The organism is Nocardia sp. NPDC020380 (assembly GCF_044386975.1).
Taxonomy (GTDB): Bacteria; Actinomycetota; Actinomycetes; order Mycobacteriales; family Mycobacteriaceae; genus Nocardia.
Map to the genome: position 1 here is coordinate 169,654 of NZ_JBIRVQ010000009.1, position 226,496 is coordinate 396,149.

The 226,496-nt window shown below is 66.8% G+C and carries 222 protein-coding genes, 2 tRNA genes and 3 pseudogenes (2 of these 227 only partly in view); 114 read left to right on the forward strand and 113 right to left on the reverse strand.

What is annotated here, in order from left to right:
• Positions 1-194, reverse strand: the 5' portion of a protein-coding gene (locus ACH438_RS25730) for a cation:proton antiporter (protein WP_397009483.1). 1,078 nt of this gene lie to the left of the window's left edge; the window shows 194 of its 1,272 coding nt (coding positions 1-194); its start codon is at positions 192-194; its stop codon lies off the left edge, out of view.
• Positions 195-358: 164 nt separating this feature from the next.
• Here ACH438_RS25730 and ACH438_RS25735 point away from each other — a divergent pair, with 164 nt between their 5' ends.
• Positions 359-1,687: a cytochrome P450 gene (locus tag ACH438_RS25735; RefSeq protein WP_397009485.1), complete on the forward strand. Its 1,329-nt coding sequence runs from the start codon at positions 359-361 to the stop codon at positions 1,685-1,687.
• A gap of 49 nt (positions 1,688-1,736) precedes the next feature.
• Here ACH438_RS25735 and ACH438_RS25740 read toward each other — a convergent pair whose 3' ends face one another.
• Complete coding sequence (locus ACH438_RS25740; protein ID WP_397009487.1) at positions 1,737-1,937, reverse strand: hypothetical protein; 201 nt, start codon at positions 1,935-1,937, stop codon at positions 1,737-1,739.
• Between the two features lie 70 nt (positions 1,938-2,007).
• Positions 2,008-2,718, reverse strand: a pseudogene (locus tag ACH438_RS25745) (ABC transporter ATP-binding protein); the annotation flags it as partial.
• A 379-nt stretch (positions 2,719-3,097) separates the two neighbouring features.
• On the opposite strand from ACH438_RS25745, the gene ACH438_RS25750 reads away from it, so the two are divergent.
• Positions 3,098-4,069 carry a hypothetical protein gene (locus ACH438_RS25750; protein WP_397009489.1) on the forward strand — a complete coding sequence of 324 codons (972 nt, stop codon included), beginning with the start codon at positions 3,098-3,100 and terminating at the stop codon, positions 4,067-4,069.
• A 56-nt stretch (positions 4,070-4,125) separates the two neighbouring features.
• Here the strand turns inward: ACH438_RS25750 and ACH438_RS25755 are convergent.
• Positions 4,126-4,210 (reverse strand) — tRNA-Leu (locus ACH438_RS25755).
• Positions 4,211-4,347: 137 nt separating this feature from the next.
• The gene (gene mihF, locus ACH438_RS25760; RefSeq protein WP_397009491.1) at positions 4,348-4,662 is read right to left on the reverse strand and encodes an integration host factor, actinobacterial type; all 315 of its coding nucleotides are present in this window, start codon (positions 4,660-4,662) and stop codon (positions 4,348-4,350) included.
• A gap of 251 nt (positions 4,663-4,913) precedes the next feature.
• Between mihF and ACH438_RS25765 the strand changes: the two genes are divergently transcribed.
• On the forward strand, positions 4,914-5,741 hold the full coding sequence (locus tag ACH438_RS25765) for a tetratricopeptide repeat protein (RefSeq protein WP_397009493.1): 828 nt from the start codon (positions 4,914-4,916) through the stop codon (positions 5,739-5,741).
• A gap of 62 nt (positions 5,742-5,803) precedes the next feature.
• Here ACH438_RS25765 and ACH438_RS25770 read toward each other — a convergent pair whose 3' ends face one another.
• Positions 5,804-8,092 (reverse strand): ATP-binding cassette domain-containing protein, encoded by a 2,289-nt coding sequence (locus ACH438_RS25770; RefSeq protein ID WP_397009495.1) that lies wholly within the window; start codon positions 8,090-8,092, stop codon positions 5,804-5,806.
• A gap of 158 nt (positions 8,093-8,250) precedes the next feature.
• Between ACH438_RS25770 and ACH438_RS25775 the strand changes: the two genes are divergently transcribed.
• Together ACH438_RS25775 and ACH438_RS25780 are read left to right on the forward strand one after the other, a co-directional pair.
• Positions 8,251-8,565, forward strand: coding sequence for a hypothetical protein (locus ACH438_RS25775; RefSeq protein ID WP_397009497.1), 315 nt, complete (start codon positions 8,251-8,253; stop codon positions 8,563-8,565).
• A gap of 99 nt (positions 8,566-8,664) precedes the next feature.
• A tRNA-Leu gene (locus tag ACH438_RS25780) sits at positions 8,665-8,749 on the forward strand.
• 69 nt (positions 8,750-8,818) lie between these two features.
• Here ACH438_RS25780 and car read toward each other — a convergent pair.
• Entirely contained in the window at positions 8,819-12,331 is a 3,513-nt protein-coding gene (gene car, locus ACH438_RS25785) for a carboxylic acid reductase (protein ID WP_397009499.1), read from the reverse strand.
• 123 nt (positions 12,332-12,454) lie between these two features.
• Between car and ACH438_RS25790 the strand changes: the two genes are divergently transcribed.
• The 5 genes from ACH438_RS25790 (at position 12,455) to ACH438_RS25810 (ending at position 16,470) form a co-directional block, all read left to right on the forward strand.
• The gene (locus ACH438_RS25790; RefSeq protein WP_397009502.1) at positions 12,455-13,132 is read left to right on the forward strand and encodes a GntR family transcriptional regulator; all 678 of its coding nucleotides are present in this window, start codon (positions 12,455-12,457) and stop codon (positions 13,130-13,132) included.
• A 104-nt stretch (positions 13,133-13,236) separates the two neighbouring features.
• Positions 13,237-13,875: a Uma2 family endonuclease gene (locus ACH438_RS25795; protein ID WP_397009504.1), complete on the forward strand. Its 639-nt coding sequence runs from the start codon at positions 13,237-13,239 to the stop codon at positions 13,873-13,875.
• Between the two features lie 587 nt (positions 13,876-14,462).
• Positions 14,463-15,752: an MFS transporter gene (locus tag ACH438_RS25800; RefSeq protein WP_397009506.1), complete on the forward strand. Its 1,290-nt coding sequence runs from the start codon at positions 14,463-14,465 to the stop codon at positions 15,750-15,752.
• A gap of 59 nt (positions 15,753-15,811) precedes the next feature.
• Positions 15,812-15,946 (forward strand): hypothetical protein, encoded by a 135-nt coding sequence (locus ACH438_RS25805; RefSeq protein WP_397009508.1) that lies wholly within the window; start codon positions 15,812-15,814, stop codon positions 15,944-15,946.
• Positions 15,943-16,470 carry a class I SAM-dependent methyltransferase family protein gene (locus ACH438_RS25810; protein ID WP_397009510.1) on the forward strand — a complete coding sequence of 176 codons (528 nt, stop codon included), beginning with the start codon at positions 15,943-15,945 and terminating at the stop codon, positions 16,468-16,470. The genes ACH438_RS25805 and ACH438_RS25810 overlap by 4 nt, the downstream gene beginning before the upstream one ends.
• 8 nt (positions 16,471-16,478) lie before the next feature.
• Here the strand turns inward: ACH438_RS25810 and ACH438_RS25815 are convergent, their stop codons facing one another.
• Positions 16,479-17,504, reverse strand: coding sequence for a lanthionine synthetase LanC family protein (locus tag ACH438_RS25815; protein WP_397009512.1), 1,026 nt, complete (start codon positions 17,502-17,504; stop codon positions 16,479-16,481).
• Positions 17,489-18,607 (reverse strand): hypothetical protein, encoded by a 1,119-nt coding sequence (locus tag ACH438_RS25820; RefSeq protein ID WP_397009514.1) that lies wholly within the window; start codon positions 18,605-18,607, stop codon positions 17,489-17,491. Before ACH438_RS25820 ends, ACH438_RS25815 begins: the two co-directional genes overlap by 16 nt.
• 205 nt (positions 18,608-18,812) lie before the next feature.
• Between ACH438_RS25820 and ACH438_RS25825 the strand changes: the two genes are divergently transcribed.
• Positions 18,813-19,736 (forward strand): LysR family transcriptional regulator, encoded by a 924-nt coding sequence (locus ACH438_RS25825; protein ID WP_397009516.1) that lies wholly within the window; start codon positions 18,813-18,815, stop codon positions 19,734-19,736.
• Positions 19,737-19,762: 26 nt separating this feature from the next.
• Here ACH438_RS25825 and ACH438_RS25830 read toward each other — a convergent pair whose 3' ends face one another.
• Positions 19,763-20,446, reverse strand: a complete 684-nt coding sequence (locus ACH438_RS25830; protein WP_397009518.1) for a hypothetical protein — start codon at positions 20,444-20,446, stop codon at positions 19,763-19,765.
• Between the two features lie 283 nt (positions 20,447-20,729).
• On the opposite strand from ACH438_RS25830, the gene ACH438_RS25835 reads away from it, so the two are divergent.
• On the forward strand, positions 20,730-22,340 hold the full coding sequence (locus ACH438_RS25835) for an alpha/beta hydrolase (protein WP_397009520.1): 1,611 nt from the start codon (positions 20,730-20,732) through the stop codon (positions 22,338-22,340).
• 193 nt (positions 22,341-22,533) lie between these two features.
• On the opposite strand, the gene ACH438_RS25840 is transcribed toward ACH438_RS25835, so the two are convergent.
• The 3 genes from ACH438_RS25840 to ACH438_RS25850 all read right to left on the reverse strand — a co-directional run bounded on the left by ACH438_RS25840 (position 22,534) and on the right by ACH438_RS25850 (position 29,200).
• Complete coding sequence (locus tag ACH438_RS25840) at positions 22,534-24,807, reverse strand: NB-ARC domain-containing protein (RefSeq protein WP_397009522.1); 2,274 nt, start codon at positions 24,805-24,807, stop codon at positions 22,534-22,536.
• Between the two features lie 109 nt (positions 24,808-24,916).
• Positions 24,917-26,134 carry an SEFIR domain-containing protein gene (locus ACH438_RS25845; protein WP_397009524.1) on the reverse strand — a complete coding sequence of 406 codons (1,218 nt, stop codon included), beginning with the start codon at positions 26,132-26,134 and terminating at the stop codon, positions 24,917-24,919.
• 51 nt (positions 26,135-26,185) lie between these two features.
• Positions 26,186-29,200 (reverse strand): CHAT domain-containing protein, encoded by a 3,015-nt coding sequence (locus ACH438_RS25850; protein WP_397009527.1) that lies wholly within the window; start codon positions 29,198-29,200, stop codon positions 26,186-26,188.
• A 90-nt stretch (positions 29,201-29,290) separates the two neighbouring features.
• Here ACH438_RS25850 and ACH438_RS25855 point away from each other — a divergent pair, with 90 nt between their 5' ends.
• Positions 29,291-29,674 (forward strand): hypothetical protein, encoded by a 384-nt coding sequence (locus ACH438_RS25855; protein WP_397009529.1) that lies wholly within the window; start codon positions 29,291-29,293, stop codon positions 29,672-29,674.
• 11 nt (positions 29,675-29,685) lie between these two features.
• On the opposite strand, the gene ACH438_RS25860 is transcribed toward ACH438_RS25855, so the two are convergent.
• The gene (locus tag ACH438_RS25860; RefSeq protein WP_397009531.1) at positions 29,686-30,624 is read right to left on the reverse strand and encodes an RNA polymerase subunit sigma-70; all 939 of its coding nucleotides are present in this window, start codon (positions 30,622-30,624) and stop codon (positions 29,686-29,688) included.
• Positions 30,625-30,724: 100 nt separating this feature from the next.
• Here ACH438_RS25860 and ACH438_RS25865 point away from each other — a divergent pair, with 100 nt between their 5' ends.
• Positions 30,725-31,516 (forward strand): SDR family NAD(P)-dependent oxidoreductase, encoded by a 792-nt coding sequence (locus tag ACH438_RS25865; protein ID WP_397009533.1) that lies wholly within the window; start codon positions 30,725-30,727, stop codon positions 31,514-31,516.
• An 80-nt stretch (positions 31,517-31,596) separates the two neighbouring features.
• Complete coding sequence (locus tag ACH438_RS25870) at positions 31,597-32,010, forward strand: nitroreductase family deazaflavin-dependent oxidoreductase (RefSeq protein WP_397009536.1); 414 nt, start codon at positions 31,597-31,599, stop codon at positions 32,008-32,010.
• A 2-nt stretch (positions 32,011-32,012) separates the two neighbouring features.
• On the opposite strand, the gene ACH438_RS25875 is transcribed toward ACH438_RS25870, so the two are convergent.
• The 5 genes from ACH438_RS25875 to ACH438_RS25895 form a co-directional block, all read right to left on the reverse strand.
• Entirely contained in the window at positions 32,013-34,247 is a 2,235-nt protein-coding gene (locus ACH438_RS25875; protein WP_397009538.1) for a germacradienol/geosmin synthase, read from the reverse strand.
• Between the two features lie 47 nt (positions 34,248-34,294).
• Positions 34,295-35,701, reverse strand: a complete 1,407-nt coding sequence (locus tag ACH438_RS25880) for a family 2B encapsulin nanocompartment shell protein (RefSeq protein WP_397009540.1) — start codon at positions 35,699-35,701, stop codon at positions 34,295-34,297.
• Positions 35,702-35,896: 195 nt separating this feature from the next.
• Positions 35,897-36,586 carry a response regulator gene (locus ACH438_RS25885; protein ID WP_397009542.1) on the reverse strand — a complete coding sequence of 230 codons (690 nt, stop codon included), beginning with the start codon at positions 36,584-36,586 and terminating at the stop codon, positions 35,897-35,899.
• The gene (locus ACH438_RS25890) at positions 36,583-37,815 is read right to left on the reverse strand and encodes a sensor histidine kinase (RefSeq protein WP_397009545.1); all 1,233 of its coding nucleotides are present in this window, start codon (positions 37,813-37,815) and stop codon (positions 36,583-36,585) included. The genes ACH438_RS25885 and ACH438_RS25890 overlap by 4 nt, the downstream gene beginning before the upstream one ends.
• Before the next feature lie 52 nt (positions 37,816-37,867).
• Complete coding sequence (locus tag ACH438_RS25895) at positions 37,868-40,057, reverse strand: MMPL family transporter (protein WP_397009547.1); 2,190 nt, start codon at positions 40,055-40,057, stop codon at positions 37,868-37,870.
• 181 nt (positions 40,058-40,238) lie between these two features.
• Here ACH438_RS25895 and ACH438_RS25900 point away from each other — a divergent pair, with 181 nt between their 5' ends.
• Positions 40,239-41,198 carry an alpha/beta fold hydrolase gene (locus ACH438_RS25900; RefSeq protein WP_397009549.1) on the forward strand — a complete coding sequence of 320 codons (960 nt, stop codon included), beginning with the start codon at positions 40,239-40,241 and terminating at the stop codon, positions 41,196-41,198.
• On the opposite strand, the gene ACH438_RS25905 is transcribed toward ACH438_RS25900, so the two are convergent.
• The gene (locus tag ACH438_RS25905; RefSeq protein ID WP_397009551.1) at positions 41,094-41,654 is read right to left on the reverse strand and encodes a TetR/AcrR family transcriptional regulator; all 561 of its coding nucleotides are present in this window, start codon (positions 41,652-41,654) and stop codon (positions 41,094-41,096) included. The two genes, ACH438_RS25900 and ACH438_RS25905, sit on opposite strands and share 105 nt — an antisense overlap.
• 57 nt (positions 41,655-41,711) lie before the next feature.
• Between ACH438_RS25905 and ACH438_RS25910 the strand changes: the two genes are divergently transcribed.
• Together ACH438_RS25910 and ACH438_RS25915 are read left to right on the forward strand one after the other, a co-directional pair.
• The gene (locus tag ACH438_RS25910; protein WP_397009553.1) at positions 41,712-42,635 is read left to right on the forward strand and encodes a haloalkane dehalogenase; all 924 of its coding nucleotides are present in this window, start codon (positions 41,712-41,714) and stop codon (positions 42,633-42,635) included.
• A gap of 69 nt (positions 42,636-42,704) precedes the next feature.
• Positions 42,705-44,314, forward strand: a pseudogene (locus tag ACH438_RS25915) (sulfatase-like hydrolase/transferase).
• A 29-nt stretch (positions 44,315-44,343) separates the two neighbouring features.
• On the opposite strand, the gene ACH438_RS25920 reads toward ACH438_RS25915, so the two are convergent.
• Complete coding sequence (locus tag ACH438_RS25920; RefSeq protein WP_397009555.1) at positions 44,344-45,273, reverse strand: LysR family transcriptional regulator; 930 nt, start codon at positions 45,271-45,273, stop codon at positions 44,344-44,346.
• Positions 45,274-45,365: 92 nt separating this feature from the next.
• Between ACH438_RS25920 and ACH438_RS25925 the strand changes: the two genes are divergently transcribed.
• Positions 45,366-45,674 (forward strand): EthD family reductase, encoded by a 309-nt coding sequence (locus tag ACH438_RS25925; RefSeq protein WP_397009557.1) that lies wholly within the window; start codon positions 45,366-45,368, stop codon positions 45,672-45,674.
• On the opposite strand, the gene ACH438_RS25930 is transcribed toward ACH438_RS25925, so the two are convergent.
• Genes ACH438_RS25930 through hpnC form a run of 9 tightly spaced genes read right to left on the reverse strand, consistent with a single transcriptional unit; the run spans position 45,671 to position 56,572 of the window.
• Entirely contained in the window at positions 45,671-47,083 is a 1,413-nt protein-coding gene (locus ACH438_RS25930) for an aspartate aminotransferase family protein (protein ID WP_397009559.1), read from the reverse strand. The two genes, ACH438_RS25925 and ACH438_RS25930, sit on opposite strands and share 4 nt — an antisense overlap.
• Positions 47,073-48,200 carry a flavodoxin-dependent (E)-4-hydroxy-3-methylbut-2-enyl-diphosphate synthase gene (ispG, locus tag ACH438_RS25935; RefSeq protein WP_397009561.1) on the reverse strand — a complete coding sequence of 376 codons (1,128 nt, stop codon included), beginning with the start codon at positions 48,198-48,200 and terminating at the stop codon, positions 47,073-47,075. The genes ACH438_RS25930 and ispG overlap by 11 nt, the downstream gene beginning before the upstream one ends.
• 18 nt (positions 48,201-48,218) lie before the next feature.
• On the reverse strand, positions 48,219-49,982 hold the full coding sequence (locus ACH438_RS25940; RefSeq protein ID WP_397009564.1) for a 1-deoxy-D-xylulose-5-phosphate synthase: 1,764 nt from the start codon (positions 49,980-49,982) through the stop codon (positions 48,219-48,221).
• A 15-nt stretch (positions 49,983-49,997) separates the two neighbouring features.
• The gene (gene hpnH, locus ACH438_RS25945; protein WP_397009566.1) at positions 49,998-50,999 is read right to left on the reverse strand and encodes an adenosyl-hopene transferase HpnH; all 1,002 of its coding nucleotides are present in this window, start codon (positions 50,997-50,999) and stop codon (positions 49,998-50,000) included.
• The gene (locus tag ACH438_RS25950; protein WP_397009568.1) at positions 51,000-51,887 is read right to left on the reverse strand and encodes a hypothetical protein; all 888 of its coding nucleotides are present in this window, start codon (positions 51,885-51,887) and stop codon (positions 51,000-51,002) included.
• Positions 51,884-53,800 (reverse strand): squalene--hopene cyclase, encoded by a 1,917-nt coding sequence (gene shc, locus ACH438_RS25955; protein WP_397009570.1) that lies wholly within the window; start codon positions 53,798-53,800, stop codon positions 51,884-51,886. Before shc ends, ACH438_RS25950 begins: the two co-directional genes overlap by 4 nt.
• 2 nt (positions 53,801-53,802) lie before the next feature.
• Positions 53,803-54,819: a polyprenyl synthetase family protein gene (locus tag ACH438_RS25960; RefSeq protein ID WP_397009572.1), complete on the reverse strand. Its 1,017-nt coding sequence runs from the start codon at positions 54,817-54,819 to the stop codon at positions 53,803-53,805.
• The gene (locus ACH438_RS25965) at positions 54,816-55,727 is read right to left on the reverse strand and encodes a squalene/phytoene synthase family protein (protein WP_397009574.1); all 912 of its coding nucleotides are present in this window, start codon (positions 55,725-55,727) and stop codon (positions 54,816-54,818) included. Before ACH438_RS25965 ends, ACH438_RS25960 begins: the two co-directional genes overlap by 4 nt.
• Positions 55,724-56,572: a squalene synthase HpnC gene (hpnC, locus tag ACH438_RS25970; protein WP_397009576.1), complete on the reverse strand. Its 849-nt coding sequence runs from the start codon at positions 56,570-56,572 to the stop codon at positions 55,724-55,726. The genes ACH438_RS25965 and hpnC overlap by 4 nt, the downstream gene beginning before the upstream one ends.
• Positions 56,573-56,676: 104 nt before the next feature.
• On the opposite strand from hpnC, the gene ACH438_RS25975 reads away from it, so the two are divergent.
• The 3 genes from ACH438_RS25975 to ACH438_RS25985 all read left to right on the forward strand — a co-directional run bounded on the left by ACH438_RS25975 (position 56,677) and on the right by ACH438_RS25985 (position 60,513).
• Entirely contained in the window at positions 56,677-57,870 is a 1,194-nt protein-coding gene (locus tag ACH438_RS25975; RefSeq protein ID WP_397009578.1) for a PucR family transcriptional regulator, read from the forward strand.
• 78 nt (positions 57,871-57,948) lie between these two features.
• Complete coding sequence (locus ACH438_RS25980) at positions 57,949-59,229, forward strand: glycosyltransferase 87 family protein (RefSeq protein ID WP_397009580.1); 1,281 nt, start codon at positions 57,949-57,951, stop codon at positions 59,227-59,229.
• Between the two features lie 168 nt (positions 59,230-59,397).
• Positions 59,398-60,513, forward strand: a complete 1,116-nt coding sequence (locus ACH438_RS25985) for a HoxN/HupN/NixA family nickel/cobalt transporter (RefSeq protein WP_397009582.1) — start codon at positions 59,398-59,400, stop codon at positions 60,511-60,513.
• A gap of 10 nt (positions 60,514-60,523) precedes the next feature.
• Here ACH438_RS25985 and ACH438_RS25990 read toward each other — a convergent pair whose 3' ends face one another.
• A complete protein-coding gene (locus ACH438_RS25990; RefSeq protein ID WP_397009584.1) occupies positions 60,524-61,363 on the reverse strand; it encodes an alpha/beta hydrolase family esterase in 840 nt (279 codons plus the stop codon).
• Between the two features lie 239 nt (positions 61,364-61,602).
• Between ACH438_RS25990 and ACH438_RS25995 the strand changes: the two genes are divergently transcribed.
• Positions 61,603-62,469 carry an SDR family NAD(P)-dependent oxidoreductase gene (locus tag ACH438_RS25995; protein WP_397009586.1) on the forward strand — a complete coding sequence of 289 codons (867 nt, stop codon included), beginning with the start codon at positions 61,603-61,605 and terminating at the stop codon, positions 62,467-62,469.
• A gap of 3 nt (positions 62,470-62,472) precedes the next feature.
• On the opposite strand, the gene ACH438_RS26000 is transcribed toward ACH438_RS25995, so the two are convergent.
• The gene (locus ACH438_RS26000) at positions 62,473-62,913 is read right to left on the reverse strand and encodes a PaaI family thioesterase (RefSeq protein ID WP_397009588.1); all 441 of its coding nucleotides are present in this window, start codon (positions 62,911-62,913) and stop codon (positions 62,473-62,475) included.
• A 54-nt stretch (positions 62,914-62,967) separates the two neighbouring features.
• Between ACH438_RS26000 and ACH438_RS26005 the strand changes: the two genes are divergently transcribed.
• Complete coding sequence (locus tag ACH438_RS26005) at positions 62,968-63,396, forward strand: DUF6636 domain-containing protein (RefSeq protein ID WP_397009590.1); 429 nt, start codon at positions 62,968-62,970, stop codon at positions 63,394-63,396.
• An 82-nt stretch (positions 63,397-63,478) separates the two neighbouring features.
• Entirely contained in the window at positions 63,479-64,660 is a 1,182-nt protein-coding gene (locus ACH438_RS26010) for a hypothetical protein (RefSeq protein ID WP_397009592.1), read from the forward strand.
• 57 nt (positions 64,661-64,717) lie between these two features.
• On the opposite strand, the gene ACH438_RS26015 is transcribed toward ACH438_RS26010, so the two are convergent.
• On the reverse strand, positions 64,718-67,903 hold the full coding sequence (locus ACH438_RS26015; RefSeq protein WP_397009594.1) for a cytochrome P450: 3,186 nt from the start codon (positions 67,901-67,903) through the stop codon (positions 64,718-64,720).
• Between the two features lie 117 nt (positions 67,904-68,020).
• Between ACH438_RS26015 and ACH438_RS26020 the strand changes: the two genes are divergently transcribed.
• A complete protein-coding gene (locus tag ACH438_RS26020) occupies positions 68,021-68,914 on the forward strand; it encodes a LysR family transcriptional regulator (RefSeq protein WP_397009596.1) in 894 nt (297 codons plus the stop codon).
• Between the two features lie 4 nt (positions 68,915-68,918).
• On the opposite strand, the gene ACH438_RS26025 is transcribed toward ACH438_RS26020, so the two are convergent.
• A complete protein-coding gene (locus tag ACH438_RS26025) occupies positions 68,919-69,659 on the reverse strand; it encodes a glutamine amidotransferase (RefSeq protein ID WP_397009598.1) in 741 nt (246 codons plus the stop codon).
• A gap of 82 nt (positions 69,660-69,741) precedes the next feature.
• On the opposite strand from ACH438_RS26025, the gene ACH438_RS26030 reads away from it, so the two are divergent.
• Positions 69,742-70,413, forward strand: coding sequence for a class I SAM-dependent methyltransferase (locus tag ACH438_RS26030; RefSeq protein ID WP_397009600.1), 672 nt, complete (start codon positions 69,742-69,744; stop codon positions 70,411-70,413).
• Here the strand turns inward: ACH438_RS26030 and ACH438_RS26035 are convergent.
• Positions 70,302-71,897 carry a PucR family transcriptional regulator gene (locus ACH438_RS26035; RefSeq protein ID WP_397009602.1) on the reverse strand — a complete coding sequence of 532 codons (1,596 nt, stop codon included), beginning with the start codon at positions 71,895-71,897 and terminating at the stop codon, positions 70,302-70,304. The two genes, ACH438_RS26030 and ACH438_RS26035, sit on opposite strands and share 112 nt — an antisense overlap.
• 247 nt (positions 71,898-72,144) lie before the next feature.
• Here ACH438_RS26035 and ACH438_RS26040 point away from each other — a divergent pair, with 247 nt between their 5' ends.
• From ACH438_RS26040 to ACH438_RS26050, 3 genes are all read left to right on the forward strand, one after another.
• Positions 72,145-72,972 carry a xanthine dehydrogenase family protein molybdopterin-binding subunit gene (locus ACH438_RS26040; RefSeq protein WP_397009604.1) on the forward strand — a complete coding sequence of 276 codons (828 nt, stop codon included), beginning with the start codon at positions 72,145-72,147 and terminating at the stop codon, positions 72,970-72,972.
• Positions 72,876-73,952 carry a xanthine dehydrogenase family protein molybdopterin-binding subunit gene (locus ACH438_RS26045; protein WP_397009606.1) on the forward strand — a complete coding sequence of 359 codons (1,077 nt, stop codon included), beginning with the start codon at positions 72,876-72,878 and terminating at the stop codon, positions 73,950-73,952. The genes ACH438_RS26040 and ACH438_RS26045 overlap by 97 nt, the downstream gene beginning before the upstream one ends.
• A 200-nt stretch (positions 73,953-74,152) precedes the next feature.
• The gene (locus ACH438_RS26050) at positions 74,153-75,244 is read left to right on the forward strand and encodes a DUF475 domain-containing protein (protein WP_397009608.1); all 1,092 of its coding nucleotides are present in this window, start codon (positions 74,153-74,155) and stop codon (positions 75,242-75,244) included.
• 92 nt (positions 75,245-75,336) lie between these two features.
• Here ACH438_RS26050 and ACH438_RS26055 read toward each other — a convergent pair whose 3' ends face one another.
• Positions 75,337-76,770, reverse strand: a complete 1,434-nt coding sequence (locus tag ACH438_RS26055) for an MFS transporter (protein ID WP_397009610.1) — start codon at positions 76,768-76,770, stop codon at positions 75,337-75,339.
• On the opposite strand from ACH438_RS26055, the gene ACH438_RS26060 reads away from it, so the two are divergent.
• From ACH438_RS26060 to ACH438_RS26070, 3 genes are all read left to right on the forward strand, one after another.
• A complete protein-coding gene (locus ACH438_RS26060) occupies positions 76,712-77,623 on the forward strand; it encodes an MFS transporter (RefSeq protein ID WP_397009612.1) in 912 nt (303 codons plus the stop codon). The genes ACH438_RS26055 and ACH438_RS26060 overlap by 59 nt on opposite strands.
• 141 nt (positions 77,624-77,764) lie before the next feature.
• Positions 77,765-78,784 (forward strand): sigma factor-like helix-turn-helix DNA-binding protein, encoded by a 1,020-nt coding sequence (locus tag ACH438_RS26065; protein ID WP_397009614.1) that lies wholly within the window; start codon positions 77,765-77,767, stop codon positions 78,782-78,784.
• Positions 78,785-78,942: 158 nt separating this feature from the next.
• Positions 78,943-80,217, forward strand: coding sequence for an MFS transporter (locus ACH438_RS26070; protein WP_397009989.1), 1,275 nt, complete (start codon positions 78,943-78,945; stop codon positions 80,215-80,217).
• Positions 80,218-80,224: 7 nt separating this feature from the next.
• On the opposite strand, the gene ACH438_RS26075 is transcribed toward ACH438_RS26070, so the two are convergent.
• A complete protein-coding gene (locus tag ACH438_RS26075) occupies positions 80,225-81,118 on the reverse strand; it encodes a VC0807 family protein (RefSeq protein ID WP_397009616.1) in 894 nt (297 codons plus the stop codon).
• Positions 81,119-81,196: 78 nt separating this feature from the next.
• Between ACH438_RS26075 and ACH438_RS26080 the strand changes: the two genes are divergently transcribed.
• Positions 81,197-81,688 (forward strand): MarR family winged helix-turn-helix transcriptional regulator, encoded by a 492-nt coding sequence (locus ACH438_RS26080; RefSeq protein ID WP_397009618.1) that lies wholly within the window; start codon positions 81,197-81,199, stop codon positions 81,686-81,688.
• A 67-nt stretch (positions 81,689-81,755) separates the two neighbouring features.
• Here ACH438_RS26080 and ACH438_RS26085 read toward each other — a convergent pair whose 3' ends face one another.
• The 4 genes from ACH438_RS26085 to ACH438_RS26100 form a co-directional block, all read right to left on the reverse strand.
• On the reverse strand, positions 81,756-82,892 hold the full coding sequence (locus tag ACH438_RS26085) for a polyprenyl synthetase family protein (protein WP_397009620.1): 1,137 nt from the start codon (positions 82,890-82,892) through the stop codon (positions 81,756-81,758).
• 179 nt (positions 82,893-83,071) lie between these two features.
• A complete protein-coding gene (locus tag ACH438_RS26090) occupies positions 83,072-84,052 on the reverse strand; it encodes a hypothetical protein (protein ID WP_397009622.1) in 981 nt (326 codons plus the stop codon).
• A gap of 120 nt (positions 84,053-84,172) precedes the next feature.
• Positions 84,173-84,958 carry an ABC transporter permease gene (locus ACH438_RS26095; RefSeq protein WP_397009624.1) on the reverse strand — a complete coding sequence of 262 codons (786 nt, stop codon included), beginning with the start codon at positions 84,956-84,958 and terminating at the stop codon, positions 84,173-84,175.
• 64 nt (positions 84,959-85,022) lie between these two features.
• Positions 85,023-85,676, reverse strand: coding sequence for an ATP-binding cassette domain-containing protein (locus ACH438_RS26100; protein WP_397009626.1), 654 nt, complete (start codon positions 85,674-85,676; stop codon positions 85,023-85,025).
• Between the two features lie 115 nt (positions 85,677-85,791).
• Here ACH438_RS26100 and ACH438_RS26105 point away from each other — a divergent pair, with 115 nt between their 5' ends.
• Positions 85,792-86,478: a hypothetical protein gene (locus ACH438_RS26105; RefSeq protein WP_397009628.1), complete on the forward strand. Its 687-nt coding sequence runs from the start codon at positions 85,792-85,794 to the stop codon at positions 86,476-86,478.
• Here ACH438_RS26105 and ACH438_RS26110 read toward each other — a convergent pair.
• The gene (locus ACH438_RS26110; protein ID WP_397009630.1) at positions 86,469-86,996 is read right to left on the reverse strand and encodes a TetR/AcrR family transcriptional regulator; all 528 of its coding nucleotides are present in this window, start codon (positions 86,994-86,996) and stop codon (positions 86,469-86,471) included. The two genes, ACH438_RS26105 and ACH438_RS26110, sit on opposite strands and share 10 nt — an antisense overlap.
• Positions 86,997-87,136: 140 nt before the next feature.
• Between ACH438_RS26110 and ACH438_RS26115 the strand changes: the two genes are divergently transcribed.
• On the forward strand, positions 87,137-87,583 hold the full coding sequence (locus ACH438_RS26115; RefSeq protein ID WP_397009991.1) for a nuclear transport factor 2 family protein: 447 nt from the start codon (positions 87,137-87,139) through the stop codon (positions 87,581-87,583).
• On the opposite strand, the gene ACH438_RS26120 is transcribed toward ACH438_RS26115, so the two are convergent.
• The 3 genes from ACH438_RS26120 to ACH438_RS26130 are packed head-to-tail and all read right to left on the reverse strand — an operon-like array spanning position 87,544 to position 89,484.
• Positions 87,544-87,942, reverse strand: coding sequence for a hypothetical protein (locus tag ACH438_RS26120; protein ID WP_397009633.1), 399 nt, complete (start codon positions 87,940-87,942; stop codon positions 87,544-87,546). The two genes, ACH438_RS26115 and ACH438_RS26120, sit on opposite strands and share 40 nt — an antisense overlap.
• Before the next feature lie 9 nt (positions 87,943-87,951).
• Positions 87,952-88,545: a hypothetical protein gene (locus ACH438_RS26125; protein ID WP_397009635.1), complete on the reverse strand. Its 594-nt coding sequence runs from the start codon at positions 88,543-88,545 to the stop codon at positions 87,952-87,954.
• Between the two features lie 57 nt (positions 88,546-88,602).
• Positions 88,603-89,484: a TIGR03621 family F420-dependent LLM class oxidoreductase gene (locus ACH438_RS26130; RefSeq protein ID WP_397009637.1), complete on the reverse strand. Its 882-nt coding sequence runs from the start codon at positions 89,482-89,484 to the stop codon at positions 88,603-88,605.
• Positions 89,485-89,665: 181 nt separating this feature from the next.
• On the opposite strand from ACH438_RS26130, the gene ACH438_RS26135 reads away from it, so the two are divergent.
• From ACH438_RS26135 to ACH438_RS26145, 3 genes are all read left to right on the forward strand, one after another.
• Positions 89,666-90,880, forward strand: a complete 1,215-nt coding sequence (locus ACH438_RS26135; protein ID WP_397009639.1) for a transcriptional regulator — start codon at positions 89,666-89,668, stop codon at positions 90,878-90,880.
• Between the two features lie 110 nt (positions 90,881-90,990).
• Positions 90,991-92,508, forward strand: a complete 1,518-nt coding sequence (adh, locus tag ACH438_RS26140; protein ID WP_397009641.1) for an aldehyde dehydrogenase — start codon at positions 90,991-90,993, stop codon at positions 92,506-92,508.
• 48 nt (positions 92,509-92,556) lie between these two features.
• Entirely contained in the window at positions 92,557-92,964 is a 408-nt protein-coding gene (locus ACH438_RS26145; protein ID WP_397009643.1) for a DUF779 domain-containing protein, read from the forward strand.
• Positions 92,965-93,015: 51 nt separating this feature from the next.
• On the opposite strand, the gene ACH438_RS26150 is transcribed toward ACH438_RS26145, so the two are convergent.
• From ACH438_RS26150 to ACH438_RS26170, 5 genes are all read right to left on the reverse strand, one after another.
• Positions 93,016-93,831 carry a class I SAM-dependent methyltransferase gene (locus ACH438_RS26150; RefSeq protein WP_397009645.1) on the reverse strand — a complete coding sequence of 272 codons (816 nt, stop codon included), beginning with the start codon at positions 93,829-93,831 and terminating at the stop codon, positions 93,016-93,018.
• A gap of 91 nt (positions 93,832-93,922) precedes the next feature.
• Positions 93,923-95,512, reverse strand: a complete 1,590-nt coding sequence (locus tag ACH438_RS26155) for a succinic semialdehyde dehydrogenase (protein WP_397009647.1) — start codon at positions 95,510-95,512, stop codon at positions 93,923-93,925.
• 104 nt (positions 95,513-95,616) lie between these two features.
• Positions 95,617-95,817, reverse strand: coding sequence for a hypothetical protein (locus ACH438_RS26160; RefSeq protein ID WP_397009649.1), 201 nt, complete (start codon positions 95,815-95,817; stop codon positions 95,617-95,619).
• A gap of 139 nt (positions 95,818-95,956) precedes the next feature.
• Positions 95,957-96,865 carry a patatin-like phospholipase family protein gene (locus ACH438_RS26165; protein ID WP_397009651.1) on the reverse strand — a complete coding sequence of 303 codons (909 nt, stop codon included), beginning with the start codon at positions 96,863-96,865 and terminating at the stop codon, positions 95,957-95,959.
• Positions 96,866-97,053: 188 nt separating this feature from the next.
• Positions 97,054-97,662 (reverse strand): helix-turn-helix domain-containing protein, encoded by a 609-nt coding sequence (locus ACH438_RS26170; protein WP_397009653.1) that lies wholly within the window; start codon positions 97,660-97,662, stop codon positions 97,054-97,056.
• A 100-nt stretch (positions 97,663-97,762) separates the two neighbouring features.
• On the opposite strand from ACH438_RS26170, the gene ACH438_RS26175 reads away from it, so the two are divergent.
• Positions 97,763-98,581, forward strand: coding sequence for an MBL fold metallo-hydrolase (locus tag ACH438_RS26175; RefSeq protein WP_397009655.1), 819 nt, complete (start codon positions 97,763-97,765; stop codon positions 98,579-98,581).
• A gap of 6 nt (positions 98,582-98,587) precedes the next feature.
• Here ACH438_RS26175 and dnaN read toward each other — a convergent pair whose 3' ends face one another.
• Positions 98,588-99,721: a DNA polymerase III subunit beta gene (gene dnaN, locus ACH438_RS26180; protein ID WP_397009657.1), complete on the reverse strand. Its 1,134-nt coding sequence runs from the start codon at positions 99,719-99,721 to the stop codon at positions 98,588-98,590.
• Positions 99,721-100,089, reverse strand: a complete 369-nt coding sequence (locus ACH438_RS26185; protein ID WP_397009659.1) for a hypothetical protein — start codon at positions 100,087-100,089, stop codon at positions 99,721-99,723. Before ACH438_RS26185 ends, dnaN begins: the two co-directional genes overlap by 1 nt.
• 284 nt (positions 100,090-100,373) lie before the next feature.
• Between ACH438_RS26185 and ACH438_RS26190 the strand changes: the two genes are divergently transcribed.
• A complete protein-coding gene (locus tag ACH438_RS26190; RefSeq protein WP_397009661.1) occupies positions 100,374-100,727 on the forward strand; it encodes a hypothetical protein in 354 nt (117 codons plus the stop codon).
• Positions 100,658-101,311 (forward strand): AEC family transporter, encoded by a 654-nt coding sequence (locus ACH438_RS26195; protein ID WP_397009992.1) that lies wholly within the window; start codon positions 100,658-100,660, stop codon positions 101,309-101,311. The genes ACH438_RS26190 and ACH438_RS26195 overlap by 70 nt, the downstream gene beginning before the upstream one ends.
• Before the next feature lie 278 nt (positions 101,312-101,589).
• Here ACH438_RS26195 and ACH438_RS26200 read toward each other — a convergent pair whose 3' ends face one another.
• Both ACH438_RS26200 and ACH438_RS26205 read right to left on the reverse strand, forming a co-directional pair.
• Positions 101,590-102,102 (reverse strand): hypothetical protein, encoded by a 513-nt coding sequence (locus ACH438_RS26200; RefSeq protein ID WP_397009663.1) that lies wholly within the window; start codon positions 102,100-102,102, stop codon positions 101,590-101,592.
• Positions 102,099-103,601: an alkaline phosphatase gene (locus tag ACH438_RS26205; protein ID WP_397009665.1), complete on the reverse strand. Its 1,503-nt coding sequence runs from the start codon at positions 103,599-103,601 to the stop codon at positions 102,099-102,101. Before ACH438_RS26205 ends, ACH438_RS26200 begins: the two co-directional genes overlap by 4 nt.
• Positions 103,602-103,861: 260 nt before the next feature.
• Between ACH438_RS26205 and ACH438_RS26210 the strand changes: the two genes are divergently transcribed.
• The 7 genes from ACH438_RS26210 (at position 103,862) to ACH438_RS26240 (ending at position 111,304) form a co-directional block, all read left to right on the forward strand.
• On the forward strand, positions 103,862-106,318 hold the full coding sequence (locus ACH438_RS26210; protein ID WP_397009667.1) for a nitrate- and nitrite sensing domain-containing protein: 2,457 nt from the start codon (positions 103,862-103,864) through the stop codon (positions 106,316-106,318).
• Positions 106,296-106,703: a roadblock/LC7 domain-containing protein gene (locus ACH438_RS26215; protein WP_397009669.1), complete on the forward strand. Its 408-nt coding sequence runs from the start codon at positions 106,296-106,298 to the stop codon at positions 106,701-106,703. The genes ACH438_RS26210 and ACH438_RS26215 overlap by 23 nt, the downstream gene beginning before the upstream one ends.
• Before the next feature lie 8 nt (positions 106,704-106,711).
• Positions 106,712-107,296, forward strand: coding sequence for a GTP-binding protein (locus ACH438_RS26220; RefSeq protein ID WP_397009671.1), 585 nt, complete (start codon positions 106,712-106,714; stop codon positions 107,294-107,296).
• A 101-nt stretch (positions 107,297-107,397) separates the two neighbouring features.
• Positions 107,398-109,953, forward strand: a complete 2,556-nt coding sequence (locus ACH438_RS26225; protein ID WP_397009673.1) for a nitrate- and nitrite sensing domain-containing protein — start codon at positions 107,398-107,400, stop codon at positions 109,951-109,953.
• Positions 109,931-110,356, forward strand: coding sequence for a roadblock/LC7 domain-containing protein (locus tag ACH438_RS26230; RefSeq protein WP_397009675.1), 426 nt, complete (start codon positions 109,931-109,933; stop codon positions 110,354-110,356). Before ACH438_RS26225 ends, ACH438_RS26230 begins: the two co-directional genes overlap by 23 nt.
• A complete protein-coding gene (locus tag ACH438_RS26235) occupies positions 110,356-110,733 on the forward strand; it encodes a DUF742 domain-containing protein (RefSeq protein ID WP_397009994.1) in 378 nt (125 codons plus the stop codon). Before ACH438_RS26230 ends, ACH438_RS26235 begins: the two co-directional genes overlap by 1 nt.
• Positions 110,714-111,304 carry a GTP-binding protein gene (locus ACH438_RS26240; protein WP_397009677.1) on the forward strand — a complete coding sequence of 197 codons (591 nt, stop codon included), beginning with the start codon at positions 110,714-110,716 and terminating at the stop codon, positions 111,302-111,304. The genes ACH438_RS26235 and ACH438_RS26240 overlap by 20 nt, the downstream gene beginning before the upstream one ends.
• A 70-nt stretch (positions 111,305-111,374) precedes the next feature.
• Here the strand turns inward: ACH438_RS26240 and ACH438_RS26245 are convergent, their stop codons facing one another.
• From ACH438_RS26245 to ACH438_RS26275, 7 genes are all read right to left on the reverse strand, one after another.
• A complete protein-coding gene (locus ACH438_RS26245) occupies positions 111,375-111,932 on the reverse strand; it encodes a G1 family glutamic endopeptidase (RefSeq protein WP_397009679.1) in 558 nt (185 codons plus the stop codon).
• A gap of 276 nt (positions 111,933-112,208) precedes the next feature.
• The gene (locus ACH438_RS26250; RefSeq protein WP_397009681.1) at positions 112,209-113,483 is read right to left on the reverse strand and encodes an MFS transporter; all 1,275 of its coding nucleotides are present in this window, start codon (positions 113,481-113,483) and stop codon (positions 112,209-112,211) included.
• Positions 113,480-114,736 (reverse strand): ATP-grasp domain-containing protein, encoded by a 1,257-nt coding sequence (locus tag ACH438_RS26255; protein WP_397009683.1) that lies wholly within the window; start codon positions 114,734-114,736, stop codon positions 113,480-113,482. Before ACH438_RS26255 ends, ACH438_RS26250 begins: the two co-directional genes overlap by 4 nt.
• Complete coding sequence (locus ACH438_RS26260; protein ID WP_397009685.1) at positions 114,733-115,965, reverse strand: aminotransferase class I/II-fold pyridoxal phosphate-dependent enzyme; 1,233 nt, start codon at positions 115,963-115,965, stop codon at positions 114,733-114,735. The genes ACH438_RS26255 and ACH438_RS26260 overlap by 4 nt, the downstream gene beginning before the upstream one ends.
• A gap of 25 nt (positions 115,966-115,990) precedes the next feature.
• Positions 115,991-116,224 (reverse strand): hypothetical protein, encoded by a 234-nt coding sequence (locus tag ACH438_RS26265; protein WP_397009687.1) that lies wholly within the window; start codon positions 116,222-116,224, stop codon positions 115,991-115,993.
• A 219-nt stretch (positions 116,225-116,443) separates the two neighbouring features.
• Complete coding sequence (locus tag ACH438_RS26270) at positions 116,444-116,800, reverse strand: acyl-CoA dehydrogenase family protein (RefSeq protein WP_397009689.1); 357 nt, start codon at positions 116,798-116,800, stop codon at positions 116,444-116,446.
• A 10-nt stretch (positions 116,801-116,810) separates the two neighbouring features.
• A complete protein-coding gene (locus ACH438_RS26275) occupies positions 116,811-117,185 on the reverse strand; it encodes a hypothetical protein (RefSeq protein ID WP_397009691.1) in 375 nt (124 codons plus the stop codon).
• 377 nt (positions 117,186-117,562) lie between these two features.
• Here ACH438_RS26275 and ACH438_RS26280 point away from each other — a divergent pair, with 377 nt between their 5' ends.
• Together ACH438_RS26280 and ACH438_RS26285 are read left to right on the forward strand one after the other, a co-directional pair.
• Positions 117,563-117,862 (forward strand): hypothetical protein, encoded by a 300-nt coding sequence (locus ACH438_RS26280; protein WP_397009693.1) that lies wholly within the window; start codon positions 117,563-117,565, stop codon positions 117,860-117,862.
• Positions 117,859-118,257, forward strand: a complete 399-nt coding sequence (locus ACH438_RS26285) for a hypothetical protein (protein ID WP_397009695.1) — start codon at positions 117,859-117,861, stop codon at positions 118,255-118,257. The genes ACH438_RS26280 and ACH438_RS26285 overlap by 4 nt, the downstream gene beginning before the upstream one ends.
• Before the next feature lie 25 nt (positions 118,258-118,282).
• Here ACH438_RS26285 and ACH438_RS26290 read toward each other — a convergent pair whose 3' ends face one another.
• Genes ACH438_RS26290 through mtnA form a run of 4 tightly spaced genes read right to left on the reverse strand, consistent with a single transcriptional unit; the run spans position 118,283 to position 122,347 of the window.
• Entirely contained in the window at positions 118,283-119,389 is a 1,107-nt protein-coding gene (locus tag ACH438_RS26290) for a protein kinase family protein (protein WP_397009697.1), read from the reverse strand.
• A gap of 17 nt (positions 119,390-119,406) precedes the next feature.
• Positions 119,407-120,090, reverse strand: coding sequence for an acireductone synthase (gene mtnC, locus ACH438_RS26295; RefSeq protein WP_397009699.1), 684 nt, complete (start codon positions 120,088-120,090; stop codon positions 119,407-119,409).
• A complete protein-coding gene (locus tag ACH438_RS26300; protein ID WP_397009701.1) occupies positions 120,087-120,659 on the reverse strand; it encodes a 1,2-dihydroxy-3-keto-5-methylthiopentene dioxygenase in 573 nt (190 codons plus the stop codon). The genes mtnC and ACH438_RS26300 overlap by 4 nt, the downstream gene beginning before the upstream one ends.
• Before the next feature lie 20 nt (positions 120,660-120,679).
• A complete protein-coding gene (mtnA, locus tag ACH438_RS26305; protein ID WP_397009703.1) occupies positions 120,680-122,347 on the reverse strand; it encodes an S-methyl-5-thioribose-1-phosphate isomerase in 1,668 nt (555 codons plus the stop codon).
• Positions 122,348-122,656: 309 nt separating this feature from the next.
• Here mtnA and ACH438_RS26310 point away from each other — a divergent pair, with 309 nt between their 5' ends.
• The 4 genes from ACH438_RS26310 (at position 122,657) to ACH438_RS26325 (ending at position 124,977) form a co-directional block, all read left to right on the forward strand.
• The gene (locus tag ACH438_RS26310; protein WP_397009705.1) at positions 122,657-122,938 is read left to right on the forward strand and encodes a hypothetical protein; all 282 of its coding nucleotides are present in this window, start codon (positions 122,657-122,659) and stop codon (positions 122,936-122,938) included.
• On the forward strand, positions 122,935-123,348 hold the full coding sequence (locus ACH438_RS26315; protein WP_397009707.1) for a hypothetical protein: 414 nt from the start codon (positions 122,935-122,937) through the stop codon (positions 123,346-123,348). The genes ACH438_RS26310 and ACH438_RS26315 overlap by 4 nt, the downstream gene beginning before the upstream one ends.
• A gap of 61 nt (positions 123,349-123,409) precedes the next feature.
• Positions 123,410-124,210, forward strand: coding sequence for an alpha/beta fold hydrolase (locus ACH438_RS26320; RefSeq protein ID WP_397009709.1), 801 nt, complete (start codon positions 123,410-123,412; stop codon positions 124,208-124,210).
• Complete coding sequence (locus tag ACH438_RS26325; RefSeq protein WP_397009711.1) at positions 124,210-124,977, forward strand: MerR family DNA-binding transcriptional regulator; 768 nt, start codon at positions 124,210-124,212, stop codon at positions 124,975-124,977. The genes ACH438_RS26320 and ACH438_RS26325 overlap by 1 nt, the downstream gene beginning before the upstream one ends.
• A gap of 9 nt (positions 124,978-124,986) precedes the next feature.
• Here ACH438_RS26325 and ACH438_RS26330 read toward each other — a convergent pair whose 3' ends face one another.
• A complete protein-coding gene (locus ACH438_RS26330; protein ID WP_397009713.1) occupies positions 124,987-126,231 on the reverse strand; it encodes a KasA/KasB family beta-ketoacyl-ACP synthase in 1,245 nt (414 codons plus the stop codon).
• Positions 126,232-126,270: 39 nt separating this feature from the next.
• On the opposite strand from ACH438_RS26330, the gene ACH438_RS26335 reads away from it, so the two are divergent.
• From ACH438_RS26335 to ACH438_RS26345, 3 genes are all read left to right on the forward strand, one after another.
• On the forward strand, positions 126,271-126,831 hold the full coding sequence (locus tag ACH438_RS26335) for a TetR family transcriptional regulator (RefSeq protein WP_397009715.1): 561 nt from the start codon (positions 126,271-126,273) through the stop codon (positions 126,829-126,831).
• A 35-nt stretch (positions 126,832-126,866) separates the two neighbouring features.
• Complete coding sequence (locus ACH438_RS26340; RefSeq protein WP_397009717.1) at positions 126,867-127,283, forward strand: NUDIX domain-containing protein; 417 nt, start codon at positions 126,867-126,869, stop codon at positions 127,281-127,283.
• A gap of 120 nt (positions 127,284-127,403) precedes the next feature.
• Complete coding sequence (locus ACH438_RS26345) at positions 127,404-128,525, forward strand: NAD(P)H-dependent flavin oxidoreductase (RefSeq protein WP_397009719.1); 1,122 nt, start codon at positions 127,404-127,406, stop codon at positions 128,523-128,525.
• Positions 128,526-128,584: 59 nt separating this feature from the next.
• Here ACH438_RS26345 and ACH438_RS26350 read toward each other — a convergent pair whose 3' ends face one another.
• The gene (locus ACH438_RS26350) at positions 128,585-129,154 is read right to left on the reverse strand and encodes a dihydrofolate reductase family protein (RefSeq protein ID WP_397009721.1); all 570 of its coding nucleotides are present in this window, start codon (positions 129,152-129,154) and stop codon (positions 128,585-128,587) included.
• Positions 129,155-129,304: 150 nt separating this feature from the next.
• Here ACH438_RS26350 and ACH438_RS26355 point away from each other — a divergent pair, with 150 nt between their 5' ends.
• From ACH438_RS26355 to ACH438_RS26370, 4 genes are all read left to right on the forward strand, one after another.
• Positions 129,305-130,312: a sigma-70 family RNA polymerase sigma factor gene (locus ACH438_RS26355; protein ID WP_397009723.1), complete on the forward strand. Its 1,008-nt coding sequence runs from the start codon at positions 129,305-129,307 to the stop codon at positions 130,310-130,312.
• A 54-nt stretch (positions 130,313-130,366) separates the two neighbouring features.
• Entirely contained in the window at positions 130,367-130,864 is a 498-nt protein-coding gene (locus ACH438_RS26360) for a hypothetical protein (RefSeq protein WP_397009725.1), read from the forward strand.
• 79 nt (positions 130,865-130,943) lie between these two features.
• The gene (locus ACH438_RS26365) at positions 130,944-131,723 is read left to right on the forward strand and encodes an HNH endonuclease family protein (RefSeq protein ID WP_397009727.1); all 780 of its coding nucleotides are present in this window, start codon (positions 130,944-130,946) and stop codon (positions 131,721-131,723) included.
• Positions 131,724-131,752: 29 nt separating this feature from the next.
• Positions 131,753-132,046, forward strand: coding sequence for a hypothetical protein (locus tag ACH438_RS26370; protein WP_397009729.1), 294 nt, complete (start codon positions 131,753-131,755; stop codon positions 132,044-132,046).
• On the opposite strand, the gene ACH438_RS26375 is transcribed toward ACH438_RS26370, so the two are convergent.
• Positions 131,981-132,595, reverse strand: coding sequence for a LysE family translocator (locus tag ACH438_RS26375; protein WP_397009731.1), 615 nt, complete (start codon positions 132,593-132,595; stop codon positions 131,981-131,983). The two genes, ACH438_RS26370 and ACH438_RS26375, sit on opposite strands and share 66 nt — an antisense overlap.
• Positions 132,596-132,703: 108 nt before the next feature.
• On the opposite strand from ACH438_RS26375, the gene ACH438_RS26380 reads away from it, so the two are divergent.
• On the forward strand, positions 132,704-133,156 hold the full coding sequence (locus ACH438_RS26380) for an Lrp/AsnC family transcriptional regulator (protein WP_397009733.1): 453 nt from the start codon (positions 132,704-132,706) through the stop codon (positions 133,154-133,156).
• A 9-nt stretch (positions 133,157-133,165) separates the two neighbouring features.
• Here ACH438_RS26380 and ACH438_RS26385 read toward each other — a convergent pair whose 3' ends face one another.
• Both ACH438_RS26385 and ACH438_RS26390 read right to left on the reverse strand, forming a co-directional pair.
• Positions 133,166-133,900, reverse strand: a complete 735-nt coding sequence (locus ACH438_RS26385) for an MFS transporter (protein ID WP_397009735.1) — start codon at positions 133,898-133,900, stop codon at positions 133,166-133,168.
• 124 nt (positions 133,901-134,024) lie between these two features.
• Complete coding sequence (locus ACH438_RS26390) at positions 134,025-135,125, reverse strand: Lrp/AsnC family transcriptional regulator (protein ID WP_397009737.1); 1,101 nt, start codon at positions 135,123-135,125, stop codon at positions 134,025-134,027.
• A 118-nt stretch (positions 135,126-135,243) separates the two neighbouring features.
• Between ACH438_RS26390 and ACH438_RS26395 the strand changes: the two genes are divergently transcribed.
• Positions 135,244-135,999 (forward strand): hypothetical protein, encoded by a 756-nt coding sequence (locus ACH438_RS26395; RefSeq protein ID WP_397009739.1) that lies wholly within the window; start codon positions 135,244-135,246, stop codon positions 135,997-135,999.
• 28 nt (positions 136,000-136,027) lie between these two features.
• Here the strand turns inward: ACH438_RS26395 and ACH438_RS26400 are convergent, their stop codons facing one another.
• Positions 136,028-136,480, reverse strand: a complete 453-nt coding sequence (locus tag ACH438_RS26400; protein WP_397009741.1) for an SRPBCC family protein — start codon at positions 136,478-136,480, stop codon at positions 136,028-136,030.
• A 44-nt stretch (positions 136,481-136,524) separates the two neighbouring features.
• Between ACH438_RS26400 and ACH438_RS26405 the strand changes: the two genes are divergently transcribed.
• Positions 136,525-137,055, forward strand: a complete 531-nt coding sequence (locus tag ACH438_RS26405; protein ID WP_397009743.1) for an NUDIX domain-containing protein — start codon at positions 136,525-136,527, stop codon at positions 137,053-137,055.
• A 4-nt stretch (positions 137,056-137,059) separates the two neighbouring features.
• Here the strand turns inward: ACH438_RS26405 and ACH438_RS26410 are convergent, their stop codons facing one another.
• The 3 genes from ACH438_RS26410 to ACH438_RS26420 form a co-directional block, all read right to left on the reverse strand.
• Positions 137,060-138,148, reverse strand: coding sequence for a serine hydrolase domain-containing protein (locus ACH438_RS26410; RefSeq protein WP_397009745.1), 1,089 nt, complete (start codon positions 138,146-138,148; stop codon positions 137,060-137,062).
• 154 nt (positions 138,149-138,302) lie between these two features.
• A complete protein-coding gene (locus ACH438_RS26415; protein ID WP_397009747.1) occupies positions 138,303-139,412 on the reverse strand; it encodes a winged helix DNA-binding domain-containing protein in 1,110 nt (369 codons plus the stop codon).
• Positions 139,413-139,471: 59 nt separating this feature from the next.
• Positions 139,472-140,638 carry a thiolase family protein gene (locus tag ACH438_RS26420; RefSeq protein WP_397009749.1) on the reverse strand — a complete coding sequence of 389 codons (1,167 nt, stop codon included), beginning with the start codon at positions 140,636-140,638 and terminating at the stop codon, positions 139,472-139,474.
• Positions 140,639-140,847: 209 nt separating this feature from the next.
• On the opposite strand from ACH438_RS26420, the gene ACH438_RS26425 reads away from it, so the two are divergent.
• On the forward strand, positions 140,848-141,528 hold the full coding sequence (locus ACH438_RS26425; RefSeq protein WP_397009996.1) for a YoaK family protein: 681 nt from the start codon (positions 140,848-140,850) through the stop codon (positions 141,526-141,528).
• Between the two features lie 83 nt (positions 141,529-141,611).
• On the forward strand, positions 141,612-142,202 hold the full coding sequence (locus tag ACH438_RS26430) for an HdeD family acid-resistance protein (RefSeq protein WP_397009751.1): 591 nt from the start codon (positions 141,612-141,614) through the stop codon (positions 142,200-142,202).
• Positions 142,203-142,275: 73 nt separating this feature from the next.
• Here ACH438_RS26430 and ACH438_RS26435 read toward each other — a convergent pair whose 3' ends face one another.
• The 5 genes from ACH438_RS26435 to ACH438_RS26455 are packed head-to-tail and all read right to left on the reverse strand — an operon-like array spanning position 142,276 to position 147,238.
• Positions 142,276-143,154, reverse strand: a complete 879-nt coding sequence (locus tag ACH438_RS26435; RefSeq protein WP_397009753.1) for a phosphoribulokinase — start codon at positions 143,152-143,154, stop codon at positions 142,276-142,278.
• A 16-nt stretch (positions 143,155-143,170) separates the two neighbouring features.
• Complete coding sequence (locus ACH438_RS26440) at positions 143,171-144,247, reverse strand: class 1 fructose-bisphosphatase (RefSeq protein WP_397009755.1); 1,077 nt, start codon at positions 144,245-144,247, stop codon at positions 143,171-143,173.
• A 16-nt stretch (positions 144,248-144,263) separates the two neighbouring features.
• A complete protein-coding gene (locus tag ACH438_RS26445; RefSeq protein WP_397009757.1) occupies positions 144,264-145,316 on the reverse strand; it encodes an AAA family ATPase in 1,053 nt (350 codons plus the stop codon).
• A gap of 25 nt (positions 145,317-145,341) precedes the next feature.
• The gene (locus ACH438_RS26450) at positions 145,342-145,764 is read right to left on the reverse strand and encodes a ribulose bisphosphate carboxylase small subunit (RefSeq protein ID WP_397009759.1); all 423 of its coding nucleotides are present in this window, start codon (positions 145,762-145,764) and stop codon (positions 145,342-145,344) included.
• Positions 145,765-145,789: 25 nt separating this feature from the next.
• Entirely contained in the window at positions 145,790-147,238 is a 1,449-nt protein-coding gene (locus ACH438_RS26455; protein ID WP_397009761.1) for a form I ribulose bisphosphate carboxylase large subunit, read from the reverse strand.
• 124 nt (positions 147,239-147,362) lie between these two features.
• Here ACH438_RS26455 and ACH438_RS26460 point away from each other — a divergent pair, with 124 nt between their 5' ends.
• From ACH438_RS26460 to ACH438_RS26480, 5 genes are all read left to right on the forward strand, one after another.
• Positions 147,363-148,238, forward strand: a complete 876-nt coding sequence (locus ACH438_RS26460) for a LysR family transcriptional regulator (RefSeq protein WP_397009764.1) — start codon at positions 147,363-147,365, stop codon at positions 148,236-148,238.
• 85 nt (positions 148,239-148,323) lie between these two features.
• Positions 148,324-148,956 (forward strand): TetR/AcrR family transcriptional regulator, encoded by a 633-nt coding sequence (locus ACH438_RS26465; protein WP_397009766.1) that lies wholly within the window; start codon positions 148,324-148,326, stop codon positions 148,954-148,956.
• Positions 148,953-149,636: a VC0807 family protein gene (locus ACH438_RS26470; protein WP_397009768.1), complete on the forward strand. Its 684-nt coding sequence runs from the start codon at positions 148,953-148,955 to the stop codon at positions 149,634-149,636. The genes ACH438_RS26465 and ACH438_RS26470 overlap by 4 nt, the downstream gene beginning before the upstream one ends.
• A gap of 157 nt (positions 149,637-149,793) precedes the next feature.
• Positions 149,794-151,317 (forward strand): methionine--tRNA ligase, encoded by a 1,524-nt coding sequence (gene metG / locus ACH438_RS26475; protein ID WP_397009770.1) that lies wholly within the window; start codon positions 149,794-149,796, stop codon positions 151,315-151,317.
• A 14-nt stretch (positions 151,318-151,331) separates the two neighbouring features.
• Positions 151,332-151,850, forward strand: a complete 519-nt coding sequence (locus tag ACH438_RS26480) for a pyridoxamine 5'-phosphate oxidase family protein (protein ID WP_397009773.1) — start codon at positions 151,332-151,334, stop codon at positions 151,848-151,850.
• Positions 151,851-151,852: 2 nt separating this feature from the next.
• Here the strand turns inward: ACH438_RS26480 and ACH438_RS26485 are convergent, their stop codons facing one another.
• Positions 151,853-152,713, reverse strand: a complete 861-nt coding sequence (locus tag ACH438_RS26485) for a helix-turn-helix domain-containing protein (protein WP_397009775.1) — start codon at positions 152,711-152,713, stop codon at positions 151,853-151,855.
• Positions 152,714-152,805: 92 nt separating this feature from the next.
• On the opposite strand from ACH438_RS26485, the gene ACH438_RS26490 reads away from it, so the two are divergent.
• Positions 152,806-153,594, forward strand: coding sequence for an alpha/beta fold hydrolase (locus tag ACH438_RS26490; protein WP_397009777.1), 789 nt, complete (start codon positions 152,806-152,808; stop codon positions 153,592-153,594).
• Positions 153,595-153,597: 3 nt separating this feature from the next.
• Here the strand turns inward: ACH438_RS26490 and ACH438_RS26495 are convergent, their stop codons facing one another.
• Complete coding sequence (locus tag ACH438_RS26495; RefSeq protein WP_397009779.1) at positions 153,598-154,053, reverse strand: MarR family winged helix-turn-helix transcriptional regulator; 456 nt, start codon at positions 154,051-154,053, stop codon at positions 153,598-153,600.
• Positions 154,054-154,103: 50 nt separating this feature from the next.
• Between ACH438_RS26495 and ACH438_RS26500 the strand changes: the two genes are divergently transcribed.
• The 3 genes from ACH438_RS26500 to ACH438_RS26510 all read left to right on the forward strand — a co-directional run bounded on the left by ACH438_RS26500 (position 154,104) and on the right by ACH438_RS26510 (position 158,043).
• Positions 154,104-154,832 (forward strand): SDR family oxidoreductase, encoded by a 729-nt coding sequence (locus ACH438_RS26500; protein ID WP_397009781.1) that lies wholly within the window; start codon positions 154,104-154,106, stop codon positions 154,830-154,832.
• Positions 154,833-155,012: 180 nt separating this feature from the next.
• On the forward strand, positions 155,013-156,995 hold the full coding sequence (locus ACH438_RS26505) for an ArnT family glycosyltransferase (protein ID WP_397009783.1): 1,983 nt from the start codon (positions 155,013-155,015) through the stop codon (positions 156,993-156,995).
• Between the two features lie 85 nt (positions 156,996-157,080).
• Positions 157,081-158,043 carry a LysR family transcriptional regulator gene (locus ACH438_RS26510; protein ID WP_397009785.1) on the forward strand — a complete coding sequence of 321 codons (963 nt, stop codon included), beginning with the start codon at positions 157,081-157,083 and terminating at the stop codon, positions 158,041-158,043.
• Positions 158,044-158,194: 151 nt separating this feature from the next.
• On the opposite strand, the gene ACH438_RS26515 is transcribed toward ACH438_RS26510, so the two are convergent.
• Complete coding sequence (locus ACH438_RS26515; RefSeq protein ID WP_397009787.1) at positions 158,195-158,362, reverse strand: hypothetical protein; 168 nt, start codon at positions 158,360-158,362, stop codon at positions 158,195-158,197.
• A gap of 126 nt (positions 158,363-158,488) precedes the next feature.
• Here ACH438_RS26515 and ACH438_RS26520 point away from each other — a divergent pair, with 126 nt between their 5' ends.
• Positions 158,489-158,878, forward strand: a complete 390-nt coding sequence (locus tag ACH438_RS26520) for a MerR family transcriptional regulator (RefSeq protein WP_397009789.1) — start codon at positions 158,489-158,491, stop codon at positions 158,876-158,878.
• A gap of 81 nt (positions 158,879-158,959) precedes the next feature.
• Entirely contained in the window at positions 158,960-160,003 is a 1,044-nt protein-coding gene (locus tag ACH438_RS26525; protein WP_397009791.1) for a fused (3R)-hydroxyacyl-ACP dehydratase subunits HadA/HadB, read from the forward strand.
• Between the two features lie 9 nt (positions 160,004-160,012).
• Here the strand turns inward: ACH438_RS26525 and ACH438_RS26530 are convergent, their stop codons facing one another.
• Positions 160,013-160,153, reverse strand: a complete 141-nt coding sequence (locus tag ACH438_RS26530; RefSeq protein ID WP_397009793.1) for a helix-turn-helix domain-containing protein — start codon at positions 160,151-160,153, stop codon at positions 160,013-160,015.
• Between the two features lie 23 nt (positions 160,154-160,176).
• Between ACH438_RS26530 and ACH438_RS26535 the strand changes: the two are divergent.
• The 3 genes and pseudogenes from ACH438_RS26535 to ACH438_RS26545 all read left to right on the forward strand — a co-directional run.
• Positions 160,177-160,635, forward strand: a pseudogene (locus ACH438_RS26535) (TSUP family transporter); the annotation flags it as partial.
• Between the two features lie 113 nt (positions 160,636-160,748).
• A complete protein-coding gene (locus ACH438_RS26540; protein ID WP_397009795.1) occupies positions 160,749-162,518 on the forward strand; it encodes an MFS transporter in 1,770 nt (589 codons plus the stop codon).
• A gap of 5 nt (positions 162,519-162,523) precedes the next feature.
• Positions 162,524-163,006 carry a MarR family winged helix-turn-helix transcriptional regulator gene (locus ACH438_RS26545; RefSeq protein ID WP_397009797.1) on the forward strand — a complete coding sequence of 161 codons (483 nt, stop codon included), beginning with the start codon at positions 162,524-162,526 and terminating at the stop codon, positions 163,004-163,006.
• A 35-nt stretch (positions 163,007-163,041) separates the two neighbouring features.
• Here the strand turns inward: ACH438_RS26545 and ACH438_RS26550 are convergent, their stop codons facing one another.
• The 3 genes from ACH438_RS26550 to ACH438_RS26560 all read right to left on the reverse strand — a co-directional run bounded on the left by ACH438_RS26550 (position 163,042) and on the right by ACH438_RS26560 (position 166,193).
• Complete coding sequence (locus ACH438_RS26550) at positions 163,042-163,470, reverse strand: CBS domain-containing protein (protein ID WP_397009799.1); 429 nt, start codon at positions 163,468-163,470, stop codon at positions 163,042-163,044.
• Positions 163,471-163,559: 89 nt separating this feature from the next.
• Positions 163,560-164,936: a dihydrolipoyl dehydrogenase family protein gene (locus ACH438_RS26555; RefSeq protein ID WP_397009801.1), complete on the reverse strand. Its 1,377-nt coding sequence runs from the start codon at positions 164,934-164,936 to the stop codon at positions 163,560-163,562.
• A gap of 81 nt (positions 164,937-165,017) precedes the next feature.
• Positions 165,018-166,193 (reverse strand): FHA domain-containing protein, encoded by a 1,176-nt coding sequence (locus ACH438_RS26560; protein ID WP_397009803.1) that lies wholly within the window; start codon positions 166,191-166,193, stop codon positions 165,018-165,020.
• Between the two features lie 139 nt (positions 166,194-166,332).
• Here ACH438_RS26560 and ACH438_RS26565 point away from each other — a divergent pair, with 139 nt between their 5' ends.
• The 7 genes from ACH438_RS26565 to nuoF all read left to right on the forward strand — a co-directional run bounded on the left by ACH438_RS26565 (position 166,333) and on the right by nuoF (position 172,190).
• Positions 166,333-166,752 (forward strand): hypothetical protein, encoded by a 420-nt coding sequence (locus ACH438_RS26565; RefSeq protein WP_397009805.1) that lies wholly within the window; start codon positions 166,333-166,335, stop codon positions 166,750-166,752.
• A 337-nt stretch (positions 166,753-167,089) separates the two neighbouring features.
• Positions 167,090-167,470, forward strand: a complete 381-nt coding sequence (locus ACH438_RS26570) for an NADH-quinone oxidoreductase subunit A (protein WP_397009807.1) — start codon at positions 167,090-167,092, stop codon at positions 167,468-167,470.
• 74 nt (positions 167,471-167,544) lie between these two features.
• Positions 167,545-168,099 carry a NuoB/complex I 20 kDa subunit family protein gene (locus ACH438_RS26575; protein ID WP_397009809.1) on the forward strand — a complete coding sequence of 185 codons (555 nt, stop codon included), beginning with the start codon at positions 167,545-167,547 and terminating at the stop codon, positions 168,097-168,099.
• Positions 168,096-168,851 (forward strand): NADH-quinone oxidoreductase subunit C, encoded by a 756-nt coding sequence (locus tag ACH438_RS26580; protein WP_397009811.1) that lies wholly within the window; start codon positions 168,096-168,098, stop codon positions 168,849-168,851. The genes ACH438_RS26575 and ACH438_RS26580 overlap by 4 nt, the downstream gene beginning before the upstream one ends.
• Positions 168,851-170,182 (forward strand): NADH dehydrogenase (quinone) subunit D, encoded by a 1,332-nt coding sequence (gene nuoD / locus ACH438_RS26585; protein WP_397009813.1) that lies wholly within the window; start codon positions 168,851-168,853, stop codon positions 170,180-170,182. The genes ACH438_RS26580 and nuoD overlap by 1 nt, the downstream gene beginning before the upstream one ends.
• Positions 170,179-170,874 (forward strand): NADH-quinone oxidoreductase subunit NuoE, encoded by a 696-nt coding sequence (gene nuoE / locus ACH438_RS26590; RefSeq protein ID WP_397009815.1) that lies wholly within the window; start codon positions 170,179-170,181, stop codon positions 170,872-170,874. Before nuoD ends, nuoE begins: the two co-directional genes overlap by 4 nt.
• Positions 170,871-172,190 (forward strand): NADH-quinone oxidoreductase subunit NuoF, encoded by a 1,320-nt coding sequence (nuoF, locus tag ACH438_RS26595; protein WP_397009817.1) that lies wholly within the window; start codon positions 170,871-170,873, stop codon positions 172,188-172,190. Before nuoE ends, nuoF begins: the two co-directional genes overlap by 4 nt.
• A gap of 34 nt (positions 172,191-172,224) precedes the next feature.
• Here nuoF and ACH438_RS26600 read toward each other — a convergent pair whose 3' ends face one another.
• Positions 172,225-173,379, reverse strand: coding sequence for an RNA-guided endonuclease InsQ/TnpB family protein (locus ACH438_RS26600; RefSeq protein WP_397009819.1), 1,155 nt, complete (start codon positions 173,377-173,379; stop codon positions 172,225-172,227).
• Between the two features lie 113 nt (positions 173,380-173,492).
• On the opposite strand from ACH438_RS26600, the gene ACH438_RS26605 reads away from it, so the two are divergent.
• From ACH438_RS26605 to ACH438_RS26645, 9 genes are all read left to right on the forward strand, one after another.
• On the forward strand, positions 173,493-175,958 hold the full coding sequence (locus tag ACH438_RS26605) for an NADH-quinone oxidoreductase subunit G (RefSeq protein WP_397009821.1): 2,466 nt from the start codon (positions 173,493-173,495) through the stop codon (positions 175,956-175,958).
• Between the two features lie 88 nt (positions 175,959-176,046).
• A complete protein-coding gene (nuoH, locus tag ACH438_RS26610; protein ID WP_397009998.1) occupies positions 176,047-177,807 on the forward strand; it encodes an NADH-quinone oxidoreductase subunit NuoH in 1,761 nt (586 codons plus the stop codon).
• Complete coding sequence (locus tag ACH438_RS26615; protein WP_397009822.1) at positions 177,804-178,667, forward strand: NADH-quinone oxidoreductase subunit J; 864 nt, start codon at positions 177,804-177,806, stop codon at positions 178,665-178,667. Before nuoH ends, ACH438_RS26615 begins: the two co-directional genes overlap by 4 nt.
• Entirely contained in the window at positions 178,664-178,963 is a 300-nt protein-coding gene (nuoK, locus tag ACH438_RS26620) for an NADH-quinone oxidoreductase subunit NuoK (RefSeq protein WP_067538598.1), read from the forward strand. Before ACH438_RS26615 ends, nuoK begins: the two co-directional genes overlap by 4 nt.
• 19 nt (positions 178,964-178,982) lie before the next feature.
• Positions 178,983-180,854, forward strand: a complete 1,872-nt coding sequence (gene nuoL / locus ACH438_RS26625; RefSeq protein ID WP_397010000.1) for an NADH-quinone oxidoreductase subunit L — start codon at positions 178,983-178,985, stop codon at positions 180,852-180,854.
• On the forward strand, positions 180,851-182,467 hold the full coding sequence (locus ACH438_RS26630) for an NADH-quinone oxidoreductase subunit M (protein ID WP_397009823.1): 1,617 nt from the start codon (positions 180,851-180,853) through the stop codon (positions 182,465-182,467). Before nuoL ends, ACH438_RS26630 begins: the two co-directional genes overlap by 4 nt.
• Positions 182,464-184,077, forward strand: a complete 1,614-nt coding sequence (nuoN, locus tag ACH438_RS26635) for an NADH-quinone oxidoreductase subunit NuoN (protein WP_397009825.1) — start codon at positions 182,464-182,466, stop codon at positions 184,075-184,077. The genes ACH438_RS26630 and nuoN overlap by 4 nt, the downstream gene beginning before the upstream one ends.
• Before the next feature lie 107 nt (positions 184,078-184,184).
• Entirely contained in the window at positions 184,185-184,550 is a 366-nt protein-coding gene (locus ACH438_RS26640; protein WP_397009827.1) for a hypothetical protein, read from the forward strand.
• Positions 184,551-184,765: 215 nt separating this feature from the next.
• Entirely contained in the window at positions 184,766-185,305 is a 540-nt protein-coding gene (locus ACH438_RS26645; RefSeq protein WP_397009829.1) for a helix-turn-helix domain-containing protein, read from the forward strand.
• On the opposite strand, the gene ACH438_RS26650 is transcribed toward ACH438_RS26645, so the two are convergent.
• Positions 185,286-185,726, reverse strand: a complete 441-nt coding sequence (locus ACH438_RS26650; protein WP_397009831.1) for a YybH family protein — start codon at positions 185,724-185,726, stop codon at positions 185,286-185,288. The two genes, ACH438_RS26645 and ACH438_RS26650, sit on opposite strands and share 20 nt — an antisense overlap.
• Before the next feature lie 128 nt (positions 185,727-185,854).
• Between ACH438_RS26650 and sigJ the strand changes: the two genes are divergently transcribed.
• On the forward strand, positions 185,855-186,745 hold the full coding sequence (sigJ, locus tag ACH438_RS26655; RefSeq protein WP_397009833.1) for an RNA polymerase sigma factor SigJ: 891 nt from the start codon (positions 185,855-185,857) through the stop codon (positions 186,743-186,745).
• Here the strand turns inward: sigJ and ACH438_RS26660 are convergent, their stop codons facing one another.
• From ACH438_RS26660 to ACH438_RS26670, 3 genes are all read right to left on the reverse strand, one after another.
• The gene (locus ACH438_RS26660) at positions 186,746-187,858 is read right to left on the reverse strand and encodes a serine hydrolase domain-containing protein (protein ID WP_397009835.1); all 1,113 of its coding nucleotides are present in this window, start codon (positions 187,856-187,858) and stop codon (positions 186,746-186,748) included.
• A gap of 174 nt (positions 187,859-188,032) precedes the next feature.
• A complete protein-coding gene (locus tag ACH438_RS26665) occupies positions 188,033-188,488 on the reverse strand; it encodes a GtrA family protein (RefSeq protein ID WP_397009837.1) in 456 nt (151 codons plus the stop codon).
• Between the two features lie 99 nt (positions 188,489-188,587).
• Positions 188,588-188,785, reverse strand: coding sequence for a hypothetical protein (locus tag ACH438_RS26670; protein ID WP_397009839.1), 198 nt, complete (start codon positions 188,783-188,785; stop codon positions 188,588-188,590).
• 150 nt (positions 188,786-188,935) lie between these two features.
• Here ACH438_RS26670 and ACH438_RS26675 point away from each other — a divergent pair, with 150 nt between their 5' ends.
• Positions 188,936-189,844 (forward strand): helix-turn-helix domain-containing protein, encoded by a 909-nt coding sequence (locus ACH438_RS26675; protein WP_397009841.1) that lies wholly within the window; start codon positions 188,936-188,938, stop codon positions 189,842-189,844.
• Between the two features lie 27 nt (positions 189,845-189,871).
• Positions 189,872-190,702: an SAM-dependent methyltransferase gene (locus ACH438_RS26680; RefSeq protein ID WP_397009843.1), complete on the forward strand. Its 831-nt coding sequence runs from the start codon at positions 189,872-189,874 to the stop codon at positions 190,700-190,702.
• 2 nt (positions 190,703-190,704) lie between these two features.
• Here ACH438_RS26680 and ACH438_RS26685 read toward each other — a convergent pair whose 3' ends face one another.
• A complete protein-coding gene (locus tag ACH438_RS26685) occupies positions 190,705-192,267 on the reverse strand; it encodes an FAD-dependent monooxygenase (RefSeq protein ID WP_397009845.1) in 1,563 nt (520 codons plus the stop codon).
• Between the two features lie 50 nt (positions 192,268-192,317).
• On the opposite strand from ACH438_RS26685, the gene ACH438_RS26690 reads away from it, so the two are divergent.
• Positions 192,318-193,034, forward strand: a complete 717-nt coding sequence (locus ACH438_RS26690; RefSeq protein WP_397009847.1) for a TetR/AcrR family transcriptional regulator — start codon at positions 192,318-192,320, stop codon at positions 193,032-193,034.
• Here the strand turns inward: ACH438_RS26690 and ACH438_RS26695 are convergent.
• The gene (locus tag ACH438_RS26695) at positions 193,021-193,923 is read right to left on the reverse strand and encodes a TIGR03560 family F420-dependent LLM class oxidoreductase (RefSeq protein ID WP_397009849.1); all 903 of its coding nucleotides are present in this window, start codon (positions 193,921-193,923) and stop codon (positions 193,021-193,023) included. The two genes, ACH438_RS26690 and ACH438_RS26695, sit on opposite strands and share 14 nt — an antisense overlap.
• Before the next feature lie 212 nt (positions 193,924-194,135).
• On the opposite strand from ACH438_RS26695, the gene ACH438_RS26700 reads away from it, so the two are divergent.
• Positions 194,136-194,402, forward strand: coding sequence for a hypothetical protein (locus tag ACH438_RS26700; RefSeq protein WP_397009851.1), 267 nt, complete (start codon positions 194,136-194,138; stop codon positions 194,400-194,402).
• 72 nt (positions 194,403-194,474) lie between these two features.
• Here ACH438_RS26700 and ACH438_RS26705 read toward each other — a convergent pair whose 3' ends face one another.
• The 3 genes from ACH438_RS26705 to ACH438_RS26715 are packed head-to-tail and all read right to left on the reverse strand — an operon-like array spanning position 194,475 to position 195,827.
• Entirely contained in the window at positions 194,475-194,921 is a 447-nt protein-coding gene (locus ACH438_RS26705) for a DUF5753 domain-containing protein (RefSeq protein WP_397009853.1), read from the reverse strand.
• Positions 194,834-195,328, reverse strand: coding sequence for a helix-turn-helix domain-containing protein (locus tag ACH438_RS26710; RefSeq protein WP_397009855.1), 495 nt, complete (start codon positions 195,326-195,328; stop codon positions 194,834-194,836). Before ACH438_RS26710 ends, ACH438_RS26705 begins: the two co-directional genes overlap by 88 nt.
• Positions 195,309-195,827 carry a DUF6879 family protein gene (locus tag ACH438_RS26715; protein WP_397009858.1) on the reverse strand — a complete coding sequence of 173 codons (519 nt, stop codon included), beginning with the start codon at positions 195,825-195,827 and terminating at the stop codon, positions 195,309-195,311. The genes ACH438_RS26710 and ACH438_RS26715 overlap by 20 nt, the downstream gene beginning before the upstream one ends.
• A gap of 429 nt (positions 195,828-196,256) precedes the next feature.
• Here ACH438_RS26715 and ACH438_RS26720 point away from each other — a divergent pair, with 429 nt between their 5' ends.
• On the forward strand, positions 196,257-196,580 hold the full coding sequence (locus ACH438_RS26720; RefSeq protein WP_397009860.1) for a hypothetical protein: 324 nt from the start codon (positions 196,257-196,259) through the stop codon (positions 196,578-196,580).
• A 218-nt stretch (positions 196,581-196,798) separates the two neighbouring features.
• On the opposite strand, the gene ACH438_RS26725 is transcribed toward ACH438_RS26720, so the two are convergent.
• The 3 genes from ACH438_RS26725 to ACH438_RS26735 form a co-directional block, all read right to left on the reverse strand.
• On the reverse strand, positions 196,799-197,290 hold the full coding sequence (locus ACH438_RS26725) for an FBP domain-containing protein (protein ID WP_397009862.1): 492 nt from the start codon (positions 197,288-197,290) through the stop codon (positions 196,799-196,801).
• Between the two features lie 151 nt (positions 197,291-197,441).
• Positions 197,442-198,269 carry an alpha/beta fold hydrolase gene (locus ACH438_RS26730; protein WP_397009864.1) on the reverse strand — a complete coding sequence of 276 codons (828 nt, stop codon included), beginning with the start codon at positions 198,267-198,269 and terminating at the stop codon, positions 197,442-197,444.
• A gap of 85 nt (positions 198,270-198,354) precedes the next feature.
• Positions 198,355-198,903: a carboxymuconolactone decarboxylase family protein gene (locus ACH438_RS26735; RefSeq protein WP_397009866.1), complete on the reverse strand. Its 549-nt coding sequence runs from the start codon at positions 198,901-198,903 to the stop codon at positions 198,355-198,357.
• A 154-nt stretch (positions 198,904-199,057) separates the two neighbouring features.
• On the opposite strand from ACH438_RS26735, the gene ACH438_RS26740 reads away from it, so the two are divergent.
• The 4 genes from ACH438_RS26740 (at position 199,058) to ACH438_RS26755 (ending at position 201,833) form a co-directional block, all read left to right on the forward strand.
• Positions 199,058-199,642, forward strand: coding sequence for a TetR/AcrR family transcriptional regulator (locus tag ACH438_RS26740; protein WP_397009868.1), 585 nt, complete (start codon positions 199,058-199,060; stop codon positions 199,640-199,642).
• Entirely contained in the window at positions 199,639-200,505 is an 867-nt protein-coding gene (locus tag ACH438_RS26745) for an alpha/beta fold hydrolase (protein ID WP_397009871.1), read from the forward strand. Before ACH438_RS26740 ends, ACH438_RS26745 begins: the two co-directional genes overlap by 4 nt.
• Entirely contained in the window at positions 200,502-200,861 is a 360-nt protein-coding gene (locus ACH438_RS26750; protein WP_397009873.1) for a VOC family protein, read from the forward strand. The genes ACH438_RS26745 and ACH438_RS26750 overlap by 4 nt, the downstream gene beginning before the upstream one ends.
• 132 nt (positions 200,862-200,993) lie before the next feature.
• Positions 200,994-201,833: an NAD(P)H-binding protein gene (locus tag ACH438_RS26755; protein WP_397009875.1), complete on the forward strand. Its 840-nt coding sequence runs from the start codon at positions 200,994-200,996 to the stop codon at positions 201,831-201,833.
• On the opposite strand, the gene ACH438_RS26760 is transcribed toward ACH438_RS26755, so the two are convergent.
• The gene (locus ACH438_RS26760) at positions 201,794-202,990 is read right to left on the reverse strand and encodes a DUF418 domain-containing protein (protein WP_397009877.1); all 1,197 of its coding nucleotides are present in this window, start codon (positions 202,988-202,990) and stop codon (positions 201,794-201,796) included. The two genes, ACH438_RS26755 and ACH438_RS26760, sit on opposite strands and share 40 nt — an antisense overlap.
• A 320-nt stretch (positions 202,991-203,310) precedes the next feature.
• Here ACH438_RS26760 and ACH438_RS26765 point away from each other — a divergent pair, with 320 nt between their 5' ends.
• Positions 203,311-204,480: an NAD(P)/FAD-dependent oxidoreductase gene (locus tag ACH438_RS26765; RefSeq protein WP_397009879.1), complete on the forward strand. Its 1,170-nt coding sequence runs from the start codon at positions 203,311-203,313 to the stop codon at positions 204,478-204,480.
• Here ACH438_RS26765 and narI read toward each other — a convergent pair.
• The 6 genes from narI to ACH438_RS26795 all read right to left on the reverse strand — a co-directional run bounded on the left by narI (position 204,477) and on the right by ACH438_RS26795 (position 213,282).
• Positions 204,477-205,217 carry a respiratory nitrate reductase subunit gamma gene (gene narI, locus ACH438_RS26770; RefSeq protein WP_397009881.1) on the reverse strand — a complete coding sequence of 247 codons (741 nt, stop codon included), beginning with the start codon at positions 205,215-205,217 and terminating at the stop codon, positions 204,477-204,479. The genes ACH438_RS26765 and narI overlap by 4 nt on opposite strands.
• A complete protein-coding gene (gene narJ, locus ACH438_RS26775; RefSeq protein ID WP_397009883.1) occupies positions 205,214-205,888 on the reverse strand; it encodes a nitrate reductase molybdenum cofactor assembly chaperone in 675 nt (224 codons plus the stop codon). Before narJ ends, narI begins: the two co-directional genes overlap by 4 nt.
• Positions 205,885-207,549: a nitrate reductase subunit beta gene (gene narH, locus ACH438_RS26780; protein WP_397009885.1), complete on the reverse strand. Its 1,665-nt coding sequence runs from the start codon at positions 207,547-207,549 to the stop codon at positions 205,885-205,887. Before narH ends, narJ begins: the two co-directional genes overlap by 4 nt.
• Entirely contained in the window at positions 207,546-211,235 is a 3,690-nt protein-coding gene (locus ACH438_RS26785; RefSeq protein WP_397009887.1) for a nitrate reductase subunit alpha, read from the reverse strand. The genes narH and ACH438_RS26785 overlap by 4 nt, the downstream gene beginning before the upstream one ends.
• A gap of 154 nt (positions 211,236-211,389) precedes the next feature.
• Entirely contained in the window at positions 211,390-211,959 is a 570-nt protein-coding gene (locus ACH438_RS26790; protein ID WP_397009889.1) for a DUF308 domain-containing protein, read from the reverse strand.
• Between the two features lie 96 nt (positions 211,960-212,055).
• Positions 212,056-213,282 carry an FAD-dependent monooxygenase gene (locus ACH438_RS26795; RefSeq protein ID WP_397009891.1) on the reverse strand — a complete coding sequence of 409 codons (1,227 nt, stop codon included), beginning with the start codon at positions 213,280-213,282 and terminating at the stop codon, positions 212,056-212,058.
• Between the two features lie 77 nt (positions 213,283-213,359).
• Between ACH438_RS26795 and ACH438_RS26800 the strand changes: the two genes are divergently transcribed.
• Both ACH438_RS26800 and ACH438_RS26805 read left to right on the forward strand, forming a co-directional pair.
• On the forward strand, positions 213,360-213,908 hold the full coding sequence (locus ACH438_RS26800) for a TetR/AcrR family transcriptional regulator (protein ID WP_397009893.1): 549 nt from the start codon (positions 213,360-213,362) through the stop codon (positions 213,906-213,908).
• Between the two features lie 64 nt (positions 213,909-213,972).
• Entirely contained in the window at positions 213,973-214,665 is a 693-nt protein-coding gene (locus ACH438_RS26805; RefSeq protein WP_397009895.1) for a hypothetical protein, read from the forward strand.
• 47 nt (positions 214,666-214,712) lie between these two features.
• On the opposite strand, the gene ACH438_RS26810 is transcribed toward ACH438_RS26805, so the two are convergent.
• Positions 214,713-215,039 carry a hypothetical protein gene (locus ACH438_RS26810; protein ID WP_397009897.1) on the reverse strand — a complete coding sequence of 109 codons (327 nt, stop codon included), beginning with the start codon at positions 215,037-215,039 and terminating at the stop codon, positions 214,713-214,715.
• A gap of 201 nt (positions 215,040-215,240) precedes the next feature.
• Here ACH438_RS26810 and ACH438_RS26815 point away from each other — a divergent pair, with 201 nt between their 5' ends.
• Positions 215,241-218,015, forward strand: a complete 2,775-nt coding sequence (locus ACH438_RS26815; protein WP_397009899.1) for an AAA family ATPase — start codon at positions 215,241-215,243, stop codon at positions 218,013-218,015.
• 12 nt (positions 218,016-218,027) lie between these two features.
• On the opposite strand, the gene ACH438_RS26820 is transcribed toward ACH438_RS26815, so the two are convergent.
• Positions 218,028-218,660: a 1,4-alpha-glucan branching protein gene (locus tag ACH438_RS26820; protein WP_397009901.1), complete on the reverse strand. Its 633-nt coding sequence runs from the start codon at positions 218,658-218,660 to the stop codon at positions 218,028-218,030.
• A gap of 47 nt (positions 218,661-218,707) precedes the next feature.
• A complete protein-coding gene (locus ACH438_RS26825) occupies positions 218,708-219,844 on the reverse strand; it encodes an epoxide hydrolase family protein (RefSeq protein ID WP_397009903.1) in 1,137 nt (378 codons plus the stop codon).
• A 150-nt stretch (positions 219,845-219,994) separates the two neighbouring features.
• Here ACH438_RS26825 and ACH438_RS26830 point away from each other — a divergent pair, with 150 nt between their 5' ends.
• Both ACH438_RS26830 and ACH438_RS26835 read left to right on the forward strand, forming a co-directional pair.
• Positions 219,995-221,335, forward strand: coding sequence for a cytochrome P450 (locus ACH438_RS26830; protein WP_397009905.1), 1,341 nt, complete (start codon positions 219,995-219,997; stop codon positions 221,333-221,335).
• Positions 221,336-221,389: 54 nt separating this feature from the next.
• Entirely contained in the window at positions 221,390-222,097 is a 708-nt protein-coding gene (locus ACH438_RS26835; protein ID WP_397009907.1) for a Clp protease N-terminal domain-containing protein, read from the forward strand.
• 7 nt (positions 222,098-222,104) lie between these two features.
• On the opposite strand, the gene ACH438_RS26840 is transcribed toward ACH438_RS26835, so the two are convergent.
• Positions 222,105-223,055: a TAXI family TRAP transporter solute-binding subunit gene (locus tag ACH438_RS26840; protein ID WP_397009909.1), complete on the reverse strand. Its 951-nt coding sequence runs from the start codon at positions 223,053-223,055 to the stop codon at positions 222,105-222,107.
• A 12-nt stretch (positions 223,056-223,067) separates the two neighbouring features.
• Positions 223,068-223,382 (reverse strand): antibiotic biosynthesis monooxygenase, encoded by a 315-nt coding sequence (locus ACH438_RS26845; RefSeq protein WP_397009911.1) that lies wholly within the window; start codon positions 223,380-223,382, stop codon positions 223,068-223,070.
• A gap of 109 nt (positions 223,383-223,491) precedes the next feature.
• On the opposite strand from ACH438_RS26845, the gene ACH438_RS26850 reads away from it, so the two are divergent.
• On the forward strand, positions 223,492-224,496 hold the full coding sequence (locus ACH438_RS26850; RefSeq protein WP_397009913.1) for an Lrp/AsnC family transcriptional regulator: 1,005 nt from the start codon (positions 223,492-223,494) through the stop codon (positions 224,494-224,496).
• Here ACH438_RS26850 and ACH438_RS26855 read toward each other — a convergent pair.
• Together ACH438_RS26855 and ACH438_RS26860 are read right to left on the reverse strand one after the other, a co-directional pair.
• Positions 224,426-225,910: a carboxylesterase/lipase family protein gene (locus tag ACH438_RS26855; protein ID WP_397009915.1), complete on the reverse strand. Its 1,485-nt coding sequence runs from the start codon at positions 225,908-225,910 to the stop codon at positions 224,426-224,428. The genes ACH438_RS26850 and ACH438_RS26855 overlap by 71 nt on opposite strands.
• Before the next feature lie 41 nt (positions 225,911-225,951).
• Positions 225,952-226,496: the 3' portion of an MBL fold metallo-hydrolase gene (locus ACH438_RS26860; protein WP_397009917.1), read on the reverse strand. Its footprint extends 382 nt past the window's final position; the window shows 545 of its 927 coding nt (coding positions 383-927); the start codon falls outside the window, past its right edge; the stop codon is at positions 225,952-225,954.

Genomic DNA, 226,496 nt, shown 5'->3' on the forward strand with positions numbered 1-226,496 from the left:
GCGAAGCGGACCGGACCGGGAAACAGTGTCGCCGACCACGAGCCGAGCACGGTGGGCCCGAGCAGCAGCCCGGCGGCGACCTCGCCGATCACCGCGGGTTGGCCGAGACGTCGTGCGAGAGCGCCGAATCCGGCGGCGAGCACGATGATCGCCGCGATATCGGCCAGCAGGAGCGCGATCTGGGGGCTTGTCACCGTGCGGATAATGCTCGCCCGCCATTCATTCGGACAACCTGTGCACCGTACACGGCAGCGCCCGAACACAATTGACTATTTCCGGCGATCGGGCTGTCCTTGCAACCAATAAGCCGTTCGCGAGTTGTGTGAAGGCTTTTCGCAGATCGCAAAAGGATATTGGTATGCAATTCAGTCTGTGGGTTCGATGGCTGGCAATGCGTGGCGCGCTCCGCGCCGGTTTCGCGGTGCAGGCGCGACTGGGTGACCCGTTGGCCCGATTACTGGTGACCCCCGAACTCAGCGATGATCCGCATCCCGTGCTCGAACAGATCAGGACCCGGGGACCGCTGGTGCACACGCCGGTCGCATGGGTCACCACCGATCACGCCGTCTGCCGGAACATTCTGCGGGACAAGCGATTCGGTGTCATGCCGATGGACATGGGATTGCCGCAGCCGGTGGGCGCGCTGATCAAGCGCACCGACCCGGGCGTGGCCAACCCGGTGGAGCCGCCCGCCATGCTCATGGTCGACCCGCCCGATCACACCCGCTACCGGCAGCTGGTGGCACAGAGTTTCACACCCCGCGCAATCGGCTCGCTGAACACCCGCGTCGCCGAGATCACCGCCGAACTCGTCGACCGCCTCGCCGTCAATCCGAACCCCGACCTGATCACCGATTTCGCGGCGCCACTGGCGACCGAGGTCATCTCCGACATGCTCGGCTTCCCGCCCGGCAGCACCTCGAAACTGGCCAACTTCGGCCGCAGCGGCTCCACCCTGCTCGATGTCGGCATCAAATGGAAGACCTACCAGCGGGCCATCGACGACCTGCGCATCGTCAGCAGCTTCCTCGACGAGCACCTCGGCAATGTGCGCGCCCACGGTTCGGGCGACAACCCGTTCAGCCGGCTCGCCGCCGACGGCGCCCTCACCGATCACGAATACACCGCCAACGCGGCCATGCTGATCGGCGCGGGCGTCGACACCACCGTCAACCTCATCGGCAACGGCATCGTCCTGCTGCTGCAGCATCGCGACCAATTGGATCGCCTGCGCGAGGACCCCACGCTGTGGGACGACGCGATCGAGGAGATCCTGCGCTTCGACAGTCCGGTGCAAATGCTTGCGCGCGTGACGAATTGCGAGCTCGAACTCGCCGGGCACCACGTCCCGTCCGGTGAATTCATCGCGCTCATGATCGGCGGCGCCAACCGCGACCCCGTCGTCTTCACCGAGCCGAGCCGCTTCGACATCACCCGCTCGAACGCCCGCGACCATCTCGCCTTCAGCTCCGGCGTGCATTCCTGCCTCGGTGCTCCGCTGGCTCGCGCGGAGGGCGTCATCGCGCTGCGCGCGTTGTTCGAGACGTTCCCGGATATCTGCCTCGCCGGACCACCGAAGCGACGGGGGCTCGTCACCGTGCACGGATTCAAAGAACTCCCCGTCCGGCTGGGACGACGCCGGCCGGTCGCCGCCACCCGCAACGACGGCGTGCCGGCCGCCGAGTAAGTGCAGAGAATCCGCAGTTGCACAACGAGATCCGGGACGGGGACGGTCGTCAGAGCGGTTGCCGCAGCACCGACGCCACGGCGTCGGCGGACGTCCGCAGCATCTCCGGGGTGTGCCCCGACATCACGCACATGCGCAGGATGGCCTCCCCCGCGGCCACGGCGGGAAAGATCGACAACCCGGTGAAGACGCCCTTTTCGACCAGCCGATGCCACCGGATCGAGGCGCCCAAGGGTGTCTCGAGCGGCACGGTGACGATCGGGCTGCCGGTGATCTCCCGCGTGGCCGAGGCGCCGCTGGCGGCGAAGTCCCGCTTCTTCTTCGATCAGTTTCAGGAAGGCGTCCTCGAGATCGTCGACTCCGGTCCGCTTGCGCAGTTCGGCGGGTGTGGCGTCCGCGATGACTTTTCCATTGCGCAGCAACAGGAGTTTCTCGCAGCGGTCGGCCTCGTCCATGACGTGGCTGGAAATCAGTACCGTTGTTCCGGCGTGGGCGAGGTCGTAGAACTGACGCCAGAGATCGCGCCGGAGTACGGGATCCAGCCCCACTGTGGGTTCGTCGAGTACCAGCACCGGCGGATTCGCCACCAGCGCGCAGGCCAGCGAGACGCGGGCGTTCTGGCCGCCGGACAGGGTATTGGCGAGTTGATCGGCGATATCGCCCAGGCCGACATTCTCGACTGCGCGATCCGCGGCTTGCCGGCTCGCTCCGCACAGCACCGCGAAGTATCGGGCATTCTGCCGAATGGTCAGATCGCCGTAGATGGACGGACTTTGCGTGACATAACCGATGCGGTGTCTCAACGGCGCCGAACCGGCCGGTTGATTCAGCACCGTAATCGAGCCCGAATGGATCTTCTGAAGTCCGATGATCGACCGCATCAACGTTGTCTTCCCCGAGCCGCTGGGGCCCAGCAATCCCATGACGGATCCCACCGCGGTTGTGAAACTGATGTTCTCTAGAACGGGTTTTCGGGAACGATGGACAGTAAGGTGATCCACCGCTATTGCGGCATCGGGCGTCGCGGTCATCGAGTCTCCTTTTGCAGCGGTAGAAAAAGCACGCTACGTCCCTCCATTTCCGTGAGTGTATCGCGGGCGGTGGGGATTTGGGCTTCCTTCATCTCGTACTCGCCAAGAGTTCAACATGTCGCTATGTCCGGCGACCGCGCTGGACTTCGGTCCGGGTTCGTTTTGGTGAAACACCTTGAAACACAATGATTTTGAGAGTACACACGCGGGCTGCGTTCGAATTGCTTGCTCGGAATTTCCTGACCTTACCTACCATGCTCGCTTAAACAAACTGTACGTCCGCTTCCGCCCGATTCCGGCAGGTAGAAGTTGTGACCTCCCATTCGGCGAAGTACCGTCCAGTCGGGGTGAGGCAAATGCGGTAAGAGGGAGGGATGCAATGCATTTCGTCAGCGGGGGCGACCCATCGCTGGTTCCGGAAACCGAGATCAATGGCGTCGAGCGCTTACGCGACATCATCGGCGAGCTCACGCCGAAATCCACGACAATCGAAGGAGCCGAGTCCACACCCGGACCGGATTTCGGGTTCATTCCGGCCGTGGTCCACATCAGCGAACTCCAGTGCACCGGTTCCCTCAGATCCACCGGCGTCGACCCGGCCCACGTCCGCCGCCTGGCCGAAGTGGCCGGCCAGGTCCGCCCCATTGTGGTGGACCGCGCCACCCCCTGGCTCTCCGACCGCGCCGTGGCCTCGGTAGCCGGACTCTCCAGCAAAACGGTCGCCTCCATCCGCTGTGCAATCGGTGAGGATGCGCAGTTGCACGAACGAATGGGAGTCGACGGCCGCGTCCGCCCACTCAACGCCGCAGTAGGCCGCCGCCTCGCCGCCCAACTGATCGAGGCCGACCCGACCGCCTCATTACGCCAGGTCGCAGCCCAAGCCGGCGTCTCCCCGGGCACGGTACGTGACGTAAGAGCCCGCCTGGCCCGCGGCGAAGGACCCCTGCCCCCACGCGCCGACCAGCGCCGTCCCCCAGGTGCACCCACCGCCAAACCCTGCGCACCGGTCGAAGCGGTCGAGGTCATGTCGGTACTGAAGCTCCTCTCGGAAGACCCCCAACTCCAAACCGACCTCCTGGGCCGCCAGCTACTGGGCTGGCTACACCAGCACGTAGTGAACGGCGTGGACAGCACCAAGGTCGCCGAGGTCGTCCCCGACCACTGCATGGACCATTTAGTCGAATTCGCCGTCCGCTGCTCGACCAACTGGGCCAGACTGGCCCAGGCCCTCGAGGACCGCCGCACCTCGTCCTGTGGCGATATCCGCAATCCCCCGGACCGTGTAGTCCGCCGCTATCGCTCCCGCCTCGATGCCATCGAAGCGAAATCCATTGCGGATCACGGGATATGAAAAACGGGCGGTTCCGGCTGCTGTTGCGCCGGAACCGCCCGCGGTTCTCTTTCTTGTGTCCGGAGGGGGACTTGAACCCCCACGCCCTAATACGGGCACTAGCACCTCAAGCTAGCGCGTCTGCCATTCCGCCACCCGGACCGGTGGTGCTCAGCAAGGTTATCGGATGCGGCCGTCTGGACCAAATCCGCTGTTTTCGGGCGGTTTCACTCTCGATGGGGTGTGGCGAGAGTGGTTGCCGCCGGGCCGAATTCCGACCCGGCCGGCGGCACCCGAACTCAGTGGGTCAACGCGTCCAGCAGCGCCGCGCGCTGTCGGGAACCCAGACCGCCGATGCGACGGTCGGCGGGGATTTCGGCCTCGTCCATCAGCTTGGCCGCCTTGACGGGACCGATGCCCGGCAGTGCCTTGATGACCGCGGCGACCTTGGTCTTCTTCACCAGGTCTTCCTTGTCGGCGCGCTTGAGCACCTCCGCCAGGCTGACCTTCCCGCCCTTCACCTGCTGGATCAGCTCCGAGCGAGCCTTGCGAACCGCGGCCGCTTTGGCCAGCGCCTCGGAGCGTTGTTCGGGGGTCATCGTGGGCAGAGCCATATGTCCTTACCTTTCACTCGTTCGCTGGTACGTCGGCCACGAGTAAACATGACACCGGGCCTGGTACTGCAACGACACACCGCGCGGACCAGGGGAAGCGGTCCAGCGACCGGCGAAAAGAGGCCATTCGATACAGGTCAGTCGACCAAAAGTTTGCTGGGGTGGACACCTGGCAAATCGGGGGTTCACCGGGGGCTTCTGGTACTACGGTGGGCCGCGACACACGCGCGCACCGGTGAAAGGCGGGGCAGATGACGGGGTCGTATTCGTACGCCGAGCCGGTCACTACCGAACTACCCCTGGCAGAGCGATACGACAGCGCCGAACCCGTGACCTGGCACGGCGCCGACGTCTATCCGCTCTACTCCGAAGCGGTGGGCATCTCCCCCACCACCGTCACGCTGACATTGCGCTCCGCGGCGCTGCGGTTCGGGGTCCGGAGTCTCGGCATCGGCCTGGCCGTGGACCACGGGCACGTCCTGCTCGACGGCCGTCAGCTACGCGGCGTCGACGTCTGGAGCGATGCCATGGACGGCGGCATCGACCTGCAGGTCTGCCCGACCGGACCCGAAGCGGGCATCACCCTCACCCCGGTCTGGGTCGACGCCACCGACGCGACCGTCTCCTGGTCCGGCAACTACGGCATGGTCATCACCCGCGAACGCGCCGGCACGATCCTGCACTGCAGCACCGGCGTCGGCCCGCCCGATTTCGGGGAACTCGTCGTCGAACTCGTCCTCACCGACACTCCGCCGCCACCCGAACCACCTACCGAAGCCAGCCGCTATCGCGACGCCCTCTACGAGCTGGCCGTCGCCATGCACGGGCGCGGCGAGGAGGACCAGGCCCGCCAGCTCTGGGCGCAGGCGGCCGGTTTCGGTCACCTCGGCGCGGCCTACGACCTCGGCGTGATCCGCTATCGCGGCGGCGACTACGCCGAGGCCGAACAGTGGTGGCGCACCGCCGCCGAACACGGCGACCTACGCGCGATGGCAGGCCTCGCCGAAGTCCTCGACCGCCGCGGCAATGTCAGCGAAGCGCGGGTGTGGCGCGCCGCCTGCGCCGCCGAATCGCAGTAGCTCTCCGCAGTCGGGGCAACTACGCAGACCGTGCAATTCCGGCGCGGCGCAGGCTCTTCCGGCTAGGCCGGAACGGTCGCGCCGCCAGTGCGGTAGCGCCGCAGATACTCCCCGGTCAGCGAATCCGGATGCGCGAGCAGCTCACTCGGAGTACCGGTGAAAACGACCTCGCCGCCGTCCTTTCCACCGTCGGGCCCGAGGTCGATGACCCAGTCCGCGTGCGCGACCACATCGAGATTGTGCTCGATCACCACCACCGTATTGCCGCGCTCCACCAGCCCGTCCATGAGCGCGAGCAGCGTATCGACATCGGACATGTGCAGACCCGTGGTCGGTTCGTCGAGCACATAGACACTGCCCGTATTCTGCAGCTGCGTGGCCAGTTTGATGCGCTGCCGTTCACCGCCGGACAGCGTACTCATGGCCTGCCCGAGGCTCAGATAGTTCAGCCCAACCTCGTTCATGGTGCGCAACTTGGCATTCAATGCCTTCTCCGGGAAGAACTCCACCGCGTCCTCGGCCGCCATCTCCAGCACGTCGGCAATGGATTTGCCGCGCAAGGTGAGTGCGAGCACCTTGTCCGAGAAGCGCCGTCCGTCACAGGATTCACAGTGCGTGGTGACCGGATCCATATAGGCGATCTCGGTGATGATGACTCCGCGGCCCTCGCATTCCTGGCACGCGCCATCGGAATTGAAGCTGAACAGCCCCGCCGGCTCCCCGGTCGCCTTGGCGAACAGCTTGCGGATCGGATCCATCAGCCCGAGATAGGTGGCGGGCGTGGAGCGCGAGCTCGCCGCGATCGCTGACTGATCCACGAACACCGATTCCGGGTAGCGGGCCATGAATTCGTCCCGGATCAGGCTGCTCTTCCCGGACCCGGCGACACCGGTGACGGCGGTGAGGATGCCGGTCGGGATGGTGACCGTGACGTTCTTCAGGTTATGGGCATTGGCCTCGGCGACGGTCAGTTCGCCGGTCGCGGTGCGGAATTGCTGCTTCACACGGAAGGTGCGCCGCAGTCCCTGCCCGGTGAGAGTGTCGGCGGCCCGCAGTTCGGCGAAGCTGCCGGTGAAGACCACCTCGCCGCCGTGTGCGCCGGCGCGTGGCCCGACATCCACGATGTGGTCGGCGATCTGGATGACATCCGGATCGTGCTCGACCACCAGCACCGTATTGCCCTTGTCGCGCAGCGCCTCCAGCATCCGGTTCAACCGCCCGACATCCCGCGGGTGCAGGCCGACACTGGGTTCGTCGAAGATATAGGTCATCCCCACCAGCGTGCTGCCCAGATGCTTGATCATCTTGAGCCGCTGGCCCTCACCGCCGGAAAGGGTCGAGGTCGCCCGATCCAGGCTGAGATATCCGAGCCCGATATCGACCACCCGGCCCAAGGCGACGCGGGTGGCTTCGGCGAGCGCTTGCGCGGCCGGATCGGTCACCTGCCCGAGCACCTCCACCAGATCGGTGATCTGCAGCCCGGTCCACTCGGCGATATTGCGGCCGTTGATCTTCGTGGCCAGCGCCTTCGGATTCAGCCGTGCGCCGTGACAGGCCGGGCAGATGCCTTCGGTGAGGAACTTCTGGATCTGCTGGCGGGTCTTCTCACTCAAGGCGGAGGTGTCGCGTTTGAGCTGGGATCGGGTGAACTTGTCCGCCAGCCCTTCGTAATTGGCTTTCCAGGTGCCTTTGTCGAAAGCCAATTCCACTTTGCCGCCACTGCCGTGTAGCAGGTCGTGCCATTCGGCGTCGGTGTAGTCTGCGAGTTTCTTGTCCGGGTCGAATCGGCCCGAGCTGCCGTACATCTGCCAGGAGCCGCCGCCGGCGTTGTAGCCCGGCAACAGAATTGCGCCCTCGTTGAGCGATTTCGATTTGTCCACAAGTTTGTCCGGGTCCGCGGCGATGGTCATGCCCAGTCCGTCGCATTCGGTGCACATGCCCTGCGGGGTGTTGAAGGAGTACTCGTGGACCAGCCCGCTGGAAGGGCTGCCGAAGCGTGCGAACAGGGCTCTGATCAGCGCGTAGATATCGGTCATGGTGCCGACGGTGGAGCGTGGCCCGCCGCCGACCGCCTTCTGGTCGATGATGACCGGCGCGGTCAGGTTCTCGATGGCCTCGGCGTGCGGGCGTTCGTAGCGGGGCAGGAAGTTGAGGATGAAGGCCGGGAAGGTGGCGTAGAGCTGCCGTTGTGACTCCACGGCGATGGTGTCGAAGACGATCGACGATTTGCCGGAGCCGGATACCCCGGTGAATACGGTGATCTTGTTCTTGGGGATTTCGATCGAGATGTTGCGCAGGTTGTGCTCGCGAGCGCCGAGGACCCGAATCGTGTCGGGAGAGGCAGAGGGCATAGGCACCACCATGCCATCCGTACCCCCCGAAATGTGCGGGGAATTGTGATGCAAATCACAGATCTGGCGGCGAATATCAGGGTCCAGCCAGGATTGCCGGACGATGACGGCCCTCTACAGTGGCGGTCGATCATCGAGGCCCGACCAGAGGACAACTCATGAAGACCATGCGATGGACGGCCGTCGCGGCCGCCCTGCTCGCCGTCACCCTGCTGACGGGCTGCACCGAGGTGAAGACCGCGCTCAACAAGGGCGGCGACACCAAGTGCAGCGACTACGTCAAACAGAACGCCGACGATCAGCGCATGACCATCACCAAGTTCATCAAGCAGCAGACCGGCGACGACCACGAGCCTCCCGGCACCCAGGTCGACCTCTCCATGGCCGCCGTCCAAACCCTCTGCCAGGTCCAGGCCAACGGCGACACCCCCATCAAGAACGCCGACATCGCCGGCATCTTCATCAAGAAGTAGCCCGCCCCCATTCCCCCACCCGCGCACCACCTTTCGTGCAGGTCAAGCTCCGATTTCATTTTTCGGTGAAGCCTCGGCTAATCTTGTCCAGCATCACCGGTCCGGGTGGCGGAATGGCAGACGCGCTAGCTTGAGGTGCTAGTGCCCGTATTAGGGCGTGGGGGTTCAAGTCCCCCTCCGGACACAACGAAGGCCGGATTTCATTGCAGGGCAATGGAATCCGGCCCTCTCTTTCTGAAGGTGCGGGTCGGCCTCAGAGCAGCCCCAGCAGTCGAAGGTCGGTCACGTACTTGATGATGAGCGGCTGCGAGACATGCGGGATATCGTCGCCCGCACCGACTTTCGCCTCCTGCACTGCGGCGCGGAAACGATCGGTGAGTGCCATCGAACCGTTCACGGGAGTCGCCGGCTTCAGGTAGTAGTGCAACAGCGGCAGCAGTGAGTAATGGCGCTGACGCTCGGGCAGAGTGCGGAGCGTCGTCTCGAAGCGCCGCAACCAGGAGTCGTAGTCGCCGACCCGCTGAATCGAGTATCCGGCGCCGATCAACCAGTCGATGAACTCATCCAGGCCGATGCCGTCGTCGTACGGGTTCATCACATGGAAGGTGCGGAATCCGCCGGTGCATTGCGCGCCCAGGGTCGAGATCGCCTCGGCGACGAATTCGACCGGAAGGCCGTTGAAGTGCGCACGCTGCCGGTTACCCTCGGCATCACGCTCATAGAACGAGCCCGGCGCGACACCGGTGGCGACCACACTGAGCATCAGCCGGGTGAACATGTCCGGCAGGTTGAGCTGACCCGCGTAGCCGGTGTCGGCCAGGATCAGGTCGCAGCGGAACACCGCCACCGGCAGCCCGCACAGGTCGTGCGCCGCACGCAGCAACACCTCGCCCGCCCACTTGCTGTTGCCGTAACCGTTGGCGTACCCGTCGTTTATCTTGCGGGAGCCGCTGATTCGGCGGATGTCGGCGTCCTCGGTGAACGTGCTCGATTCGATCTGATCGCCTACCCCGATCGTCGATACATAGGTGTACGGCTTGAGCTTCGTGGTCAGCGCGAGCTTGATCAGCTCGGCGGTGCCCAGCGTATTCGGGCCGAACATCTCGCTGTACGGGAGTACGTGGTTGACCAGGGCGGCCGGGTCGACGATCACGTCGACGATATCGGCCAGCCGCTGCCAGGTCGCATGGTCGAGGCCCAGTTCGGCCTCGCCCTTGTCGCCGGCGATGACCTCGAGATGATCGGTGGCGAGCGTGCGGTATCGGTCGAGCAGTTCCGGGTCGCCGCTGTCGAATACCTTGTCCAGCCGGCCGCGGGCGTCCGCATCGGACTTGGCGCGCACCAGTGCGATCACCTTGCCGCCCGCCGACTCCATCCGATCCAGCCACTCCAGTGCCAGATAGCGGCCCAGAAATCCGGTCGCGCCGGTCAACAGCACCGTGCGCACCTCGGTCGCAGGCCCGGGCTGGCTCGGTGCGTTCGCCAGGACGGACTCGTCGAGGAATCTGTCCAGTGTGAGGTCACCGGCGTGCACCGTGGTGGCGTCGCGTCCGTGCACGGCCCGGTAGGTCGGCCGCTTGGAACCCTGCCGTTCGGTCTCGATGTAACCGGCGATGGCCGCCAGGTCGTTGGCCGGGCTGACTATGACACCCACCGGGACGTCGACGTCGAATATCTCGCGCAGCAGGTTGCCGAATGTCAACGCCGACAACGAGTCTCCACCCAGATCGGCGAAGTAGGCATCGGGCCGCGGAGTGGCGCCCGCCGCGCCCAGCACGGCGGCCGCCGCCCGGCCGACAGTGTCCAGTACCGGAAGATCGGCAGCACCCGCACGCAGTGCGCGCAGCGATTCGGTTTGCTGTTCGGCCAATTCGGCGTACAGCTGCTCGAGCCGCTCACCGTAGCGCTGCTGCAGCTTCTTCTGCGCCAGCTTGCCGAGGTCGGTCAGGAGCCCATTCGCCGCGGCGAAAGGCGTTGTCTCGATGATGAACTCGCGCGGAAGTTCATAGGACTGCAGATCGGCGGCCTTGGCGATCTCGCGCAGCGACTCCTTGATCAGCGGCGTGAGCGATTGCGCGTCATGCTGCTGCAGCGCCTCCTCGGTCGGCACGACGACGGCGAGTGGGTACGAGCGTGTGCTGTTGGCGTAGACGTAGATCTGGCGCACCAGCGGGCTGGTACCGAATACCGTCTCCAGCTTGGCGGCGGTGATGAATTCGCCCTGTGAGAGTTTCAACACGTTGTTGCGGCGGTCGATGTAGGTGAGGTGGTCGGGGGCTGTTTCGGCCATGATGTCGCCGGTCAGGTAGTAGCCGTCCGAATCGAACGCCTCGGCGGTGAGTTCCGGTCGCTTGTAGTAACCCGCGAACTGCGTCATCGACTTGACGGCCAGCTCACCGCGCGGATAAGGCCGATCACTGCTGAAGTAGCCCAGGTCGGGGACATCGACCAGTTTGTAGTCGATCACCGGTGGGCGTTGTACGCGGCCGTCGATCAGCAGCAGCACCGATTCGGTCAGGCCGAACGTGTCGACCAGATGCATATCGGTGAAGGACTCGACCCATGTCCTCAGGTCCGCCGACAGCGGCGCGGAGCCGGTCGATGCCGCCACATACCGCCCGCCGAGCAGGTTCTGACGTTGGTAGGCCATCACTTCCGCTTCGACGGCTGCGCGGTCGCTCTCGGCGACAGACCGCGAATCCACCTCGCGCCGATACTCTTCGAACAGCATCTCCCAGACCCGCGGCACGAAATCCAACTGGGTAGGCCGCACCAGCGCGAGGTCCTCGAAGAAGGTCGAAAGATCGCGTGTGGCAGCAAAATACGCGGTACCTCCGGCGGCGAGCGTCCCGTAGAGCATCGCCCGCCCGACAATGTGACTCATCGGCCTGAAGTTCAGCGTGAGCGAGGGCACGACGCCGTCCATATGTATCGCGGAAGTGGTGGAGCTGAGCCAGATCCGGGCCACCAGCTCCCGGCGATACATCGCGCCTTTGGGTGTCCCGGTACTGCCCGAGGTGTAGATCAGCAATGCCAGCGAGTCGTCCGCCGCCGGTTCGATCGCCGGCGCCGGCCGCGTCGCGCCGCGCTCCAGCGCATCGGTCAGCAACTCCACGACCACCGTGCTGCCCATCTCGGCCAACCGTGCGCGCGCCGCATCGACGGCCTCGCGATGGTCGTCGACCTGCGGGTGGTAGTCGAAAACGACCAGCCGCGCAGGCGCATACCCGGCCGCTATCAGCCCGACGGCCACAGCCAGGTAATCCACGCTCGCGGCGATCACGGTCGGCTCGGTTTCGGCCACCACCGGCTGCAGCCGCGCGACCGCCGCACTCGCCTGCAACGGCACCGACACCGCATCGAGCGAAAGCAGCGCCAGATCGATGGTCGCGTAGTCCACGCTGGTGAAACCCAGAACGCAGACCCGATCGCCGGGCGCTATCGGATCACCCGCCCAGGCAGCCGCCAGCGCGCCGACCCGGTCACCCAGCCCGCGGTAGGTGATCGTCTCGAACCGGGGCAACAGCTCCGCCGATGTCCGGCCGGTGGCCGCGTCCTGGACGAAACGCACCGCACGCTGTCCCAGCGCAGGACGTTCCGCATAGCCGTCCAGCACCGCTCGCACGATGTCGGGCAGCTGCGATCCCGCCCGCTCGACCGCTTCGCCGACGGCTACGTCCGGCCGCGCATCGGCGAACTGTCGATCCGTGGCGTACAGCCCGGCGACGCGTCGCGCCAGCCGCTCTTCTCTGGTTTCGATCGGCATAGCCATCTCTTTCGTGGGTGAAGGCTCGATTGCAGGACCAGATTGTAGGACGATTTGATAGAACTATTCAACGCCCCTAGGGTGATGGAGGCGAAAGTGGATCGATCGGACAGAGGAGGTCCAGTGAGCTCCGGCAATCGGCTCACCGGTACACAACTGGCAGTGACCGCACTGCGCGAAGGAATCCGCGTCGGCCGCTACGTTCCCGGCCAGCGCTTGGTGGAAGCCGACCTCGTCGCCGAAATCGGCGTCGGCCGCAACTCGCTGCGCGAGGCATTCGCCCACCTGGCCAGCGAAGGCCTGGTCCACATCGAGCCGCACCGCGGCGCATCGATCCGCCGCCGCACCCAAGAAGAGATAGCCCAGCTCTACGACCTCAGCGAAGTCCTCGAGGGACTCGCCGCCCGCCTGGCAGCGATCAATATCTCCCGCCCCGGAAACGCCGACCTACTGTCGGCAGCCACCGATCGCGAACAAGCGGTCGCCTCCGCCGGCCCCAACCAGCGAATCGACGAAGCCGCCCACCTCCACGAAGCAATCCTCACCATCGCCGACAACCCCCGCCTGACGGAACTAACCGCCAACCTCCACATCCTCACCTTCAGCTTCCAGCTACGCCACGCCCAGCTAGCCGGTTCGGAAGCCCACGGCGAAACCTCACTGGCCGAACACCTCGCAGTAGTCGAAGCCATCCGCCAAACCGACCCACAACAAGCCGAAACGGCCATGCGAACCCACGTCCGCAACGCCAAAGCCTGGGCACTGACCCTCCCCCGCTCCGCATTCGGCGGACCTGCCTGATCTTTCGCCCCAACAATCCACGAGAGCGGCTGGATATGCTTGTCTGCGTCCGTGTTCTGTGACGTTGATCGAGTAGTCGCTCCCTATACCGAAGGACCGCCGCCGTGTCGGAAGCGTTCGACTGGTCTTTGCCGAAGACATACAGCCAGGTCATCGATATCGACGACTACCTGGTGATGCCCGAGGATGTGTCGCGGACCGTCGAGGTCAAAGACGGGATGATCGTCTTCTGCGAATCACCCTCGCCCAACCACAACATCGTTTCCCGGAACATCGAACGCGCACTAGCCGACGGTGAAGCGAAACGGGCTGACCGGCAGCCATGCTTACGAGTCAACCGCGACATCGATATGCTGGTTTCGGAAGTCCCCTTCCACTACAAGCGTCCCGACGTGATCGTCTACCGCTGTATCGATGAACCGCGCCCACGCTGGAAAACCAAACCCACTGTGGCGGACGCGATTCTGGTAGTCGAGGTGGTTTCGCCGACCACTGTCACTGCCGATACCATCGACAAGCGCGCTGAGTACTCCCGTTATGGAATCCGGCATTACTGGATCGTCCGGATGGCCAACGACGACGGTCCGGCGATCTCCATCGAGATGCTTACGCTCGACTCCGACGGTAGGTACGCCTCGAACGGCTATCGCAACCGCAGCGACCACTTCGCCGCAGCGATCGATACGCTCGCACCCTTCGAGATCACTCTCACCTGGGAACAGCTCGACGAAGGCCTCGACTGACTCCACAACCTCCACGGCAGCCGCATATTTCCGCTTCTGGACCCGCGCCGAACCGTGATGGTTCATAGGGCGTGGCAGATGAGGATCAGTAGGACGCAGAGTGGGGTGGCGAGGGTGGCTGCGAGGGATAGCCAGGTTGCTCCTCGCGCGATGGGCCTGCGGGTGAGGTCGGGCTCGAGCATGGGCGGTCCCTCGGGTGGCGAGTAATGCGTCGGAGCGGCTCAATGTAATCGCGATCACATGTCATTCGAAGACGCATTATCTCCAAGACCGTCCGGGGGACTGGTGGCGGTGGTTGGACGAACCTCCAGGCGCGCGCGGTGCGGACTGTGAGACTTCCGAAACTAGATGGCAACATACCGGGTAATTGATTAGGCTAAGGAATGTGTAGGGCTACCCGGCCGCGCCGACGACGTCGTAAGACTTTCCCCGCCGGGCCGCACGCGCTGTCCATGCTCGCGCAGAGCCGGCGATTCCCGAGTCCGAACGTCTCAGTGGCGTCGGCTGTTTTCACCTCCTCCGGGCGGTAGCGGTACAGGAAGCGGACCCGCACACCTGTAGTCCGTCGCACCCTAGGAGGCAGACCTGTGAGGCCGGGAGTTCTAGCGCCGCCCCAGACCGACATTCGACAAACCCCCGGCGACACTCCCCCGCACAGCACCTTCGGTTCCCTGCGAATCCGCAACTACCGCCTCTTCTTCACCGGTCAGGTCATCTCCAATATCGGCACCTGGATGCAGCGGATCGCGCAGGACTGGCTGGTGCTCAGCCTCACCGGATCCGCGGCCGCGGTCGGCATCACCACGGCCCTGCAGTTCCTGCCCATGCTCTTGTTCGGACTCTACGGCGGCGTGCTGGTCGACCGGCTGCCCAAGCGGCCGCTGCTGGTGTTCACCCAATCCGCAATGGGCGCAACCGGGCTCGCACTGGGCATTCTCACCCTCACCGGTCACGTGCAGGTATGGCATGTCTACGCCTCGGCTTTCGTGCTCGGCCTGGTCACCGTCGTCGATAATCCGGCCCGCCAGACCTTCGTCTCCGAGATGGTCGGCCCGGAGCAGCTGGCAAACGCGGTCAGCTTGAATTCGGCCAACTTTCAGTCCGCCCGACTGGTCGGTCCCGCTGTCGCGGGGGTGCTGATCGGGGCGGTGGGCAGCGGGTATGCGTTCGTGTTCAACGGAGTGTCGTTCCTGGCCCCCATCGCGGCACTGTTGTTGATGCGCACAGGCGAACTGCGAGAGGTCGAGCGCACTCCACGCGGCAAGGGTCAGCTGCGCGAGGGACTACGTTACGTCGCGGGTCGCCCCGAATTGATCTGGCCGATCATGCTGGTCGGCTTCATCGGCACCTTCGGATTCAACTTCGCCATCTGGCTCACGGCCTTCACCCATAACGTCTTCCATTCGGGCGCACAGACATACGGCCTGTTCAACACGCTGATGGCGGCAGGCTCACTGGCCGGCGCCCTGTTGGCCGCTCGCCGCGCCACCTCCCGCTTGCGGATACTGGTCGCCGCGGCGCTCGCCTTCGGCCTGCTCGAGGTCGTGGCCGCGATGACCCCGTCCTTCTGGCTGTTCGCGCTCCTGCTCGTGCCGATCGGCATGTTCGGCCTGACCGTGAACGTGACGGCCAACTCCTCGATCCAGATGGCCACCGACCCGGCCATGCGCGGTCGCGTCATGGCGTTGTTCATGATGGTTTTTACCGGTGGCACCCCGATCGGCGCGCCTCTGGTGGGCTGGATCACCGATACCTACGGCGCGCGTATCGGATTCGCAGCCGGCGGTGCGATCTCGGCTGTCGCCGCGCTCGGCGTCGGCCTGATCCTCGCGCGGATCGCGGGCCTGCGGCTGCACCAGCTGCGCCCGGCATACTGATCCGAATCACGGCGAAAACAACTGTGCCGTCCGCTCTTTCCCGCAAATACGCTGGCAGGGTGAGCGAACGTGATTGGCATGCCTGGCATGCGGAGTACGACCGGCCCGGCACCCATCTGGCTCAACGGCTCGAGGCCGTGCAGGAGCAGATCCGGCCGCGCTGGATGCCGCCCGGCCGGGACCGCTGCGGGTGATCAGCCTGTGCGCGGGCCAAGGCCGGGACATCATCGGCGTACTTGCCGAACATCCCCGACGCGACGACGTGACCGCGCGGCTGGTGGAACTCGATCCACGCAATGTCGCGGTGGCACGAGAGCTGGCGCAGCAGCACGGGCTGGAAGGCGTGGCGGTCGTCGCCGGCGATGCCGCACAGACCGATCAATATGCGAGCCTGGCACCCGCGGACCTCGTCGTCGCATGCGGGATCTTCGGCAATATCACCGATGCCGATATCGAGCGCACCATCGAATTCGCTACGCAACTGTGCGCGCACGGCGGAACAGTGGTGTGGACGCGCGGGCGCTGGGAACCGGATCTGGTGCCACAGATCGGCGCCTGGTTCGCGGAGCGCGGCTTCGAGGAGGTGTGGATTTCGGCCCCGCACTTGTCATTCGGCGTCGGCGCGCATCGATTCGCGGGCACGCCGGCCCCGCTGGAAACGGGCGCCACCATCTTCACTTTCATCGGCCACGACGCGCTGTTCGGCCGGTCCGGGTAACCACGTGATCATGGCATTGCGGCCCACGATCGGGGTCCGCCGTATCGGAGCCTGAGCAGGAAGTCGACCCAGCCGGCGACTCCGACGCCGTAGGAGGCGCTGAATCCGGTTCCGGTTTCGTCCGGTGCCAGCAGGCGGCCGCGGTACATCCCGGCCCGGGCGACGAGTGCGGCAGCCATATCGTCGGCGTAGCGCCGGTACCGCTCGTCTGCGGTGTGGTCGGCAAGGTCGAGCAGCAGTTCCCCGGCACCGGCGAGGCCGTGGCATTGCGAGGATCCGGCGGCCCACCGGCGACGCCAGACCGCTTCGGCGGCGCGCTCCGGCCACCGCAGCGTCGCAGTGTCGTTGCTGTGTTGCAGCATTCGCAGCAGGAAGGTTCCTACGCCTGCCGAGCCGCTGCACCAGTAATCGAGGAGTTGATGCGGGGCGCGCGGCCCGACCGGCCACAAGGCGCCCGCTTCGGTGTCGACGGCGCAGTGGTGCAGGGTATCGGCCGCCTCGTGAGCCATGGCGATCCATGCCGGTTCTTGACAGCGGATGCCCGCAGCGAGCAGGAAGTCGGCGATTCCGGCGGTGCCGTGGGCGTACCCGTAGTCGATCACCCCGGCCAGGTGTGAGTCGAAATCGTCCGGGATCGGCCAGACCAGCATGCCGTTGCGACGTTCGGCGCGTTCCATCAAGTGAGTCGCGCAGCCGCGGACCCGTTCACCGAAACCCGGCTGTCCACTGGCCGACCAGAGCAGCAAGCTCGCGAAACCGGCCCCCGCAACCCCGTGTGCCACATCCGGATTCGGCCACTCACCAGGTACCTGGTCGAGCAGACTGCAGCCGGCCTCGCGGAAGGTGTCCGAATCCAGCAGCCGGCCTGCCTCGTACAGCGCCACCGCGGTGCCCGCACGGCCGAAATACAATCCCGGCAACGGATTCGGATCCCGGCCGATTCGGTCCACCAACCACGTCGTGCCGGCGTGAACGGCGTCCCGCACATGGGTATCGCCGGTGGTCTCGGCGGCTCGGATCAGTGTTCGAAGCACTCCTGCGGCACCGTGACACTGTGTTCGCTGTTGGTGTGCGGTTTCCACAACCGGTCGGGGTCCTCGGGTCGCACCGAGGAGATCAGGTAGTCGATGCCGTCGGCCAGCATTCTGTCGACATCCCCCTCGACACCGCGTGGCCCAGCCGCGACGTCGAGAGCGGACGACGCACGCGTGGTCAGGAAACTCCGGGCGCAAGTCAGAGACCAGCGCTGTTCGGAGTCTTCCCGTAGCAGTCCGCGCAGCAGGGGCGTCGATTCCGCGGTGTCGGAGTCGGTCGCGGCGGCGAGTTCGAGCAGACGAGTCACGCGAGAGTCGAGACTGCGCCCCGCCTCGTCATCCGCGGTGAGAGTGGGATTGCCGCCCGAGCAGAGCAGGAACAGCAGCGCGCCGAGCGAATAGCCGTCGAGCGCCGGATGCGCCGGCTCGCCCGACATATGCTCGGGCGCCGCGTATCCCGGCGTCCATGCCGCGGCGGTGGTCTCCCCGGTCCGGGTCGCGTATTCCAGGTCGATCAGCACCAACGATTCGTCCGCGCGCACCATCACGTTCGACGGCGACAAGTCGCACAGGACAATGTCTTTCCCGTGCGCGGCGCCGACGAGGTCGACCAGCCGCAGTGCCATGGCCCGCCAGCCGGGCAGACGGTGGTGCTGCTTGCGCCACGCGGCGAGAGTCACGCCGTCGATGCGCTCCTGTACGTGGAACAGATCCCCGCCCTGTTCGAACAGCGCCATACTGCGCGGCGCGGCCCGCTGCCCCGCCAGCGCCTCGAACAGCGCCGCTTCATTGCGCAACGCAGACTGGAAATCCGTTGCGTGACGTCCGGTTCCGACGCCGGCGCGGGCCTGCTTCACGATCACCGCCAGCCCGGTGGACCGGTCGATTCCTTCGAAGACGCCGCCCTTGTTGGCATGCCGAATCGCTCGGTGCACCTCGAAGCGGCCATCGAGCAGGACGCCGCCGATCTCGTCGTCGCCCGTCGCCGCGGCGCCGACGCCGAGGATGACCGGATACACATGCGGCATACGGCCTTCGAAGAAGCCCGCAGCGATATCCAGATCGAACGGGTTCACCGACGCCGCAGCCAACTCGACCCGCACCTCCCCCCCCCCCCAGCCGGTTGTGGCGCCGGGAGTTCCAGCAGTTCAGGCCGATCACCGGTCTTCCGTACAGCGACTGCACGCACGGCTCATCTCCAGTTCGTCGGTCCTTCCCGGCCGCGCTGATCGCCGGGTACAACCCAGTCAAGCCATCGCGCCGTCGAAGCTGAAATACCGATCAGATAGCCACTGATACCGTGGAAGTATGAACGAGCTGGAGACACGCCAACTCCGGTACTTCGTCGCCGTCGCGGAAGAACTGCACTTCGGGCGTGCCGCCCGGCGACTCGGCATAGCGCAGCCGCCACTGACGCGCGCGATCAAAGAACTCGAACACCAACTCGGCGTCGAACTCCTGCGGCGCACCACACGGCAGGCCACGCTCACCCCGGCCGGCGAGGTACTGCTGGATGACGCGCGCATCGCACTGGACGCGGTCGGCGCCGCCGGCCGCCGCGCCCGGCACGCGGGCCGGTCCGCACCGACCCTGCGGCTGGCACTCAAGGCGGACATCGACGGCGGCCTGCTGCCACGAATCCTCGACACGTTCGCCCGGGAAGAGGCAGCCCTGCCGATCACGGTGGTACTCGGGCGATTCGGCGAACAGGCGCACGCGGTGCGGGACGGCCACGCGGACGCGGCACTGCTGCTGAACCCCTTCGACGAGCGCGGGCTGGACTCCGAGCCACTGCTCACCGAGCCGTACCTCCTGGCCGTCGCCGCGGCCGGCCCGCTGGCCGCACACCCGACCGTCCGTCTCGCCGACCTGACAGGCTGGCACCTGCCCGACGGATCACCCGCGGAGCACGGTCTTGTTGTTCCCGGCCGAAACGGCGTGCGCGACGGCCATATTCGCCACCCCGGCCCGGCCGAGCGCGAGTATTCGGCTTCGGGCACACCGGAAGACGCCTCGGACCTGCCGCAGATCTTCAAACTGATCGAGCTGGGCAGCATCGTCTGCTTCTTCCCGGCCTCACTCACTCGCCTGTATACGCGACCCGAAATCGCCTATCTGCGAGTCGAAGACCTCGCACCAGCCACCCTGTCGGTGGCGTGGCCGCAGCACTCCCGCTCGCCCGCCGTCGCGGCCTTCGTGCGCGCAGCCATCAAGGTCGCGGCCGATGCGTGAATCCGCGCCGCTGCCTGCTGCGGTCCTCAGCGGGGCAGCAGTGCGAAAACGGCCTCGACCGGCGGGCGCACTACCTGCTCGATCGGCGGCGGCAACTGGCGCAGGAACTGCTCGACCGGCTCCGGGAGCGGCCGCGCGGGGGCCGGGGCGGCAGGAGGTGCGGGCTGCACCGGTGCGTTCGAACCACGCGGATTGCCCTTGCGGTCGAATCCTCGCTTATCGAAGCCGTTCCGGTCGAATCCATTGCGGTCGTAACCGTATCGGTCGAAGCCGGACCTGTTGAAACCATTGCGGTCATACCCGAACCGGTCGAATCCGCCGCGGTCGAAGCCCTTCCTGTCCCGGCCGAACGTGTCGAAACCATTTCTGTCGAAGCCGTTTCGATCGTAGCCAAGCCTGTCGAACCCTCGGCGGTCGAAACCGCTCTTGTCGAAACCGCTCTTGTCGAAGCCGTTCCGGTCGAACCCCTTACGATCGAAACCGTTACGGTCGAATCCCTTGTTGTCGAAACGATCTCGGTTGGGATCACGCAGGCTGGACGTCGAATCCGTGGAATCATCGCGGCTGAGCGTGGAGGTGGTCGGCGTCTCGTCCGTCTTGTCGGCGAGGGCGGGCGCGGCCAGGATTGCGGGAACCATCACGACTGTCGCGACCGCGGTGGCCCGTAGTCCGCGGCGGTGAGGTTTTCGGGCATCGGATTTCTCGCTCATGGTTTTCAGCCTTCGAATCGGGGATCCCGGCGGGATCGTCCCGACCAACGTATGGCCTGCATACGGCCCGTGACGTCGCCCGGAAGTGCCGATATCGCCAGCCGATCGGCTGGAAATTCGTGGCCGACCGGGTGACGGCGTCGCCATGTGGTGGGTATTTCACCGGGATACACGCCAGCTGGATATTCCGCCGTATTCTTCTTTTCGGCATCGTGGTCGATGCGATTTGCTGAAGACGTTTCTCGCCCTTGCTTGCTAATTCCGTTCGAGGAGGATGTGGGATATGCGGCGTGCACAGAGCGTTGTCGCGATGTTCGTGGCCCTGGTAACGGCGTCGAACGTGGCCGCCTGCGCGGGGAAGCACTCGGGAGAATCGGAATTGCCGGCAGTCACGGTGCCTGCCGGTCTGGACGCCTTCTACGCCCAGCGGGTGAATTGGCAGGAGTGCGGTACGGGAGAGACCGGAGGATGGTTGACCGGCGAGCCTGACGCCGGTCTGACATGCGCGTATATCACCGCACCGCTGGATTACACCGCGGCACGCGACCACGCGATCGCCGATGTCGCGACGGTGCAACTGGCCGTCGCCAGGCGAGCCGCCACGGGCACGAAGACGGGCAGCCTGCTCTCCATCAGCGGCGGTCCCGGCCAGACGGGCCTCGCAGCCGCCGAAGGCGCTGTCCCCGATGAGGTCCGTGAGTCTTATGACCTGGTGGGGTACGACCCACGCGGAGTCGGGCGATCGGTGCCGCAGATCCGCTGCTTTCCGGGCGAATCCGGAGACGCTCCGGACCCGGTCACCGGGGAGGAGCAGGCCAATCGAGCGACCGTGGCGAACTGTGTGCGCGATACGGGCGCGGATCTCCTGCGGCACATCGGTCCCGACGAGGCCGTGAACGATGTCGACCTGATCCGCGCCATACTCGGTGAGCCGCGAATCAATCTCATTGCGGCGTCCTACGGTACGCAGGTCGCAGCCATGTACGCCTTGCGTTTCCCCGGCAATTACCGTGCGGCGATCCTCGACGGCGTCGTGGATATCGCCGAAACACAGGATGAGATGCTGGTCGGCCAAAAACGTGGATATCAGGACTCATTCGATCGATTGGCCGCATTCTGCACAAGCGAATATCAGGCCTCCACCCACGCGGAATGCCCCCTGGGCGCCGAACCCGGCGCCGCCCAGCAGACCTTCCAGCAGTTGCTGCGCGATGCCGACGCGAACCCTGTTCCGGTACCCGGCAGCGAGCCGGTCGCGGCCGGCAGCATCCTCGGCGCGACCACCAACGGTCTGCTGTGGAGGTCGGAGTGGGTGCCCTATCTGCAAGCACTCGACGGCGTCCGCCACGGTGACGGCACCGCGGTACAGCGACTGTCGAAGATGTTCGACAACCCAGTGGGGCAGGATGATTCGTCAGGACTGCCCGCACCGCGCCAACCGGCGACCGACCCCGCGGCAGCGGCGGCCGATCCGAACGCGATTACCGCCATCACCTGCGCCGACACCGCCGAGCCGACCAATGATCGCGCCGTCCGCCAGCACGCCGCGATCGCCCGTTACGAGGCCGCGCCCTACCAGAACTACGAGCCCCGCCCGGCCGAGTTCCCGCTCGACGTCTGCGATCTATGGCCCTTCGCAGGCGCAGTGCACCCGGTGGTTCCGTCGCGCGCCGACGGCGCCGCACCCCTGCTGTTCGTGGCACAACGCCACGACCCCACCACCCCGGCAGCCAATGCCGAGCGCATGGCTCAATACATGCGCAGTCCGCTCCTGATTCGCGAGTCCGACGGCCACACCTTCGTCTTCGGTGGCGTGAGTTCCTGCATCGACGACGAGGTGGTCCGCTACCTGCGTGACCCGCGCTCGGTCCAGCCCAAGACCTGCCAGGAATAGCCCCGGTTCAGCGGATTTCAGCGTTTTCCAGGCTGGGCGCTACGGCACCGGCGGTTGTGGTGTCCTCGATGTGTGGGGGCAAGCAACCATCGACGGCGGCCGGCACCGCGTGGCACGAGGGGTATTCCGTGACCGAAGTCGTCGCCGATGGTTGTGCCGGGGAACGCTTTTCGAGACGAGCGAGAGGGTCCGCTCACGAAGTTCGCCGCACCTCGTGGTCGGTCTGGGCGGGCCGTCCGCCCGGGCTCTCGGTCATCCGCTGTTTGATGCGGTCGACGGCCTGGGAGTCACCCAGTTGCAGGTATTCGGTGAGCGCATGGCGCCAGTGCCGGCGCGCGGTCGGCCAATCCGATTGCGCGGCAGCGATTCGCCCCATGCCCTCCTGTCCGCGTGCCTGTTCGAGGATGCTGTCGGCGGCACGTCCGAGCCGGGTGGCACGTTCGAAGGCCTCGGACGCCTCGGGCAGCATTTCCAGCCTGGCGTAGGCCTCGCCGAGCACATTGCAGGCCATCGCCTCGTCGACGTGCAGGTCGATCGCCCGGAACAACTCGATGGCCGCGAGCAGCCTGCGCACCGCGGTCGTGCATCTGCCGAGCGAGACCTCGATATGAGCCGTATCGCGCAGCAGGATTGCGGTATTGCGTACATTCCCGTATTCGGTGGTGTACGCCAGCGCCGTGGTGCTCAACCGCAGGGCCTGTTCGAACTCGCCGCGGTGCACGTGAATCCACGCCTGATGAGCCATGGTGGTGTGCTCGCCCTGCGCGTCCCCATTGGCCGCGAACAGCGCCCGCGCGCGGTCGTACAACTGGGCCGCGGCGGTATCGTCGCCCGTGCTCAGCAGGACCAGGCCGAGGTTGTTGCAGGTGATGGCCTCGGCGTAGAGATTGCGGGCCCGTACCGCGGCGGCCAGCCCGAGTTCATGGGTCTCGATCCACAGATCCATGTCATTGGTGATGAAAAGGAATTCCCTGAGCGCGAAGGCGAGCTGCCAGCACTGAGCGTCCAGCCCGGCCTCGAATGCCGCGTGCGCCGCGGCCGCCAGATTGTCGCGGTTCGCCGTCAGATCCTGCACCGCGCTGTGATAGTCGGTGTAGCGGTACGGGTTTCCGCCCGCCGCCGGAGCCATCCCGTCGCGGTGCCGATCCGGGGTCAGCAGCCGATCGGCGGCGTCGGCGCGTGCCAGATAGTGACCGACAATGCGATACGTGGCCTGCCGCACGACATCCGGCCCGAGCGTGGAAGCCGCCCGCCGCGTGGCGAAGGCCCGCAGCAGATCGTGGTAGCCGTACCTGCCGGAGAGCGGCACATCGAGCAGGTTGGCCTCGACCAACCGCCGCAGCTGCCGCCGGACCTGCCCCTGATCGGTCCCGGTGAGCGCGGCCGCGGCGTCGAGATCGAAGGCTGGTCCCGGATGCACGCCGAGCAGCGTGAAGGTCCCTGCCAGATCCGAGGCCAATCGGCTGACCGACTGCTCGAAGAGGCTTTCGACATCACGATCGCCGTCGTGGAACACGGCGATATCGGCCGGGACCGGCCAGGGTTCACTGCGCAGGACGGCGGCCGCGATCCTGATCGCCACCGGCAGGCCGTGGCACTGTGCCGAAATCAGCCGGCGCTGAGCAGCGTCGGGCATCTGTTCCGGGTCCAGATCAGCGGTCAGTCCGTCGAGCAGTTCGGCCGAATCCCGCGCCGACAACGGAGCGATCCGGATGTGGCGGGCGTCCTCGAGCCCGTTGAGATTGCTCCGGCTGGTGATCAATACCGCACAGTCCCCTTCCGCGGGCAACAGCGGCTCGACCTGCGCGGCGTCGAAGGCATTGTCCAGCACCAGGAGCAGTGATCGGCTCCTCAGTTCCGTGCGCAACATCGCGGTGCGCCGATCCTGATTCGCCGGTACCGCCTCGGCGGCAATGTTCAACTGCCGCAGCAGTTTGTCCGCCGCCTCGCCGGGCGTCATCACAGGTTCGGCCGCGTATCCGAGCAGATTGACGAACAAGCAGCCATCCGGGAACTCGGCCTGTAGCGTCCGAGCCGCGCGTACGGCCAGTGTCGTCTTACCGACACCGCCGAGACCGGAGACGATACACAAGGTGACGGAGTCGCGTTCGCCGGTCAGCGCCGTGCGTATCCGTTCCAGCTCTGCTCCCCTGCCGTACAAGTGCGGCGTATCGCGGGGCAGATCGGCGGGTCCGGCGGGAATTCGGCGCCCCGGCTCCCGGACTCGCGCCAGCTGCACGGCATCACGCAGGGCGGCAAGGCGTTTGGCATCCTCCCGGCAGACCTGCACTTCGAGCATGAGACGGTCGAGTACCTCGGTGGCCGGCAGCGTGGTGCCGTTCAGGTAGGCGTAGACACTTCCGGTTGCGACATTTAGCCGCTTGGCCAATTGCGCCCGGTTTACCCTGCCGTGCTGTTTCTCGGCCCGCAGTATCGCGGCGGAGAGTTCGGAAACGAACTGCTGCATTGTCGTTTCCGCCGCGTGTCCGTGCGCCCGCTTGCCAGCCACCACAACCTCCGGCCCGAAGCTCACCCGATGCCGGGTGACTCCTTCCGAGTGTGGTGCAGTGCGGCGATCACGTCCATGGTCTGGTCGGTAGCCGCACGACCTCGGAGTTCGGTTGCGGCCGTGTGTGGACCGGCTGCCGGGTGATCACTCGCAGCAGCGCCTCCGCGCCCTCGACCGTGTATTCGGAGACGATGTAGAAGTCGGCGATGCCGGGTTGCAGGAACAGCGGGATCTCCGCGGGCGAGTGTCCGGGCAGCACCACGGGCAGGATCTTGCCCAGCCAGGTGTCACGGTCATTGTGCAGCTGATCCATCAGCACCGAGAGCTCGGACTGCATACCGCGATTCGCGAGCCCGCCGAGCTTCCCGTCCGCGACGCGTTTGCAGTCGGCGGACGCGATGACGAGCACGAAATCGGCGGCGGTGATCTGATCGATGGCCCACAGGTACCAGTTCCGCCGGCGATCGAGATCCCACCGATCTACGTGCACGTCGAGTCCGCAACGGGTGGACAGGAATTCGGCGAAGTGCAGTACGGCGTCGAGGTGCGCCTGATCGTCGTGGGTGTAGGAGATGAAGACTCGGGGTGTCTGCGGTGCGTGTGTGGCCGGGCGCTCCAGTCCGGGGCGCAGGGTTCGTTCGAGAGCGGGCATCGAATCCGACAGCTTCAGCACGACATTCGCCGGTTCGGCGGTGGGCTCGTAGAGCAGGGCCTCTTCGGAGCCGGTGATCAGATCGAACCGGGCGGTTATATCGACCGCCAGCTCCGCGCAGCCTTCCGGCACCACGAGGGTGGCCCACGCGGTATACGCCCCCGGTCGCACTCCGCCGGCGCTCGCTGCCGTATGCCGCCAGCGGACTTCGGGCCCGCCGATGCCGAACAGATCCACCATCGGATGGGTCACCGGCAGACTGACCCCGGCGCCGGGCATGAACACCAGAAAGGCGTCCGGCACATAAGATTTCGGCTGCTGCGGTTCCAGCACGCACGCCGGTATCGCATCGACCACGACCGCGTCGGACATCGCGAATCCGACCTCGAACCACGACGGCCCCGGCGCGCCCGGCTCGAGCATCAGGTCGTAGTTGATCTTGAGCAGGTAGGCGTCCCGATCACTGAAGTTCTCCGGTCGCGGCAGTACCCGATGGATCTGCCAGCCGCGCACCTGCAAGGCCCCGAACGCAATCAGTCCGGCTGAAGTGTGCACAGCGCGCTGGCCGCCGTCGTCGAGCAGCAGCCGGACCGCGATCGGTGTCTCTGCGTCGAACGGACTCTCGATCGGCATTGCGCGGAGCCCCCTGTCGTGCCGGTGATTCCGGCTACCAGAATAGTGCTGTCACGCCCCGGCATGGAGGTGTGCGGCCCAGAAGGCAGGTTCGGGAAATTTATTGCGTACCTTGCGAATCGCGCGGTGGAGGGCCTCCGCGGCGCCGCTCGCATCGATGGGCGTGCCGGGTTCCGTCGCCGTGGTGAGCGCGTCGTAGAACTCGTCGGCGATCCGGACCGAGAACCGGTGGTTCACCGCCCAGAGGGTGGCGATGACGTGCGGGTATCCGGCGAGCTGGAATGCCGAGGAGAGGTGGATCGCCTCGTCGATGAGCCGGGTGTCGACGGTGAGGGCGGTCTCGCAGGCCGAAAGGTAGGCCAATTGGGCGTGTTCGAGGCGAATCGGGGCCAATGCCGCGACTGTGAACCGGTCGGTGCGGTGGTCGTGCAGCAGCAGTTGACTCTGCGACGGGTCGGCGGGATCGCTGGCGCCGTGGCAGGCGAAGTGCGCGATCGTGCAGGCGGGAAGCTGCGCCAGGACATTGGCTTTCGTCGGTACGGTGTCCGAGGGCGTGGCGGCGAGGGCCGCGGGATCGGGCTCGACGAGAGTCACCGATTCCGGCAGCCGGGTCGCGAGCTTGCGCGTCTCCTCGGACAAGAGATCGAGCCGATCGTCACGACCGGGCGTGGTCGGCATCATCACGATCAGCGCGCGCGAGACCGCAGTGGTGGCGACGTCGGGCACTCGGCGCGCATGTCGCAGGGCGGCGATGGTCGGGGTATACGAGGAGACGACTCGGTCGATGACGGTTCGCGCGGCCGGTCCGGCCGGGTCCGAATGGTGGCCCGCGGCGTGGATGGGCAGCAGACTCAGCAGCCCGCCGGGCATCCACCAGATACGGGAGCCGGTCGAACCGGTCGCGGCTGCCTCGTGATTCAGCTTGTCGAGCACGGGGCCGGCCGCTGCGTCCCACAGCCATTCCAGGATCTGATTCAACTGCGCACGCGCGGTGTACCGTTCGAGCAGCGTCGTACCCTGCTGGGCCGCAGCCGAAGCGCGGTGGAAGGCGAGCGCCTTCTCGGTGACGAGCTCGGCGGACAGGTCCCGCAACCGCAGACCGGTGACGCCGTCGGCCGAGAGTAGCAGTGCGTCGCAACGGTATTCGCTGATATTGACCGCCACGATCGGCCCGTGCGCGGCCGCGGCGAGCAGCTCGTCGCGGGTAGGCGGAAGCGCGAAGGACGCGAAACCGTCCAGTTCACGAATCCGTCCGAGCAGGTTCTCGAACTCACCGGCCAATTGATGCCGGTCGGGTGCCGCGTACCCGGCATCGTCGAGGTTCCGGTCATGATCGAGCAGATCGCGGAGCTCGCCGAACCGATCCGCAAGATCCTTGTCCCGCATGGCAAGGTCGCTGAGGTCGCTCCGCACGTGCAGCGCCTGGCTGAGCAGGACTCCACGCCCGGCTTCCAGCAGTTGCAATGCGCTCTCCGGCCGATCGCCTTCGGCAGTGTCGGGATTCTGCAGCGCCAGGGCCGCCGCGTCGGCGGCGAGCCCGGCGAACCCGCCCAGCGCATACTGCTGATCCGCCCGCTCCAATGACCGAGCCGCCACTTCCGGCAGTAACCGGACGGCGCCTTCGAACAGTCTTGCCGCTCGCGCGGGATCGGCTTGCGCGACCAATCGCCCGGCAGTACGAGCGGCGCGAATGCGAGTCGAGGGTGCTGCCCCTGCCGTATCCACTGCCTCCTGAAAAGCGTTGATGGCCTGGTCCAGATCGTGCGGCAGCCCGCTCTGCTCGAAACGGCTCGTCAGCGCATCCCCGAGATTGGCCAGATATACCGCCCGGTCGGGTCGCTCGATCGCGCTGGCATCCACTGCCTTTCGCCCCACCGCCACGGCCTCATCCAGATCGGCGAGCACCCCCATCCGATCGAACCTGATCCGCAGCGTGCTGCCGAGATTGGACAGGTACATCGCCCGATCCGGATAGCCGACAGGGCTGGCCTCCACCGCCTTTCGGCCCACCTCCGCTGCCTCGTCGAGATCATCCGCCGCCCCGGCCGCTTCGAAGCGGGTGCCGAGCGAATTACCGAGGTTGGACAGATACATCGCCCGATTGGGGTGCCCGATGGGGCTGGCGTCCACTGCCTCTCGCCCGGCGTCCACCGCGTTGTCGAGATCCGCCCGCACCCTCGTCCGATCGAACCTGATCCGCAACGCGCTGCCCAGATTGGACGAGAATATCGCCCGGTCGAGCGCCTGGATGGCCGGCGTGTCCGCCGCGTGCCTGTACAGCTGCACTGCCTCGTTCAGATCCGGCAGTGCGCCCGTCCGATCGAACCGGCGCTGCAGCGCACCGGCCAGGTTGGATTCGTACAGCGCCCGGTTCGGATGGCCGGCATCACTGGCGGACAATACTTTTCGCCCGAGAGCGAGGGCCTTGTCCAGATCGGCCCTCCTCCCGAGCCGCGCGAACCGCGCCTGCAGCACGCCGCCGAGATTGGTGAGGATGGTTGCCGACTCCGGATTGCCAGCGGCGGCGTCCACCGCCTCCCTGCCCACCCGGATCGCCTCGTCCAGATCTTCCGGCGCGCCGGACCATTCGAACCGGCGCTGCAGCGCACCGACGAGATTGGTCTGGTAGTCGGCACGATCGGGATTACCGGTGGCGGTGAGATCGATCGCCTCCCGCCCCACTCGGATCGCCTCGTCGAGATCGGCTGGTGTCCCCTGCAATTCGAACCGGACACGCAGTGTGTCCCCCAGATTGGACAGATACATCGCCCGAGCCGGATGTCCGACAGGGCTGGTGTCCAGCGCTTTTCGCCCCATCACCACCGCATCGTCCAGATCGGCCGCTGCCCCGGCCAGCCCGAACCGATACCGCAGGGCATACGCGAGGTAATTGCACAGCGTCCCGCGCTGGTCTCCGGAGACGGTGCCCAGCGTGCGCCGCCCCTGCTCTATCGCGTCACCGACGACAGTCCGGTCGCCCGAGCCGAATGCCTCCTCGAGCCGGCGCAGTACCGAACTCAGCTGCCCATCATCGGCATCATGGGTGTGTTCGTCGTCTGCAGGCACCGGCCCTCCGGTCGTCACGACGTGGCGCAGGCGGATTCGGGCGAGGAGACTGTAGGCGTACTGCTGAAATCGTCCCGAGGAGCAAATGTTATGGCACCCGATAAGCCTTTCGGGATCGATCCGGAAGATTTCGAACGCGCGCTACGGGAGGCCGGGATCGATATCCGTGACCTCCTGGGCAAGGCCAGCGAATACATCGATCGCACCAGCATGAGTACGGTGGCGTCGCTGCTGGGCCAGTTCGTGCAGCCCGAGCGCCCGCGGCCGCCGAAACCGGAGGGTGAGACCGCCGGTGAGACCGGCAGTGGCGTGTGGGTCATCTACAGCATCGACGATGACGGCGGCGCCCGGGTCGAGCAGGTCTTCCCGAGCGAACTCGAGGCCCTGCGCGCGCATCGCGACAATACCGACGAACGCCGCCGCGTCCGGTTCCTGCCCTACGGCGTCCCCGCCACCGCACTCGACACACCCTGACCCGGGGATTCTCAGCGCAGACTGCGTGGCAACCCGAAGTACGGGAACAGTGCGGTATCGCCGAATCGAGTGATCGCGCTGATCCGCGCGTCCGCGACAGTGACCACGAGCAGCCCGTTGGCACGGGCCATGGATGAGTGCGCAATCTGCTGGTAGTAGCCGAAGGCCGGTTGCCCGTTCGCGCGCACCGGGACCAGCCGCACGGCGGGTCGCTGCTGCCACAGCCGGGTCAGTAGGGCCCCGATCTCGCCGGGCCCGACGCACACCAGTGGTTCGGGCGGCATGGCAAGGCGCGCATCGGAAGTCAGCAGGGCGATCAGGCCCGCGACATCGGACTCGGCGAACGCGGTCGCGAACCGATCGACCAGTTCCCGCTCTCCCGCGGGCGGCAGCCGCCGCGACGCGGCCGACCCGGCCCGCTGCGGGAGCGCCGCCCGCGCCCGCTGTAAGGCGCTGTTGACCGCGGCCGGGCTCGAACCCAGCATGTGCGCGACCTCCGCGGCGGGAAATCCGAGCACATCACGCAGCACCACGGCCGCCCGCTGCTGGACCGGAAGATGCTGCAACGCGGTCACGAAAGCCAGCGCAAGCGTCTCCTTCGTCTCGTACTGTGCTTCGGGCCCGGGCGCCGCATCGGCCAGGGTGCCGACGAGATGATCGGGATAGGGTTCCGCCCAAGCGATTTCGCTCGTCGTCACCGGTCTGCGCCCGGCATCGCGCAAGGCGTTGAGGCATTTGTTGGTGGCGATCCGGTACAGCCAGGATCGCACCGACGCCTCACCGCGGAACCGGTCGATGCCGCGCCACGCGGCCAGCAGTGTCTCCTGCACCAGATCCTCGGCGTCCTGCAGCGACCCGAGCATCCGGTAGCAGTGCAGGTGCAATTCCGGCCGATAGCTCTCGACCAGTTCGGCGAAGGCCACGCCCTCGTGTACCGCCGGCTCACTCATAAGGATTACGACACCGCGCCCCTCGGAAAGTCATCGGTGACTGTCGCGGTCCCCGCGGGTCATTACTCAGAACCATTCCGAGTCGAGCAAGGAGCAACCCGTGTCACTCGCTGACAAACACGCCATCATCTACGGCGGCGCCGGAGCCATCGGCGGCGCTGTCGCCCACGCTTTCGCGGCCGCGGGCGCCACCGTCCATCTCGCCGGACGGGACAAGACGGCGCTGGACAAGATCACCGCCGAAATCGCCGCTGCCGGAGGCAAAGTCCACTCCGGCGTCGTCGATGCGCTCGACGAAACGGCGGTCGCCGAGAACATCGACGCGATCGCCGCAGGCGTCGGCCATATCGACATCTCCTTCAACGCCATCAGCGTTCCGCAGACCGGCGTGCAGGGTATCCCCTTGACCCAGTTGACGGCCGCCGCTTTCACCGATCCGGTCACCACCTACACGCGCTCGAACTTCATCACCGCGACGGCCGCGGCCCGCCGGATGCAGCAGCAGGGTTCCGGCGTCATCCTCACCGTCACCGCCGACCCTGCGCGCCGCGGCACGCCGTTCATGGGCGGTATGCCCGCGGCCTGGTCGGCCATCGAAGCCCTCACCCGCGGTCTGTCGGCCGAACTCGGCGCCAGTGGCGTCCGGGCGGTCGGCATCCGCTCGCAGGGCATCCCCGAAACCGGAACCATCGCAACGGTCTTCGGCCTGCACGCCCAGGCGCTGGGCATCGGCGTCCAGGACTTCCACGCCATCATCGAGCAGACCAGTCATCTGCACCGCCTGCCGACCCTGCGCGAAGTCGCCGCCACCGCCGTCTTCCTCGCCTCCGATGCGGCCGCCGCGATCACCGGCACCATCGTCAACCTGAGCGCGGGCAGCGTCTCGGACTAGCCCGGAAGTCCCCGCAGCCGCGCGGAATTACCGCGCGGCTGTGCTGGTTGGCGCTGGAGAGATCAATCCAGGAGGGTCAGATGAACGCATTCAACGAGAACGTGATCGCCGAGTTCCGCGCCAACGGTGGCCGCGTGGGCGGCACCTTCGAGGGACGGGACAACCTCGTCCTGATCACCACCACCGGCGCGAAATCCGGCCGGCAGATCACCAATCCGCTCGTGTTCGTGCCCGACGGTGAGCGGATCGTGCTCATCGCCTCCAACGGCGGCGCCGACAAGCATCCCGCGTGGTATCACAATCTGCGGGCCAACCAGCAGCTCACCGTCGAGGTCGGGAGCGAGACCTATACGGGCAAGGTCGAATTCGTCACCGGCCCCGAACATGACGAACTCTACGAGCGGATGATCGAGATCATGCCGGTGTTCGCCGAGTACCGGGCCAACACCAGCCGTGACATCCCCGTCATCGCGGTAACGCGCCAATCGGCCTGACCTCAGCCGCGATCGGCGATCGGCCGTAAGGCGCGGGTACCCAGGCCGCTCGGCCGGAGGAACGCCCGCGCCGACGGCGGGCGGTACCGTTCGATGAGCTCCTGTTCCTTATATCTGCGGCTTGCTATGTGCCAGTTCAGGATTCCGGCCATCCAGTCCTGCAGTTCGGCGGCGCGCTGATCCAGCGTCCGGCGGGTGGCGTCGTCGAGCTCGTATTCCTCGTAGAGGATGGGCAGCTCCTGGGCGATCACCCGCTCGAACTGCTGCAGGCGCGCCGTCATCAGGTCATTGACGATGGTGACGGCCCGGTCGCGATCGCATTCGAAGAAGTTCTGCATGACCCGCACGGCATTGTGGAACTCGCCTTCGAACTCCGTCTCCTTCTGATAGGAGAACAGGTCGTTGAGCATGACCGCGTAGTCGGCGGCCGTGTTCTCCAGATTCCGCAGGGTCTGGGTCCGATAGACCTGCGGCGGCACCAGGTCGCCGTGCGAGATCCGGGACAGGGCCTGGGTCATGTCCGAACCGAAGGTGTTGCGGCGCATCTCCACGAAGTCGACCGGGTCCGGGATCCGGTGCAGGTTGTGGTTGACCATCTCCCATTCGCACGCTTCGAGGAATTTCTCGACGGTCGCGCGGAATTCGTGCTTCTGGTCGAGGTTCATGGCGAGTGTGGTGCGTGACCACAGGTCGGCCAGGCCCTGTTCGAGCGGGTTGGCCGGGATGGCGGTGGTGATGCCGTCGTCGGGCATGAATTCCAGCAGCCGCCGGACCAGTACCCGCGAGACGGCGATGTTCTTGGTGGGGAACACGACGGCCGGATAGTAGTCGTCGACGTAGGTGCCCCAGGTCAGCCAATGGCTGGACAGATCCAGCTCCTCCTGGGTGGCGTCCGGATCCAAGCCCGCCGCGCACAGCGCGAAATCGAAGTCGCGCAGATCCTTTTCACTCCATATGTTGCGGCCCGAGTCGAGGGGATCGACCATCCCCATCCGCCGCGCCCAGGTGATCAGGTTCTCGCGTGCGGCGTCCAGTAACGGATTCAGCCGCAGGGTGTAGGGCATGTAGATCTCCGGCAGCGGCGTGGAACCCACTTCCGTGAGCGGCGCGTGCAGGAAGTTCTCGACTCGCTTCGACCCCGCGCGCACGGGTATTCGGGGAAGGCGCAAAGCGGACGTGCCGAGCCCGTTCGGCGTCAGCATCTCCGCGAGCCGGCGGGCGGGCGCGTCGACGCCGGCCTGCCCGCCCTTGTTCATGTACCGGCTGGAGCGCAGATGCCATTCGTGCCCGCCGGACTGCCAGTCCTGTAATCCCTTGGCGTACAGCGACACATCGGCCTGCTCCTGCGGTCCGGCGCCGTATTCGGTGAACAGCAACGGTAATTCGACGAGTGTCGTGTTCTCGAACTGCTGCAGGCGTGAGGTCAGCGTGTCGTTGACCAGGTTCGCGGCGGTCTGGGTGTCGCAACCGAGGAATCGTTCCATGACCAGGATGCCGTTGGCGTTCTCGCCCTCGTTCTGGACTTCGCGCTCGTAGGAGAAGATGTCGTTGCGCAGGTGCACCGCGTCGGCGAAGGTGTCGCGCAGGACGCGCAGCGGGCGGGTGCCGGCGAGCTCGGCCGGCACCTCCGCGTGGACGGCGTGTTCGACGAGGTTGGCCGACCAGGGCGCGCCGCCGACCTTGCGCCGCATCTCGATGTATTCGATGGGATTGGCTACCCGGTCCTCGGTGATATTGGCCAGCTCCCAGCGGGATTCCTCCAGCAGCGCCGCGGTGGTCTCGGCGAAGCGCCGCCGCCAGTCGACCGACATGTCGGGCACGGTGCGCGGCCACAGGTCGACCAGTCCGCGTTCCACCGGATTGGTGGGTTCGGGCATATCGACGCTGTCGATGGGCATGAAATCGCGCAGCCGCCGCAGGTACTCGCGTGCGCCCGCCGAGTCTTTCGTCTTCTTGAACAGTTCGAGGAAGTGGTCGTCGAAATAGAAGACCCAGACATACCAGTCGGTTATGAGGTTGAGTTCCGCACTGTCGCAATCGGGATGGGTATACGCGCACAACAGGCCGTAGTCGTGCCGTTCCAGATCGGTCTCGTCCCAGATGTGCCGGCCTTCATGCGGTTCGAAGAACCCCATCTGCGCCGCCCAGTCGCGCGTATGCGCGCGGGCGGCCTCGAGATACGGATTCAGCCTGGCCGGATACGGCATGTAGAAGTCGGGGAGTTCGAAGGGCTGCATGGCACTTCCTTCACAGGAACGCAACGCTGATGGAAGGTGGCGAACGCTCAATCCTGCTGACGCGCTACCTGGACGTTGTCGAGGACGCCCAGCGCGTCGGGAACCAGTATCGCAGCCGAGTAGTAGGCACTGACCAGGTACGAGATAATCGATTGGTCGTCAATGCCTTTGAAGCGCACATTGAGTCCGGGCTCGTACTCGTCCGGGATGCCGGTCGCGCGCAACCCGACCACACCCTGATCCTTCTCGCCCGTGCGCAGGGCGAGGATCGAGGTGGTGCCGGTGTGGCTGATCGGAATCTTGCTGCACGGGAACACCGGTACGCCGCGCCACGACGGCAGCCGATGCCCGTCGACGTCGACCGGTGACGGATACAGCCCGCGCGCATTGCACTCGCGGCCGAAGGCGGCGATCGCCTTCGGGTGTGCCAGCAGCAGTTTGGTGCTGCGGCGCAGGGCCAGCAGATCGTCGAGGTCGTCGGGGGTGGGCGGGCCGGAGTAGGTGTCGATGCGGTACTTGTGGTCGGCATTGTGCAGCAGCCCGAAGTCGGGATTGTTGACCAGATCGAATTCCTGGCGTTCCCGCAGCGCTTCGATGGTGAGCCGCAACTGCTGCTCGACCTGATCCATCGGATCGTTGAACAGGTCGGCCACCCGGGTGTGGATGCGCAGCACGCTCTGGGCCAGGCTGAGTTCGTATTCGCGCGGGCTCAGTTCGTAGTCGACGAAGGTGCCCTGCAACTGCGGTTCCCCGGAGTGCCCGGACTGCACTTCGATGCTGGCCTCGCCGTGTTTGTTCTGCGGCTGACCGGTGGTGGCCGTGTAGTGCTCGAGATGCCGGCGCAGTGCCGGTGTGCGGTCGAACATTTCGTTCAGTTCGCTGCGCGGCAGTACCAGCACCGTGACCGCGGTGAGCGTCTTGACGGTGACCGGCCAGATCGCGGCGGAGTCGACCAGCGCGTCCTCCCCGAAGTAGTCACCGCCCGCGAGAATCCCGGTGACCTGCTGCTCCCCGTATTCGCCGACACCGATCTTCGACAGCTTGCCGTGCACGACGAGGTACAGCTGATCCACCGGGTTGCCGAACTCGGCGACCACTTGACCCGGTTCGTAGTCGGTTTGCTCGAACAGATTCGACAGGGTGGAGAGCGCCTCCTCATCGTCGAATGTGCGCAATGCGGGCAATTCTCGCAATTCCTGCGGGATCACCCGGGCCTTGCCATTGTCGGTGAGGAATTCCAGTTCACCATTGCCGAAGGTGTAGGTGAGCCGGCGGTTCACCCGGTACACGCCGCCGCGCACCTCGACCCAGGGCAGCATGCGGGTGAGCCACCGCGAGGTGATGCCCTGCATCTGCGGTTCGGATTTGGTGGTGTGCGCCAGATTCCGGGCCGCTGACGTCCCGAGACTCTTCTGTGCCTGATTTTCGAATTGAGCGGGCGTTTCGATCGACATGCGTCATCCTTCTTCCCACACGATGCGCACGACCGCGACCACCTTCGGGCACGCCGCGACCGGAGAACTCGCCGCAGGCGAAAGGCTCTGTGCGGCAGTGCATTCTGGCAAGCATCACGGTACGACGTGGTTCCCCGCGCCGTGCCGAATTCGTGGAATATCGACCGCGCGCCGAAACCGGAAGGTCGGCAGGCTTTACGGGCGGCCGCGAGTTTCGCTGTGCCCGACCCGGACCAGACCCGATTGATACGCGAGCACCACCAATTGCGCACGATCGCGGGTACCGAGCTTGGCCATCGCCCGATGCACATGGGTGCGCACGGTCAGCGGGCTCAGAAACAGCTGCTCGGCGATCTCCTCGTTGGACCTGCCGGCGGCCACCTGCACCACCACCTCGCGCTCGCGCACGGTGAGCGCCTCGAGCCGCTGCCCCGCACCGGCCGGGGCCTGCACCGGCTGGGCCAGGAAACGCGCGATGAGGGCCCGGGTCGCGGTCGCCGACAGCAGCGCGTCACCGCGGGCCACCGTGCGGATCGCGGCCAGCAGTTCATCCGGGCCGACATCCTTACCGAGAAACCCGCTCGCACCCGCCCGCAGCGCCCGGGCCACATAGTCGTCGATGTCGAAGGTGGTCAGAATGAGGATGCGGGTGGCGGACAGGGCACTGTCGCAACAGATTTCGGTGGTCGCGGCGAGCCCGTCCATCCCGGGCATCCGGATGTCCATCACCACCACGTCGGGGCGGGTGGCCCGGGTGAGTTCCACGGCCTGCGCGCCGTCGGCGGCGACACCGACCACTTCCATATCCGGGGCGGCCTCGATGAGCAGCCGGAAGGCCGCCACCAGCAGGGTCTGATCGTCGGCGAGCAGGACTCGGATGCTCACGCGGTCCGCTCCCCCGCAGTGCGCGCTTCGCCAGTGCCGCGCAGCGCTTCCGCGGTGTGCAGCGGTAATTCGGTGCTCACTTCGAATCCGCCTTCCGGTCTGCGGCCCGCGAACAGCCGGCCGCCCATCGACACCGCGCGCTCCCGCATGCCGAGCAGTCCGTAACCGGTCTCCCCGGGCACACCGCCGCGCCCCTCGTCGATCACCCGAATACGCAGGCTACGACGCGAATACGCCAACACTACCGACGCCGACGAGGTCCGCGCGTGCTTGGCGACATTGGTCAGCGCCTCCTGCACGATCCGGTAGGCGGTCAGATCCACACCCGGCGAGAGCGGGCGCGGCTCGCCTTCGATCGTGACTGAAATCGAAAGACCCACGCCCGCAAACGATTCGACGAGACCGGGCAGCGTGTCCAGGCCCGGCGCCGGTTCGAGCGGCGCCTCGGCATCCCCGGACTGCCGCAACAGCCCGACGGTGGCCTTCAACTCCCGCAGCGCCGAGGACGTGGTCTCCGCGAGCTGGGTGAGCATCTGCTGTGCCTGATCGGGCCGGGTGCTCAGCAGATACGAGGCCACGCCCGCCTGCGCATTGGCCAGAGCCATGTGGTGGGCGACCACATCGTGCAGCTCCCGGGCGATGCGCATGCGTTCCTCGTCGACGCGGTGGCGGGCCTCCTCCTCACGGGTGCGTTCGGCGAGCTCGGCCCGCGCCTCGACAGCGGCCACATAATCGCGGCGGCTGCGGACCGCATCACCGATGGCCCCGGCCAGCAGCACCCACGCCCCGAGCCCGATCGCCGGCCCGGCCAGCGACACGTCCTTCCCGAAGGCCACCGACACCACGACCAGCACGAGCGCGGCGGCAATCGAATACGTGCGTGCCGTATAGCGATCGGTATGCGTCGCCAGCGCATACAGGGCCACGGTGACCGACCCCAGCAGCAGCGGGGTGAGCGGCGCGGTGATCGCGCCGATCACCGTGCCGCACACCGTGGTAACCACCGCCACGGTGCGGGGCCGTTCCCGATTCCAGAACAGTGCCAGGCAGGCCACCGCGGCGAGCACCAGGACCGGGACCGAGGGCGTGCGGTTGAAATGGATCTCGCCGCCGTGCACGGGCGGGGTGCTCATGCTGCCGAGGATCGCGAGCGCGAAGGTCACCGCCACGAGCAGGGCATCGACCACATGCGGGCGGCACCGAGCGCGCTCTCTCCATTCGGCGATCATGCGGTCTCACCCTTTCCTCGGTTACCAGCCATGATGCCCGGCCCGGCCGGGCTCACGGCGCGACCGGTACCGCCTCGCGTTCCTCTTCGGCCGCTTCCTGAGCCAGCCCGCTGCCTTCGATATCGATCGCGGGCAGGATCTTGGCCAGCCAGCGCGGCAGCCACCACGCCCGATCACCGAGCAGTGCGAGCACCGCCGGCACGATGGTCATGCGCACCACGAACGCATCGAAGAACACGGCCGCGGCCAGGCCCAGGCCCATCATCTTGATCATGGCCTCGCTGGTTCCGATGAACCCGCTGAACACCGCGATCATGATCACCGCGGCCGCCGTGACGACCCGCGCGTTCTGCCGGAACCCGGTCACGATCGACTCGTGCGCCGACTCACCGTGCACATATGCCTCCCGCATCCGGGTGACCAGGAACACCTCGTAGTCCATGGCCAGACCGAACACGACTCCGATCATGAAGATCGGCATCATGCTGACCACCGGACCGGTCTGATGCACGCCGATGAGATCGGCCAGCCAGCCCCACTGGAACACGGCCACGATCACGCCCAGCGCCGCCGACACCGACAGCAGGAACCCGAGCGCGGCCTTCAGCGGCACCAGCAGCGACCGGAACACCACCATCAGCAGCAGGAACGCGAGTCCGACCACCACCGCGAGATACGGGATAAGCGCATCCGACATCTTCTGCGAGACATCGATATTCATCGCGGTCGTGCCACTGACCAGCAGGGTCGCGCCGGTATCGGACTTCAGGGCGCCCGCCTCACCGCGGATGGTGTTGACGAGATCCTTGGTCGCGTCGGCGCTCGGCCCCGTGGACGGTGTCGCGATGAACATGGCCGTGTCACCGGCCTGGTTGAACCGGGCGGGCGAGACCGACACCACGCCGTGCGTCCCGGAAACCGTTGCGGCGACCCGCTGTACGGCCGCCTGCGGATCGGGGACGCCCTGCACGTCGACCACCACGGTCAGCGGGCCGTTGAAGCCCGGACCGAAGGCGCGGGACAGATCGTCGTAGGCGCGGCGCTGCGTGGTCGACGTCGGCTGCGATTCATCGCCCGGCATACCCATTTTCAGGTCCAGCAGGGGTGCGGCGAGCACCGCCAGACCGACGACACCCAGCAGCAGCACCGGCAGCGGCCGGCGGACGATGAACCGCGCCCAGCGTGTACCCATCGGCGTCGCAACGGATTCCGTGACGGGCACCGGCTGGGGACTGCGGAGTTTGCGCGGCAGCACGAGCCGCTGGCAGAAGCCCAGCAGCGCGGGCACCAGGGTGAGCGCGACCAGCACCGCGACCGCGACCGTGCCGGCCGCCGCGAGACCCATCTTCGTCAATGCCGGAATGCCGATGACCGAGAGCCCGGCCAGGGCGATCACCACGGTCAGGCCCGCGAACACGACCGCGGATCCGGCCGTCGCGGTGGCGCGTGCCACGGCCTCCCGCGCGTCACGTCCCTGTGCGCGTTCGCTGCGGTAGCGGGAGACGATGAACACCGCGTAGTCGATGCCGACCGCCAGGCCCAGCATCATGGCCAGTGTGGTGGTCGTGGTGGACATGCCGAGCGCGACGATGGCGGCCATGCCCGCGCCGATCCCGATGAGCGCGGTGAGCAGCGGCAGCCCCGCCGCGACCAGCGAGCCGAAGGTGATGATCAGCACGACCGCGGCGAGCCCGACGCCGATAAGCTCTGTGGCGCCGCCCAATTCGGGCTTCGCCTGCAGCGCGTTACCGCCGATCTCGACGGACATGCCGTCCGTTGACGCATGTTTCGCGGCATCCTTCAGCACGTCCGTGGTGGCGGAGGTGATGTCGGAGTTCTTGGCGCTGTAGTTGATCGAGGCGTAGGCCGTCGAGCCGTCCTGGCTGACCGCGTGCGCCGCAAAGGGATCGGCCGCGGACCCGAACTGCGGTCCCGCCGACACTTCGCCGATCGCCTGCTCGATCAAGGCCTTGTACTGCGGCTCGCTGACCTGGTGGCCCTGCGGCGCGACGAACACGAGGCGCGCGTTGGCGCCGTCGGCCTTCGGGCCGGGGAACCGCTGGTTCAGCAGATCGAAGGCCTGCTGGGACTGGGTGCCGGGCATCGAGAAGCCGTCATCGGCGGCCTTGGGCGCCGCACCGGCGGCGAGGCCCAGCCCGACCAGCGCCGCTATCCACAGCAGGGCGACATACCGTCTTTTCCGGAAGGCGAAGTCGCCGAGCCGGTACAGAAGTGTGGCCACGAATGCAGCTCCCATCAGGGTCGGGGACGGACTCTCCGATCCTTCGTGGCCCATCGGGTAATCGGCATCGGCTCTGCGCAGGCCGTGCGCCTACTGCATTTGCAGTACACCCCGCCGGGCGGAGACACAGTTCCTACCGCGGTCGGATGCGCCCGGCGGTCGCGTCGAGCAGGCTGGATCCATGAGCAGACGGTTGACGGCGTTCAGCAATGACGGACTCGTGTTCGACGTGATCGACGAGGGTCCGATCGACGGCACCCCGATCGTGCTGCTGCACGGCTTCCCACAGACGGCGGTGGAATGGGACCGTGTCGCCCCTCATCTGCACGAACGCGGCTATCGGACCATCGCTCCCACTCAGCGCGGGTATTCGCCCGGGGCCCGGCCGCGTGGGCGCCTCGCCTATCGGGTGAGCGCACTGATCGGTGACACGGCGGCCTTGATCGAGGCGCTCGGCGGCGAACCCGTCCACTTGGTCGGTCATGACTGGGGATCGGCCGTGGCGTGTTCGACCGCCGCCGCGCACCCCGAGCTGATCCGCACGCTCACCTCGGTATCGGTGCCGCATTCGATGGCGTTCCTGCAGTCCATGCTGAGCAGCAGTCAGGCCGCACGCTCCTTCTATATGGCGGCATTCCAGCTACCCTGGTTGCCCGAGGCGGTCCTGAAGGCCGGATTCCGCACGGCCGCAAGACATCCCGCGCGCCGCGCCCGGGCCCTGGCCTGGTCGCAGCTGGACGAGGAGCAGTTCGATCGGGTTCACCAGGACGTCGTGGAGAGCGGGGCACTGACCTACGCCCTGAACTGGTATCGGGCGATGCTCATCGTCGACCCCCGGAAAGCGCTGCGGAAGATCACCGTTCCCACGACACACGTATGGAGCACCCGGGACAGCGCCCTCGTGCGCCGCGGCGCCGATCTGGCCGCGGCCTACGTGACCGGTCCGTACCGCCTCGAAATCCTGGACGCGACGCACTGGATTCCGGAAGAACGCCCCGCCGAACTGGCCGCGATCATCGCCGCGCGAGCCGAGAGCTCAGCGGCCGGCCAGCAGGGCGGTGAGCACCGAACCCACGGCGGCACGGGCACCGTCGACGGTCAGGCCCTGATGACGGCGGAGGACTTCCCAGGACTCCCATGACGCGGCCGCGTACGCGGCTTCCCGTGCGGGCGGTTCGAGATCCTCGAGTTCGGGCAGGTTGCTGCGCAGGTGGGCGCGCAGTGCGGCACGGCTCTCCCCCAATCGCTCGGCGAGCACGGTGGATTCGTGCTCGCGGAGCAGCGCCGCGCGCCGGGTTCCCGAAATGCGTTCGTAGAGTTCGGCTCTGAGCTCGACGAGGTCGTGGACGCGCTGCACTGTATCGCCGGTGACGGGCCGGAGCAGCGGGACCCAGTGCCGCGTCATCTGGGTCTGTGCGGCGTCGAGGTACAGCGATTCGAGGTCGGCGAAGTGGTGGAACACCGACCGGGTCGCGACTCCGGCGCGTTCGGCGACGGTCTGCGCGGTCGGGCGCGGATTGCCTTCTTCCATGAGTGCCAGTACGGCGTCGAGCACCGCCTGACGGTTCTTTGCCGAGCGTGCGGTGCGTCCGTCCATGAGGTGAGACGATAGAACAAGTTGCAGGCTTAGTGCAAAAACTCTATGGTCGGCACCATGCACGTATTGCGGACTCCCGAGGAACGCTTCTCGGACCTGCCCGGTTTCCCGTTCTCACCGCACTACGCCGAGGTCGCCGCCGGAGACGGCAGCGAAACTCCCCTGCGAGTGCACTACCTCGACGAAGGCCCACCCGACGGTGAGGTCGTCCTGCTGCTACACGGGGAACCCTCGTGGAGTTTCCTGTACCGCACCATGATTCCGGTGCTCGTCGCGGCGGGGCGGCGCTGCATCGCACCCGACCTGATCGGCTTCGGCCGCAGCGACAAGCCCGCCGACCGCACCGACTACACCTATGCCCGCCACGTCGAATGGATGCGCGAAACGCTCTTCGACCATCTGGACCTGTCCGCGATCACGCTGGTCTGCCAGGACTGGGGCGGTCTCATCGGATTGCGGCTGGTCGGGGAACATCCGGATCGCTTCGCCCGTGTGGTCGCGGCCAATACCGGCCTGCCCACCGGCGGCAGCCCGCTCACGAAGGCCTTCGCGGCCTGGCAGCGATTCTCGCAGGAGACGCCCACCTTCCCGGTCGGCAGCATTGTCGGAGGTGGCTGCCGCACAACGCTTTCCGCCGAGGTGCAAGCGGGCTATGACGCCCCGTTCCCCGACGAGACCTACAAGGCCGGCGCCCGCGCCTTCCCGCTCCTCGTCCCGACCGACCTCGACAACCCGGCCGCCGCGGCGAACGCGAAAGCCTGGGAGGTACTGGCCGGCTTCGACAAGCCGTTCCTGACCGCTTTCTCCGATGGCGACCCGATCACCGCCGGTGGCGACCGCATTCTCCGGGAGAAGATTCCCGGCGCGGCCGGTCGGCCGCACACCGTGATCGAGGGCGGTGGCCACTTCCTGCAGGAGGACAAGGGCCCGGAGCTCGCGAGCGTGGTCGACGACTTCATCACCGCCACTCCGGCGCACTGACCAATCACCCGACCGGAAGGCAGCACGACCTTGTCGATCAGCAGACGTGGATTCCTCGGCAGTGGCGCCATGGCCACCGCGGCCACCGCCGCCCTGGCGGCCGGCAGTCCGAAGGCGAATGCCCAGCGGCGCATGGACACTCATCCCGACAAGCCGAACATCCTCGTGGTTATCGTCGACGAGATGCGCACCCCATGTGGTTCCCGGATCGCGCCATCCTGGACACCATCCTGCCGAATATCGCCGCGCTGCGGGACAAGTCGGTCTCCTTCGAACAGCACTACACCGCCGCCAACGACTGCACGCCGTCCCGCGGCGTCATGCTGACCGGCCTGTACTCGCATCAGACCGGCTGCCTGTCGACCTCCACCTCGGACCTGTCGGCAGGCTTCCCGACCTGGGGCACGATGCTGCGTGAACAGGACTACCGGACAACCTGGTGGGGCAAATGGCATCTCGGCCATTACGCCGACACCACCCCCGGCGGCCTGGACCGTTTCGGATTCGACGGCGGCACCTACCCCTCCCCGAACGGTGCGCCCGAACAAGGCCTGCAGATGGACGGCCGCATCGTCGATCAGTTCGTCGACTGGTTCAACAACGATGCGGCGCAAGGCCCCTGGTGCACGACGGTATCGCTGGTCAACCCGCACGACGTGCAATGGTGGCCACGCTTCACCCGCCGCACCCTGGCCGACAACAACATTCCCCGCTGGATGGACGACCTACCCGGCAATCACGAAACCCTCGACCAGCTCTCCCGCAAACCCCGCCTGCAAATGGCCCTCGTGCAGGTCTCAGCCGCGACTTTCGGTGTGGCCCCGTACAACACGCCCGGCGCCGACCGCGACTGGATCGACCTGCGCAACCTCTACCTGTGGTTCCAACAGCAGGTCGACATCCAGATCGGCCGCGTCCTCGCCGAATTGGAAAACCGCCCGGAAGTAGCCGCCAACACCGTGGTGATCTTCACCTCCGACCACGGCGACTACGCCGGCTCCCACGGCCTGCACGGCAAGGGCGGCGCAGCCTACGACGAGGCCATCCACGTCCCGCTCTTCATCCACGACCCCCGCGGCTACCACACCCCCGCCCCCGGCACCCGCACCCAATTGACCTCCAGCGTCGACCTTTCCGCACTACTCCTCACCATCGGCTCCGGCGGCAACACCTGGCGCAACGACCCCCGCTACACCCACCTGGCCGGCCGTCACGATATCGCCGCCATCAGCCGCAACCCCAACGCCCCCGGCCGCCCCTGGATCATCCACACCACCGACGAACACTCCATCGAAGAGGCCGCAGTCCGGTTCAACCACGACGCCCCCGGCCACCTCGTCGCAATCCGCACGGCAGACGCCAAATTCGTCCGCTACTCCCACTGGCTCCAGGGTTCATCCCAGATCGACACCACCCAAGACGAGGAATACGAGCTCTACAACTACTCCACCCGCGACGGCGCCCTCGAACTCGACAACACCGCCACCACCGACACCCCCCTCCGCGACACCATGACCCGCCTCCACGACCACGCAGTCGAATCCGAACTCCACCAACCCCTCCCCGACTACCTGAACCAAGCCCAAACCGAAGGCTGGACCAACTACAACACCGAAACCGCCAAACCCTTCGGCGAACAACTCGGCGACTTCCTCCGCGACGGCATCGGCGCGAACTAGCCCGCGTCTCCCGCGAGGCGGTCGCGGTGTCAGTCCGATAGCCAGTGCAGTTCGTGCGCCAGGGTTTTGGCGACGGCGCGGACGCGGCGGTGCAGGGGGGACTGCTCGCGTGGGAGGACCAGGTGGAACGTCAGGGCGGGTGCGTGCCGTAGCGGTCGCCAGGTGAGACCGGCCGGTTGTGTCGCGACCGCGGTTTCACCGGATGGGGCGAGGGTGAGTCCGTCGCGCAGGTCGCGGTGAGAGAGGTCGAAAGAGACTGGGAGCGTGTGGAATCGGGGGTTGAGCCGGGTATCACGGAACAGTGCGGCCAGCTGATCGTGGATCACGGGGTTGGCGGTGCGGTCGGGGAGGCGCAGCGGATATGCGGCGGCATCGGCGATCTCGATCTCCGGGTGGTCGGCCAGCGGATGATGCTGTGCCAATTGGACCCCGGCGCGCATGCGCCGCAGCAGGTACCGGCGCACGCCACGACCCGGCTGTTCACCGCGGGTGATCCCCACATCGATGCGGCCGGCGGCGACCGCGGCGGAGATCTCCGGTGTCGCCATCGGGACCGCGGCGACCTCGAGTCCCGGGCTGCTGTGAATCAGCCTGTCCACCAGGGCCGGTGCCGTCTCGGCCCCCGCGCTGAGGCTGTATCCGATGCGGAGCGTGCCAAGTTCGCCGGCTCCGGCCCGCCGGGCGGTGTCCCAGGCCCGGTCCAGCGCTGCCAGTGCGGGTGGCGCGGATTCCGCCAAAGCCGCTCCGGCCGCGGTCAATGCGACGCTTCGGGTGTTGCGAACCAGCAGGCTGGTGCCGAGTTCGGCCTCCAGTCGGCGCATGCGGGCGCTGAGTGCGGGCTGGGCGATGCCGATTCGGGCGGCCGCGCGGGTGAAGTTCAGTTCCTGTGCCAGTACCAGGAAGTACCGCAGGCTGACCGTGTCCGGTGGCATGTGCCCTTCCTGCCGATTGATAACCATTCGTTCTGAGTCTATCGCGTATCGAGCTTTCCCCCGACCGCACCTCGAGCTCTAACCTGCGCATATGACAAATCAACTGGGTGGAGGTCGTCATGCATAGGCTGCTGGTCCTGTATCCGAAGCCCGTCGACCCTGACCACTTCCGCGACTACTACGTGACCACCCACATTCCATTGGTCAGGAATTGGCCCGGTCTGCTTGCGTGCCGCTACAGCTTCGACGTGGCGTCGGCCGTGGGAGAGGCGCCGTATTTCGCGGTCTTCGAAGCCGACTTCGCCGACGCCGCCGCCCTGGCCGCAGCACGGTCCTCGGCGGAAGGGCAGCAGGTGTCCGCCGATGTCGCCAACTACGCCACCGGCGGTGTGGTCGTCATCGACTATCCGGTGCAGGACGCTACCTAGCTCCGGTTGGCCACGGCCTGCTTGATCAGCACGCGGCCGAAGTCGGACATCAGGCCGGTGCCGCGATGGGCATCGTCGAGGATGTCGGTGAACGCGGAGACGAACAGATCGACTTCGCGTTCACCGATGGTCAGCGACGGGATGAGTTTGATGACCTCGAGGTTGTCGCCCGAGACCTGGGTCAGGATGCGGTGGCGGTGCATGAGGGCGACCACGACCATTTGCGCGAACAAGCCGACGCGGGCGGCTTGCAATGCGGCCCAACTGGTTCGGAGCCGGAGCGAGCGGGGACGGCCGAATTCGATGCCGATCATGAGGCCGCGTCCGCGCACCTCGGACAGCAGTTCGTAGCGGTCGGTGAGGGCGGCCAGTTGTTCTCGCAGCGAGTCCCCGACCCGGCGGGCATTGGCCACGATGTCTTCGTCCTCGATCACCCGCAGGGTGGCCAGTCCGGCGGCCATGGCCTGGGCGTTGGAGCCGAAACTGGCCGAGTGCACCAGGACTCGATCCATCGAGGAGTACACCTTGGCGAAGATCCACTCCTTGCCGAGGGTGGCGCCGACCGGAATGTAGCCGCCGGACAGGGCTTTGGCGGCGCACACCAGATCCGGTTCCACGCCCGGCTCGTTCTGATAGGCGAAGAAGTCGCCCGTGCGGCCGATGCCGGTCTGCACTTCGTCGGCGATGAGCAGCGCTTTGTGCTTGTGCAGCAAGGCTTGTGCGGCTCCGAGGTAGCCGGGCGGTGTGGCGTGGACAGTCTTGCCCTGAATCGGTTCGACGATCAGCGCGGCGACATCACCGCGGCGCAATTCGCGATCGAGTGCCGCCAAGTCGCCGAACGGTATGGCGGTGTCGGGCAGCAGCGGCGCAAAACCGTCACGGAATCCGGACTCACCGTTGACCGAGAGCGACCCGGTGGTGAGCCCGTGGAAGGCATGCTCGCAGTACAGAATTCGCGGTTTCCCGGTAGCGAACCGGGCGAACTTGAGGGCGGTCTCGACCGCCTCGGTGCCACTGTTACCGAAGAACACCCGGTCCAGATGCGGCGTGTAGGACAGCAGTTGCTCGGCAAGCAGCCCCGGCAGCGGTTCGCAGGTGAACCGCACCAGATCAGCCAGCTCGAGGTCGAGCACCTCGTGCAGCGCCTGCCGCACCACCGGATGGTTGCGGCCCAACGCGATAACGCCGAATCCGGCCAGCATGTCCAGGTACTCGTTGCCCTCGGTGTCGTACAGGTAGGGCCCGCTGCCGCGTTCGTAGACCTTGTCGAAGCCGATGGTGTGCAGCATCCGGTTCAACTGCGGATTCAGGTACCGATTCTGCAGTGCGTAGCGTTCGCCGCCGCGCGCCTTCAGCAGTGCCCCGAGGTCGAAACCCTCGGGTGGAGTGGGTGTTTCGTCAGATGTCATGGCCGGGTTGTTCCGATTCTGCCGCGAGCGCGAGCGCTTCTTCGACCAATGCCTCCACGATCTGCGATTCGGGCACGGTCCGGACGACCTGTCCGCGTACGAAGATCTGACCTTTGTGATTGCCGGCCGACACCCCGATATCGGCTTCGCGGGCCTCGCCCGGACCATTGACGATACAGCCCATCACAGCCACGCGGAGGGGATGCGGGAACCCCTTGAAAGCGGCTTCGACCTGCTGGGTCAGCCCGAAGACATCGACCTGGCAGCGCCCGCAGGTCGGGCAGGACACGATATCGAGGGTGCGGGCGCGCAGCCCGAGCCCGGCCAGCATGTGATGGCCCGCCTTCACCTCCTCGACCGGCGGCGCCGACAACGAGACCCGCAGCGTGTCCCCGATACCGTCGGTGAGCAGGATCGCGAAGGTCACGGCCGTTTTCGCGGTGCCCTGCACGAGCGGCCCGGCCTCGGTGACGCCCAGATGCAGCGGGTAGTCGCAGCGCGCGGCCAGCAGCCGGTAGGCCTGGATGGTGACCAGCGGGTCATTGTGTTTGACCGAGATCTTCAGATCGGTGAATCCGTGCTCCTCGAACAACGCCGCCTCACCCAGCGCGGATTCGACCAGCGCGGGCGCGGTGGCCCGGCCACCGTGCCGTTCGAGAATGCGCTTGTCGAGCGATCCGGCATTGACCCCGATGCGGATCGGCGTCCCGGCTGCCTGGGCGGCGTGCGCGATCTCCTTCACCTTGTCATCGAACTTGCGAATATTGCCGGGGTTGACGCGAACTCCGGCGCACCCCGCATCGATCGCGGCGAACACGTAGCGCGGATTGAAGTGGATATCGGCGATCACCGGAATCGCGGACCGGCGCGCGATGATCGGCAGCACATCGCAGTCGTCCTGCGACGGGACGGCGACGCGCACGATATCGCAACCGGCAGCGGTCAATTCGGCGATCTGCTGCAGCGTGGCGTCCACATCCGCGGTGACCGTGGTGGTCATCGATTGCACCGAGATGGGTGCGTCGCCGCCGACCGGCACCGACCCGATCTGTATCTGCCGGCTGTGCCGCCGGCGTTTGACCACCGGGGCGGTGGGTTCGGACAGGAAGACAGTCATGAGGTCCTCACAGCGGGATCATCGGGCCCGCACCGAGGCGGACAGCCGTTCCAGACAAGATGCGGCAATGCCGTCGCCGGTCAGCCCGTGATCGGCCAGGATGCGAGTGCGGGAACCGTGCGAAAGGAACGCGGTCGGCAGCCCGAGCGCGTGCACCCGCGGCCCGCCGTCCCGCGCGCCCGCGGTGATCAGATGCGCGCCGATCCCGCCGTCGGCGATGCCGTCCTCGACGCAGACCGTGAGCTGATGCCGGGCGGTGAGCGCGCACAGGGCCGGTTCGAGCGGCCACACCCAGCGCGGATCCACCACGGTCACACCGATCCCGCGATCGGTGAGCAGCCGGGCCGCCTCCAGGCACGGCGTGGCCATCGCCCCGATCGCCACCAGCAACACGTCCAGGGGAAGGTTTCGGCTGCGATGCAGGATGTCCATCCCGTCCATCCGCGACAGCGCCGGAATATCCTCGCCCGCAGTGGCTTTGGGATACCGCACCGCCGTCGGTCCGGGATGACCGACGGATTCGTGCAGCAGTTCCCGCACCCGCGCCGGATCACGCGGGCACGCGATCCGCAGATGCGGCACACAGGTCCCCAGCGCCAGATCCCACATGCCGTGATGACTGGCCCCATCCGGACCGGTGATCCCCGCCCGATCCAGCAGCAGCGTGACCGGAAGTTCGTGCAGCGCAATGTCGAACAGCAGTTGATCGATGGCCCGCGTCAGAAAGGTCGAATAGACCGCGACGACCGGATGCATGCCGGCCGAGGCGAGCCCGGCGGCGGAGGCGAGCAGATGCTGTTCGGCGATCCCGGAATCGAAGACCCGCTCGATGGCATCGCGCGAGAACTCCCCCAGCCCGAGCGGCAACCGCATGGCCGCCGTCAGCGCCACCACCTCGGGACGATCCCGCGCCAGCGCGGCCAGTTCACGTTCGACGACATCGGTCCAGCTCAGCGTCGCGGCAGCGCGGGGCCGCCCGGTCACCGGATCGATGACGCCGCACGCGTGCATGCGATCGGCTTCATCGTTTTCCGCGGGCGCATACCCGCGGCCCTTCACGGTGAGCACGTGCACCAGCACCGGCCGCCGCTGGGCCCCGGCTTCCCGCAGTGCCTCGCACACCGCCCCGATATCGTGCCCATCGATCGGCCCGATGTACACGAAACCCATTGCCTCGAACAGATTCTCGCCATCGAACTTGCCGTGGCGCAGCCGGTCCAGATGAGCGGCCAGCGCCCCCACGGTGGGGTCGTAGGAGCGCTGATTGTCATTGAGCACCACGACGACCGGCCGCCGCGCCGCCCCGATGTTGTTGAGCCCTTCCCAGGCCACCCCGCCGGTGAGTGCGCCGTCCCCGATGACGGCGACCACCGTGCGCTCGTGCTCCCCGCGCAGTTCCAGCGCCTTGGCGACCCCGTCCGCCCAGGCCAGGCTGACCGAGGCGTGCGAGTTCTCCACCCAATCGTGCGGTGATTCCGCCCGATTGGGATAGCCGGAGATCCCGCCGGCCTGCCGCAGCCCGTCGAAGTCCGCGGCACGGCCGGTGAGCAGTTTGTGCGGGTAGGACTGATGGCCGGTATCGAACACCACGACGTCGTCCGGCGAGCGGAACACGCGATGCACGGCAATGGTCAGTTCGACCGTCCCGAGGGAGGCGCCGAGATGTCCGCCGGTCGCGGTGACGGTCTCGATCAGTCGTGCACGCAGCTGTTCCGCCAGTACGGGGAGCTGCTCGGCGGGCAGCGCCGCGAGGTCCCCGGGGCCGGAAATGTCGAGTGTCATGGCGTTCTCCTCGGCCTAGCTGACCGCGGCGCGAATGGTTTCCCGCAGCGAGGACAGGGTGGCGACCACGGCCGTGGGTTCGTATCCGCAGTGCGCCATGCAGTTCTCGCAGCGCGGATCGTTGCCGCGGCCGAAGGCGTTCCAGTCGGTGTCGTCGATGAGTTCCCGATAGGTTGCCGCATACCCGTCGTCGAGCAGATAACACGGGCGCTGCCAGCCTTTGAGCGAATAGGACGGGATCGCCCAGGCCGTGCACTGGTAGTCCACCTTGCCCTCGAGGAAGTCGAGGAACAGCGGGGAGTGGTTGAGCCGCCAGCGTTTCCGCCGGCCCTCCGCGAACGCCTTCGCGAACAGCTCGTGGGTCTCCTGCACGCCGAGCCAGTGCTCCTGGTCGGGCGCCTTCTCGTAGGCGTAGCCGGGCGAGATCTGCATATGGTCGACTTCGAGTTCGTCGTTGAGGAAGTCGAGCACATCGATGACGTCCTGCGGCGAATCCAGGTCGAAGAAGGTGGTATTCGTCATCACCCGGAACCCGGCGGCCTTGGCCTGCCGGATGGCCGCTACCGCCTCGTCGAAGACGCCGTCCTTGCACACCGAGGCGTCGTGGCGTTCGCGCAGTCCGTCGAGGTGGATCATCCACGCGAAGTTGCGGTGCGGCGCGAACTTGTGGATGTGCTTGGGCAGCAGCACCGCGTTCGTGCACAGAAACACGATCTTGTTGCGGTCCAGCAGTTGCCGCACGATCTCGTCGATCTGCGGGTGCATGAGCGGTTCACCGCCCGCGATGGACACCATCGGCGCCCCGCATTCCTCGATCGCGCCCACCGCCTGTTCCACCGGCATGCGCTGGCGGAGCACGGTGTGCGGATGCTGGATCTTGCCGCAGCCCGCGCATTTCAGATTGCAGGCAAAGAGTGGCTCCAATTCGACGAGAATGGGGTACTTTTCGCGGCGCAGGACTTTCTGTTTCACGAGATAGGTTCCCAAGCGCAGGGATTGACGGAATGGCATGGCCATTCAACTCACCTCCCGAGGCGGGTCGATGCGAATGTGCTCGTCGGTCACGGTGACCGCGCTGACCTGTACCGGGCCCAGCCCGGACAGGGCGTTCATCAGTTCTTCCGCCAGCTGCGGCGGCGCCGAGGCATCGGCGACGATGCCGATGCGGCGGACACCGCGCAGCAGGCTCAATTCGAGTGCGGCGACACTGCCGATCGCCTGCACCCGGACGCCGTCGGCCGCGGCGACTTCGGCCGGACGCCGCAGTGCGTTGCCCGGTGCGCCGAGTACGAGGACCAGATCGGTGCGGCCCGCCAGCTCCGGCACGGACGCACCGATGAGCACCTCGTGCTCCCCCACCGCGGCCGACCATTCGTCGAGCACGGCGGCCGCGGTCCGCAGCGCGCGGAGCGCGAGGACCCCGCGCCACGGCGTACCCGGACGCAGCAAAGGGGCTGCGGGAGTATCGACAATGGCCCGCAGCACCGCGGTCTGCCCGATAGGGGCAGCGGCGGCGAGGAAGGCCGATTCGGTATCGACGGCGATCGCGCCGGTCGCACCCAGCCGCGCCCGGTCCGCTCCGTCGATCACGTGCTCGGCGGAGTAGACCGGGCCGAGCGTCGTGCGCAGCCCACGCCTCCGCAGCGCGCTGTGCAGTAACGGCCCGGCCGGACTGGCCAATACCGTTGCGGCACTGCGAATCTCCTGGGCCACGACCAGATCACCGGGCCGCAGCGTGTGATTCAAGGCCCCCGCCACGCCCACGACCGCGATGGGCGACGAGTCGGGCCACGACGGCCGGTGTTTCGGACCGCGCCCGGTCCGCACCACCGGCACCGCGACGGCGCCCCAGAGCGACGCCCGCTCGGAAAGCAGTGGGGTGCAGACGATTCCGGATCTGCTCATAGGCGCGGCTCCTGTCGCATGGACAGGTAGCGGCCGAGCGCCCAGATCGGGAAGACGAGCCGGTACATGTGATAGTTGATGTAGAAGTCGCCGGGGAAGCCGGTACCGGTGAAATGGTCCTCGTCCCAGCCGCCGTCGGGCCGCTGCGTCTCGATCAGCCACGCGACGCCGCGCTCGACGGCCTCGGTGTCCGGGGCGGCGGCCAGCAGCGCCAGCAGTGCCCAGGCCGTCTGGGAGGCGGTCGAGGTGCCGCGGCCGATCCAGGCGGGATCACGGTAGGACCGCAGATCCTCACCCCACCCGCCATCGGAATTCTGGTGTCCGGCAAGCCAGTCGACAGCGGCACGGATCGGCTTCGAGCACGGATCCACGCCCGCGGCGACCAGGGCCGGGACCGCGGCGCCGGTGCCGTACACATAGTTGGCGCCCCAACGCCCGAACCAGGAACCGTCGGTCTCCTGATTGTCGAGCAGCCAGCGCACCCCGCGCCGGCACGACTCCTCATCGGCCCGGCCCAGTACGGCCATCATCTCCACCACGTGGGCGGTCACATCGGCCGAGGGCGGGTCGATCACCGCGCCGAAATCGCAGAACGGCAGCTTGGTCGGCAGGGTCGAGGTGTTGTCGGCGTCGAAGGCGCCCCAGCCGCCGTCCTGGGACTGCATGCCCACCGTCCACTTCGCGGCGCGGTCGATCGCGTCCCGTAGTCGCTGCGGGTCGGGCGGAACCACCCGGTGCAGCGCGATGACGATCTCGGCCGTGTCATCGGTGTCCGGATACACGTCATTGGCGAATTCGAAGGCCCAGCCGCCGGATTCGAGCTTCGGCCGCCGCACCTGCCAGTCGCCGCCGCCGCTGATCTGCTCACTGAGCAGCCACTCGGTGGCGCGCAGCACCGCCGGATCATCCCCGGGCACACCGGCTTCGAACAGCGCCGCCACCGACAACGCGGTATCCCACACCGGTGACTGACACGCCTCCAGCCGCCGAATCGGACCGTCGGGCGTGTCCTCGACAATGACGAACCCGTCCAACCCGGCCAGCCCCGCCCGCATGGCGGGATGATCGAGCGAATAGCCCATGAGATGTAGGGCCAGCAGCGAATACACCCACGGCGGCTGAATCCCGCCCCAGCCGCCGTCGGCCTCCTGGCGGGCCAGAATCCATTCCGCCGCATGCCGCATGGCCAGACTGCGCACCGGCGCGATCGGGCGGCGGGCATACCCGTGCAGCACACCGTCCAGCCGCTGGAACAGCCCGGCGATGCTGGTGATCGATTCCTGCGCCGGTCGCGCCGCACCACTGCGCAATTCATCGATCCCGAAAGGCAACGGCCGGACCGGCCGCAACGTGGCGACCACGGTCAACGGCACCACGGTCTGGCGCGCCCAGCACCCCCAGTCGTAGATGTTCAGCGGAAACCACGACGGCAGGAAGATCATCTCCGGTGGCAGGTTGGGCAGATCGTCCCACTCCTGCAAACCGAACAGCGCCAGCCAGATCCGGGTGAACACCCGGCTCTTCTCCACCCCGCCCTCGGCCTGCACGAAGTCGGCGGCGGCCCGCATATGCGCGGCCTCGGGAGCATCGCCCGCCAGACGCAGCGCGACCCAGGCCTCGACCGTGGTCGACAGATCACCGGGCCCGTCATGGAAGGTCGCCCAGGTCCCGTCGGCCCGCTGCTGCGACCGGATCCAACGCGCAGCCGGTTCGGTCACCTCCGGCGTCGAGATGCCCAGAAATGCCCGCAACAGCAGATCTTCCGCATCCATCGTGACATTGGTGGCGAGTTCGCCCTTCCACCAACCCTTTTCATGCTGCTGGTTACGCAGGTGGCCGACGGCCGCCCACAGCGCCTCCGAGGCGGAGGCGGCAGGATCGGCCGGGGTGAGATCAGGCTTCGTGACTGTCATCGTCAGGCACTCCGTTCGATGATGAAGTTCGCCAGGTCGATCAGCTCGCGGCGGTAATCCGCGTGCAACGGCACACCGGCCAGCGCATAAGCGGCAGCGCGCACCCGGCGGCGGGCTTCGGCCTGCGCCCAGGCTCGTCCGCCGCCGGTCTCGACGAGGTCGGCGGCCTCGCGCACTTCCTGTTCGGTGGGTTCGCCGGGGCGCGCGAGCCAGTGCGCCAGTTGTCGTCCCGCGTCCCCGCCCGCCTGCAGTGTCCAGGTGACCGGCAGCGACTTCTTGCGCGAACGCAGATCGGAGAACACCGGTTTGCCGGTTATCTCGGGTTCGCCCCAGATGCCGAGCAAGTCATCCACCAGCTGGAAGGCGAGCCCGATGTTGTAGCCGTAGTCACCCAGGGTGGTGACGGTATCCGGTGTGGCGTCGGCCAGTACGCCCCCGACGAGAGCGCTGGCCGCCAGCAGTGCGCCGGTCTTTCCGCGCGCCATCTGAATGCATTCGGCCAGGCTCACATCGTCGCGCTGCTCGAAACCCACGTCGGCGGCCTGGCCCTGGATGAGGTCGCGGGTGGCGGTGCCCAGGATGCGCGCCGCCGGAACGGTATGCGGGGAACCGGAATTCAGCAGCACCTCGTGCGCGAGGGAGAGCATCGCGTCACCGGCGAGCACCGCGATGGCATCGCCCCAGACCGCCCACACGGTAGGCCGATGCCGGCGGGTGGCATCACGGTCCATGAGATCGTCGTGCACGAGCGAGAAGTTGTGGATCAGCTCCACCGCGACCGCGCCCGGCACCGCGCAGGCGTCGTCGCCGCCGACCGCATTGGCGGCCAGCAGGACCAGGCGGGAGCGAATGGATTTGCCACTGTCCGCGATCACGGGTTCGCCGTGCTCATCGGACCAGCCGAGGTGATAGGCGACCACGGGCCGGATGGCATCGTCGAGTTCGTCGACGGCCTTGCGCAGTGCGGTCCGCACCGCGTCATGGCCGGAATCGATTCCTGTCAGGGTGGTGACCGTCATCGGAGCTCCTCCGGAACGGGTGTACGGGACTTCGTCGATCGGGTGGCGCCCAGCACCGAACTGCGCAGCAGCGCAGTCGAAGCCACCCCGGCCTTCTCCCAGGCGGACAGGGACATCCGGCGGTCGTAGACCGCCACCGGGTTCGCCAGGATGCGGGCATTCAACTGCCGGTAGATACCGGCCATGGCCGCGCAGCAGGCGGCGCTGCGCGGATCGAGTTCGGGCAGCAACCGCAGTCCGAGGCAGTACCAGTCCTCGGCGCGTTCGGCGGCGTGCCGGATGAGCGCGGCCAGCCGCCCGTCCGGATCCCGCAGCGCGCCACCGGCATCGAGTTCCAGGCGGACGCCGAATCGATCCAATTCGGCCTGCGGCAGGTAGACCCGGCCGTTGAGCAGGTCCTCGCGGATATCGCGCAGAATATTGGTCTGCTGCAAGGCGATTCCGAGCTGATCGGCGAACAGTGGTGCGCGCGGATCGGTGCCGGTGCCGAAGACCGACAGGCACAGCCGCCCGACCGAGCCCGCGACGCAGCGGCAGTAGCTGGTGAGTTCGCCGAAGTCGGCGTAGTCGACGCCGTCCACGTCCATCTGCACGCCGTCGATCAGTTCGTCGAACGCGCCGAGCGGGACCGGATAGCGTTGCGCCGCATGGGTGACCGCGGTGATCACCGGATCGCGAGTGGTCTCCGGATCGTGCAGGGACTTGCGGACCGCCGCCAGGGCTTCGTTCTTGGCCCCGGGCGCCAGGTCGCCGTCGCCGATATCGTCGATTCTCCGGGCGAGTGCGTACAGCGAGCAGAGCGCGGAACGCTTGTCGGGTGGCAGCAGCCGGATGCCGTAGTAGAAGTTCTTCGCCGCCGTGCGGGTGATCTGCTCGCAGGCCGAGTATGCGGTATCGATCGAGTTCATCGTGTCGCCGCCGCTCTGCCTCTGGTGAGCAGGGACAGCATCGACCGGACCACATCGGCGCGGCGCGGCCGGACCGGACGGGTCCACACGTCGCCGTCCGCGGCGCGCAGGGCACGGGCCGTCGCATAACCGCCCGCGATGTATCCGGTCACCGCGAGCCGGGCCCACCCGGTGAGCCGGCCCGCCAATGCCGATCCCTCGTCGAGCAGATCGGTGGCCCGGTCCACCTGACGCGACACCACGGCCGGACTGCCGGGATCCGTGCCGGTGCCTAGTCGTTCCGCGCTGACCCCGAATTCGTCGAGGTCACGCTGCGGCAGGTAGATACGCCCGGCCGCATGATCTTCGGCGACGTCCTGGCAGTGCTCGAGCACCTGCAGGGCCGAGCACACGCGATTCGACAGCGCCGTGTTCTGGGGGGTGGACTGGTCGAACACCTGCAGTACGAGATGTCCCACCGGATCGGCGGAGAGCCGGCAATAGCCCATGAGGTCCTCGAAGGTCGCATAGCGGTGCACGCGCTGATCGATCAGGTTCGCCTCGATCAGTTGCTGGAAGGGTTCCTGCGGCAACCGGCAGTCGGCCACCGTGGTAGCCAGGTTCACCAGCACCGGTTGCTGCGGCCGGCTGCCCGCCCAGATGCGCGCGAGATCGGTTCGCAGCGTGAGTAGTTGAGCGGTTCGATCACCGGCCGCCTGATCGCCGACATCGTCGATCCAGCGCGCTACGGCGTAGATTGCGTGCAGGTGACGGCGGGGTTCCCTGGGCAGGCAGCGCAGTGCGACCGGAAAGTTTTCATCTTGTTCGGCGGCTCGCAGGCGGCGAGTTCCGACTGTCGCGCTCATCACTCGATGATGAGCGTTTTGCCCGGACCGAATCTTCAAGCAGTCGAGTGATTTTGGTCGGTCGATTTTGTCACCGGGTGATAATGATATTCGGAGGAATTCGAATGACCAAGGCACAGAACGAATCTCCGGAGACCCTGGCGGCGCTCGCACGACTCGCCAGGGAACTCGACGCAACCATGCCGCATCTCCTCGACGAAGTCCGTGACCTGCTGGTTCACGAATGGCCCGAGTTCGCCCAGTTTCTCGACGAGAACCATCCCGAGGTCGACGACGCGGGCGTGCTGTTCGTGCACCGCCTACTCGACATGGCCGAACACGCCCGCGGCCGCGGCCGCGAACACACCCAGGCCCGCATGATGTTCGAGCAGATCGGCCGCCAGCAGTTCCAGGACGGCAGCGAACTCTCCGACCTGCTCAGCGCCTATCAGGTGGGCGCGAAGGCCGCGTGGCGGCACGTGGCCGAAACCGCGTTGAAGCTGGACCTGGGCCCCGAACAACTGGCCGCGCTGGCCGAGGCCGTCTTCGACTTCGTCGACGAGTTCTCCACCGCCTCGGCCCACGGCTACGTGCTGGAACAGTCCGCATCCAGCATGGCGCGCGAGCATCGCCGCGCCGAACTCGGCGAACTCCTGCTGTCCGGTCGCACCGACCGCAATGGACTACGCGCGGCCGCCGAACGCGCGGGCTGGCCACTGCCGAGCACCGCGGCCCTCGTGCTCGCCGATCCCGAAGACGCACCGGCGAGCACGATCGTCGAGCGCCTGGACATGAACACCCTGCCCATCCGCCGGCCCGACCTGACCGGGGTCATCGTGCCCGGTCCCGTCACCGACGAGCGGGCCCGCCACCTGACCGAGATGCTGAAAGGCCACGCGGTCGTGCTGGGCGGGTTCCTGACCCTGGACCTGCTGCCGGTCGCACTCACCATCGCGCAAACCGCGCTCGATCTGCGCAAGGCCGGAGTACTGGTCGACAGCCCGGTCCGGGTCGGCGAACACCTCGACACCGTGATCGCCAACCGCGATCAGCGCCTCCTGCAGGTGCTGCGCGACCAGGTACTGCAACCCCTGGAATCGGTGCCACAGGGCACGCGGGACCGGCTGGTGGAAACCCTGCGCAGCTGGTTGTGGAACATGGGCGATCGGCAGGCCATGGCCAGGGAATTGCACATCCACCCGCAAACTGTCCGCTACCGGATGGGACGGCTGCACGAGCTCTACGGCGGCCGCCTCGACGATCCCCGCGAACGCGCCCGGGTGTTCCTGGTACTCGCCTGGAGCAGGCCCGCGAGCTGACCTCCCCGGGTGGCGATCGGCAGCCATCCTCACTACGGTGGGGCGGGTTATCGGTAGCCCGGACTCGTGGGGGTGTGGATGTCGTTGTCGACGATCGAGCAGGTCGCGGCCCCGAATCAGGTTGCGCCGCAGCGTCGCACGATACCGCTGCCGGTGCTCTGCCTGATCTCGATACTGGGCGCGCTGGCGGGCTGGTACTACCTCGGACAGGTACTGGCCGCCCGCGGGACCATGCTGCACCTGGTCGACCTGGGCACCTATCAGATCGCCGGACATCGGGTCACCGCCGGAATCTCGGTGTACGACACGCCTTTGCGCGGGCATACCCGCGGCGTCTGGGAATTCGTCTACACGCCCTTCGCGGCCCTGCTGTTCGTACCGCTGGTTTCCCTGCACGGGGACGCGTTCACCTGGGTGGGCGGGCTCGGCAATGCCGGCATGCTGCTCGGATCCGTCTGGGCGGCACTGGCGATCCTCGGCTACCGCCGCGATCGGCGACTGCTGTGGCTGGGCCTGCCCATCACCGGGCTGCTCATGCTGTGCGAGCCGATCCGCGAGACCATGGCCTTCGGTCAGGTCAATATCCTGTTGCTGCTGCTCGTCTGCGCGGACATGGCACTGCCCGACTCTTCCAGGTGGAAGGGCATACTCACCGGCATTGCGGCCGGAATCAAGCTGACCCCGGCCTTTTTCATCCTCTACCTGCTGGTCACCCGCCGATACCGGGCCGCCGCCACCGCATTCGGCTCATTGATAGCGACCATGGTGGTCGGTTTGGCTGTGCTGCCGAAGGATTCATTGACCTACTGGAGCGGCGCCTTCGCCGATCCGGCGCGTGTCGGCGTGCCGGAGAACCCGCAGAACGAATCACTGCGCGGCATGATCGCGCGCACCCTGAGCTCGGGCACCGGCTCCCAATTGCTGTGGTTCGCGGCCGCTCTCCTGATCGCCGCCGCCTGCCTGGTCCTCGCGCGCCGCCTGTCCCGGACCGGACGCGAACTTCCCGCTATCGTCCTGTGTGGCCTGACCAGCACCGTCGTCTCCCCCTACAGCTGGATCCACCACTGGGTGTGGCTCGCCCCCATGCTCATCTACCTGGGCGACCTCTCCTTCCGCCGCCGCGGCCTGCTCGCCCCCGCCGGCCTGCTGATCGTCTTCCTCGTAACCTCCGGCGGCGTCTTCGATCTTCTGGACCTGCACTACGGCAGCGTCTTCGACATCCCCGGCAGTTCACCACTCGCCTTCTTCGCCCACAACGCCTACATCTGGCTCACCCTGGCACTCTTCGCGGCCGCGGCAATCTACCTGCGTCGCACCCCGACCCGGCCCGAGCCGGTGCCGGTCGGCGCAGATAATTGACGTCTGCTAACTTTCGTCTGCCGCGGGGCCGTATCCGCGGCCGATGAGGTACAGCGAAGTCCGGTGTGAGCCCGGCACTGTCCCGCAACGGTGAAGCCCCCGATCGGGGGACGAGTCCGGTCGCCTGGATCCCATCGAGAACACAGGCTCCTCGGATGAAGGACAACCATGATCTCGCGGTTGGCCGCGCTCAAAAACACTCTGGACCCGCGTGAACGGTTCCGGCTCTTCCTGATGGCGGCGGCGATCCTCGCCATGAACGTGCTGGGCTGGGGGATCTTCGTCCTGGCTATCATGCCGCACCATTTCAAGTACGACGGCCTGGGAATCGGCCTCGGCGTGGCCTTCGCAGCGTGGACGCTGGGCGCCCGCCACGCCTTCGACGCCGACCACATCTCGGCCATCGACAATGTCACCCGCAAGCTCATGTCGGAGGGCAAGCGACCGCTGGCGACCGGGTTCTTCTTCGCGCTCGGGCACTCGTCGATCCTGGTCGCGGTGGGCGCGGGCATCGTGGTGGCCACCAAGGCCGTCTACGGTGCGATGGTCGACCCGAACTCGAGCTACGAGACCATCGGCGGCACCATCGGAACCAGTTGCGCCGCACTGTTCCTGTACCTCATCGCGCTGCTGAACCTGATCGTGCTGGCCGGCATCGTCAAGGTCTTCCGGTCCATGCGCCGCGGCGAATTCGACGAAGAAGAACTCGAACGCCAGTTGCAGTCCCGCGGCCTCATGTACCGCTTCTTCGGCCGCCTGATGAAGTCGATCACGAAGACCCGCCAGATGTTCGGCGTCGGCATGCTGTTCGGCATCGGCTTCGACACCGCCACCGAGGTTCTCCTGCTCGCCGCCACCGCCGCCGCGGCCACCCAGGGCCTGCCCTGGTACGCCGTACTGGCCCTGCCGCTGCTCTTCGCCGGCGGCATGACCCTGTTCGACACCATCGACGGCATGTTCATGAACGTCGCCTACGGCTGGGCCTTCGCCAAACCGGTCCGCAAGGTCTACTACAACCTCATCGTCACCGGCCTGTCCATCTTCGTGGCCTTCGTCATCGGCACCATCGAACTCTGCCAGGTCCTCTCCCAGCAACTCCACCTCGACGGCGGCTTCTGGGATTTCATGAACAACTTCGACATCAACAAGGCCGGCTTCACCATCGCCGGCATCTTCGTCGTCGTCTGGATCCTCGCCGTGCTCGTCTGGCGCCTCGGCCGCGTCGAACAACGCTGGACCCCGACCACCCCCGAGCCCGTCACCGAATCCCCCGGCAAAGCCTGAAAACCGCTGTCTAGCTCCGGGGATGCGCGGCGAAGAACGCCGCCATCACCTGGGCCGCATCGACGGTGTGCGTAACCTGGCCGGGCCCACTGCACTCGACCGCGCCCGGCCAGGTATGCCCGCCACCCGCGATCCGATAGGCCGCCACCGCACCGCCCGGCGCACACAAGGCCCACACCGATTGCGTGACATCACTTCCCAGCGTGCTGGTGTCGGGATTGCCCGTGCACCCGTCGCGGTCGCGCCACTCGGCCACCCAGGCGTCGGTGCTCATCAACCCGCGCTGTTGATCGCCGTCATACGGAACGACGGGATCGTCGGTCCCGTGCATGGTGAGCAGAGCGATCGCGCGCCCCTGCGGCGTGCACCGGCCGAACGCGCTGTAGACCGCCGCCGAAATGGCCGCCACCGCAGCGACTTCCGGAATCGTGCACGCCGCGGAAGCCGCGAACCCACCCCCATCCGACTTGCCGGCGAAGTCGATCCGTGCGGCGTCGACACAGTCCGATCGACGCAGCCAGTCCGTGACCGCGGTCGCGAACTCGTAATCCTTTGCGCTCGGCCCCGAATAGGGCGTCGCCTCCCACGACGACTTCCCGCCGTAGCCCGGAAGCCCCTGCGGATACAGCACAATCGCCGAGATCGAGTCCAGTTGTGAGTACTGCTCCATCGAACTGTCGGACTCGCCACGCCCGGGAAACGCCACGATCGCCGGATACCGCACACCCATGCGAAACCCGCCCGGCAGATGCTCGATGAACGATCGATTCGAATCGCCCACCCGCATGCTCCGGTCCAGGGAGATTCCCGCACTGCCGAGCGCCAGGGCCGCACACTGCATGGACGTCATCGGCGGGTTCCCCGGTCACGGACACGATCGGCGTGTCCGAATTGTGCGTGCACGCAGCGGTCAACAGGCCCGCCATCGCGATCGCGGAACATGCTTTCCGCAAGTCAGGCACTCGGTTTCCTCCTCGGCCCCGGATTCTTACGTGATCTTGTCAGAGCTCTGCCGCCGCTTTGCCGGGAGCCACCCAAGATCGTCCGGGTACCCGGGAATACCGGACAGCACGACGAAAGGACCTGGAGATGAAGGACATTCAGCGTAGTCTCGGTCTGCCCGCCGACGTGACGCAGTACTGGGCCGGACGGCATGTGGTGATCACCGGTGGGAGCAGCGGCATCGGTCTCGAGGTGACGCGGCTGGCGCTGGCGGCAGGAGCGCGGGTGAGCGTGCTCGCGCTCGCCGATCCCGCTCTCGCAGGGCTCGCTTCGCACCCTGAGGCCGCCACCGGAAGGCTGGCTGCTTTCGCCGCTGACGTGACGCAGCAACACGAGATTCAGGCAGCTCTCGAACTCGCACGTGATCATCACGGCCGCATTGCCGCGGTGATCGCGTGCGCGGGAATCGCCAAACCGGGCTACTTCCAGCGCCTCGAAATCCGCGATTTCGAAAAGCACATGGCAGTCAACTACTTCGGTGCACTCCACGTGATCCGCGACGCCCTGCCCGATCTGCAGGCTGCCGAACGCGCCAGCATCACAGTCATCTCCTCCATGGCGGGAGTGCTGCCCTGCTTCGGTTATGGCGCTTACAGTCCGAGCAAGTTCGCAGTCCGTGCACTGTGCGAGGTCCTGCGCCAGGAACTCAAGCCCACCGGAGTCGGTGTCACAGTGGTACTTCCTCCCGATGTGGACACCCCGCAACTGGCCGCCGAAGCCGCCACCAAACCCGCCGAACTGGTGGCCCTCAGCGGCACCGCGCCGATCACCGCGGAGGCTGTCGCCCGAGCCCTGCTGATCGGCGCCGCCCGCGGTCGCGCCACGGTCGTCCCGTCGCCGGCCGCGCGTATCGTCCAGTGGCTCGTCGGCGCCGCCCCACGGGCGACCGCCTACCTCATGGACACCATCATCGCCCGCACCCAACGTGAATTGGCACCGGCTGCAAGAACGTAGGCGTTATGCGGCCTCCGGCTCCCCGATCGCCATCATGGTGGCTTGCATGAGGGCTATCGGGCGAGTGGGGTCGGTGTCGGCGGTGACCTCGGCGGTGCAGATGGTGAGGGTGCGGCCGGAGCGGACGACGGTGGCGGTCGCACGGAAGTGCTCGCCGATCGCAGGGCTCATGAGGTTGACCTTGAATTCGACGGTGAGGATGTCGCGGCCCGGAGGTTGCAGGGACATGGCCGCATAACCGCAGGCGGAATCGGCGAGGGTGGTGATCGCACCCGCGTGCACGAAACCGTTCTGCTGGCACAGGTCCGCACGGAACGGCAGTTCCAGGGTGACGCGCCCGGGAGCGAGGTCCGCCACGCGGATGCCCAGGGTGGTGAGCAGGGTCTGCCGTCCGATGCTCTCGCGCAGCCGCGCTTCCTGGCCGGCGTTCAAGGTGTCGTTCACGCTGTCATTGTGCTTTGAAAGGGTTTCGAAAGGTTCCGCTGCCAGCCTGTAGCCATGTTCAAATCCAGGGTGGCGGCCCTGACCTGTCTGTCGGCCACGGCGCTCGCACTCGGTGCCGCGACAGCCCACGCCGACCCGCAAACCATCCAATTCCAGTCCCCGACCGGCAATATCGCCTGCCCCATGACCGGTTCGTCCGCCCTGTGCCAGATCGCCGACTTCACCTACACACCCCCGCTCAAACCGGCCGACTGCCACGGCAACTGGGGCGACGAGTTCTCCGTCGACGCCGGCGCGACGACCCAACTCCACTGCCACACAGACCGGCCAGTCCAAGCAAACGCCCCCGTACTCGCATACGGCGACCAGCAGATCCTCGGAAACATGCTGTGCCGCATGACCGTCGACTACGTCGAATGCCGCGACAACCAGCCCGGCGGCCACGGCTTCCGCCTCAGCCGCGACTCCTACACCCTCAGCTGACCGCATCCGCCCCTCCTTGTCGGTGGGTTGCGCCAGAATTCTCCGCAGGCAATCGATGCGGAGGAATCCGGGAGGGGCGGGCATGGAACGCGGACTGTTCGCGGAGGTGGTGCTGGGACGGCTCGACGCACTCGGCATAGCCGATGTGGAATACGACCCGGACAAGTTCTCGGTCCGTCGGAGCGATGGCCGGAACATCTACCTGGGCAACCTCTTCCACGAATGCGAGGGTGCGCCCGAGCCCGACCGGGAGCGGATGATCGATCGCTTCCTCGAGGCCATGACCGGTTCGGAGATCACTCCGGACGATTGGGCGGCGGCACGTCCGCTGCTGCGCTCGGTGCTACGTCCGGTGACCTACGGCATCGACGAGGGCGCGACCATGGGCATGCTGGCCCGGCCCGCCCTGCCCTTCGTCAGCGAGTTCGTGGTGCTCGACCTGCCGCGCACCCGCGCCTACGTATCCCTCGACCGGGTACGCGAGTGGAACATCGATCCGGCGGAGGTATTCGCCGTGGCGCGCAAGAACCTGGCCGCGGTCGCCCGTCCGGGCGCACCGGACCCATCGAAGTTCATCCGCTTCATCGACACCGGGGACTCCTATTTCGGCTCGTGGCTGCTGGTTCCGGGCTGGCTGGCCAGCTATGCCGGCGACGGGCATCGTCCGGTCGCCTTCATCCCCGACGACGACACCCTGCTCATCGTTCCCGATGACCCCGACCTGCTCGCGAAGGTCTACGAATCCGTCGAGGAGCAGTACCACGAGTCCGCCCGCCACATCTCCCCGCAGGGCTACACCATCGACGACCACGGCACCGTCGTCCCCCTCGACGAACTGCCCACCCACCCGGCCCGGACCCTCGCACTGCGCGCGCGAGCCGGCCTCGCCGCCACCGAATACGCGGCCCAAACCCGTTTCCTCACCGACAAAATCGATACCGACCTGGACCTGGAGCCGTTCACCGACATCGAACCCGCCTACGTCGCCCCGGTGGACTTCCGCAACACCCCGACTGGCCCGGCCACGACCACCGTGTGCGGTGAAGGTGTCGAATACCTGCTCCCGGAAACCGATTACGTCTTCTTCGTCCGCCGTGACGACGACGGCGAGATCGACCTCATCTGCACGGTCCCCTTCGACGCCGTGGTCGAGATCCTGGGCCTGGTCCCGGTTCCGGGGCTACATCCGCCGCGCTTCGAACTACGCCGATGGCCCGACAACGCGGCCCTAGCGCGCCTGCGCGAGCGCGCCGTGACGCTGTAGCGTCCGGCGCGCCCGCTCGCAATCACTCTGAGCCACAAGTCCGAATCGGACTCGGACTCAGCGCCCGGCGTAGACGTCCTCGACATAGCGCCCGCTGTCGCAGAGCTGCTGCCGCCAGGCGGCGGCCTCCTGCGCGGTCGCGCCGGTGAAGCGGGTGCAGAGCTCTTCGACGGCGGCGCGGACGGCCGGGGCCATGCCCCGGCCGTCACCGGAGACGTAGACGGCGGCGCCGTCCTCGAGCAGCTTCCAGATCTCCTCGGCGTCGGCGGTGATGCGGTCCTGGACGTACTCGCGGTCGGCGCGGGAGAACGCCGGACGCAGGCTGACCACGCCGGCGGTATCCGCGGCGGTCAGTTCGTCGCGGTGCATGAAGTCGACATCGGGTGCGGCGCAGCCGAAGTAGAACACTGCCGGAGCGAGGGGGTGCGAGGCCGCGGCGTGCAGGGAGCGGTCGGCGATGGCGCCACGGAAGGGAGCCAGGCCGGTGCCCGCGGCGATCATGATGACGGGTGTGCCGGTGTCCGGTGCGATGCGGAAGGATTCGCGGCAGGGCTGGACGGCCGCGAGCACGGTGTCTCCCGGGCGGAGGCGATCCAGGTAGCGGGAGGCCACGCCGTCCGAGGTCACCGAGACCATGAGTTCGATGTGCCGGGCGTCGACCTTCGGTGTCGACGACACCGAGTAGTGGCGAATTCGCGTGGACGGCAACAGGTCCAGCAGGACCGGCCAGGACAGTTGGCCGTGGAAGGCCGGGTACTGCTCGGCGGCCTCGACGAGGGTGGGCAGCGTGCCGCCCTGCTCGGCCAGTGTCAACAGCCGAGCCTGCTCGGGCGGGCACGGGTTGTACCGGGCAAGGGTACGCAGCTGGGACGGCGACAGTCGATCGCCGAGCTCCACATAGCGGGAGAGCAATTCGGACACCGTGACCGGGCGGTCGATCGGGAGTGCGCGCCCCGCAACGCCTTCGGCCTGGATGCCGAGCAGGCTGTCCGGCCGGACTCCGAATGCCGTGACGGCCCGCGTCACCATCTCGGGATCGTTCACCGGCAGCACGGCGACGTGATCGCCGGTGCGGTACTCGACCTCTTCGGGCAGTCGCAGCTTCAGGCCACGCTTGATCCGGTGCAACGGATGCTTCCGATCCGACAGATCGAAGACCTCGGTGACGGTCATGGCCTGCACGTCATGATGCGTGGCGAGGGTATCGGTTGCGGTCCCGTGCAATTCGACCACGCGGTAGCCGTGCCCGGTAGCGCGCCGATCGGCTCCCTCGGTGGCGGTCGGGTCGCCGTACTCCTCGAGCAACCGCTCGGTCAGTGCCGTCTGGAAGGCCTCGAGATCCCCGGCGGGATCGGCTGACACATCGACCTGTCCGCGCGGAAGCAACCGCGTGCCGCCGAGTTCGGCGAGCCGCGTGTCGAGCAGCGTGGGCACCCGCTGATAGGTGTCGGCCCAATTGCGGTCGCCCACACCGAGTACCGCATAACGGACATCCGGTGCGATCGCAGGATCGGTGGACAGCCACGCAACGAATTCGGCCGCGTCGTCGGTGGGCTGACCGTTGTAGGAAGCGGCGACAATGACGACCGGACCGTCAGCTGGCAGCCGCCCGGCGACGCTGTCCAATGGCGCCACCGTGGTCGCGCACCCCAACTGCTCCCCCAGCCCGGCCAGATCGCGTGCGAATTCGCGGCAGGTACCCAGGTTGGAGCCGTGCAGCACGGTCAAGGTCACACCCGCGCGCACCCGCGTCGGCCGCACCGAATCCGGCTGCCGCACCGCGGCTTCCGGCTGCACGACGGGGATCCGCCGCTCCTCGGCGGTCCGCCGCCGCAGCTTCAGCGTGAACCCTTCCGGCTTCACCGTCAGCGTCTGCCGCACACTCAGCCGATAGTCGCTGTGATCGAGCAACCGATACCGATGCACCAGCATGCCCAGCACCAGCACCGCCTCGTGCAGGGCGAATTGCCGCCCGATGCAGGCCCGTTCACCGGTGCCGAAGGGCTTGAACGCGTTCCCGGGCCGCGCGGCCACGGCCTCGGGCGTGAACCGCTCCGGATCGAAGCTCTCGACATTGTCGCCCCACACCGGATCCCGGTGCAGCAGCGGCGTCATGACCTGCACCCCGTCACCCGCACGCAGCGGATACCGTCCCGCCAGCAGCGTGTCATTGCGCGCCACGCGCCGGAATCCCGGCGCGGTCGGCCACAACCGCAGCGACTCTTCCAGCACCTGATGGATGTAGTGCAGCTTCCCCACGTCGGTGTAGGTCGGTTCCGGATCGGGATCCGTACCCCACAGCGCGTCGACCTCGGCCTGCGCGCGCTGCAGCACGGCCGGATTCTTGGCGAGGTAGTAGAGCGCGAACGACAGCGCACCCGAGGTGGTTTCGTGCCCGGCCACCAGGAAGGTGATCACCTGGTAGCGAATATTGGTGTCGGACAGCGCTTCTCCGCTGGCCGGATCGATCGCGTTGAGCATGAGCCCGAGCAGATCGTCGGTCGAGGTATCCCCGGCCGCCCGCCGCTCCCGGATGATCTCGTCCACGATGTCGGCCTGCTGGCCGGAGTTCTCCTGGTAGGTCTCGAAAGCGCCGGTGTCCCCCATAGCCGCGGGGTTCTGCACCAGCCGCTGGGTGAAGGCGAGGTTGCGGTCCATGGCCTGCACGAACGGGTGTGGTTCGGTGCGCGTGAAGGATTCGAAGTCGAACCCGAACCCGGCCAGCCCGATGGTGTCCAGGGTCGTCCGCGTCATATCGCCCGTGACCGTGACCTCACGGCCGTCCGCGGCGGCGTCATCCCAGCTGCGGACCAATCGTTTCGCGACTTTGAGCATGGCCGGGTGATAGGTGCGCATGGAGCCCAGCGAGAAGGCAGGCAGCAGAATGTTGTGCGCCTTGGCCCAATTCGGCTCATCACTGTAGGCGGTGAACAGTCCGTCGCCGGTGCCCTGCCGCAGCAATACCAGTGCGGGCCCGGGCTGCTTGAAGAATCGCGTCTCGTCACTGAGATCGTCGATCAGATCGAACGAGCCCGCGAAGACCGTCCAGCCACCGAGCGGATTGCGCCGCGCATACAACGGCCCGTGCCGGCGCCCCAACTCCAACACCTGTTCGGTGGGATTGGAAGGCAGCGAGGCATCGGGATCGACGACCGGGATGTAGGGCCGCGGGTCTTCCACCAGACTCGGCAGGGCCTCGTCGGTGGGCACGGCCGTACCGGGTTCGCTCGTCATACGCGTCATGCCTCCATGGAACGTGCACTCCGGAACAGGCCGCAAAGTCCGGTTTCCTATCGCCCCGATAGTCCCGGACTATGCCCTGAGCTGGATATGCCCGCAGCGCTGGAAGAATCGGTCCTCATGGAGCGACGTCATCTCGAGATTTTCCTGGCCGTGGTCGATCATGGCGGGTTCACCAAGGCCGCGGAGGCGCTCTACATGGCCCAGCCGTCGCTCTCCCAGACCGTGCGCACGCTGGAGCGCGAGCTCGGCTGCTCGCTGTTCACCCGTGGTCCCCGCGGCACCGCACCGACCGCCGCGGGCCGTGCCCTGGTCGAGCCGGCCCGCAGCATCCTGCGCGGCTTCACGGTGGCCGGTGAGAGCGTCCGTGCCGTGCTGGGCCTCGAGGGCGGCCGCCTGGATATCGCCGCCCCGGCGGGTCTGACCTTCGAGGTGCTGGCGAGCCAGGTGGGCAGGCTGCGATCGGAGCATCCGCTGATCGAATGCGTCATCGCCGAGGTGCACGACGACGCCCAGGTGGTGCAACTGCTCACCGAATCGGCCGCCGAGCTGGCCTTCCTCTACCTCACCGATTACAGCGTCGTCGGCCAGACCCCGGGCATCGAGGTGCGGCCGCTGGGCCTGCAGCAGATGTGGCTGGTCGCGCCGCCGGGCTCGGATCTGCCGGAAACGGTCCCCTACGGCCTGCTCCAGGACCTGCCGCTGGTGATGCCGATGGACCTGGGCCCGGGCGCCGCGCTCATGATGGCTCAGGCCCGCAGCAATGGCCTCGCGCCCCGGCCGATGGTGACGGTGGAGAGCCCGGGCGCGCTCGCGCCGATGGTGCTGGCCGGGGCGGGCTGCACCCTGCTGGCCCGCCGCTCGGCGCAGTCGGCGGCCACGCTGGGTGCGGAGATCCGCCAGTTCGAGCCCGGCCTCGAGCTGAAATACGGTGTGGCACTGCGCACCACACCGCTCTCACCCGCCGCGGCCATGTTCCTCGACTACGTCACCGAGTTCTCGGCCCAGAATTGACCGGTCAGGCGCCGTCGCGATAGCGAATCACGAAGCGGCGCAGGATCTCCTGCGGGACGGTGATGGTCTCACGATGCCCGAGCTCGGTCAGATAGTCGGCTTCGGCGGGATCGAAATACCCGTCGTTCCGGTAGATCTCGATGCGCAGCGCGAGCCCGTGACCGTCCAGCTCGGGATGGAACTGGGTCGCGTACACATTCTCACCGACCCGGATCGCCTGCACCGGGCAGCCTGCCGACCGGGCCAGCAGCACCGCGCCCGGCGGCACGTCCTGGCACGCCTCCTTGTGGCCGCCGAACGCACGGAAGCTGCGCGGCAGCCCGCCCAACAGCGGATCCTCGTCCGCGGCGTCGGCCAATTCGATGGTCTGCGCCCCCGCGGTCTCGCTGTAGCGTTCACCGCTGACTCGCCCGCCGAGCACGTCGGCCAGCATGCTCAACCCGTAGCAGGCGCCCAGATACGGGAAGTCCCGGCGCACGACATCGATGAGCAGCTTCTTGAGCTTGGGCTCGAACTCGCGCTGATACGGGTACTTCTTCTCCTCCGGACTGCTCACATTGCTCGGCCCGCCGCCCACGATCACCGCCGCATAGTCGTCGAGCTCGACGTCCGGGAACCCGTGGTTCATCTCCACGCGTGCCACCTCGTCCGCCCGGAGCCCGCCCGCGTCGAGGATGGCGTGGTACTCCTGATCGGAGGCTGCCGGTTCGGGTCGCAGCTGCAGCAGTAGACAGGGCTTGACCATGGCTCACATTGTCTGTGGTGAGCGGCCTGCGAGGTGGGAAATCGTTGACCTCGAGTGGACTCGAGGTTGCAGGCTGGTAGGCATGACCCGAGCCGAAATCTGGAATGCCGTATACGACAACGACACTGCGCCCTGGGTGATCGGCGAACCCCAGCCGGCGATCATCGAACTGGAGAAGACCGGCACGATCCGCGGGCGTGTCCTCGAACCCGGCTGCGGCGCGGGCGAGCACACCATCCTGCTGACCGGCCTCGGCTACGACGTCCTCGGCGTCGACCTGGCTCCCAGCGCTGTTGCCTACGCTCACGCCAATGCGGTCGCCAAGGGCGCGCCCGCGGTCCGATTCGAGCAGGCCGATGCGCTCGCCATGGAGGCCCGCCCGGATTTCGCGGGTGATCCGCCGGGTTCCGCGCCCGCCTTCGACACCATCCTCGACAGCGCTCTGTTCCACGTCTTCGGCACCGAGCCCGAGACCCGTGCCGTCTACGTGTGCAACCTGCACGCGGTCCTGAGGCCCGGCGGCCTGCTGCACGTGCTGGCTCTCTCCGATGCCGAACCCGGTTTCGGTCCGCGCATCAGCGACACCGTCATCCGCGAATCCTTCACCGAGGGCTGGGAATTGGAGGAATTGCGGCCCGCCCGCTATCGCGGCCGGGTACCCGAGGGCGCGCCCGAATCGGTGGCCGGGCTCGAGATCTCCCCCGCCGGGCTGGTCGATGTGGCGGCCTGGCTGGCGCGCATCCGCCGGCTCTGATCCTCGTCGAGGGCCTGCAGGGCTGCGTAGAGGTCGATGCGGTCGTCGAGGCGGGACACGTCGCGTCCGGTGAGCTTCTCGACCCGCTCGATCCGGTAGTGCACGGTATTGACGTGCAGGAACAGCGCCTCGGCGGTCCGCGTCCAGGAGCCGTTGTGGTCGAGGAACGCCTCGAGCGTCGCCCGCAGTTCGGCGCGCGAGGGCTCCGGATCGAGCAGCTCGCCCAGCACCTCCCTGCTGAAGGTGGTCCGCACCGGATGCGGCACCCCCGCGAGCAAGCCGCCCAGCGTAGTGAGGTCCGCGACGGTGGTGACCGCGCGACCCAGATGCGCTCCCGCCCGGCACGCGTGCGCACTGCGCACCAGACTGTCCCGCAACCCGGTCAGCGCATCGGCCGGATCGCCCAGCCCGAGATGCAACTCCGTCTCCGGATCACACGACTGGACGAGATCATGCAACGAAACCAGATGCGTGGCAACATCTTTGATCTCCGGCACCACCGCGACCGCCTGCCGCCCGTGCACCCCGACCGCGATCGGCTCGGTGCCGAGATGCGCCAGCACTTCCCGCAGCGCGGCCGCGGCCGCCCCGGGTCGATGCGGTGTGGTGACCGCGGTGACGACGCGTTGCGGCACCCAGCCGAAATCCGGCAGCACCACGGTGGCCGAGGAGTTTTCGATATCGCCGCGATCGAGCTGCGTCACCAGCTCCCGCATGGCCTGATCGCGCCGATCCTGTTCCTCCACCGCGACATCGCGATAGTGCCGCAGCATCCCCGCGACCTCCTGCAGTAGCCGTGGCGGCGCCTGCGGGCCGGGCAGGTGCAGATACCAGGTGTCATAGGGCGAATCCGCCCGTCCCACCGGCTGATTCGCCGCTTCCCGCCGCAACCCGCGCACGATCGCGGCCGGCGGCTGCACCGGCGCGCCCGAAGACCGCGCAATGGTCCGCCCGCTGGCGGTGACCAATGCACACGGCAGCCCGCCCAGCTGCGCCGCGATCCGATCGAGCACCTCGCCGGCCGGCGCCTGTTCGCGGATCAGCCGATCCAGCGCGCGCCGCACATGATCGGGCAGCGATGAATGCGGTGAGGCGGTCAGCGCACCCCAGCGGCGCAGATAGATCTCGTCGGTGATGGTCCGGAAGGTGGTCTCCGCCGACACCGCCGCGAGCACGATCCCGTTCTCGCGGCAGGCCTCCACGATCTCCTCGGGCAGCCCGTTGTGCCGCACGACCCCGGCCAGCAGTGCGACCGCCCCCGCCCGGCGCAATGCCGTCACGAAGCGGTCGGCCCGCTGCTTGCCGCCGCGGGCGGTCCACCAGACCAGCCCGCTGAGCACCACTTCACCGGTTTGCACGTACTCGCTGGGGTCGAGCAGGTCGGTGGCGGTGACACCGCTGATCTCCTGCCGCAGTAGCTCGGGTTCACCCCACACCAGCTCCAATCCGAGCGTCTCCAGCCGAAGCAGCTCATCGATCCGCATGATCTGCTCCCTTCGCACGCCCGACTGCCGACACCGCATGGTAGATGCTTTGCCCGATATGAGCGAAGCGCTGGTGGATCATCCGAAATTCCGCGCGGCCGGATCGGATCTTCGTGTGCCGGCGCCGATGGCAGGCCGATGCCCGCGATTTCACGGGCTGGCGGACAGGCGATGCCTACGTCGGCGGCGGCACCCAGCTGTTCTGCGCACCGCAGCCGCACCTGAAACCCCCGCACCCGCGCTGGAAATGCCCGGTGTGCACGCGGTCTTCACCCACCACGACACCCGCGCCCTCGACGACGTCGTCCGGTACATCGGACAGCGCGTCGCCGCGGTCGTCGCCGACACCGAGGCCGCCGCAGCGGAGGGCTGCCGTCGGCTCGTGGTCGAATACGAAGTGCTGCCACATGTTCTGGATCTGGAGGAGGTCATGCGCCCCGGGATCAATGTGGCAGGCGAGGCGCACGACGAAGTCGGCGATGTGGAATCCGGCTTCGGCGAGGCAGCGGTCGTGTACGAGGAGACCTTCCGCACCCAGCGGGTGCAGCACGCCGGTCTCGAAACCCGCAGCGCGGTGGCCTATTACGACGAGGACGACCGCCTCGTGGTGCGCACCAGCTCGCAGACCCCATTCCTGACCCGTCGCGCCCTGTGCGATCTTCACGATCTGCCGCATGATCGCGTGCGGGTGCTGCCGGACCGGGCCGGCGGTGGATTCGGCAGCGAGCACGAGATGATCTTCGAGGACATCGTGGTGCTCGCCGCTATTCACCTGAAGCGTCCGGTCAAACTGGAATACACCCGCGCGGAACAGCTCTCCGGCGCCGCCACCCGCCACCCGTTCACCGTCCGGGTGAAGGCCGGAGCCAAACGCGACGGCAGCCTCACCGCCCTGCAGGCGCGCATCGTCGCCGACATCGGTGCGTACGGAAACCACGGGCTCGGTGTCATGTTCGACTCCGTCGTGAACCCTTCGGCATGTACCGCTGCCCGAGCACGAAGCTCGACGGGTACGCCATCTACACGAATACGGTTCCCTCCACCGCCTTCCGGGGTCATGGGCTGGACCAAGTGATGTTCGCCGTGGAATCGGTGATGGACGAACTGGCCCGCCGCGTCGACATGGATCCTCTGGAATTCCGCGCGCAGAATGTGGTCGGCCACGGCCTGCGCATGGACGTCATCCGCACCGCCTTGGCAGACCCGTTCCCCGCCGCGCCCGAAGGCTGGCTCACCGGAACCGGTTTCGCACTCTCCATGACCGCCGCCACCCCGCCCCACGGTCACTTCGCCGATGCCCGGCTCACCCGTCTCGCCGACGGCACCTACGATCTCGCGGTCGCCGGCGCCGAATTCGGCGATGGCACCACCACCGTGCAGCAGCAGATCGTGGCCCGGGAGTTGTTCACCACCGTCGAGCAGATCACGGTTCGCCGCTCCGACATCGATGCGACGGGTTACGACACCGCAGGTTTCGGCTCGACGGGAATCGTGGTGGCGGGCAGGGCGACTCTGCTGGCCAGTCGCGCCCTAGCCGCACGATTGCTGGCCTGCGCGGCGAAGCAGCTCGGCGTGGCGCCGGAGGTATGCCAGCTGTCCGAGCATGCCGTACTGGCGGGCACGCGACACATCTCGTTGGCGGTGTTGCATGCCATCGCGGCAATCGAGGGCGAAACACTCTCCGCGGACGGCCATTTCGGTGGTACGTCCCGAACGGTCGCGCTCGACGGCCGACTGTTCCAGGTCGCCGTCGATCCCGACTCAGGCGAATTGCGCATCCTGCGCAGCGTGTCCTCCGCCGATGCGGGCGAGGTCATGAATCCCACGCTCGGCCACGGCCGGATTTCCGCCGACCCCGCTCTCGCCAATGCCGTCCGTGATGCGACCGGAATCCGTTTCACAGAGCTTCCCGTCACTCGCGACCGCATCTGGCTCGCCCTGCACCAGAAGCAAACTCGCCGCACCACTCCCGCGCGTACCGTGGCGCATCCCACCCTCACCCGCTTCGACCTGGCCAGACTCGTGGACGGCCACGCCGACGACCTGCGCGACTAGGGCCGTTGCGGTTGCCGATCCGCGACCGCACTGTCCGTTCCGGGTGCCGAAGCGCTGCCCGAACGTTGCCCCGACACACCAGAACGATTGTCGGGGCGCGCGACGGGCTGTCACAATCAGCACAGGGCTCCGGCGTCGACCACTTGTGGTGCAGGTCCCTGAGCGGTCACCGAGGCTGGTGGTGGACGAAAGGCATCGTCGTGGTCATGCGAGTTTTCGGGCTGTCGTTTGTGGTCACTGCGGTGGCGCTGTTGATAGCGCTGATCTATGGAGGACCCCATGCGATGGCGCTGGTCGCGATCCTGGGTGTATTGGAAGTGTCGTTGTCCTTCGACAACGCGGTCGTGAATGCGACTGTGCTGCAACGGATGAGCCCTGTCTGGCAGCGCATGTTCCTCACGGTCGGTGTGCTGATCGCGGTCTTCGGCATGCGATTACTGTTCCCGCTGGCGGTCGTCTCGATCGGCGCCCACCTCGACCCGCTCAAGGCCCTCGACCTCGCCCTGAATCCCCCCGCGAACGGCGCCGCGTACTTCCCCGACGGCCGGGCCAGCTACGTGACCCTGCTCAACGACGCCAACCCCAAGATCGCCGCCTTCGGCGGCATGTTCCTGCTGCTGCTCTTCCTCAACTTCGTCTGCGCCGAACGCGAGATCACCTGGCTGTCCTGGCTGGAACGCCCCCTGGCCCGCCTCGGCCGCTTCGACATGTTCGCCGTGGTGGTGGCCCTGTTCGTACTCATCCTCACCGCCGGAATCATCGCCCCCGACGACAAGGCCGATGTGGTCATGGTCGCCGGCGCCCTCGGCATGATCACCTACTTCGTGGTGGACGGCCTGGGCAACTACTTCGACACCGACGACACCCCCGGCCCCGCCCGCGCCACGGTGGCCACCGGCCGCGCCGCCTTCTTCCTCTTCGTCTACCTGGAAGTCCTCGACGCCTCGTTCTCCTTCGACGGTGTGATCGGTTCCTTCGCAATCACGGCGGACCCGATCATCATCGCCCTGGGCCTCGGCCTGGTAGGCGCCATGTTCGTCCGCTCCATCACGGTCTACCTGGTCCGCAAAGGCACTCTCGCCCAATACATCTACCTCGAGCACGGCGCCCACTGGGCGATCGGCACCCTGGCCCTCCTGCTGCTCTACTCCACCGGCCACCACCTCGACCAGCTCTTCACCGGCCTCATCGGCGTGATCATCATCGCCGCGGCCTTCCTCACCAGCGTCCTCCGCAACCGCCGAGAGCGATCGATCCAGAGCGACGACCTAGTAGACCAACTCCACCACTGACGGTTTCACGGCCGGCGCGAACCTGGTGTAGCATCCAGGTTCAATGGCCACGCCATTTCTCGGGAATCCCACAAAGTACCTGTAACCGGCGGTTACAGATAACTTCTCTTCTCTCCCGTTCGATAGTTCACCAGTGCGGTCATCGACGGTTCGTCGTCGCCGTCGTGGAGGGACCGAATCCGTTGCAGGGCAGCGGCGTCCGTGCCGGTCAGGCGTTGAGCGAGGCGCTGGTGTTCTACCCAGGACGGGGAGAGGAAGGCTTCCACGTGGCGGGTCGGGTTGGTGGGGTCGGCATACCAGGCCCAGTGCATGGCGCCGTCTCGGCGGCGGGCTCGGCGTAGATCGGGGATCGCCGCGTCCAGGGCGTGCTGGCGGTCCTCGGGGATGCTGTATTCGACGGTGAGCAGGATGGGGCCGTCGTCGGGGGCGAGGGTGATCGGGGTGTAGGCCTCGGAGACGTGGGCGCTGCGGACATCTACCGATTGGGATGCGGTCAGGCGGTAGCGGCGGCTGAGGATTGTCTGGGCAGCCAAGGCCAGCGCGGCGAGGGTGAGCGCCGTGGGGAGGCCGGCAACGGTGGCCACGACGCCCCAGCCCGCGGCGCTCAGGGCATAGCCGGCCTGGAAAACCAATTGGAAGACTGCCAGGCCGCGGCCGCGAATCCAGCTGGGCAGCACCGATTGTGCGGCGATATTGAGGGTCGACATGACGCCCATGCCTGCGACGCCCGCGACGAAAAGCACTGGCAGCGCGAGGGGGAAGGTGGTCAGCTGCGCGATCATCAGCATGCAGGCCGCGTAGAGCAGGCTGAAGAGCAACGCGATGGCGTCGGGGTCGAAGCGGCCGCGTACGCGCGGGAGCACGAGGGCGCCGCAGACTCCGCCGACACCGAGCGCGGCCAATAGCAGACCGTACATGGATGCGCTCTGGTGCAAGCGAACTCGGGTGACGACAGCCAGCAACGAGGGCATTGCGCCGTAACAGAGGACGAAGGCGGCCGTACGGATCAATACCGCCCGCAGCTCGGGAGCATTCGCCACGTAACGCAGGCCGGTGCGGATCGCGGTAGTGAGGTGTTCCGGTGGCAGCGTGGTCGGTGCGACCGGTCGGCGCCAGAGATACACCACCGCAAGCACTCCCAGGAACGAGAGCGCGTTCAGCAGGAACACTCCCCCGGAACCGACCGCCGCTACCAGCAAGCCGCCGATGGCCGGTCCGATTGCCTGCGAGGCGGTGACGCCCATGGAGTTGAGCCCGATCGCCGCGGGCAGTTGCCCGGACGGCACGAGCTCGGGGGTCACCGCGGTGAACGCCGGCATGCCCAGCGTCGCGCCGATACCCAGCAGCAGCGTGGCCGCGAGCAACAGCGCCGGATTCACCGCGTGCGCGAGGGTGAGCACCCCGAGCAGCGCCGCCACCAGCAATTGCCAGGCCTGCGTGAACAGGATCAGCCGCCGCCGATCGAGGATGTCGGCCAGCGCCCCACCCTGCAGCGCCAGCGCGAAACTCGGGCTCGCGGCGACCATTGCCGCCTGGTTCGTACTGCGCGAATCCCGTTCCACCGCACCGACACGCCTCGACCCGTGGGGTGTGGTGCTGTCGATCGTGGCGGTGTTCCTGCTGATCTATCCACTCACCGAGGGACGCCGACTCGGCTGGCCCGCATGGATATTCGTCATGATGGCCGGTTCGGCACTCGTGTTCGCGGTCTTCCTCGCCTACCAGCGCCGGTTGTCGTCGAGCGGCCGGGTGCCGTTGGTGGAACTGAGCCTGTTCCGCTCACGAGCGTTCACCGTCGGACTGTTCGCCTGGTTGCTGTTCTGGCTGGCGCTGGGCGGCTTCTTCCTGGCGTGGACGCTGTATATGCAAGCCGGGCTGGGCTGGTCGCCGATGCACGCCGGGTTCACCTCCGCCATCGTGGCGCTGGGCGCCGGCCTGGGCGCGTCCACTTCCGCGGAGCGACTGGTCCCCCGCTTCGGTCGCCGCGTCTTGGTCGCCGGTGCACTGATCAATGCCGCCGGGTTCGGCGTATATGCCTGGGTCGCTTGGCATTACGGCGCGGCGGTCAGTTCCTGGCAGATGGCCGCACCGCTGGCATGCTCGGGATTGGGGCTGGGCCTGGTGGTCGCACCGGTCATCGATCTGCTGCTCGGTCAGGTCCCCGCTCGCGTGGCCGGGTCGGCGTCGGGCCTGCTCAATACCGCACAGCAGCTCGGACTGGCCGTCGGTGTCGCGGTTTCGGGCGTGGTGTTCTTCACCCTGCTCGATCACCGGCACACCTCATCCAGCAGTTTCGCCCTGGTCCTCGGGTATACCGCCGCGCTGTTGCTGGTGGTCGGCGTGAGTTTCTTTGCACTGCCGAAGAATACGAACGAATAGGAGCTCGTCATGCGAGTAGCAGTGATCGGTGGAACCGGCGGCCTGGGCGCGATGGTCGTGGCCCGGCTGGTGGATCGCGGACATCCGTGCGGATCGTGAGCCGCACCCGGCCCGAGGAGGTCACGCCGGGCATCGAACATCGTGCTGCGGATCTGGCCACGGGTGCGGGCAGCCGCCGCCAAGGCGCGCATCACCCCGCGGTCGAGGGCCCTGTTCCAGCCCGTTGACGTCGCCGCGGTCGCCGAGGAGCTGGTACTCGCAGTGGAGTCCGGCCCGGCGGGCAAGCTGGCCGATATCGGTGGCCCGGAGGCCCTCACCCTGACCGAGCTGTCGAGACAATGGCGGCAACAGCATCACGGCGCACTCCTCCCGCTGCGGATTCCCTTGCCGGGCCAGGCCGGTCGCGCCTTGCGCGCCGGGGCGGGTTGCCTGGACGCCGCCGGCCGGCTCGCGCTCGACCAGCTGACCTCGGCCCGCGCCCGCCGCGAACGCTACACCGGCAACTGGCTGCCCGAACCCGCCGTGGGCCAGGACGATCCGGCCGACCGCGTCACCCAGGACGAGCGGGTCACCACCGCCCTGCTGGTAGTGCTGGAATCGCTGACCCCGGCCGAGCGCACCGCCTTCGTCCTGCACGAGGTCTTCGGCATGCCCGCCGCCGAGGTCGGCGAGGTGGTGGGCCGTTCACCGGTGGCCGTGCGCCAGTTGATTTCCCGGGCACGCCGTCACGTCCGCGAGCGCACACCACGGTTCCCGCCCACCCCCGATGAGCACGCTCGGGTCGTGGTGGCCTTCAGCGCCGCCTGGCGCGCGGGTGAGCTCGGCGCGCTGCTGAGCGTGCTGGATCCGGACGTCACCTTCACCGGTGACGGCGGCGGCAAGGCGGTCGCGGTACTGCACCCGGTGCTGGGCGCGCATGCAGTGGCCGAAATGCTCACCGGCTGGGCACTTTCCGCCCGTGCCCGGCCCGCGGGAACCCGCGGATCCGGTGCGATCGTGCCGGTCAACGGCCGGCCGGGACTGGTGATCGCCGATGGTCCGGAGATGGCGGTCTTCTCCTTCACCATCGACGACGGTCGCATTGTCGCCATTCATGCCGTGCGAAATCCGGACAAACTTCGCCATGTGCCGCCACCTGGTGAGGAGGATTGGTTCGGCTGATCGGCGGCCGGGCCGAAATTACGGCAAACTGCACCAGGGGTCCGCGCTGAAGGTCCACTATGAATGCGTTTGCTGCGCCGGTGTGAGTTCGGACCGGTTGGAACTTTCGGTGGCGCAGCGTGGTCGACAGCCGAGAGGGGCACGAACTCATGTCGACGATGCAGCGCACGAAACTGACCAAGGACCAGCGCAACTCGTTCATCGCCGCCCAACTCGGCTGGACGATGGACGCCTTCGACTACTTCCTGGTCATCCTCGTCTACGCCGATATCGCCAAGACCTTCCATATCGGCAAGGGCGAGGTCGCATTCATCACCACCGCCACCCTCATCATGCGTCCCGTCGGAGCCTTGCTGTTCGGACTGTGGGCCGACCGAATAGGCCGCCGAATACCACTGATGGTCGACGTCGGCATGTATTCGCTCGTCGGCTTCCTGTGCGCCTTCGCCCCGAACTTCACCGTCCTGGTGATCCTGCGCATGATCTACGGCATCGGCATGGGCGGTGAATGGGGTCTGGGCGCGGCCCTGGCCATGGAGAAGATCCCCGCCGAACGCCGCGGCTTCTTCTCCGGCCTGCTGCAGGAGGGCTATTCCTTCGGCTATCTGCTCGCCACGCTGGCGTCGCTGCTGGTATCCAACTGGCTGGGCCTGTCGTGGCGCTGGCTGTTCGGCTTGTCGGTGATCCCCGCGCTCATCATCTTGATCCTGCGCGCCCGCGTCCGTGAATCGGAGGTGTGGGAGCAGTCCAAGGAGAAACTGCGCGTCACCCAGACCAGCGTCCGCGACATCCTCACCAGCCCGGCCGTCATTCGCCGGTTCATCTATCTGGTGCTGCTCATGACGGCCTTCAACTGGATGAGCCACGGCACCCAGGACGTGTACCCGACCTTCCTGTCGGCGACTTCCCATGGTGGCGCCGGACTTTCGACGGTGGCGGCCAAGTGGATCGCGGTCATCTACAATATCGGCGCCATCCTCGGCGGCCTGATCTTCGGCAGCCTCTCGCAGCGCTACGGCCGCCGCTACACGATCATCTTCTGCGCGGTGCTGGGCCTGCCCATCGTGCCGTTGTTCGCCTACTCGAAGACCGCGGCCATGCTGTGCCTGGGCTCGTTCCTGATCCAGGTCGCGGTGCAGGGCGCCTGGGGCGTCATCCCCGCCCACCTCTCGGAGATGTCCCCGGACGCCATCCGCGGCTTCTACCCGGGCGTCACCTATCAGCTCGGCAATCTGCTTGCCTCCCTGAACCTTCCGATCCAGGAGCGGCTCGCCGAATCTCACGGCTACCCCTTCGCCTTGGCGGTGACCGCCGTCCCGGTCTTCGTCGCGGTCATCTTCCTGACCGCGATCGGCAAGGAGGCCAAGGGGATTCGATTCGGCGCCGCCGATACGCCGACGACCCCCGGGGCGCAGCCGGCCGGGGGCACCTAGTCTCGGTTCAGGCAGCGACGGCGGAATCGCCGTTGAGCGGATCACGGTCGCCGCCGGTCTGCTCGGCGGCGACCTCGGCCTCGAGGATGCGCAGCGCCCGCGGCACCACCAGCTTGCGGCCGATGAGGAACCAGGACACCAGCAATACAATGCCCGGCACCTGGCTGGTCAGCCCCGAGGCGATCAGGGAGCCGGCCGGGTGGCTGTAGATGATCACGATCCGCAGCGCGGCATCGGTGAGGAACACGCACCCGAGGCCCGCGGTGACACCCCGGTAGACCAGGCGGAACCGCCGGGAGACCGACCAGCATCGATCGAAGGCCGCGGTGCGGATCGGATCACCCTGGGTGGCAACCGGTTTCAGTGCCTCACGCATGAACGGCCGCGACGAGACCGCGCTCCCGAGGAAGAAGGCGCCGGCGACAGCCGTGTAGAACGAGGCCCTGGCCAGCACGAACCGGGCATCGCCGCTGATCGAGCTGAGGACGATGGAAGCCGCCAGCTCGGACAGGATCAGCATCGCCAATCCGTCCACGCGGTGCGCCTTGTCGCGCAGCCAGGTGCGAATCAGATCGCCGAGGCAGATCACCCCGCTCACCACCGCGGCAGCCGGCATGGCCAGGGTGTCGCGGAAACCGGCCGCGTGCACGCCGATCAGGACCGCCACCGGCAGCGCGGTCGCGACCAGTGCCAGCCGCCAGCGAAACTGCCCGCGGACCAGCGGTCCGCCGAAGGCCTTCCCTGCCAGCAGCACCGCGCCGATGGTCAGGCGCAGCGCGGCGGACAGACCCGTCGGCGCGAGCACGATCAGTGCGATGTACGGCAACAGCAGGTCGACCGCTGCATTGGCGATCGCCGTGACCAGCGGTTTGGCTCTGCCGAGTGCTCGGATATCGGACATCGGAAGTCCCCAGAATTTAGCTCAGTGCCTGATTGGCTTAGTAACTAAGATAACCAGAGACTAAGGTACATTGGGAACATGACGCAAGACGATTCCCTCGACGCCGAGGCCGCGACCTACCTCGGCCGCGAGTTCGCCGGCGCGATGGTGAACTTCCACGACATGGTGGGAAAACTGATGGGGCTCAGTGCGGTCGAGCACAAATGCGTCGACACCCTGCGCCGGCTCGGACCCGTGCCCGCGGGCGTGATCGCCGAGCACACGGGCCTGACCACCGGCGCGGTGACGGGTCTGGTGGACCGACTGGAGAAGACCGGCTACGCCCGCCGCGTCCGCGACCCGGAGGATCGCCGCAAGGTGATCGTCGAACTCGTTCCCGACGAACGACACGATGCCCTGCTGGCCGAGATCTTCGTACCGTTCGGTGCGGACATGGGGACGGCCGCCGCCGGGTACAGCGCCGACGAACTGCGCGCGATCCTGAGCTGGTTGCGCAAGGTCACCGATGTGCTGATCGCCAACACCCATCGCCTGTCGGAGATGCAGTCGACCGCCGACGCACGCCGGTGAGCAGACCGGCGCAGATCCGCTGCCGCGGCGATTACCTTGCGCGGCAGCGGATCTGCGGTCGGATCGGTCAGCGGTCCCGGTAGGCCACCAGGTGCGCCAGCGCCATGAGATCGTCCGCCGCGGTATCGGCGGGCAGCGCCTCGACCGCGGACTCGAGCGCGGTGGCCGCACGACGCAGGGTGCGCTGGCGACCACCCGCCTCCTCGATGAGGTCGGCCGCGCGGGCGGCGCGCGCCGGCGTCATCGGGTGCCGGCCGTGATAGATGCGGGCCAGTTCACGACCCGGCCCGGTATCGGAGGTCAGGGCACAGACGACCGGGAACGACTGCTTGCGATGAATCAGGTCGCTGTGCGCGGGTTTTCCGGTCACGGCCGGATCGCCCCAGATGTCGATGGCATCGTCGACCAACTGGAAGACCAGCCCCAGCTCGATCCCGAAGGTGTGCATGGCCGACACCATCCGATGATCGGCGCCCGCGCACAGCGCCCCGAGCGCACAGGCGCAGCCGAGCAGCGCGCCGGTCTTACCCGCGGCCATCGTCAGATATTCGTCCACACTCACCACCGGCCGGCCTTCGAAGGCGCAGTCCTCGTACTGCCCGCGGCACAGCGTGACCGTGGCGCGGGCCAGCCGGATGACGGCCTCGGAGGTGACGGTTTCCGGCGCCCCGTCGGACAGTACGGCCAGCGCCAGTGCCTGTAAGGCGTCCCCGAGCAGGGTGGCATTGGTTTCACCCCAGACCCGCCAGACGGTGGGCCGCCCATGCCGCATGGGGTCGGTGTCCATGACATCGTCGTGGACCAGTGAGAAGTTGTGCAGCAGTTCCACCGCGGCGGCGGCGTGCACGGCCTGTTCGGTGCTGCCGCCGCAGGCGGTGGCGGCGGCGAAGGTGAGAGCGGGACGCAGCGCCTTGCCCTGGGTGCCGCCGGCGATCGGCACACCCTGCGGATCGCACCAGCCGAAGTGGTATCCGGCCAGGCGATCCAGGGGGTCGGACAGGGAGGCGACGGCGGCTCGCAGTATGGGTTCGATGGCGCGCCGGGCGTCGATGAGCTGCTTGCGCGCCCGGTGTTCGACGGACCCGTCGTGTGGGCGCGGTGTGGATTCCGGTGCCCGCGGACAGGTTTCGGTGTGGCCGGCCAGGGTGGCCTCGGCCGCGCGGGAGAGGCCCCAGCGCCGTTTGCCGTCCGGTCCTTGTCGCACAGTGGAAATGGTCGGTTTCGATGCTCGCATAATCGGCCCCGCTCTCTCTGGCGCGGCCCCGCAACCCCGCAGTGGCGATCGGACGGCCGTGCTTAGAAGAAGCTCATGGTCCCATTGCAACCCTGACGCTCGGGGTTGTGTGGGGGTTTCAGTTCGGCAACGCCGGGTTTTCGGCCACTTCAGGTGAGTGGCAGTCCATGTTCCAGCGCCTCTTGCGGGGCGCTGGTATAGCGTGCGGCCTGATAGTGATAATCGTGGTTCGCTCTGACGTAGAGCGTGTAATTGCGTGCGGTGGCGAGGGTCTCGTCCCGCTCCCGACCGGTGAGACCGGCGTCCTTCAGCTCCGCCGGTAGCCGATCCAATGCCTCGCTGACGCGATGGATGCACTCGGTGAGCATCCCGTTGACGAGTTCCAGGGCTCGAGTCCGGTTGTGCCCGAAGTGGTATTCCGCGAGCAGTACCGAATTGTAGAGATACCCGGAGGCCTCGTCCGAGGCGATCGAGAGCACGTCGTTGAACAGGCCCATGTGTTCGACCGCGGCCTCGCGCAGGCTGCGCATGGCCGGCAGGTGCCGGGCGGCGGCGGACATGTCCACACCCTCGGCGATCTCACTGATATCCAGAAAGACGAACAGCGCCACGCCGTCTCGTCGATGCGCGCGGTAGGTCTCCAGATCCGGCAGGTTGCCGGACAGTCGCCCTACGGCCTCGGTGTAGTAGGTCCACAGCCAGGCCCGGATTTCGCTGCGCACACTCTCCCGCCAGTCGGGAGACCTTCCGCGGCACAGCCTTTCCCAGAGATCCTCGAAAGCCGCCGCCAGCACTCCGGAGACCGGCCGGATGCCGTCCAGGACGGCTTCCAGCGACCGCACCGCATCCAAACAGCGCTCCGGGTCCGGTATTTCGATATCGAACTGGTCATCAACGATGAAAGCCCATGCGGTGTACTGCGTCAGCAGCGTGAGCTCGTCCGATTGCGCCCGCGGGCACCATAATGCATACATCCGGGCAGGCCGGGTTCGCTCCATTCGACGCCGTGTCAATTCGGAAGGGACCAGGTCATAGGCTTCCAGCCAGGCCCACATACCCGCCTCGGCCTCGGCCTCAGCCGGGTTGACCCCCTCCGGATCGAACGGCATGAAGAATTCGATCGCTTCCATCGAAACTACCTATCCCTCAACCATTTTACCCATCCCATCGTAACCAACTAGACATTTCGGACACGCCCGCAACACGGTTGCGACCTGATGACCGGGATAGAAGTTGCGCCCCCTGACCCGTTACCGAGTCAAATCCGGCAGGACCACCAGCCGCTGCGCGCCATCGAACAGGGTGCGCTCCGCCACCCGGGTTGCTGCGAGGGCTGCCAGAGTCGTTGCCGCCAGGAGCATATACATCACCACGATCTGATAGCGGATCGCAGTGAGCGGATCCACACCCGCCAGAATCAGACCCGTCATGGCGCCCGGCAGGCTGATGAGCCCGACCACCTTGGTCGAATCGATCGCGGGAATCAGCGCGGTGCGCAGGGCCGACCGCTGATTCGGCAGGAACGAGCGATGTGCCGAAAGCCCCAGCGCCAGCCGCGCTTCCACCGCATCGCGCGCCCGGCGCACGTCTTCCACCAAGCGGCGCAGCGCAATTCCGGTCGACTGCATGGCCGAGGACACGATCATGCCGCCCACCGGCACCACCACCCGCGCCTGAGTCGAGATGACATGCAACAGAATCAGCGTCACCAGCGTTATCGAGGAACCGAACGCAACACCGATGGTTGCCGACCGGTTCGCATGCGGCAGGCCCGCCCCGCGCCGACCCGCCACCTGCCCGGCAATGACAACCATGAGCACCACCCAGGCGAGCGCGCCCGGTAAACCGGTGTGCCGGAAAACGATCAGCAAGATCGCGCCGACCGCCACCAGCTGCACACCGGCACGTACCGCAGCGACCAGCAGATCGCGTGTCAGATGCAATTGCTCGCGGTATGCGATTGCAGCCGTACCGGCCACCAGTACGAGCGATGCGGCCACTCCCGGCCAGTCCGGTACCGCCAGCTGCTGGGTCACGGCCGCGCTCCCATCAATGTCACAGCGGCCGCCGAATTGTCATCCCCGCTGATCGCCGCTGTGGTCATCCTTGTTGCTCCCGCGCCGTCGCGCCGCGTGTCAGGTGTCCTTGCGCGAGTGTCCACACTTCGTCCGCGACCTCGGCGACGAAAGCCGAATCGTGACTGACCAACACCACACTGCCACCCTCGGAGACATGGGTGCGAATCAGCGCCGCGATGGCGACCGCGGAGTCACCGTCCAGCGCGGAGGTCGGCTCGTCCAGCAGCAGCACCTCCGGCCGCACGGCCAGTGCCCGTGCGAGACACACCCTTTGCGCCTCACCACCGGACAGCTCGGCGCACCGGCGTGCCCCGAATTCCGCGGGCAGGCCGGCGTGGACCAGCAGGTCACCGATGAGCTCGGCGTCCAGGGGCTGTCCGACCTGGACCTCCTCGATTACGGTGTCGGTGAGCAGGATCGGACGCTGCTGCACGAGACCGACCCGGCGGCGGAGATCCAGGACATCGAGCTCGGTCAGCGGTTGCCCGTCCAGCAGCACCCGGCCGCTGTCCGGTTCGCCGAACCGATTCAGCAGCCGCAGCAGCGTCGTCTTGCCGGCGCCACTGGGCCCGACCACCGCGGTACACCGCGCCGCCGCGAACGTCGCGTCCACATCGGCGAGCAAGCGTGTGTCCCCGTGTCCGACGCACACTCGCTGCAATGCAATGCTGGGCACCAGCCCACCTTGCCGCACACCGCGGCCCGGTGCCGCACCGGGGCCTCATGTTGCACGGAACATGGACGAAGGTGTACCGATGGCGGGCGAAGTAGTGAATTGAGAAGGGACGCCGATGCCACCCGGATATCGCCGGTGGGACGACATATGGACGCAGGACACCGACGTGTTCGAGGCGATCCCGGACGACTATGTACCTCCTGCACCGGCTGCTGAAGTGCAGCGGGTGCAACCTGCGCGCAGGCCCGGACGGGCTGGCCGCTACGCGATCATCGGCCTGTCGGTGACCTTGATGGTGCTGGTCGCGGCGACCGGAATCCTGCTGGTGCACCGCAGTACCCAGCGGGCCGCGCCGATCATCAGCTCGCCCATGGTGCCGGTCACCATGACCGCGCAGCTCTCGGCGCCGCTGCTGCCGACCACGACCACCACCGTGGCGCCGACCACGACGGTCCAGAAGACCACCACCACAACCACGTCCAAGACCACCACGACCACGACGACAACCACCACCACGACTACCACCACCGATGCCCCCGCGGTACCGGCCGTCGGCGTGTCGTGCGACGCGGACGCACAGGGCACCTTCACCTTCGCCCCCGACGGCACGCGACTGTTGTGTTCGGGAGGTACGTGGAACAACCCGGGCCCGGTCGCACCCGGCACACACGAGGCCAAGGAACTGTGCAACTACAAGCGGGACAAGATCGGCGTCAATGCCGCCGGCCAACCCGTGTACTGCGTGCACGTCGACGACGGCACCAACAGCACCTACCTCGGCGAATGGCGGCTTCAGCGCTGAATGCGGCGCAGGCCCTCGGCCAGCTCGGCGCCCGTGGGGGCGGTGCCGGGGTCGATGAGGTATTGAGCGGCAACGCCGATCAGCAGAGCTTGATAGAGAGCCCCTACCGCGCCGGCGCTCTCGTCGTCGTCCCCGAACAGGCGGGCCAGGCCCGCGCGGGATTCGCGGGTATCACCGGCCAGCCGATCGCGGGTCTCCGCATGTGACAGGGCATCGAAGGTGGCAGCCCACAGACCCCGGTTCGTGGCAATCGACCGGCGGACTGCATCCCACTGGGCCGCGAATCGGTCCGCTGCCCCGGCCGAATCCCCGAGCGCCTGCTCGAGTTCGGTACCCCATTCCCGGGTGGCCTCGCCGAGCGCCGCGGTGAGCAGGGCTTCCTTGGATCCGAAGTGGTAGCCGATGGCCGCCATGCTGACGCCCGAGGCGGTCGCGATATCGCGCACGGTGGTGCGGGCATAGCCCTTCTCGAACAGGCATTCCCGTGCCCCGGCCAGCAGATCCTCGCGATTTCCCATGGCCGCAACCCTAGTACGAGAGCCTCAGACGAACGTCTTGCGCATTTGAACGAATGCTCAAACCGCGGCGGCGAAGTCGTGCCACGTCGTACGCTTCAGCACCGTTCCACATTGTGAATAGGCACTACTCGGAGGCCCGCATGCTGTCCCTGCAGGAGATTTCGGACCGCTTGGAAATCGAGGACCTCATGGTCCGCTACTCGCACGCGGTCGATACCCGGCAGTGGGAGCTGCTCGACGAGATCTTCACCCCCGACGCCCACATCGACTACACCGCGATGGGCGGGCCGGCCGGTGACCTGGAGTCCACCAAGAAGTTCCTGGCCACCGTCATGCCGAATTTCGCAGCCTTCCAACACTTGATCAGCAACTCGTCCATCCGTGTGGACGGTGACACCGCCACCGCCCGCACCATGTGTCACAACCCCATGCTGGTGACCGGTGCGGACGGGAAGAGCAACCTCATGCTCTGCGGGCTCTGGTACCTCGACACCTTCGTGCGGGTCGCCGGTGAGTGGCGGATCAAGCAGCGGGTCGAGGAGAAGTCCTACATGTTCGTGGCGCCGGACGCCGTGCCCACCAACTGATCGAAAAGGTCGCGATAACCGCGCAGCGCCTGCCGCAGGGCCTCGGTATCGGTGTTTTCGCCGTGGGACCAACCATTTTCGATGGTTTCGCGGCGCTGGGCGTAGCTCTCCGTGAGCCGGCGCAGGGCCTGCTCGACGAGTTCGTCGGCCTGTGACACCGCCGCGCGCGGGTCATCGACGAAGTTGCCCTGCGCCTCTCGCCACTGTTCGCGCAGTCGCTGCAACTCCCCCGGATCCTGCGCGCCACCATTGGCGGGCGGGATGTCGCGGGTCTGTGCGAGTTCGGCCTGTGCGGGTTCGGTTTCCGCGGCCACGGTGTTCGGCACGGCGTCGATGTCGTTGCTGGATTCGATGTTCATGTCTGGTCCTCAGTTCTGCGGTGTCCGGTGGCGGCCGTTGCTCTGCTCTTCGTTCCGGTTCGCGTCGTGCTGGTTCCCGTCGAGCAGATCGACGAACAGGGCGCGGTAGTTCACGATGGCGGAGCGCATGTCCTCGGTGGAGACTTCTCCGCGCCCGGCGCGCCCGGCGATCTCGTGCGCGGTCCGATACCGTCCCAGCGGCCGCGCGTGCTCGACCGAAAGGTCGGCCAACTGCTGGTCGTAACTGTCGGTCGGATAGCCGCGCTCGCTCATCACCTGCGTCACGAGCTGGTCGGCCGAGCTGAGCGCCGCGACCGGATCATCGACGAACCGTTCCTGCGTCGCCGCCCACTGCGTTCCGTACCGTTGCCGTTCGTCCTCAGACAGGTCGCGCAATTCCAGCTGCTGATGCCGCTTTTCGCGCTCGCTCAGCTCGCGCTCCGCGTCCCGCCGGTTCGGCGCCTCCTGGACCGTCCGGTCGTATTCGGGACCGAACTTCTCCCGCAGCCGCCGGCTGCGCATGCGGGGCCGCAGTGCCAGCCCGATCCCCGCCAGCACCACGACCACCACCACGACAACGATCACCGTCACTACACCCGACATCCGTTTCCTCCTAGCCGAGTTCGTCATTCCCCAGCGCAATGCCTCACCCGGCTCGGTTCAAACGGCTTTGAGCAGTTCGATGACTGGGGCCAGCTTGTCCATATTGGGTTCGAGGACGGTGATGTAGTTGAAGCCGAAGCGTTCCCGGCGTTCGATGAGGGTTTCGGCCATCTGCTGGTGGGAGCCGAGGAGGGCGATGGGCAGGCCGTCCGGATCGTCGGGGAAGTCGGAGCGCATGCGGGCACTGATCGACTTCAGCATCTCCTCGTGCTCGGCATGGGTCGCGACAACCTGGACGAGGATATTGAATTCGACTGTGCCGACGCGGGATCCGAGCAGGCCGCGCGCGTAATCGGTCTTCTTCTCGGTGGTGGCGGAGTCGGCGACGATGATGCGGCCGTCGTCGGCGGTGCCGCCGCCGGTGAAGGCGATGATGTCGGCGTGTTCGGCGGCCAGGCGCAGCATGCGTTCACCCCAGCCCGCGATCAGTATCGGCGGACCGCCTGGCGTGGCCGGTTGCGGCTGGTACTCGGGGTCGGTGAACAGTCGGCGCAGCGTCGTGACCGTGTTCTCGAGGTGGGTGAGGCGTTGCCCGGCGGTGGGGAACGGGATTCCGGCGGCCTCGAATTCGGCCTGGACGTAACCGGCGCCGAGGCCCAGTTCCACGCGGCCGTCGGTGAGTTGATCGAGTCCGGCCACATCGCGGGCCAGCAGGACGGGGTTGTAGAAGGGCGTGTTCAGCACGAAGGTGTTGAGCCGGACGCGTTCGGTGACGTCGGCGGCGAGCATGAGGGCCGGGAAGGGGGCGGGCAGGCCGAGGTGGTCCGGCGCGCCGATGACGTCGTAGCCGAGTTGCTCGGCGCGGCGGCATTTCTCGATCCAGGCGCCGCGGGACTGCGGCAGCATCATGTTCACGCCGAAGCGAAAGGGAAGCACCATCTTTCTTGTCTACCAGTCGAATCCGGCGCGGATCCGGGCCGGTGGCAGGACGGGGCGAAGGCTGCGAAGCGACTCCGGAGGAATTAACGGACCCAGTGTGGCGAATGCGGCACGCGGGGCGGGAGGGGCGCGCCATCATGGGGTATTCGCTGATCCGGCTGCGCTGCGAGGAGTTTGCGCCATGACACAGCTGCCTGCCCCTTCGCCCCAGCGTGCGGAGTTGGAGAAGGCATGGGCGCGGTGGGCGACGGCCATGGGGCGGGCGCAGGGCGAGCTGGTGCTGCGCCACGAGGTGGTGGAGTCCTGGGAGCGGTCGCTGCGCACGGTGGATCCGGCGCGGGCGGTGGCGCCGGCGACCGATCGGGACGAATTGGGTGCGCGGTGGGCGGATTCGCCCTTACGTAATCCCGTGACCGAGCTATCCGGTGAACTGCGATCGATCACCGAGGATGCCGGCATGGTCGCGGTGGTGACCGATGACGAGGGCACGGTGCTGTTCAGCTGTGGTGACCGGTCGGTACGGCAGCGGGCCGAGCAGGTGAATCTCGCACCCGGCGGGTGCTGGGACGAACCCTATATGGGCACCAGCGGTGTCGCGCTCTCATTGCATACCGGTCGCCCCGCAACAGTCTGGGCCGCAGAGCATCTGGTCGAGGCGCTGCACGGCTGGGTCTGCTACTGCGCGCCGATCCGCGCCGCGGACGGGCGGCAACTGGGCGTGCTGGACCTATCCACGTACTGGGATCGCTCGCATCCGCTCATCCTTACTACTGTGCGCGCCCTGGTGGCCGCCATCGAGTCCCGGTTACGCAGCGAGTCCTCGCATCCCACCGACCGCACGCGGCTCGAATGCCTGGGCGTGCCGAGGCTATATAAAGAGGGCAAGCAGTTACCCATGCGCCCGCGGCAACTCGAGATCCTGGCGCTGCTGGCGCTGGAGCCCGAGGGATTCACGCCGGAACGCTTGCACGAGGCCATCTATGGCGACCGCTCGGTTTCCTCGAGCACCTTGAAGGCCGATGTCTCCCGTCTGCGACGCGCCACCGACGGCCGCATCGCCGATCGCCGCTACATGCTCGTGGAGCCCCTGGCCTGCGATGCCGTCGAATTGCTGAGCGCGCTGGAAGCGGGCGATCTCACCACCGCCGTGCGGCTGTATCGCGGTCCGCTGCTACCGGATTCGGACGTGCCCGGCATCGTGCAATGGCGTGAGCATCTGGACGTCTGCCTGCGCACCGCCGTGCTCGCCGACCGCAACCCGGACCATGCCCTGCGCTTCGGGCAGCGCTGCCCGGACGATATCGAGGTACACGAGCACGCCTTGCATTTGCTGGCCCGCGGTGACAGCCGTCGCGCCCTCGCCGCGGCGCGTCTGCACACCGCGCTGCGATCTTGATCCACGCGTCGGTGACTCACCAACTTTTCACCAACCGAACGCCAACCTTCCGCCAACCTTCGCAGTTCATAGTGACCCGCGTCACCGCAGATGCGATCAGGAGCCGCGCCATGATCTATGCCAAACCTGGCACCGAGGGCAGTGTTGTCAGCTTCAACCGCCGTTACGACAACTTCATCGGCGGGGAGTGGAAAGCCCCGATAGAGGGTAGATATTTCGACAACCCCTCCCCTGTCGACGGCGAGATCTTCTGCGAGGTGGCACGATCCACCGCGCCCGATATCGACCTGGCCCTGGAGGCCGCGCACCGGGCAGCAGAGTCCTGGGGTGCCACCGCTGTGACGGATCGTGCCAATATTCTCAACAAGATCGCCGACCGCATCGAGCAGAATCTGGAGAAGCTCGCGGTCGCCGAAACCTGGGAGAACGGCAAGCCGGTCCGCGAAACCCTCGCCGCCGATATTCCGCTGGCCGTCGACCACTTCCGCTACTTCGCGGGAGCCGTTCGCGCGCAAGAGGGTTCGATCTCCGAGATCGACGCCGACACCGTCGCCTACCACTTCCACGAACCGCTCGGTGTGGTCGGGCAGATCATTCCGTGGAACTTCCCGATCCTCATGGCGGCCTGGAAGCTGGCGCCCGCGCTGGCGGCCGGCAACTGCGTCGTGATCAAGCCCGCCGAGCAGACCCCGGCCTCGCTGCTGCTGGTCATCGAGCTCATTGCCGATCTGTTGCCGCCCGGAGTCGTCAACGTGGTCAACGGTTTCGGCGTGGAAGCGGGCAAACCGCTGGCGTCCAGCCCGCGGGTCGCGAAGGTCGCCTTCACCGGTGAGACCACCACGGGCCGGCTCATCATGCAGTACGCGAGCGAGAACATCATTCCGGTCACCCTGGAACTCGGTGGCAAGAGCCCGAACATCTTCTTCCCCGATGTCCTCGCCCACGATGACGACTTCCTGGACAAGGCCGTCGAAGGTTTCGTCATGTTCGCGCTGAACCAGGGCGAGGTGTGTACCTGTCCGTCGCGGGCGCTGATCCATTCGTCCATCTACGACGAATTCATGGCCCGCTGCATCCAGCGCACCAAGGACATCAAGGGCGGTAGCCCGCTCGACGATTCGACCATGATCGGCGCGCAGGCCAGTAACGACCAGTACGAAAAGATCCTGTCCTACATCGATATCGGCCGCAAAGAGGGCGCGAAGGTCCTCACCGGCGGCGAGATGCGCAAGGTGGAGGGTTACCCGAACGGGTTCTACGTCGAGCCGACCATCTTCGAGGGCCGCAATGACATGCGGATCTTCCAGGAGGAGATCTTCGGCCCGGTGGTGTCGGTGACCCGCTTCGACAGCGAGGCGGAGGCGATCAATCTCGCCAACGACACCCTGTACGGCCTCGGCGCCGGTGTGTGGAGCCGCGACGGCAATACGGCCTACCGCATGGGCCGTGCCATCAAGGCCGGTCGCGTGTGGACCAACTGCTTCCACGCCTACCCCGCACACGCCGCGTTCGGCGGCTACAAGAAGTCGGGCATCGGTCGCGAGAACCACAAGATGATGCTGGATCACTACCAGCAGACCAAGAACCTGCTCGTCTCCTACTCGGCGAAGAAGCTCGGTTTCTTCTGAGCCGCAATCGCTTCCATCCGAGCGTGCGCACCTGAGCGAGGGGACGAGATGAAATCAGGTTCCGTGCAGCGGGTGACGATCACCGATGCCGCGGCCGACGTGCTCAACGGACTCATCGCCCACCACGGGCCGGTGATGTTCCACCAGTCCGGCGGCTGCTGCGATGGCAGCTCACCCATGTGCTACCCACTGGGCGAATTCCGGGTGGGCGCGGCCGATGTCCTGCTCGGCCGCCTCTTCCCGGACACCTCGTTCTGGATGAGTGCCGACCAGTTCGAATACTGGCGCCACACCCATCTCACCGTCGACGTGGTGCCCGGCCGCGGCAGCGGCTTCTCCCTCGAAGCACCCGAGGGAGTCCGATTCATCATCCGGTCCAGATTGTTCACCGATGCCGAAGCGGCAGCGCTGGAAGCGGCTCCAGCTCCGCCGCGCGGCGCGGACCTGGCCGGATGAGCGATGGCGCGGCCGGTTTCTCCGGGCCGGCCGCGCCGTCTGAACCAGCGGTCAGAGCGGTTTGTGTGCTTTGGCCAGCAAGGCCGTGGAGGAGAGAGCCGTACCCGGGGTGTAGTTCGCAGTCAGGTACTCGATCATGGCCTGCTCCTGGGCTTTCCAGGTGGCCTCGTCGACGCGGGCACGGAGCAGGCTCATCGGTGCGCTGCCGCGGGAGGCGGCGTCCCAGAGTTGTTCGACGGAGTCGAAGGTGTAGGAGCCGCTGAACGGTTCCACGCTGATGTCGGTGAAACCCGCTGCGGCGAGTTCCTTTTCGAGGATCTCGGGATTTTCCAGGCCGTTCGGGTCCGGCTTGCGGGGCACGTAGCCGGGGATGCCGGCCTGGTAGGTCTCGGACAGCAGGGTCATCAAGGGTGACTGTGCGGTCGGGGCCCAGCTGGAGACAACGGCCACGCCGCCGGGGCGCAGTACCCGGAGGATTTCGGCGAAACCCTTTACCTTGTCGGGGAAGAAGATGACGCCGAACATCGAGAATGCGGCATCGAAGCGGTTGCTCGGGTAGTGCAGGTCCTGGCCGTCGCCGATGCCGGTGAGGACATTGGTGGCACCCGTGCGCATGACGGTGTGCCGCAGGCGCCGGATCATGGACTCCGCGAAGTCGACCGCGACGACTTCGCGGACCTTCGGGACGGCGAGGAGGGCGAGGGTGCCAGGGCCGGTGGCGATGTCGATCACGCGCGCGGTCGGGGCGGGATCGGCGAGTTCGAGGGCTCGCGCGGCGAACGGCCGCAGGGTCCGGACGGTCACCTCGTCGTAGTCATCGGCGATGTCGTCCCAGGGGCCGGGGGTGGCCAGCGGATTCTGCGGCATTGGTCGTCCTTTCGACGGGTACAGTGTACGCACGCCGGAAATCGGGTCCAACGGCGGTGTGCGGCAACGAATTGCCGCACACCGCACCGTGTCAGCGGCCGGGCAGGAAACGGATACCGCGGGCGATCGTCATGAGCAGCGGCTGCCACTTGTCCTGCGGCAGGAACGCCGGTGCGTCCAGGTTCATGAAGCGGGTGACCACGACCGTCTGCGGCTCGGTGAACTTCAGCAGGCCGTCCGTGCCGTGCCGGCGGCCCACGCCGGAGATGCCCATGCCGCCCATCGGCGCGCCGGTGGTACCCCAGGCCGGGGCGTAACCCTCGTCCACGTTCACCGTTCCGGCGTGCAGGCGCTCGGCGATGCGCTCACCCTCGGCCTTCCTGCCCGCCCAAACGCTGGCGTTCAGACCGTATTCGGTGTCATTGGCGCGGGTGATGGCCTCTTCCACATCCGCGACCGGGTAGATCGATACCAGCGGGCCGAAGGTCTCGTTGCGTCCGCACTCCATGGCATCGGTGACATCCGACAGCACGGTCGGTTCGAAGAACAGCGGCCCGAGATCCGGCCGCGCATTCCCGCCGACGAGCACCTTCGCGCCCTTGGACACCGCATCCGCGACATGCTTGGTCACGGTCTCCAGCTGCGACTCGGAGATGAGGCTGCCGATATCGGCCGAGAAGTCGTAGGCCGCACCGAGTTTCGCCGCCTTGACCGCATCCACGAACTTCTGCGTGAACTCCGCGACCACCGACTGCTCGACGTACATACGCTCGATCGAGATGCACAACTGCCCCGCATTCGAGAAGCAGGCCCGCACAGCCGCTTTCGCGGCCTTGTCGAGATCCGCGCCCCGCGTCACGATCATCGGATTCTTGCCGCCCAGCTCGGCGGAGAACCCGATGAGCCGCCGCCCGCACTGCTCGGCCAGCGTCCGCCCGGTGGCGGAGGACCCCGTGAACATGAGGTAATCGGCCTGCTCGACGATCGCCGTACCCACCACCGTGCCGGGTCCCGGCACCACCTGGAACAGATCCTTCGGCACCCCCGCCCGCGCGAACAGTTCGGCATTGGCCAGCGACGAGTAAGGCGTCTGACTGTCCGGCTTCACGACCACCGCATTACCCGCCAGCATCGCGGGAATCGAATCCCCCACCGACAACAGCATCGGATAGTTCCACGGCGCGATCACCCCGACCACACCCTTGGGTACCGTCCGCACCGAAGCCCGATTCAGCAGCGGAAATGCCCCCGGAACACTATGCGGCGCAAGCAGTTTGGGCGCGACCCGCGAGAAGTACCGAGCCGCGAAGATCAACCCCATGATCTCTTCCTGCGCGGCCCACCGAGCCTTACCGGTCTCGGCTTGCACCACATCCATGAGGTATTCGCGATTCTCGACCACCAGCGCCCGATACCGCTCGAACACTTCGGCCCGTTCCTTGGCCGACCGCGCTGCCCACCCCGCCTGCGCCACCCGAGCTCTGCTCACGGCCGCCTCGACATCCGCCGCGGTCCCCACCGGCACGCTCCCCAACGTGTCCCCGCTGAACACCTCGGTAATCGCGCGCTCGTCATGCCCCACGCTCGCGTCCACCGCCGAGAACGTCCGCAAACGCTCGAACACCGCAGCTGCCGGCACCGGCATCGTCGCCTCCTCGTTACAAGTTACCCTCGGGTACACACAATCTACCCCGCCCCAAGATCATCAGCCCCCAACCGCCCGATCCCGTCCTTTCCCCTCACCCTCCTGACCGGAAATGTCGGCTCGAGGGCATCGGGTGTCCGTCAGTGGAGCTGTTGGATGCAGGCGGCGTAGGCCTCGCCGCGGAATCGTTGGCAGTAATGGAGGTGGGATTCGCAGGTCGCCAAGGCCTGGCCTTGGTAGCCGCGGGTGCATGGGTCTGCCGCGGAGGCGGCGCCTGCTTCTGCGGTGACGCCGCCTATTGCGGTGGCGGTGATGATTGCGGCAAAGATGAACTGTCTCATGGTGTTCCCCCCGGATCACTAAGTTGAGCGGAACTCTAGGGGGCTGCCGGGGCCGCTGTCGATTGATTTACCGACCGGACCGAAAAGCCGCCTCGGACCGGAAAGATCCGAGGCGGCTTGCTAACTCACCACTGGGGCCTCAGGACCAGAATTCGGTGAGGTGGTCGGCCAGGGCTTTGCCTTGGTCGTAGCCGGCTTGGGCGGATGGTGCCCGGCGGGAGAAGTCCATCAGGTTGGGGCCGAATGCGTTGAGGGAGTCGGTGTTCGGGAGGATGGTTTCTACTGTGCTGCCGGTGGTGCGGAGTTCGTCTACCTGGGTGGCGAGTTGCATGCCCCATTCCGCGGGGTGGCGGGTTCGGCCGCCGAGGGGGGACAGTACGAGGACCCGGTTGTATCCGGTTGCCAGGTCGGCGTTTTCGTTGCGGCGGTAGCCCCCGTCGATGTAGTGGTTGGCGCCGATTTCGAAGGGCGGGACGCCGAAGCCGTTGGAAGTACTGGCGGCGACGGCGTCTACCAGGGTGATTCCGCTGTCGCGGGTGAAGGTGACCGGGTCGCCGGTGTGGGCGTCGACTGCTGTGATCAGGATGTTTCGGTTCGGCCAGTCAGCGCTGGGGAGGCGGGTGGCGACTGTTGCGCGCCATTGTGCCTGTTTGGATCCGTCGGAGGCTGCGTCCATTTCGAGTGCTGCTGCGCCCATTCTGCGGCGCATGTCGGCTGGATCCTGTGCGGCGGTGATGATTTCGGTCGTTATTTCCATGTGGTTTGCTACCGGCGCGACGGGGCCGCGTCCGCCTGGGGCGGGCCGTTGCGGGGGCACGGCGGTGAGGATGTCGGCGAAAAGTTGGGGCGGGTTGGTGCCGGTGATCTGGGCTGCGGCGGTTGCGCCGGCCGAGGTGCCGATGATCAGGTCGGCCTCGGTCGGATCGAGGCCGGAATCGAAGAGGCCGGCGATTACGCCGATCAACCACGCGTTGCCTGCGGATCCGCCGCCGCCGAGGACCAATGCTCGGTCACCGATGGGGCGAGGTGCAGAAGGGGTTGTGTTCATGGGAGTCGCCTTTCGCGAATTGCCTGGCGGGCACTCCCGGTGGCGACTAGGTCAGTCGCATGATCGTGGACTGCAGGGGAGCACCCATTACGGATACTGCGTTCATGGGACTCACCTCCTACCGATAGATCACAATCGCCGAAACCCTAGCACGCCGCGGCGGCAATCTCGAAAAGCGCTGTGACCGGTCAGGTTCTGCGCGAGATGACCATGAGGTATTCGCACGGAGCGTCGGTCCGGTTGGCGAAACCGTGGTCCACGTCGGCCTGGTAAAACAGGGAGTCGCCGGCGTTCAGGGTTTCGTGGATACCGCCGATCGCGACGGTGAGGGTGCCCGCGAGCACCACGAGTTGTTTCTCCGTACCCGGCGGATACGCGGGCAGCAGACCGGTCGAAACCTGCGCGGGGAGATAGTGCATCACCATCTCGCCTGGTCCCGCGCCCGGCGCGGCCGACACGATGTGCCGTTCGAAACCGGTTTCCGGATCACGGAAAACAGGGCGTTCGTTCTTGCGCATGACGACGGCCACGCCCGAGGTGGCAGGGCCCGGCCCGCCGATCAGGTCCGAGAGCGAGGCGTCGAGTGCGTGGGCGATCCTGGACGCAATGCCGATCGTCGGGCTCTTCTCACCGCGTTCGACCTTGGAAAGCATTGCCCGGCTGACCGACGACTGCGTGGACAGCTGCTCGAGCGTCAGGCCCGCCTCCTCACGGCGTCGCCGCACATTGCCGCCGAACGCGCCGGCCAGGTCGTCACCGTGCGGTGGCTCGGCCGCGTTTCCGTCTTGCTCGACCACTGCGCTCCTCGATCGATGGGTGCCTTCGCGGCCCACAGTCTAACTTTCTTCTAAAGAAGAGCTAGTCTTCTATCGGAGACACGCGATATACGGAGGTTCCATGCGTTTGATCTCGAGTGGCCGGCACCATGCCACATTCGAATTCGGTGATCTGCGGGTGATCTCGTTGCGAGACGGGTACATCGACATGCCGCCGACCCGGCTACGCGACGAGCACGGGTGCCCGCTCGACGAACTACCGGCCGCGGTGCCACTGGTCGGCGACAACCTGCGACTGTCGGTCAACGCCTTCTTCATCACCGACGGCACGCGATCGCTGCTCATCGACACCGGCGCGTCCGACAACTGGCACGACCCCACCATGGGATTGATCTACGACGCCCTCGACGAAGCGGGAATCGACCGCACGCACATCACCGACGTGGCCATCACGCACAACCACGAAGACCACGTGAGCGGCCTGATCACACCGGACGGATCAGAGGCGTTCGCCAACCTCGAGCGCGTGTGGATCGGCGCGGGCGACACCTCGGTGTTCACGGGCCGGCTCGAGCCGATCCGCGACCGGGTCGTCCCCGTGTCGGAGCAAGTCGCGATCAACGACTGGACCACCGCGATCCCGACGCCGGGCCACACCCCCGGTCACACCGTCTACGACATCAGCAGCGGCACCGGCCATTTGCTCGTCTGGGGCGACACCGTGCACGTTCCCACCCTGCAATTCGATCAGCCGAACGTGTCCTGGGAGTTCGACGGCAACCAACCCCAGGCCCGCGCCTCGCGAGCAGCCCTCCTCGAACAACTGATCCACCCAAACCACTTCGTCGCCGGCGCCCACCTGGACTCACCGGGCGTCGCCCGCGTAACCCCGTCCGGCGCTGGTTATTCGCTGGAATACCTCGCACCAGCGATCGGATAATCGCGCCTAGCCTGGTGGGCGGACCGGCATCAGGACATAGATGAGGCCGTCGCGCCGCGGGGAATCGGAGCCACGGTCCGCGGCGCGGAGGACGGCGGCTCCGGTCGGCCCGTTCAGGGTGATCTCCACGGCCTTGCAGCGGGCGGCGGCAAGGCCGTCGAGCAAGTAGCGGGGGTTGAAAACGACTACCAAAGGCTCACCGTCGAATTCGCAGCCGACGGTCTCCTCGGCACTGCCCTCGTTATTGCCGCCGGCGGACAGGCGGACCGCTGTCGAGGCGAAGGTCAGTTGCACCTGTGTGCCTCTGGGCGAAAGCAAGGACACTCGTTTGATCGCGTCGGCCAATGCGGCGGAATCGATTCGCGCAGTTGCCGTGTGGGCGGTTTCGAGATACCGCTGATAGGGCGCATAAGGCAGGTCTAGCGTTCGCATCGTATGGCGTGTGCCGCCGCTCGACAGGCCGAAGATGGTTGCGCCTGGGCCACAGGCGAGTTCAAGTCTCGGGCCCGACAGCGTCTTACTTGTCTCGGCCAGCGCGCGGGCCGGGACAAGTACGCTGGTCGGCACCGATCTGTCCACCGGAGTGGCAGGCTCCCAGTCGAGTTCACGGATGGCGATGCGGAACCGGTCCGTACTCACCAGCCGCACGAACGACGGATGGAACTCGATATTCACTCCGGTCAGCATCGGCAACGTATCGTCGCGTCCCGCCGCAACCGCCACCTGAGCCACGGCCTCACGAAGGTCCTCGTGGTCGAGGACCCCTGCCGCCGGAGGCAATCCGGGCAGCTCGGGGTAATCGGAGACAGTCATGAGCGGCAGCGCGAATCGCGATTGGCCACAGACGATTTCGAGTCGCTCACCATCGTCGAACAGCTCGACGGGTTCGGCAGGCAGAGCCTTGGCGATTTCGGTGAGCAGGCGCCCCGACACCAGTGCGGCACCCGGCTCATGGACGACCGCGCCACCGATCGTGGCATGCGAGGAGACCTCGTAGTCGAATCCTGCGACAGACACCGAATCCGGCTCTGCCCGCAACAGAATGCCCGCAAGAACCGGCGTCGATGGCCGTCGAGGAACCGCGGGCCCGACCACCGATACCGCGTCGGCAAGGCAATTACGTTCCAGACGTAGCTTCATCAGGATTCTTCCTCGTCGAGAGTCCGGTATTCCAAACGGCGATGCAGCGCACTGGCCCGCGCATGCGCGGCCTGCTTCGATCGATGACCGAACGTCTCGGCGATCCAGCTCCAGCTGTTGCCGTGTTCGCTCGCGGCCCGCATCAGCCCCAACTCCAGCCGATCCAGCTCGGTGCGCGCGGCCGTCAGCAGCAGGACACAGCCGTAGACCACGTGATGCGGCAGTTCGACTTCCCCGTCGGCCAATCGATCCAGCACCTGCCGCACGATCGCGGCCGGGTCCTCTCCGGCTCCTTCGCGCGGTGAGGGCGAAGTGGACTCCAGCCACTGGGCCAGCCTGGCCGCATCGGACCATTCGGAATCGTGCATGCGGCGAGCGTACCCGACCGTCAAAATTTTTTTGACGCCCCGGTGGGCCGTTGCCGCACCTGCTTCGAGCCGCCCTGCGCGCCACCGAGATTCCCGGCAACATGCCAGTGCACTCGGCATGATCGTTGTTAGGATTCTTCTTGTGAAAGCCAATGCGTCGCTGAGCTTGGACAGCGCGGTGAGGTCTGGCATTACGTGCCCACTACTGCCGGACTGATCTCGCCCGATACCGTGTTCTCCGCCGACAGCTAGGCCGGGTCGGAGCGGTGCCCGGCCTCTTGTCGATGGTTGCCAAACTCGTCCCCGTCGCGTTCGTCTTCCTTGCGGGTGCGTTGTTTGCGCGCCGCGGGATCATCTCGTCGGAGACCTCGAAAGCGTTCAGCGAGTTCGCGTTCCGCTTCCTGATTCCCGCATTCCTGATGGAGAGCCTCTACATCGCAGACCTGCGCCGGGTGTTCAACCTGCCCGCACTCGGAGCGTATGCCGCGACCGCGGTCGTCTCGGCCGGCGTGATAGCAGCGGTCGCCCAGCTGCAGGGCATCACCGCCGAGAGACGGCCTTGCGAATCATGGCGGCCTGCCAGGTCAATACCGCCTATGTGGCAATCCCCGTCTTCGCCTTGCTGTTCGGTGACGTGACCCCGATCTTCCCGGTCATCCTGTTACAGGTCTGCGTGCTGACCACGATCGTCATCGCCATCATGGAATCCGCGCCTGACGACAGCAGTCCTGACAGTCCGCGACCCAGAGGCGCAGTGCCGCGCGCACTATGGGCGGCCTTGACGACCCCGCTGGTCCTGGCGTGCTGGATAGGGATCGCCGCGAACGCAGCGAAAATACCCGCACCCCACTGGATCCTGGACAGTCTGTCCATGGCCGGATCCGCGGCCTCCCCCGTGGCACTGTTCGCCCTCGGCCTGCACCTGGGCGGCGCCGGCCTCCGACTGCACGGCGCCACCAGCGACGAATACTGGCTCATCGCCTTCAAATGCCTGGCCTTCCCCCTGCTGGCTTTCACCATCGCGCACTGGGGATTCCACCTGACCGGCCCCTGGCTCGCCTACACGGTGATCCGCGCCGCGATGCCCAGCCCCCAGAACCTCTTCATCTTCGCCCAGACCTACGACACCGAAGCCGATCTCGCCGCCTCGGCCGTCGTAAAATCCACGATCGCCGCCCTGATCCTGCTGCCGCTGTGGGCAATTCTCATTCCCCGCGTTTAGCGGGGATGACAATCCACCGGCCCGCTCACCACGCCGCAGGCAAGGTGTTGCAGTAAGGGGCATGGACATTCCGACCAGGCGGATTAGCGTGGAATGCATCGGACTGTGCGCCTGAACACGGGACGATGGGCGAGGGATTGAAAGGGTTGAGATAGGGAAAGAAGGCACGACATGTTCGGCTGGTTCATGTGGCCGTGGTCAGGCTGGGGATGGCACCCGGGCTGGGGCTGGCATCGTCATTGGGGCGGTTGGAGTTCCTGGTAGAGCTTTCACAGCCGCTACTCGTTCACCAGTACTGGAATCGACAGGACCGCGGCCGATACGGTCGCGGTCGCCGGGGGTGCGGTGATTTCGAAATCGAGGCCGTCGTCGTGCGGGGTGTGGGGGCCGGCGGCGGCGTGGCCCTCGTCGGAGTGCTGGAAGATGGCTGTGCCCAGCAGGTTTCCGGTGCTGTCGTAGAACGCGGCGTGCACTTCCAGCGCCAGAATCTCACTCACTTCGGTGGTTACCGCGAGTTTGCCGCGCACTGTCGGGCCGTCGAGACGGGTGGCGGTGACCGCTACCCGATCGGTGAAAGGTCCTGGGGCCAGGCGTATCTCCCCTGGCCCCGCTGCCACGCTGGCAGCGGGAGCGGCGACCGGTGCGGGCGAGGGCGCCGCGGTGGAGTTCACGGTCGGTGTGGCGATCGTGGCCGGCGAGGGGGCGCAGGCCGTCACCGCGGCCGTCACCAGGACGGCCGCGATCACGAGTGGGGCGGAAACAGCTGCTCGCGCAGCTGCTGTGCGTTTCACGGCAGCAGCGCCTTGTGCATCTTGGTGTACAGGGAGGTGTTCTCCTGGCTGGTCGCGAACACGTCCGCGCCGGGGCCGTAGGCGTAGATCTGTACATCGGCGCCGGTGTGGTTGCCGGACAGGTAGGTCAGCCACAGGCTCGCCTCGGGTGAGCCGTCCTTGACGTCGGCCGGATCGTCCGGCGTCCGGAAGGTGGCCGGGGCGAAGTTGCGGGGGTCATTGGCGCCCGCGCCATTGACGAATCCGCCGGAGCGAACCGGATCCTTCACATTGTCCTTGGCATCGCGCGCCGGCTTGCTGTTGTTGGCGGAGTTGCCGGAGTCCGCATTGGCCGGGGGCGCAACGGCTTCGGCGTTGGTGAAGGTGCCCTTCTCGATGATGTTGAAGCCCGCGCACTCGTGGTCGGCGGTCACGACGACCATGGTGTGGCCGTCCTTCTTGGCGAAGTCCATGGCCGCGGCGATGGCGTCGTCGAAGGCCTTGACCTCGTCGAGCGTCTGCGCGGCGTCATTGGCGTGCGAGCGCTTGTCGATCTGCGCGCCCTCGACCTGCAGCAGGAAGCCCTTGCTGTCCTTGCGACTCGACAGCAGATCGATGGCCTTGGTGGTCATGTCGGCCAGCGTCGGTTCCTGCTTCTGCGGCGCGGTGTCCGGCAGCGCGTTGCGCGCGTTCGTGACCGTCAGATTCCCGCGATTGAACAGCCCGACCACCTTCTGCCCGCCGACGGACTTCAGATCCGCGGCGGTGGCGACCTTCTGGCTGTCGGCCGTCTGCGCCTTCAATGCCGGATCACCCATGCTGCCCAGCACCTGGTACCCGTTGTCCTGCAGCGCCTTCTGGTCATCGGGCTCGAACCGCGCAAGTCCCCCGCCGAAGATCACATCGGCGGTGTTGTTGCGCGCGATCTGCTCGGCGATCGGGGTGATGAGCGTCTTGTCCGCGGGCGCCGCCTCGTAGCCGCCGTCGGATTTCTTCGGCAGGCAGGAGGATTCGCTGTAGACCGGCCCCTGGCAGCCGCGCAGCAGGGTGTGGCTGAACATGGCGGCCGGGGTGGCGTCGGTGATCTCGGCGGTGCTGACATTGCCGGTCGCGAAGCCGGCGGCCTTGGCCTGTTCCATGAGGGTCGGCACGGATTTGCCGTAGGCGTCCACGCCGATGGCGGCGTTGTAGGTCTTGACGCCGGAGGCCCACGCGGTGGCCGCGGAGGCGGAGTCGGTGACCAGGGATGGCTTGGCGCTGTTGGGTTCCACCGCGTAGGTGGCGACGGCGCCGAGGTAGGGCAGCTGTTCCATGGCCAGGCGCCCGTTGGCGCCGGCGAAGCGCTGCCGGGCGGCGGTGACGTGAGTGCGGCCCATGCCGTCGCCGAGCAGATAGATGATGTTGCGCACTTCGTTGTCGGCCTTGGTGTCCGATCCGCATCCCGCGATCAGGGTCGCGCCCACGACTGTGGCCGTGGTGGTCGCGACCGCGCCGAACCAGGCGCGTTTCCTGTGCTGCACTTCGTCTCCTCCGTCATCGCGGCGCGGAACTGCGCGCGCGGCCCGCTGTACCGGGCGCGGCCGAAGTTAGTGCTGGATATTTGCCCACTTACGACTCCCAGCTGTCTCACAGCTTTCTCGCAGGTGAACTATTTCCATTCGGAACGATCGAGGAAGTGGCTATCAACGGCATACGGCAGCAGCAGCCGCAATGTCAAATGCCTTCCCGCACAGAAGGACTCACACTGATTTCCGGGACGGAAGGCGGCAACATTGCCGCAATGCGTTTACCGAAGCTAGGCGTCCGCACCCGGATTCTGGCAATCGCGCTCGTGCCGAGTGTGGCGCTGGTGGTCATCGGCGTGGGTGCGGCGGGCACCCTGGTGAACCATTCCCATCATGCACGAACCTGGGCCGACGAGCTGGAGACCGCCATCGGCCCGACCCGTGAACTGGTACAAGCCGTTCAGGTGGAACGGCAGCTGACGCTCTGGCGCATCGCCGGCGCCGACTCCGACGTCCAGCAACTGGTCGCCGCCCGCCAGCGGCTGGACCAGGCGCTCGAGCACCTGGCGCCCGCACAGTCACGGCTGCAGCAGATGGGCCCGAAAGCCATGGGCGACAGCACCGATGCCTTCGCCGCACTCGCCGAGCAGCTGGTCGGCATCCGCTCCGCCGTGGACGCGGGCACCCTCGCCTTCGGCGACGCCTACGCCTTCTACAACCGCATGCCCGACCTGGTGCTCGCGGGCGTGCACATCGCCGAGCACAGCGCCCCCGATGCCGCCACCACCACCGAACTCGCCGAATCAGCCGAAGTCCTGCAATGCCTGGAGGCCGTGAGCCGCGCCTACGCACTCGGCGCCGCACTCACCGACGGCAACGGCCTGCCGCCCGAACTGGATTCGGACTACCTGCAGGCGACCGGCTACTACCGCACCCGCATCCAGGCCATCCTCGTCGATCAGGACACCGAGGGCGCCGCCGTCGTGAAAAAGCTCCTGGCAAGCCCGGATTGGCAGCAACTGGGCGCCATGGAGGCCGCGCTCTCCCAGCACGCACTCCCCCGCACCCTCGGCACCACGCCCGTCCAGTTCCAGTCGCTGCCACTGTCGACGGCGGACTGGCAGCGGGTGGCGGCGGCGGTCGACCAGGCCCTGGCCGATCTGTGGCAGAGCGAGAACGTGCAGGTGCAGCACCTGGCCAGCGACGCCGCGGCCGACACCACACGCAAATCCGTGCTGGCCGGCGCCGGCATCGTGGCGGTCGCCCTGATCGCCATCCTGGTCGCGCTGGTGCTGGCGAATCGAATCATCCGCCGGCTCAAGCGATTGCGTGACCGCACCTTCGCCCTCGCCGACACCGAACTGCCCGAGACCATGCGCCGGCTGGCGACCGGCACCGCCGCCGACGTGCAGGCCGACACTCCCCCGCTCGACTTCGGCCACGATGAAATCGGCCAGGTCGCAGCCGCATTCGGCCACGCCCACGGCTCGGCCGTCGCCGCGGCTGTCACCGAGGCCCGCACCCGCGAGGGCGTGAAAGCGGTCTTCGTCAATATCGCCCACCGCAGCCAGGTCGTGGTGCACCGCCAGCTGGAGATCCTGGACGAGGCCGAGTCCAAACAGGAGGATCCGGCGCTCCTCGAGATCTTCTTCCTGCTCGACCATCTCGCCACCCGCGAGCGCCGCAATGCCGAGAACCTGGTCATTCTCGCAGGCGGGCGCCCCGGCCGGCAGTGGCGGAACCCGGTGCCGCTCATGGATCTGGTGCGCGGCGCGGTCGGCGAGACCCTCGAATACACCCGGGTCCGCACCGCCCGGCTGCCGCAGGCCTTCATCGCGGGCGTGGCGGTCGGCGACCTCATCCACCTGCTGGCCGAACTCATCGACAATGCCGCGTCGTTCTCGCCGCCGCAGTCACGGGTGGAGATCTCCGGTTCGACGGTCGGCCGCGGTGTCGCCGTAGAGATCAGCGACCAGGGCATGGGCATCCCCGACGCCGAGCTGCACCGCCTCAACGAGCTGCTCGGCGCGCCAACGGATTTCGGCCTGACCAGCCTGTCCGCCGATTCCCGCCTCGGCCTGTTCGTGGTCTCGCAGCTGGCCGCGCGCCACGGCATCTCCGTGCGCCTCACCGACTCCGACTACGGCGGCATCCGCGCCATCGTACTGGTCCCGGCCACGGTGATCGCCGGGGAGATCTCCGCCGGCGACCCGGTTGCCCCGCGATCGCTGCGCCCGCGCCGAGCGGAGTACCTGCATCCGCCCGAAGCGCTTCTCGCACCGGACACCACGAGCACGGCGCTGCCCCGGCCATTGCGCCCGGACACCCGCGCCGACGCCGAACCCACGCCCGCCCCCATCCAGCGGACGGCACATCGCCCGGTCGTCGCGGACATGTCCGCGCGCCGCACCGACCCGCCCGCCAACGGACGCGCGGTGCCGTCACAACCCGCAGGTCGGCCCCCGCTACCCCGCCGCCGACGGCAGGCCAGCCTCGCACCGGAACTTGCGCAGGACTTGCTAGTTGATCCGGTTCCGGCTGATGATCATGATCCGGCCGTTGCACGCAGTAGCGCGCCGCAGCCCCTCGAACGCAGCCCCGAACAGGCACGAGACCTGTTCTCCGCCATCGAGAACGGCACCCGCCAGGGTCGCCGCGCCGAGCCCGGCGCACTCGATCGACCCATATCGAACCGACAGGAAGACGACGGTGAGCACCTCCCACGCTGGTGAACTCGACTGGCTCCTCGACGATCTCGTCGACAAACTGGCGGGCGTCCGCCACGCGGTGGTGCACTCCACCGATGGCCTGCTGCTCGGCCGCTCCTCGAAATTCAGCCGCGAGGACGCGGAGCACTTCTGCGCCATGTCCTCGACCCTGTACGGCCTGTCCCGCAGTGCGGGACACCGTTTCGACGGCGGCGCGGTCCGCCAGGCGGTCATTGAACTAGACCGAGCGGTCCTTTTTGTGACGGCCGCGGGCGCGAACGCCTGCCTGGCCCTGCAGACCGGCGCCGACGCCAACCTGGGCATGGTCGCCTACGAGATGAACATGACCGTGCAGCGCGTCGGCACCTTCCTGTCCACCTCCCCGCGCCGCCCCGGCGATTTCGGCTGAGCCGCGGCATGTTCGGTAACGCGACCCAGCCGGTGGCACCGCAGCCACTGGCGCAATCGGTCAAGATCCTCATCGCGGGCGGCTTCGGCGTCGGCAAGACCACCATGGTCGGCGCCATCAGCGAGATCGCCCCGCTGCGCACCGAGGAAGTCATCACCGAGAACTCCAGCGGGATCGACGATCTCACCGGCATCGAAGGCAAGACGACCACCACGGTCGCCCTCGATTTCGGCCGGATCAGCATCGATCCGGGACTGGTCCTCTACCTGTTCGGCACACCCGGGCAGGACCGCTTCTGGTTCCTGTGGGACGAGCTCTCACGCGGCGCGCTCGGCGCGGTCATTCTCGCCGATACCCGCCGCCTCGACGCCTCCTTCGCGGCCATCGATTTCTTCGAACGCCGCGGCATCGGATTCAGCATCGGCGTCAACTGTTTCGAGGGCGCGCCCGTCTACACACCGGGCGAAGTTCGCGACGCGCTCGATCTCGACGAGCATGTCCCAATCATGACGTGTGACGCACGAGATCGCCGCTCCTGCAAAGAGGTTCTGCTGACGCTAGTCGAATATCTGCTGGCCAGAGCGGGCGGGTGACTACCATCATTACGCAACACGCATAACTGAATCCGTCAAATCCGGGACCGCCCAATGGGATACGTTCGGCAAATTGGATGTGAACCCGTTACATTGTGCCGATGTTCAGAGCGAGGCTCGGGGTCCGGACCCGTGTTCTTGCCATCGCACTCGTCCCGAGCCTCGCATTGCTCGTGATCGGTGTGGGTGGCGCGGGATACCTGGTGGTGGAGGGCACACACGCACGAGATTGGGCGAATGCGCTCACCGCCGCCACACCGCTCTCCAAGGAGTTGGTGAGTGCGACCCAGCAGGAACGCCAGCTCACCATGGACCAGCTGGCCGGGGACGACCCGAACCCGAAGGGCCTGGCGCAGGCCCGTTTGCGCCTCGATGCCGCCCTGCGCGGCATGGCGTCGACCACCCAGTCGATGAACGATCTGGGCCCGCAGGCCGTCACCGGTGACGTCGGCGGCTTCCTCACCCTGAGCAAGTCGCTGGCCGCGGTGCGCACCCAGGTCGACGGCAACGCCCTGCCCATCTCGGACGCCTACAACTTCTACGGTCACCTGCTCGACCTGATCTCCGTCGGCACCCGCGCCGTGGAGACCACCGCGCCCAACCCCGACATCGCCATGCAGACCGCGGACACGCTGCTGCTGGTGTCCGCCTCCGAAATGCTCTCGCGCGCCGCGGCTCTGGCCGAGGTGCTGATCAACGGCGGCACCCTGCCGCCCGACCTGGCGATCGAGTTCACCCGCGTGATCGGCGCCTACCGCGTCAACATGGGCAATATGGCCGGCGCCGACAGCGGCGACGCCGCGGCGCAGGCGCTGGTCAAGAACGCGGACTGGCTGAAGCTGATCGGCATGGAGAACACGCTGATGGCTCGCGCGCTGGACCCGATCACCCAGGCGCCGCCCAAGGCCGGGACCACGGCAGCCGTTGCGCCACTGACCTTCACGCCGCAGGAGTGGACCGACACGGTCAACAAGGTCAACGAGGCGCTGCTGGACCTGTGGGACAAGAAGAGCAAGGACTCGCTGGCCACCGCCCGTGACGTGGCCGACGAGAACGCCCGCAACTCCGCGCTCGCCGGCGGCGGCATGCTGGTCGTCGCCATCGGCGCCTTCCTCGTCTCGCTGGTGCTGGCCAACCGGATCATCCGCCGCCTCAAGCGCCTCCGTGACCAGACCCTCGTCCTCGCCGACGAGCGCCTGCCCGAGATGATGGTGAAGCTGCGCGAGGGCCAGCCGGTCGACCCCGAGACCGAGGCCGCCGTGCTCGACTTCGGCACCGACGAAATCGGCCAGGTGGCAAAGGCGTTCACGCACGCCCACGCCGCCGCCGTGACCGCTGCCATCACCGAGGCCCGCACCCGGGAAGGTGTGAAGGCGGTCTTCCTCAATATCGCCCACCGCAGCCAGGTCGTGGTGCACCGCCAGCTCGAGGTGCTCGATGAGGCCGAGTCCAAGCAGGAGGATCCGGCCCTGCTGGAGATCTTCTTCCGCCTGGACCACCTCGCCACCCGCGAACGCCGCAATGCCGAGAACCTCATCATTCTCGCGGGTGGTCAGCCGGGCCGGCAGTGGCGCAATCCCGTGCAGTTGGTCGAGGTCGTGCGCTCGGGTGTCGGTGAGGCACTGGACTACACGCGCGTCAAGATCGCCCGGCTACCCGAGATGGCCGTCGCCGGCAGCGCCGTCGCCGACCTCGTGCACCTCGTGGCCGAACTCGTCGACAACGCCGCCCACTTCTCGCCGCCGCAGTCGCAGGTCGAGGTGCGCGGCAATGTGGTCGGCAAGGGCGTCGCCATCGAGATCATCGACCAGGGCATGGGTATGCCCGAGGCCGAACTCGCCCGCATCAACGACATGCTGCGCAACCCACCGGACTTCGGCGTCAGCACGCTGTCCGAGGACTCCCGCCTGGGCATGTTCGTGGTCGCGCAGCTGGCCGTGCGGAACGGTATCTCGGTGCGGCTCGCCGAATCCGATTACGGCGGCGTGCGCGCCATCGTCCTGGTGCCCTCGGGCCTCATGGTCCCCGCGGGCCGCACCGGCGAAATGCCGATGGTGACAAGGCAACTGGACCGGATGCCGGAGCTGGAGCCGAGCCCCGCACTGCCGGAGCTGCAAGCCCCACTGCCCACCTATATTCCACCGACCTCCAGGTTCGACACCTCGACCGGGATAGCCGCCGTGAACCATTACGAACCTCCGGCCGAACAGCTGCCGCCGTCGTTCCAGTCGCAGCCCCTGCTGCCCTCGTTCCAGTCCCAGCCGTTGCCGCCGTACGAGCCGCCGACCGAACCGCGCCACTCGCGTCCGGAGCCGATCTTCCCGCCTCGCATCGAGGACCCGGCGCCGTCGGCCTCGGAAAACGGTTTCCGGCCGCGCGAATTCGGGCGAGCCCATTACACTGGCTCCGACGCCCGGCCCGCGCTACCGCGTAGGCGCCGGCAGGCAAGTCTCGCACCGGAATTGGCGCAGGACCAGACGGTCACCGAATCGTCCGACCAGCCCAGCCGCTCGGCCGAGCAGGCCCGAGACCTTTTCTCCGCCATCGAAAACGGAACCAGGCAGGGCCGCCGAGCCGAGCCCGGTGCGTTCGCGCCTGAGTCACAGGCATTCTCGGACAGACAGGAAGGCGACGGTGACCACCTCAAACGCTGGTGATCTCAACTGGCTACTCGACGATCTTGTCGATCGGCTCGCGGGTGTTCGTCATGCGGTGGTGCACTCCACCGATGGACTGCTGCTGGGTCGTTCCTCGGGCATGAGCAGGGAGGACGCCGAGCACTTCGGCGCCATGTCCTCCACGCTCTACGGGTTGGCCCGCAGTGCGGGCAGCCGTTTCGACGGCGGCGGCGTCCGCCAGGCGGTCATCGAACTCGAACGCGCGGTGCTCTTCGTGACCGCCGCCGGCAGTCACGCCTGCCTCGCCCTGCAGGCCAATGAACAGGCCAATCTCGGCATGGTCGCCTACGAGATGAACCTGACCGTGCAACGTGTCGGCACCTACCTGTCCACCACCCCGCGCCATCACCTGGCCGGACAGGTCAACCCCCGATTGTCATGATGCCGCGGCCGGGGGAACAGCAGTGGTTCGACGATGCCGCAGGCCCGCTCGTGCGTCCCTACGCACGGACCGGCGGCCGGACCATGGGAGCGGGACACGATCTGGACATGCTCACAGTGGTGGTGGTGCCGAACATGGCCCCACCGCTGCGACGTGTCGAACCGGAGTACTCCGACATCGTTCGGTTGTGCCGGTTGCCACTGTCGGTGGCGGAGGTTTCGGCCGCCATGCGACTGCCATTGGCCGTCACGAAAATCCTTGTCGGCGACCTGATCTCCGACAATATCCTCAAGTTCCGGGCACCGGCCTCGCCCGAGGCGGCGCCCAGTGACCTCAACATTTTGCGAGCGGTACTCGATGGCATCCGAAAACTTTGATACCCAGCACATGGCCGCCTCGGTGAAGATTCTCATCGCGGGCGGCTTCGGTGTGGGCAAGACGACCATGGTGTCGGCGATCAGTGAAATCACTCCGCTGCGCACCGAAGAACTCATCACCGAACTCTCCGCGGGCGTGGACGATCTGCGCGGCGTGGAAGGCAAGACCACCACCACGGTCGCCCTCGACTTCGGGCGCATCACCATCGACCGCAACCTGGTCCTCTACCTGTTCGGCACCCCCGGACAGGACCGATTCTGGTTCCTCTGGGACGAATTGGCGCGCGGCGCACTGGGCGCGGTCGTGCTGGCCGATACCCGCCGGCTCGACGGCTCGTTCGCGGCCATCGACTTCTTCGAACGCCGCAATGTCGCCTTCACCGTGGCGGTCAACTGCTTCGAAGGCGCACCCCTCTACACCCCGGCCGAAGTGCGTGACGCACTCGACCTGGACGAGCGCATTCCGGTCCTGCTCTGCGACGCGCGAGATCGCGGATCATCCAAGAACGTGCTCATGACCCTGGTCGAATACCTCATCGAACGCGCCGCAGGCGCGGCTGCAGTGGGCTGATCACCTACTCCCCCAGCCGAATTCGGGCCCGTTCCCCACAAGGGAACGGGCCCGAATCGTGTGTGGCCTGTTACGGCGAGGGTACGGTGAACGACTTGTCGTTCAGGGCGCCGGGCGCGATGTCCGGGCCGTCGATATTGAACGTGTGAGTCTCGTAGGCCCCGAACGGCTTTCCGTCGGCAGTCACATCGGTGAAGGTCACCGGGCTGTACCCCGGCACATTGTGCGGAATCGACTCGAGAACGGTCAGCGCACCGGTCGGAACCACCGAACTGTGGAACGTCGCACCGTACTTCCACCCCTTCGTGGTGTTCGCGACCACCAGCCGGTACGACGAACTGCCATCCCAGGTCACGGTCGCCTCGATCGCATCACCGGGATCGGTGGCCGGTGTCTCCCACATGGTCCCCGGGACATCCGCATCCAGATCCGGTTCCCCCGCCTGATTATCGAAGGACGGCGTCTCGAAGAACCCCATCGGATGCGCCACCCCATCCTCGCAGGTGGTGACGGTGCCGGTTTGTATGAGCGTCCGATCCGAGGGCCCATTCATGCCCACCATCCCGATCCAGGTCGCGACGTGCGGCACGAACGTAGTCCCGATCACCCCGTCCGGCTGCGCCGCCATCCCCGGAATCTTCAAGATCGACGACCCGGTCTGAACGGTGTTCGACAGGCCTCCGATCGCCCCGTCCAACGAGGACGGACAGCTCACGGCAGGCTGCGTCCACCGCGCCCTGAGCACCGAGAACGACGGCGCCACAGCCCCATAACCGCTGTACACATTGGGCCCCGGCGACAACAGGGGTGCCGGCGCATCGGCCCGCGCCGGCCCCGCAAGACCACCGACCGAGCAGGTAAGAAGAGCAAGCCCGAGCCCCGCAATTCGATTCACGATCGCAGACTATGCGCTTTCCCCCTGAGCGCCAACGACTCCCGCCCCACGTGTCTCCAGGTGCGGCCGGCTCCGTTCGGCCCAGCGGACGATCGGGGGAACCGCCAGACCGGTCACGGCGAACAGGGCGCCGAGGACCCACCATCCCGGCATCCCCCAGCCGATACACAACGCGATCACCACGACCGGGCCGAGGGTGATCCCGAGACCCAGACCCATGCCGAACAGACCCTGGTACTGGCCGACCGCATCGCGCGGAGCCAAGGCGAACGACAGCTCGAAACCGCCTGCGGCCTGCCACATCTCCCCGACCGTGTGAATGATCACCGCAATCGGCAGGAGCGCCATGGCGAACCACACCGGGGCGCCGGCCATGGTCGAGATCAGCGCGGCAGCGAGCAGAAAGGCGAAGCCCGCGCGGCGAAACGCGCGGCCGCCGAGAGCGGGCGTGGTGACGCCGCGGCTCGCTCGAACCTGAAACAGGACAACGACGACGGTGTTGATCAGCATCACCATCGACACCGACCACTTCGGCGCCAGCACCTGGTCCACCAGCCACAACGGCAGGGCCACCGATCGCATGCGGTACTGGATCGCCATCACGCCGTCGAGCAGGGTCAACACGAGGTAGGGACGATCGCGCAACGCCACCCAGCGCTGCCCGGAAGCGTGCGGCCGCGGCGGCAGGTGCGGCAGGAAGAGTACGACCAGCGCCGCCGACGCGTAGGTGACGGCGCTACCCCCGATCAGCAGCAGGTACGCCTGGCGGGTGTCGACCGCGATACCCCAGCCCGCGAGCAGCGCGCCCACCGAAATGCCGACATTGGTGACCGAGCGCAGATATCCACGGAACTCGGCCGGGCGCTCCCCGCCGTAGGCCTGTACGAACGGGCCGCGCGCCGCCTGTCCCGCCGACTGCGCGGCGGCGCCGAGACTCGCGGACAGCAGGAATGTCCAAAACACGTGTGCCAGACAGAGACCCGCCATCGACACCGCGCCCAAGGCGAGCGTCAGCGCGTAGACCGAGCGCGGGCCGCACCGATCGGCCAAGTGACCGAACGGAATCCCGGCCGCCAGCGATACCGCACCCGCCAAGGTCAGACCGATACCCACCTGAGCTGCGGGCAGATGCACGGCCCGGGTGAAGTACAGCACCCCGGCGGTGAGATAGATGCCGTAGCCGATCGTGCTCACCAGCGTCGCGAGCGCGAGCCCGCGGACAGCAGTGCCGCCGTCCGGAAGTATCCCGGAGGTCCAACGACGCAGCCTGGCGTGGATGGTCATCGGCGCACCGACCTTTCGGGCACGACGCTGTCGGCCATGACGAACCGGACCGAGCGGGCCAGGTCCGCGGCGAGTTCCCGTGCCCGAGTTCCGGTCTCCGCGCCGACGACGATCAGCCCGACCCGGTCGCCGGCACAGCGCAGCGGGGAGATCACGTCGCCGGGCCCGGCCGAGAGTTCCGCGTGCAGCACCGCGGGGTGCGCGCACACCTCGTCCCAGCCCTCGATCGTGAGAATCCGGCCCGGTGGCGGAGTCAGGTGCCGCAGCGCCGCACCCCGAGTGGGCCCGGTCGGGCCGGGAGTCCGTGGCAGGTCCAGCAAGTCGTCGATGATCGGCCCGAACAACTCGATACCGGGGATGGCGTACTCGAGCATCTTGTGGATCCATACCCCGCCGAATCGGCTGTGCACCTCGCCGAGCACGACGCCGGTCGATGTCAGCCAGACCTCGACATGGAACGCACCGAAATGCAGGCCGAGGGTGAGCAGAGCCGCGGACACCGTGCTCTCGATCTCCCGGCGCCGCTGCTCGGGCAGGTCCGCGGGTAGCGTGTGCGCGATCTCGGCGAAGAACGGCGGCGGCACCGTCTCCTTCGCGGTGATCGCGAGGACGACGGGCCGACCATCCTGGAAGAACCCCTCGACACTGAATTCGGTTCCGGCTACGAACTCTTCGATGAGGAACTCGTCCCGCTCGGGCAGCAATGCCAGCGCCGCGGGCAGATCGGCGGCCGCGGAGATCAGGCTCACCCCGGTACTGCCCATGGCGTCGCGTGGTTTGACCACGCACGGCCACGAGGCCTGGCGCAGAAAGGCTTTCGCATCCTCGGCGTTCGTGCACAGCCGGACGGCGGGCTGCGGGAAGCCTGCCGCGGCCAGCGCCGCCCGGCAGGCGTCCTTGGTGCGTGTCCGGCGGATCACTGCGGGCGGGTTGCCCGCAACGCCGAGCGCGGCCGCCGTCTCGGCCGCGGCGACCTGGGCCATCTCCAGCAGGGCGAAGACCGCGTGGATGTTCTCGCCTGCCGCGACGCGCCGGCGTGCCCACGCGGCGATCTCCTCCGGCGCGGAGAAGCCCACGGCCGCAGCCTCATCGGCTGCGGCCACGATCGTCGGCGTGGCCGCGAGGACCGGCGCGCCGGCGGTGACCAGCGTGCGGACCCCGCGGGCGGCGGCCTGCGCGAGCACCGATTCGGCTTGGTCCACGCTGAAGGCGCGGGCGCGGGCGCCGCCGACGAGCATCAAGGTGGGTTTCATTCGCGAGCGCCCACGGCGACCGGTCCGCGCTGCAACAGCGTATTGATCAGCGCGCAGAACTCTTCGATCTCCGCGGCCGACATGTTCGCGCGCAACATCACGCGCAATCCGGCGCGACCGCGGCCGATGATCGGGAAGAAGATGGGCGGCGCGAAGAAGCCGGCGCGCAACAGATCCTGCGCCAGCACCACACAGCCCTCTTCGGAACCGACTTCCACGAACCGAATCGGCAGGCCGTCACCCCGCTCAGCGGTCTCCACGAGGCTGTCGAACAGAGTGATGTTGTCCTGCAGGCGATTCTGCAGTTCGATCAGCTCGCCGGTCCGGTGCAGTCCGGCGGAGGCGAGCACGGCGCCGAGGCCCGCGGTATTGATCCGCTGCGACCACATCAGTGGGGCGGCGCTGCGCAGCGCGGTGTCGACCCGTCCCTGGGAACCGCGGGGGCCCAGGAAGATCGCGCCACCGGAGGCGCCGAAGCCCTTGTTCAACGAGATGATGATCACGGTGCGGTCGTTCATCGCACCCATCGTTTCCAGCACCACCCCGCGCCCGTACCGTCCAACGGTGGAGATGCTGTGTGCCTCGTCGAAGAGCAGGAACAGGCCGTACTTGTCCTGCAGGCGTAGCAGTTCGGCGATCGGTGCGCGGCCGCCGGTGCTGTACACGCCGTCGGCCACGAACGCGACCTGCCGGTGCTGACGGCAGAGATCCTCCAAGGCGTCGAGGTCGTTGTGGCGGATCGTGACGATCTCGGCCTCGTCCGCCACGTTCGGCTTCATCGCGTTCATGCAGAAGTGCGCGTTCTTGTCGAACACCATCAGCGGCGAGACGTCGTTCGTGAGCAGGCCCGAGGCGATCAGCGGCAGGCTCGTCCACGCCGCGGCGGCACAGGAATTGACGGTGACCGCTTCGACATCGAAGAGCTCCGACAAGGCCGTCTCGGCGTCCTGGAGCAGACCGAACCGGAGCCGCATGCGGGAGGCCGAGGTATTGAGCGCTCCCTCGGCGAGCACCGCCGCGGCCGCGGCCTCGACCAGACCGGGGTGGGTGTCGAGACCCAAATACGAATAGGAAGACATATTGACGAACTCGTGGCCGTCGGCGACCGCTCGATGCCTGCCGTCACCGAGTCCGGTGACCGGAATTCCGAACAACCCAGCCTTTTTGGTGACATCCCAGAAATCGGCGCAGATGCCCACGGACTTCTTGATATTGAGGAATTGATGCATGGTGAACGTGATCTCCCTCGGAGGTTTATACCGACCGGCTTGCCGGCTGCGGAATTTCGGTTCTGACCGGCGGGCGACTCGCGTGGTGTTTGCCGGCACTGCGATAGAGGGTGTCGTGGATGCCATCGGCGATGAGCAATGCGCCGAGGTCGCGACGGGCCTTGGCGACCGGTGAGTCCGCCCGGTAACCGGCGGCTCCGAGCAGTTGCGCGAGCTCGGTCACGGCCTGATAGGTGGTGTCGATGCCATGGGCCTTCATCTCCCAGCCCACTTGCTCGGCCCGGTCGGGCCTCGGCGTGTGCCAGCTGCGCGGCCATCGTGGTGCCCAGCAGCGTGGTCGTCAGCTGGGCGTGCGCCCGGCCGAGAGTGATGAGAGCGGAGTCGCGCGATTGCGTGATCTCCCCGCTGGACATCCGGTGCTCGAGATGAGCGGTGACGGTATCGAACACCCGCGCACCGGCCCCGAGCGCCGTCGCGGTCACCAACGGGCGGTATGCCGTGAAATGCTTGCGCAGCAAGGACATTCCGTGCCCGAGCAGGACATCGCGGCCGGGGTGCACAGGTACCGCATCGAGTTCAAGCACACCCACGTCCAGCCGGCCAGACCCGCCGGTGCGACGGGCCGCCGATGCAGCCCCGGCTCGGTGGCATCGATCGCCGCGGCGGCCTGCCGCCCGCCCGGATCCTGGAAGAACACGATGAACACCGCCGCCTCGGTGAGCCGGCTGATCCACGTCTTACGCCCGCTGACCAGCCACGTCCCGCCCGGACCAGCGGTGGCACAGGTGCGTGCCGCAGCCGGCCGCGAACCGCCGTGCGGTTCGGTGGTGGCCACACCGACCAACTCACCCGCCGCGACGCGCGGCCCCCCACCGATCGCGCAGCGCCGGACACCCGTACCGGTCGATGAGCCGCCCGTGCCCGATGGTCACCGCATCCCGCAGATCCACGTCCCGGTATCCGCAAATGAACTGTGCCAGAACCCCATACAGCGGCGAGCCGGTCATCGTGTCGAGAAACCCACGTTCGACCATCGCCAGCCGCACAGCCTGCAGCCGCCGCGACCGCTCGCCCCCATCGGGTAGATCCACAGAACACGCGGCAAGCACCGCGCCCAGCTCGTTCTCCATGGCAGCCAGCCGATTCCAGTCGACCTCATCGCCAGGATCGAGCACCCGCCGCACCGGCCGCAGCCAGCCCTCGACCACTGCCCCGCTCACCGCGGACCCCCAGCACGCGCGTGCCGCCCCACATTTCGACGTCGATCACGGAATATCATTGTCAACCTTTCTTTCCGACCCACCCGGAAATACGATCCTGTTCTGCGCACGCCGAATAAACCCGACATGCAGCTACTGATTACGCACAGATCCAGCAATGAGTAAGGCCCCGAACCCCTTTCCCGCAGCCATCAACACGAACCTGCTCCCCCAACGGTTCGACCCACCCCAAAACAATCTCGACCGATGATCGAAGCCGGAATGCCATTCATCGATCGACACAGTGAATTCGCCGGCTCCCGAGACTGACAGCCGAAATACCGATCGTTTGGATCAATACCCGTGCCGCGGAGGGTCAGCTCGAGTAGAGTGACGTCATGACATCATCGAACTTCCCGCTACGAGGCCTCAGCGAAACGGACAAGTACCTGCTGCAGCGCGCCGCCGCGCAGGCCGGGATGTCACAGAACCAGTACGCCCTCAGCCGGCTCCGAGCCGCCCTCGACATCGACCTGCCCGGCGCTCGTCACGCCTACGAACATCGTGACGAGTTCGCCGAGCGCGCCATGCGCCGCCTGGGCATCGACCCCGACTCTCCCGAATTCGCCAAGAACCAGGTGGAAGCCCGCGCAGTGCTCGCGCGCGCCGACCAGCTGCGCAGAGGGGAGACAGCGTGAGCGCTGCTGCCGGAATCATTCTTCTCGACAGCACCACCCTCACCGCCTACGAACGTGACCTAACCCGCCGCGCACAGACCATCGTCCTCGACGCGGTACTCGACGGACGGCTCGTGCTGACCACCGCTTTGTCGGTGACCGCAGCCGCCGCCGAACTCGGTCACGATGCACGAGAGCTGTCGTTCCTACTCAACGACCCCGAAAGCCCGCTGACCGTGCTGACTCTCGGCCAGAGTGCCCTCGACATCGGTTCCGCCGCAACCGAACCGACTCTCGCCGGTGTAAAGATCGCAGCCGTCGTCCATGAAGCGCGGGCGGTGAGCGCCGTTGTGTTCACCTACGAGCCGAAGCTCTATCACGGGCAGCCGGTCGATGTGGTCGACATGCGGCCTTGACGGTATGTGACGCCGAAAATCTCCCTCAGATTTCGGGGTACTCCGGGAGACTTTGTCTATGAAGATCTTTGCCGTTCAGTAGGCGGCGGATCTCCTCGTCGGGGTAGGGGGTGGTGCGGGTGTCCTGTTGGAACGCGCGGGTGAATGTGGTCATTGCTGCGGCGACGGGCGCGTGGCGGGTGAGGATCGTGGCGGTTCCGTCGGGGATGTCTTGGGGTGGCAGGCCTTCGGCGATGGCGGCCGCCGTTGAGGCGCGTGTCTCGCGGGTTTGTAGCCCGTAGAGGGCGGTGAGTAGCCAGTTCACCAGGTAGGTGGAGGTGAAGGCTTGGTCGTAGCTTTGGTTTTGGTCGAGGAAGGTGACTTCCTGCGGCGAGAGGTCGAACTCGGAGGAGAGGGAGAGGCCGTAATCGCTGAAGTAGAGGCGTCGACCGTCGGTGAGGATGTTCCAGAAGTGTGCGTCAATGTGCAGCAGCCCATGGCTGTTCATGAATGCGGGACCGGCTGCCAGTTCGCGCTCGACCATGGCGCAGGCTCGGTCGGTGGCGTCACTGCCTGCCTCGATCTGGGTGTTGAGCCAGTCGTGCAGGGTTTGCGGGATGTATTCGAGGAACAAGGTGATGCTTGCCGAAGAGTCGCGGACGGCCTCGATTCGGCGGCGCACTTGCGGTCGGTCGTCCCAGTAGGCGACGACGCGGTCGATGTCGGCGAGTTCGGCCGGTAGCGGGGTCGTGTCCGGCAGCACCCGCCAGTGGTACATGAGGGGGAAGCCCTCGTAATCGGCGGCAAGTACCCAGTTCGTCGTCATGGCGTGCACGGCGAGCTCGCGCCAGGCCCCGAAACCTGCCCCGCCGATGAGGCCGACACCGTAATGGAAGAACATCGGCAAGTCGAACAGGTTCGCTGTGGACCGGACGTGTTCGGGCTGTCGTTCGAGGTCGGTGAGGGGTATTCGTTTGACGAAGACCGGGGTTCCGGCGATCTGCAGCAGTGCCGACCTCCCGCCGATGCCGATGCCGAGCGGTGTGGCCGCATCCACGAGCTCGCGCAACGCATCATCGCTGTGCAGCGCCAGCGCCGTGGAGACAGCGCTATGGGTGCGCAGGCGCTGCGAGCGCGACATGTCACGAGTCACTTGCGTTCCGGCGCAACCTAGTTCGGTTCGACGTCCGCGAAGTCGCTGATCCAACGGTGCGGGGGGCGAGGAGCGTTCGGTTCGCCCGGGCGGGTTACACCGAAGGCGTGCCAGCCTGCGGCCACGGCCGCGTCCACTTCGTCCGGGTGGTCGGAGAGGAAGAGGATGCTGTCGGCGGGGACGCCGATGGCGCCGGCGATCTTCTCGTAGGAGGAAGCCTCGCGTTTCGGGCCCGCCGTCGAGAGGTCGAAGTGGCCGCTGATCAACGGGGACAGGTCGCCGCCGCGGGCGAAGGCGAACCAATCCTTCTGGTTGCGAACCGAACCCGAGGAGTAGATGTAGAGTTCCAGCCCGGCGTCCCGCCAGGCGCGCAGGACGGGCGGGACATCGGGGAAGAACTCGCCGTGCAGGGAGCCGTTGCGGAAGCCCTCGGCGCAGATGATGCCTTGGGCGGCCTTGAGCGGCTCGGACTTCACATCGGTGTTCAGCCAGTTGATGAGGATCTCGGCTACGCGCGCATCATCGGCATCCGGCTCGCCGGCCTGCGCGCGGGTGGCGTCGATGATGGGATCGGCTGGGCCGCCCTGGTTTTCGGCCAGCCACCCGGGGAGGCGGTCGCGGGTGTAGCCGTAGAGCTCCTCACGGACCGAACTGGTCGGGCTGGTGGTGCCCTCGATGTCGAGGACGACAGCTTTGATCATGCCGCGGTCAGCTCGTCGAGGGTCGGGAAGCCGCCGGAGATCTTGTCGCCGGTGAAGTCACCGATCCAGCCGTCTTCCTCCTCGAAGAAGCGGACGGCGACGAACTCGGGGCGGGTGCCCATGTCGAACCAGTGCAGGGTGCCCGCCGGCACCGAAACGAGGTCGCCCGCGGTGCACACCGTGGCCAGCACCTCGTCACCCAGGTGCAGGTAGAAGCAGCCCTGACCGTGCGCGAAGAAACGAACCTCGTCCTCGGCGTGGCGGTGCTCGTCGAGGAACTTGGTGCGCGCGGCCTCGGCCTTGGCGGGCCACTCCGCATCGTCGGAGGGGTGGATGCGGGCGACGTCGATGAACTTGTAGCGCCCGTCGCCGTTGAGTTCGTCGATGCGCGACCGATATTCGGCCAGCAGGTCCTCGGTGCTGGTGTCGCCGGACAGGCCGGCCAGCAGCGGCCAGCGCTCGAAGGTGATGCCGCGCTTGTTGAGTTCGGCGGCGATCACCGCGTCATCGCCGGTGCGCAGCTTGACGTCGGCGGCGTCCCGGTCGGACATGATCTGCAGCAAAGTCATCGGAAGGATCCTCCTCGGATCTAGTTGTCGCCCAACGGAAGTTCACGCCGTCCGGTCAGAGTCGTCAATTCGCACATGGCCTCGAGGCATTCGGCGCGATCGCGCGCCTGTGCCAGAGTCGCACCCCACGCCGTGATGCCGTGGCCCGCGATGAACAGCACGGGCGGCGCATCCGGATGCTCGACCAGATACTTCTCGATATCGACGCCGATCTGCGGCACGTCGGCATGGTTCGGGAACACCGGAATGTCGATCACATCCGGGCGCTCTCCGCCCAAGCCCTTGATCAGCTCGTAGCCCGTGAAACGCGTGGTGTGCACGCCACCTTCGAACTCGCGGATCGACAGCGCGGTGGCATGCGGCGGATGCACATGCACCACGGCCTGCGCGCCCCGCGTGCGATACACGGCGGTGTGGATCGTGGTCTCCGCCGACGGGCGACGCGAATCCTCGCGCACCGGCCGGGAATCCGCCACGGCCACCGTCACCATGTCCTGCGCGCCGAGCTCACCCTTGGACAGGCCGCTGGCCGTGATCACGGCCGTATCGCCCTGCCGCACAGAGATATTGCCCGCCGTGCCCGGCATCCAGCCGTTCGCGTACAGGCCGCGCGCAATGCCCGCGATCTCCGCACCCGCCGATATCGCCTCAGCGGCAACCGCATCCGCACCGTCGACAGCCGACCGCGCCACGGCCGGATCGCGCAGCACACCGAACTCGGTGACGACCGCCGTCACCAGCTCGGGCGGCGTCACATCGAAGGCCGGGTTGAACGTCTGCGTCCCCTCGGGAGCCGTTGTCACACCACCGAATCCGGTCACCTCGGCCGCGGCACGCTGCTCGACGACGATGTCCCCGCCCCGCGCAGTGGTGATATCGCGCGTCGACTCGGGCGCGACCACGATGAACGGAATCCCATGATGCTTGGCCGCAATCGCCAGCATGTAGGTGCCGATCTTGTTGGCCACCGACCCATCGGCCGTAATGCGGTCCGCACCCACGATCACTGCGTCGACATGCTCCGTACCCATAGCCCAGGCAGCGGCCGAATCGATGGTGAGCCGATGCGGCACACCGGCTTCCGCCATCTCCCACGCGGTCAACCGAGCCCCCTGCAACAGCGGCCGCGTCTCGTCCACGATCACCTCGGCGACCTTGCCCCGCTGATGCAACACCCGAATCGCACCAATCGCAGTCCCCCAGGCCGTAGTAGCCAGCCGCCCCGTATTGCAATGCGTCAACAGCCGCAACGGCCGATCACCACACAACTGCTCCAGCAGATCACCGGTATGCGTAGCAGCGGCCAGATTCACCCGGCCATCCTCGGCCAGCAGTTCCAGCGCCTCGTCCTCCATGGCCGGCACACCGTCGCCCAGCTTCCCCAGCGTCCGCTGCACCCCCCAAGCCAGATTCACCGCGGTCGGCCGCGCCGCCGCGATCCGCGCAGCCTCCGCCTCGACCCGCCCGGCATCCACCACACCATCGACGATCGCCGCCCGAGCCGCGATCACCACCCCAAAGGCCCCCGCCACCCCGATCGCCGGCGCCCCCCGCACGGCCAATGTCTTGATGGCATCGATAACCTCGTCGACCGTCGTGATCCGCAGCTCCCGCAGTTCGTGCGGCAACGCGCGCTGATCGATGGTGACCAGCACACCGTCGGCCCACGCGATCGAACTCTGATCCATCTACAACTGTCCTCTGGGTCGGCAAACACGGTCGGCAAACACGGCAGGCCCGCTCGCAGGCGGGCACAAATCAAAGGTATCGAACCCCGCCAACCCCGCGACCGGCAGGTTTCGGATCACCCCAATCCGAATCCCCGACCCGACATCCCAGATGCCCGACCAACCTCCGACGCTATCAGCGGAATTTCACGCGGTTGCTGGAGGCGGAGGGGCTGCGGTCCAGGGTCGGTAGCGCGTCGTGAGCGGGAGTATGGAGATCACCGCGCGGTCAGCTCGGCGTTTCGGGTATGTACGGGTTACCATCCGGGTATGGCTCGACAGCGTCGCACCCGCAAGATAACCGTGACGATGCCGGAGGAGATCGCCGCCACCCTCGATGATTGGCGCGACAGTGGCCGCATCGAGTCCGTTTCGGCGTTCGTCGCCGAATCCGTGCGCGTCCGGGTGAACAGAGCCGAATCGCTGGCCCGGCTCGAGACCGTGTTCGGTGGCCGGCCGCCGCTGGATCTGATCAACCGCGCCCGAGCCGTACAAGGGTTGCCACCTTTATCGGATGAGGAGGCGCCCGGCGATCACGCCGGCGCGGCATGACCCTCGCCGGCGCGACGCTGGGTGGCGTCGTCTTCGATACAGCCGCGCTGACCGCCTGGGCCCACCGCGTGGCATATGTGCAATCGGTCGTGTGGGCGACCGCGGATGCCGGCCACACCATCGTCGTCCCCGCTACCGCCTTGGCCGCGGCCCGTGCCCTCATCCCGGTGGGCCGACTCGACATTCTCTCGGTGCTGCTGGATCTTCCGAATACGGTCATCCAGCCGCTGGACCGGCCGGCCAGTGATCAGCTGGGTGCCGCCCTCGCCGACCGTCCTGACGCGGATGCGCTGATCCCCGCGGGTCACGCCACGATCGAAGCGGTGAGCCGTGATTGGCCCTGCCTCACCGACCGCCCGGACACCCTCCGCAAACTCGACCCGCGCGTGCAGACCGACAAACTCCCTTGATGCGCACAGCGTTTCGTTCCGGCTTGACCTGACGCAGCGTCAACCTCGGAGCATGGTCGCCATGACTACGACAACGACTCGATTCGAGATCCACCACGACGGTGTCACCATCCCGGTGTCGCGCGGTGGCCGGGGACGCCCGCTGGTCTTGTGCCCGGGCCTGAGTTCGACCCAGGCCGATCTGCACGAGCTGATCGTGCTGCTGCGCCGCGACCACGATGTACTGACCTTCGACCTCCGCGGTCACGGACTCAGCTCGGCCGCCGCACGCTACTCCTTCGATGCGTTTCTCGGTGATCTGGTCGCCGTGATGGCGGATCTGCCACGCCTGGAACTGCTTTCGCCGCCGGTCCTCGTCGGCTGTTCATTGGGCGCGGACCTGGCCGTGCACTACGCAGCCGAATATCCCGGCAGCGTCGCGGAACTCGTTCTCATCGACGGCGCGAACCCCGTACCCGAACCGTTCCTCACCGAGGCGGACCTGCCCGAGTTCCGCGCGATGTGGCAAGCCCTCGCACTGTGGAACGCAGCGGCCGAAGGCACCGCACGGCAAGTGCTGCTCGGCGCACAGCAGATCCTCGACCTGAACATCGAGGTGGATGCGGTGCGCTCCCGGATCCTCGATCGGTACCGCGAGATCGACTGCCCGATCAGCATGATCCTGTCCGACTCGATGGCGAGCGGCGGTAGTGAGGAGCGCGCGGAGTGGCGTGATCGGAACTGGCACATGGGCATTGAGCGCCTCGTTCGCGCGCGCCCGCACATCGCCACCACCTGGGTCGATGCCGACCATCGCCTGGTCTCCACCCACGCACCGGAAGTCGCCCGCATCATCCGCAGTATCTCCGGAAGACTGGTCTGATGCTGACCATCGGCGAGCTGGCCGCCTACGCCGGGGTGACGGTCCGCGCCGTGCGGCACTATCACGCGAAAGGTCTACTGCCGGAACCGGAACGAGACCACTCCGGCTATCGCAGATACAACGCCGCCGCGGTGATCGAGCTGATCAAGATCCGGACCCTCGCCCAGGCCGGCGTGCCACTGGCCCGCGTCCGAGAACTGCTGCGAGCCGACGATCAGGAGTTCGCCACCGCGGTCGCGGACATCGACCAGCGGCTTCAGGACGAAATCCGGGAGCGCCGACAACTTCGCGAGCGAATCGCACGACTCGCCGCCGGCGACAGCCTTGCCCTGCCGCCGGAGGTAATCGACTTCCTCGACCAGCTCCGCGCTCTCGGTGTCGACGAGCGGATCGTGTGCGTCGAACGAGACGGCTGGATCCCCCTGGCCGCCCACTCACCCGAGCGGGTCCCGGAATGGATGGCGCGCAAACGAGAACAGATCGCCGACCCCCGATTCATCGACTTCTATCTGACCCTCGGCCAAGCTCTCGACCGAACCGAAGACGACCCGCAACTGGTCGAGGCGGCAGACCGATTGGCCGACTACATCGCGCAGGTCGCCGCCGAGCAGGGCGAGGATTACATCGACGACGCCGATATCGAAGCATCCTTCGTAGAGCTGCTGGATGCCATGGTTTTCGCCGCCGCGCCGCCCGCTCGACGCCTGATAGAACTGTTGCGCCAGCGCGGATGGACCGGCTGGAGCAAGCTCGAACGCGTGCGATGAACCCCGCGCCTAGGCCCGGCCGAGAGCGAGGGTCACATTGTGCCCGCCGAAGCCGAACGAATTGCTGAGCGCATAGTCCGGATGCTGGTGACGTGGCTTGTCCGCCACCACATCCAGTTCCGTATCGAGGTCTCCCTGCTCGAAATTCAATGTCGGAGGCACGATCTGCTCACTGAGGGTCCGCAGCGTGAGGATCGCCTCCAACGCCCCGACCGCTCCGATGGAATGCCCGAGCGCCGACTTCGGCGCGTACACAGAGGCATCCGGGCACACGGCCATGATCGCCTTGGCCTCGGACGCATCGCCGACCTGCGTCCCGGTGGCATGCGCATTGACATGCCCGATATCCGCACCCGAAAGACCCGCGGTCGCAATGGCTTTACGCATGGCGCGCGCCGCACCGTCACCATCGGGCGCCGTGCCGGTGATGTGGTAACCGTCCGACGTGATGCCCGCACCCAGCACCCGCCCATAGATCTGCGCCCCACGCGCCCGCGCATGCTCTTCGGATTCGAGTACCAGCACGGCCCCGGCCTCGCCGAAGACGAACCCGTCGCGATCCCGGTCGAAAGGCCGTGAGGCGCGCTCGGGTTCATCGTTCCGGGTGCTCATCGCGCGCATCATGGCGAAGCTCGCAATGGGAACCGCGTCGATATGCCCCTCGACGCCACCCGCGACGACCATATCGGCCTCCCCCGTGGCGATCAGCCGCCAACCGTGCGCGATGGCTTCGGACCCGGATGCGCACGCCGAAACAGGCGTGTACACACCACCTTTCGCCCCGATCTCCAATCCGATGGTGGCCGCCGACCCGTTCGGCATCACCATGGGCACCGTCATCGGTGGCACCTTCCGATACCCGCCGGCTCGCATCACATCCACCGCATGCACGAGCGCATCACCACCCCCGAGCCCGGTGCCCACCGCCACGGCCAGCCGCTCGGCCTCCACGTCGGGAGTCCCCGTGTCCCGCCACACCCGCCGCCCGAGCACGAGCGCCAGCTGCTGCACGAAGGACATCCGCCGCTGCTCGATCCGCGTGAGCTGCTCGCCGGGTTGCGCCACGAGCCGTCCGCCGATCCGTACCGGCAGTTCGTTCTCGGTCACGAAATCGTCGGTGAGCGGCCCGATTCCGCTGTCCCCGGCCAGCAGGCGTGCCCAGGTCGTGTCGAGGTCGGCGCCCAGGCAGGTGGTGGCCGCCATGGCGGTGACCACCACGGACCGCCGAGTTTCTGTACCAGTTGTTACAGCCATGCCGATATGGATACCTGTACCACCCGCTACAGTCAACCCGTGCCCCGTCCCCTCGATCACGCCCGCCGCGCCGAACTGCTCGCCGGTGTCATCACCTACATCGCCGAGCACGGCCTCATGGACCTGTCCCTGCGCCCACTCGCCGAATATCTGGGCACCAGCTCGCGCATGCTCATCCACTACTTCGGCACCAAGGAGGCCATGCTCATCGCCGCCCTGGAGACCCAGCGGCCCGATATCGCGGCACTTTTCGAGGGCATAGACGATGCCGAAACCCTCCGCTCCCGCCTGAGTCACTCGGTAGTGCTGAACACCTCCGGCCAGGCCGGAACGAGTCTGCTTGTGCTGCTTCAGGTCCTGGGCATCGCGACGGTCCCGGGCAGCCCGTTCAAGACCTATGCCCGGGAAGCGGTGGAGGTAGTGGTGACAGCCCTGACGCAGGCCCTGGCCCGCATCGACCCAGCTCTCCCCGACCCCGAGGCGTCGGCGACCTTGATGGTCTCCGGAGTCCGTGGCCTGATCCAGGATTGGTGGGTCACCGGCGACACCGAGCGTGTCGATCGCGCCGTGGCCATGCTGGTGGCCCGCGCCGTCGGCTGAGTTACACCCCGCAACCCTCCGGCTAGGCTGCGCGCATGCGGACTGAACGGGAGCAACGCCTGATCGACACCGTCGCCTGGGTGCGGATCGAGGACGGTCGAATCCTCTGCGCCCGCCCGGCGGGCAAGGATGTCTTCTATATCCCGGGTGGCAAACGCGAAGGCGCAGAGACCGATCTGCAGACGCTGGTCCGTGAGATCGAGGAAGAACTCACGGTTTCCCTGCTGCCGGAAACGGTTTCGCATGTCGGCACCTACGAGGCCCTGATTCCCGACGCCGTCGTGCGCATGGCCTGTTACACCGCCGACTACTCCGGCGAGATCACCCCGAGCAGCGAGATCGAGGAGATCGCCTGGTTCACCTACGCCGATCGCCCGCACGTGCCGCCGGTGGATCAGTTCCTGTTCGATGACCTGCGCGCGGACGGCCTGCTGGCCGAGTCCGATAAGTAGAACATGTTGTTGACTTTGACCGGCCAGTAGTCGTGGACGGACTAGTCCGAATGTAGAACATGTTCTAGTGTGGTGTGAGCGACATTCCAGTGCCGGAAAGTTAGAGGAGCCCACCACACCATGCGTACCGAGATCTGCGATCGCCTGGGCATCGATGTCCCCATCTTCGCCTTCACCCACTGCCGCGATGTAGCCGCGGCGGTCAGCAATGCCGGCGGGCTGGGCGTGCTCGGCGCGGTCGGGTTCACCCCCGAGCAGCTCGAGGTGGAGCTGGAGTGGCTGGACGAGCATGTACAGGGCGTCTACGGCGTGGACCTCGTCATCCCCTCCAAGTACGAGGGCAAGGGCGTCGACGGCCTCACCCCGGAAGAACTGGAAGCCAAACTGGCGGAACTGGTTCCGCAGGGCCACCGCGATTTCGCCGAGCAGCTGCTCAATGATCACGGGGTCCCGCACCTGCCCGCCGAAGAGCACCACAACCAGCTGCTGGGCTGGACCGCCACCACGGTCGCCCCGCAGATCGACGTCATCCTGAAGCACCCCAAGGCCAAGCTGGTCGCCAACGCGCTGGGCACCCCGCCCGACGACGTCATCAAGCAGATCCAGGATTCGGGCCGCCTCATCGGCGCCCTGTGCGGTTCGGTCAAGCACGCCCTCAACCATAAGCGGGCCGGCCTGGACTTCGTGGTCATGCAGGGCACCGAGGGCGGCGGGCACTGCGGCGAGATCTCCTCGCTGGTGCTGTGGCCGCAGGTCATCGACGCGATCGGCGATATGCCGGCGCTCGCCGCGGGCGGTATCGGCAACGGCCGTCAGGTCGCCGCCGCGCTGGCCATGGGCGCGGCCGGGGCGTGGACCGGTTCGCTGTGGCTGACGGTCGAGGAGGCGAATGTGCCGCCCGCCCAGATGCAGACCTACATCGAAGCCTCCAGCCTGGACACCGTGCGCTCGCGCTCCTGGACCGGCAAGCCCTGCCGCATGCTCAAGAACGACTGGACCGAGGCCTGGGAGCGCACCGACACCCCGGACCCGCTGCCCATGCCGCTGCAGATGATGGTCGCCCTCGACGGCGTCAAGCGCGGGCACCGCTACCCCGAGGCCGCCAAGGACGTGAACTTCAACCCCGTCGGCCAGGTCGTCGGCCTGATGAACAAGGTCGAGCGTTCCGCCGACGTGGTGCAGCGGCTCATCGCCGAATACCTGGAGGCGTGCGACCGCCTCAATAAACTCAACAACGCCTGACCGGAACGAGATTCGGCGCCCGCCGCGGCATTGCGGTGGGCGCGCCTATCTGTCCGGGGTCAGTCGAACCGGTAGATCAGCAGGGTGATGGCGTCGCCGACGGATCGGATCTCATGGCGGCGCAGCGATTTCGGTCCTCCGTCACCGAAGAGCCGCGTACCCGACCCGATCACCAGCGGAAACACCAGCAGCCGAACCTCGTCGACGAGGTCGCGCGCCAGCAAGGTAGGCACCAGCCCGCCACTGGCGTAAACGACGATCTCACCGTCCAGATTCTGCTTCAGCTTCGAAACCTCCTCGACCACATCACTTTTAACGATCGTCGAGTTGTTCCAGTCGGCGTGTTCGAGCGTCGCCGACACCACGTATTTGGGCAGGCCGTTGAGCCTGTCGGCATAAGCGCCGGTCCGCTGCGGCCATCGCGCGGCGAAGAACTCATAACTGCGGCGGCCCATCAGCATGGCCTCGGCGCCCTGCGCCTCCTCGAACAGGACATTGCTCCACGCCTCCCGTTGCGCTTCGATCCCGCCGAAATCGAACCAACCGCCGGGCACCAAGCCCTCGTCCCCGTTCGGGTCCTGGATGACTCCGTCGATCGATACGTTCGCGCTGACGATGATTCTTCCCATGGCGGTTCTCCTTCGATGCTGAGGTGGGCTATCACTGAGGTAGAAACCGCGACATCAGGAAACTGGGCGCGCCACGGCCGCCCACTTCTCGCTCCGGCCGGTGTCTGTACACGGTGGACGTACGCACGATGCGGAAGAGGTGACGCGAGGGTGATGACCGGCGATCTGATGGCGCGAGCTCGCAGCGGGGACGGCGAGGCCTTCCGCACTTTGACCGAGCCGTACCGGTGGGAGCTGCAGGTGCACTGCTACCGGATGCTCGGCTCGTTCCAGGACGGCGAGGACGCACTGCAGGACACGCTGCTGGCCGCCTGGCAGGGCCTGGACGGCTTCGACGGCCGTGCTTCCCTGCGCACCTGGCTATACCGGGTCGCCACCAACCGCTGCCTCAACGCGCGTCGCGCCGCGAGCCGGCGCCCGGCCAAGGAGTGGACCTTGTCCGAAGTCGAACCGCCCGAGCCCACCCGGATGGGCGAAATCACCTGGCTGGAGCCATTTCCCGACGCTCTGCTCGAAGGCGTCGCCCATGCCCCGCTGGGTCCGGAGGCCCGCTACGAGCAGACCGAAGCCATGTCCTTGGCGTTCATGACGGCTCTTCAAGTCCTGCCCGCACGTCAGATTGCCGTGCTGGTACTGCGCGACGTGCTCGGATTCCACGCGCGCGAGGTCGCCGAGATGCTGGATTCGACCGTCGAATCGGTCAACAGCGTGCTCAAGCGGGCGCGGTCCGGGCTGCAGCGCCGGCTCCCGGCGACCGCCGGCGGCGAATGCCCGCTGCCGGGTTCACCCGCCGAAGAGGCGATCGTCGCGAAGTTCGTCCACGCGTATCAGTCCGCGGACATCGACGCACTGGTAGCGCTGCTGACCGACGATGTCTTCCTGGCAATGCCGCCGATGCCTTTCGAATACCAGGGCTGCGAGGTCGTTGCCCGCTTCTGCGGCATGCTCTTCGATGTGGGCCGCCGCGTGGATCTCGTCCCGACCCGGGCCAACGGACAGCCGGCGTTCGGGCTCTACCTGCACGGCCCCGACGGCGTACGCCACGGCACCGGGTTCCTCGTCATCACCCTCACCGGTGACCGGATCAGCGCGATGACCCGATTCGAGAGCAGCGTGTTCCCCTGGTTCGGTCTCCCGCGCTCACTCCCCGGCCGATAGCCGCCTCCCGGCGGGGTTGCCGGAAGGCGGCCCGGCGCCGGGCTACGGTGTGGCATGGGCTGGGTCCAGAAGGTGTCGCGAGCAGGGTATTACGCGTTGCTCGCACTGCCGGATGCCTTCGCCCCGACGGGGGTTCGGGCCCGGGTCACCCGGCGGGTGTTCCGCAGTCGATTCGAATTGCAGGAACCCGGTGCCGGGCGAGCGGCCGCGCATTCGATACTGGCCGCGGCCGTGGGCCTCATTGCCTGGTTCGCGGTGTTCCTGGCGGCCCTGGCGGCGGTGCGCGGCGTGCTGTATCCGGTCGTCGCGGCGCATGAGTACCAAAATTCGTGGGGCGGCCCGACTTTGGCCGGAGCCTGGGCGGTGCACGCGGTCCTCGCGGTCGGCTTGCTGCCGCTGTGGTGGTTTCTCGTGGCCGGCCTCGGCGTACTGCAACTGCGTCTGACGCAGCGCCTGCTCGGCCGCACCGGGCCGTGGTGGCCGATCCCGGTGGCGGTGCTGCTATTCCTGGGCGGCATAGCGGTTTTCATAGCCTGGCTGCATCAAATCTGACGCAAGAGTGTGACACGCGTCTCCGATCCTCCCCTGCGACTTGCCGTTTCGTGCCGCGGGTTGCGACTGTGTTCGGAATATGTTGCAGAAGAAGCCATCACGCCTACGGAAACTGATCCTGCCCACAGCAATTGCCGGGCTACTGGTTTTGACGGTCCTCGCGCTGGTCGTGGTCAGCAAGCCCGCCACCAAGACACCGGATGCCGCAGGACCCGATCCGAAGGATCCGGTACCCGCCCAGGACGTCACCGCCCTACTACCCAAACTGGTTGTCGCGAAAGAAGCCTCGATGACCGGCTACAGCCGCGACAAGTTCCCGCACTGGGACGTCAATCGCCCCGTGCACGGATTCGGTGACCAGTTCGCCCAGTACAGCCGCTGCACCACCCGCGTGGTCATGCTGCTGCGCGACGCCGTCGGATCGGTCCGACTGGACCCGAAGACCTGCGAATTCACGATCGGCACCGGCGGCGGCTGGCGCGACCAGTACGGTGTCGCGGACCGCAAGACCGGCGAGCTGAAGCCCTACAAGTGGGTGACCGACCCCTCGGGCATGGACGCGGATCATATTGTCCCGCTGGCCGAAGCCTGGCGCTCCGGCGCCGCCGCCCTCGATGACGAGACCCGCCGCCGCATCGCCAACGACGCACTCAACCTGGTCGTCTCCGATCCGACCGCCAACCGGTCCAAGGGCGATCAGGATCCGGCGAACTATCTGCCGCCCGGGAACTTCCGGTGCGCCTATGTCTCTCGATATGTCCAGGTGAAAGTAAAGTACGCACTGACCGTCGATACCGCCGAACAGGCCGCACTGCGCACCGCCGTGGGCGACTGCGCCCGTCGAGGAGGGTTCAAATAGCCGAGATCGTCGAGCTCACCGCCGCCGTCATGACCGACGAGGAAGGGACGGTGTCCGGCGAGCTCGATGTCACCGTCGACGACCTCGGTCTGGGACTGGTCCGCTACCGTGGCACCGACACCTGGCTGACCATCGGCAATCTCGACGGTGAACCACCCCGGACCTGGGACACGGTCGAGGATCTGGTGACCGCGATCGAAGCGGAGAGCGGCGCCCGGGACTTCCTGGGCAATGTCATGCCTTTCGAGGCAGCACCGCTAACCGAGCCGCTCGATCAGCAAGAGCAGGCCGACGATGATCATCGCGATCCCGGAAATCCGTGAGATCCACCACGACACACTCGGTTTGGCCGCCAGAATGCGTCGCGCTCCGATACCGACGACGGTATAGAAGAGCCCGCAGGTAGCGACGAAGACCAGCCCGAGCGCGGCGAGCTGGATCGGCAGCGGCCACGCTCCGTGCCTGTCGGTGAACTGCGGCAGCATCGCGAGGAAGACCAGCAGGCCCTTGGGATTCAACCCACTGACGCCGATTCCGGCGAGCACACGCTGCGCGGGAGCACCGCCCGCGCCGGGTGAACCGGCCTGGAGCGCACCGGGTTTCCGCAGGATCGATATGCCCAGCCACAGCAGATAGCTGGCGCCCGACACGGTGAGCACGGTCAGGAACAAGGCCGAGGAGCCGATCACGGCGCCGACGCCCGCAGCGACCAGCAGCGTCAGGCCCAGATATCCGATCATCAAGCCGAGTACCGCCGGCGCCACCGTCCGATCACGTACCCCGGTGGCGAGGATGAACGCCCAGTCCGGCCCGGGCACGACTATCAGCACGAAGGTCAGGCCCCAGAAGGCCAGTAGCAGATTCGGATTCACGGGTGCCTCCCGACGCCGATCGCGATGCAGTCGACGCTATTGCCGAAGCGGCCGAAGAGGTTCCCATGTTTTGCCCGGCGCACCTGGCGGCGTGGAAGGATCTGTCCGATGGACGCCGTCGACCGGAAGATTCTTGCCGAGGTGCAGCGGAACGGCCGGGTGAGCATCACCGAGCTGGCGTCCCGCATCGGATTGAGTGTGTCGCCAACCCACCGCCGCCTACACGAGCTGGAACAGTCCGGGGTGATCCGCGCCTATCGCGCGCTCATCGATCCCGACTCGGTCGGGCTGAGCTTCGAGGCCCTGGTCTTCGTGACGATGCGCCAGGAAGACCGCGACACCCTGCTCGCCTTCGAGAAGGCGCTCGCCGCGATTCCCAATGTCCTGCAGGCGCAACGACTCTTCGGGGACCCGGACTACCTCGTCCGAGTCCGCACCCGCGACCTGGCCGCCTATGCCGACCTCGAGGACAACACCCTCTCGGCGCTGCCCGGCGTGCAACGATTGAACTCGACCCTCGTCATGAAGCAGGTCGTGACCGACCGCGCCATCCCGACCTGAGGTCGGCGTTCACTCTGTTCGGCGAGTCGACGCCGCGATACCCGCGCCGAGAAAAGTAATGACGGCGATGATCGCCCACAACACCACATAGGCGTGCTCGCTCGGCAACGGTTGACGCGCATGGGCTGTCGCGATGCCCGGCAGATGAATGGCACTGAGCACCGACGCCGCGGCCGCCGCACCCACTGCCCCGCCGATGGCGCGGGAGTTCGTATAGAGACCGATAGCAACGCCGGTCCGCTCGGGCCGGGTGGCCTCGGCGACCATCACCGGCATGGCCGCCACCACCAGCCCACCGCCGAATCCGCTGATCAGATGGCTCACTACGAAGATCCACACCGCGCCGTGATACCCGGCGACCAGCGCATAACCGAGCCCGACGAGTACGAACCCGAGCGTCGTCGCCCGCTGGAACCCGCCCACCCGAGCCGCGACCCGCGTGGTCAGCACGGCCGCGAGCACGGCGGCGCCGACCAGCGGGATGCTCAGCAGCGAAATGCCCATCGCGTCGAAACCGAAGCCGTATCCGGTGATTCGCGCATGCGCCGACAGGAACGTGGCATCGGCGGCCTGATTGCGCCCGGATATCGGGCAGCAGCGGCGTGATCTCGCCCTGCATGATGCCGTTGACGAAGTCGAACACCAGCAGGGACACGATGACGGCGGTGGCGGGAACGCGTGCCGCCGAAGCGCGTTCGTCGGCGGCGGGCGGTAAGGCAGACACCAGAGCAGGATGCCGCTCAACTACCGAAAGCCCTGGCCGGCTGCAGATAATCGATGAAAGCCCCTGCGCTGATGCAGGAATCGGTAAGCCGCAGACACCCATGTTTGCCAGCCGGCAGTGGCTCCTGGCCGGGTCGTTGCCGCGTTATGAGAAGCGGTCACCGGCGGAAGTGTCGCCCGCAAGCAGTGCGACCGCGTCTCGTTCACGGGCGATGAATTCATCGTCGTTCCACAGCCGCAGCGGTACCGCCCGCAGGTGACGGCCCTGCGGGTCGAGCAGGTGCCCGCCGAGCTTCACCGGCCACAGCGTGACCGCGCGGTCGGCGATGGTGAGCCCGGGAATCCGCTCACCCAAACGCTTTTCGAAGCCGGCGAGATCGTCGACCGAGCGCAACCACACCTGCAGGAGCAGATTGTGCGGGCCGGTCAGCTCCGCGCACATGCGAGTTTCCCTGAGCTGCGCCAGCTCTCGTGCGATCCGCGTCGTGTTCGCGGGGTCGGTCGTGCACCACAGCGCCGCGCCGATAGGCCAGCCGGAGACCGCGCGCGCCACCTCGATCCGGTAGGTGAGTGCTCCGTCGGCTTCGAGGCCGGCGAGCCGGCGGCGCACGGTCGGCGTCGACAATCCGGTGAGCGTCGCGAGCTGCGCCAGCGAGGCGCGTGGATCATCGCTCAGCGCATTGGCCAGCGGCAGGTCCCGATCGTGCACCGCGCGCGCCGGCGGATAGTCCGATCGGAGGCGGTCCAGCGGGGCGAGCCGCTTCAGCTTGTGGTCGTCGAGGCGATCGAGCCGCCACTGCCCGGCGTCGGCGTGCACGGTGGTCAGCGGTTGCGCCTCGAGTCCGGTCACACCCGGGATCTCGGCCAGCCGCAGGTCGCGGTAGCGGGCCAGCTGGGCGAGATCGGTGACGATGGCCATGACCAGCAGATTGCGCCGGCCGCTGAGGTGCTCGAGGTTGAGCACGTGCTCGTCGTTGCCGATGCTGCGCGCGATCTCGTGCACCCGGCCGGGCGCGCAGTGCACCTCGATGGCCGCGCCCTGGGCGCTGCGGCGTTCGAGCCGGGTCGCGCGGCTGGACATCCACGCATTGCCTGATTGCTCGAGCCTTGCCCAACGCCGGGACGCGGTGGTGGCGTCGACGCCCAGGGCCGCTCCGATGGTCTGCCAGTCCGCGCGTGGTGCCACTTGCAGCGCGGTGATCAGCAAATAGTCGAGTTCGTCGAGCTGGTTGATTGATTCCTGCATATCGATTCCGATGTTTTCGGATTTGCTGCAGATTGTCTGCCGATTCCACTGTGATGTGCACCATACATCTCACCGACGCAGCGCCTCGGCGGTCGGTTGGATATACGGAGGTCACCACATGAGCATGCGGACTCTCACCGCGGTCACACTGCCGGTCATTGCCACTGTCGGACTGGGCGCCGGAGCGGCGAACGCCACGCCGGACACCCCTGATCAGGTGGCGATTCACTACACGGTGAACAGGTCCGGCGACTCGGCGGTGCTGACCGCTCCCGGCGCCCGATTGAGCACGGACGACAACCAACTCGTCATCCGGGACAGCGCCGGCAATATCGCCGCCTCGATTCCGCTCGCGTACCGCATGGATGCCACGGCCTACCCGATCGCACTCCGGATCGACGGCGACACAGCCACTCTCACGCCCACTCGCACCGACGGGGTCGCCGTCTCCGATCCCGCCGGGCCGTCGGACCTGGTGCCCGCCGCCAAACTCGATTCGATCGCGGAGGCGTTCACACTCCGCGATCAGCAGGCACTGCTGGCGCTCGCCCAGCGCGCCACCATCGGCAGCGTGACCAGCGCGGTGCTGGGCGCGATCGTCGGCGGCGGCGCGGGCTGCCTGCTCGGCGCGGCGGTCGGCGCCACCACCGCCGGTGTGGCCACGCTGCTGGCCGGCCTGCTGCCCGGCGCCGCGATCGGCTGCCTGGTCGGAATGGGCACCCTCGGCCCGATCGGCGCGGTCGGTGGTCTGATCCTCGCCGGCGGGCCGATTCTCGCGTGGTCGGCGTTCCAGTACTTCTCGACCATCATGTCGCCGTGCACCGCTCCGACGCTGTACTGCCAGGATCCGGCGAACCCGCAGCCCAAGCCCTGACACCGCACGCCGGAGCCGGCCTCAGGCGCTAATCCTGCACGGTGGCAAGGGTTTCCGACCGCTCCTTGACCCCGTCGGTCATGCCCTGGAAGCCCTTGCGCAGCGCGGCGCCCATGAGCCCGCCCACCACGGGGCTCAGCGGGCCCTCGAGCTGGAAGTGCGAGTCGTAGCGGGCGCGCCCGTCGCCGAGCGGCGTGACGGTGTGCGAGCGCTCGCTGCGCAGCAGCCCGAGCGGCATCGGCTTCATGGCGTAGCTGAATTCCTTTCCCGGCGTGTGGGTCCGGATGAATTCCTGCTGGGCCCGCGGCTTGGGCCCGCCCAGCCGCACCTGCATATCGATCGGGGAACCCGGTTCCAGGGTGGTCTTGCACTCGGGAACGAAGGGGTTCCACTCCCCGTAGTTGTCCACATCGGTGAGCACCTGCCAGACCAGCTCGGCGGGTGCCTCGATCTCAACGCTGTAGTCGATGACGATGGCCATGAGGGCACAGTACTGAAACCAGTTCCAGAACGTACGGTCGGCTCATGACTATCGCTGACCGCTACCCCGTCCTGCACGCTCCCGCCCGCTGGGAGTGGGGCGGCCTCGACGTTCAGTTCTCCACCGACCTACCGCCGGACGAGCTGGTCACCAATGTGCACGTCATCTGTTTCAGCGGCGACCGAATCGTCCTGTGCCGCGACGATCGTGACGTCTGGCTGCTGCCCGGCGGCACCCGCGAAGAAGCGGAATCCGTGCACGACTGCGTTGTTCGCGAACTCCGTGAAGAGGCGGGCGCGGAACTCGCGGGCCCCGTTCAGTGGATCGGCGCCCACTACGCCACCACGGACCGCCCGCTCCCCTACCGCCCCTGGCAGCCGCACCCCCACAAGGCCTGGCTCTGGTGCACCGCCGAGGTGATCCTCGCCGGCGCCCCCACGAATCCCGATGACGCCGAACAGATCCTGGAGGTCCGAGCCTTCCCGCCGGCCGAGGCCGTCCGGCTCTCCGCCGGCGACGGCCCGCACCTCCCCGAACTCCTGACCCTGGCAATGGAACTCCATCACGGCCGCTGAAGCGCTACGGGCACAGGGCGTGTTTCATGAGTCCGAGGAAATCGGGCTCCTTGTCGAAGGGCCCGGTCATGGCAATGGTGATGGCCCGGCCCTGATCGGAGGCGCCGGAGAGGGTGACGAAGCCCGAGATGCCGCCGGTGTGGCCGAAATACTTCGCGCCACAGCCGAGATCCGTGGAGCCGATCCCCAGGCCGTATTGCATGGGGATGCCCGGCGCGTCCTTGGTGGCGAGCATCTCGTGCAACTGCGCCTGGGTCACGATGTGGCCGGCGAGCAGGGCCAGGAAGAAGCGGTTGAGATCGGCGCCGGTGGAGATCATGGCGCCCGCGGTCCAGGCCACGGAGGGTTCCTGGCGGGTGACATCGGTGCGGGCGCCGTCGATGATGGCGTAGCCCTCCGGGTGGGGTCCGCGGATATCGAGTTCCCGGGTGCCGGGCAGGTAGGTGCCGGACAGCTGGTTGGGGGTGATGATGCGGCCCTGGAGTTCCTCGGAATAGGGCCGGCCGGTGACCTTTTCGACGATCATGCCCGCGACGATGTAGTTGGTATTGGTGTATTTGAACTGCGCGCCGGGCGGGAACTGGGCCGGATGCTGCAGCGCTATCGCGACCTCTTCGGCGGGAGTGAACGTGCGGCCGGTGACAGCGGCCTTGTACTCGTTGATCTCGGGGAAGTCGGTCAGTTCGGGCAGCCCGCTGCGATGCTGCAGGATTTCGCGGACGGTGATGGCGCGGCCGTCGACGCCGTCACCTTTCAGCAGTCCGGGCAGATAGGTGTCGACGGAGTCGTCGAGCTTGATCTTGCCCTCGGTGACCAGCTGCAGAATGATCGAGGCGGTAAAGGTTTCGAGATGCTGCCGATCCGCACCTGCTCCGGCGGGGTGATGGGCATCGGCACGTTCTTGCCCGAGTCCGCGAGACCCGAAGCGAACGTGACGGTCTGGCCGTTCTCGGTGAGGGTGGCGATCGCGCCCGTCATCCCGGATCGGGTGAGGCCGTCGATATCGTCCCGGACCTGCTGAACTCGCTTGGGAGACACCGCGACCGGGGTGCTCGACACGGTCTTCGGTGAGCTGTCGTGCACGGTCGAACACCCCGCGACGGCCAGTACAGCGAGCACGGTCAGTGTCGGCAGGATTCGCATAATCCGACCGTAGGTAGCGGCGCCCCTGCGGACATCCGGGCCTGTCCCTGAGTGCGCCCCTGAGAAACCCCGGGCGGAAACCCTTCCCAGGGCGGATGCGGGCACTACGCGGCGGTGATGGATAGGTCCGGCCGGCCCAGGGCACGCGCGAGGTGCTCGGCTTCGGCTTTCAATTCGGCGAGTGGCGTCGGCGCATTGTCGAACATGGAGACCGCTACGGTATCGCCGGTGATGTCCCAGGTGCCCGCAATGCGGCCGTCCACCAGGACGAGTGGTGAGATCCAACCGGCGGCGCGACTGACCTTGGCCCGATGGTCACCGGGCAGCAGAACGGTGTCCGCGGTCCCCGGACCCAGTACGTACTGATCGAACGGACCCAGTAGGTGGACCGAGGAGGACGGCTCGGTGGCCGCCAGCTCGTCGGCGTCCTCGGTGCGGATGTATCCGGTGCGGCCTTCCACCTCCACGGCGGTCAGCGTATCGCCGAGATCCGAGAACCATTTGCGCACAGTGGTTTTGCGCAGCTGGCCGCGGGTGAGCCACGCATCGAAGGTCTCGGGCGCGGCAGGCCCGTAGGCGCCGAGGTAGGCGCTGATGAGCAACGGCGCCGCCGTCTCCGGGTCGGGGATGCCCGGCCAATCGGGCAGCAAATGGGCAGGATTCGTGAAGGTGACGGTGTTCCCGTCTGCAGGCCCGTGGCAGAGCGCGCCCTGCCAGGCGAGGGGTTTGAGTACCGCACCCCACCCGGATCGGAGCTGCTCCTCGAGCGGGTGGAAACGTTTCTGCGCGAGCAGCGCGGTGACCAGCTCGTCGCGGGTGAGGATCCGATCGGAGAGAATCTCCCCCACCGCGTCCACCATTGCCGCGATGTCCTGCGGTGAGGCCCCGAAGTTCCGCTGCCAGATGGCTTTCTCCCAGGTCCGTGTCGAACCCATGAGGGACAGCGCCGCCGGTGCGAGGTCGGGCGTCAATGCGTGCAGTGTGCCGCGCATGGCCCAGGTCTTGACCAGGGTCCGCGCCGTCAGCGCCGCCACCAGTGCGCCCGGCACCCCGGTCGAACGCCGCAGCGCCACAGCGGTTTCCGCCGAGGAGGTCACCTGCGCCTGCACCCCGCACAGGCGCCGCGCCACCCCGGCGGCATCCACGTCGGCACGTGGATCGACGAACTGCCGCCGCATCCGCCATGCGAACACCTGATCCCAGCTGACCTGCACCGCTACACCCTACGAGCCGGGACCGACAATCCCTCCCGCCCGGCCCGCCGCGGAAGTGCTCAGAGGCGTTCGATGATGGTGGCGTTGGCCAATCCGCCGGCCTCGCACATGGTCATGAGCCCGTAGCGGCCGCCGCTCTGTTCGAGGTGGTTGACCAGGGTCGCCAGGATGCGCGTCCCCGACGCGCCCAGTGGGTGCCCGAGCGCGATCGCCCCGCCGCGCGGGTTCAGTTTGGCCACATCGGCTCCCACCTCGTGCGCCCACACCAGCGGCACCGGCGCGAAGGCCTCGTTGACCTCGTAGGCGTCGATGTCGTTGATGGACAGCCCGGCTCGACCGAGCACCTTGCGGGTGGCGGGGATGACCGCGGTGAGCATGAGCAGCGGATCGTCACCGGTGACCGCGAAGGAGTGGAAGCGCGCCCGCGGCCGCAGCCCGAGTTGTGCGGCCTTCTCCTCGCTCATGATCAGTGCCGCCGAGGCGCCGTCGGTGAGCGGCGAGGAGTTGCCGGGCGTGATCGACCATTCGATCTCCGGGAAGCGGGCCTTGAATTCGGCGTCGGCGAAGGCGGGCTTCAGCCCCGCGAGCCCCTCGACCGTCGTGGCGGGCCGGATGGTCTCGTCGGCGGCCAGGGTTCCGGCGGCCACGATTTCGTCCTCGAATCCCCCGGCCGCGGCGGTTTCGGCGGCGAGCCGGTGCGAGCGGGCGGCGAATTCGTCCAGTGCGGCGCGGTCGAACTTCCAGCGGGCGGCGATCACCTCGGCCGCAATGCCCTGCTGCACAAGGCCGTTCGGGTAGCGGTGCGCGATCGGGCCCCGATTCGCGTCCTTGCCCTGGGCGCTGGAGAACATGGGCACCCGCGACATGGATTCCACGCCGCAGGCGATGGCGATGTCGTAGGCCCCGGCGATCACGCCCTGGGCGGCGAAATGCGCGGCCTGCTGAGACGATCCGCACTGCCGGTCCACCGTGGTGGCGGGCACCGACTCCGGGAAACCGGCCGCCAGCACCGCGGTGCGCGAGATATTGAAGGCCTGCTCGCCGCTCTGCGTGACGCAACCGCCGATCACATCGTCGACGAGTGCGGGGTCGATTCCGGTGCGTTCGATGAGTGCTTCGAGGACCCCGGAGAGCAGGGTGGCCGGATGTACTTCGGACAGTCCACCACCGGGTTTGCCCTTGCCCGACGGGGTGCGGACGACGTCGACGATGACGGCGGAGGTCATGGCTGCTCCTTGTTCACGCGGGCCGGAGGGTACGAGAATTCCGGTTAACATTTGCACTGTACCGCACCGTCCCGCGCCGGTCAGCCCGGCGATTCCCGGTCAGGTTTCCCTCAGGATTCGCACCCGGTTTCCTTCAGGAATGGTTGCTAGCGTGTTGCCTTGTGACTTCGCCCAAGAGCGCTGCCCAGGAACCGTTCTGGAATCTGGACATGCGCCTGTCCGTAGTACTGTCCACGCTCGCCGGCTTCGTCGGCGCCGCCGCCTATGCCCATTCCGCCGGTTACTTCGTCACCTTCATGACCGGCAATACCGAACGGGCGGTGATCGGCACCTTCGTCGGCGACTCCACCATCGCGCGCGGCGCCGCGTACATCATCGGCAGCTTCGTGCTGGGCGTGTTCGTGGCGTCGGTGTGCCGTCGCTTCTGGTGGCGCAATCACCCGCACGGCGCGACCATGCTGACCACGCTCGCCCTGCTGGCGGCCTGCGTCAGCGACTACATCCAGGAGAGCACCCAGACCGGTATCGGCCTGCTGCCGATTCAGTTCGTCGCCTTCGGAATGGGCTCGCTGAACACCTCTTTCGTCAAGAAAGGCGAGGTGTCCATCCCGGTCAGTTATGTCACCGGCACCCTGGTCAAGCTCACCCAGGGCATCGAACGCCATCTCGTCGGCAAGGGCTCGGTCTATGACTGGCTGGGTTACGCCGTGCAGTACGGCGGGTTTGCCCTGGGTGCGCTGATCGGTGGTCTGGTGAGTCTGGCGGTGAGTGGCCGGTTCATGCTCGACGCCGCGTTGATCGGGTCGGCGCTGGTAGCCATGTACACCTGGCGGGCCGATATCCGATACGTGCGATGGCAGGAGAAACGCCGGGGTGAAGCGGGCGCCTAGCCGCATTGACGAGCATCACAACTGCGCACCACACCGGACGAATAAGCGCGTAAAGCGGACTAGCTGGGCATATCCTCCAGATCATGACTACCAGCAAAGAGGTTTTCGAAGGGCCGGTTCATGCTCTGGCCCGAAGCGCATGGCAGTCGATCCTGGTCACCGGTCTCCTCTCGGTGGTCCTGGGCATTCTGATTCTGGTCTGGCCCGGACCCACCCTGGTTGTCGCCGGTGTCCTGTTCGGCATCTATCTGATCATCTCCGGTGTTTTCCAGTTGGTTGCTGCCTTCGGTCTGCACGTCAGCACCTGGATGCGGGTGCTGTCGTTCATCACCGCCATCCTGTCGTTCATCCTGGGATTCTTCTGCTTCCGCAACGAGTTCCAGGCGATCGGCCTGCTGGCGCTGTGGATCGGCATCACCTGGATCTTCCGCGGCACCGCATCCCTGGTCGCGGCCATGTCGGAACCCGCAATGCCCGGCTCGGGCCGCGGCTGGGCGATCCTCTTCGGCATCGTCCTGATCGTCGGTGGTGGCCTGCTGATCATCGAACCCTTCGCCTCCATCACCACCCTGGTGGTCGTGGTCGGCTGCTGGTTGATCGCCATCGGAATCTTCGAGGTGGTCAGCGCCTTCCAGGTGAAGAGCCGCGCGAAGGATGTCCCCGCCGGCGTGTAGTCCACAACTTCACGAACGAGATCGGCGGTCGCCACCCGGTCGGCCGCCGATTTCTTTTGTCCGGCACCGGCTTTCAGCGCATGCGCTTGGGCCGCTTGTCCATCAGGCGCAGGATCAGCGGAGTGAAGATGAGCTGCATGGCCAGTTCCATCTTCCCGCCCGGGACCACGATGCTGTTGGGGCGGGACATGAACGAATCGTGCAGCATCGACAGCAGATACGGGAAGTCGATGACCTTCGGGTCGGCGAAGCGGATGACCACGAAACTCTCGTCGGCGGTCGGAATGGTGCGCGCGGTGAAGGGATTCGAGGTGTCCACCGTCGGTACCCGCTGGAAGTTCACATAGGTCCGGGAGAACTGGGGACAGATGTGCTTCACGTAGTCCGGCATGCGGCGCAGGATGGTGTCGATGATGGCTTCGCTGGAGTAGCCGCGTTCGTTCTTGTCGCGGTGCACCTTCTGAATCCACTCCAGGTTGATGATCGGCACCACGCCGACCAGCAGATCCGCGAACTGGCCCACGTCGACCCCGTCGGAGACGGCCGCACCGTGCAGGCCCTCGTAGAAGAGCAGGTCGCTGCCCGGTGCGAGTTCCTCCCAGGCGGTGAAGGTCCCGGGTGGCTGGCCATAGGGTTTCGCCTCGTAGTCGTCGTGCAGATAGCGGCGGACCGCGCCGACGCCGGTCTCGCCGTAATCGCGGAACAGCGCCTCGAGCTCGGTGAGCAGGTTCGCCTCGGGCCCGAAGTGCGAGAAGAACAGGTTGCGGCTCTGTTCGGCCTCGGCCATGGCCAGTGCCATCTCGTTGCGATCGAAGCGATGGAACGAATCCCCTTCCACGATGGCCGCATTGATGCCCTCGCGGCGGAATATCTCCTGGAAGGTTCGCGTGACGCTGGTCGTTCCCGCACCGGACGACCCGGTGATCGCGACCACGGGATGTTTGACCGACATGGCACCTCCTGGATTGTCAGCCGCGGGCCGAACGGAACAGTGATCGCGATCCGAAGAGCGAGGCATCGAAACTGGGCCCCTCCTCGGGTTCCCGGTGATACCGCTCGATCCGCTCGACCTCGTTGCGCGAGCCGAAGATCAGCGGAATGCGCTGATGCAGCTCCTCCGGCCGCACTTCGAGGACGCGTTCGTGCCCCGTGGTCGCCGCTCCTCCGGCCTGCTCCACGATGAAGGCGATCGGATTGGCCCCGTACAACAGCGAAACCCGCCCCGGCCGCGCCGGATGACGGGTGTCGCGCGGATACATGTAAAGCCCACCGCGCGTGAGGATGTGGAAGGTATCGGCCACCAGTGAGGCCACCCAGCGCATATTGAAATCCCGCTCCCGAGGCCCGTCCAGACCTTGCAGGCATTCCTGCACATACCGCCGCACCGGCCGCTCCCAGAAGCGCTCATTCGCCGCGTTGATCGCGAAACCCGAAGTGTCCTCGGGGATTCGCATGCGGGGATGGGTGAGTACGAAGGCCCCCACCTCCCGATCCAGCGTGAACCCGTCCACTCCGTTGCCAGTGGTGAGCACGAGCATGGTCGCCGGCCCGTACAGCGTGAACCCCGCGCACACCTGTTGCACGCCCGGCTGCAGGAAGTCCGCGCTCACCGCCTCGCGCCCGTCCTCCGGCGCCCGCAGCACGCTGAAAATCGTTCCGACAGGCAGGTTCACATCGATATTGCTGGACCCGTCCAGCGGATCGAACACCAGCAGATACTTGCCCCGCCGGTACTCGCTGGGCACCGGATGACAGCCTCGCATCTGCTCGGAGACCAGTGCGGACAGCGGTCCGGTCCACTGTGATTCGGCCACCATGATGTCATTGGCGATGGCGTCCATCTTGCGGTGCACGGTGACCGGAAGATTGTCCGCATCGGCGGCACCCAGGGAGCCGACTATCGCTCCCCGGGTGACCTGATTGGCAATGATTTTGGTGGCTGTGGCGAGCACATTGAGCAGCGCCGAGAACTCGCCGGACGATCCGGGATGCCGGTGCTCCTGCTCGATGGTGTAGCGAGTGAGGGTCTTCAATCCTTCGGGCATACTCCTGCTCAATTCCTCATGGGGAGGCCCCCTCCGCTGCGGGGGCGTCCGCGAACACGCTGCTGCCGTAGACGTCGCCGCCGGTCAGCGTGATCAGATCCGTGCGGCTGACCGGGCGGTGCAGCTCCACGAGTCGTTTGGCCTGCCGCAGCCGGCAGCGGTCCAGGGCATTGCGGACGCTGCGGGCATTGGCGAAGCGGGGCCGGGCCATGCGGAGTTCCAGATAGTCGGAGAAGGCGCGCACGGCGTCGTCGTCGAAGCGGAAGTTCTCCTGGCGCACCATGAGTTCGGCGATGGCCACGAGTTCGGCATGGGTGTAGTCGGGGAATTCGATGTGATGCGCGACCCGCGAGGACAGGCCCGGGTTGGCGGAGAAGAACGTCTCCATGCGATCCGGATAGCCGGCGAAGATGACGACCAGGCTGGTGCGCTCGCTCTCCATCTCCTGCAGCAGGATCTCGATGACCTCCTGCCCGTAGTCGCGTTCGTTCTCGGGGCGGAACAGGTAGTAGGCCTCGTCGATGAACAGCACCCCGCCCGCGGCCTTGGCCAGCGCCTCTTTGGTTTTCGGCGCGGTGTGGCCGATGAACTGGCCGACCAGATCGTCGCGAGTCACGACGTGCACCTTGGGCTTCCGGATGTACCCGAGCGAGTGCAGCATCTCGGCCATGCGCAGCGCGACGGTGGTCTTCCCGGTGCCGGGGCCGCCGGTGAAGCTCATGTGCATGGTCGGGCGGGTGGCCTGCAGCCCGAAGCGCTGGCGGGCGCGATCGATGAGCAGCAGTGCGGCGATCTCCCGCACGCGGCGTTTGACGTTGGCCAGCCCGACCAGTTCGGCATCGAGGCGGGCGAGGGTGTCCTCGACGTCCTTGCCCGCGATATCGGTGGAGAGATCCAGCAGGGCGTCGTCGGGTAGTTGGCCGGCCGTCGCGTCCTCCGGTCGGGGATCGTCGACGGCCGTACCGCGCAGCGGTGCGGAGTTCGTGGCCCCGGGCCGATGCATCTGGAATCCGCCCGCGGGCCGGTGGGTTGCAGGCTCCCGGCCGTCCGCGGGACGTTCCGCGCTCACGATATCCTCCTGCTCCGAAAGCCGTTCAGCCGCCGTACCTTTCGCCCGGGCGGTCGTCGAGCGCGTAGGCGTGGAAGCCGTAGTGCTGGCGGCGGTCGTCGGATTCGGTGCGGTCGAGGCGGAAGCCGGGCTCCACCGCCGGGCGCTGCACGATGAAGCTCAGCGCCGTGGTCTGCCGGGTGTAGGAGGCGTCGTAGGCGTTGACGCGGATGTAGTGCCGCGGGAACGTGGCCCGGCAGGCATTGATCTCGGCGAGCACGCCGTCGGGTTCGTCGAGATCGAACAGCGGGATGCCCCACATCTCCCAGTAGGAGTTCCGCGGGTGCGGATCGTCGGTGTATTCGATGGACACCGGCCAGTTGTTGAGCAGTGCGTAGCGGACCTGCGCGGAGATCTCGGCGTCGGTGAGATCCGGCAGGTGCGAGAAGGTGCCCTGACGCAGATGCATTGCGGTTTCCTGTCTTTCGGGCGGGTCAGCGCGACGCGGTCGGGATGGCGTCGGGGGCGTCGGTCGAGGTGTAGTCGAAGGTGATGTCGCCCCAGACCGCGAGCGCGGATTCCAGCGACCGGCAGCCTTCGGCCGCCTTGCGCAGCACCTCGGGGCCTTCCTTGAGCAGATCGCGGCCCTCGTTGCGGGCCTTCACGACCGCTTCGAGCGCGACCCGGTTGGCTTCCGCGCCGGCGGCGATCCCCATGGGATGCCCGATGGTGCCGCCACCGAACTGGAGGATGACGTCGTCGCCGAACAGGTCCAGCAGCTGGTGCATCTGGCCGGCGTGGATGCCGCCGGAGGCGACCGGCATGACGCCCGGCAGGCTCGCCCAGTCCTGGTCGAAGAAGATGCCGTTCTGCGGATTCATCGGAATGTGGTTGTCGCGCAACGTGTCATAGAAGCCCTTGACCGTGTGCGGATCGCCTTCCAGCTTGCCGACGACGGTCCCCGCGTGCACGTGATCGACGCCGATGAGCCGGCACCACTTGGCCAGCACCCGGAAACTGACCCCGTGCGTCTTCTGCCGAGTGTAGGTCGAGTGCCCCGCGCGATGCAGGTGCAGCAGCATGCCATTGCGGCGCGCCCACTTCGCCATGGACTGCATGGCGGTGTAGCCGACCGTCAGGTCCATCATGATGATGCAGCTGCCCAGCGACTTCGCGAACTCCGCGCGCTCGTACATGTCCTCCATGTCGGCGGCCGTGACATTGAGATAATGACCCTTCAATTCTCCCGTTTCGGCAATGGCGCGGTTGACGCCCTCCATCGCGTACAGGTAGCGATCACGCCAGCGCATGAACGGCTGCGAGTTGATGTTCTCGTCGTCCTTGGTGAAATCCAGTCCGCCCTTGCAGGCTTCGTACACCACGCGGCCGTAGTTGCGGGCCGACAACCCGAGTTTGGGTTTCACTGTCGCACCCAGTAGCGGGCGGCCGTATTTGTTCAGGTATTCCCGTTCCATAACGATTCCGTGCGCCGGACCCTGAAAGGTCTTGACATACGCCACGGGAATCCGCATGTCCTCCAGCCGCAATGCCTTCAGCGGCTTGAAACCGAATACATTGCCGATCACCGAGGAGGTGAGATTGGTGATCGACCCTTCCTCGAAGAGATCGAGATCGTAGGACACGTAGGCGAAGTACTCGCCCGGCCGGCCCGGCACCTCGTCGATCCGATAGCACTTGCCCTGGTAGCGGTTGTGCGCGGTGAGCCGATCGGTCCACACCACGGTCCAAGTGGCCGTGGAGGATTCGCCCGCGACCGCCGCCGACGCCTCGATCGGATCGACGCCCTGTTGCGGCGTCACCCGGAACACCGCGAGCACATCGGTGTCCTTGGGTTGATAATCGGGCGCGTAATATCCCATCGACGCATAGGTCTGCACACCCGGATCCCACCGGCCACGCTGATCATCGACAGATCCGGCCATCATTCCTCCTGCGAACCGGGTTGGGCCACTTGCGATTCCCAGGATGCGGTAGACGTTAACGACAAACAATTCGATTGTTTCTGGTCTCGCTCAACCATTTCGTCGTGTTTGCTACCGTCTGTAGATGGGTACGGTGAGCGCGGTTCGCATGGAAACCTTTCTCGCCGTGGCCCGGCACAGCAGCATCCGCCGCGCGGCCGCGCAGTTGCACATCACCGAAGCCGCCGCCTCCGCCGCGGTCGCGCACATCGAAAAACAGTTGGACGCCAAGCTGATCGCCAAATCGGGGCGCGGTATCGCACTCACCGAGGCGGGGCGGGTGTACGCGGATTACTGCCGCAGCATTCTCGGGCTCATGAAGGAGGCGCATGCGGCGGTGCGCGAGGCGGAGACCGGGCGGCTGCGAATCGGCGTGGTGGCGACGGCCGGGGAGTACGTGCTGCTGCGGCTGCTGGCCTCGTTCCGCAAGCGGTATCCGGATATCGAGCTGGGGCTGTCCATCCAGCCGCGGGATGTGCTGTTCCTCGAATTGACCCATCACGAAACGGATCTCGTGGTCGCGGGGCGGCCGCCGCGCGATGCCGGGCTCGTGACGCGGGCGCGGCGGCCCAGCCAGCTGGTGGTCGTCGGCGCGCCGGGGGTGTGGTCGGATCCGTTCGAGGCGACGTGGCTATTGCGGGGCACCGGGTCGGGGACCCGTGACACGACACTGGCCTTGTTCGATCGCCTGCAGATCCGTCCGCCCACATTGACGCTGGGCACGCATGGCGCGGCGCTGGCCGCGGCCCGCGAGGGGCTGGGCATCACGCTGATTCACAGCGATGCCATCGAGCACGACCTCCGCAGTCGTCACCTCGAGATACTCGCGATCGAGGGCACGCCGCTGAACCGGCCCTGGCATGCGGTCACCACCCGCACGCCCACGCCTACGGCGCGATTGTTCCTCTCCCACATCACCGATCCGGATCGAGTCGGCGACAAGGCATTCCGCGGGGCGTAGCCGACCCGAATCGGCTACTCATCCGCTATCTGCTTGTTCGAGCCATCTCTTGCTCAGCTGAGCAAATGCCCTTACAGTTTTGCTCATGCGAGCAAGAACCAGCCCGGGCAAGCAATCCGAGGGGCGCACCTTCACCGAAGCCGCGCGCCGCACCCAGATCGTGGATGCCGCCATCGAGGTCATCGCCGACCAGGGCTACCGCAATGCTTCCTTCGCGAAGATCGCGAAGCAGGCCGGGCTCAGCAGCACCGGCATGATCTCCTACCACTTCCGCGGCAAGGGCGATCTCATGCGCGAGGTGGTCGACCACATCATGGGCGTCGCGATGGAATTCGTCGTCGCCGAACTGGCGCCCATCGAGGGCCATCGCGAACGCCTCCGCGCCTACTTCGCCGCGAACCTCGCCCTGACCGAGCAGTACCCCAAGCACATGCGCGCGATCTCGAACATCGGAGTCCATGCCGGCCAGGACGATCCGCACCTGTACGGGCTCATCGACCAGCTCCAAGCCGGCGCCGAGACCCAGGTCGAGCGCGTCCGCGACGGTCAGCGCGCCGGGGTGTTCCGCGACTTCGACCCCGCCGTCATGGTGATGGCCATCCGCAGCGCGATGGACGCCGCCCTCGCCCGCGCCGGCAGCGACCCCTCCTTCGACTCGGCGGCCTGCGCCCGCGAACTCGCCGACCTCTTCGACCGCGCCACCCGGAAAGAAGCATGACCGTGACCCACGCCGCCACCCCCGAACAAACCCTCACCCTCGATGCCGCCGCCAAACAGAAGCGCGCGGGCCTGCGCAGACACATTGCGCGCCAGGTCATCCTGGAGATCGCCCTCCCCATCGGCGGCTACTACGTCCTGCGCGGCATCGGCGTGGGCCCCTGGCTCGCCCTCATCGCCCCCGTCCTGATCACCCTCCCGTTTCTCATCTACGACGCCGTCCGCCACCGCCGCGTCGACATTGCAGCCGCCTTTACTCTCACCATGATCCTGCTCGCCACCACGATGGCGATGATCACCGGGGACCCCCGCACCCTCATGGTCCGCGACAGCTGGATCTTCGGCTTCCTCGGCCTCTGGGCCCTGGCCTCCGTCTTCACCGAACACCCCTTCATGCGCACCACCGCCCGAGCGATAGTCACCGCAAAGGTCGGCGAAGCCGGCTACCGGGAATGGGATGCGCGCTGGGACAACGACTCCCAGTTCCGCCACCACCTCCGGATCCTCAGCGCCGTCTGGGGCGCAGGCTTCCTCCTGGACACCATCATCCGGGTAACCCTCGCCTACACCCTCCCCCTCGACGCCATCCCCCTGGTGACCACCCTCCAATGGCTCGTAGTCCTGGCCATCCTCATCACCTTCCACGTCATCTATATAACTCGCCACAACCTCAAAGCCTGAGATACCATGCGCCACATGACCGATTCCGCATTCCAGCCGGTAAAGATGCCCCTCTGACGGGGGCCCACCACGCTGCGCGGACATTCATTCCGAGGCCCCTCACACCGGGGCCTCGAGTCATGTCTGTGGCCGGAGCCCCCGACTCCCGGAGGATCCGATGCCCACACCACACACCTACATCACCACCACCATCCCGTTCGTCAATGCCCGCCCGCACCTGGGCTTCGCACTCGAACTGGTCCAGGCCGACGTGCTCGCCCGCCACTACCGCCGCCTCGGCGATCGAGTCCGCCTGCAAACCGGAACCGACGACAACTCGCTGAAGAACGTCCTCGCGGCCGAACAAGCCGGACTGGACGTCCGAGAGTTCGTGAATGCCAACGCGGCGGCCTTCACCGCATTGGCGGACCCCTTGTCACTGTCGATCGACGACGTCATCCATACCAGCCGCGATCCACGGCATAGAGTTGGCGTGCAACACCTTTGGCGCGCTTGCGCCGCGAACGGCGACCTCTATCGCAAACACTATGAAGGTCTCTACTGCATCGGCTGCGAGCAGTTCTACCCGCCCGAGGAACTACACGACGGCCTATGTCCCGACCACGGCACGGCACCGCAGCGCGTCGAAGAGGTCAACTGGTTCTTCCGGCTGTCCCGGTACGCGGACCGGCTGCACCGATTGATCAGCTCCGGGGAGATTCGGATCGACCCTCCCGAGCGCCGAAACGAGGTGCTGTCCTTCATCTCCGGGGGCCTGTCGGACTTCTCCGTGTCCCGGTCGGCCGAACGTGCGCGGGGCTGGGGCATTCCCGTGCCCGACGATCCTGGCCAGGTCATCTACGTCTGGTGGGATGCGCTCGGCAACTATCTGACCGCGCTCGGGTACGGCACCGGCGGTGACGATCTCGACCGGTGGTGGGCTTCCGCCGATCGGCGGATTCACCTCCTCGGCAAGGGCGTCCTGCGCTTCCACGCGGTCTACTGGCCTGCGATCCTCATCTCGGCGGGTCAGCCGCTGCCCACCCACCTGCATGTCCACGACTATGTGACGGTCGACGGCCGCAAGATCAGCAAGTCGGGCGGGACAACGGTCGATCCGGTCGAACTCGTCGAGCGCTATGGAACCGATGCCGTGCGCTGGTGGCTGTTGCGCGAACCGCCTCGAGTCGGTGATGCCGACTTCACCGTGGACCGGCTGGTGCACCGCGCGGACGACGAATTGGCCAATGGGATAGGGAATCTCGTCAGCCGGACTGCCGGGTTGATCCATCGCTACCGTGGGGGCCGCCCACCGGCCACGGACCCGGCCACCCGGGCGCCGGACGCTGTCGACGACGCGAGCGCGTCCGCGCTGGCCGACTTCGACTTTCGTGGCGCTACCGAAGCGGTCCGGTCCTTCGTCGCCGCGACCAACCGGCGCATCAACGAGATTCGCCCTTGGGAGCTCGCTGCCGCCGAACATGCCGGGAGCGATCCGGGTGAGCTCGATCGTGTGCTCGGCGGTCTCCTGGATGATTGCCGCAGACTGGCCCGCTGTCTCGATCCGTTCCTGCCGGATCTGTCGGCGCGCATCAGCGCGCAATGCATTACCCGTGCGGGCGTGCTTCCCCCTCCGGAACCGGTCCAGCCGCGCCTCGACGCGCCTAGGCTGGTCCGGAGGCAATCAGGTTCCAGCGCATGACGCGAGGAGGATTCATGCTTCCCGAGCCGATCAAGGCCACCGATCTGAATATCTACGGATCCGATGTACTGACCTGGAGCCGGGTCAGCCGGGCCGCCGAGGCGAGTATCGGACTGCCCGAGACGCCACAGTTTCTAGGGACTATCGGGAAGGATGGGCGGCCGCATTCGGCGGGGATCGGGAGCATCCTGGTCGGCGGGCATATCTACTTCACCAGCGGGCCCGCGACGCGGAAGTCCCGGGATCTGGTGGCGAATCCGGGGTGCACGCTGTCCTACCGGCTGCTCGAGGTGGATCTGGTGCTCGAAGGGGACGCGCATCGCGTCACCGATGCCGAGGTGCTCGACGCGGTGACGGCCATGTACCGCGAATCGGGTTGGCCCGCGGAGCGTTCCGAGGATGCGGTCACCGCGCCCTACAGCGCGCAGAGTGCCGGGCCGGCGCCCTGGTATCTGTATCGGTTCACGCCGCGGGCCGCGACCGGTGTCGCGCTCACCGATCCGCACGGGGCGACGCGCTGGCTCTTCTCCTGACGCTATCCGGCGCGGACCCGGTCCCGGAACGCCTTGGGGGTGAGGGTCGTGTGGCGGCGGAAGAACTTCGTGAAGTTGGTGTCGTCGAAGCCGAGGCGGTGGGCGATGGTGGCCACCGGCAGGTCGGCGTGTGCCAGTAGGCGTTTCGCCTCCAGAACCACGCGTTCGTCGATGAACTGCTTGGCGCTGACCCCGGTGGCGGCCTGACTCGCCCGGGACAGCGTGCGGGGTGCGTAGCCGAGTTGTTTTGCGTACCAGGCGACATCGCGGTGCGCGGCGTAGTGACGCTCGACGACGGCACGGAACTGGGGGAACAGGTCGTCGGCCGGGTGCGGAGGTTCAGTCTCGGGCAGCGTACGCAGGATCGCGATCTGTAATAGGTGCTGGAGCAGTTCGGCGCGGAGCGCGGGCCGGTCGGCCTCGCTGTCGCGGTATTCGACGGCCAGGTGGTGCAGGGCCAATTCCACACGCGGCCACGACTTGTCGGATACCTCCCAGGCCGCGGGACCGAAGGCGTCGGCGGCCGCGCGGGCGGCCGCACCGGGTCTGAGGAAGTCGGGCCGGAACAGCACCAGCACGCCCTCGGTTTCCTCGATGTCGTCCCACTGATGAACAACTCCGGGACGTAACCACACCGCGGCGCGTACGGTCAGCGGGTGGCCGACGAAGTCGGCCGTATACCGGCCACGGCCCCCGGTGACCACGCCGAGCACGTGAAAATCCGTGCGCTGCGGGTTCGTGCGCCACGACCCGGGAAAGGCGCTCCGCAGGTGCGCGAAGCTCATCACTTCGACGCCGTAGGGAGCGTCGGCGGGGCTCGAGTACAGCGCCGCCCGTATCTCCCGCTGTCCACTATTGACCATTGCTAGACCTGAATCGACCTGATTCCACTGCGCATTCCGCCGATACCGTTGTTGACGTAGGAAAAACCAACCATATCGGGAAGGCTAAAGCAATGCCTGTCGCAACAATCGCCGGAGCTCGCGTCAATTACCTCGACTCCGGTGCGGCGGCCCCGGCGGTGGTGTTCAGCCACGGCAACCTCATGAACGCCGAGATGTGGGCCCCGCAGCTCGACCACCTGACCGGCTACCGCACCATCGCCTGGGACGCTCGCCTGCAGGGCCGCACCGAGGACGACGGCAGTCAGTACTCCTACTGGCGTTCCGCCGAGGACCTGCTGGGATTGCTGGAGCACCTGGGCATCGAGCGCGCCACCCTGGTCGGCCACTCGCAGGGCGGGTTCGTCGCCCAGCGCGCGGCCCTGCTTGCACCGGAACGGGTTTCGTCGCTCGTGCTGATCGACACCACCTACACCGCGTGGCCCGAGGAGGCGCTGGCGCAAATGGGCCAGATCCGGGATCTGTTCACCGCCGCCGGGCCGGAAGCCGTCGCGCCGATCCTGCTGCCCATGCTGCTGGGCCGCGAGGATCTGCACCCGGAGTGGGAAGCCGTGTGGCGCACACAGTCCCGCGAGCGCTTGGCGGGCGCCGTGAACGTCCTCATGAGTGTGGACGACCTCTCCGCCCGCATCGGCGAGATCGCCGTGCCGACCCTCGTCATTCACGGCGAGGAGGACCAGCCCGTCCCGCTGGCCGCCGGACAGGCACTCGCCGCGGCGCTCCCCGGCACCCAGGACCTGATCACGATTCCCGGTGTCGGCCACACTCCTTCACTGACCCATCCCGACCAGGTCAACGGCCCGCTGACGGCCTTCCTCGCCCACACGGTCGCGGTGGCATGACGCTCATGCGGGAAGGCCGCCGATCCGGCGCCCTTCCCCTTCGAGGGCGACGGCAATGCGCCGCAGGGCAATTCGATCCTCGGCGCTGAGCCGATCCAGCAGATGCCGCCGGACCGCCGCAGCGTGTACCGGCCGCAATTCGGCCAGCGCCCGCACCCCTTCCGCGGTCAGTGCCACTTCGACACCGCCCCCACGGCGTTCGCGGCTGATCAGCCCCCTGGTCTCCATCCGTGACAGCTGATGCGACATGGCCCCCTTGTGCAGCTGCATCGAATCGGTCAATACCTGTTGCCGCAGCTGCCCGTCCCCCAGATCGGCCAGCCGCGACAGCACCCCGTAGTCGGTCCCGGATAACCCCGAGGCCGCCGTGATATCCGCCGAAACCCGCCGCGTCACTTGGTCGCCGAGCAGTTTGCAGGCATGCCAGACCGCCATGTCCTCGGCGTTGAGCTCTGTCATGCCCAACATTCTAGTTGCTATAGCAACCCGCCCGTCGTAGCGTAGTTGCGATGACAACTCCAGTAATCGTGACCGGTGCATCCGCCGGTATCGGCGCGGCAATCGCACGTCACCTCGGCAGCGCCGGCCACGACCTCGTACTCACCTACCGCACCCGAAAGGAACCCGCCCTGGATCTGGTCGCCGACATCGAGCGCGCAGGCGGGCGAGCCATCGCACTGCGCACCGACGTCTCCATCCGCACCGACATCAGATCCGTATTCGATGCCGCCGAAACAGCATTCGGTCCCGCCTACGCCCTGGTGAACAACGCAGGCGTCGCGAAGGTGCGCACCATCGCCGACAGCACCGACAACCTGATCGAAGAGCTCCTCGGCGCGAACCTGCTCGGCACCCTCTACGGCATGCAGGAAGCCGCAACCCGCCTGCTCGAGGGCGGCGCCATCGTGAACATCTCTTCCACCGCCGTCCAGACCGCCACCCCCGGCCTGGGCGTCTACCTCGCCGCCAAGAGCGGAGTCGAAACCCTCACCAGAGTGGCCGCAAAAGAGTTCGGCGCCAGGCGAATCCGCGTCAACTCCGTAGCCCCCGGCCTGATCGACTCGCCCATGTTCCGCGACGGCAAGACCGACGCCGATCTCGAACGCTTCACTGCCCAGGCCCCACTGCGTCGTCTCGGCAGTAATGAGGAGATCGCCGCCGCGGTCGCCTACCTCCTGCACCCCGACGCCTCCTGGGTCAACGGCCAGGTCCTGCGCGTCAACGGTGGTGTCGCCTAGCTCGGCAGGTAACGCGAACATGGCCGATAGGCAAACAGCCGTCCTTGCCCGCTCGCCTGCAGGGCAATGACGGCAGACACCGCCGCGATGCGCTGAACTGGCGATTAAGACCCTGTGAATGCCACGAGGTAGCTGTTGCGAGCGCAGCATCGCCTCGCGAGACTCTGCCGGGTGGAAGCAATGCTCGCGACAAAGCCGGGGCCCGATGCCGATTCGACCCGGTCGGACGCGCCGGAAACCGGCGCCCAGGCCCCTGCCCGCGTCTGGGAGCGAGTCGCGCTCGCCGTTCTGCTGGTGGGGACGGCGGGCGCCTATCTGTGGCGGATCAGCGTCAACGATATGGCGGACAACTTCTATGCGGCGGCCGTCTGGTCCGGGACACAGGACTGGAAGGCGCTGCTGTTCGGGTCGATCGATCCGGGCAACTTCATCACCGTCGACAAGCCGCCGCTGTCGTTGTGGGTCATGGGAATGTCGGCCCGGGTCTTCGGGTTCGGGAGTGCGAGCATGCTGGCGCCGCAGGCGCTCATGGCGGTCGGCGCGGTCGCACTGTTGTACGCGACGGTGACTCGTGTGGTGGGCAGCCGGGGTGCGGGGCTGCTGGCGGGTGCGGCGCTGGCGCTTACACCGGTGGTGGCGTTGATGTTCCGGTACAACCATCCCGATGCCGCCATGGTGCTGCTGATGACGGCCGCCGCCTATTGCGTCGTGCGTGCCCTGCCGACCGCGAATGTGCGGTGGCTGATGTTCGCGGGCGTCGCACTGGGGTTCGCGTTCCTGGCCAAGATGCTCGAAGGACTCATGGTCCTGCCGGCCTTCGGGCTGGCCTACCTGATCGCCGCACCGGTGGCGTTGCGCAGCCGCCTGCTGCATCTCGTGTGGGCTGCGGTGGCATTGATCGTCTCGGCGGGTTGGTACGTGGTCCTGACCATGCTGTGGCCGACCGCGTCCCGGCCGTATCTGGCTGGCTCGACCGACAATTCGCTGCTGAACGTCGTCTTCGGTTTCAACGGTTTCGACCGGATGCTCGGTCGCGGCGCTGGCGGACACACCGGCGGGCACATCTCGCTCCCGCCCGGATATCGGATCCCGCCGCAACTGGTGCAGAGCTTCAATGACTTCGGTTCCGCCGGCCCGACGCGACTGTTCCACGGCGAGAGCGGATTTCAGATCTCCTGGCTGCTCCCGGCCGCTCTCGTGGCCTTCGGCCTGACCCTGGTATCGCGCCGGCATGCGCCGCGTACGGACATGATCCGCAGTGGCGCACTGATTTTCGGTCTCTGGATGCTGACGGTGGGACTCGCGTTCAGCCTGGCCGGTTCACTCGAACACGCCTACTACGTGGTGGCCATCGCGCCCGCGATCGCCGCCACGCTCGTCATCGGCAGCCATGAACTGTGGCGCCGCCGCGACGAGGCCTTCGGCCGATTGGGCGCCGCCGCCGTCATCGCGACGGCCGGTATCTGGGGTTTCCTGGTACTGCAACACAATTCCACCTGGCACCCCGAACTGCGCGGGACACTGGTGATCGCCGCCATCGCTGCAGCCCTCGGACTCACGGCCACCACCCTGCCGATCCCGTCCATCGTCCGCCGCCCCGCCACCGCGATACTCCTGATAGTCGGAATCATCGCGGCCCTGAGCGGTCCGGCCGCCTACACCGCTGCCACACTCCCCCAGGCACATTCCGGTCGCAGCCCCGTAGTGGGCCCGCCCCCGCCGCCGGAAACCGGCTTCGCCGCCATCATCCGAACGCAGATGCGAAGTTTCGCCGACGGCGGCGCCTTCACCGACCAACGCATCCTGACCATGCTGACCAGCACCACCACCGATTGGTCAGCCGCAGTGGAACGCTCCTCCGTCGCCGCCGCCATCGAACTGGCCACCCGCACTCCCGTCATCTCCATCGGCGGCTTCGCCAACACCGACCCCGCCCCCACCCTCGAACAGTTCCAAAACCTCGTCCACGCCGGCCGCGTAACCTACTACCTCGCCCAAGAACTCCACCTCCCCCCAACCTGGCGAGTCGGCGACGCCCCACTCCGCACCGAGCCATGGACCGCCGCCGAACGCCGCGACATCGCCGACTGGGTAACCGCGAATTTCACGCCCACCCGAATCGGCTCGGTCGCCGTCTACGACCTCACCGCCCCGAAGAACTGAACCCGGACTCAGCCGGGAACGGACTCAACCGCAACCTCCGACCCCGCGAATCCGTTGATCGGATTCAGTGGTTGTATCTGTGGGTGTGAGGACTGATCTCGATCTGGGGGCCGTGCGGGCGTTCGTGGCTGCCGTGAATGAAGGGCAGTTCGGGTTTGCGGGGGATGTGCTCGAGATCAGTCAGCAGGCGGTCTCGAAGCGGATCGCGAAGCTTGAAACACATTTGGGGACAGCGCTGTTCGAGCGATTGCCAGGGGGGATCGTGCTGACTGCCGCCGGGCGGCGGTTGTTGCCGCATGCCCGGTCTTTGCTGGCTGTTGCCGAGGAGGCGACGGTGGCGGTGCGGGGGGATGCCGGGCCGCTGCGGGTTGCCGTGCTCGGGGAGCGGGACGTGGCCATGCAGTCGATGCGGTTCTATCTCGATCGGAGTCCCGGAGCCGAGATCGAGATCGTGCTGTCGAATGCGTTCGATACCTCGCGGGATGCGCTGATGGGCGGGCGGGCCGATGCGGCCTTCGCTCGGAATCATGGCGGGCCTCGGGAGCTGCCTGGGCATATTGCCGCTGTTGCGGCGTACTTGGAGCCTTTGCATCTGGTGGTGGGCCGGGATCATCCGCTAGCGGGGCGCTCGGCTGTTTCTGTCGGGGAGCTGCGGGCGTTCACCGTGTGGGTGCCGGGCGCGCGGGTGCCTTCGGAGTGGGCCGATTTCTACCGGGATCTCAATGCGCACACCGGGATTGCCATCGATACCGACAAGCGTCGCGATGATGACACACCCTCGGGGGTGGTGGCCATGTTCGAGCGGATCGCGGCCTCCCGCACGCTGGCCACCTTCACCGGCGACGGGTTCCATAATCCCTGGCATCCGCATGTGCGGCGGGTGCCCGTCGTCGATCCGACTCCGGCATATCCGCATGCGCTGCTGTGGGACAGCACCAATACGCACCCCGGGCTTCCGGGCCTTATCAGCCATGTGCGCGACAACTACAACAGTGATCTCGCACGGGACTGCTGGTTCCCGGAAGCCGATCGCGCACTGTTCCTATGACTCGCCGGCCTGGAGTTCGGCGATGATCTCGATGCCGAGGGCATAGGCGGGAGCACCCGCAGCGCCGCGAACGTTTCCTCGGTGCCGAGCCGGTCGAATGTGCCGGCCACGCGCAGGCGGTCTTCCACGCTGGGCGGGACGGCGCCGTAGGTCACGCGATACCGATCACGAATCCCGGTGTCAGCATGAATCGGTCGGCGCCGAGGCGGGCGCTCAGGTTGGCGTGCCCCGAATGCGACATGACTCCTGCCGCGAACAATTGCTCGGCCGTCTCGACGAGCTGGTTCGCCAGTTCCTTCTCGACTTGGGTACCGGACATCTCTGCCTCCGAATTCGCTTGTCAGCGGCTGATGAACCGCTGTTCTTCGTACACGGACGACCCTCCACCTTGAACTAAGGTTCAAGTCAAGCGCCGACCGCGAACCCGGCTCGAGAGGACCCGCACATGCCCATGACGATCGGCCAGCTGGCCGAGACCACCGGGGTGCCCGCCTCGGCCATCCGATACTGGGAACGCCACGGCCTGCTACCACAACCCGCACGTCAGAGCGGCCAGCGCCGCTATCCACCCGAGGCCGCGGAGCGAATCATGGTGCTGCGCAAATTCCAGCAGGCCGGGCTCACCTTGGCCGAGATCGCCGAGGTCCAGCAGGATCGGCCGCGCCGCGCGGCCATGCTCAGCGACAAGCTCACCGAGATCGAACAGCGCATGATCGACCTCGAACAGGCGCATGCGCTTTTGGCCCACGCGGTCCAGTGCAGTAAGAAGGACATCCTGACCTGCCCGACATTCCAGGAGCAAATGGCAACGTGGCATCGGCCCGCCCGGCGGTGACCGTCCACGTTCACGCACCTCTCGCGAATTCGGTTCTGCGGGCACTGTTTACGATGTCCGAGAGCAAGAGCGAGGAGTGGTTTGGTGGATGCGACGTACGATGTGACCGCGCTGGTGGGGCATCACTACCGGGTTGACGATTACTACGAGGTGGGCCGGGAGAAGGTCCGCGAATACGCGCGGGCCGTGCAGGACGACCATCCCGCGCACTGGACCGAGAAGGCCGCCGCCGAGCTGGGCTACAGCGGGCTGGTCGCGCCGACCACCTTCGTGTCGATTCCGGCAATGATCGCCAATCGCAGGCTCTTCGAAAGCGTCATCACCGGATACAACGGCTACCTGCAGACCGACCAGGTCTTCGAGCTGTACAAGCCGCTGGTCGCCGGTGACCGGCTGTTCAGCGATGTCGAGCTCGAAACGGTCCGTCAGGTCGCGGGCAAGGATCTGCTGACCGTCAAGAACACCTTCACCGACCAGGCCGGTGAGGTCGTGCACGTCATGCATACGACCGTCGTCGGCCTCACCAGCGAAGATGTCGCCGAAGAAGTCGGTGACGCCATGGCACGCGTGGTCATGCATGGCGTGGAGCTCCTCTCCTCGGCCACCAACCAGGAGATCGCCGCATCCAATGGCAAGGCCAAGGATTCGGCTCCGGAAGCCGCGACAGCCCTGTCCGACTTCAGCCGGACCCGGCAGCCGCAAACCACAGTCCGATTCGAGGATCTCGCGGTCGGCTTCGAGCTCCCCGCCCGTGAAGCGCGCCTGACCCGCGGCGATCTGGTGAACTACGCCGGCGTCTCCGGCGACCCGAACCCGATCCACTGGCACGACGGAATCGCCGTTCTCAGCGGCCTGCCCGACGTGATCGCGCACGGCATGCTCACCATGGGCCTGGGCGCCGGATTCATCACCGACTGGCTCGGCGATCCCGGCGCGTTGACCCGCTACAGCGTCCGCCTCTCCAATTACGCGATCGTCGAAGCCAAGTCCGCCGGCAACCTCGAATTCAGCGGCCGCATCAAGTCGCTCGACCCCGAGACCCGGACGGCCGTCCTCGTCATCACCGCGAAATCGGCCGGCCGCAAGATCTTCGGCCTCGCCACCGCGGACATCCGCCTGGCCTGACGTCGCAGCTCAGCCGGGACGGAACGTACTCGGCGGCATTCCGGTCTCTCTGCGGAACATGACCGAGAATGCCGCCGGGGTGTCATAACCCAGCTGCGCACCGACCGCGGTGACGAGACTGCCCGACGCCAGCGCACGGATGGCATGCACGGCACACGCTCGTTGCCGCCACTGCTGGAAGGTCAGTGCTGCGCAGCGGGTTCATCACGAGATCTGGCGGCCAGGACAGTCCGCCCGAACCGCTCGGCCCTGCCACCTCGATGCTCGGCGGTGCCGGAATCGGCGGGGTCGCGGCGTTCCTCGGCGTCGGCGGCAGCGTCCTGACCGTTCCGCTGTTGCGCCGCAGAGGCCTACCCATGGCCGATGCCGTCGCTTTGGCCAACCCGCTCAGCATTTCGATCGCCGTGATCGCGACACTCATCTATTCGTTTGCCGCGCAGGGTAATCCGCATTCAGGACCGTTCGGCTACGTGAACGCCTCGGCTGCGCTGGCCCTGCTCGCGGGCGCGCTGCCGACGATCGCTCTCGTGAAGAGATCCCTCATCAAGGTCCCCGACCGCGTCCACGCCATCGCCTACCCGGCATTCCTGCTGATCGTGCTGGTCGCGATGACAGCGACCTTGTTCACCTGAAGGCGCGTCGAAACCCCGCAGGTCGGACGGGTGATCAGATACACAATTTCTTTAGTTAGCCTTATGCAACTATATTGGACTTCTGTTCATATGTCCGATTCGGGAGGCAAAAGTTGAGTGCGGCCCCCACCACCGACGAGCTCGATGCCGGTGACGTCCAAACCATTCGCCGACGCCTCCGCGTCGAGCACGATCACCCGCGCTACAAGTGGGTCGCGTTGTCCAACACCACGCTGGGCATGCTCATGGTCACCATCAACTCGTCGATCGTGATCATCTCGCTCCCGGACATCTTCCGGGGCATCGACCTGAACCCGCTGGCCGCGGGCAATGTCAGCTACCTGCTGTGGATGATGATGGGCTTCCTGCTCGCATCCGCCGTGCTGGTGGTCATGTTCGGGCGGCTCGGCGATATCGTCGGGCGCGTCAAGATCTACAACTACGGCTTCGTGGTCTTCACCGTCACGGCCATCGCGTTGTCGTTCGATCCGTTCACGCACGGCAGCGGCGCCGTGTGGCTCATCGGATGGCGAGTCATCCAGGGCATCGGCGGCGCGATGTTGATGGCCAATGCGGCCGCCATCCTCACCGACGCCTTCCCGGCCGAGCAACGCGGCTTCGCACTGGGCATCAATCAGGTTGCGGCCGTGGCGGGTTCGTTCCTGGGCCTGCTGCTGGGCGGTCTGCTCGCGCAGTGGGACTGGAAGGCCGTGTTCTGGGTCAGCGTGCCGTTCGGCATTCTGGGCACCGTGTGGTCCTACCGGTCCCTGCACGACAATGGCCAGCGCAGCCCGGGCAAGCTGGATATCCCCGGCACCATCACGTTCGCGCTCGGCCTGACCGCACTGCTCACCGGCATCACGTACGGCATTCAGCCGTACGGGGGTTCGAATACCGGCTGGTCCAACCCGTGGGTGCTGACCGCGGTGATCGGCGGTATCGCGGTGCTGGCGCTGTTCTGCTACATCGAGACCAAGGTGGCACAGCCGATGTTCCACCTGTCCTTGCTCAAGAACCGCGCGTTCGGGCTCGGCAACCTGGCCGGTCTCATGTCCTCGCTGGGACGCGGTGGCCTGCAGTTCATGCTGATCATCTGGCTGCAGGGCATCTGGTTGCCGCTGCACGGCTACGACTACGAGTCCACACCGTTGTGGGCCGGTATCTACCTGCTGCCGTTGACCGTGGGATTCCTTGCGGCCGGGCCGGTTTCGGGCAAGCTCTCGGACCGGTACGGCCCGCGCCTGTTCGCCACGCTCGGAATGCTCATCACCGGACTGACCTTCGTGCTGCTGGTGGTGATTCCGGTGGACTTCTCCTACTGGGTGTTCGCGCTCGTCATCGCGCTCAACGGTCTCGGGTCGGGCATGTTCGCCTCACCCAATACCGCCGAGGTGATGTCCGCGGTGCCGGCCTCGCAGCGCGGCGTCGCGTCCGGTATGCGTGGCACGCTGCTCAACGGCGGTATGGCGCTGTCGATCGGAATCTTCTTCTCGCTCATGATCGTCGGCCTGTCCAGCAAGCTGCCCGGTGCGATGAATTCCGGCCTGCAGGCCCAGGGTGTGCCCGCGGACGTGGCCCACAATGTCGCGGGCCTGCCCCCGGTGGGCAGCCTGTTCGCGGCCTTCCTGGGCGTGAATCCCATTCAGGCCCTGCTGGGTCCGACCGGCATGCTGGATCATCCTGGCGTGCACAAGGATGTGCTGACCGGTCAGCAGTTCTTCCCGCATCTGATTTCGGGGCCGTTCCATTCGGGCCTGGTCGTGGTCTTCCTCGGTGCCGCGATTATGATGCTGATCGGCGCGGTGGCGTCGTGGTTCGCCGGCGGTGGGAAAGCTCCCGACGAAGCCGCGGAACTGCGTGAGGCCGCTCGCGAGGGAATCTGACCGAGATGATCGAGGAGGCCACGCTGGAGCCCACGAGTGTCGTCGATACGCCCGGTGAACCCGCGGCGGTGGAACAGCTCACCGAAGCCGCGGAGCTGTACCACACCATCAGCCGGCTGCTGCGCTCCTTGCGGCACACCGGCGATATCGGCTCGCTGAGTCCCGGCTCGGCGTCGGCGCTGGCCTCCCTCGCGCGCTCCGGCCCCATGCGGCTGGGCGATCTCGCGAATATCGAACGAGTCAGCGCGCCAACGATGTCGCGCATCGTCACCAGCCTGGAGAAATCCGGCTATGTGGTCCGCGACGCGGACCCGGTGGACGGCCGTGCCCAGCTCCTGAGCGCCACCCCCAGCGCCCACGATCTGGTCACCGGCCTCACCTCCGCCCGCATCCACCGCTTCGCCGCGGCCATGGAACACCTGGCCCCGGCGCAGCGCGAAGCGCTGCTCTCGAGCCTCACCACATTGATCGAGGCCCTCGACCAGTAGCAGTAGCCCCCGCGGCGCTCGAATTGCGAACAGCCTCAGCCGTGCAGATAGCGGACGAGGTGTTCGCGTTCGGTTTCCAGTTCGGAGATCTGGCTTTTCACCACGTCACCGATGCTCACTATGCCGACCATGCGGCCGTCGCGGAGGACCGGCAGGTGGCGGATGCGGTGTTCGGTCATGGTGGCGTTGAGGGTTTCGACGTGGTCGTCCGGGGAGCAGGTGTGGACGGCCGCGGTCATGATCGAGGAGACCGGACTGTCCAGGATGCCGGCGCCGTCGCGGTGCAGGCGGCGGACGATGTCACGTTCGGAGACTATGCCGGCCATGTCGGCGCCGTCCGGGGAGACGATCACGGCGCCGACATTGTGGGCCGACAAGACTCTCAGCAGTTCGCGCACCGTTGCGTTCGGTGCAATCGTGATGACGCCGGTGCCCTTCCGGCGCAGGATTTCCGAGATACGCATATGTCCACCGCCCAATGCTCGGGACTGTCGATGCGTACCAGCATCCCGCGAATCACCCGGCGTGACCAGCAACGATTGCGATGCGATGCCTAATCGGATGTGAGCGCATCGAGGGCGGGCTCGATCGCGCGGTGGAAGGTCGGATAGGCGTAGATCATTTCGCGCAACGTACTGGTCGGCACTTGCGCGTGGATTGCCACGACCAGGGCACTGAGCACCTCACCACCGTCCGGGCCGACGGATGTCGCGCCGACGAGCACGCCCCGATCCGCGTCCTCGATCAGCTTGATGAAGCCCTGATTACCCACCTTGTGCAGCCAGCCGCGGGTCGACTGAGTGAGGTCCATATAGCCGATCCGGACCGTCAATCCCGCTGTACGCGCCTGCTCTTCGGTGAGCCCGACCGCACCGATCTCCGGATCGGTGAACGTCACGCGCGGCACCGCGCGATACTGTGCCTCGACTGCAAGTTCGCCGAGGATGTCGTCGACCGCGATGCGCGCCTGGTACATCGACATATGGGTGAACGCGCCCTCGCCGGTGACATCGCCGATCGCCCACAGGCCGTCCGCGGCCCGCATACGCCCGTCGACCGGAATCGATTTCGCCGTCTCGTCCAACCCGAGCACGCCGATTCCCAAGGCCGCGAGGTCGATCCGCCGCCCGGTCGCCACCAGCAGCTGCCGCGCCCGCAGGGACTCGCCATTGTCGAGCTCGAGGGTGAAATCGGTCCCGTCGTAGGCAACTTGCGTGCCGCGCACACCTGCACGGACTGAAATTCCCTCGGATTCGAAGACTTTCGTGAGCAGCTCGCTCGCCTCCGGCTCATCGCGCGGGACCAGCCGCCGGCCCGGCACATTGGTCACCGTCGCACCGAATCGCGCGAAGATCTGTGAGAACTCGGCCCCGACCGGACCGCCGCCCAGCACGATGAGCGACTCCGGCACCTCGGTGGCGGCGACGGCCTCCCGATTGGTCCAGTACGGCGTACCCGCCAGACCCGGCAGCGGCGGAACCGCCGGGGCCGTCCCCGGATTCAGGATGATGCCGCGTTCGGCCCGGAACACCCGCTCACCGTCGGAGGTCGACACCGTCACCTCACCGGCCGCGGAAATCCGCCCCCAGCCGCGCACGAACTGCCCGCCGGCCTTCTCGAATCGCTCGACCGCCGCGGTGTCGTCCCAGTTGTGGGTGACCTCGTCGCGAATCCGGGTGGCGACGGTGGTCCAATCCGCCTGCACGGTGGCCGTTCCCGCGAGGTCCGGCACCCGCCGCGCCTCGGCCAGCGCGCTCGCGGCGCGGACCATGGCCTTGGTCGGCACGCATGCGAAGTACGGGCACTCCCCGCCGAGCAGCCGCCCGTCCAGGCCCACCACCCGCAACCCCGACTGCGCCAATCGGGTGGCGGCGTACTCACCGCCCGGTCCCATCCCGACAACCACGATATCCACGGTTTCGGCGGTCACAAGTACCCCAATCTCCTCGGCAAACGGTTCACCGCAAGGCTAATCGGCGCCGACCCCGCAGAGTCTGAACAGACCCTGACGTCACCCCGGCGCGCGCCGCGCGTCGAAACTGAAGACCCGCCCGCCGAGCAGCACCTGACTGCCGGATTCCAGCACAACAGGATGCCCGGGCGCGGCGCGAATCCAATCCGGTCGTCCCGGCGGCCGAATATGCGTGCCATTGGCCGACCCCCGATCCAGCACGGTGACGTCCCAGTCCGCCAACCGTATCTCGGCGTGCACCCGCGACATGCCGCCGGACGCGTCCGCGATCCGAATGGACCGCGCCCCGCGCCGCACCGCATCGGATCGCTCGGGCTCGCGCCCGATCACCATGTCCGCGTCGACGGAATAGGCCGTCCCGTCATCGAGCCGCAACACGCCCAGCGACGGCCTGATCCCCTCACCGAAGAGCGCGTTCATCTGATCGATCCGCGCACCGCAGCTCGTGCAGAACACCAGCCGCGGATCGTTCAGATGATGACGCGCACAAAGCACTCCGCGCACAGGTACACCGACTGCAACGCGGTTCGGTGGCACACTCGGCCCGGAGGTCGCGGGCCCGGCCGGCGAATCGCCTTGACCGGGAGCCGGTTCGGCGACCATTGCGGGAACATCGTCCAGCACATCGGTGGCATTCTCCGGTGCGGTCGGTTCGACGACGGCGTCGGCAGCCCCTCGCCTGGAAGGAGATTCGACGGGATCGTTCAACCAGACGACCGCGCCGCTACCGGGCATCCGTCCATGGACGAGAGACCAGATTCCGGGTTCCGGGATGTCCTCGCGGGGCGATTCCTCGTCGACGAAGACGCCGGCCGCCCGGCTCGGGGCCGGGCTCACCATCCGGTCGATCGTGAATCCCGCGTCGCGCCCGTGCAATACCTCGTGCCGCTCGTCGCCGTCGAGCACCGCGGTCAGCCCGCCGTGCAGAAACACCGCGAGCCCGCGCGTTCCAGGGGTGAGGACACCGAACTCGACCCGCTCCTCGTCCTCCCGATTCATGAGCCAGGTGCTCACCAGCCGTGCGAAAGTGCGCCCGGTACGCCGCGTTTCGCGGGAGGCGGCCTCCTGCACCATGCCGAGCAGCGTCTCGAGTACGCCGACGATATCGGAGTCGCCGGTGAGCGGCTGCGGATCGCGGTGTGCGACAACCACGACCACGCCGTCCACGCTGGCCACCAAGTGCCCACCGGGCACCACTTCCACCCGTCCGGTCATGAGACTCCCCTCATGGGCGGATGCTACAGCTCGAGGTTTACGAATCGACCGCCGAAGAGGTTTCGTTCGTCCGGCATCCACGCGACGCGCGCACGAGTTCGGCCGAAGCTGCCGCGCGGTTCCGTGCCGGGGACGTAGCATGCGGAGCGTGGCCGATGCGAAACGTCCCGCCGTGGTGCGGGTGCTCGTTTACAGCAGCGATTCCGATACCCGGAGCCAGGTAATGCTGGCCCTGGGCAGACGGCCGCACCCTGATCTGCCGCCCATCGAGTACCTCGAGGTGGCGACGGGCCCGGTCGTTATCGAGAAGATGGATGCGGCCGTGGTCGATCTGGCGATCCTGGATGGTGAGTCCGCCCCCACCGGCGGCATGGGTCTGGCCAAGCAGTTGAAGGACGAGATCGCCGACTGCCCACCGATTGTGGTGCTGACAGGTCGTCCCGATGATGCGTGGCTGGCGAATTGGTCGCGTGCGGAAGCCGCGGTCTCCCATCCCATCGACCCGATCCGATTGACGGAAGCGGTGCTCGGCGTCCTCAGGAACCGCATCGCTGCCTGATAAATCGGCCTGCCACCGCGCCTCGGTGGCAGGCCGATTTGTTGTCACGTGACGTGCGCGATTACGTCTTTTCGGTCATAAAAGACCGTTCCGAATTCGATCAAACACCATCGCGAATCGTCATGTATCTTGTCGTCTGAGTTGTAGGCTGTGCCGTAGCTCACACGAGCGCGGGCCTCGGTATCAATGACGCCATCGCCTCACTCCCCCGATCCACCGCATCTTGCTGAGCGATGCCCAGGGGCGAGTCTGGCCCGGCGGACGACGATGTCAGCCCGCGCCTCGGCAGCTGCCGTCCGTATTGCGTCGTCCAGCTCGCAGGAGGGGTAGTGCTGAAGTGAACATAGAGGTGCCGACTCTCGTACTCGGGGCAGTAGCCGCCGCGTTCGGGATCTTTTCCGTTTTCCTGGCGGCCCTCATCGGCCCCAAACGCAACAACCGGGCCAAGCTCGAAGCCTACGAATGCGGTATCGAACCCAGTCCCCACTCCGTCGGGGGCGGGCCGGGAAATGCTGGGGGACAACGTTTCCCGGTGAAGTACTACCTCACCGCGATGCTGTTCATCATCTTCGACATCGAGATCGTGTTCCTGTACCCGTGGGCCGTGCACTTCGACTCACTCGGGGTATTCGGGCTTGCCGCCATGGCGCTCTTCATTTTCAACGTCTCTGTCGCCTACGCCTACGAGTGGCGGCGCGGCGGTCTCAGCTGGGATTGACAGGCGCGAGGGGGAAATTCGACCAAGACGCCTCGCACCAGCGGGGTCGTCCGATCCGGGAGATGTAGTCCGACATGGGTCTCGAAGAAAAACTGCCCAGCGGGTTCCTGCTGAGCACCGTGGAAGATTTGGCCGGCTATCTGCGCAAGAGTTCGCTCTGGCCGGCGACGTTCGGCCTGGCATGCTGCGCGATCGAGATGATGGCCACCGGAGGCGGGCGATTCGACATCGCCCGCTTCGGCATGGAGGCGTTCCGCGCCTCCCCGCGCCAGGCCGATCTGATGATCGTGGCGGGCCGGGTGAGCCAGAAGATGGCCCCCGTGCTGCGCCAGGTCTACGACCAGATGACCGAACCGAAATGGGTACTGGCCATGGGTGTCTGCGCATCCTCGGGCGGCATGTTCAACAACTACGCCATCGTGCAGGGCGTCGACCACATCGTGCCGGTCGACATCTACCTGCCCGGCTGCCCGCCGCGGCCGGAGATGCTGTTGAACGCGATCCTGAAGCTGCACGAGAAGATTCAGGAGATGCCGCTCGGCGTCAATCGCGAGGAAGCCGTGCGTGCCGCCGAGGCCGCCGCGCTCGCCAGCCCCACCACCATCCAGATGAAGGGGCTGCTGCGATGACGTTCGATTCACCCGCCGGCACGGAGAGCCCACCGGAGGCCGCCGCCGTGGAACCACCGAACGACGAAACCGCCGCCGACACAACCGAATCCGCCGCGGCGGAGGAGGTCATCGGCGTCCGTCAGGGCATGTTCGGCGTCTCGGGCACCGGTGACACCTCCGGCTACGGCCGCCTGGTGCGCACCATCAGCCTGCCCGGCAGCACGCCCGCGCCTTACGGCGGCTACTTCGACGAGATCGTCGCGAATCTCCGCCTGGCGCTGGGCGATACGTTCAACGAGGCGCTGGAGAAGATCATCGTCTTCCGCGGTGAGCTCACCCTGCACGTGCACCGGGAGCATCTGCCGCTGGTCGCCAAGACCTTGCGCGACAACGAAGCCCTGCGCTTCGAACTGTGCCTGGGCGTCAGCGGCGCGCACTACCCGGACGACAAGGATCGCGAACTGCACGCGATCTACCCGCTGAACTCCATCACCCACAATCGCCGGGTGCGCCTGGAAGTCTCCGCACCGGACAGTGATCCGCACATCCCCTCGCTCTACTCCGTCTATCCCACGACGGACTGGCACGAGCGGGAGACCTACGACTTCTTCGGCATCCTGTTCGACGGTCACCCCTCGCTGACCCGCATCGCCATGCCGGACGACTGGCGCGGGCACCCCCAGCGCAAGGACTACCCGCTCGGCGGAATCCCGGTCGAGTACAAGGGCGCGCGCATACCGCCGCCCGACGAGCGGAGGACGTACTCCTAATGAACGACATCGACACCCAGTCCCATCCGGAGATCGACCAGCGACCCGAGCGCACGGTCACGCTGGTCGGCAACGACTGGGACGAGATCTCCGCCGCCCTCGACGGGGCCGCCGAGGAACGCATCGTCGTGAACATGGGACCGCAGCACCCCTCCACACACGGGGTGCTGCGGCTCATTCTCGAAATCGAGGGTGAGACCGTCACCGAGGCCCGCTGCGGCATCGGCTATCTGCACACCGGGATCGAGAAGAACCTCGAGTACCGGAACTGGATGCAGGGCGTCACCTTCGTGACCCGCATGGACTACCTGTCGCCGTTCTTCAACGAGACGGCGTACTGCCTCGCGGTCGAGAAGCTGCTCGATATCACCGATGACGTGCCCGAGCGCGCCAATGTCATTCGCGTCATGCTCATGGAGCTGAACCGGATCTCCTCGCACCTGGTGGCGCTGGCCACCGGCGGCATGGAACTGGGCGCGCTGACCCCGATGCTGTTCGGCTTCCGCGAGCGCGAGCTGATCCTCGACGTGTTCGAGAACATCACCGGGCTGCGCATGAACCACGCGTTCATCCGCCCCGGCGGTCTCGCCCAGGACCTCGCCCACGACAGCGTGGAGAAGGTTCAGGAATTGTTGCAGCTGATGCCGAAACGGCTGCGGGACATGGAGTTGCTCCTCAACGAGAACCCCATCTGGAAGGCCCGCACCCGCAATGTCGGCTACCTGGACCTGACCGGGTGCATGGCGCTGGGCATCACCGGTCCGGTGCTGCGTTCCACCGGTCTGCCGCACGACCTGCGCAAGTCCCAGCCGTACTGCGGTTACGAGAACTACGAATTCGATGTCCAGGTCGACACCGGCTGCGACTGCTACGGGCGCTACCTGATTCGCGTGAACGAGATGAAGGAATCGCTCAAGATCGTCGAGCAGTGCCTGGACAAGCTGCGACCTGGCCCGGTCATGGTGGAGGACAAGAAGATTGCATGGCCTGCCGACTTGCAGCTCGGGCCGGACGGTCTCGGCAACTCCCCGCAGCACATCTCGAAGATCATGGGCACCTCCATGGAATCCCTCATCCACCACTTCAAGCTGGTGACCGAGGGCCTGCGGGTCCCGCCCGGCCAGGTGTACGTGGCGGTGGAATCCCCGCGCGGCGAGCTGGGCGTGCACATGGTCAGCGACGGCGGCACCCGGCCCTACCGGGTCCACTATCGCGACCCCTCGTTCACGAATCTGCAAGCGGTGGCGGCCATGTGCGAGGGCGGCATGGTCGCCGACGTGATCGCGGCCGTGGCCAGTATCGACCCGGTGATGGGTGGTGTCGACCGATGACAGAGATCCTGCTGAACCTGACCGCGCGACCGATCCCGTACCCGAACGAGGTGTACGACCGGCTCGCGCTGGAGGCCAAGGAGATCATCGAGCGCTACCCGCATTCGCGTTCGGCACTGCTTCCCCTTTTGCATCTCGTGCAATCCGTGGAGGGGTACGTCTCCGGGACCGGCATCGAATTCTGTGCCGAGCGACTGGGATTGACCGATGCCGAGGTCACCGCGGTGGCGACCTTCTACTCCATGTACCGGCGCAGCCGCACCGGCGACTTCCATGTCGGCGTGTGCACGAACACACTGTGTGCCGTCATGGGCGGAGACCAGATCTTCGCGGAGCTGAAGCAGCACTTGGGCATCAAGCACGGGGAGACCACCGCCGACGGCGCGGTCACCCTCGAGCACATCGAGTGCAATGCCGCCTGCGATTACGCGCCCGTGGTGATGGTGAACTGGGAGTTCTTCGACAACCAGACCCCCGAATCCACCAAGGCCATGGTGGATTCGCTGCGTCGCGGTGAACAGGTGACCGGATCGCGCAGCGGGCTGCCGCTGTGCACCTTCCGCGAGACGGCACGCATTCTCGCCGGCTTCGAGGACCAGCGGCCCGGCGCGACGGACGGCGAGGCCGGTCCGGCGACGCTCGCGGGTCTGGAAGTGGCCGAACAGCATTCGACCGACGGAGGGACCAAGTGACGGCCGCGCTCACGCCCGTCCTCAGCAAGCACTGGGCCGAACCGGAAGGCTGGACGCTCTCGGCGTACCGGCGGCAGGGCGGATACCGCGCCCTGCCCAAGGCCTTGCGCATGCAGCCGGACGAGGTCATCACGACCGTCAAGGACTCCGGGCTGCGCGGTCGCGGCGGCGCGGGCTTCCCGACCGGCATGAAGTGGGGCTTCATCCCGCAAGGCCCCGGGCCCGACGGCACCACCAAGCCGCACTACCTGGTGGTCAATGCCGACGAATCGGAACCGGGTACCTGCAAGGACATTCCGCTCATGCTGGCGAGCCCGCACACCCTCATCGAGGGTGTCATCATCGCCGCGTACGCCATTCGCGCCTCGCACGCGTTCATCTACGTGCGGGGCGAAGTCGTGCCGGTACTGCGCCGCTTGCAGGCCGCGGTCCAGCAGGCTTACGCCGCAGGCTATATCGGCCGCAATATCCAGGGCTCGGGCTTCGACCTCGAGGTCGTGGTGCACGCCGGTGCGGGCGCCTACATCTGCGGTGAGGAAACCGCGCTGCTGGATTCCCTGGAAGGCCGCCGCGGTCAGCCGCGGCTGCGCCCGCCGTTCCCGGCCGTCGCGGGTCTCTACGCCTGCCCGACCGTGGTCAACAATGTGGAATCCATTGCCTCCGTGCCGTCGATCATCGCCAATGGCGTGGACTGGTTCCGGTCGTTCGGTAGCGAGAAGTCCCCGGGCTTCACCCTCTACTCGCTCTCCGGTCACGTGACGCGACCCGGCCAGTATGAAGCGCCCCTCGGAATCACCTTGCGGGACTTGCTGACATACGCCGGAGGCGTCCGCAAGGGCCACACCCTGAAGTTCTGGACCCCGGGCGGCTCGTCCACCCCGATCTTCACCGACGAGCACCTCGACGTCCCCCTCGACTACGAGGGCGTCTCCGCCGCGGGTTCCATGCTCGGCACCAAGGCGCTGCAGATCTTCGACGACACCACCTGCGTCGTGCGAGCCGTCCTGCGCTGGACCGAGTTCTACGCCCACGAGTCCTGCGGCAAGTGCACCCCCTGCCGCGAAGGCACCTACTGGCTCGTCCAACTGCTGGAACGCCTCGAAAAGGGCACCGGCCACGAGACCGACCTGGACAAGCTGCTGGACATCGCCGACAACATCAACGGCAAGTCCTTCTGCGCCCTCGGCGACGGCGCGGCGAGCCCGATCTTCTCCTCCCTGAAGTACTTCCGCGACGAGTACGCCGAGCACATCCGCCTCGGCGCCTGCCCGTTCGACCCGGCCAGGTCAACCGTCTGGGCCGAAGGAGCGCGTTAACGCTTCCCCCTCTTGAAGACAGGAGATTTCACGCTCAGACCGCAACCGCACCATCTGCCCGAAGGAGGTGATCCGATTGACTGACGTCATCAACACGTGTGTGGCCACGTTCTGCCACAGCCAGAATCACTCTGGCGGCGTTCCGATCTCGACTGTCGGAATGCCCGCAGTCTTCGCATCGGAAGGTTCGTTCTCCGAGTCCGAGTTGCTGCTTGGCTCTCGCGAAGCAACTCGAGCACGTCATCGTTGTGTAGGCGGGCTGCACCAGCACCACCTTTCGGCCAGCCCGCGTGCCACGGCCGATCAGTTCCCTCTTTGCGGCGCCGATGGCCGCGTCAGCGGCCTTACGGGCCATTGTGGACTTGGCCAAAAACTTGGGCGTGAAGTCCTCCACGGCGATCAAGTCGTGGCGATCCACAACATGTTTCGCCCATACCCTCGAGTCGTATCGAGTCTGGCGTGCCGCCTTCTTTTGCAGCTTCGCAGCCTTGCGCGCAGCACGGTGGTACCCCGCCGATTGTGGGCCATGTTTGCTACGACGACGCCTGGCCATCTTCCTTTGGGCTCGGGAAATTTCCGCGGCACAGCGTCCGCGATGTCCGAGAAACGGAAGGTCGAACGCTGGATCGGTCGCAGTGGCCGTGACGCAGACACCCCAATCGATCCCGATTGCCCCCTGAGCCGCGGCAACAGGTTCAGTGGTTCGCCGAACGACGAACGTGGCATACCAATGCCCGAGCGTATCCTGAGTGATACGCACACTGCTGGGTTCGTACGGCAAATCGCGCGACCACACGACCGGAATGCTCACGCCCTTCGCGAGCACCAGCCGGCCATCACGGATGCTGAACCCGCGCCGGGTGTACTCGAGGGATGGCCGACTCGTTTTTCGTGGCTTGAACGCGGGTCGGCCTCGACCCTTCACTGCGAACGACTGTTTGAGCGCGAGTGCGTAAGTTCTCAGCGCTTGTTGCTGCGCGACCTGCGAACCCTCCCGCAACCAAGCACTACGCGACCGAGCGGCGGTCAGAAACTTGCTCAGCGTGCCGAAAGTCGGCTTGTTACCCGACTTCTGCTGATGGACAGCCTCATTCCACAGGAATCGGCACTGGTGCCACTCGGCGAGCAACGCGGATTCAGCGGTGCGGCCTGGCCGCAGCCGATAGCTATACCCCACCACCTCATCCATGGTCGACAACCTAGCCGACACCACCGACACAACGCTCCGACTCGAGAGCCCTCGAAAGGAGGCTGGCGCTGTTTCACCTCACGAACTGAGGGAGCTCCCGCGCCTTACATCCGATGACCGCTATATCGAACTCGACTGCCAGCGGAGTTACGTCCGCCGCTATGGTGAGCGTAACGATCGACGGCACAACCGTTTCCATACCCGAGGGCACCCTGGTGATCCGGGCCGCCGAGCTGGTCGGCATCCAGATTCCGCGGTTCTGCGACCATCCGCTGCTGGACCCGGTCGGCGCGTGCCGGCAGTGCCTGGTGGATATCGAGGGGCAGCGCAAGCCCGTCGCCTCCTGCACGCAGACGGTCAGCGAAGGCATGGTGATTCATACGCAGCTGTCCTCCCCCGTCGCCGCCAAGGCGCAGGAGGGGGTGATGGAGCTGCTGCTCATCAATCACCCGCTGGACTGCCCGGTGTGCGACAAGGGCGGGGAATGTCCGCTGCAGAACCAGGCCATGTCCACGGGGCGTGCGGAATCCCGGTTCGACGGGGAGAAGCGCACTTACCCGAAGCCGATTCCGTTGTCGTCGGCGATTCTGCTGGATCGGGAGCGGTGTGTGCTGTGTGCGCGCTGCACCCGGTTCTCCCAGCAGGTCGCGGGTGACCCGTTCATCGAGCTGATGGATCGTGGTGCGCTGCAGCAGGTCGGCATCGCGGCCGGGGAACCGATGGACTCCTATTTCTCCGGCAATACGGTGCAGATCTGCCCGGTGGGTGCGCTCACGGGCAGTACCTACCGGTTCCGGGCGCGGCCGTTCGACCTCGTATCCAGCCCGGCGGTGTGTGAGCACTGCGCGTCGGGGTGTGCGCAGCGTACCGATCATCGGCGCGGAAAAGTCATGCGCCGTTTGGCCGGTGACGATCCGCAGGTGAACGAGGAATGGAACTGTGACAAGGGCCGTTTCGCGTTCGCGTACGCCACCGAACGTGACCGGCTGACCACTCCGCTGGTGCGCAATTGGCAGGACGGCACCTTGCAGCCGGCCTCCTGGTCCGAGGCAATCCTGGTCGCGGCGCGCGGGCTGGCTTCGGCGCGCGGCAATGCCGGTGTGCTGGTCGGTGGCCGCGTGACCATGGAGGACGCCTACGCGTACTCGAAGTTCGCGCGAGTTGCGTTGAACACCAACGACATCGACTTCAGGGCCCGCGCGCACTCGGCGGAGGAGGCGGACTTCCTCGCCGCCCGGGTCGCGGGACGTGGCATCACCGTCGATTACGCGGCATTGGAGAGGGCTCCGTTCGTGCTCCTCGTCGGCTTCGAGGCCGAGGAAGAGTCGCCGATGGTGTATCTGCGGCTGCGCAAGGCGGCCCGTAAGAACGGCACCGCCGTCTACTCCATGGCTCCGTTCCCGACGCGTGGCCTGGAGCGCATGTCCGGCACCCTGATCCCGGCCGCGCCGGGTGCGGAGCCGCATCTGCTCGAGGCCATCCGGACCGGTGAAAGCGATTCCCTCGCAGTGGATTCCGGGTGGATGCGGCAGATCGCCGCCCTGCTGCGGGAACCCGGTGCGCTGATTCTCGCCGGTGAACGCCTCGGCGATATTCCGGGCGGACTCTCGGCCGTGGCACGGCTCTCCGACGACACCGGGGCCGCGCTGGCGTGGATTCCGCGGCGCGCCGGGGAACGCGGGGCGCTGGAGGCGGGCGCGCTGCCCGTGCTGCTGCCCGGCGGGCGGCCGGTCACGGATATGAATGCGCGCCAGCAGGTCCGGACCGCGTGGAACTCCGACGAGCTGCCCGGTGAGCCGGGCCGCGATACCAATGCCATCCTCGCCGCGGCGCCCAGCCTGGGCGCCATCCTGGTCGGCGGCGTCGAGGTCGGCGATATGCCCGACCCGCACGCGGCGCTGGCGGCCATCGACGCCGCCGCGTTCGTGGTCTCACTCGAATTGCGGCACAGCGATATCAGCGAGCGCGCCGACGTGGTGTTCCCCGTCGCCTCCGCCATGGAGAAGACCGGCACCTTCCTCACCTGGGAAGGCCGCCACCGCCAGTTCGACGCCGCCCTCCGCGACGCCACCGTGCGCCGCGAGGCCGCGCCGCTGCCCGAGTACCGGGTGCTCGACGCCATCGCACAGGAGATGGGCGTCCGTCTCGGCCTGCCCGACGCGGCCAGTGCCCGAGCCGAATTGGCCGATCTGGGCGCCTGGGACGGCCCGGCCGCGACCACGCCCGTGCACCGGCCGCATCCGATCGCGCAGCCGGCCTCCGGTGCGGCGGTGCTCTCGGCATGGCGCATGCTCATCGACCGCGGCAAGTTGCAGGACGGCGAGCCCAACCTGGCGGGCACCGCCCGCACGCCCGTGGTCCGCCTGTCCCCGGTCACCGCCGCCGAAATCGGCGCCACCACCGGCGATCCGGTCACGGTCGGCACCGACCACGGCCACATCACCCTGCCGCTGGTCATCACCGAGATGCCCGACCGCGTGGTGTGGCTGCCGATGAATTCCCCCGGCTCGGACGTGCTGGTGCAGCTCGGCACCACACCCGGCCACCTCGTACGTATCCGACGGGAGGACCACCTGTGAGCGAGCTTGCGAGTGAACCGACGACACAGCGTGCGTCACTTGCAGTGACGCCGAGCGCCAGCGAGGTGGCACTGTGAGTGATCTGAGTATGTTCGGCCACGATCCGTGGTGGCTGGTCCTCGTGAAATCGGTCGGGATCTTCATCTTCCTGTTGTTGATCCCGATGCTCGCGGTGTATGCGGAACGAAAGATCGTGGCGTTCATGCAGATGCGCGTCGGGCCCAACCGGGTCGGGCCGCGCGGTTCGCTACAGTCCATCGCCGACGGCGTGAAGATGCTCCTCAAGGAGGACATCATCCCGGCCATCGTGGACAAGCCCATCTTCGTTCTCGCACCGGTGATTTCGCTGATTCCGGCGGTCATGGCGTTCGCGGTGGTGCCGTTCGGGCCGACCGTGTCCATGTTCGGGCACCGGACGCCGTTGCAGCTCACCGATATGCCGGTCGGGGTGCTCTACATCCTGGCCATGGCCTCGGTCGGCGTGTACGGCATCGTGCTCGCGGGCTGGGCGTCCGGTTCCACCTATCCGCTGCTGGGCGGGCTGCGCTCGACCGCGCAGGTGATCTCCTACGAGATCGCCATGGCGTTGTGCTTCGCGGCGGTGTTCCTGCTGTCGGGCACCATGGCGACCTCGGGAATCGTGAAGGCGCAGTACGGAACCTGGTATGTGTTCCTGCTGCTGCCGTCGTTCCTGATCTACGCGGTGTCCATGGTCGGTGAGACCAACCGCGCGCCCTTCGACCTCCCCGAGGCCGAGGGCGAACTGGTCGGCGGCTTCCACACCGAGTACTCGTCGCTGAAGTTCGCCATGTTCATGATGGCCGAGTACATCAACATGGCAACGGTTTCCGCGCTCGCCACCACGCTGTTCTTCGGCGGCTGGCACGCACCGTTCCCGATCAGCCTGTGGGCGGGCGCCAACTCCGGCTGGTGGCCGATGATCTGGTTCGTCGGCAAGGTGTGGACGTTCCTGTTCGTGTTCATCTGGCTGCGCGGCACGCTGCCCCGCCTGCGCTACGACCAGTTCATGAACCTCGGCTGGAAGCTGCTGATCCCGGTCTCGCTGGCCTGGGTCATGTTCGTGGCGACGCTGCGGGTGCTGCAGAACAACGGGATTCACATCCAGACCGCGGGCATGGTGATCGGCGGACTGCTGGTCTCGGCGCTGCTGCTGGGCGTGGTGCTGCGGGCCGGGCATGCCGGCGACGACCGCACCAAGGCCGCACCCGACGCGGACGCGACCCGCATGTACTCGGAATTCCCGGTCCCGCCCATGCCGGCCGGACCGGCCGTGGCCGGACCGAAACCCGGTCTGCTGGAACCGCTGGGCGGCTTCTTCGTCACCGCCTCGACCATGTTCAAGAAGCCCAATACCGAGATGTACCCCGAGGTCAAGACGCCGACCGCGCCGCGCTATCACGGCCGGCACCAGCTCAACCGGCATCCCGACGGCCTAGAGAAGTGCATCGGCTGCGAGCTGTGCGCGTGGGCCTGCCCGGCCGACGCCATCTACGTCGAAGGCGCGGACAACACCGAGAACGAACGCTTCTCTCCCGGTGAGCGTTACGGGCGCGTCTACCAGATCAACTACCTGCGCTGCATCGGCTGCGGCCTGTGCATCGAGGCCTGCCCCACCCGGGCGCTCACCATGACCAACGAGTACGAACTGGCCGACGACAACCGGGCCGACCTCATCTACGAGAAGCAGAACCTGCTCGCGCCGATGGAGCCGGGCATGATCGCCCCGCCGCACGCCATGTACCCGGGCGCGGACGAGGGCAGCTACTACCGCGGTGAAGTCCCCGGCGCGCCGAGCGAACTGGCCGGATCCGAAGGAGTGAAGCGATGATCGGCTACCTGGCGCAAGGCGCGCACGATGTGGTCGTCACGCACACCTCCACCGGTGAGGCCGTGCAGTTCTGGATCCTCGCCGTGGTGGCGGTGCTGGGCGCACTCGGCATGGTGTGCGCCCGCAAGGCCGTGCACTCGGCGCTGTGCCTGGCGGCGACCATGATCACGTTGTCCGCGTTCTACATTGCGCAGAGCGCGCTGTTCCTGGGCATCGTGCAGATCGTCGTGTACACCGGCGCGGTCATGATGCTGTTCCTGTTCGTGCTCATGCTCGTCGGCGTCGACTCGACCGAGTCGCTGAAGGAGACGCTGCGCGGGCACCGGCTGTCGGTGGTGTTCGTCGGGCTCGGGTTCGGGATGCTGCTCATCGCGGGCATCGCGCGCGGTATGGGCGCGAACAGCGTCGCGGAGACCGGGCCGGGGCTGGGTGGCAACGACACCATCGGCGCCCTGGCCGAACTCATCTTCATGCGTTACGTGTGGGCGTTCGAACTGACCGGTGCACTGCTCATCACCGCCACCATCGGCGCCATGGTGCTCGCGCATCGGGAGCGGTTCGGGCCGCGCATGGATCAGCGTGAACAGTCCAAACAGCGCTTCCGCGAAGGCAAGCGGGTCACGCCGCTGCCGACGCCCGGCGTGTACGCCCGCCACAATGCCGTCGACACTCCGGCGCGGCTGCCCGACGGATCCTTCGAGGAACAGTCGGTCAGCACGATTCTGCGGCATCGCCGCGATCGCGCCCACACCGAGGCCGTGGTGCTCACCGTCGGGAACGGCAACGGCCACAACGGTAATGGTCATAACGGCAATGGCGAGCGCAACGGCAACGACTCCCCCGAGGAAGGCCAGCGGTGAATCCGGACAACTATCTGTATCTCTCGGCTCTGCTCTTCACGATCGGCGCCGCCGGAGTGCTGGTGCGCCGCAATGCGATCGTCGTCTTCATGTGCATCGAGCTCATGCTCAATGCGGTGAACCTCGCCTTCGTCACCTTCGCCCGGCTGCACGGGAACCTCGACGGGCAGGTGTTCGCGTTCTTCACCATGGTGGTCGCCGCCGCCGAAGTCGTTGTCGGACTGGCGATCATCATGACCATCTTCCGCGCCCGTCGCTCGACCTCGGTCGACGACGCCAACCTGCTCCGGTACTGACATGAGTACCGCACAGATGATGCTCTGGCTGCTGCCGGCGCTGCCCCTCGGCGGCGCCGCCTTCCTGCTGCTGGTCGGCAAGTTCAGCGACAAGTGGGGTCACCTGCTCGGCTGCGTCATGGCGCTGGCCTCCTTCGGGGTCGCGGCGTGGGCGTTCTCCGACATGCTGGATCGGTCGAATGCGCAACGGGCCGTGCACTATTCGCTGTTCGAATGGGTGCCGGTCGCGGGATTCAAGGCGGACTTCGCCTTCCAGCTCGATCAGCTCTCCATGTGCTTCGCGCTGCTGATCACCGGTGTGGGATCGCTGATCCACATCTACTCGGTCGGTTACATGGCCCACGATCCGGGGCGGCGGCGGTTCTTCGCGTACCTCAACCTGTTCCTGGCCGCCATGCTGGTGCTGGTTCTCGCCGACAACTACCTGATGCTCTACCTCGGCTGGGAAGGCGTCGGCCTGGCGTCCTACCTGCTCATCGGGTTCTGGCACGAGAAGCCCACTGCCGCAGCGGCTGCCAAGAAGGCGTTCGTGGTCAACCGGGTCGGTGACATGGGGCTCGCCATCGCCTTGATGGTCATGTTCGCCACCTTCGGCAGCGTCGACTTCCGGACCGTGTTCGGGGCGGTCGAGCATGCGGGCGGCGGGACCGTCACGATCATCGGGTTGCTGCTGCTGATCGGGGCGTGCGGAAAGTCCGCGCAGGTGCCGCTGCAGTCCTGGCTCGGGGACGCGATGGAAGGCCCGACCCCGGTGTCGGCGCTCATTCACGCGGCCACCATGGTGACCGCCGGTGTGTACCTGATCGCGCGGTCCAATCCCATCTTCGATCTCTCTCCCGGTGCGCGAGCGGCCGTCATGGCGGTCGGTGCGATCACGCTGTTGTTCGGTGCGATCGTCGGCTGCGCCAAGGACGACATCAAGAAGGCGCTGGCGGCCTCCACCATGAGTCAGATCGGATACATGGTGCTGGCAGCGGGACTCGGGCCGATCGGGTACGCGGCAGCGATCATGCATCTGCTGACACACGGGTTCTTCAAGGCCGGACTCTTCCTCGGTGCGGGGTCGGTCATGCATGCCATGAACGACGAGACCGATATGCGCCGCTACGGCGGACTGCGGAAACTGCTGCCCATCACCTACGTGACCTTCGGGCTGGGATATCTTGCGATCCTCGGTGTTCCGCCGTTCGCGGGGTTCTTCTCCAAGGATCGGATCATCGAGGCGGCGTTCGCGCACGGTGGATTCGGCGGCATCGTCACCGGATTGGTGGCGCTGGCCGGTGCGGGCATCACCGCGTTCTACATGACTCGCGTCATGATCTTCACCTTCTTCGGTGAACCGCGCTGGAAGGAAGACACCCACCCGCACGAGGCTCCGGCCTCCATGACCGGGCCGATGATTCTGCTGGCCTTCGGATCCGTGGCCTCCGGCTTCCTGCTCTGGTACGGGTCGGCGCTGCAGAACTGGCTGGCGCCGGTGGTCGGCATCGAGCACGCGGAACCGATCATCCCGACCTGGGCGATCACCTTCTTCGCGCTCGCCGTCGTCGCCGCGGGCATCTGGGTGGCCTACGACCAGTACGCCGCCAAGCCCATCCCCGAAACCGCGCCGGAGGGCACGCCGCTCACCGAGGCCGCACGCCGCGACCTCTACGGCGACGCCTTCAACGAGGCCGCGTTCATGCGGCCCGGGCAGCATCTGACCCGTTCGCTGGTCTTCGTCGACACTCGCGGTATCGACGGGCTGGTCAACTCGACCGCCGCGGTCATCGGCGGCCTGTCCGCCCGGATCCGGCGGGTGCAAACCGGATTCGTGCGCTCCTACGCCCTGTCCATGTTCACCGGCGCGGCCCTGGTGGTCGCCGCCCTGCTGGCGGTGAGGTTGTTTTGAGTGACTTTCCTTGGCTGACAACGCTGTGGGTGACACCGATGGTCGGGGCCGCGCTGGTGCTGCTGCTCCCGGCCAAATGGCGGACCGGGGCGCGCTCGTTCGCGCTACTGGTGTCGCTGGGCACGCTCGGGGTCGGGATCTACCTGGCCACGCAGTTCGTGCCCGGTGGGGATCAGTATCAGTTCGTCGAAAACCATGAATGGATACCGGCGTTCGGGGCGGGATACACGCTCGGGCTGGACGGTATCGCGCTGGTGCTGGTGCTGCTCACCGCCGGACTGGTGCCGCTGCTGATTCTGGCCGGCTGGCAGGACGATCGGGAAGTCGGGACCGGGCGGCGGGTGTCGCACACCTATATGGCGCTCACCCTGATGGTCGAGGCCATGGTGCTGATCTCGTTCACCTCCTTGGACATTCTGCTGTTCTACGTGTTCTTCGAGGTCATGCTCATTCCGATGTACTTCCTCATCGGCGGGTTCGGGCCGCGGACCGGGGATGTGACCATCCGGCAGCAGCGGTCGCGGGCGGCCGTGAAGTTCCTGCTGTACAACCTGTTCGGCGGGCTCATCATGCTGGCCGCGGTCATCGGGCTGTACGTGCTCACCGCGCGGCAGAAGCTCGGCACCGACGGTGGCGGGACCTTCGATTTCCGGACCGTCATGGAGGCGGCCAACTCCGGGCACCTCGGGGCCGGGCCGGGGGTGCTGAACGCGCTGTTCCTCGGGTTCATGTTCGCGTTCGCGGTGAAGGCGCCGCTGTGGCCGTTGCACACCTGGCTGCCGGATGCCGCGGTCGCGGCCACACCGGCGAGTGGTGTGCTCATGATGGCGGTGGTCGACAAGGTCGGGACCTTCGGCATGTTGCGGTACTGCCTGCTGCTGTTCCCGCACGCCACCTCGACTTACGCGCCATTGATCAGTGTGCTGGCGGTGATCGGGATCATCTACGGGGCGTTGCTGGCCATCGGGCAGACCGATGTCATGCGGCTCATCGCCTATACGTCGATCTCGCACTTCGGGTTCATCATTCTCGGGATCTTCGCGCTCACCACGCAGGGCGGGACCGGGGCGACGCTGTACATGGTCAATCACGGAATCTCCACTGCGGCACTGTTCCTCATCGCCGGGTTCCTGGTTTCGCGGCGCGGGACGCGGCTCATCGCCGAGTTCGGTGGGGTGCAGAAGGTCGCGCCGATTCTGGCGGGGACGTTCTTCATCTCCGGTCTGGCGACGCTCTCCTTGCCGGGGCTCGCACCGTTCATCAGCGAATTCCTGGTGCTGATCGGCACATTCACGCGGTACCCGGTGGCGGCCATCTTCGCGGCCACCGCGCTGGTGCTCGCCGCGCTGTACGTGCTGTGGATGTACCAGCGGATGATGACCGGGCCCGTGAAGAAGGGCAATGAGAAGCTCTATGACCTGCTGCCGCGCGAAATGGTCGTGGTGGTGCCGCTCATCGCGGCGCTGCTGTTCCTCGGGGTGTACCCGAAACCCATTCTGAACGCGGTCGATCCTGCGGTGGCGAACACCCTCACCACCATCGGTCAGCACAATCCGGCGCCGGCAGTGCAGCCGGAAGCCGCCCAGCAGCCCAGCGGAGGTGCTCAGAAGTGAACGGAACACCCCTGATCCTCGCCGCCTCGGTGCCCGCACCGAGCATCGAATACCGCGATCTGTCGCCGATGCTCATCGTGTTCGGCGTCGCGGTGGCGGGCGTGCTCGTGGAAGCGTTCGCGCCCAGGCGATTCCGCTATCTGATGCAGTTGATACTCGGACTGGGCGGTATGGGCGTTGCGCTGGGTGCGGTGATCGGCCTGCGCAATGTCCGCGAGACCGCGATGGTCGGGGCGGTCGCCATCGACGGGGTGAGCCTGTTCCTGCAGGGCACCATCCTCGTGGTGTCGATCCTCGGACTGCTGTTCCTCGCCGAACGGCGCGCGGACCGGCAGCCGATCCTGCGCGAAGGACCCGGCACCTGGAGTCTCGCGGCCGCCCGCGGCGTCGACGCGTTCGCGCCGCAGGCCGCGGCCATGCCCGGCAGCTCCGACGAAATCGCCGCCACCCGAGCGGGAGTCGCGACCACCGAGGTCTTCCCGCTCACCCTGTTCGCGGTCGCGGGGCTCATGCTCTTCCCGGCCTCCAACGACCTGCTGACCATGTTCATCGCATTGGAAGTGCTGTCACTTCCGCTGTACCTGCTGTGCGGGCTGGCGCGACGCCGCCGGTTGCTCTCGCAGGAAGCGGCGCTGAAATACTTCCTGCTCGGGGCGTTTTCCTCCGCCTTCTTCCTGTACGGCATGGCGCTGCTCTACGGCTACGCCGGCACCGTCCGCCTCGCGGGCATCGCCGATGCGGTGACCCGTGATTCGAGCAAGTCCCACACCCTGGCACTGCTGGGCGTGGCCATGCTCGCCGTCGGCTTGCTCTTCAAGATCGGCGCCGTCCCCTTCCAATCCTGGATCCCCGACGTCTACCAGGGCGCACCCACCGCGGTGACCGCATTCATGGCCGCCGCCACCAAGATTGCCGCAGTCGGTGCCATGTTGCGCGTCCTGTATGTTGCAGCCCCCGGCCTCCGCAACGACTGGCGCCCCGTCCTGGCGGCGATCGCCATCCTCACCATGGTCATCGGCGCCATCCTCGCCATCACCCAAACCGACATGAAGCGCATGCTCGCGTATTCCTCTGTGGCCCATGCCGGTTTCATCCTCACGGCCCTGGTAGCAGCCAACACCAACGGCATCTCCTCGGTCCTCTTCTACCTGGCCGTCTACGGCATCGGCACCTTGGGCGCCTTCGCCGCAGTAAGCCTGGTCCGAGACGAATCCGGCGACGAAGCAACATCTCTCCCCGCGTGGGCCGGAATGGGCCGCCACTCCCCCTGGCTCGCAACAATCTTCTCCCTCTTCCTCCTCTCCTTCGCCGGCATCCCCCTCACCAGCGGCTTCATCGCCAAATTCGCCGTCTTCGAAGCAGCCTCCTCCAGCAACTCCTCCTACCTCGTAATCGTCGGCGTAATCTCCAGCGCCATAGCCGCCTTCTTCTACATCCGAGTAATCGTCCTAATGTTCTTCACCGACCCCCCAACCCCCACCCCCACAGTCGTCTCCCCCACCATGACAACCTCCGTAGTAGCCCTAACAGCCGCCACAACCCTGGCCCTGGGCATCTACCCCCAACCCCTCCTCGACCTCGCCAAACACGCAGCCACCTTCACCCCCTAACCCCGGCCCGCCGCCCCCGCGGCGGGCCGCCCCATTTCCCCCGGTGTGTCCCCACACCACCGCCCAAACCCGTCCACAACGCAATGCGAAGGCACTACCTTCAAGAGATGGCGGAGACCGGCGACCCCATCGCGGCCGAAGACCCTGCAAAGTTCCTCGACGCCTTGGTCTTCGACGACACCGCGGCGCCCCAGCAATTGCCTCCCACGATCGACGAGATCGAACACGGCATGGTCACCATCCCCCTCAACCTCCCAAAGGAAATGCGCGACCGCCTCCGAGAAGTAGCCGCCGCCCACTGCATCACCCCCACCATGCTCATCCGCCAATTCATCGACATGGGCCTGGCCGCCGAACAACTGGCGGCTGCTGCGGCAGCTGGCGAGCTGATATTCGGCGAAACCCTCGACGCCGCCACGGTGCTGCCGTCACGCGAAGTGCGACCTGACTCCGCGCCAGATAGCCTGACCTGACACAAGTCCAGCAGAAGAGCGCTCCGACACGGCCGGAGCGCTCTTCTCCTTTGCATACAACCGAGAGTCAGGCCGTTCGCCGTCCGTCAAGCATGGTCAAGCATCCGCCGAAACTCTGCCGCGTGAGGTCCGGACAGTGCTGCCCTCCTCGAAACGATCATTCACACAAGTGTGAACATTATCGATCCTGAAAACAATAGAGGTACCGTGGTGTCGTGAAGTCCGTCGAACTACTGCTCCATCCGGTCCGGTTGCGCATCGTCGAGGCCTTCCTGGGCGACCGGGAACTGACCACCGCCGCCCTGAGCGCGGAACTGGACGATGTGCCCGCGGGCAGCCTGTATCGCCATATCGCTCGGCTGGTCGAGCACGATGTACTCGAGATCGTCGCGGAACGACGCGTACGCGGCACCACAGAGCGCACCTACGCCCTGCGCGCGGACAAGACCTCCATCGACCCGGAGCAGCTGGCCGGTATGAGCGCCGATGACCATCGAGCCGCGTTCCTGGCCTACATCGCGGGCCTGGTGGCCGATTTCGATCGGTACACCGAGGACGGCGATATCGACCTCGTCCGCGACGGGGTCGGGTACCGGACCCTCGGAATGTGGCTCGACGACGCCGAATTCATCGAGTTCATCGCCGACCTGCGCAAGGTCGTCGAACCGCGCCTGGCCAACAAGGAGACCGCCGAACGCTCGCTCCGGCTCATGCGCACGGTCTTCCTGCCGGGCGTCAGGGCTCGAGGTCGATGACGCCCTTGCCGGTTGCGATGTCCAGGGGGACGGAGACCTGATCGTGGGATATGAGCCAGATGTTGTCGATCTTTCGGAGGCCGTAGGTTGCCCGGACCCACATGCCGGGGGTCGGCGTGCCGTTGGCGAGAGTGCCGGTCAGGCGGGCAAAGGCGTGAGCGAAGGCTATATCGAGGCCCGTGGTGATGGTCAGGTCGCGGATTTCGTAGGTGACCGTGTCGAAGAAGGTGAAGACGGTTGACCAGTTCTTCAGCTTCGCCGTGACTCCGACATGCTGGAGTGGAGGCTCGATGTCGAAGGAGATGACGTCGGGGCTGTAGAGGCACTGCAGGGCTTCGAGGTCCTTGGTGTGAAGGGCCTCGCGTATCTTGTCGAACTGGTGGCGGATCTGGGCTTCTTCGGTCTTGTCGGGGCTGGTCATGGTCGGCTCCTCTGGGCTCGGGGTCACTGGATTCGACGACGCAGGGTGTGGAAATGTCAGGGCGGCTCACAAATCCGGGTGCTGAATCGTCGAATCGGTGAGGGACACGGGAACCGAAGGAGACGACCATGACCGACCCGCAGTTGGCCGCCGTGATCAGTGAGCGCCGCAAGTTGATCAATCTTTCTTATCGGTTGCTCGGTTCGCTCGCCGAGGCCGAAGACGTGGTGCAGGAGACGTATACGCGGTGGTACTCGCTGTCCGAGGGGCAGCGGGAGGAAGTCGCGGTGCCGGGTGCTTGGCTGACCACGGTCGCCAGCCGGATCTGCCTCGATCTGCTGGGCTCGGCGCGGACCCGGCGGGAACAGTATGTGGGCGAATGGATTCCGGAGCCGATACCTGGACGGTCCGAGTGGCTCGATGGGTCCTATGCTGCCGATCCTGCGGACCGGGTCACCCTGGATGAGTCGATCAGCATGGCGTTTCTCGTTGTACTGGATTCCATGACGCCGGCCGAGCGGGTGGCGTTCGTTCTGCACGACGTTTTCCGGTACTCCTTCGCGGAGGTTGCCGAGATCGTCGGGCGCACGCCCGCGGCCTGCCGTCAGCTTGCTTCCAGCGCGCGGCGGCGCATCCAATCCTCGCGGGAGCCGTCGAGCGAGGAGCGTGCCGATGTGGTCCGGGACTTCAAACGGGCTTGGGAGACAAAGAATATCGAGGCGCTGATCGGGCTGCTCGATCCGCGGGCGATCGCTACCGCCGATGGCGGCGGCCTGGCCCTGGCCTTCCTCGACCCGATCAGCGGTGGCGAGCAGGTTGCCCGCGCTTGGATGGAGATCGCGGCCCGCAGCCCCGAGATCACGCTGCTGGAGCGCACGGTGAACGGCCAGCCCGGCCTCGTCGCGGAGCTCGACGGCGTCATCGTCTCCGTCTACGCATTCGATGTTTCGGACGGCCGCATCACTCGCATCTGGGTGATCCGGAACCCGGAGAAGCTGCGGCCCTGGACAGCCGGTTAGTCAGTCGATTGCGCAGCTGATGGCGATGATCGCATCGGAGAAGGCGGGGTTGGGGTCTTCGCTGTTGACGCTGAGGGTCACGGCGGCACCCTTCGGCGTGATGAAGGAGACGGTGCTGAAGCCGGGGATCCCGCCGGCGTGGCCCCAGAGATCCTTCGACTCTTTGCCACACGGCATTTGGAAGCGGATCAGGCCCAGCCCGTAGTTCATTTCCGGCGACATGGGCCGGGTCTGCTTCATTTGAGTGAGTTGCGCTGGGGGAAGCAGCTTTCCGGACAGCAGCGCGGTGAAGAAGGTGTTCAGGTCGGCACCCGTGGAGATCATGGCGCCGGCGGCGCCCGCCCAGGCCGCGTCCATACCGGTCACGTCGACCCAGTTGCCGTCGACCTTGCGATAGCCGAGCGGGTGCGGATCGCGCAGGGTGGTGTCGCCGGGCAAAGGGAAGTAGGTGTCGCGCATCGCAAGCCGGTCGAGAATCCGACTACTGATCTCGGCCGCGAGCGTGTGACCGGTGACATGTTCGATCAGCATGTCGAGAAGTACGTAATTGGTGTTGGTGTAGCGGAATTCGGATCCCGGCTCGAACTGCGGGGGCATCGTCATCGCGATGCGGACCAGATCAGCAGGAGTGAAGTCGCGGTAGGCCTTGCCATCCGACGTCTGATCCAGCTGCTGCGGCAACTTGTGGGTGACATCCTCGGGAGCGAAGTCCGGTAGGCCGCTGGTGTGCTGAAGCAGTTCGTGAACCGTGATGCGGGACCCGTCATTGCCATTGCCCTGCACCACGCCCGGCAGATACCGGTCGATCGGCGCGTCGAGATCGACCGCCCCCTCGGCGACGAGTTGCAGGACGACCGTCGAAACGAATGCCTTGGTAACGCTCCCGATTCGGATGTGCGCTCCCTCAGGATAGGGAGCACCAGTAGCAAGATCGCCCGCGCCCGCCGTAACAGTGTGCTGTCCCGCGGAATCGGTGATGACGGCCTGTGTACCAGGCAGCCCCGAGCGGATCGCGGCGGTCAGCGCGTCGGAGACTTCAGCAGGTGGTGCTACCGGATTCGCCGTCGGGGTCTTGCCGCAGCCGGCAACGGCCAGCAATGTCGTGCCCAGCACGAGCGCGAGGACCGCTCGGTGCCGGCCATACCACCGAAATATGTTCGCACGCAAACTGTTGTCTCCCTCACGCGACCGATATCCGTCGCATTCGACGCTAGGGAGGGAGACCGTCCAGGCCTATCCGGTAACCCCCGGAGTTGGCCCTGATGTCTCACTACACCTGAAGTCGTACTAGAAGACGAAACTGCGCAGAGCCAGGAAGCGGAGGCCGCCGACCACCGCCATGACCGCGATCATCGCTGTCGCCTGAACGACATCGCTCAGACCGGGAGCCCAGCAGTCGAGGGCAGCCAGTACGGCTGTGGTGACCAGCAAGCCGACCAGCGCCAAGCCACCGCCCTCCCACTGTGCCTTGAACCAGGTGACATCGGTGGCCGCATTGAAAGTCAGCCGCCGGTGCAGCTCGTTCGCGATGATCGTGCTGACGATCGAGCCGGCGATATTGGCGACCAGCGGATCGAGTCCGGTCAGCGCCGTGAACAGCAGCACGTAGGTGACATTGCTGGCACCGCCCACCAGCGCGAACCGGATCAGCTGGGCGAGCACGTGATTGCTGCGCAGCATCGCGGAGGCGTCGATGTCGAAGGCCTGCCGCGGCCAGGGAGCGGCGATTGCTGTGCTGTTCATGCCACATACCGTCGCCGCCCCCGCTGACACCGACCTGTCGTGGACCTGTCACGGATCTGACGCGGCAAGCACGTCGTGGTCCCGCGACAACCCCGGACGTCAGGAAGCTCGCGGTTCGACCTTGCTCACGACCGCGAGTTCGTGTTCGATAGCCACTGCCGCATAATGCATTCCGGTCGCCCGCAATTGCGCGATGCGGCGATAGACCGCGTCCAGACCGTAGTCCGAGACGACATTGGCGATCCCGATCCGCCTGCCCTGGTCGACGCCGACCGATATTGCGATGGTGCTCGTCATAGTCACGGCTCTCCCACAGATTGCCCCGTGCCCCGCACGGACAGAATAGCGCAGTGCACGTGCATCGGCACGTGCGGAGGCTGAATGAGCGCGGTGTAATCGGTTGTGGCACACTCGGGTACGCGAAACGAGCGCCGACAGGGAGTCGCAGTGAGGAACGATCGGACCGCCGCCGCGGTGATCATGGACGGGGCCGGTCAGGACGAGGACCCGGCACTCCTGCGCCGAGTACTCGGCGCCCGCCTGCGACGACTGCGCGAAACGGCCGGGATCAGCGGCGAAGCCGCCGGCCGCACCATCCGCGCCTCGCATTCCAAGATCAGCCGCCTGGAGGCCGGCCGGGTCGGCTTCCGCGCCAGGGACATCGACGACCTGCTCACCCTCTACGGCGTCATCGACCCCGCCGTACGAGCCGAATACGCGCAACTCGCCAGCCGTGCGAACGCCATCGGCCGCTGGGAGAACGACGCGGACCTGATACCCCTCCGGCAGGACACCTACGTCGCCCTGGAGGACGCGGCAGCCATCATCCGCTGCTACGCACCGGGTTTGGTGCCCGAACTGGTCCGCACCCCCTCCTACGCCCACACCGTCAGCGCCATCGCGCACCGCGAACCGGCCGCCGACATCCAGCGGCGCGTCGAACTGCTCATGCGCCGCCAGCACCTGCTCACCCGTCCCGGCGCGCCGAAGGTGTGGTTCGTGATCGAGGAAGCCGCCCTGCGCCGCCCGATCGGCGGCAACGAGGTCTGGCAGACCCAATTGGATCACCTCGCCGACCTGGCGGTGCGCCCCAATATCACCGTGCAGGTGCTGCCCGACTACGTCGGCGGCCCCGCGATCAGCAGTGTCCCCTTCACCGTGTTGCGTTTCGCCGCACCGGAACTCAGCGACCTCGTCCACCTGCATCACGCCACCGGCACGCAGTTCCTGGACAAACGCGCCGACCTCGACCGCTACAACTCGATCTGGTCGCGGCTGTGCGTGTGCGCCACCCCGCCGGAGCAGACCCTCGAGGTCATCGACACCATCAGGTCGAGCCACACACTCGACGCCTAATCAACGACCGGAGTCAGAACAAACCCTATGCCTGACAACAGCATTGGCACGCCGCTGCCCACCGAGATCGACACCACCATCGCCCACGAGGCCCGCGTCTACGACTACTGGCTCGGCGGCAAGGAGAACTACCCGGCCGACCGCGCGCTGGGCGACATCATCGCCGGGCACATCCCCACCATCAAGACCATGGCCCGCGCCAATCGCGCCTTCCTGGGCCGCGCGGTCCGCTACCTGGTCAACGAGGCCGGGATCACCCAGTTCCTCGACATCGGCACGGGCATCCCCACCGCCGGCAACACCCACGAGGTCGCACAGCAGCTCGACCCCGCCGCGCGGATCGCGTACGTGGACAAGGATCCGATCGTGCTCGCGCACGCCCGCGCGCTCATGGACAGCACCCCGCAGGGCCGCACCCAGTTCCTGCACGCCGACCTGCACGATCCGCGCTCGATTCTCGATCACCCGGCCCTCGCCGAGACCCTCGATCTGTCGCAGCCGGTCGCGATCATGCTCGTCGCGATCATGATGTACTTCCACGACAACGATCACCCCGAGGAGATCATCGCAACCCTCCTCGACGCCGTCCCCACAGGCAGCTACCTCGTAATCACGCACCCCACAGCCGATTTCGACCCCGAGGCCATGGCCGGTGTCGCCGCCTCGGCGCAGGCGTCCGGCATCGATTTCCACCCGCGCAGCAAGTCCGAGACCGCCGCGCTCTTCGAAGGCACCATCCTCGTCGACCCGGGTATCTCCCCGGTCGCCACCTGGCGCACCGACCTCACCGATCGCCCTGCCGCGGTCGAGGACGCCGACAGCGCCTGGTACTGGTCGGGAATCGGCCGCAAGGCCTGAGTTCAGCCCACACGCTCGGAGGGGAGTGACGCAGCGCCGGCCCATCGGTTCAGGGCCGCTTCCAGGCCGGTGCTGTCCGCGGTATCGGATGCCCAGGCGACCACTCCGTCCGGACGTACCAATACCCCGGCCGGGGTCGCATGGTCATCGGTCACGCTGATCACGCGCCCATCCCAAGTCGCAGCGAGCTGGGCGAATACACCGTCCGGCGTGCGATCGAGCAGCAGGAATCCTCCGCCGTGCCCGTGGTCGGCGAGCCGTGAGCCGTCCCGCAGATACAGATCGGGCACGAACCGGCCGACGAGCGGGTGGTCGCCCGGCAGGTCGAAATGCTGTGCGACACCCGAGATCTGCTTGACCGCGAAGGTCGCGCCGTCCCGGGTGCCGAGCAGCTGAGCGATGACCTCGCGCAGCGCGGCGGACTTGGAATCCCCGCGCAGCACGCCGATCTGGGCCCGAGTCCAGTCCAAGACCCAGGCGCCGAGCGGATGCCGTTCGGCCTCATAGGTGTCGAGCAATCCTTCCGGAGCCCACCCGGCAACCACGGCGCCGAGCTTCCACCCCAGATTCATCGCGTCACCGACCCCGAGATTGAGCCCCTGACCACCGAACGGTGAGTGCACGTGCGCGGCATCACCGGCCAGCAGCACCCGTCCCGACCGGTAGGTCGCAGCCTGGCGAGCATTGTCACTCCAGCGAGAAGCATTGCCGCGCAGTGCGGTCAGCGTGACATCGGTGCCCGAGACACGGCGCAGACTGGCCTGTAGCGCTTCCAGGGTGACCGGCGCCGGACGGTCTGCGGGACCGCCGTCGAACTCCACGGTGACGAGCCGCCCGGGCTGCGGACCGACGCGGTACACGCCCTGCGTCGTCCACGTCCACCCGTTCGCGAGCTGCTCCGGATCGGCAATGTCGGCGATCGCCATGTACCCCGTGAGTTCGGCGTCGGTGCCGGGGAATTCGATGCCCGCGAGCTTGCGCACGGCACTGTGCCCGCCATCGCATCCGACCAGCCACCCGGTGCGCACGGTGCCCGCAGTGGTGCCGACGAGCACTCCGTCACCGGTATCCTCGAGCCCGGTGACCTCGACCCCGCGATGCACGGGAATCCCCAGTCGTGCAACATGTTCGGCCAGTATCTCCTCGAACTGCGGCTGCGGCACCAACTTCGCTCCGTCGACCGCGGCGTGCGCGGCCAGATCGGGATCGGACCAGTCGACGAGGTTCGGATCGAGCGTCATGCCCGCGAAGTGCCCGGTGAACCTGGTATCGGGCGCAGGCCGGTCACTCGCCTGCTTGCCGTCGCCCACGCGGGCGAAGGATCCCATCCGCTCGAGCATCTCGCGCTGCACCCGCTCGGCGGCGGGCCGCAGCCCGCGGCGGTCGAGCGCCTCGGCCGCGGGCGTGTTGATCGCGCCCGCTTTCATCGCTCCGGTCGGCTCGGCCAGTCGCTCGAGGATCTGCACCTTCACACCGGAGAGCGCCAGCTCAGCGGCAAGCACGAGGCCTACCGGCCCGGCGCCGACCACGGTCACGTCCATGTCTTGATTCAATTCGATATTCACGAACACTGTTCTACATGCGAACACCGTTCGTGTCAATGTATAGTGGCCGGGTGAACGCCAAAGACCGACGTGCGGCGCGCTATCAGCCGCCGAGCCCCGACACGGCTCCCCGGACGCGCGGCCGCAAGGCCCTGATCACCGTCGACCAGGTCGTCGACACCGCGCTGGACCTCGTCGCCACCGAGGGCTTCGAGGCCCTGACCATGCGAAAGCTGGCCACCGCACTCGACACCGGACCCGCCTCGCTCTACGCCCACGTGGTCAACAAGGCCGACCTCGACGAGCTGCTCATCGGCCGCCTGTGCTCGGAACTCGCACTGCCCGAACCCGATCCGGCGGCCTGGCGCGACCAGATCCGCGACGTCTGCGTCCAGATCCGCGACCGGTACCTGAGGTTCCCGGGCATCTCCCGCGCCGCCCTCGCGATGTTCCCCACCGATCTGGAGATCGTGCGCGTCAGCGAAGGCATGCTCGCGATCCTGCTCGCGGGCGGCCTCGCTCCCCAGTCCGCCGCCTGGGCCGCCGACGCCCTGCTGCTGTACGTGTCCGCCTACTGCCTCGAAGCCTCGGTCGTCACCCAGCGATCGGCACAGGACGATGCCGCATGGGTCCTGGACCGCGACGAACTGGTCCGCCGCTTCACTGCCCTGCCGGCCGACACCTTCCCCAACACCACCCGCTACGCGGCCGAGATCACCGCCGGCGAAGGCCACGACCGCTTCGACTTCACCCTCGCCGCGATGATCGACGGCTTCACCCGCCGCTAGCCGCCGTGGCATGCCGCAGGTGTTCCACCTGCTCGGCGGCCTCGTCGAGGCGGTCGAGGTCGTCGACCTTCCAGGGCGCGGCGGTCTTCATCACCACCAGGTGATCGATCCCGAGATCATTGAATCCCGCTGCGCGAGCGGCGAGTTCGGCCGCGGTCTCGCCGGGGCGCAGGTGGGTGCTGACCGTCTTCTCGATCGCGTCGAACGACCGATCCGCGGCGGCGCAGTGCTCGGCCAGCACGCCGAGCTTATGGGTGATCGTCTTGCCGTTGTCCGGAATGTCATAGAGGTTGCAGGCCTGGGCATATCGGGCGACCAGCCGCAATGTCTTCTGCTCCCCCGCCCCCGCGATGAGAATCGGCGGGTGCGGACGGCTCACGGAATTCGGCGAATTGATCGGCCGCTCAGCGTGAAAATACTTGCCGTGGAACGGATCATCGCCGCCGGACCACGTTTGCAGGGCGAATTGCAGGGTCTCTTCGAGGCGTTCGAACCGTTCCGCGGTCGGCGGCAGGAACATTCCGGTCGATTCCGCCTCGAATTGGTGATATCCGGCCCCGATGCCGAGCCAGGCGCGGCCGCGGGAAAGAACGTCCACCGTGGTCACGGCCTTCACCAGGAGCATCGGTGCACGGAAGGTCGCCGCGGTCACCATGGTGCCGAGCCGGACCCGGTGCGTGAGCGCCGCGAAGTAGCCGAGCGTGCTGTAGGCCTCGAGGATCTCCTGGTCAGGATCGGTGCCGGGGGCGAGTTGCAGCAGATGATCGGTGACCCAGACCGTATCGAAGCGGCCCTCGTCAGCGCGCCGCACCAGCCGCTCCAGGCTCGCCGGGATTTCGGCCGGACCGCCGGTCCAGGAGAAGTTGCTGATACTCAAGCTGATTCGCATGGTGAGCTCCACAGAGAAGGCCGATGTAAGACACTGGCAAGTCTGATCGGCCCGTTACGACCGCACATCCGTCGCGGCACGTAACGAATGAGTACGCATCGCGGCGCTGGTACGAACTCGCTCCCCGGAGATCGACTACGACTTATGATGTCTGTGCATTTTTGGCAGTCGACACGTTCCTTCAATGTTCGAATGACTGGAAGGGGCATACGGTGAAACGCACCATCTTCGGCCGCATCGTCGCCGCCGTAGCGGTGAGTATGTTGATTTCTGCTCCGCTCGCGGTGACCGCGAGTGCTGCGGTCGTACCGATGCATCAGCAGCCACCGGGGTCGGCCGGTGGCCCGCCACCCGATGGCCGAGATTGGCGCGACGGCGGTCCGGGCGACCGGGATCGGCACTGTGACCGCAACGGTTACTGGCATGACAACGACAATGACGGCCCCGGTCACCGCGACAATCGTTGCGACGCCTGGTAGATCACGCGGACTGTCTGCCGGGCCGGGGCCGGATGCGACACAGACGTGTCGACCGGCCCCGGCCCGCGTCGTTCAACGGTCCAGTTCGGACAGCACGGTGAGAATGAGCGCCCGCGCCTCGCGACCGTAGACGGCGGAATGCTTGAGCACATCGAACATGCGGATGTACTGCACCCGTTCGGCCGGCCGCGTGACTTGAATGCTGGCCGTGGGCGTTTCGAGCGCCACCAGGTCGTCGTCGAAGATCCAGAACCCGGCGGAGGCCACCGCCTCCCGCTCGGTCATCAGGGGGATGATGCCCAGTGAAACATTGGGCAGGGTCATGAGTTCGAGCAGCCGGCCCAGCTGACCGGCCTGGACTTCCGGCGTGCCGAACCAGGTTCGCAGCGCCTGCTCCTCGAGCACCACCGCGAAGCGCTTGCCGGCGCGGGTCAGTACCCGCTGCCGTTCGATCCGGACCGCGACCGCCTCCTCGACATCATTGGGCGCGCCCAGGAACCGGATCCAGAACGAGAGCATGGCCGCGGAGTAGTCGGGGTCTGGAACAGCCCCGGAATCACATTGTGCTCGTAGATGCGGAAGACCGTGGTCTGCTCGTAGCGACGCAGGGTGTGCGCCCCGAGCACCCGCTTCATGCCCGCCCGGGATTCCCGGCGGAACTCCAGATACGCCGTGTCCACCGCGTGCAGGGTGGCGAGCAGATCCGCGACTTGATCATCGGCGTTGCACGCCTTGCACCATTCCCAGATGTCGCGGTCCGAGGGTGGTTGAACGCCGTTCTCTATCTTGGACACTCGGGTGAAATGTTGCCCGGTCGCGGTGCCGAGCTCCCGGATGGTGAGTGCCGCGCCCGTGCGCAGCTCGCGCAGACGTGCACCGAGTGCACGGCGCGCGTCGTGCGCGGCGCTAGACGGGTCGGTAGTCACGATGGGGAATCGCCAGTTTCCGCACCGCCTCGAATGCGGTGCGGCACAGGCGGAGATCGTCCGGATCCCGCGAGAGGGTCTTGCCGGTCGCTCGACCGGCGCCCGAATAGTGGAGGTAGATCACCAGTTCGCCGTCCACGAGGTAGAAGTCGTTGCCGGGCAGCGCGATCGAGGAGACCAGTCGGCGTGGCACCCATCGAATGTCCTCGCCCGCTTCCACCATGACATGCGCAATACCGTATGACCAGTGCTGGTATTCGCTGAGTGGTTCGGACACGATCCGCACCCGGCGCACCGTGCGACCCGCCGCGACATGCCGACGCACGGTCGCGCACCACGCACTCAGCCACTCCAGGTCGTCGGATTCGCCATGGGACCATTGCCGCATATGCGGCAATTCCACTTCGGTCCCGTAGACATCGCGCATCTCGAGATGAAGTGCTTCCGTTCCGAATTCGATCAGCAGACGGTCGAACTCGTCATCGCCGATCGAGGCCACTGTCTCCCTGTTCGAAGAACGGAATCAGACGATCCGGAATCTCGACGCATGATTCTCCAACGGGGATATTCATCCGATCCAATGCTTCCGGATCGGTGACGATCCACCCTTGAACCACCCACGAGCCCCGGTCGGTGCGATATAGAGTCGGAGAGCCGGACGGATTCGAACCAGGATCTTTCGCAATGAAGGTAAGCCGCATGAGCGATCCCCTGACTGGTGGTTGCGGACTGTTGCTCAGCGAGACACCTATCGTCACGCTGCCCGCACCAGGCGTCAAGTGCACATCGTGCCTGCTCCGCTCCGGTGACACGCCATGCTGACCAGTCCGATCCGCCACTCGCAACTTTTCGCAACACGCTTCCGCTGCAGAGCCATCGGGCAATAGCGTTGTGATCAGCCCGAGCGATAACCACAGGAGAGCGGCGAATGCGGCCACAACCGTCAGCGATCGGATTCCTCCGGCACGACGTGTCCGGAGCACAACGGCAGTGGGACGAGGCCCAAATCCAGCAGCTCGCAAGAAGACTCGGCTACGACCTTTGTAAAACACTGGTATTCGGCCCGGAAACGGACAGGCCGATCCTGCGAGTGCGCACCGCCATCTCGCGAATGGAAGCCGACGCCGTGATCACGCCCAGCCTCGCGCATTTCGACGGCGAAGTACCCGACGATGTCGTGCAGGTCGCCGACATCATCACGGTGCATCCGGAAAACACCTACGCGCGCTGGGTCGTCGCGCCCGGCGACTGAATCGCCGGGTGCGGATTCCTCTCCGGATGAGCAGAACCGGTTGTCACCGGGCCTACTCGAGCGGAGAGGAATCCCGTGCACCCCGGGCTCTTTGACAGAGTGTGCAGAACTCGGGGCGCAGCGGCGTGCGGTGCGGCACGGCGGTCGAGTGTCGGCTCATGGCATCTACCTCCTTTCTCATCGGCAGCACTGCGGCTGCGGGTCATTCAGTCAGTCGTTCAGCTGTAGAGCCGCTGCACGAAGGTCGCGATGTTCTGCCGCACGCGCTCGATCTTCTCCTCGGGCGTGATCAGGTCCTCGCGATAGCGCTGCCCGAGGGCGGGACGCCGCTTGTTGCGCGCGTACAGCGAACAGGCCAGATCGGTGCACATGAGGGTGCCGATCGTATTGCCGCGCCGTCCGGACTCCCCGGCCTTGGCCGCCGCCATGAGCGAAACGCCGTGCGCGGTATGGGTGGTCATGCAGATCGTGCACATCTGCGATTTGCCTGATCCGCCGGTCTCGTAGCGCAATGCGATACCGACCATCTCCTCGTCCCGCGGGACGACCAGGTAACCCCGCCCGGGGAACGACGGATCCGTCCAGCCCAGGAAGTCGAGATCATCCCAGGGACGATCGCCGAGGTCCCGCGGCACGGGCAGGCGCTTGGTATCGCCCTTGGAACAGTTCACGAACGACGATCGAATATCGCGCTCGGTAATGGGCTGCATGGTGGATCAGTACTCCTTCATCGATGGTGGACAAGCCGCAGCGACGCTACGACCAACCAGTTACCTTAGGCAACGGATTTTCCATCGACGCACCCAACCCGCAGGTGAGCGGCAGTGGAGGAGGACACCCGGCCCTCCCCCACCGATGAATTCACCTGTCCTGCAGGATCTCCCGCAGCCTCTTGGCGAACGATTCGGGGTCCTCCGCGAATCCGGTGTGCCCGCCGGCGAACATCTCGGGTTCGATCTCCAGCGCCGTGCCGAGCGCCCGGGAGGTGCGATCGCAGAACAGGCCCGCCGACGCCTCGCCGATGCCGATCACGATCTTGCCGGACGCCTTGCGGAGTCCGTCCAGGTCCGGCTCCCAGCCGGCGGTGGCGTGCAGTTCGTGCTCGTAGAAGTACCGCTCGTCGGCCAGCGTGCGGGCATCGCGCTCGCCGCCGAACATCTGCAACATCGCCTCCTCGGGCAGGTTCAGCCCGGTCATGGCGAAGAACTTGCGGATCGCGCCGAGCACATCGCCGGAGACGTAGGTGGCGGCGACATCGTCTGTGACGGCACGCAACTCGGCGCGATCGGGCAGCAGTTCGCGCAGCGGCGGCTCGTGCGCGAGGGCGGTGGTGACCGCCTCGGGATGGGTCAGTACCAGCGCCAGCGCGGTGATCGCGCCGCCGCTGGACCCGATCACGATCGCCGGGCCCGCATCGAGATTCGCGATGAGCCGGGCCAGATCGTCCGCGCGCAGCTCCGGAGTCGAATCCTTGGTGGTGTCGACATTGTTGCTCGCACCGTGGCCGCGCGGATCCGGCGTCAGCACGGTGAAATCAGGGGCGAGCAGTTCGGCGAGCGGGCCGAACGGCAGGTGGTCCATCGGCGAGCCGACCAAGGCGATAAGCGGGCCGTTGCCGCGCACTTCGTAATAGAGCGTGCCGTCCGGTACGGCGAGGGTCCCGGAGGTGACGGGGGCGGGCGAGGTCATGTATTTCTCCCAGCGGTTGGGACGACACTGACAGCACTACAGACGGTACGACCGCCCCGATCTCATCGGCCCGAAACGCACGTGATCAGACCGCTTTTCGAGGCTCCGGCAGGGCGCACGCCATGCCTTCAGCCATGCCCGTGGCCCGCACGCCGAGTCCCTGGTTGATCCGGGCGCGCTGGTTCTCCCAGGCGATGGCGGCGGCCAGCTCGGTCAGCTGCCCTTTGGTGAGGGTGCCGAGCAGTTGCTCGCGCAGCGGTTCGAGGTCCACCGCGGGCGTGACGGTCATCGCCTCCGCGAAGGCGATGACGAGTTTCTCCTGCTCGTCGAAGGCGTCGCTGGTCTCGTATTTCGGCAGGTCGATCACCTGCTGTTCGGTGATGCCCCCGTAGTGGGCCAGGGTCGATCCGATGTCGAGGCAGAACTGGCAGTTGATCAGCGCGGCGGTCTTGAGCTCGGCCAGATCCTTCAGATGCGGATCGAGCCGGTTCGACAGCATGAGCATGGTTTCGACGACCATCGTGCCGATCAGCACCTGCGGCCGCCGGATCAGCCAGCCGACGAGGTCGGCCTGATTGCGGCGGGCGCGGCGAAATGCCTTGATGTAGTTCCGGATCCGGGTGATTGCACGCATGCGTTTCACTCCCCTTTGCGTGTCGCTGAACTCTCCCTGCCTCCGATCGTAGGCCGCAACGACGACGCGTAGTAGGTGCTTCCGCTGATTTGTGAAGCACACAAACCTATGTATATTAGGTGTCAGCCTAATCATCATAGGAAGAAGGGAACCGATGTCGCCGAGAGCCGGGCTGACCGCCGAGCGCATCACCGCCGCGGCGGCCGAACTCGCCGATGCCATCGGCTTCGACAACGTCACGCTCGCGGCCGTCGCGAAGAAGTTCGGCGTCAAGGACCCGAGCCTCTACTCCCACGTGCGCAACCTGCAGGATCTGCGCACCCGCATCGCCCTGCAGGGCGCGCTGGAGATGACCGATCGGATCGCCGCCGCGGTCGCCGGCCGCGCGGGCAAGGACGCGCTGGTTGCCTTCGCCGGCGCCTACCGCGACTACGCCCGCGAGCACCCCGGCCGCTACGCCGCCACCCAGAGCCGCCTCGACCCGGCCGCCATCGCCGACGCCCCCGGATCCATCCGCAGCGTCGAACTGACCACCGCCATGCTGCGCGCCTACGACCTCGCCGACGACGACCTCATCGACGCGGGCCGCCTGCTGCGCAGCACCTTTCACGGCTACGCCACCCTCGAGACCAGCGGCGGATTCGGGCATTCGCGCGATACCGACGCCTCGTGGGCACACATTCTCGATGCCCTGCACCTCACGCTGACGCAGTGGCCGACCAAGGAGACGACACGATGACCGCCGCCACCCTGCGGGTACCAGGCGCGACCCTCTACTACGAGCTACGCGGCGCCGGGCCACTGCTCCTGCTGCTGCCCGGCGGTGGCGGCGACGCGGCCGTCTTCGACCCGATCATCGAACCGCTCGCTGCGGAATTCACCGTTGCGACACTGGATCCGCGCGGCTACTCGCGCAGCACCCTGGATCCGGACACACCGCGCGATCAGCGCGTCGCGGTGCAGAGCGATGACGCCTACCGGCTGATCACGCATCTCACCGATGAACCGGCATGTGTATTCGGCGGCAGCAGCGGGGCGATCGTCGGCCTGGATCTGCTGGCGCGGCACCCGGATTCGGTCCGCCGGCTGGTCGCGCACGAGCCACCCTGCTTCGCGGTGCTCGACGATGCCGAGCGGCAGCGCGAATTCATCGACGAGGTGCACACACTGTTCCGCACCGAGGGCCTTGCGGCAGCCGGTGCACGTTTCCTCGCGGGCATCGGCGGAACACTGAAGCCCATGCCCGCCCCTGCGGACGCCCGTGCCGCGGCCATGCTCGAACGCCTGTCCGCCAACGCCTCGATCATGATGGAACATGAACTGCGCCAGTTCACTTCGCACGTGCCCGATATCGAGGCCCTGAAAACGGTGGCCGACCGGCTGGTATTCGCGGCGGGTGAGGTGACCGGCGAGCAGCTTCCGGCCCGTCCGGCCGCCGCACTGGCCGCGCGGCTCGGCTTGCCGCTCACCCGATTCCCGGGCGGGCACAGCTTCACCGATGCACCCGTGGCATTCTCGCAGCAACTGCTCGAAACTCTCTCGGCGCCAACCACAGGCGGCTACCCGGATGCGTCGGTCGAGGGTGTTAGCGTCGGGCCATGATTACCGGTGCGCACACCATCGTCCATGCCACCGATGCGGAGGCGGCACGGGCGTTCTTCCGCGATGTCCTGGGTCTGCCGTACGTCGATGCGAACGATGGCTGGCTGATCTTCAAATCCCCGCCCGCCGAACTGGCGGTGCACCCGGCCGGACCGGCCGACAACGGTCGCGCCGAGCTGTATCTCATGTGCGACGACCTGGACGCCACCATGGCCGAGCTGGGGGCCAAGGGCGTCGAGTTCACCTCGGGCGTGAGTGAGGCACGCTGGGGGCTGATCACCCATCTGCAGGTGCCGGGAGCAGGCGAAATCGGGCTGTACGAGCCTCGCCATCCCATCGCCTATGACCTTACCTGAGTTTTACCTAGCTCTTCCCTGAGTGAAATATGAAGATCCACTTGGTCCCGTTCTAACCCTTCACGATTCGTGTTCCCCTGGGTACGTGGGATCCGCGGCAGGCGGATCCCGTGTGTGGACAAGGGGTTAGCGATGATCGTGGTGAGCGGTGCAACAGGCAATGTCGGAACCGAACTGGTGCGGGCCCTGGCCCGTGCCGGTGAACCGGTACGAGCCTTGGTACGAGACCCCGGAAAAGTAACGCCCCCACCGGGAGTCGAAGCGATCGCGGCGGATCTGACCTCGCCCGATTCCCTGGGGCCGGTGTTCGAGGAGGCCCGCGCTCTCTTCCTGCTGCCCGGCTATCCCGGGGTGGCGCAGGCGGCGGCCAAGGCCGGCGTCGAGCACATCGTGCAGTTGTCGGGTGTCTCCGCGGGCACCGGCAATCACGGCAATGCGGTCACCCGCTACATGGCCGCCTCCGAACAGGAGGTCATCGAATCCGGTGTCGCCTGGACCATTCTGCGGCCCTGCGCCTTCGACTCCAATGCATTGCGCTGGCTGCCGCAGCTCGCCGGCGGGGATACGGTGCGCGTGACCTTCCCGCAGGTGCGCACCGCCAGCCTCGACCCCTACGATCTGGCGGCGGTCGCGGCCCGCGCGTTCGCCGATCCCGCCTACCGCGGCGAAATCCTGTGGCCGACAGGACCGGAGGCGCAGCTGCCGGCCGAGCAGGTCTCGGTGCTCGGCGGATTGCTCGGCCGCAACCTGCACTCCGTCGAGCTCAGCAATGACGAGGCACGGGCCGACATGCTCGCCGACACTCCGCCCGAGTACGTCGACGCGTTCTTCGAGTTCTATGTCGAGGGCGTCATCGACGAATCAGTCGTGCGCCCGACCGTCGAGGAGGTCACCGGCCGCGCGCCGCGAACCTTCGCCCAGTGGGCCAGGATTCACGCCGACGATTTCCGCCAGGCCGGACCCGTCAGGTAGGTCGCGGCCCGCAGCAGCCATTCGACCGGGCCGTAGGCGTGGCGCCGCAGCCACCAGGCGCTGAATCCCAGTTGTGCGGCGAATGTTGCGACCGCGATGGCGAATACCCCGGCGGGCGGGACCTTGTCGGCCAAGGCCAGCCCGTATCCGGTGTAGACGACCATGAGCACCACCGATTGGCCGATGTAGTTGGAGGCCGCCATGCGCCCGGCCGGCGCCAGCCGGGCGACCGCGGCCGCCCAACGGGTCCGGGTCAGCCAGATGATGCCCGCGATATAGCCGAGGGTCATGAACGGGTTCGCCAGTTCCTGCAATCCGTACCAGTGCGCGGGCATGTCCTTGCGGACCATCAGGTAGGCGTAGCTGATCAGCGATATCGGCACGCCCACGCCGAATCCCACCGTCAGCGCGCGCGGCACCCACCGCTGCAATCGCTCTCGATCCTCGAACACGCGGTACTTACCCGCCGCCATGCCGATCAGGAACATGCTCAGCGCCGGAACGCCCTGTGCGAACCAGGTGAGCAGCATGAACTTCGGGCCGATCCGCTGCTGAATGTGCAGGGTATCGACGAAGGCGCCGGTGTAGCCGCGATGCATGGCCTGGAAATCGAAGAGGTCTCCCAGCCCGGTCAGCCCGCCCGCGCCCGGCAGGAAGGCCAGCAGCGCGAACGTGAAGTACAGGATCAGGCCGGTGATCAGGGCGGTCCTGGGGCGAATATTGCGCAGCAGCACCAGGATCAGGCACAGGCCGCCGTACAGCGTGAAGATGTCGCCGATCCACAGGAACAGCACGTGCGCGAGCCCGATCGCGAACAGCAGCACACCGCGACGTACCAGCCGCGGCACCGCCGGCGCGTCCGCCCGCCGGGCCGCCGCGATCTGCAAGGTGAACGTGTACCCGAACAGGAACGCGAACAGCAGATAGAACTTGCCCAGGAAGAGCGCCTCGAGCACTGCTCGCACGAAGTGGTCCTGGGTGCCGTCGAAGGTCGGATGCACCTGCGTACCCGTGCCATTGAACGAGAACAGCGCGGTCGCCACGAGTGCATCGGTGACGAGGATCCCGAAAAGCGCGAATCCGCGCAGACTGTCGACCTCGCCGATGCGCCGCCCCTCGGACGCCGTGGATACCGGCGCTTCCAGCTGATCGGACATATCGTCACGGTACGGTCGGGTGACCGGCCCGCACATCCGCCGAAGACCCTGATTCGCATTCGACCTCAGCGGTATTGACACCCACCACGAGATGTACGAACCCTGAGACCAGAGTCTGCCTTGCGCTCGTAGCAATCATGCAGCAACTGCTGCCGAAGACGCCACTCCCACCGCGAGTTTCGAATTCGGCCTCACCTGCCTGCTGCAGGGGATCGGCCGGTTCGTTCCCCCGCCGGTGGGGTGAGCTGTCTCACGGGCTGTCACGGGTGCCGGTCGGGCGGTGTCTTGTGTTCGAATCGCTGGAGACGAAGGAGGGCATCATGATCGGCAGCAGTGAGGTAGTTGTGGTCGGGGGCGGATATGCCGGCGTCATGGCGGCAAATCGGCTGGCGCGACGCGACGGGGTGCGAGTGAGTTTGATCAATCCGCGGGGGAAGTTCGTCGAGCGGATCCGGCTGCATCAATTGGCGGGTGGGTCCGACGACGCGGTCGTCGAGTTCGAAGACGTTCTCGCCCAAGGGGTTCGACTGGTGGTCGACAGCGTCACGCGGATCGATGCGGGTGAGCGCACGGTGACCTTGGCGACCGGCGGCACGCTCGGATACGACTACCTGATCTACGCGGTCGGCAGCGGCAGCGCCGAACCGGCAATCCCCGGAGTAGCCGAATTCACCTATCCGATGGGCGATCTGGAACAGGCCGAGCGGCTGCACGCCGTCCTCCGCAGCGCACCGGCCGACACCCCGGTCACGGTGGTCGGCGCAGGCTCCACCGGCATCGAAACCGCCGCCGAACTAGCGGAAGCGGGACACATCGTCACCCTCGTGTGCGGCGAAGTATTGGGCCCGTACCTGCACCCGCGCGGCCGGCGCTCGGTCACCGAGCGACTCACCCAACTCGGCGTGACACTGCTCGAAGGCCCGGAAGCGATGGTGACGGCCGTGACTCGTGACGTCGTCCACCTCAGTGGCGGCCATGCCCTGCGCAACTCATTGACCATCTGGGCCGCCGGCTTCGGCGTCCCCGATCTGGCCGCCCGCAGCGGCCTGAGCACCGACCCCCTCGGCCGCCTCTACACCGACGAGACCCTGACCAGCCTCGACGACGCCCGCATCATCGCCGCCGGCGATGCCGCCGCCCCTTCCGGTCACCCCTTCCGCATGAGTTGCCAAGCGGCAGTCCAACTCGGCCCACAAGCCGCCGAAACAGTCCTCAGCCGACTGGCGGGCGAACAACCGAAACCGGTCGACGTGAGTTTCGTAGGCCAGTGCATCAGTCTGGGCCGCCGCACGGCCATCTCCCAATTCGCCAGCAAGAACGACACCCCGAACCGCTACTACCTCGCAGGCTACGCAGGCGCAAAGCTCAAGGAACTCGTCTGCAAGAGCACCATCTGGCAACTGGCCCACGAAGCCCGCAGGCCCGGTTTGCTTTCCACCGCTCTCAATGTTCGAAAGGGAGCCCGCACAGGTAGCCCGGTATCGAATTAAGAGCCCACTCGCTCCCACCCGCGGCGCGGCTCGTGGGCGCCCAGTTCTCGGGTGTCGCGGGTTCGGTAGACGATGTAGGGGCGGGTGAGGTAGCCGATGGGGGCGGAGAAGACGTGGACCAGGCGACTGAAGGGCCAGAAGGCGAAAAGGGCGCAGGCGCACATGATGTGGAGTTTGAAGAAGAGGGGGGTGTCCACCATGAGTTCCGGTTTGGGGTTGAAGTAGAAGATGGACCGGAACCAGGGGGCGATGTCTTCGCGGTAGTTGTGGGGGTTGCCGCTGAGATTGCCGTAGAGGGTCACGGTGAGGCCCAGGGCGAGGGTGAGGCCCAGTAGGACGTACATGATCTTGTCGTTGCGGGTGGTCGCGGAAAAGACCGCGCCCACCGTGCGGCGGCGGTAGATGAGGATCACCAGGCCCAGGACGGTGGCGATGCCGGCGAGGGCGCCGAGGCTGTAAGAGCCTGCGTGATACATGCTTTCGCTGATGCCGATCTTCTCGGTCCAGTTCTCCGGGATCACCAGGCCGATGACGTGGCCGAAGAAGACGAAGATGATGCCGAAGTGGAAGAGCGGGCTGCCGAGGCGCAGCAGCCGGTTCTCGTAGATCTGCGAGGAGCGGGTGGTCCAGCCGAACTTGTCGTAGCGATAGCGCCAGATGAGCCCGACGATGAAGGCGGCCAGGGCGGCGTACGGGATCGCGACCCAGAGCAGATAGTCCACGGCTGTGAGGTTCACCGACGTACTCCGATCGGTTCCGGCATTCCGAGCATTGCTGGGGCGTGCGGCGTTTCGGGCATGTGCGAGGGCGGGCCGAAGGGTTCCAGCCCGACACCCTCGTCCGGCGGCCCCGCGGCGATGAGCCGGGCGACCGCATCACGTTCGGAACCGCGCAGCGGGGCCAAGGTCGCCGACACCGACTCCAGGACACCCGTCCAGGGAGAATCCGCGTCGCGCAGCGCCATTCGCATGAACTCGATGCCGGCGCGGTACTCCTCCAGCAGTTGCTGTCCCAGCCCCGGATTCGCGGACGCGAACTCCAGCATCACCGAGAGGTGGTCGGACAGTTCGACATCGCCGAGCACCAGCCCGGCCGCACGATAGAACTCCTTGAGGCGCAGCAACCCCATCCCGCGTTTGCGGGTATTGCCGTACATGAACCAGGTCAGATACGGGCTGAACCGCTTGCGATGGTCGAAGGTATCGACGTATTCGGTTGCCACCGCCAGCGGTTCGGCGCTCGCGAGGCGACTCAGCAACGGCTGCAATGGTGCACCGACTGCCACCGGCAAGGCCTCGGCCGCACGGCGCAGCAATGGCAGCGAATCCAGCAGTTGCGCATCGGGATAGCCGAGCAGCAGCGACTGCACCTGCCAGGCCGCCGAGCGCTGGGCATCGGAGAGTTTCACCGCCGGTGCCTCCCGCCAGTGCGGTCGGGCATGAGCCCGTCGGGCGTGCCGCGGCCGTCCCAGTTGAGCAGGTTGACGCGCCCCTGCCCCGCTACCGAGGCGGGCGAGTCGGCGGTCTGCCGGTCCTGCAGCATGCGGAAGTTCTCCACCGCCACCGGTGTGGGATGTCCGGAGCTCTCACCGAACGGGCCCCACCCGACCATGCCGGGGCCGCCGTCGTAGTCGAGGCTGCATTCGGTGGCGAGTTCCTCGAGCCCGTGCGCCTGTTCGGCGTGCGCGGCCGGGATCACGTACCGGTCGGCGTATTTCGCTATGGCGAGCAGCCGGTACATGTTGTAGATCTCTTCCTCGGTCATGCCGACCTTGGCGGCGATCTCCGGTCGTGGTTCGCGGCCCAGGTTGATATCGCGCATGTAGCTGCGCATGGCGGCGAGCTTGCGCAGTACATCGTTGACGGGCTCGACATCACCGGCGGTGAACAGTTCGGCCAGGTATTCGACGGGGATGCGCAGCGCCTCGATGGCGGCGAAGAGATTGCCGTGGTCCTCGGCGTCGTGCCCGGTGTCCTGCAGCGCGTCCACCACCGGTGACAGCGGCGGGATGTACCAAACCATCGGGACCGTCCGGTATTCCGGGTGCAGCGGCAACGCCACCTTGTACTTGCGGATCAGCGCGTAGACCGGCGAATCCTGCGCGGCCTGCACCCAGTCCCGCGGCATGTCCGCCCGCTCGCAGGCGGCGATCACCTCCGGATCGAACGGATCCAGGAACGCATCCCGCTGCGCCGCATACAGATCGTGCTCATCCGGCGTGGCCGCGACCTCCGCCACGGTGTCGGCGTCGTACAGCATCACGCCGATGTAGCGCAGCCGCCCGACACAGGTCTCCGCGCATACCGTCGGCAGCCCGACCTCCATGCGCGGGTAGCAGAACGTACATTTCTCGGCCTTGCCGGTGCGGTGATTGAAGAACACCTTCTTGTACGGGCAACCCGAGACGCACATGCGCCAGCCGCGGCACTTGTCCTGATCCACCAGCACGATGCCGTCCTCGGCCCGCTTGTAGATCGCGCCCGACGGGCAGGAGGCCGCGCACGCCGGATTCAGGCAGTGCTCGCAGATGCGGGGCAGATAGAACATGAAGGTGCGCTCGAACTCGAACTTCACCTTGTCGCCGAGCTGCTTGGCGATGGGGTCCTGGGTGGCGAGTTCCGGTGCGCCGCCGAGATTGTCGTCCCAGTTGGCCGACCAGGTGATCTTGGTATCCTGCCCGGTGATCAGCGACTTGGGCCGCGCCACCGGCGTGTGCTGCTGCACGGGCGCGGTGGTCAGCGTCTCGTAGTCGTAGGTCCAGGGCTCGTAGTAGTCCTGCAGCTCCGGCAGGATCGGATTGTCGAAGATGGTGAACAGCTTGCGCAGCCGGCCACCGCCGCGCAGCTGCAACCGGCCCTTGCGATCCAGCTTCCAGCCGCCGCGCCAGCGTTCCTGATCCTCGTAGGTGCGCGGATATCCTTGTCCCGGACGGGTTTCCACATTGTTGAACCACACGTACTCGACACCGGCCCGGTTCGTCCAGGTCTGCTTACAGGTGACCGAGCAGGTATGACAGCCGATGCATTTGTCCAGGTTCATCACCATCGCCACCTGCGCCATGGGTTTCATCGGTACCGCACCTCCTGGCTGGTACGACGGCGGATGACCGTCACTTCGTCACGTTGGTTACCGGTCGGGCCGAGATAGTTGAAGGCGAAGGACAACTGGGCGTAACCGCCGATGAGATGCGTCGGCTTGATGAGCAGGCGGGTCAGCGAATTGTGGATGCCGCCACGCTTGCCGGAGGTCTCCGCGAGCGGGACGTCGATGAGGCGGTCCTGGGCGTGATGCATGTAGACCGTGCCCTCGGGCATGCGGTGCGAGACGACGGCGCGCGCCGCCACCACGCCATTGCGGTTGACCGCCTCGATCCAATCGTTGTCGTGGATACCGAGTTTCGCGGCGTCCAGGTTCGACATCCAGATGCTGGGGCCGCCGCGGGACAGGCTCAGCATGAACAGGTTGTCCTGGTATTCGGAGTGGATCGACCACTTCGAATGCGGCGTCAGATAGCGCAGGGTCAGGCCGGCCTCACCGTTCTCACCCAGCGGCGGTTCGGCGAAAAGCGCGGTCATGTTCAGCGGCGGCCGGTACACCGGCATCTGCTCGCCGACCTCTTCCATCCAATCGTGGTCGAGGAAGAAGTGCTGGCGGCCGGTGAGGGTGTGCCAGGGCTTGTTCCGCTCCACATTGACGGTGAAGGGTGAGTAGCGGCGGCCGCCGGTCTCCGAACCCGACCATTCCGGCGAGGTGATCACCGGGACCGGCGCGACCTGCGTATCGGCGAAGGTGATCTGCTTGCCCTCGTGCTCGGCGGCCAGATCCGCCAGCCGGGTGCCGGTGCGCTGTTCGAGCTTCTTGAAACCTTGAGTTGCCAAGTGGCCGTTGGTCGTTCCGGACAGGGCCAGGATCGCCTCGCAGGCATCGATATCGCGTTTGAGCGAGGGCCGGCCGTCGGCGGGACCGCCGTGCACGATGCCGTTCTTGCGGCCCAGATAGTCGACCTCGCGCTCGACCTCGAAGGTGATGCCCTTGGTGGTCGCGCCGAGCTTGTCCATGAGCGGGCCGAGGGCGCTCATCTTGGCGTGCACCGCCGAGTAGTCGCGTTCGACCACCGTCAGGCGCGGCATGGTCTTGCCCGGAATCGGTTCGCACTCACCGGCTTTCCAGTCCTGGACCCGGCCGTGCGGGTTGGCCATCTCGTCCGGGGTGTCGTGCAGCAGCGGCGTGGCGACCAGATCCTTGCGCACGCCCAGGTGCCGGCGGGCCAGCTTGCTGAACTCCGCGCCGATGGTCATGAAGGCATCCCAGTCGGTGCGGGTCTGCCACGGCGGCGCGATGGCCGGGCTGAAGGAGTGCACGAACGGGTGCATATCCGTCGAGGACAGGTCGTGCTTCTCGTACCAGGTGGCCGCGGGCAGCACCACGTCGGAGAACATGGTGGTGCTGGTCATGCGGAAGTCCAGGGTGAGCAGCAGATCCAGCTTGCCGGTGGGGGCTTCCTCGCGCCAGACCACGTCCTTGGGGCGGTTTTCCGGCGGGGCTTCCTCGGCGCGCAGTGAATTGTCCGCGCCGAGCAGATGTTTGAGGAAGTACTCGTTGCCCTTGGCCGAGGAGCCGAGCAGGTTCGAGCGCCAGATGGTGAGCAGGCGCGGGAAGTTCTGCGGGTTGTCCGGGTCCTCGCCGGCGAAGCGGAGCTTGCCCGATTTCAGCTGGGAGACCACGTAATCGGCGGGGGCGACGCCAGCGGCTTCGGCCTCGTCCACGATGTCGAGGGGGTTGCGGTCGAAGGTCGGGAAGGACGGCATCCAGCCCATGCGCGCGGTCTGCGCGAGCAGGTCCGCGGTGGTCTTGCCCGCGAAGCGGCCCTTGCCGTTGGTCGTGGTGAGCTGATTGGCATTGAACGGGTCGTATCGGAACTGGTCGGTGTGCAGGTACCAGTAGGCGGTCTGGATCATCTGCCGCGGCGGGCGCGTCCAGTCCAGCGCGTTGGCCACCTGCGCCCAGCCGGTCACCGGCCGGCACTTCTCCTGCCCGACGTAATGCGCCCAGCCGCCGCCGTTCACGCCCTGGCAGCCGGTCAGCATGGTCAGGGCCAGGAAGGCGCGGTAGATGGTGTCGGAGTGGAACCAGTGATTGGTGCCCGCGCCGAGCAGGATCATGGAGCGGCCGCGGGATTCCTCTGCGTTGGCGGCGAATTCGCGTCCGATGCGGGCCGCATTGGCGGCCGGGACGCCGGTGATGGTCTCCTGCCAGGCCGGGGTGCCGGGCTGGGTGGCGTCGTCGTATCCGCTGGGCCACTCCCCCGGCAGGCCGGGGCGCTGTACGCCGTAGCGGGCCAGCAGCAGATCGAAGACGGTGGTGACCAGATGACCGCCGATAGTACGGGCGGGCACGCCGCGGACGAGTTCGCCCGCGGTGCCGTCCGGAGTGTCGAAGCGGGGCAGGGTGACCGTGACCGCGCCCTGCGTGCCCATGGACAACTGCGGGTCGACCTCCGCGAGATTCAGGTTCCACTTCCCGAGGCCGTCCTCGCCGAAGCGGAAGCCCAGAGAACCGTTGGGCACCACCGGTTTTCCACTGCCGTCCAGCAGCACCGTCTTGAAATCCGCGTTCACCTCGCCCGCGAATTCGGGCAGATCGGCGGCGGTGAGGAACTTGCCGGGCCGGAACCCGTTCTCGGTCTTCTCCAGCCGGACCAGGAAGGGCAGGTCCGTATACCGCTTGATGTAGTCCTGGAAGTACGGAACCTGCCGGTCCACGAAGAACTCTCGCAGGATGACGTGGCCCATGGCCATGGCGAGCGCGCCGTCGGTGCCCGGGTGCGGGGCGACCCATTCGTCGGCGAACTTGACGTTGTCGGCGTAGTCCGGGGCGATGGAGACGACCTTCTGGCCGCGGTAGCGGGCCTCGGCCATCCAGTGCGCGTCCGGGGTGCGGGTGACCGGGACATTCGAGCCCCACATGATGAGATAGCCCGCGTCCCACCAGTCTCCGGACTCGGGGACGTCGGTCTGGTCGCCGAACACCTGCGGTGAGGCCACCGGGAGGTCCGCGTAGAAGTCGTAGAAGGACAGCATGCAGCCGCCGACCAGGGACATGAATCGCGAGCCGGCCGCGAACGAGGCCATGGACATGGCGGGAATCGGCGAGAATCCGGCAATTCGGTCCGGGCCGAAGGCTTTCACCGTGTGCACGTGTGCGGCGGCAATCATTTCCACCGCTTCGTCCCAGCTCGCCCGCACCAATCCGCCTCGGCCACGCACGCTTTTGTAGGCGCGCGATTTCTCCGGGTCGGAAACAATGGATTCCCAGGCGGTGACGGGATCTCCGGTCCGCGCCTTGGCTTCCCGGTACATCTCCAGCAAAACACCGCGAATATAGGGATAGCGCACTCGGGTCGGTGAATAGGTGTACCAGGAGAAGGCCGCGCCGCGGGGACAGCCGCGGGGCTCGTACTCGGGGCGGTCAGGTCCGGCGGAGGGGTAGTCGGTGGCCTGGGTTTCCCAGGTGATGATGCCGTCCTTGACATACACCTTCCAGGAACAGGATCCGGTGCAGTTCACGCCGTGCGTGGACCGCACCACCTTGTCGTGGGACCAGCGGTCCCGGTAGAAGTCGTCGTTGCGGCCACCCTGCAGGTATTCGCTGCGCAGATCGGGCGACATCTCGGCGCGGGTGAAGAATCGCCGCGTACGGATCAGCGCCTCGGTCAGTTCCCCATCCACCAGCCCACTGCCGTTGTTCCGCGCCATCTACCCCTACCTCTCACCGTGTCCGCGGCGTCGCCGTCGCGCGATCGAATATCCGACACACGAACAATCCGAACGTACCGGCAAATTGCAGGCTAACGAGCTATTCCAGGTGAGTTAGTTATTTGAGAGCAATTCGGTAGTACACCGCTGTGATTTACGAGACGACTTCCATCGCAGAACGTTCCAGCCGCGTCGACATGAGAATCTCGCTGACCCCGAGCGCGATCGTGAACAGCCCGACCACGATCGACAGGCTGGTCACCGTCTCGAAGGTCCCCACCGCCACGATGATGCCGACGACCAAGGTCACCAGCCCGACCACTTCCTGCCGCCCCGACCCCGCGAACCGCTCCGACCAGGCCGCCACGATCGCCTGCAGAATCCCCCGCACCATCCACCCCATCCCAAGCCACAAGGCCAGCAAGACAACCCACTCACCACTGTGAAAACACCAGGCCGCCAGCACCCCCGACACCACCCCACCCACAACCAGCAGCACCTTCAGCGGCGTCGCGATCCGCGCCCCGAACGCCACGATCAACTGCACGGCCACAGTGGCCAGCAGCACCAGTCCCGACAGCGTCGCGGCCACCGTCTCCGACTTATCAGGCCAAACCACCATGACCGCGCCCAACCCCACCGAGCACACCCCGGTCACCAGCAGTGCCTGCCAAGCCCAGTCGGCGAATACCGCCGTACGCCCCTCGATCCGATTGGTGGGCATAGCCATATGCTATGCCCAGTTTTCCCACTTCGAGCTCTTACCGACGTTGGTGTCACGATCAGAAACACTGAAATTCTTGTACAGCTCCAACTTTCATCAGGCTCTCGGCGATGCCGAGGTCGTCGACCGCTCGTAGTCATCGACGGTCATGGCGTTGAAGACTCGGGCGCTTTTGGTGGTGAGGCGGAGGAAGGCTCGGCTGGGGGCGGCGGGGAGGGCGGAGATGAGGCGGGTGGCTTGGGTCAGGGCCGATAGGCCGAGGCGGGAGGTGGGGACGAGGGTATTGGCTGCGCTGAGGGCTACTTCGCGGCTGCCTTGGATGTGGGGGGCCATGGCGCGTTCGTAGGCGGGGAAGGCTTGGGTGTGGTCGCCGTTGGCTCGGGCCAGTTCGCCGGCCAGGATGTAGGCGCCGAGGATGGCGAGGGTGGTGCTGCCGCCAACTGCGGGACCTGGGCAGTAGCCTGCGTCGCCTACCAGGGTGACCCTGCCCTTCGACCAGGTGGTCATGCGGAGTTGGGTGATGGAGTCGAAGTAGAAGGATGGGGTTCGGTCCAGTTCGGCGAGCCAGTGGTTCACGTCGGGGTGGAAGTCGGCGAATGCGGTGCGCAGCAGGGACTTCTGGGTTGTGGGGTCGCGGTGGTCGTAGTCGAGTTGGTGATCGCTGCGGAAGAGGAAGAGGGCTCTGGCTTCGTCGAGGTGGCGGGCCCAGTACATGCCGGCGGTGCGGCCTACGCCTACGTGGATGAGGAGTTCGCCGTCGCGGCCGAAGGTGCCGGGGAGCGTGAGGACGCCGAGGTAGGCGCCTATGTGGTTGCTGAAGGCGGATTCTTCGCCGAAGACGAGGCGGCGGACGTTGGAATGTAGGCCGTCCGCGCCGATCACGAGGTCGAAGTGGCGGGGTGGGGAGGATTCGAATCGGACGTCGCCGTCAGGTGAGATGTCGGTGATCGAGTCGGCGAAGAGGTATTCGACGTCGTCGCGGGTGGCGTCGTAGTAGATCTCGCTCAGGTCGTCGCGCATGACCTCGGCGTGGCGGTCGGAGGCGGCGTTGAAGATCTTGGAGAGGTCCACTCGGACGGGACGCTTCGCGCCTTCCGGGCAGAGGGTCATTCGGCTGGTGCCGGTGGCGCGTTCTTCGACGCGCGGGAGCACGCCCATCTTTTCCGAGATGTCCATGGCGGGGCGGAAGAGATCGACCGCGTGGCCGCCGGTCTTGCGCAGACTCGGGGCGCGTTCGACGACGGTGACCGAAAAGCCGTGCCTGGTAAGCCAATACGCGAGTACGGGACCGGCGATGCTGGCGCCGGAGATGAGAATCCGCATGGGGATCACTCCTTACTTAACGATAGGTAAGCTTAACACGCCTACTTACCGATCGTTAAGTAAGCTAGGGTGGCAATATGCCTCGCCCCTCGGACACCAAGCAGCGGATCCAGGAGGTCGCGCGCGAGCTCTTCACTCAGCGGGGCGTGCAGCGGACCAGCCTGCAGGACATCGCGAATCAGCTGAACATCACCAAACCCGCGCTCTACTACCACTTTTCGTCACGCGAAGAACTGGTCCGCAGCATCGTGGAGCCGGTGATGGACGAGGAAGAGGAGTTCCTGCAGGGGCAGGAGGCGCTGGACCGGGTCGAGCCGCAAGTATTGCTGGAGGGCTACTTCGACTTCCACTACCGCCACCGCACCGTCATGCGGCTCATGCTCGGCGAGCTGACCACCCTCGCCGACCTGGGCCTGATCGACCGCGCGCTGGGCTGGCGCGCACGGCTGGTGGCCTTGCTCTACGGCCCCGACCCCACGCTCGCGCAGGCTACCCGGGCCGTCATCGCCTTCGGCGGGATCCAGGACTGCACCATCCAATTCGCCGACGTACCGCAGGATGAACTACGCCGGGCAGCCGTCAACGGTGCCTGCGCGGCCCTGGGCATCGAACCGCGCGAGACCTGACCGTAGCGGCATAAATTCGAAACTCCCGCGCGCTCGGCCCGGTTCGCCAGGCACACTCACATTCATGATCGCAGCCAGGATCACCGCCGCCCTTGCGTTCGCCCTCACCCTCACCGGTGCCGCCGTCATCGGCCCCGCCGCCCCGGCGCAGGCCTACGGACCGGCCTCGTGCGTACCGGGAAACCCGTTGCAGCCCACGGCAGAACTGTTCGCGACCAACAACACCGCCACCATCACCGACCCGACCGACCCCCGCCTCGGAGATCAGTTGCAGCAGTTCGAGATCGAGGTCGACGCCACCGCGCTCACCGAACTCGGGCTCCCCGTAGGCTCCGACCTGCTCGACGGCATCTTCTGGTCCTCCGACACCGGCCAGACCACCTATGAGCGCTCCCGCGAATTCCGTCTGGCCTGCACCGACGCCAAGAACCTCTTCTGGATCGCCGACGACCTGCGCGTGCGCTACCACCAGGAATCCGTGCTGAGCTTCCTGCTCCTGCCCGCTGACGATCCGTCGGCGAACGGCTTCACCGTGTCCGTGCCGGGTATCGACCGCACCCGATTCCACGATGCGCTCGTGGCGGATCCGGTCGTGCGGGATCGGCTCGGTGGCGGTTCGGTCACCCAATCGGGGATCCTGGTCCTGGTCGCAGATCGCGCCGACCTCGACACGGTCCGCGACTTCGTCACCGGTCTGGGCGGACAGTGGGATCCATCCACCCTGCAGTACGGCGACCGCGAATTCGTCGGCTCCTGAAGCCGATTCGACGGCCGATCGAATCCGCGGAACGCCCGCGGATTCGGTCAGGCGCTACCGAACATCGGTGCCGGGGCCGGGGCCGGCTGGTTGTAGCCGCCACCATCGTTGTGATGCCACTGCCACTGGTTGCCGTTCTGTCCCCAGTAGCCCCGGCTCGTGTCGCAGTCGCCCATCTGCCATTGCCCGCGGTTCTGCTGCCAGCCGAAGTGGCCGTTGTGGTCGCAGTCCTGTTGCCAGCCATTGCCGTAATCCACCGGTGAGGCCGCCAGCGCGGGCGCGGCGAACAGGCCGATCGGCGCCGCGACGAGGGCTCCCGTCATCAGAATTCGGCCCAGTAGGTGCCGTCCAGGTGTTTTCGTGGAAATAGTCATGGTCGTTCCTCAATTCGGCACGGCCACAAATGCGTCAGTAAGAAACACTCTCGACCGTTGCTCGGTCATGTCAACAGTGTAGACCTACCACGTATCAAAGGCGCCCGCGCCTGCACATCCTTTCTCGCGCAGATATCCCCTCGGGCGCGGGCGCAGCGGCTCGCACCATGAAATCGACGGGTGTGAACTCCGGGTTCGGTCGTGCATGATGCGAAAGTGGAGCTGCGCGGCAGGGAATCGGAGATCGGCGCGATCGGCGCATTGCTGGACCGCGCTCGCGAGGGTGGCAGTGCCGCGCTGGTTTTGCGCGGTGAGCCGGGCATCGGCAAATCGGCGTTGCTCGACCACGCGGCCGCTGCGGCGGGATCGCTGCGGGTGCTGCGCGGTGCAGGCATCGAGGTCGAGGCCGAATTGCCTTTTGCCGGACTGCAATTGCTGTTGCGTCCGGCATTGGGAACTCCTCGGTCACAGCCGGGCACGGGCGGACTCGCACGCTTGCCGGAGCCGCAACGGGCCGCGCTCGAGACTGCGCTCGGGTTCAGCAGCGAGGCCGGCCGGGATCCGATGCTGGTCGGACTGGCGGTGCTCTCGTTGCTCGCGGAATATGCGGGCGATGCCGGTGCGGTCGTGCTGGTCGACGACGCGCACTGGCTGGACCGCGCATCGCGCGATGCGCTGCTGTTCGCCGCGCGCCGGCTCTATGCCGAGGGCGTGGTGATGATCTTCGCGACCCGGGACGACGAGGGGGCGTTCACGGCCGACGGCCTGCCCGAGCGACGCCTCGCCGGCCTGTCGCCCGATGCGTCGGCCGCACTGCTCGATGGCCACGACCTCGCACCGGCCGTGCGCTACCGGTTGCTGGCCGAGGCGCACGGTAATCCCCTTGCCCTGCGCGAGTTGCCGATCGCGATGGCTGCCGAGCCCTCCGCGGACCTGCGCGCCAACGCGCTGCCACTGACCGATCGACTGCAACTGGCCTTCCACGGTCAGGTCAGCCGCCTGCCCACGGCGACCCAGGGGCTGTTGCTGATCATCGCGTCGGAGGAAACCGGGGAGCCCGCCGTGGTGCTGCACGCGGCGAAGGTGCTCGGCGTCGATATCGACGATCTCGCTCCCGCCGAACGCGCGGGCCTGCTCCGGCAGGTCGGCAGTGGGGACAGCGCGGAATCGGCAATTGTCTTCCGGCACCCGCTGATTCGTGCCGCGGTTTACGCCCGCGCGCCCCTCGGACGGCGGCTCGCGGTGCACCGCGCCCTGGCCGACGCCCTGGCCGCGCCCGAGTACGCCGACCGTCGAGCCTGGCATCTCGCCGCGGCGGCCGCCGGACCTGACGCCGAGGTGGCCGAATTGCTGGAGCACACCGCGGCCCGAGCTCGTGAGCGCAGCGGATATCAGGCGGCGGCCGCGGCCTATGAGCGGTCCGCCCGGCTCAGCGCGCAACCCGATCTCCAGGCCCGCCGCGAGGCGCTGGCCGCCCAAACCGCGCTGGAAGCAGGCGATCTCGAACGTGCCCGTCGACTGGCCGACCGCGCTGCCGGCCGGGCGGACGACGATGCCGTGCGCGCCAACCTGATTCACGTACAGGCCCTGGCGAGCTTCTGGCAGCGGGACTTTCCGACCGCCCACCGGCTGCTGATGAACGGCTCGGACCTGATCGCCGAATCGGATCCCGGCCGAGCCGCGGTACAGCTGCTCCAAGCCGTCCACACCGGCTGGTATCTGGGCGACGACGCACTGGCCGAGGTACGGGATCGCCTGCGGATTCTGGAACTGCCGCAGGAACATCCGATCGCCCCCGCGGCGGCGTACATCGCGCAGCTCTTCGACTCCGGGCCCGTAGCACAACCCCTGTCGTTGACCCGCACACTCGCGGAAATCCGCACCCGAGGCGAGGTTTCGGACCAGGTGCTGGTCATGTTGTGCGGTGTCGCGATGAATCGCGGCCAGGACGGTGAGGCCTACGCGCTGGCCACCACGCTGATCGAGCGATGCCGGACCAGCGGCGCGGCCGGCCGGCTACCCACCGTGCTGGGCTTCTCCGCCGACCTGGACGGAGTCACCGGCCGACTCCGGGCCGCGATCACCACCGCGAGTGAGGCCCTGGACCTGGCCCGCGATACCGGACAGCAGCACTGGGTCAGCCAGCTGAGCAGCCTGCTCGCCTACACTTATGCCCAGAGCGGCGAGGAGCAGCGCTGCCGGGACTTCGCCGCCGCCGGATCGGACGGGCACTCCAGGGGATTCGGCACACCCGGTGCGCCATGGGCGCATTGGGCGCTCGGCCTGCTCGAACTCGGGCTGGGCCGCGCCGAAGCCGCCCTGCGGCAATTCGAACGGCTCAACCGGGACCCGTTCGAGCATCAATTCAGTGCTCTCCGATCCGTCCCGGACCTGGTCGAAGCGGCAGTACGGGCGGGAACCCCCGAACGCGCCACGGCGCCGCTGGCCCGCTTCGAACGCTGGGCCGAATCCGTACGTCAGCCCTGGGCCGACGCCCTCATCCTGCGCTGCCGTGCACAGCTCGACGACGAAAAGGCCGAGCAGCTGTACAGCGAAGCACTCGCGGCACACGATATCGACGGCCGCCCCGCCGAATATGCTCGCACCGCATTACTTTTCGGCGAATGGCTACGCAGGGAGCGACGCAAGGCCCAGGCCCGCACGCGGCTCACCGAGGCGCTCACGATCTTCGAGCAGCTGGGCATGGCGCCGTGGGCACAACGCGCCCGCAACGAACTCACCGCCGCCGGAGTATCCGACGGCGGCGAGCGGCCCCGCGACCGCGCCGTAGCCGGATTGACCCCGCAAGAGCTGCAGATCGTGCGCCTGGCCGCCCAGAACATGTCCAACCGCGATATCGCCGCCCAGATGTTCCTGAGTCACCGCACCGTCGGCTACCACCTCTACAAGGCGTACCCGAAACTCGGTATCACGTCCCGTAGCGAGCTGAAAGATATTGCCGCACAGCTCGAATGAGCGTGCACCGGGCTAGACCGAGACCGCGTGCAGGACTATGCCGCTGACCGGCTCACCGTCCGGCAGCGTCCAACTCGCATGCACGTGACCGGGTAGCCCGGTGATGTCCGCGGGACTCGGCACCCGGTGCAGCACCAGCACGCCGGTACCGAGGTCGATCTCGGTGTGCCGGTCATCGTCGACCGGGGTGATCTCGAAGGCCGGTGGTGGAGTATCGATCTCGATGACCTCGATCCGCACCGACGAATCGGGGGTATCACTGGCGTTCTGATCCTGCGCGATCGCACGGCCGGCCAGGAGATCCACGACCTGCGCGAGGAACACCGGGTCGCGCGTCGCGTCGTAGATCCACCGGGTGCCCAGCACACCATGCTCCGATTTACCGATCAGCGCGGCATCCCCGCCGTCCAGCGGCGCACCTCGATACGTCATGGGAACCGCATAGGCGGTCGGCTCGTAGCCGGAACTGTCGGTGAGAAACATGAATTCGATCCCGACCTCCCCCGCCGGATCATCGATGCGGAACCCGCCCGCCTTCGCCAGCACCGGCGGCCGCCCACCCTCGAACCAGGACCGGGTGGGCAGCCAGCGGCTCAGCAGTTCGAGTTTCGTCGGCTGCATGGTGGTGTCGTGCACGATCGCCATGCGGCCAATAGTGGCAGAGCCACCGCGAAACCCGGCAGCGCCACGGATTACCGCAGCGTGCGGAAGAACTCGCGCAGGTCGCCGATCAGGAGATCGGGGACCTCCATCGCGGCGAAGTGACCGCCGCGCTCGAACTCCGACCAGTGCACGACCTTGTGCTGTTGCTCGGCCACACCGCGAATGGTGTGATTGCCCGGGAACAGCGCGATACCGGTCGGAACCCCGGACGGCGACAGCTCCACACCCCACACGCGACTTTCCTTGTACAGCCGCATGGATGAGGCCGTCGTGTTCGTGAACCACAGCACCGACAGATTGGTGAGCAGCATGTCGCGATCGATGGCATCGGTGGGTGTCGCCTTCGCGGGGCTCTTGAAGGTGTTCACCACATCCAGCACCCAGGCCATCATGCCCGCCGGCGAATCGGACACCGCGGGTGCGAGAGTCTGCGGACGGGTGGAATGCATGCCCGCATAGCCGGAGGTCTGGCGGCTGCTCCAATCGCGGAGGTATGCCAGCTTCTCCTGATCGCTTGCGCTGTAGGACGATCCGTCATCGTTCCAGGAGGGAGTCGTGATCGGGTCGTTGAGGTGCACGCCCGCAACCCGCTCCGGCGCGATCCGCCCCAGCTGCGGCGCCACGAAGGATCCGAAGTCGCCGCCCTGCGCGCCGTAGCGCTCATAACCCAGTTCCGCCATGAGCTTCGCCACCAGTTCGGCGACGGCCGTCTCCCCGGCCTCCCCCTGCTGCGAGGTCTGACCGGAGAATCCGAAGCCCGGCAGGGTCGGAATAACCAGGTGGAAGGCATCTTCCGCCGATCCGCCGTGCGCACGGGGATCGGTCAGCGGTCCGATCAGCTCACTGAAGTCCTCGAACGGCCAGCCGTGCAGCAGCACCAGCGGCAGGGCATCCGGCTCGGCGGACCGCACATGAGTGAAATGGATGCGCTGACCGTCGATCTCGGCGACGAACTGCGGGTGCCGATTCCGGTCCGCCTCCTGCGCACGCCAGTCGTAGCCGGTCCGCCAGTATTCGGCGAGTTCGCGCACGTATCCGGTCGGAATACCGTACTCCCAGCCGACGCCGGGCAGATCTTCCGTCCAGCGGGTCGCCGCCAGGCGGGTGTGCAGATCGGCAATGTCGGAGTCCGGGACGGCGATGCGGAACGGTTCGATTCTCGTCATGCCTTCACAGTAGAAGGCTATTAGGACAGTTTCAGCCCTAGTTCGATCCGGTTCCGACCACGGGCGGTTCCGCGCCGCGGCTGCGGCGATCTACGCTGTTGGACAAGCGTTTCAGCCGCATCGGGGCGGCCCAGCGAAGGGATTGGCGTCGTGACCATCGCATATCCACCTGGGCCTCGGTTGCCGCGCGCCGTGCAGACGCTGATGTACGCGAGATGGCGAGATGCCCTGATGGGCAGGTCGGCCCGGCGGTACGGCGATGTCTTCACGCTGCATCTGGTTTCGCCCTACGCGGAGAACCTGGTGGTGTTCTCCCGGCCGGAGCACATTCGCGAGATCTTCGCCGGCACGCCCGAGGATCTGCATGCCGGGGAAGGCAATCGGCTGCTCGTGCACATCATGGGTGAACACTCCGTTCTGCTCACCGACGAATCCGAGCATGCTCGCGCCCGCAGACTACTGATGCCCGCCTTCGCCGGGTCCTCGTTGCGCGGCTACCGCGGGCTGGTCGAGACCATCGCCAAGGCGCACGTCGAACGCTGGGGCACCGGCGCCCCGGTGCACACTCACGACCGGATGAACGAACTCACCCTCGACATCATCACGCAGGTGGTGTTCGGCGTGACCGACGAGCGTCGCCGCGGCGAGCTGGCCCCGCGTCTGCGCCGCATCGTCGACGTCAGCCCGATCATGTTCTTCGGCTGGAAGTATCCGTGGTTGCAGCAATACGGCCCCTGGAAGCGCTTCCTCGACAACAAGATCGCCCTCGACGCGCTGCTCTACCGGGAGATAGCCGACCGGCGCGCCCGGCCCGACCTCGATTCCCGCGCCGATGTCCTGTCCCGGCTGCTGGCCGTCGGCTCCGGCGAAAACCCTTCGGACACACCACTGTCCGACGCCGAGCTGCGCGACCAGTTGATCACCCTGCTGCTCGCCGGTCACGAGACCACCGCATCGGCCCTCTCCTGGGCCTGCCACGAACTGGCCGCCCATCCGGACATCCAGGCCGCCGCTCGCCGCGCTGCCGATGAAGGCGACGAGAAGTACCTCGAAGCGGTCATGAAGGAAGCCATGCGCCGTCACACCGTCATCGCGGCGACGGTGCGCAAATTGAAGCGCGACATGACAATCGGCGGCTACGACCTACCGCGCGGAACGGTAGTGGCGACTTCGATCCTGCTGGCCCACAAGCGCGCCGACAACTATCCGGACGCCCTGGTCTTCCGCCCCGACCGCTTCCTCGACGGTTCGGTGGCCGCCAATACCTGGCTCCCCTTCGGCGGCGGTGTCCGCCGTTGCCTCGGCGCAGGTTTCTCGCTGATGGAAGGCACCGCCATCCTGCAGCAGATCCTCACCCGCTACGCCCTCACCCTGCCCCCGGGCGGCGAGGACGAACCCTCCCGCATCCGCAACATCACCCATATCCCCGCCAACGGCGCTCGCATCGTGCTGACAGCGCGGGAATCGGAGCAACCCACCATTGCAATCTAATTGATATGCAACCGTAGGTTGCCTTGAATACATGAGGCAACCTACAGTTGCCTCATGACCTATTCCTCAAATACCCCAGTCTCCTTGGACACCCTCATCGACCACGTCCGCACCGGCCTGCAACAGTCCCCGGCCCTGGACCGACTCACCCGATCCATCGACGTCTCTGCACATCTCAGCGACCTCTCCGACGCCCTGGTAGGCCACTTCGTAGACGAGGCCCGCCGCGAAGGCGCCACCTGGGCCCAGATCGGCGAACGCCTCGGCGTAACCCGCCAAGCCGTCCAAAAACGTTTCCTCCCAGACGATTCCACCCGCCCCGGATTCTGGGACCGCGCCACCCCCGCCCTGCGCGAAGTCATTTCGGCAGCCCGCGAGGAGGCCCGCACCCGCCGCAAAACCTACCTGGGCACCGAACACCTCCTACTGGCCATCCTCACCCTCCCCGACGACCCCGCCACCGCCGCCCTAGCAACTTGCGGCGCCCCCGCCGAAACCCTCCGCGCCGCCATCAACGGCCGCATAGGCGTCCCCTCCGGCGACCCCCTCCCCGACGACACCCCCTTCACCCGCCTAGCAATCACCGCCCTCCAACACGCCCACCGCGAAGCCCTCCGAGCCACCGCCCCCGCCACCACCCCCTCCCACCTCCTCCTAGGCCTCATAACCACCGGCGACGGCCTGGCCCACGACGTCCTCACCGCCCTCGGCATCGCCTACGAACCCCTCCGAGCCGCCCTCCAAACACCCCCACAACCCTGACCCCAGGTCAGAGGGCTTCGTAGTAGTGGGCGGCGGCGGGGTGGAGGGGGATTGGGGTGTGGCCCATGGTGGGTGGGTCGAGGGGGTAGGTGATGGGGCTGAGTTCTGGTGGGAGGTGGTGATATTGGGCTTCGAAGTGGTGGCGGGTTTCGCCTAGGGTCCAGGCGACTGCGTAGGCGAGGTCGTCGGGTAGGGCGGTGGTGGTTAGTAGGAGGAAGTCGGCGAAATCGAGGGTTCGGATCGGGGCGGCGCCGGGGAAGTAGGCGGCGGGGATGGTGGCTGGGGGCCAGCTGTAGGCGGATTCGAGGGCGGTCAGGATGGGGTCTTCGATGGGGAGGAAGTTGTAGTTGGGGGCGAATTGCTGCCAGGCGGGGAACATGATGGCTTCCTGGAAGATTGCGTTCGCTCGACCGGACAGGATGTGGGCGAAGGAGCCGAAAGGGCGCTCGTCGGGGAGGAATTCGCCGCCCCAGGCTGTCACGTCTATGCCGGCGCGGTCGAGGACCGTGTGGGCAGCCAGGCCGGTGTTGTTGATTCCGTCGTTCGGGCCGGTGGCCAGGCGTAATTGTGGTGCGCCGGCGCGTAATTCGGCGAATGTGGTGATGCCGAGCGATTTGTTGACCGCTAGGACGAGTCGGTCGCGGTGTGGGATGGTGCCGAGTGCGCGGAGCTGCGGGTAGGGGGTGTCGGTGTAGACGCCTCGGCCGTCGAGGGCGGCGGCGGCGAAAGCCGCGGGGGTGGTCAGGGCGATGTCGACTTCGCCGCGGCCGACTGCGTGGATCGCATCGGTGCCGCCGCGGCCGTTCCAGATTGCGATTCGGGTGGCCGGGCCGGCGCGGTCGATCAGTTCTTGGCTTATCCATCCGCAGATGCGGTGGAGGTTGGCGGCTCCCCAATCGCCGCGCAGGTGCAGGGTGAGGTTGCGGTCGATTTTCGGTTCACTCGGACGGGTTTGCATCGACTGGTCCTGTCAGGAGTGAGGGGCTACTTCGTAGAGGTTCGAGGTGGCGTGCTCGATGAGGCCCAGGACTTCGGTCCGAAGGGATTGGATGGCTGGGATATCGGCGCGGGCCTGGTCGAACGCGGTCTTGTCGGTCCAGTGCATGTGATTGATGACCTGGGTGCCGTCGAGGCTGCGCAGGAGGTCGAGAGATAGCAGGCCTGGAATCAGGTTCGGGTCACCGGCTGCGTGGATGGTGTCGATGACCTTCTGCTGGTTCTCCGGTTGGACGGTCAGCACGATCAATACGAAGAGGCCCGACTTCTTGGTGGGGATCAGGTTCATGTGACCGTTGTAGGCGGGCGGTGGAGCGCCGGATGCGCTGGAGTGGACCGCGGTGTGGTTTTCTGTCAGAAGATGCTGTGCATATAGCGAATTCGGACAGGAGGCGTCGATGGAGGTCGAGGATCTGCGACTCGTCCGCGCCCTGCAATTGGCGCCGCGCGCAAGCTTTTCGGTGCTGGGTGATGTGCTCGGGCTGCATGAGCGGACGGTGGCGCGGAACTATCGGCGGCTGAGGCGGGCGGGGATCCTGCGGGTTTTCGGCATGGTGAACCCGATGGCCGTGGGGTACCAGTTCTGGCAGGTGCGCGTGCGGTGCCGACCTGATGCGTCGGAGTCCCTCGCTAGAGCGCTCGCGGCTCGGCATGACATCGCGTGGGTGGGGGTTACGGCTGCCGGATCGGAGGTTTCGTTCTCGATGCGATCGCTGTCGGCGGAGAGCCGTGATCTCCTGCTGACCCGTAGTCTGCCGACGGCCGCGAGGGTGCTCGATATCGAAGCCAGTGTCGTGCTGCATATCTTCTTGGGACTCAGCGCTCGTGGCTGGTCCGAGCTCGATGGACTGTTGACACCTGAGGAGTCGGTACGGCTCGGCGGCGGCGAAACGCCCAGCACCGATGCGAGTCCCGTGCCGCCTGAACCGTTCGACTCCGCGTTGTTCGATGTGCTGGCGGTCGATGGTCGCGCCAGTACCGTGAAATTGGCCGAGGCCGCCGGGATCAGTGAAGGGCGGGCCGCGCGACGGCTGGCTACGCTCCTGCAGTCGCGCACGCTCGTCATCGATGTGGATCTTGCCTACCACGATTTCGGCATAACCTGTTGGGCTCAAATGCATTTCACCGTCACCCCCGCACGTCTGCGGGAGGTCGGCGCAGCCTTGGCTCAGCTGCCGGAGGTGGCGTTCGTGGCGGCGATGTCGGGTCGCGACAACCTGGTGGCATCGGTGGTCTGCCGCGACCTGCGCCATATGTACGAGTTCACCTCCGGCAGCGTCGCCGCGCTCGACGGCATCGTCTCCATGGAGATCGTGCCGTTCACGAACATCATCAAACAGTCGGGTGGACTGGTCGTCGATGGTCGTCTCGTGGATCCGGCCACGCCAGTGGACCGTCACTGACCGCTTTCCAGGAGTCGCCGATCAGCATCGTGACAGGGTCGGTGGCGGTGTATTCGGGCCAGCCCGGATCGCCGGTGGTGGCGAAACGGATCCAGGTCGCGTGCATACGCGAAGCGAGATCCGCAGGGGGCGGCTCGGTGCCGAGCACCGCTTGCGGACCGTGCAATGCGGGAACGTCGGTGGTATCGAAGACGAACGGCACCTCCATGGTGTGCGCTGCGCCGAGCTGTCCGTCGAGCGTCTGTGACTGCCAAGTGAACCGGTAGGCGTGGGTGGAGCCGGTATGTGCATCCGCGAGCCGCCGCGTCCCTGCGCCGAACAGCGCATCGCCGAGAATCGTGGCCCGCAGTTGCCCGAGCGAATACCGGTCGTACGCGGCTCGATAGGCCGCCACCAGAGCCTCCGGATGCGGGTGTACCTGGGCTGCGAGCGCGCGGATATCTTCTTCGGTTGTGCCGGAGAGCTTTCCGACGGGAGCGAGGTAGAGGTTTCCTTCGTCGGCATTGCTGCCCAGCAGCAGATCGATCCCGCGGGCACGCCCGGCCGCGACCGCGGTTGCCGGCTGCTGGTCCAACACCACGCTGAACGCACTCAACCCCGCAAGCGGATCGACATCACCGTTCACGGCGAGTTCGAGCCCGGCAAGAGCAGGCATGGCTTCCACCAGCGCGTCATCGGATGTCTCCGCGAGGGCCGCAGCGCTGGGTGTGAGTCCCAAGCTCTCCCCCAGCGCCGCCGTGACGATCCCGGCCTGGTTCCGCGTGAAAGCGCCTGTACCATTGCCGCTCTGCACGATGGCTCGCCGCAGCAGCCCCTCGGATTGCGGATCCGCCAGCACCGCGCCCACCAATGTCGCGCCCGCCGACTGCCCGAACAGCGTGACATTGTCCGGGTCACCGCCGAACGCGGCGATATTGTCCCGGACCCAGCGCAGCGCGGCCAGCACATCGAGGAGTCCGCGATTGTCCGGCGCATCGGGCAGATGCAGGAACCCGGGGATGCCGAGGCGATAGTTCACCGCCACCAGCACGACTCCGTCACGAGCGAACGCCGAACCATCGTAGAGCGCAGACCGATTCGATCCCGACACGAACCCGCCGCCATGCACGAAGACCATGGCTGGCCGCCCTGCCGCCGCCGGCGCCCAGATATTGACGGTCAGATAGTCATCGCCGCGCACCCACCCCGGACCGAAATACGGTGACATATCGAGACTTCCGAAGGCATCCCGGCGAGGTTGCGGCGCGGTAGGGCCATAGTCGGTCGCATCCAGGACGCTGCTCCACGGGGCGTGGGGTTGCGGCGGCCCGAACCGCGCCGCCCCTTGTGGCGCCGCGGCATACGGGATGCCGAGAAACGCCGCCGTATGCTGTTCCGATCGCCCCCGGACCGGCCCGCTACCGGTCTCGATCACGGTATGAATCATATGGTTTCGCCTCCTGTAGCCGGTCCGGTTCACAGCCGCCCGAACGGCGCCCAGTCGGTGATGGCGAAGCCCTCACCATCGGCCCGGACCTGCCCCCCGCCGTGGCCGCCCAGATGTGCCGGGATCACCAGTGCCCCGCTGTCCGCAGCGCGTGCCAGCGTCTTCCGCCGGGTGGCGCGCGCCTGCTGCGGGTCCTCGCAGAACCTGCAGTTCACCTCCGGCTGCAGGATCTGCACCGGGGTGTGCAGCATGTCGCCGACGAACAGGGCCGAGCTGCCGCCCGATTCGACACTCACGATGGAGGACCCGGGCGTGTGCCCCGCCGCGAGTTCCAGTCGTACCGAGCCGTCGATGTCGAGGCTCTCGTCCCACAGCTCGACCAGTCCCGCGCGAGACACGGGAGCGACGCTGTCCTCGAACACATTCTGGTTACCGCGCCCCACAGCCACGGTGTGGCCGTTCGCCGGGTCCCAGAACTCGAAGTCCCGAGCGGGCATGAGGTATCGGGCCCGGGGGAACGTCGGCACCCATTCGCGCCCCTCGAGCACGGTGTTCCAGCCGACGTGATCGGCGT

Bases quoted from the DNA above. Each gene is read 5' to 3' on its own strand.
- ACH438_RS26110 (WP_397009630.1), bottom strand. From the start codon at position 86,996: ATGGGAAATCGCGAGGATCTGCTGGCCGGGGCACGGGAATGCCTGTTC.
- hpnC (WP_397009576.1), bottom strand. From the start codon at position 56,572: ATGAGCGCGACAGTCGGAACTCGCCGCCTGCGAGCCGCCGAACAAGAT.
- hpnH (WP_397009566.1), bottom strand. From the start codon at position 50,999: ATGGCCATGCCATTCCGTCAATCCCTGCGCTTGGGAACCTATCTCGTG.
- ACH438_RS26765 (WP_397009879.1), top strand. From the start codon at position 203,311: ATGATCGGCAGCAGTGAGGTAGTTGTGGTCGGGGGCGGATATGCCGGC.
- ACH438_RS26640 (WP_397009827.1), top strand. From the start codon at position 184,185: ATGGCGGAGACCGGCGACCCCATCGCGGCCGAAGACCCTGCAAAGTTC.
- ACH438_RS26720 (WP_397009860.1), top strand. From the start codon at position 196,257: ATGCGGCCACAACCGTCAGCGATCGGATTCCTCCGGCACGACGTGTCC.
- ACH438_RS26070 (WP_397009989.1), top strand. From the start codon at position 78,943: ATGCAGCGCACGAAACTGACCAAGGACCAGCGCAACTCGTTCATCGCC.
- ACH438_RS26820 (WP_397009901.1), bottom strand. From the start codon at position 218,660: ATGGCGATCGTGCACGACACCACCATGCAGCCGACGAAACTCGAACTG.
- ACH438_RS26390 (WP_397009737.1), bottom strand. From the start codon at position 135,125: ATGCAGGAATCAATCAACCAGCTCGACGAACTCGACTATTTGCTGATC.
- ACH438_RS26550 (WP_397009799.1), bottom strand. From the start codon at position 163,470: ATGCGTATCTCGGAAATCCTGCGCCGGAAGGGCACCGGCGTCATCACG.
- ACH438_RS26405 (WP_397009743.1), top strand. From the start codon at position 136,525: ATGACTATCGCTGACCGCTACCCCGTCCTGCACGCTCCCGCCCGCTGG.
- ACH438_RS26850 (WP_397009913.1), top strand. From the start codon at position 223,492: ATGGAGGTCGAGGATCTGCGACTCGTCCGCGCCCTGCAATTGGCGCCG.
- ACH438_RS26035 (WP_397009602.1), bottom strand. From the start codon at position 71,897: ATGCGGATCGATGAGCTGCTTCGGCTGGAGACGCTCGGATTGGAGCTG.
- ACH438_RS26135 (WP_397009639.1), top strand. From the start codon at position 89,666: ATGACACAGCTGCCTGCCCCTTCGCCCCAGCGTGCGGAGTTGGAGAAG.
- ACH438_RS26365 (WP_397009727.1), top strand. From the start codon at position 130,944: ATGTTGCAGAAGAAGCCATCACGCCTACGGAAACTGATCCTGCCCACA.
- ACH438_RS26520 (WP_397009789.1), top strand. From the start codon at position 158,489: ATGCCCATGACGATCGGCCAGCTGGCCGAGACCACCGGGGTGCCCGCC.
- ACH438_RS26480 (WP_397009773.1), top strand. From the start codon at position 151,332: ATGCTTCCCGAGCCGATCAAGGCCACCGATCTGAATATCTACGGATCC.
- ACH438_RS26495 (WP_397009779.1), bottom strand. From the start codon at position 154,053: ATGACAGAGCTCAACGCCGAGGACATGGCGGTCTGGCATGCCTGCAAA.
- ACH438_RS25845 (WP_397009524.1), bottom strand. From the start codon at position 26,134: ATGCCGATCGAGAGTCCGTTCGACGCAGAGACACCGATCGCGGTCCGG.
- ACH438_RS25775 (WP_397009497.1), top strand. From the start codon at position 8,251: ATGAAGACCATGCGATGGACGGCCGTCGCGGCCGCCCTGCTCGCCGTC.
- dnaN (WP_397009657.1), bottom strand. From the start codon at position 99,721: ATGAAGCTACGTCTGGAACGTAATTGCCTTGCCGACGCGGTATCGGTG.
- ACH438_RS26400 (WP_397009741.1), bottom strand. From the start codon at position 136,480: ATGGCCATCGTCATCGACTACAGCGTTGAGATCGAGGCACCCGCCGAG.
- ACH438_RS26560 (WP_397009803.1), bottom strand. From the start codon at position 166,193: ATGACCGGACGGGTGGAAGTGGTGCCCGGTGGGCACTTGGTGGCCAGC.
- ACH438_RS26575 (WP_397009809.1), top strand. From the start codon at position 167,545: ATGGGTCTCGAAGAAAAACTGCCCAGCGGGTTCCTGCTGAGCACCGTG.
- ACH438_RS25900 (WP_397009549.1), top strand. From the start codon at position 40,239: ATGAGCAGACGGTTGACGGCGTTCAGCAATGACGGACTCGTGTTCGAC.
- ACH438_RS25875 (WP_397009538.1), bottom strand. From the start codon at position 34,247: ATGCAGCCCTTCGAACTCCCCGACTTCTACATGCCGTATCCGGCCAGG.
- ACH438_RS25890 (WP_397009545.1), bottom strand. From the start codon at position 37,815: ATGATCGCCGAATGGAGAGAGCGCGCTCGGTGCCGCCCGCATGTGGTC.
- ACH438_RS25965 (WP_397009574.1), bottom strand. From the start codon at position 55,727: ATGAACTCGATCGATACCGCATACTCGGCCTGCGAGCAGATCACCCGC.
- ACH438_RS26245 (WP_397009679.1), bottom strand. From the start codon at position 111,932: ATGGCGGCGCAGCCGGACGGGGTGATCGGGACTACGTTCGTGCCGCAC.
- ACH438_RS25870 (WP_397009536.1), top strand. From the start codon at position 31,597: ATGAACGCATTCAACGAGAACGTGATCGCCGAGTTCCGCGCCAACGGT.
- ACH438_RS26680 (WP_397009843.1), top strand. From the start codon at position 189,872: ATGCCTGACAACAGCATTGGCACGCCGCTGCCCACCGAGATCGACACC.
- ACH438_RS26125 (WP_397009635.1), bottom strand. From the start codon at position 88,545: ATGTCGGGTGTAGTGACGGTGATCGTTGTCGTGGTGGTGGTCGTGGTG.
- ACH438_RS26725 (WP_397009862.1), bottom strand. From the start codon at position 197,290: ATGCAGCCCATTACCGAGCGCGATATTCGATCGTCGTTCGTGAACTGT.
- ACH438_RS26500 (WP_397009781.1), top strand. From the start codon at position 154,104: ATGACAACTCCAGTAATCGTGACCGGTGCATCCGCCGGTATCGGCGCG.
- ACH438_RS26020 (WP_397009596.1), top strand. From the start codon at position 68,021: ATGGAGCGACGTCATCTCGAGATTTTCCTGGCCGTGGTCGATCATGGC.
- ACH438_RS26075 (WP_397009616.1), bottom strand. From the start codon at position 81,118: ATGTCCGATATCCGAGCACTCGGCAGAGCCAAACCGCTGGTCACGGCG.
- ACH438_RS25980 (WP_397009580.1), top strand. From the start codon at position 57,949: ATGTCGTTGTCGACGATCGAGCAGGTCGCGGCCCCGAATCAGGTTGCG.
- ACH438_RS26235 (WP_397009994.1), top strand. From the start codon at position 110,356: ATGCCGCGGCCGGGGGAACAGCAGTGGTTCGACGATGCCGCAGGCCCG.
- ACH438_RS26515 (WP_397009787.1), bottom strand. From the start codon at position 158,362: ATGTCCGGTACCCAAGTCGAGAAGGAACTGGCGAACCAGCTCGTCGAG.
- ACH438_RS25990 (WP_397009584.1), bottom strand. From the start codon at position 61,363: ATGACGTCCATGCAGTGTGCGGCCCTGGCGCTCGGCAGTGCGGGAATC.
- ACH438_RS26025 (WP_397009598.1), bottom strand. From the start codon at position 69,659: ATGGTCAAGCCCTGTCTACTGCTGCAGCTGCGACCCGAACCGGCAGCC.
- ACH438_RS26015 (WP_397009594.1), bottom strand. From the start codon at position 67,903: ATGACGCGTATGACGAGCGAACCCGGTACGGCCGTGCCCACCGACGAG.
- ACH438_RS25835 (WP_397009520.1), top strand. From the start codon at position 20,730: ATGCGGCGTGCACAGAGCGTTGTCGCGATGTTCGTGGCCCTGGTAACG.
- ACH438_RS26060 (WP_397009612.1), top strand. From the start codon at position 76,712: ATGTCGGCCAGCGCCCCACCCTGCAGCGCCAGCGCGAAACTCGGGCTC.
- ACH438_RS25825 (WP_397009516.1), top strand. From the start codon at position 18,813: ATGAACGAGCTGGAGACACGCCAACTCCGGTACTTCGTCGCCGTCGCG.
- ACH438_RS25860 (WP_397009531.1), bottom strand. From the start codon at position 30,624: ATGAGTGAGCCGGCGGTACACGAGGGCGTGGCCTTCGCCGAACTGGTC.
- ACH438_RS26360 (WP_397009725.1), top strand. From the start codon at position 130,367: ATGGGCTGGGTCCAGAAGGTGTCGCGAGCAGGGTATTACGCGTTGCTC.
- ACH438_RS26345 (WP_397009719.1), top strand. From the start codon at position 127,404: ATGCGTACCGAGATCTGCGATCGCCTGGGCATCGATGTCCCCATCTTC.
- ACH438_RS26425 (WP_397009996.1), top strand. From the start codon at position 140,848: ATGCGCCTGTCCGTAGTACTGTCCACGCTCGCCGGCTTCGTCGGCGCC.
- adh (WP_397009641.1), top strand. From the start codon at position 90,991: ATGATCTATGCCAAACCTGGCACCGAGGGCAGTGTTGTCAGCTTCAAC.
- ACH438_RS25880 (WP_397009540.1), bottom strand. From the start codon at position 35,701: ATGTCGATCGAAACGCCCGCTCAATTCGAAAATCAGGCACAGAAGAGT.
- ACH438_RS26105 (WP_397009628.1), top strand. From the start codon at position 85,792: ATGCCACCCGGATATCGCCGGTGGGACGACATATGGACGCAGGACACC.
- ACH438_RS26695 (WP_397009849.1), bottom strand. From the start codon at position 193,923: ATGCGAATCAGCTTGAGTATCAGCAACTTCTCCTGGACCGGCGGTCCG.
- ACH438_RS26165 (WP_397009651.1), bottom strand. From the start codon at position 96,865: ATGAACACAACCCCTTCTGCACCTCGCCCCATCGGTGACCGAGCATTG.
- ACH438_RS26835 (WP_397009907.1), top strand. From the start codon at position 221,390: ATGACCTATTCCTCAAATACCCCAGTCTCCTTGGACACCCTCATCGAC.
- ACH438_RS26435 (WP_397009753.1), bottom strand. From the start codon at position 143,154: ATGTCGGTCAAACATCCCGTGGTCGCGATCACCGGGTCGTCCGGTGCG.
- ACH438_RS26505 (WP_397009783.1), top strand. From the start codon at position 155,013: ATGCTCGCGACAAAGCCGGGGCCCGATGCCGATTCGACCCGGTCGGAC.
- ACH438_RS26195 (WP_397009992.1), top strand. From the start codon at position 100,658: ATGGCGGCCTGCCAGGTCAATACCGCCTATGTGGCAATCCCCGTCTTC.
- ACH438_RS26580 (WP_397009811.1), top strand. From the start codon at position 168,096: ATGACGTTCGATTCACCCGCCGGCACGGAGAGCCCACCGGAGGCCGCC.
- ACH438_RS26670 (WP_397009839.1), bottom strand. From the start codon at position 188,785: ATGACGAGCACCATCGCAATATCGGTCGGCGTCGACCAGGGCAGGCGG.
- ACH438_RS26430 (WP_397009751.1), top strand. From the start codon at position 141,612: ATGACTACCAGCAAAGAGGTTTTCGAAGGGCCGGTTCATGCTCTGGCC.
- ACH438_RS26255 (WP_397009683.1), bottom strand. From the start codon at position 114,736: ATGAAACCCACCTTGATGCTCGTCGGCGGCGCCCGCGCCCGCGCCTTC.
- ACH438_RS26395 (WP_397009739.1), top strand. From the start codon at position 135,244: ATGAGCATGCGGACTCTCACCGCGGTCACACTGCCGGTCATTGCCACT.
- ACH438_RS26265 (WP_397009687.1), bottom strand. From the start codon at position 116,224: ATGAAGGCCCATGGCATCGACACCACCTATCAGGCCGTGACCGAGCTC.
- ACH438_RS26665 (WP_397009837.1), bottom strand. From the start codon at position 188,488: ATGAACAGCACAGCAATCGCCGCTCCCTGGCCGCGGCAGGCCTTCGAC.
- ACH438_RS26450 (WP_397009759.1), bottom strand. From the start codon at position 145,764: ATGCATCTGCGTCAGGGCACCTTCTCGCACCTGCCGGATCTCACCGAC.
- ACH438_RS26615 (WP_397009822.1), top strand. From the start codon at position 177,804: ATGATCGGCTACCTGGCGCAAGGCGCGCACGATGTGGTCGTCACGCAC.
- ACH438_RS26750 (WP_397009873.1), top strand. From the start codon at position 200,502: ATGATTACCGGTGCGCACACCATCGTCCATGCCACCGATGCGGAGGCG.
- ACH438_RS26250 (WP_397009681.1), bottom strand. From the start codon at position 113,483: ATGACCATCCACGCCAGGCTGCGTCGTTGGACCTCCGGGATACTTCCG.
- ACH438_RS26190 (WP_397009661.1), top strand. From the start codon at position 100,374: ATGGTTGCCAAACTCGTCCCCGTCGCGTTCGTCTTCCTTGCGGGTGCG.
- ACH438_RS25765 (WP_397009493.1), top strand. From the start codon at position 4,914: ATGACGGGGTCGTATTCGTACGCCGAGCCGGTCACTACCGAACTACCC.
- shc (WP_397009570.1), bottom strand. From the start codon at position 53,800: ATGACAGTCACGAAGCCTGATCTCACCCCGGCCGATCCTGCCGCCTCC.
- ACH438_RS26470 (WP_397009768.1), top strand. From the start codon at position 148,953: ATGACCGTGACCCACGCCGCCACCCCCGAACAAACCCTCACCCTCGAT.
- ACH438_RS25910 (WP_397009553.1), top strand. From the start codon at position 41,712: ATGCACGTATTGCGGACTCCCGAGGAACGCTTCTCGGACCTGCCCGGT.
- nuoD (WP_397009813.1), top strand. From the start codon at position 168,851: ATGAACGACATCGACACCCAGTCCCATCCGGAGATCGACCAGCGACCC.
- ACH438_RS26055 (WP_397009610.1), bottom strand. From the start codon at position 76,770: ATGGTCGCCGCGAGCCCGAGTTTCGCGCTGGCGCTGCAGGGTGGGGCG.
- ACH438_RS26760 (WP_397009877.1), bottom strand. From the start codon at position 202,990: ATGTCCGATCAGCTGGAAGCGCCGGTATCCACGGCGTCCGAGGGGCGG.
- nuoH (WP_397009998.1), top strand. From the start codon at position 176,047: ATGTTCGGCCACGATCCGTGGTGGCTGGTCCTCGTGAAATCGGTCGGG.
- ACH438_RS26565 (WP_397009805.1), top strand. From the start codon at position 166,333: ATGCGGAGCGTGGCCGATGCGAAACGTCCCGCCGTGGTGCGGGTGCTC.
- ACH438_RS26300 (WP_397009701.1), bottom strand. From the start codon at position 120,659: ATGACTTTGCTGCAGATCATGTCCGACCGGGACGCCGCCGACGTCAAG.
- ACH438_RS26370 (WP_397009729.1), top strand. From the start codon at position 131,753: ATGACCGACGAGGAAGGGACGGTGTCCGGCGAGCTCGATGTCACCGTC.
- ACH438_RS26730 (WP_397009864.1), bottom strand. From the start codon at position 198,269: ATGACCTCGCCCGCCCCCGTCACCTCCGGGACCCTCGCCGTACCGGAC.
- ACH438_RS26380 (WP_397009733.1), top strand. From the start codon at position 132,704: ATGGACGCCGTCGACCGGAAGATTCTTGCCGAGGTGCAGCGGAACGGC.
- ACH438_RS26145 (WP_397009643.1), top strand. From the start codon at position 92,557: ATGAAATCAGGTTCCGTGCAGCGGGTGACGATCACCGATGCCGCGGCC.
- ACH438_RS25975 (WP_397009578.1), top strand. From the start codon at position 56,677: ATGACCAAGGCACAGAACGAATCTCCGGAGACCCTGGCGGCGCTCGCA.
- ACH438_RS25735 (WP_397009485.1), top strand. From the start codon at position 359: ATGCAATTCAGTCTGTGGGTTCGATGGCTGGCAATGCGTGGCGCGCTC.
- mtnC (WP_397009699.1), bottom strand. From the start codon at position 120,090: ATGATCAAAGCTGTCGTCCTCGACATCGAGGGCACCACCAGCCCGACC.
- ACH438_RS26785 (WP_397009887.1), bottom strand. From the start codon at position 211,235: ATGGCGCGGAACAACGGCAGTGGGCTGGTGGATGGGGAACTGACCGAG.
- ACH438_RS26010 (WP_397009592.1), top strand. From the start codon at position 63,479: ATGGAACGCGGACTGTTCGCGGAGGTGGTGCTGGGACGGCTCGACGCA.
- mihF (WP_397009491.1), bottom strand. From the start codon at position 4,662: ATGGCTCTGCCCACGATGACCCCCGAACAACGCTCCGAGGCGCTGGCC.
- ACH438_RS25830 (WP_397009518.1), bottom strand. From the start codon at position 20,446: ATGAGCGAGAAATCCGATGCCCGAAAACCTCACCGCCGCGGACTACGG.
- sigJ (WP_397009833.1), top strand. From the start codon at position 185,855: ATGACCGACCCGCAGTTGGCCGCCGTGATCAGTGAGCGCCGCAAGTTG.
- ACH438_RS26220 (WP_397009671.1), top strand. From the start codon at position 106,712: ATGTTCGGTAACGCGACCCAGCCGGTGGCACCGCAGCCACTGGCGCAA.
- ACH438_RS26225 (WP_397009673.1), top strand. From the start codon at position 107,398: ATGTTCAGAGCGAGGCTCGGGGTCCGGACCCGTGTTCTTGCCATCGCA.
- ACH438_RS26800 (WP_397009893.1), top strand. From the start codon at position 213,360: ATGCCTCGCCCCTCGGACACCAAGCAGCGGATCCAGGAGGTCGCGCGC.
- ACH438_RS26210 (WP_397009667.1), top strand. From the start codon at position 103,862: ATGCGTTTACCGAAGCTAGGCGTCCGCACCCGGATTCTGGCAATCGCG.
- ACH438_RS26825 (WP_397009903.1), bottom strand. From the start codon at position 219,844: ATGACGAGAATCGAACCGTTCCGCATCGCCGTCCCGGACTCCGACATT.
- ACH438_RS26420 (WP_397009749.1), bottom strand. From the start codon at position 140,638: ATGACCTCCGCCGTCATCGTCGACGTCGTCCGCACCCCGTCGGGCAAG.
- ACH438_RS26705 (WP_397009853.1), bottom strand. From the start codon at position 194,921: ATGCTCTCGTTCTGGATCCGGTTCCTGGGCGCGCCCAATGATGTCGAG.
- ACH438_RS25960 (WP_397009572.1), bottom strand. From the start codon at position 54,819: ATGACGGTCACCACCCTGACAGGAATCGATTCCGGCCATGACGCGGTG.
- ACH438_RS26440 (WP_397009755.1), bottom strand. From the start codon at position 144,247: ATGCCCGAAGGATTGAAGACCCTCACTCGCTACACCATCGAGCAGGAG.
- ACH438_RS25985 (WP_397009582.1), top strand. From the start codon at position 59,398: ATGATCTCGCGGTTGGCCGCGCTCAAAAACACTCTGGACCCGCGTGAA.
- ACH438_RS25995 (WP_397009586.1), top strand. From the start codon at position 61,603: ATGAAGGACATTCAGCGTAGTCTCGGTCTGCCCGCCGACGTGACGCAG.
- ACH438_RS26280 (WP_397009693.1), top strand. From the start codon at position 117,563: ATGACATCATCGAACTTCCCGCTACGAGGCCTCAGCGAAACGGACAAG.
- ACH438_RS26090 (WP_397009622.1), bottom strand. From the start codon at position 84,052: ATGGAAGCGATCGAATTCTTCATGCCGTTCGATCCGGAGGGGGTCAAC.
- ACH438_RS26150 (WP_397009645.1), bottom strand. From the start codon at position 93,831: ATGCCGCAGAATCCGCTGGCCACCCCCGGCCCCTGGGACGACATCGCC.
- ACH438_RS26130 (WP_397009637.1), bottom strand. From the start codon at position 89,484: ATGGTGCTTCCCTTTCGCTTCGGCGTGAACATGATGCTGCCGCAGTCC.
- ACH438_RS26325 (WP_397009711.1), top strand. From the start codon at position 124,210: ATGCTGACCATCGGCGAGCTGGCCGCCTACGCCGGGGTGACGGTCCGC.
- ACH438_RS26740 (WP_397009868.1), top strand. From the start codon at position 199,058: ATGTCGCCGAGAGCCGGGCTGACCGCCGAGCGCATCACCGCCGCGGCG.
- ACH438_RS25930 (WP_397009559.1), bottom strand. From the start codon at position 47,083: ATGACATCTGACGAAACACCCACTCCACCCGAGGGTTTCGACCTCGGG.
- ACH438_RS26120 (WP_397009633.1), bottom strand. From the start codon at position 87,942: ATGAACATCGAATCCAGCAACGACATCGACGCCGTGCCGAACACCGTG.
- ACH438_RS26465 (WP_397009766.1), top strand. From the start codon at position 148,324: ATGCGAGCAAGAACCAGCCCGGGCAAGCAATCCGAGGGGCGCACCTTC.
- ACH438_RS26080 (WP_397009618.1), top strand. From the start codon at position 81,197: ATGACGCAAGACGATTCCCTCGACGCCGAGGCCGCGACCTACCTCGGC.
- ACH438_RS26240 (WP_397009677.1), top strand. From the start codon at position 110,714: ATGGCATCCGAAAACTTTGATACCCAGCACATGGCCGCCTCGGTGAAG.
- ispG (WP_397009561.1), bottom strand. From the start codon at position 48,200: ATGACTGTCTTCCTGTCCGAACCCACCGCCCCGGTGGTCAAACGCCGG.
- ACH438_RS26030 (WP_397009600.1), top strand. From the start codon at position 69,742: ATGACCCGAGCCGAAATCTGGAATGCCGTATACGACAACGACACTGCG.
- ACH438_RS26735 (WP_397009866.1), bottom strand. From the start codon at position 198,903: ATGCGTGCAATCACCCGGATCCGGAACTACATCAAGGCATTTCGCCGC.
- mtnA (WP_397009703.1), bottom strand. From the start codon at position 122,347: ATGGATCAGAGTTCGATCGCGTGGGCCGACGGTGTGCTGGTCACCATC.
- ACH438_RS26600 (WP_397009819.1), bottom strand. From the start codon at position 173,379: ATGGATGAGGTGGTGGGGTATAGCTATCGGCTGCGGCCAGGCCGCACC.
- nuoE (WP_397009815.1), top strand. From the start codon at position 170,179: ATGACAGAGATCCTGCTGAACCTGACCGCGCGACCGATCCCGTACCCG.
- ACH438_RS26175 (WP_397009655.1), top strand. From the start codon at position 97,763: ATGCGTTTGATCTCGAGTGGCCGGCACCATGCCACATTCGAATTCGGT.
- ACH438_RS25925 (WP_397009557.1), top strand. From the start codon at position 45,366: ATGCATAGGCTGCTGGTCCTGTATCCGAAGCCCGTCGACCCTGACCAC.
- ACH438_RS26045 (WP_397009606.1), top strand. From the start codon at position 72,876: ATGTACCGCTGCCCGAGCACGAAGCTCGACGGGTACGCCATCTACACG.
- ACH438_RS26340 (WP_397009717.1), top strand. From the start codon at position 126,867: ATGCGGACTGAACGGGAGCAACGCCTGATCGACACCGTCGCCTGGGTG.
- ACH438_RS26755 (WP_397009875.1), top strand. From the start codon at position 200,994: ATGATCGTGGTGAGCGGTGCAACAGGCAATGTCGGAACCGAACTGGTG.
- ACH438_RS25750 (WP_397009489.1), top strand. From the start codon at position 3,098: ATGCATTTCGTCAGCGGGGGCGACCCATCGCTGGTTCCGGAAACCGAG.
- ACH438_RS26605 (WP_397009821.1), top strand. From the start codon at position 173,493: ATGACCGCTATATCGAACTCGACTGCCAGCGGAGTTACGTCCGCCGCT.
- ACH438_RS25950 (WP_397009568.1), bottom strand. From the start codon at position 51,887: ATGAGCAGATCCGGAATCGTCTGCACCCCACTGCTTTCCGAGCGGGCG.
- ACH438_RS26845 (WP_397009911.1), bottom strand. From the start codon at position 223,382: ATGAACCTGATCCCCACCAAGAAGTCGGGCCTCTTCGTATTGATCGTG.
- ACH438_RS26745 (WP_397009871.1), top strand. From the start codon at position 199,639: ATGACCGCCGCCACCCTGCGGGTACCAGGCGCGACCCTCTACTACGAG.
- ACH438_RS26485 (WP_397009775.1), bottom strand. From the start codon at position 152,713: ATGGTCAATAGTGGACAGCGGGAGATACGGGCGGCGCTGTACTCGAGC.
- ACH438_RS25940 (WP_397009564.1), bottom strand. From the start codon at position 49,982: ATGACACTCGACATTTCCGGCCCCGGGGACCTCGCGGCGCTGCCCGCC.
- car (WP_397009499.1), bottom strand. From the start codon at position 12,331: ATGCCGATCGAAACCAGAGAAGAGCGGCTGGCGCGACGCGTCGCCGGG.
- ACH438_RS26650 (WP_397009831.1), bottom strand. From the start codon at position 185,726: ATGACCAGCCCCGACAAGACCGAAGAAGCCCAGATCCGCCACCAGTTC.
- ACH438_RS25840 (WP_397009522.1), bottom strand. From the start codon at position 24,807: ATGCAGCAGTTCGTTTCCGAACTCTCCGCCGCGATACTGCGGGCCGAG.
- ACH438_RS26350 (WP_397009721.1), bottom strand. From the start codon at position 129,154: ATGGGAAGAATCATCGTCAGCGCGAACGTATCGATCGACGGAGTCATC.
- narH (WP_397009885.1), bottom strand. From the start codon at position 207,549: ATGAAACCCATGGCGCAGGTGGCGATGGTGATGAACCTGGACAAATGC.
- ACH438_RS26805 (WP_397009895.1), top strand. From the start codon at position 213,973: ATGATCGCAGCCAGGATCACCGCCGCCCTTGCGTTCGCCCTCACCCTC.
- ACH438_RS25855 (WP_397009529.1), top strand. From the start codon at position 29,291: ATGGCACCCGATAAGCCTTTCGGGATCGATCCGGAAGATTTCGAACGC.
- ACH438_RS26810 (WP_397009897.1), bottom strand. From the start codon at position 215,039: ATGACTATTTCCACGAAAACACCTGGACGGCACCTACTGGGCCGAATT.
- metG (WP_397009770.1), top strand. From the start codon at position 149,794: ATGCCCACACCACACACCTACATCACCACCACCATCCCGTTCGTCAAT.
- ACH438_RS26455 (WP_397009761.1), bottom strand. From the start codon at position 147,238: ATGGCCGGATCTGTCGATGATCAGCGTGGCCGGTGGGATCCGGGTGTG.
- ACH438_RS26315 (WP_397009707.1), top strand. From the start codon at position 122,935: ATGACCCTCGCCGGCGCGACGCTGGGTGGCGTCGTCTTCGATACAGCC.
- ACH438_RS26115 (WP_397009991.1), top strand. From the start codon at position 87,137: ATGCTGTCCCTGCAGGAGATTTCGGACCGCTTGGAAATCGAGGACCTC.
- ACH438_RS26160 (WP_397009649.1), bottom strand. From the start codon at position 95,817: ATGAGACAGTTCATCTTTGCCGCAATCATCACCGCCACCGCAATAGGC.
- ACH438_RS26005 (WP_397009590.1), top strand. From the start codon at position 62,968: ATGTTCAAATCCAGGGTGGCGGCCCTGACCTGTCTGTCGGCCACGGCG.
- ACH438_RS25920 (WP_397009555.1), bottom strand. From the start codon at position 45,273: ATGGTTATCAATCGGCAGGAAGGGCACATGCCACCGGACACGGTCAGC.
- ACH438_RS26460 (WP_397009764.1), top strand. From the start codon at position 147,363: ATGGGTACGGTGAGCGCGGTTCGCATGGAAACCTTTCTCGCCGTGGCC.
- ACH438_RS26320 (WP_397009709.1), top strand. From the start codon at position 123,410: ATGACTACGACAACGACTCGATTCGAGATCCACCACGACGGTGTCACC.
- ACH438_RS26840 (WP_397009909.1), bottom strand. From the start codon at position 223,055: ATGCAAACCCGTCCGAGTGAACCGAAAATCGACCGCAACCTCACCCTG.
- ACH438_RS26545 (WP_397009797.1), top strand. From the start codon at position 162,524: ATGATCGAGGAGGCCACGCTGGAGCCCACGAGTGTCGTCGATACGCCC.
- ACH438_RS26790 (WP_397009889.1), bottom strand. From the start codon at position 211,959: ATGCCCACCAATCGGATCGAGGGGCGTACGGCGGTATTCGCCGACTGG.
- ACH438_RS26310 (WP_397009705.1), top strand. From the start codon at position 122,657: ATGGCTCGACAGCGTCGCACCCGCAAGATAACCGTGACGATGCCGGAG.
- nuoL (WP_397010000.1), top strand. From the start codon at position 178,983: ATGCTCTGGCTGCTGCCGGCGCTGCCCCTCGGCGGCGCCGCCTTCCTG.
- ACH438_RS26795 (WP_397009891.1), bottom strand. From the start codon at position 213,282: ATGCGGATTCTCATCTCCGGCGCCAGCATCGCCGGTCCCGTACTCGCG.
- ACH438_RS26330 (WP_397009713.1), bottom strand. From the start codon at position 126,231: ATGGCTGTAACAACTGGTACAGAAACTCGGCGGTCCGTGGTGGTCACC.
- ACH438_RS25905 (WP_397009551.1), bottom strand. From the start codon at position 41,654: ATGGACGGACGCACCGCACGCTCGGCAAAGAACCGTCAGGCGGTGCTC.
- ACH438_RS25770 (WP_397009495.1), bottom strand. From the start codon at position 8,092: ATGCCCTCTGCCTCTCCCGACACGATTCGGGTCCTCGGCGCTCGCGAG.
- ACH438_RS26260 (WP_397009685.1), bottom strand. From the start codon at position 115,965: ATGCATCAATTCCTCAATATCAAGAAGTCCGTGGGCATCTGCGCCGAT.
- ACH438_RS26040 (WP_397009604.1), top strand. From the start codon at position 72,145: ATGCCCGGTGTGCACGCGGTCTTCACCCACCACGACACCCGCGCCCTC.
- ACH438_RS26185 (WP_397009659.1), bottom strand. From the start codon at position 100,089: ATGCACGATTCCGAATGGTCCGATGCGGCCAGGCTGGCCCAGTGGCTG.
- ACH438_RS26490 (WP_397009777.1), top strand. From the start codon at position 152,806: ATGCCTGTCGCAACAATCGCCGGAGCTCGCGTCAATTACCTCGACTCC.